At 47.6% G+C, this 230,686-nt stretch carries 204 protein-coding genes, 7 tRNA genes, 3 rRNA genes, 1 other RNA gene, 13 pseudogenes and 1 CRISPR repeat array (2 of these 229 cut by a window edge); of the genes and pseudogenes, 165 read left to right on the top strand and 63 right to left on the bottom strand.

The features are described from left to right. A protein-coding gene (gene ftsY, locus KCG54_RS11615; RefSeq protein ID WP_254324252.1) for a signal recognition particle-docking protein FtsY crosses the window boundary here: on the bottom strand, positions 1-515 show its 5' end (the start). It extends 1,018 nt beyond the left edge of the window; only the first 515 of its 1,533 coding nucleotides appear in the window; the start codon lies at positions 513-515; its stop codon lies off the left edge, out of view. Between the two features lie 145 nt (positions 516-660). On the opposite strand from ftsY, the gene msrAB reads away from it, so the two are divergent. Continuing rightward, the gene (msrAB, locus tag KCG54_RS11610) at positions 661-2,229 is read left to right on the top strand and encodes a bifunctional peptide-methionine (S)-S-oxide reductase MsrA/peptide-methionine (R)-S-oxide reductase MsrB (RefSeq protein WP_254324251.1); all 1,569 of its coding nucleotides are present in this window, start codon (positions 661-663) and stop codon (positions 2,227-2,229) included. Between the two features lie 129 nt (positions 2,230-2,358). Here msrAB and purB read toward each other — a convergent pair whose 3' ends face one another. After that, a complete protein-coding gene (gene purB / locus KCG54_RS11605) occupies positions 2,359-3,729 on the bottom strand; it encodes an adenylosuccinate lyase (RefSeq protein ID WP_063068603.1) in 1,371 nt (456 codons plus the stop codon). A gap of 210 nt (positions 3,730-3,939) precedes the next feature. Here purB and KCG54_RS11600 point away from each other — a divergent pair, with 210 nt between their 5' ends. Beyond that, complete coding sequence (locus tag KCG54_RS11600; protein ID WP_254324250.1) at positions 3,940-4,380, top strand: surface-adhesin E family protein; 441 nt, start codon at positions 3,940-3,942, stop codon at positions 4,378-4,380. Between the two features lie 384 nt (positions 4,381-4,764). On the opposite strand, the gene KCG54_RS11595 is transcribed toward KCG54_RS11600, so the two are convergent. After that, positions 4,765-5,334, bottom strand: a complete 570-nt coding sequence (locus tag KCG54_RS11595) for an L-threonylcarbamoyladenylate synthase (protein WP_254325027.1) — start codon at positions 5,332-5,334, stop codon at positions 4,765-4,767. A gap of 72 nt (positions 5,335-5,406) precedes the next feature. Further along, complete coding sequence (gene purD, locus KCG54_RS11590) at positions 5,407-6,678, bottom strand: phosphoribosylamine--glycine ligase (RefSeq protein WP_254324249.1); 1,272 nt, start codon at positions 6,676-6,678, stop codon at positions 5,407-5,409. Positions 6,679-6,818: 140 nt separating this feature from the next. On the opposite strand from purD, the gene KCG54_RS11585 reads away from it, so the two are divergent. Continuing rightward, positions 6,819-7,130: a DUF4298 domain-containing protein gene (locus tag KCG54_RS11585; RefSeq protein WP_254324248.1), complete on the top strand. Its 312-nt coding sequence runs from the start codon at positions 6,819-6,821 to the stop codon at positions 7,128-7,130. Between the two features lie 54 nt (positions 7,131-7,184). Here KCG54_RS11585 and KCG54_RS11580 read toward each other — a convergent pair whose 3' ends face one another. The 5 genes from KCG54_RS11580 to KCG54_RS11560 form a co-directional block, all read right to left on the bottom strand. Further along, on the bottom strand, positions 7,185-7,796 hold the full coding sequence (locus tag KCG54_RS11580; protein WP_254324247.1) for an IMPACT family protein: 612 nt from the start codon (positions 7,794-7,796) through the stop codon (positions 7,185-7,187). Positions 7,797-7,857: 61 nt separating this feature from the next. After that, positions 7,858-8,790, bottom strand: coding sequence for an electron transfer flavoprotein subunit alpha/FixB family protein (locus tag KCG54_RS11575; RefSeq protein ID WP_254324246.1), 933 nt, complete (start codon positions 8,788-8,790; stop codon positions 7,858-7,860). 10 nt (positions 8,791-8,800) lie between these two features. Next, positions 8,801-9,550, bottom strand: a complete 750-nt coding sequence (locus KCG54_RS11570) for an electron transfer flavoprotein subunit beta/FixA family protein (protein WP_254324245.1) — start codon at positions 9,548-9,550, stop codon at positions 8,801-8,803. 182 nt (positions 9,551-9,732) lie between these two features. Further along, on the bottom strand, positions 9,733-10,701 hold the full coding sequence (gene waaC / locus KCG54_RS11565; protein ID WP_254324244.1) for a lipopolysaccharide heptosyltransferase I: 969 nt from the start codon (positions 10,699-10,701) through the stop codon (positions 9,733-9,735). A gap of 46 nt (positions 10,702-10,747) precedes the next feature. Next, a complete protein-coding gene (locus tag KCG54_RS11560; RefSeq protein WP_254324243.1) occupies positions 10,748-11,383 on the bottom strand; it encodes a nicotinamidase in 636 nt (211 codons plus the stop codon). A gap of 170 nt (positions 11,384-11,553) precedes the next feature. On the opposite strand from KCG54_RS11560, the gene tsaA reads away from it, so the two are divergent. Continuing rightward, entirely contained in the window at positions 11,554-12,228 is a 675-nt protein-coding gene (gene tsaA / locus KCG54_RS11555) for a tRNA (N6-threonylcarbamoyladenosine(37)-N6)-methyltransferase TrmO (protein ID WP_254324242.1), read from the top strand. Positions 12,229-12,322: 94 nt separating this feature from the next. On the opposite strand, the gene gap is transcribed toward tsaA, so the two are convergent. Next, positions 12,323-13,327: a type I glyceraldehyde-3-phosphate dehydrogenase gene (gap, locus tag KCG54_RS11550; protein WP_003686735.1), complete on the bottom strand. Its 1,005-nt coding sequence runs from the start codon at positions 13,325-13,327 to the stop codon at positions 12,323-12,325. A 649-nt stretch (positions 13,328-13,976) separates the two neighbouring features. Here gap and lpxC point away from each other — a divergent pair. Then, positions 13,977-14,891: a UDP-3-O-acyl-N-acetylglucosamine deacetylase gene (gene lpxC, locus KCG54_RS11545; protein WP_254324241.1), complete on the top strand. Its 915-nt coding sequence runs from the start codon at positions 13,977-13,979 to the stop codon at positions 14,889-14,891. 237 nt (positions 14,892-15,128) lie between these two features. Here the strand turns inward: lpxC and ggt are convergent, their stop codons facing one another. Continuing rightward, on the bottom strand, positions 15,129-16,898 hold the full coding sequence (gene ggt / locus KCG54_RS11540) for a gamma-glutamyltransferase (protein WP_254324240.1): 1,770 nt from the start codon (positions 16,896-16,898) through the stop codon (positions 15,129-15,131). Positions 16,899-17,380: 482 nt separating this feature from the next. Here ggt and gnd point away from each other — a divergent pair, with 482 nt between their 5' ends. From gnd to KCG54_RS11525, 3 genes are all read left to right on the top strand, one after another. Beyond that, the gene (gene gnd / locus KCG54_RS11535) at positions 17,381-18,829 is read left to right on the top strand and encodes a decarboxylating NADP(+)-dependent phosphogluconate dehydrogenase (RefSeq protein ID WP_254324239.1); all 1,449 of its coding nucleotides are present in this window, start codon (positions 17,381-17,383) and stop codon (positions 18,827-18,829) included. Positions 18,830-18,972: 143 nt separating this feature from the next. After that, positions 18,973-19,820 (top strand): IS630 family transposase gene (locus KCG54_RS11530; protein WP_254324238.1). Its coding sequence is split into 2 segments (ribosomal slippage): positions 18,973-19,288 and positions 19,288-19,820, totalling 849 coding nucleotides; the frame shifts between segments, so codons are not numbered across the junction. A 1,012-nt stretch (positions 19,821-20,832) separates the two neighbouring features. Beyond that, positions 20,833-21,300 (top strand): CinA family protein, encoded by a 468-nt coding sequence (locus tag KCG54_RS11525; RefSeq protein WP_070822553.1) that lies wholly within the window; start codon positions 20,833-20,835, stop codon positions 21,298-21,300. A gap of 78 nt (positions 21,301-21,378) precedes the next feature. Here the strand turns inward: KCG54_RS11525 and efeB are convergent, their stop codons facing one another. From efeB to efeU, 3 genes are all read right to left on the bottom strand, one after another. Then, on the bottom strand, positions 21,379-22,644 hold the full coding sequence (gene efeB / locus KCG54_RS11520; RefSeq protein WP_254324237.1) for an iron uptake transporter deferrochelatase/peroxidase subunit: 1,266 nt from the start codon (positions 22,642-22,644) through the stop codon (positions 21,379-21,381). A 134-nt stretch (positions 22,645-22,778) separates the two neighbouring features. After that, a complete protein-coding gene (gene efeO, locus KCG54_RS11515) occupies positions 22,779-23,945 on the bottom strand; it encodes an iron uptake system protein EfeO (protein ID WP_049333129.1) in 1,167 nt (388 codons plus the stop codon). A 12-nt stretch (positions 23,946-23,957) separates the two neighbouring features. Continuing rightward, positions 23,958-24,782 carry an iron uptake transporter permease EfeU gene (gene efeU, locus KCG54_RS11510; RefSeq protein ID WP_049329350.1) on the bottom strand — a complete coding sequence of 275 codons (825 nt, stop codon included), beginning with the start codon at positions 24,780-24,782 and terminating at the stop codon, positions 23,958-23,960. 380 nt (positions 24,783-25,162) lie between these two features. Between efeU and KCG54_RS11505 the strand changes: the two are divergent. The 3 genes and pseudogenes from KCG54_RS11505 to KCG54_RS11495 all read left to right on the top strand — a co-directional run bounded on the left by KCG54_RS11505 (position 25,163) and on the right by KCG54_RS11495 (position 27,181). Continuing rightward, a pseudogene (locus tag KCG54_RS11505) lies at positions 25,163-26,338 on the top strand (cytochrome-c peroxidase). Between the two features lie 138 nt (positions 26,339-26,476). After that, positions 26,477-26,806, top strand: a complete 330-nt coding sequence (locus KCG54_RS11500) for an FKBP-type peptidyl-prolyl cis-trans isomerase (protein WP_094192864.1) — start codon at positions 26,477-26,479, stop codon at positions 26,804-26,806. 126 nt (positions 26,807-26,932) lie between these two features. Next, positions 26,933-27,181, top strand: a complete 249-nt coding sequence (locus KCG54_RS11495; protein ID WP_003686612.1) for a BolA family protein — start codon at positions 26,933-26,935, stop codon at positions 27,179-27,181. A gap of 145 nt (positions 27,182-27,326) precedes the next feature. Here KCG54_RS11495 and KCG54_RS11490 read toward each other — a convergent pair whose 3' ends face one another. Further along, complete coding sequence (locus tag KCG54_RS11490) at positions 27,327-28,121, bottom strand: class I SAM-dependent methyltransferase (RefSeq protein WP_254325026.1); 795 nt, start codon at positions 28,119-28,121, stop codon at positions 27,327-27,329. Between the two features lie 55 nt (positions 28,122-28,176). After that, positions 28,177-28,923 (bottom strand): pimeloyl-ACP methyl ester esterase BioH, encoded by a 747-nt coding sequence (gene bioH / locus KCG54_RS11485; protein ID WP_254324236.1) that lies wholly within the window; start codon positions 28,921-28,923, stop codon positions 28,177-28,179. Here bioH and KCG54_RS11480 point away from each other — a divergent pair. The 8 genes and pseudogenes from KCG54_RS11480 to KCG54_RS11445 all read left to right on the top strand — a co-directional run bounded on the left by KCG54_RS11480 (position 28,922) and on the right by KCG54_RS11445 (position 34,257). Continuing rightward, positions 28,922-29,638: a ComF family protein gene (locus tag KCG54_RS11480; protein ID WP_254324235.1), complete on the top strand. Its 717-nt coding sequence runs from the start codon at positions 28,922-28,924 to the stop codon at positions 29,636-29,638. The genes bioH and KCG54_RS11480 overlap by 2 nt on opposite strands. A 64-nt stretch (positions 29,639-29,702) precedes the next feature. After that, positions 29,703-30,167, top strand: a complete 465-nt coding sequence (trmL, locus tag KCG54_RS11475; RefSeq protein WP_070461542.1) for a tRNA (uridine(34)/cytosine(34)/5-carboxymethylaminomethyluridine(34)-2'-O)-methyltransferase TrmL — start codon at positions 29,703-29,705, stop codon at positions 30,165-30,167. A gap of 49 nt (positions 30,168-30,216) precedes the next feature. After that, positions 30,217-30,936 carry a septal ring lytic transglycosylase RlpA family protein gene (locus tag KCG54_RS11470; RefSeq protein WP_254324234.1) on the top strand — a complete coding sequence of 240 codons (720 nt, stop codon included), beginning with the start codon at positions 30,217-30,219 and terminating at the stop codon, positions 30,934-30,936. 98 nt (positions 30,937-31,034) lie between these two features. Then, positions 31,035-31,619 (top strand): Holliday junction branch migration protein RuvA, encoded by a 585-nt coding sequence (gene ruvA / locus KCG54_RS11465; protein ID WP_254324233.1) that lies wholly within the window; start codon positions 31,035-31,037, stop codon positions 31,617-31,619. A 15-nt stretch (positions 31,620-31,634) separates the two neighbouring features. Further along, positions 31,635-31,868: pseudogene (locus KCG54_RS11460) on the top strand (methionine-binding protein). A gap of 54 nt (positions 31,869-31,922) precedes the next feature. Next, positions 31,923-32,630, top strand: a complete 708-nt coding sequence (locus KCG54_RS11455; protein ID WP_254324232.1) for a hypothetical protein — start codon at positions 31,923-31,925, stop codon at positions 32,628-32,630. A gap of 53 nt (positions 32,631-32,683) precedes the next feature. Beyond that, positions 32,684-33,045: RNase P RNA component class A (gene rnpB / locus KCG54_RS11450), an RNA gene on the top strand. A gap of 204 nt (positions 33,046-33,249) precedes the next feature. Next, on the top strand, positions 33,250-34,257 hold the full coding sequence (locus KCG54_RS11445; RefSeq protein WP_254324231.1) for an IS5 family transposase: 1,008 nt from the start codon (positions 33,250-33,252) through the stop codon (positions 34,255-34,257). A 369-nt stretch (positions 34,258-34,626) separates the two neighbouring features. On the opposite strand, the gene nadC is transcribed toward KCG54_RS11445, so the two are convergent. Continuing rightward, the gene (gene nadC, locus KCG54_RS11440; RefSeq protein ID WP_254324230.1) at positions 34,627-35,508 is read right to left on the bottom strand and encodes a carboxylating nicotinate-nucleotide diphosphorylase; all 882 of its coding nucleotides are present in this window, start codon (positions 35,506-35,508) and stop codon (positions 34,627-34,629) included. Positions 35,509-35,582: 74 nt separating this feature from the next. Beyond that, positions 35,583-36,521: an NUDIX hydrolase gene (locus KCG54_RS11435; RefSeq protein WP_254324229.1), complete on the bottom strand. Its 939-nt coding sequence runs from the start codon at positions 36,519-36,521 to the stop codon at positions 35,583-35,585. 156 nt (positions 36,522-36,677) lie between these two features. Between KCG54_RS11435 and nadA the strand changes: the two genes are divergently transcribed. From nadA to KCG54_RS11405, 6 genes and pseudogenes are all read left to right on the top strand, one after another. Next, a complete protein-coding gene (gene nadA, locus KCG54_RS11430; RefSeq protein ID WP_254324228.1) occupies positions 36,678-37,790 on the top strand; it encodes a quinolinate synthase NadA in 1,113 nt (370 codons plus the stop codon). A gap of 206 nt (positions 37,791-37,996) precedes the next feature. Then, positions 37,997-39,505, top strand: a complete 1,509-nt coding sequence (gene nadB / locus KCG54_RS11425; RefSeq protein WP_254324227.1) for an L-aspartate oxidase — start codon at positions 37,997-37,999, stop codon at positions 39,503-39,505. Between the two features lie 58 nt (positions 39,506-39,563). Further along, positions 39,564-40,571: pseudogene (locus KCG54_RS11420) on the top strand (IS5 family transposase). Positions 40,572-40,854: 283 nt separating this feature from the next. Beyond that, positions 40,855-41,337, top strand: a complete 483-nt coding sequence (locus tag KCG54_RS11415; RefSeq protein ID WP_254324226.1) for a hypothetical protein — start codon at positions 40,855-40,857, stop codon at positions 41,335-41,337. Positions 41,338-41,359: 22 nt separating this feature from the next. Next, positions 41,360-54,181 (top strand): GA-like domain-containing protein, encoded by a 12,822-nt coding sequence (locus tag KCG54_RS11410; RefSeq protein WP_254324225.1) that lies wholly within the window; start codon positions 41,360-41,362, stop codon positions 54,179-54,181. A 179-nt stretch (positions 54,182-54,360) separates the two neighbouring features. After that, complete coding sequence (locus tag KCG54_RS11405) at positions 54,361-56,760, top strand: FG-GAP-like repeat-containing protein (RefSeq protein WP_432761008.1); 2,400 nt, start codon at positions 54,361-54,363, stop codon at positions 56,758-56,760. A gap of 211 nt (positions 56,761-56,971) precedes the next feature. Here KCG54_RS11405 and mltA read toward each other — a convergent pair whose 3' ends face one another. The 4 genes from mltA to KCG54_RS11385 form a co-directional block, all read right to left on the bottom strand. Further along, positions 56,972-58,294, bottom strand: a complete 1,323-nt coding sequence (gene mltA / locus KCG54_RS11400) for a murein transglycosylase A (protein WP_107792297.1) — start codon at positions 58,292-58,294, stop codon at positions 56,972-56,974. Positions 58,295-58,385: 91 nt separating this feature from the next. After that, positions 58,386-60,305: a tetracycline resistance ribosomal protection protein Tet(M) gene (gene tet(M) / locus KCG54_RS11395; protein ID WP_063856397.1), complete on the bottom strand. Its 1,920-nt coding sequence runs from the start codon at positions 60,303-60,305 to the stop codon at positions 58,386-58,388. Between the two features lie 15 nt (positions 60,306-60,320). Then, positions 60,321-60,407, bottom strand: coding sequence for a tetracycline resistance determinant leader peptide (locus KCG54_RS11390; protein WP_011058339.1), 87 nt, complete (start codon positions 60,405-60,407; stop codon positions 60,321-60,323). 237 nt (positions 60,408-60,644) lie between these two features. Beyond that, positions 60,645-61,127, bottom strand: a complete 483-nt coding sequence (locus KCG54_RS11385; protein ID WP_254324223.1) for an RDD family protein — start codon at positions 61,125-61,127, stop codon at positions 60,645-60,647. Positions 61,128-61,456: 329 nt separating this feature from the next. Between KCG54_RS11385 and asd the strand changes: the two genes are divergently transcribed. Beyond that, the gene (asd, locus tag KCG54_RS11380; RefSeq protein WP_254324222.1) at positions 61,457-62,572 is read left to right on the top strand and encodes an aspartate-semialdehyde dehydrogenase; all 1,116 of its coding nucleotides are present in this window, start codon (positions 61,457-61,459) and stop codon (positions 62,570-62,572) included. 89 nt (positions 62,573-62,661) lie between these two features. Here asd and KCG54_RS11375 read toward each other — a convergent pair whose 3' ends face one another. After that, a complete protein-coding gene (locus KCG54_RS11375; RefSeq protein ID WP_254324221.1) occupies positions 62,662-63,462 on the bottom strand; it encodes a factor H-binding protein in 801 nt (266 codons plus the stop codon). 194 nt (positions 63,463-63,656) lie between these two features. Here KCG54_RS11375 and KCG54_RS11370 point away from each other — a divergent pair, with 194 nt between their 5' ends. Beyond that, the gene (locus tag KCG54_RS11370) at positions 63,657-64,139 is read left to right on the top strand and encodes a dihydrofolate reductase (protein ID WP_254324220.1); all 483 of its coding nucleotides are present in this window, start codon (positions 63,657-63,659) and stop codon (positions 64,137-64,139) included. A gap of 84 nt (positions 64,140-64,223) precedes the next feature. On the opposite strand, the gene KCG54_RS11365 is transcribed toward KCG54_RS11370, so the two are convergent. Continuing rightward, entirely contained in the window at positions 64,224-64,490 is a 267-nt protein-coding gene (locus KCG54_RS11365) for a DUF3079 domain-containing protein (protein WP_003686685.1), read from the bottom strand. Between the two features lie 167 nt (positions 64,491-64,657). Here KCG54_RS11365 and KCG54_RS11360 point away from each other — a divergent pair, with 167 nt between their 5' ends. Continuing rightward, positions 64,658-65,113 carry a GNAT family N-acetyltransferase gene (locus KCG54_RS11360; RefSeq protein WP_254324219.1) on the top strand — a complete coding sequence of 152 codons (456 nt, stop codon included), beginning with the start codon at positions 64,658-64,660 and terminating at the stop codon, positions 65,111-65,113. A 68-nt stretch (positions 65,114-65,181) separates the two neighbouring features. On the opposite strand, the gene dinG is transcribed toward KCG54_RS11360, so the two are convergent. Next, positions 65,182-67,332, bottom strand: a complete 2,151-nt coding sequence (gene dinG, locus KCG54_RS11355) for an ATP-dependent DNA helicase DinG (RefSeq protein WP_254324218.1) — start codon at positions 67,330-67,332, stop codon at positions 65,182-65,184. Between the two features lie 88 nt (positions 67,333-67,420). Here dinG and KCG54_RS11350 point away from each other — a divergent pair, with 88 nt between their 5' ends. Next, positions 67,421-67,657 carry a hypothetical protein gene (locus KCG54_RS11350; RefSeq protein WP_254324217.1) on the top strand — a complete coding sequence of 79 codons (237 nt, stop codon included), beginning with the start codon at positions 67,421-67,423 and terminating at the stop codon, positions 67,655-67,657. Between the two features lie 82 nt (positions 67,658-67,739). Here KCG54_RS11350 and KCG54_RS11345 read toward each other — a convergent pair. Then, positions 67,740-67,910 (bottom strand): annotated as a pseudogene (locus KCG54_RS11345) (IS5/IS1182 family transposase); the annotation flags it as partial. Between the two features lie 153 nt (positions 67,911-68,063). Between KCG54_RS11345 and dcm the strand changes: the two are divergent. Continuing rightward, a complete protein-coding gene (gene dcm / locus KCG54_RS11340) occupies positions 68,064-70,652 on the top strand; it encodes a DNA (cytosine-5-)-methyltransferase (RefSeq protein WP_254324216.1) in 2,589 nt (862 codons plus the stop codon). 11 nt (positions 70,653-70,663) lie between these two features. Then, positions 70,664-71,824 carry a restriction endonuclease gene (locus tag KCG54_RS11335; protein WP_254324215.1) on the top strand — a complete coding sequence of 387 codons (1,161 nt, stop codon included), beginning with the start codon at positions 70,664-70,666 and terminating at the stop codon, positions 71,822-71,824. A 63-nt stretch (positions 71,825-71,887) separates the two neighbouring features. Here KCG54_RS11335 and KCG54_RS11330 read toward each other — a convergent pair whose 3' ends face one another. Then, complete coding sequence (locus tag KCG54_RS11330; protein WP_002215695.1) at positions 71,888-72,259, bottom strand: hypothetical protein; 372 nt, start codon at positions 72,257-72,259, stop codon at positions 71,888-71,890. 537 nt (positions 72,260-72,796) lie between these two features. Between KCG54_RS11330 and KCG54_RS11325 the strand changes: the two genes are divergently transcribed. Continuing rightward, positions 72,797-73,747, top strand: coding sequence for a D-2-hydroxyacid dehydrogenase (locus KCG54_RS11325; protein ID WP_254324214.1), 951 nt, complete (start codon positions 72,797-72,799; stop codon positions 73,745-73,747). Positions 73,748-73,905: 158 nt separating this feature from the next. Here the strand turns inward: KCG54_RS11325 and KCG54_RS11320 are convergent, their stop codons facing one another. Both KCG54_RS11320 and KCG54_RS11315 read right to left on the bottom strand, forming a co-directional pair. Next, positions 73,906-74,751 carry a mechanosensitive ion channel family protein gene (locus KCG54_RS11320; protein ID WP_254324213.1) on the bottom strand — a complete coding sequence of 282 codons (846 nt, stop codon included), beginning with the start codon at positions 74,749-74,751 and terminating at the stop codon, positions 73,906-73,908. A 111-nt stretch (positions 74,752-74,862) separates the two neighbouring features. Then, positions 74,863-75,864: a thiamine ABC transporter substrate-binding protein gene (locus tag KCG54_RS11315; RefSeq protein WP_254324212.1), complete on the bottom strand. Its 1,002-nt coding sequence runs from the start codon at positions 75,862-75,864 to the stop codon at positions 74,863-74,865. A gap of 64 nt (positions 75,865-75,928) precedes the next feature. Between KCG54_RS11315 and KCG54_RS11310 the strand changes: the two genes are divergently transcribed. The 4 genes from KCG54_RS11310 to glmS all read left to right on the top strand — a co-directional run bounded on the left by KCG54_RS11310 (position 75,929) and on the right by glmS (position 80,393). Continuing rightward, positions 75,929-76,576 carry a pyrimidine 5'-nucleotidase gene (locus KCG54_RS11310; RefSeq protein ID WP_254324211.1) on the top strand — a complete coding sequence of 216 codons (648 nt, stop codon included), beginning with the start codon at positions 75,929-75,931 and terminating at the stop codon, positions 76,574-76,576. 61 nt (positions 76,577-76,637) lie between these two features. Further along, a complete protein-coding gene (locus KCG54_RS11305; RefSeq protein WP_003686634.1) occupies positions 76,638-76,922 on the top strand; it encodes a membrane lipoprotein lipid attachment site-containing protein in 285 nt (94 codons plus the stop codon). 97 nt (positions 76,923-77,019) lie between these two features. Further along, complete coding sequence (gene glmU, locus KCG54_RS11300; RefSeq protein ID WP_070606609.1) at positions 77,020-78,393, top strand: bifunctional UDP-N-acetylglucosamine diphosphorylase/glucosamine-1-phosphate N-acetyltransferase GlmU; 1,374 nt, start codon at positions 77,020-77,022, stop codon at positions 78,391-78,393. A gap of 161 nt (positions 78,394-78,554) precedes the next feature. After that, entirely contained in the window at positions 78,555-80,393 is a 1,839-nt protein-coding gene (gene glmS / locus KCG54_RS11295) for a glutamine--fructose-6-phosphate transaminase (isomerizing) (RefSeq protein WP_254324210.1), read from the top strand. Positions 80,394-80,643: 250 nt separating this feature from the next. Here glmS and KCG54_RS11290 read toward each other — a convergent pair whose 3' ends face one another. Together KCG54_RS11290 and KCG54_RS11285 are read right to left on the bottom strand one after the other, a co-directional pair. Then, on the bottom strand, positions 80,644-81,942 hold the full coding sequence (locus tag KCG54_RS11290) for a M16 family metallopeptidase (RefSeq protein WP_254324209.1): 1,299 nt from the start codon (positions 81,940-81,942) through the stop codon (positions 80,644-80,646). Positions 81,943-82,000: 58 nt separating this feature from the next. Beyond that, positions 82,001-83,350, bottom strand: coding sequence for a M16 family metallopeptidase (locus tag KCG54_RS11285; RefSeq protein WP_254324208.1), 1,350 nt, complete (start codon positions 83,348-83,350; stop codon positions 82,001-82,003). Positions 83,351-83,544: 194 nt separating this feature from the next. On the opposite strand from KCG54_RS11285, the gene KCG54_RS11280 reads away from it, so the two are divergent. Beyond that, positions 83,545-84,723 carry a phosphoglycerate kinase gene (locus KCG54_RS11280; protein ID WP_004519232.1) on the top strand — a complete coding sequence of 393 codons (1,179 nt, stop codon included), beginning with the start codon at positions 83,545-83,547 and terminating at the stop codon, positions 84,721-84,723. 163 nt (positions 84,724-84,886) lie between these two features. Here the strand turns inward: KCG54_RS11280 and yccS are convergent, their stop codons facing one another. The 3 genes from yccS to KCG54_RS11265 all read right to left on the bottom strand — a co-directional run bounded on the left by yccS (position 84,887) and on the right by KCG54_RS11265 (position 89,550). Then, positions 84,887-87,022, bottom strand: a complete 2,136-nt coding sequence (gene yccS, locus KCG54_RS11275) for a YccS family putative transporter (protein ID WP_254324207.1) — start codon at positions 87,020-87,022, stop codon at positions 84,887-84,889. 165 nt (positions 87,023-87,187) lie between these two features. Beyond that, entirely contained in the window at positions 87,188-88,417 is a 1,230-nt protein-coding gene (locus KCG54_RS11270) for a PilT/PilU family type 4a pilus ATPase (RefSeq protein ID WP_254324206.1), read from the bottom strand. 86 nt (positions 88,418-88,503) lie between these two features. Then, a complete protein-coding gene (locus KCG54_RS11265) occupies positions 88,504-89,550 on the bottom strand; it encodes a type IV pilus twitching motility protein PilT (protein ID WP_070606632.1) in 1,047 nt (348 codons plus the stop codon). Between the two features lie 117 nt (positions 89,551-89,667). Here KCG54_RS11265 and KCG54_RS11260 point away from each other — a divergent pair, with 117 nt between their 5' ends. The 11 genes from KCG54_RS11260 to KCG54_RS11210 all read left to right on the top strand — a co-directional run bounded on the left by KCG54_RS11260 (position 89,668) and on the right by KCG54_RS11210 (position 99,502). Further along, entirely contained in the window at positions 89,668-90,363 is a 696-nt protein-coding gene (locus tag KCG54_RS11260) for a YggS family pyridoxal phosphate-dependent enzyme (protein ID WP_254324205.1), read from the top strand. A gap of 76 nt (positions 90,364-90,439) precedes the next feature. Then, a complete protein-coding gene (gene proC / locus KCG54_RS11255) occupies positions 90,440-91,237 on the top strand; it encodes a pyrroline-5-carboxylate reductase (protein WP_254324204.1) in 798 nt (265 codons plus the stop codon). Between the two features lie 2 nt (positions 91,238-91,239). Then, positions 91,240-91,797 carry a YggT family protein gene (locus KCG54_RS11250; RefSeq protein WP_254324203.1) on the top strand — a complete coding sequence of 186 codons (558 nt, stop codon included), beginning with the start codon at positions 91,240-91,242 and terminating at the stop codon, positions 91,795-91,797. A 233-nt stretch (positions 91,798-92,030) separates the two neighbouring features. Continuing rightward, positions 92,031-92,447: an RNA polymerase-binding protein DksA gene (gene dksA, locus KCG54_RS11245; RefSeq protein WP_004519243.1), complete on the top strand. Its 417-nt coding sequence runs from the start codon at positions 92,031-92,033 to the stop codon at positions 92,445-92,447. A 455-nt stretch (positions 92,448-92,902) separates the two neighbouring features. Further along, positions 92,903-94,442: ribosomal RNA gene (locus KCG54_RS11240) — 16S ribosomal RNA — on the top strand. A gap of 105 nt (positions 94,443-94,547) precedes the next feature. Beyond that, a tRNA-Ile gene (locus KCG54_RS11235) sits at positions 94,548-94,624 on the top strand. 5 nt (positions 94,625-94,629) lie between these two features. After that, a tRNA-Ala gene (locus KCG54_RS11230) sits at positions 94,630-94,705 on the top strand. Between the two features lie 348 nt (positions 94,706-95,053). Continuing rightward, a 23S ribosomal RNA gene (locus KCG54_RS11225) occupies positions 95,054-97,942 on the top strand. A gap of 95 nt (positions 97,943-98,037) precedes the next feature. Next, positions 98,038-98,151, top strand: a 5S ribosomal RNA gene (rrf, locus tag KCG54_RS11220). The 16S, 23S and 5S rRNA genes sit together here with 2 tRNA genes alongside, the layout of an rRNA operon. 384 nt (positions 98,152-98,535) lie before the next feature. Further along, complete coding sequence (locus KCG54_RS11215; RefSeq protein WP_036472233.1) at positions 98,536-98,823, top strand: ComEA family DNA-binding protein; 288 nt, start codon at positions 98,536-98,538, stop codon at positions 98,821-98,823. A 184-nt stretch (positions 98,824-99,007) separates the two neighbouring features. Then, positions 99,008-99,502: a type IV pilin protein gene (locus KCG54_RS11210; RefSeq protein WP_254324105.1), complete on the top strand. Its 495-nt coding sequence runs from the start codon at positions 99,008-99,010 to the stop codon at positions 99,500-99,502. A gap of 407 nt (positions 99,503-99,909) precedes the next feature. Here the strand turns inward: KCG54_RS11210 and KCG54_RS11205 are convergent. Next, positions 99,910-100,905 (bottom strand): annotated as a pseudogene (locus KCG54_RS11205) (IS5 family transposase); the annotation flags it as partial. Between the two features lie 450 nt (positions 100,906-101,355). Then, complete coding sequence (locus tag KCG54_RS11200) at positions 101,356-102,363, bottom strand: IS5 family transposase (protein ID WP_254324202.1); 1,008 nt, start codon at positions 102,361-102,363, stop codon at positions 101,356-101,358. Positions 102,364-102,811: 448 nt separating this feature from the next. Between KCG54_RS11200 and pyrB the strand changes: the two genes are divergently transcribed. The 5 genes from pyrB (at position 102,812) to KCG54_RS11990 (ending at position 106,347) form a co-directional block, all read left to right on the top strand. Next, positions 102,812-103,732 carry an aspartate carbamoyltransferase gene (gene pyrB / locus KCG54_RS11195; protein ID WP_254324201.1) on the top strand — a complete coding sequence of 307 codons (921 nt, stop codon included), beginning with the start codon at positions 102,812-102,814 and terminating at the stop codon, positions 103,730-103,732. A gap of 10 nt (positions 103,733-103,742) precedes the next feature. Beyond that, positions 103,743-104,201 carry an aspartate carbamoyltransferase regulatory subunit gene (gene pyrI, locus KCG54_RS11190; RefSeq protein ID WP_003684689.1) on the top strand — a complete coding sequence of 153 codons (459 nt, stop codon included), beginning with the start codon at positions 103,743-103,745 and terminating at the stop codon, positions 104,199-104,201. A gap of 192 nt (positions 104,202-104,393) precedes the next feature. Further along, on the top strand, positions 104,394-105,059 hold the full coding sequence (locus tag KCG54_RS11185) for a hypothetical protein (RefSeq protein WP_254324200.1): 666 nt from the start codon (positions 104,394-104,396) through the stop codon (positions 105,057-105,059). 275 nt (positions 105,060-105,334) lie between these two features. Further along, the gene (locus KCG54_RS11180; RefSeq protein WP_049336349.1) at positions 105,335-106,198 is read left to right on the top strand and encodes a GNAT family N-acetyltransferase; all 864 of its coding nucleotides are present in this window, start codon (positions 105,335-105,337) and stop codon (positions 106,196-106,198) included. Between the two features lie 23 nt (positions 106,199-106,221). Beyond that, the gene (locus KCG54_RS11990) at positions 106,222-106,347 is read left to right on the top strand and encodes a hypothetical protein (RefSeq protein WP_003684698.1); all 126 of its coding nucleotides are present in this window, start codon (positions 106,222-106,224) and stop codon (positions 106,345-106,347) included. Positions 106,348-106,412: 65 nt separating this feature from the next. On the opposite strand, the gene KCG54_RS11175 is transcribed toward KCG54_RS11990, so the two are convergent. Continuing rightward, positions 106,413-106,916, bottom strand: a complete 504-nt coding sequence (locus tag KCG54_RS11175; protein ID WP_254324199.1) for a hypothetical protein — start codon at positions 106,914-106,916, stop codon at positions 106,413-106,415. Between the two features lie 213 nt (positions 106,917-107,129). Between KCG54_RS11175 and pyk the strand changes: the two genes are divergently transcribed. Beyond that, positions 107,130-108,602 (top strand): pyruvate kinase, encoded by a 1,473-nt coding sequence (gene pyk / locus KCG54_RS11170; RefSeq protein WP_254324198.1) that lies wholly within the window; start codon positions 107,130-107,132, stop codon positions 108,600-108,602. Between the two features lie 176 nt (positions 108,603-108,778). Further along, positions 108,779-110,194, top strand: a complete 1,416-nt coding sequence (locus KCG54_RS11165) for an OmpP1/FadL family transporter (protein WP_254324197.1) — start codon at positions 108,779-108,781, stop codon at positions 110,192-110,194. A gap of 303 nt (positions 110,195-110,497) precedes the next feature. Here the strand turns inward: KCG54_RS11165 and KCG54_RS11160 are convergent, their stop codons facing one another. Continuing rightward, positions 110,498-111,763: a LysM peptidoglycan-binding domain-containing protein gene (locus KCG54_RS11160; protein ID WP_254324196.1), complete on the bottom strand. Its 1,266-nt coding sequence runs from the start codon at positions 111,761-111,763 to the stop codon at positions 110,498-110,500. A 234-nt stretch (positions 111,764-111,997) separates the two neighbouring features. On the opposite strand from KCG54_RS11160, the gene def reads away from it, so the two are divergent. The 10 genes from def to topA all read left to right on the top strand — a co-directional run bounded on the left by def (position 111,998) and on the right by topA (position 123,659). Beyond that, on the top strand, positions 111,998-112,501 hold the full coding sequence (gene def / locus KCG54_RS11155; protein WP_003678675.1) for a peptide deformylase: 504 nt from the start codon (positions 111,998-112,000) through the stop codon (positions 112,499-112,501). 135 nt (positions 112,502-112,636) lie between these two features. Next, positions 112,637-113,563 carry a methionyl-tRNA formyltransferase gene (gene fmt / locus KCG54_RS11150; protein WP_254324195.1) on the top strand — a complete coding sequence of 309 codons (927 nt, stop codon included), beginning with the start codon at positions 112,637-112,639 and terminating at the stop codon, positions 113,561-113,563. A gap of 33 nt (positions 113,564-113,596) precedes the next feature. Continuing rightward, positions 113,597-114,115: an O-acetyl-ADP-ribose deacetylase gene (locus KCG54_RS11145; protein WP_254324194.1), complete on the top strand. Its 519-nt coding sequence runs from the start codon at positions 113,597-113,599 to the stop codon at positions 114,113-114,115. A 46-nt stretch (positions 114,116-114,161) separates the two neighbouring features. Next, entirely contained in the window at positions 114,162-115,421 is a 1,260-nt protein-coding gene (rsmB, locus tag KCG54_RS11140) for a 16S rRNA (cytosine(967)-C(5))-methyltransferase RsmB (RefSeq protein WP_254324193.1), read from the top strand. Beyond that, positions 115,387-115,980: a DUF4390 domain-containing protein gene (locus KCG54_RS11135; protein ID WP_004520180.1), complete on the top strand. Its 594-nt coding sequence runs from the start codon at positions 115,387-115,389 to the stop codon at positions 115,978-115,980. Before rsmB ends, KCG54_RS11135 begins: the two co-directional genes overlap by 35 nt. Positions 115,981-115,983: 3 nt before the next feature. Beyond that, on the top strand, positions 115,984-118,110 hold the full coding sequence (locus KCG54_RS11130) for a sensor histidine kinase (RefSeq protein WP_254324192.1): 2,127 nt from the start codon (positions 115,984-115,986) through the stop codon (positions 118,108-118,110). Further along, positions 118,097-119,371, top strand: coding sequence for a sigma-54-dependent transcriptional regulator (locus KCG54_RS11125; RefSeq protein WP_254324191.1), 1,275 nt, complete (start codon positions 118,097-118,099; stop codon positions 119,369-119,371). Before KCG54_RS11130 ends, KCG54_RS11125 begins: the two co-directional genes overlap by 14 nt. A 236-nt stretch (positions 119,372-119,607) precedes the next feature. Next, on the top strand, positions 119,608-120,798 hold the full coding sequence (gene dprA, locus KCG54_RS11120; protein ID WP_254324190.1) for a DNA-processing protein DprA: 1,191 nt from the start codon (positions 119,608-119,610) through the stop codon (positions 120,796-120,798). 24 nt (positions 120,799-120,822) lie between these two features. Further along, positions 120,823-121,278: a DUF494 family protein gene (locus tag KCG54_RS11115; protein ID WP_003749244.1), complete on the top strand. Its 456-nt coding sequence runs from the start codon at positions 120,823-120,825 to the stop codon at positions 121,276-121,278. A 74-nt stretch (positions 121,279-121,352) separates the two neighbouring features. Next, a complete protein-coding gene (topA, locus tag KCG54_RS11110; protein ID WP_254324189.1) occupies positions 121,353-123,659 on the top strand; it encodes a type I DNA topoisomerase in 2,307 nt (768 codons plus the stop codon). A gap of 72 nt (positions 123,660-123,731) precedes the next feature. Here topA and KCG54_RS11105 read toward each other — a convergent pair. Beyond that, a pseudogene (locus tag KCG54_RS11105) lies at positions 123,732-124,426 on the bottom strand (hypothetical protein). 691 nt (positions 124,427-125,117) lie between these two features. Between KCG54_RS11105 and rsmD the strand changes: the two are divergent. From rsmD to rplQ, 48 genes and pseudogenes are all read left to right on the top strand, one after another. After that, a complete protein-coding gene (gene rsmD / locus KCG54_RS11100) occupies positions 125,118-125,684 on the top strand; it encodes a 16S rRNA (guanine(966)-N(2))-methyltransferase RsmD (RefSeq protein WP_254324188.1) in 567 nt (188 codons plus the stop codon). A gap of 122 nt (positions 125,685-125,806) precedes the next feature. After that, positions 125,807-126,058 carry a YfhL family 4Fe-4S dicluster ferredoxin gene (locus KCG54_RS11095; RefSeq protein WP_003679513.1) on the top strand — a complete coding sequence of 84 codons (252 nt, stop codon included), beginning with the start codon at positions 125,807-125,809 and terminating at the stop codon, positions 126,056-126,058. A 98-nt stretch (positions 126,059-126,156) separates the two neighbouring features. Then, positions 126,157-126,240, top strand: a tRNA-Tyr gene (locus KCG54_RS11090). A gap of 31 nt (positions 126,241-126,271) precedes the next feature. Then, positions 126,272-126,345, top strand: a tRNA-Gly gene (locus tag KCG54_RS11085). 9 nt (positions 126,346-126,354) lie between these two features. Further along, positions 126,355-126,429, top strand: a tRNA-Thr gene (locus tag KCG54_RS11080). A 48-nt stretch (positions 126,430-126,477) separates the two neighbouring features. Next, on the top strand, positions 126,478-127,662 hold the full coding sequence (gene tuf / locus KCG54_RS11075) for an elongation factor Tu (protein WP_004520187.1): 1,185 nt from the start codon (positions 126,478-126,480) through the stop codon (positions 127,660-127,662). 6 nt (positions 127,663-127,668) lie between these two features. Continuing rightward, positions 127,669-127,744 (top strand) — tRNA-Trp (locus tag KCG54_RS11070). A gap of 131 nt (positions 127,745-127,875) precedes the next feature. Next, positions 127,876-128,151, top strand: coding sequence for a preprotein translocase subunit SecE (secE, locus tag KCG54_RS11065; RefSeq protein ID WP_003680696.1), 276 nt, complete (start codon positions 127,876-127,878; stop codon positions 128,149-128,151). Positions 128,152-128,153: 2 nt separating this feature from the next. Further along, on the top strand, positions 128,154-128,687 hold the full coding sequence (nusG, locus tag KCG54_RS11060; protein ID WP_003680697.1) for a transcription termination/antitermination protein NusG: 534 nt from the start codon (positions 128,154-128,156) through the stop codon (positions 128,685-128,687). A gap of 104 nt (positions 128,688-128,791) precedes the next feature. Next, complete coding sequence (gene rplK, locus KCG54_RS11055) at positions 128,792-129,226, top strand: 50S ribosomal protein L11 (protein ID WP_002220151.1); 435 nt, start codon at positions 128,792-128,794, stop codon at positions 129,224-129,226. After that, positions 129,226-129,921: a 50S ribosomal protein L1 gene (gene rplA, locus KCG54_RS11050; RefSeq protein WP_254324187.1), complete on the top strand. Its 696-nt coding sequence runs from the start codon at positions 129,226-129,228 to the stop codon at positions 129,919-129,921. Before rplK ends, rplA begins: the two co-directional genes overlap by 1 nt. 223 nt (positions 129,922-130,144) lie before the next feature. Continuing rightward, positions 130,145-130,645: a 50S ribosomal protein L10 gene (gene rplJ / locus KCG54_RS11045; protein ID WP_070711968.1), complete on the top strand. Its 501-nt coding sequence runs from the start codon at positions 130,145-130,147 to the stop codon at positions 130,643-130,645. A gap of 58 nt (positions 130,646-130,703) precedes the next feature. Next, positions 130,704-131,075 carry a 50S ribosomal protein L7/L12 gene (gene rplL / locus KCG54_RS11040; RefSeq protein ID WP_003677916.1) on the top strand — a complete coding sequence of 124 codons (372 nt, stop codon included), beginning with the start codon at positions 130,704-130,706 and terminating at the stop codon, positions 131,073-131,075. A gap of 189 nt (positions 131,076-131,264) precedes the next feature. Next, the gene (gene rpoB / locus KCG54_RS11035) at positions 131,265-135,443 is read left to right on the top strand and encodes a DNA-directed RNA polymerase subunit beta (RefSeq protein WP_254324186.1); all 4,179 of its coding nucleotides are present in this window, start codon (positions 131,265-131,267) and stop codon (positions 135,441-135,443) included. A gap of 156 nt (positions 135,444-135,599) precedes the next feature. Next, complete coding sequence (rpoC, locus tag KCG54_RS11030; RefSeq protein ID WP_254324185.1) at positions 135,600-139,775, top strand: DNA-directed RNA polymerase subunit beta'; 4,176 nt, start codon at positions 135,600-135,602, stop codon at positions 139,773-139,775. Between the two features lie 331 nt (positions 139,776-140,106). After that, positions 140,107-140,478, top strand: coding sequence for a 30S ribosomal protein S12 (gene rpsL / locus KCG54_RS11025; RefSeq protein ID WP_002218431.1), 372 nt, complete (start codon positions 140,107-140,109; stop codon positions 140,476-140,478). A gap of 117 nt (positions 140,479-140,595) precedes the next feature. Then, positions 140,596-141,066, top strand: a complete 471-nt coding sequence (rpsG, locus tag KCG54_RS11020; RefSeq protein ID WP_002240962.1) for a 30S ribosomal protein S7 — start codon at positions 140,596-140,598, stop codon at positions 141,064-141,066. Positions 141,067-141,084: 18 nt separating this feature from the next. Then, positions 141,085-143,190 (top strand): elongation factor G, encoded by a 2,106-nt coding sequence (gene fusA, locus KCG54_RS11015; protein ID WP_036491326.1) that lies wholly within the window; start codon positions 141,085-141,087, stop codon positions 143,188-143,190. A gap of 85 nt (positions 143,191-143,275) precedes the next feature. Next, entirely contained in the window at positions 143,276-144,460 is a 1,185-nt protein-coding gene (gene tuf / locus KCG54_RS11010) for an elongation factor Tu (RefSeq protein WP_004520187.1), read from the top strand. Positions 144,461-144,477: 17 nt separating this feature from the next. Beyond that, entirely contained in the window at positions 144,478-144,789 is a 312-nt protein-coding gene (gene rpsJ / locus KCG54_RS11005) for a 30S ribosomal protein S10 (protein ID WP_002642322.1), read from the top strand. A gap of 251 nt (positions 144,790-145,040) precedes the next feature. Continuing rightward, positions 145,041-145,685: a 50S ribosomal protein L3 gene (rplC, locus tag KCG54_RS11000; protein ID WP_004464584.1), complete on the top strand. Its 645-nt coding sequence runs from the start codon at positions 145,041-145,043 to the stop codon at positions 145,683-145,685. Beyond that, positions 145,685-146,305: a 50S ribosomal protein L4 gene (rplD, locus tag KCG54_RS10995; RefSeq protein ID WP_003684798.1), complete on the top strand. Its 621-nt coding sequence runs from the start codon at positions 145,685-145,687 to the stop codon at positions 146,303-146,305. The genes rplC and rplD overlap by 1 nt, the downstream gene beginning before the upstream one ends. Beyond that, positions 146,302-146,616, top strand: a complete 315-nt coding sequence (rplW, locus tag KCG54_RS10990; protein WP_003749274.1) for a 50S ribosomal protein L23 — start codon at positions 146,302-146,304, stop codon at positions 146,614-146,616. The genes rplD and rplW overlap by 4 nt, the downstream gene beginning before the upstream one ends. Positions 146,617-146,621: 5 nt before the next feature. Further along, positions 146,622-147,455 carry a 50S ribosomal protein L2 gene (rplB, locus tag KCG54_RS10985; protein WP_003684813.1) on the top strand — a complete coding sequence of 278 codons (834 nt, stop codon included), beginning with the start codon at positions 146,622-146,624 and terminating at the stop codon, positions 147,453-147,455. 5 nt (positions 147,456-147,460) lie between these two features. Further along, positions 147,461-147,739: a 30S ribosomal protein S19 gene (gene rpsS / locus KCG54_RS10980; protein WP_002215422.1), complete on the top strand. Its 279-nt coding sequence runs from the start codon at positions 147,461-147,463 to the stop codon at positions 147,737-147,739. Positions 147,740-147,747: 8 nt separating this feature from the next. Beyond that, positions 147,748-148,077: a 50S ribosomal protein L22 gene (rplV, locus tag KCG54_RS10975; RefSeq protein ID WP_003749277.1), complete on the top strand. Its 330-nt coding sequence runs from the start codon at positions 147,748-147,750 to the stop codon at positions 148,075-148,077. A gap of 9 nt (positions 148,078-148,086) precedes the next feature. Further along, positions 148,087-148,779: a 30S ribosomal protein S3 gene (gene rpsC, locus KCG54_RS10970; protein WP_063069244.1), complete on the top strand. Its 693-nt coding sequence runs from the start codon at positions 148,087-148,089 to the stop codon at positions 148,777-148,779. Continuing rightward, positions 148,763-149,179, top strand: coding sequence for a 50S ribosomal protein L16 (gene rplP / locus KCG54_RS10965; protein WP_003675880.1), 417 nt, complete (start codon positions 148,763-148,765; stop codon positions 149,177-149,179). Before rpsC ends, rplP begins: the two co-directional genes overlap by 17 nt. Then, on the top strand, positions 149,179-149,370 hold the full coding sequence (rpmC, locus tag KCG54_RS10960) for a 50S ribosomal protein L29 (protein WP_003684705.1): 192 nt from the start codon (positions 149,179-149,181) through the stop codon (positions 149,368-149,370). Before rplP ends, rpmC begins: the two co-directional genes overlap by 1 nt. After that, complete coding sequence (gene rpsQ / locus KCG54_RS10955; protein ID WP_003684766.1) at positions 149,370-149,633, top strand: 30S ribosomal protein S17; 264 nt, start codon at positions 149,370-149,372, stop codon at positions 149,631-149,633. The genes rpmC and rpsQ overlap by 1 nt, the downstream gene beginning before the upstream one ends. A 227-nt stretch (positions 149,634-149,860) precedes the next feature. Further along, complete coding sequence (gene rplN / locus KCG54_RS10950) at positions 149,861-150,229, top strand: 50S ribosomal protein L14 (RefSeq protein ID WP_002215434.1); 369 nt, start codon at positions 149,861-149,863, stop codon at positions 150,227-150,229. A gap of 11 nt (positions 150,230-150,240) precedes the next feature. Next, positions 150,241-150,563, top strand: a pseudogene (gene rplX, locus KCG54_RS10945) (50S ribosomal protein L24). A 9-nt stretch (positions 150,564-150,572) separates the two neighbouring features. After that, positions 150,573-151,112, top strand: a complete 540-nt coding sequence (rplE, locus tag KCG54_RS10940; RefSeq protein WP_003684750.1) for a 50S ribosomal protein L5 — start codon at positions 150,573-150,575, stop codon at positions 151,110-151,112. A 2-nt stretch (positions 151,113-151,114) separates the two neighbouring features. Then, the gene (gene rpsN / locus KCG54_RS10935; protein ID WP_003684736.1) at positions 151,115-151,420 is read left to right on the top strand and encodes a 30S ribosomal protein S14; all 306 of its coding nucleotides are present in this window, start codon (positions 151,115-151,117) and stop codon (positions 151,418-151,420) included. Between the two features lie 14 nt (positions 151,421-151,434). Next, the gene (gene rpsH / locus KCG54_RS10930) at positions 151,435-151,827 is read left to right on the top strand and encodes a 30S ribosomal protein S8 (protein WP_003684738.1); all 393 of its coding nucleotides are present in this window, start codon (positions 151,435-151,437) and stop codon (positions 151,825-151,827) included. A 13-nt stretch (positions 151,828-151,840) separates the two neighbouring features. After that, entirely contained in the window at positions 151,841-152,374 is a 534-nt protein-coding gene (gene rplF, locus KCG54_RS10925) for a 50S ribosomal protein L6 (protein ID WP_004464590.1), read from the top strand. A gap of 13 nt (positions 152,375-152,387) precedes the next feature. Continuing rightward, positions 152,388-152,741 (top strand): 50S ribosomal protein L18, encoded by a 354-nt coding sequence (gene rplR, locus KCG54_RS10920; protein ID WP_003749287.1) that lies wholly within the window; start codon positions 152,388-152,390, stop codon positions 152,739-152,741. A 17-nt stretch (positions 152,742-152,758) separates the two neighbouring features. After that, entirely contained in the window at positions 152,759-153,277 is a 519-nt protein-coding gene (rpsE, locus tag KCG54_RS10915) for a 30S ribosomal protein S5 (protein ID WP_003684704.1), read from the top strand. After that, positions 153,270-153,455, top strand: coding sequence for a 50S ribosomal protein L30 (gene rpmD / locus KCG54_RS10910; protein ID WP_003684808.1), 186 nt, complete (start codon positions 153,270-153,272; stop codon positions 153,453-153,455). Before rpsE ends, rpmD begins: the two co-directional genes overlap by 8 nt. A gap of 1 nt (position 153,456) precedes the next feature. Continuing rightward, complete coding sequence (gene rplO, locus KCG54_RS10905; protein WP_254324184.1) at positions 153,457-153,891, top strand: 50S ribosomal protein L15; 435 nt, start codon at positions 153,457-153,459, stop codon at positions 153,889-153,891. Between the two features lie 13 nt (positions 153,892-153,904). Next, complete coding sequence (gene secY / locus KCG54_RS10900; protein WP_254324183.1) at positions 153,905-155,209, top strand: preprotein translocase subunit SecY; 1,305 nt, start codon at positions 153,905-153,907, stop codon at positions 155,207-155,209. A gap of 4 nt (positions 155,210-155,213) precedes the next feature. After that, positions 155,214-155,432, top strand: a complete 219-nt coding sequence (infA, locus tag KCG54_RS10895) for a translation initiation factor IF-1 (protein WP_003684714.1) — start codon at positions 155,214-155,216, stop codon at positions 155,430-155,432. A gap of 18 nt (positions 155,433-155,450) precedes the next feature. Beyond that, a complete protein-coding gene (gene rpmJ, locus KCG54_RS10890) occupies positions 155,451-155,564 on the top strand; it encodes a 50S ribosomal protein L36 (protein ID WP_003697674.1) in 114 nt (37 codons plus the stop codon). Between the two features lie 67 nt (positions 155,565-155,631). Further along, a complete protein-coding gene (gene rpsM, locus KCG54_RS10885; protein WP_003749295.1) occupies positions 155,632-155,994 on the top strand; it encodes a 30S ribosomal protein S13 in 363 nt (120 codons plus the stop codon). Positions 155,995-156,013: 19 nt separating this feature from the next. Further along, positions 156,014-156,409, top strand: coding sequence for a 30S ribosomal protein S11 (gene rpsK, locus KCG54_RS10880; protein WP_002216249.1), 396 nt, complete (start codon positions 156,014-156,016; stop codon positions 156,407-156,409). A 19-nt stretch (positions 156,410-156,428) separates the two neighbouring features. Then, positions 156,429-157,049, top strand: a complete 621-nt coding sequence (gene rpsD, locus KCG54_RS10875; protein ID WP_003749296.1) for a 30S ribosomal protein S4 — start codon at positions 156,429-156,431, stop codon at positions 157,047-157,049. 25 nt (positions 157,050-157,074) lie between these two features. Continuing rightward, positions 157,075-158,061 carry a DNA-directed RNA polymerase subunit alpha gene (locus KCG54_RS10870; RefSeq protein WP_003684706.1) on the top strand — a complete coding sequence of 329 codons (987 nt, stop codon included), beginning with the start codon at positions 157,075-157,077 and terminating at the stop codon, positions 158,059-158,061. A 24-nt stretch (positions 158,062-158,085) separates the two neighbouring features. Beyond that, positions 158,086-158,460: a 50S ribosomal protein L17 gene (gene rplQ, locus KCG54_RS10865; RefSeq protein WP_039862272.1), complete on the top strand. Its 375-nt coding sequence runs from the start codon at positions 158,086-158,088 to the stop codon at positions 158,458-158,460. Positions 158,461-158,559: 99 nt separating this feature from the next. Next, a CRISPR array of direct repeats spans positions 158,560-158,992; the repeat unit is 36 nt; unit sequence GTTGTAGCTCCCTTTCTCATTTCGCAGTGCTACAAT. A 63-nt stretch (positions 158,993-159,055) separates the two neighbouring features. On the opposite strand, the gene cas2 is transcribed toward rplQ, so the two are convergent. The 6 genes from cas2 to aldA all read right to left on the bottom strand — a co-directional run bounded on the left by cas2 (position 159,056) and on the right by aldA (position 168,691). After that, the gene (cas2, locus tag KCG54_RS10860; protein WP_254324182.1) at positions 159,056-159,382 is read right to left on the bottom strand and encodes a CRISPR-associated endonuclease Cas2; all 327 of its coding nucleotides are present in this window, start codon (positions 159,380-159,382) and stop codon (positions 159,056-159,058) included. Beyond that, a complete protein-coding gene (gene cas1, locus KCG54_RS10855) occupies positions 159,375-160,289 on the bottom strand; it encodes a type II CRISPR-associated endonuclease Cas1 (protein ID WP_254324181.1) in 915 nt (304 codons plus the stop codon). Before cas1 ends, cas2 begins: the two co-directional genes overlap by 8 nt. A gap of 66 nt (positions 160,290-160,355) precedes the next feature. After that, entirely contained in the window at positions 160,356-163,601 is a 3,246-nt protein-coding gene (gene cas9 / locus KCG54_RS10850) for a type II CRISPR RNA-guided endonuclease Cas9 (RefSeq protein ID WP_254324180.1), read from the bottom strand. Positions 163,602-163,870: 269 nt separating this feature from the next. Continuing rightward, positions 163,871-165,295, bottom strand: coding sequence for an alanine/glycine:cation symporter family protein (locus KCG54_RS10845; RefSeq protein WP_254324179.1), 1,425 nt, complete (start codon positions 165,293-165,295; stop codon positions 163,871-163,873). Positions 165,296-165,557: 262 nt separating this feature from the next. Next, positions 165,558-167,069 carry a lysine--tRNA ligase gene (gene lysS, locus KCG54_RS10840; RefSeq protein WP_254324178.1) on the bottom strand — a complete coding sequence of 504 codons (1,512 nt, stop codon included), beginning with the start codon at positions 167,067-167,069 and terminating at the stop codon, positions 165,558-165,560. Positions 167,070-167,248: 179 nt separating this feature from the next. Further along, entirely contained in the window at positions 167,249-168,691 is a 1,443-nt protein-coding gene (aldA, locus tag KCG54_RS10835; protein WP_254325025.1) for an aldehyde dehydrogenase, read from the bottom strand. 546 nt (positions 168,692-169,237) lie between these two features. Between aldA and KCG54_RS10830 the strand changes: the two genes are divergently transcribed. The 29 genes and pseudogenes from KCG54_RS10830 to KCG54_RS10690 all read left to right on the top strand — a co-directional run bounded on the left by KCG54_RS10830 (position 169,238) and on the right by KCG54_RS10690 (position 194,028). Further along, the gene (locus KCG54_RS10830) at positions 169,238-169,879 is read left to right on the top strand and encodes a lytic transglycosylase domain-containing protein (protein WP_254324177.1); all 642 of its coding nucleotides are present in this window, start codon (positions 169,238-169,240) and stop codon (positions 169,877-169,879) included. A gap of 61 nt (positions 169,880-169,940) precedes the next feature. Next, positions 169,941-170,261 carry a hypothetical protein gene (locus tag KCG54_RS10825; protein ID WP_254324176.1) on the top strand — a complete coding sequence of 107 codons (321 nt, stop codon included), beginning with the start codon at positions 169,941-169,943 and terminating at the stop codon, positions 170,259-170,261. Positions 170,262-170,277: 16 nt separating this feature from the next. Continuing rightward, on the top strand, positions 170,278-170,709 hold the full coding sequence (locus KCG54_RS10820; RefSeq protein ID WP_254324175.1) for a VirB3 family type IV secretion system protein: 432 nt from the start codon (positions 170,278-170,280) through the stop codon (positions 170,707-170,709). Beyond that, positions 170,609-173,023: a conjugal transfer protein gene (locus KCG54_RS10815; protein WP_254324174.1), complete on the top strand. Its 2,415-nt coding sequence runs from the start codon at positions 170,609-170,611 to the stop codon at positions 173,021-173,023. Before KCG54_RS10820 ends, KCG54_RS10815 begins: the two co-directional genes overlap by 101 nt. A gap of 26 nt (positions 173,024-173,049) precedes the next feature. Then, positions 173,050-173,778 (top strand): type IV secretion system protein, encoded by a 729-nt coding sequence (locus KCG54_RS10810; RefSeq protein ID WP_254321718.1) that lies wholly within the window; start codon positions 173,050-173,052, stop codon positions 173,776-173,778. Positions 173,779-173,840: 62 nt separating this feature from the next. Then, the gene (locus KCG54_RS10805; RefSeq protein WP_254324173.1) at positions 173,841-174,500 is read left to right on the top strand and encodes a type IV secretion system protein; all 660 of its coding nucleotides are present in this window, start codon (positions 173,841-173,843) and stop codon (positions 174,498-174,500) included. Positions 174,501-174,778: 278 nt separating this feature from the next. Continuing rightward, the gene (locus tag KCG54_RS10800; RefSeq protein WP_128582986.1) at positions 174,779-174,970 is read left to right on the top strand and encodes a hypothetical protein; all 192 of its coding nucleotides are present in this window, start codon (positions 174,779-174,781) and stop codon (positions 174,968-174,970) included. Between the two features lie 18 nt (positions 174,971-174,988). After that, positions 174,989-175,483 carry a hypothetical protein gene (locus KCG54_RS10795; protein ID WP_254321720.1) on the top strand — a complete coding sequence of 165 codons (495 nt, stop codon included), beginning with the start codon at positions 174,989-174,991 and terminating at the stop codon, positions 175,481-175,483. A gap of 192 nt (positions 175,484-175,675) precedes the next feature. Beyond that, positions 175,676-176,380 (top strand): virB8 family protein, encoded by a 705-nt coding sequence (locus KCG54_RS10790; RefSeq protein WP_254324172.1) that lies wholly within the window; start codon positions 175,676-175,678, stop codon positions 176,378-176,380. Between the two features lie 27 nt (positions 176,381-176,407). After that, positions 176,408-177,244 (top strand): TrbG/VirB9 family P-type conjugative transfer protein, encoded by an 837-nt coding sequence (locus tag KCG54_RS10785; protein WP_254324171.1) that lies wholly within the window; start codon positions 176,408-176,410, stop codon positions 177,242-177,244. Then, a complete protein-coding gene (locus KCG54_RS10780) occupies positions 177,241-177,927 on the top strand; it encodes a hypothetical protein (RefSeq protein WP_254324170.1) in 687 nt (228 codons plus the stop codon). Before KCG54_RS10785 ends, KCG54_RS10780 begins: the two co-directional genes overlap by 4 nt. After that, on the top strand, positions 177,924-178,559 hold the full coding sequence (gene virB10, locus KCG54_RS10775) for a type IV secretion system protein VirB10 (protein ID WP_432761032.1): 636 nt from the start codon (positions 177,924-177,926) through the stop codon (positions 178,557-178,559). The genes KCG54_RS10780 and virB10 overlap by 4 nt, the downstream gene beginning before the upstream one ends. 54 nt (positions 178,560-178,613) lie before the next feature. Beyond that, on the top strand, positions 178,614-179,741 hold the full coding sequence (locus tag KCG54_RS10770; RefSeq protein ID WP_254324168.1) for an ATPase, T2SS/T4P/T4SS family: 1,128 nt from the start codon (positions 178,614-178,616) through the stop codon (positions 179,739-179,741). Further along, the gene (locus tag KCG54_RS10765) at positions 179,742-180,026 is read left to right on the top strand and encodes a hypothetical protein (RefSeq protein WP_254324167.1); all 285 of its coding nucleotides are present in this window, start codon (positions 179,742-179,744) and stop codon (positions 180,024-180,026) included. It abuts the gene before it with no gap. A gap of 47 nt (positions 180,027-180,073) precedes the next feature. Further along, entirely contained in the window at positions 180,074-180,535 is a 462-nt protein-coding gene (locus tag KCG54_RS10760; RefSeq protein ID WP_254324166.1) for a hypothetical protein, read from the top strand. Next, the gene (locus tag KCG54_RS10755) at positions 180,535-180,912 is read left to right on the top strand and encodes a single-stranded DNA-binding protein (protein WP_254324165.1); all 378 of its coding nucleotides are present in this window, start codon (positions 180,535-180,537) and stop codon (positions 180,910-180,912) included. Before KCG54_RS10760 ends, KCG54_RS10755 begins: the two co-directional genes overlap by 1 nt. 54 nt (positions 180,913-180,966) lie before the next feature. Beyond that, the gene (locus tag KCG54_RS10750; RefSeq protein WP_254324164.1) at positions 180,967-182,979 is read left to right on the top strand and encodes a type IV secretory system conjugative DNA transfer family protein; all 2,013 of its coding nucleotides are present in this window, start codon (positions 180,967-180,969) and stop codon (positions 182,977-182,979) included. 63 nt (positions 182,980-183,042) lie between these two features. Further along, positions 183,043-185,610: an LPD7 domain-containing protein gene (locus KCG54_RS10745; protein ID WP_254324163.1), complete on the top strand. Its 2,568-nt coding sequence runs from the start codon at positions 183,043-183,045 to the stop codon at positions 185,608-185,610. Between the two features lie 69 nt (positions 185,611-185,679). Further along, complete coding sequence (locus tag KCG54_RS10740; RefSeq protein ID WP_254324162.1) at positions 185,680-186,552, top strand: hypothetical protein; 873 nt, start codon at positions 185,680-185,682, stop codon at positions 186,550-186,552. Positions 186,553-186,613: 61 nt separating this feature from the next. Next, the gene (locus KCG54_RS10735; RefSeq protein ID WP_254324161.1) at positions 186,614-187,129 is read left to right on the top strand and encodes a MobC family plasmid mobilization relaxosome protein; all 516 of its coding nucleotides are present in this window, start codon (positions 186,614-186,616) and stop codon (positions 187,127-187,129) included. A 10-nt stretch (positions 187,130-187,139) separates the two neighbouring features. Further along, a pseudogene (locus tag KCG54_RS10730) lies at positions 187,140-188,203 on the top strand (relaxase/mobilization nuclease domain-containing protein). A gap of 253 nt (positions 188,204-188,456) precedes the next feature. After that, complete coding sequence (locus KCG54_RS10725; RefSeq protein ID WP_254324160.1) at positions 188,457-189,251, top strand: hypothetical protein; 795 nt, start codon at positions 188,457-188,459, stop codon at positions 189,249-189,251. 572 nt (positions 189,252-189,823) lie between these two features. Next, positions 189,824-190,441 (top strand): hypothetical protein, encoded by a 618-nt coding sequence (locus KCG54_RS10720; protein ID WP_254324159.1) that lies wholly within the window; start codon positions 189,824-189,826, stop codon positions 190,439-190,441. Next, positions 190,438-190,800, top strand: a complete 363-nt coding sequence (locus KCG54_RS10715; protein WP_254321730.1) for a hypothetical protein — start codon at positions 190,438-190,440, stop codon at positions 190,798-190,800. The genes KCG54_RS10720 and KCG54_RS10715 overlap by 4 nt, the downstream gene beginning before the upstream one ends. 14 nt (positions 190,801-190,814) lie before the next feature. Continuing rightward, positions 190,815-191,246, top strand: a complete 432-nt coding sequence (locus tag KCG54_RS10710; RefSeq protein WP_254321731.1) for a protein-export chaperone SecB — start codon at positions 190,815-190,817, stop codon at positions 191,244-191,246. 156 nt (positions 191,247-191,402) lie between these two features. Further along, positions 191,403-192,152: pseudogene (locus KCG54_RS10705) on the top strand (IS5 family transposase); the annotation flags it as partial. Between the two features lie 324 nt (positions 192,153-192,476). Beyond that, positions 192,477-193,151 (top strand): Fic family protein, encoded by a 675-nt coding sequence (locus KCG54_RS10700; RefSeq protein ID WP_070824099.1) that lies wholly within the window; start codon positions 192,477-192,479, stop codon positions 193,149-193,151. Positions 193,152-193,159: 8 nt separating this feature from the next. Further along, the gene (locus KCG54_RS10695; protein WP_254324158.1) at positions 193,160-193,786 is read left to right on the top strand and encodes a recombinase family protein; all 627 of its coding nucleotides are present in this window, start codon (positions 193,160-193,162) and stop codon (positions 193,784-193,786) included. 2 nt (positions 193,787-193,788) lie between these two features. After that, complete coding sequence (locus KCG54_RS10690; RefSeq protein ID WP_254324157.1) at positions 193,789-194,028, top strand: hypothetical protein; 240 nt, start codon at positions 193,789-193,791, stop codon at positions 194,026-194,028. Positions 194,029-194,279: 251 nt separating this feature from the next. Here the strand turns inward: KCG54_RS10690 and KCG54_RS10685 are convergent. Beyond that, positions 194,280-195,254, bottom strand: a pseudogene (locus KCG54_RS10685) (IS5 family transposase). A 327-nt stretch (positions 195,255-195,581) separates the two neighbouring features. Between KCG54_RS10685 and KCG54_RS10680 the strand changes: the two are divergent. The 6 genes and pseudogenes from KCG54_RS10680 to KCG54_RS10665 form a co-directional block, all read left to right on the top strand. Then, positions 195,582-201,924, top strand: a pseudogene (locus KCG54_RS10680) (hemagglutinin repeat-containing protein); the annotation flags it as partial. A 98-nt stretch (positions 201,925-202,022) separates the two neighbouring features. Continuing rightward, positions 202,023-203,705, top strand: a pseudogene (locus tag KCG54_RS12070) (hypothetical protein); the annotation flags it as partial. A 151-nt stretch (positions 203,706-203,856) separates the two neighbouring features. After that, positions 203,857-204,165 carry a hypothetical protein gene (locus KCG54_RS10675; RefSeq protein WP_070585507.1) on the top strand — a complete coding sequence of 103 codons (309 nt, stop codon included), beginning with the start codon at positions 203,857-203,859 and terminating at the stop codon, positions 204,163-204,165. 413 nt (positions 204,166-204,578) lie between these two features. Continuing rightward, positions 204,579-204,728, top strand: a complete 150-nt coding sequence (locus tag KCG54_RS12005) for a hypothetical protein (RefSeq protein WP_349267077.1) — start codon at positions 204,579-204,581, stop codon at positions 204,726-204,728. Next, positions 204,729-205,223 (top strand): contact-dependent growth inhibition system immunity protein, encoded by a 495-nt coding sequence (locus KCG54_RS10670; RefSeq protein ID WP_254324155.1) that lies wholly within the window; start codon positions 204,729-204,731, stop codon positions 205,221-205,223. A 155-nt stretch (positions 205,224-205,378) separates the two neighbouring features. Continuing rightward, positions 205,379-206,005 (top strand): hypothetical protein, encoded by a 627-nt coding sequence (locus KCG54_RS10665; RefSeq protein WP_254324154.1) that lies wholly within the window; start codon positions 205,379-205,381, stop codon positions 206,003-206,005. Positions 206,006-206,262: 257 nt separating this feature from the next. Here KCG54_RS10665 and KCG54_RS10660 read toward each other — a convergent pair whose 3' ends face one another. The 5 genes from KCG54_RS10660 to KCG54_RS10640 all read right to left on the bottom strand — a co-directional run bounded on the left by KCG54_RS10660 (position 206,263) and on the right by KCG54_RS10640 (position 210,836). Then, positions 206,263-208,062 carry a ShlB/FhaC/HecB family hemolysin secretion/activation protein gene (locus KCG54_RS10660; RefSeq protein WP_349306446.1) on the bottom strand — a complete coding sequence of 600 codons (1,800 nt, stop codon included), beginning with the start codon at positions 208,060-208,062 and terminating at the stop codon, positions 206,263-206,265. 268 nt (positions 208,063-208,330) lie between these two features. Then, entirely contained in the window at positions 208,331-208,702 is a 372-nt protein-coding gene (locus KCG54_RS10655) for a hypothetical protein (protein ID WP_254324152.1), read from the bottom strand. Positions 208,703-209,027: 325 nt separating this feature from the next. Then, positions 209,028-209,582, bottom strand: a complete 555-nt coding sequence (locus tag KCG54_RS10650; protein ID WP_254325024.1) for a hypothetical protein — start codon at positions 209,580-209,582, stop codon at positions 209,028-209,030. Positions 209,583-209,595: 13 nt separating this feature from the next. Further along, positions 209,596-210,384, bottom strand: a complete 789-nt coding sequence (locus tag KCG54_RS10645; protein WP_254324151.1) for an N-6 DNA methylase — start codon at positions 210,382-210,384, stop codon at positions 209,596-209,598. A gap of 53 nt (positions 210,385-210,437) precedes the next feature. Then, positions 210,438-210,836 carry a phosphoglycerate kinase gene (locus tag KCG54_RS10640; protein ID WP_254324150.1) on the bottom strand — a complete coding sequence of 133 codons (399 nt, stop codon included), beginning with the start codon at positions 210,834-210,836 and terminating at the stop codon, positions 210,438-210,440. Positions 210,837-211,483: 647 nt separating this feature from the next. Between KCG54_RS10640 and KCG54_RS10635 the strand changes: the two genes are divergently transcribed. After that, entirely contained in the window at positions 211,484-211,867 is a 384-nt protein-coding gene (locus KCG54_RS10635) for a hypothetical protein (RefSeq protein WP_254324149.1), read from the top strand. Positions 211,868-211,913: 46 nt separating this feature from the next. Here the strand turns inward: KCG54_RS10635 and KCG54_RS10630 are convergent, their stop codons facing one another. The 4 genes from KCG54_RS10630 to KCG54_RS10615 form a co-directional block, all read right to left on the bottom strand. Next, positions 211,914-212,177, bottom strand: coding sequence for a Txe/YoeB family addiction module toxin (locus KCG54_RS10630; RefSeq protein ID WP_079453728.1), 264 nt, complete (start codon positions 212,175-212,177; stop codon positions 211,914-211,916). Beyond that, positions 212,174-212,422, bottom strand: coding sequence for a type II toxin-antitoxin system Phd/YefM family antitoxin (locus KCG54_RS10625; RefSeq protein WP_223169026.1), 249 nt, complete (start codon positions 212,420-212,422; stop codon positions 212,174-212,176). The genes KCG54_RS10630 and KCG54_RS10625 overlap by 4 nt, the downstream gene beginning before the upstream one ends. Positions 212,423-212,932: 510 nt before the next feature. Continuing rightward, the gene (locus KCG54_RS10620) at positions 212,933-213,694 is read right to left on the bottom strand and encodes a hypothetical protein (protein ID WP_254324148.1); all 762 of its coding nucleotides are present in this window, start codon (positions 213,692-213,694) and stop codon (positions 212,933-212,935) included. Between the two features lie 2 nt (positions 213,695-213,696). Continuing rightward, entirely contained in the window at positions 213,697-213,912 is a 216-nt protein-coding gene (locus KCG54_RS10615) for a helix-turn-helix transcriptional regulator (RefSeq protein WP_049351607.1), read from the bottom strand. Positions 213,913-214,024: 112 nt separating this feature from the next. Between KCG54_RS10615 and KCG54_RS10610 the strand changes: the two genes are divergently transcribed. The 11 genes and pseudogenes from KCG54_RS10610 to KCG54_RS10560 all read left to right on the top strand — a co-directional run bounded on the left by KCG54_RS10610 (position 214,025) and on the right by KCG54_RS10560 (position 220,382). After that, positions 214,025-214,657, top strand: coding sequence for a LexA family transcriptional regulator (locus KCG54_RS10610; protein WP_254324147.1), 633 nt, complete (start codon positions 214,025-214,027; stop codon positions 214,655-214,657). 45 nt (positions 214,658-214,702) lie between these two features. Beyond that, a complete protein-coding gene (locus KCG54_RS10605) occupies positions 214,703-215,296 on the top strand; it encodes a hypothetical protein (protein WP_254324146.1) in 594 nt (197 codons plus the stop codon). A gap of 594 nt (positions 215,297-215,890) precedes the next feature. Beyond that, entirely contained in the window at positions 215,891-216,187 is a 297-nt protein-coding gene (locus KCG54_RS10600; RefSeq protein WP_254324145.1) for a hypothetical protein, read from the top strand. A 5-nt stretch (positions 216,188-216,192) separates the two neighbouring features. Continuing rightward, positions 216,193-216,579 (top strand): hypothetical protein, encoded by a 387-nt coding sequence (locus KCG54_RS10595; RefSeq protein ID WP_254324144.1) that lies wholly within the window; start codon positions 216,193-216,195, stop codon positions 216,577-216,579. 80 nt (positions 216,580-216,659) lie between these two features. Further along, positions 216,660-216,827 (top strand): hypothetical protein, encoded by a 168-nt coding sequence (locus KCG54_RS10590; RefSeq protein ID WP_168162757.1) that lies wholly within the window; start codon positions 216,660-216,662, stop codon positions 216,825-216,827. A gap of 111 nt (positions 216,828-216,938) precedes the next feature. Beyond that, positions 216,939-217,490, top strand: a complete 552-nt coding sequence (locus tag KCG54_RS10585; RefSeq protein ID WP_254324143.1) for a TrbM/KikA/MpfK family conjugal transfer protein — start codon at positions 216,939-216,941, stop codon at positions 217,488-217,490. Between the two features lie 150 nt (positions 217,491-217,640). Next, entirely contained in the window at positions 217,641-218,399 is a 759-nt protein-coding gene (locus tag KCG54_RS10580; protein ID WP_254324142.1) for a conjugal transfer protein TraL, read from the top strand. 1 nt (position 218,400) lies between these two features. Then, positions 218,401-218,835: a hypothetical protein gene (locus tag KCG54_RS10575; RefSeq protein WP_049322052.1), complete on the top strand. Its 435-nt coding sequence runs from the start codon at positions 218,401-218,403 to the stop codon at positions 218,833-218,835. 8 nt (positions 218,836-218,843) lie between these two features. Continuing rightward, a complete protein-coding gene (locus tag KCG54_RS10570) occupies positions 218,844-219,098 on the top strand; it encodes a lipopolysaccharide heptosyltransferase (RefSeq protein ID WP_070848795.1) in 255 nt (84 codons plus the stop codon). A 3-nt stretch (positions 219,099-219,101) separates the two neighbouring features. After that, positions 219,102-219,431 (top strand): helix-turn-helix domain-containing protein, encoded by a 330-nt coding sequence (locus KCG54_RS10565; RefSeq protein ID WP_083301548.1) that lies wholly within the window; start codon positions 219,102-219,104, stop codon positions 219,429-219,431. Next, positions 219,341-220,382 (top strand): annotated as a pseudogene (locus KCG54_RS10560) (tyrosine-type recombinase/integrase). The gene KCG54_RS10565 and the pseudogene KCG54_RS10560 overlap by 91 nt, the downstream one beginning before the upstream one ends. Here the strand turns inward: KCG54_RS10560 and KCG54_RS10555 are convergent. Continuing rightward, positions 220,370-220,445 (bottom strand) — tRNA-Lys (locus KCG54_RS10555). The pseudogene KCG54_RS10560 and the gene KCG54_RS10555 overlap by 13 nt on opposite strands. Before the next feature lie 182 nt (positions 220,446-220,627). Here KCG54_RS10555 and KCG54_RS10550 point away from each other — a divergent pair. Further along, complete coding sequence (locus KCG54_RS10550; RefSeq protein ID WP_254324141.1) at positions 220,628-221,026, top strand: Ag473 family lipoprotein; 399 nt, start codon at positions 220,628-220,630, stop codon at positions 221,024-221,026. A 63-nt stretch (positions 221,027-221,089) separates the two neighbouring features. Here KCG54_RS10550 and KCG54_RS10545 read toward each other — a convergent pair whose 3' ends face one another. Together KCG54_RS10545 and KCG54_RS10540 are read right to left on the bottom strand one after the other, a co-directional pair. After that, positions 221,090-222,064, bottom strand: coding sequence for a TerC family protein (locus KCG54_RS10545; protein WP_070645670.1), 975 nt, complete (start codon positions 222,062-222,064; stop codon positions 221,090-221,092). Between the two features lie 33 nt (positions 222,065-222,097). Continuing rightward, positions 222,098-222,547, bottom strand: coding sequence for a CopD family copper resistance protein (locus KCG54_RS10540; RefSeq protein ID WP_049330770.1), 450 nt, complete (start codon positions 222,545-222,547; stop codon positions 222,098-222,100). 254 nt (positions 222,548-222,801) lie between these two features. Here KCG54_RS10540 and KCG54_RS10535 point away from each other — a divergent pair, with 254 nt between their 5' ends. Continuing rightward, a complete protein-coding gene (locus KCG54_RS10535) occupies positions 222,802-223,014 on the top strand; it encodes a glycine zipper 2TM domain-containing protein (protein WP_003684747.1) in 213 nt (70 codons plus the stop codon). A gap of 63 nt (positions 223,015-223,077) precedes the next feature. Here the strand turns inward: KCG54_RS10535 and KCG54_RS10530 are convergent, their stop codons facing one another. The 5 genes from KCG54_RS10530 to KCG54_RS10510 form a co-directional block, all read right to left on the bottom strand. Beyond that, positions 223,078-223,998 (bottom strand): hydrogen peroxide-inducible genes activator, encoded by a 921-nt coding sequence (locus tag KCG54_RS10530; RefSeq protein ID WP_049330768.1) that lies wholly within the window; start codon positions 223,996-223,998, stop codon positions 223,078-223,080. 3 nt (positions 223,999-224,001) lie between these two features. After that, complete coding sequence (gene minE / locus KCG54_RS10525) at positions 224,002-224,265, bottom strand: cell division topological specificity factor MinE (RefSeq protein WP_003680625.1); 264 nt, start codon at positions 224,263-224,265, stop codon at positions 224,002-224,004. A 3-nt stretch (positions 224,266-224,268) separates the two neighbouring features. Continuing rightward, complete coding sequence (minD, locus tag KCG54_RS10520) at positions 224,269-225,084, bottom strand: septum site-determining protein MinD (protein ID WP_049348491.1); 816 nt, start codon at positions 225,082-225,084, stop codon at positions 224,269-224,271. Positions 225,085-225,110: 26 nt separating this feature from the next. Continuing rightward, positions 225,111-225,830, bottom strand: coding sequence for a septum site-determining protein MinC (minC, locus tag KCG54_RS10515; RefSeq protein ID WP_004520214.1), 720 nt, complete (start codon positions 225,828-225,830; stop codon positions 225,111-225,113). A 147-nt stretch (positions 225,831-225,977) separates the two neighbouring features. After that, positions 225,978-227,213, bottom strand: coding sequence for an FAD-binding domain-containing protein (locus KCG54_RS10510; RefSeq protein ID WP_254324140.1), 1,236 nt, complete (start codon positions 227,211-227,213; stop codon positions 225,978-225,980). A 125-nt stretch (positions 227,214-227,338) separates the two neighbouring features. On the opposite strand from KCG54_RS10510, the gene KCG54_RS10505 reads away from it, so the two are divergent. From KCG54_RS10505 to KCG54_RS10495, 3 genes are all read left to right on the top strand, one after another. Continuing rightward, a complete protein-coding gene (locus tag KCG54_RS10505; RefSeq protein WP_254324139.1) occupies positions 227,339-228,196 on the top strand; it encodes an ATP-grasp domain-containing protein in 858 nt (285 codons plus the stop codon). A 439-nt stretch (positions 228,197-228,635) separates the two neighbouring features. Beyond that, positions 228,636-229,958: an alanine/glycine:cation symporter family protein gene (locus tag KCG54_RS10500; RefSeq protein WP_432761007.1), complete on the top strand. Its 1,323-nt coding sequence runs from the start codon at positions 228,636-228,638 to the stop codon at positions 229,956-229,958. An 82-nt stretch (positions 229,959-230,040) separates the two neighbouring features. Further along, on the top strand, positions 230,041-230,686 hold the 5' portion of the coding sequence (locus tag KCG54_RS10495; RefSeq protein ID WP_254324138.1) for a D-amino acid dehydrogenase. Its footprint extends 611 nt past the window's final position; the window shows 646 of its 1,257 coding nt (coding positions 1-646); it begins with the start codon at positions 230,041-230,043; the stop codon falls past the right edge of the window.

The following is a 230,686-nucleotide window of genomic DNA, read 5'->3' as shown; positions in this document are numbered from 1 at the left end:
TCGGCTTGTTCTGCTGCCTCCTCAGCAGCCTCGGCCACTTCAGACGGCATTTCGGCAACAGTTTCCTTTACCTGCTCAACAGCCTCACTGACGGTTTCAACGGCCGATTCTTTTGCCGCTTCAGCCTGTTCCGCAACTTCTTCAGCAGCCTCAGCCGCTTCAGACGGCATCTCGGCAACGCTTTCTCGAACCTGTTCAACAGCCTCGCTGACGGTTTCAACGGCCGCTTCTTTTGCCGCTTCAACGTGTTCTTCTACTTTTTCGACTGTTTCAGACGGCGTTTCGGTCAAAGCTTCTCGAACCTGCTCGACGGTTTCACTGACAGTTTCTACAGCCGACTCGACAACTGATTCAACATGTCCTTTGACGCTTTCTGCTAAAGATTCGGCATCTTCTTTAATATTTTCAACTACTTGAGCAACTTCAGATTCTACTTTTGCTGCGGTTTCCTGAACTTGAGCCTCCTCAGGAGCCGGAGTTTCCTGTTTTTTCTTGCGACGGAAGAAGCTGAACATTAAATTTTCCTTTTAATTTTAGAAACTTGAAATAGGGAGTATTGTAGCGTATTTTACGTGGCAAGGTCGTCTGAAAATCAAGGTTGTAAGGTTTTGGCATTTCCAACGTCTAACGAGACAAACCATCCATACAGGAAACATAGAGATGAATCCCCGCACATTATTTTCCCTTTGCGCCAAGTTCGGCTGCCTGCTTGCGCTTAGCGCCTGTTCATCCAAAATGATGGATACCGAAGCCGCAACCGTACCGCAGGCATTATCCTCGTTAAAAACCCCTGACAACCGCCCTGCCAGTGTTTTTCTGAAAAAAGACAAACCCACCCTGATTAAATTTTGGGCAAGTTGGTGTCCTTTGTGTTTGTCCGAATTGGGACAAACCGAAAAATGGGCGCAAGATGCAAAATTCGGTTCTGCCAACCTGATTACCGTTGCCTCGCCCGGTTTTCTACACGAGAAAAAAGACGGCGATTTTCAAAAATGGTATGCCGGTTTGAACTATCCTAAGCTGCCCGTCGTTACCGACAACGGCGGCACCATCGCCCAAAGCCTGAATATCAGTGTTTACCCTTCTTGGGCGTTAATCGGTAAAGACGGCGACATACAGCGCATCGTCAAAGGCAGCATCAACGAAGCGCAGGCATTGGCGTTAATCCGCGATCCCGATGCCGATTTAGGCCGTCTGAAAAACACATTTTACAAACCCGACACACAGAAAAAGGATTCAGCAATCATGAATACGCGCACCATCTACCTCGCCGGTGGCTGCTTTTGGGGCTTGGAAGCCTATTTCCAACGCATAGACGGCGTGATTGACGCCGTATCCGGCTACGCCAACGGCAAAACGGAAAACCCAAGCTACGAAGACGTGTCCTACCGCGATACGGGCCATGCCGAGACCGTCAAAGTCACCTACGATGCCGACAAACTCAGCCTAGACGACATCCTGCAATACTATTTCCGCGTCGTTGACCCGACCAGCCTCAACAAACAAGGCAACGACACCGGCACGCAATACCGCAGTGGCGTGTACTACACCGACCCCGCCGAAAAAGCCGTCATCGCCGCCGCACTCAAACGCGAGCAGCAAAAATACAAACTTCCCCTCGTCGTCGAAAACGAGCCGCTGAAAAACTTCTACGACGCCGAGGAATACCATCAGGACTATCTGATTAAAAACCCCAACGGCTACTGCCACATCGATATCCGCAAAGCCGACGAACCGCTGCCGGGCAAAACCAAAGCCGCTCCGCAAGGCAAAGGCTTCGACGCGGCAACGTATAAAAAACCCAGCGCTGCCGAACTCAAACGCCTCCTGACCGAAGAGCAATACCAAGTTACCCAAAAAAGCGCGACCGAATACGCCTTCAGCCACGAATACGACCATCTGTTCAAACCCGGCATTTATGTGGACGTCGTCAGCGGCGAACCCCTGTTCAGTTCCGCCGACAAATTTGATTCCGGCTGCGGCTGGCCGAGCTTTACCCATCCAATTAATGCCTCCGCCGTTACCGAACACGACGATTTCAGCTATAACATGCGCCGCACCGAAGTGCGCAGCCACGCCGCCGACTCACACTTAGGACACGTTTTCCCCGACGGCCCGAAAGACAAAGGCGGCCTGCGCTATTGCATCAATGGCGCAAGTTTGAAATTCATTCCTTTGGAAGAAATGGACGCAGCCGGCTACGGTGCATTGAAAGACAAAGTGAAATAACGGTTTGAATCGAAAAAGGCCGTCTGAAAAAGATTTCAGACGGCCTTTTTAATTTGTCGGATGTAGAGGGTGGTTTCTTATCTATCAAAAAATCTCGATAACTAAGAAGGTGCGCCCTACAAAATCCTTTTAAATTCGTTTTGCCAACTCTTCGGCTTTACCCACATACAACGCAGGGGTCAACTCAAGCAATTTGGCTTTGGCTTCTGCCGGAATTTCCAACGACTCGATAAAGAGTTTCAACACTTCAGGCGTAATGCCGTCTTTACCGCGTGTCAGGTCTTTCAGCTTCTCGTAAGGATTGGCTACGCCGTAACGACGCATTACGGTTTGAATCGGCTCGGCCAACAGCTCCCAAGTAGCGTCCAAATCGGCAGCAAGGGCGGCAGGATTCGGCTCAAGCTTGTTCAGACCGCGCAGATGGGCGGCAAAGCCCAATACGGTATAGCCCACGCCTACGCCCATATTGCGCAATACGGTGCTGTCGGTCAGGTCGCGCTGCCAACGGGAAATCGGCAGTTTTTCGGACAAAAAGCCCAATACGGCATTGGCCATACCGAGGTTGCCTTCGGAGTTTTCAAAGTCAATCGGATTGACTTTGTGCGGCATGGTGGAAGAACCGACTTCGCCTGCTTTGACTTTTTGTTTGAAGTAACCCAAAGAAATGTAGCCCCAAACATCGCGGTTGAAGTCGATCAGAATCGTGTTGACACGGCTGATGGCTTGGAAGAATTCCGCCATATAGTCGTGCGGCTCGATTTGAATGGTGTAGGGGTTGAAGGTCAGGCCGAGGCTGATTTCAACGAAGTTGCGGCAATGGGTTTCCCAATCCACATCGGGATAAGCGACCATATGGGCATTGTAGTTGCCGACTGCACCATTGATTTTGCCGAGGAACTCTTGCGCTTGCAGGTTTTTAAACTGACGTTGCAGGCGGTACACGACATTGGCGATTTCTTTACCCAGTGTGCTTGGTGTAGCAGGCTGGCCATGCGTGCGGCTCATCATAGGGACGGCAGCCAACTCATGCGCCATGCCGGTCAACTTCTCGATGATTTCGGCCAGTTTCGGCAGCAAAACAGCCTCACGTGCTTCTTGCAGCATTAAAGCGTGGGACAGGTTGTTGATGTCTTCGCTGGTGCAGGCAAAGTGGATGAACTCGCTGGCGGCAGCCACTTCAGGCACGCCGGAGAAGCGTTCTTTAAGCCAATATTCGATGGCTTTGACGTCGTGATTGGTGGTCGCCTCAATGGCTTTGACGGCGGCGGCATCTTCAAGTGAGAAGGTTTCGATCACTTTGTCGATTTCGGCAAGCGTAAAATCGCTGAAAGCAGGAACTTCTACAATCTTAGGCTCGGCGGCAAGGGCTTTGAGCCAGTTTAATTCAACTTTGACACGCGCACGCATCAGGCCGTATTCGGAGAAAATCGGACGCAATGCTTCAACGGATTTGGCGTAGCGGCCATCTAATGGGGAAAGTGCAGCGATAGGGTTAATCATGTCGGATCTTCCTATGGGATGAAAACCAAATTGTTTGCAATTATACATGATTTTACACTCCAAGGCCGTCTGAAAGACAGGTTTCAGACGGCCTTTTCAGCTTATTTTTCATAAAATTCTTTTCAGAGGTTCAACTTTGCAAAATCGATTTACGATATATGCCATCTTCACGGATAATATCGACTGACTTTTTGTAAATAATGAGGTTTTATGAATATCAAACGTTTTTCCCTGGCTGCAACCGTATTTGCGGCTTTGATGTTGAGTGCCTGTGAAACAACCACCACTTCAAGCGGCGGCGGCAACTGGACCAACATCGGCACCATCTCTGAAGGCAATATCAAAGTAGCCATTGATAAAAGCAGCATTAAAAGAAATGGTGCACTGGTTACTTTCCGCGATAAAAAAACCGTTTCCAAACTGAAAGAGGAACGTTTCGTCAATACGCCGGCCTATAAAACAGCCATCGGCAGCTGGGAAATTCATTGCTCAAACAAAACCTATCGTCTGGCAGCGCTGCAACTGATGGACGAACACGGCCGGGTAATTTCCAACCAAAGCTATACGCCGACCAGCATCCGCCCAATGAGCGTCATGAGCGGCACGATTACTGAAAAACAATACGAAACTGTGTGCGGACATAAGCTTTAATCCACACTTATTCACAAAGTTATCCACAGTTTAAATATTTAAAAGGCCGTCTGAATGCTTTGAATATCAAGTTTCAGACGGCCTTTTATGTTTTGATGGAAATTTATCATCAAATTTATCCACAAAATTTGTTTATTCAAAAATAATTTATTACAGTGATTCATTTACGCTCAAAATTTGCTTCATTCTTTGCAAGAGCATTTCACAAAATACTGCTTTCTACTCTATTTACTGACTTACTATCTGCTTAATCGATCTATATTTACAGACTGCTATGTATCAAACTGGATCTGCACTAAATGCTTTTCACACAGGTATTCCAATCTTTTGGAAAAAATTTGCTTCTCCAAATAAATACCTTTCCTTTGATGATACAACCCTTCTTTAACGCAGCCTTGCCCCTGTTTCTCCGTCAATAATCTGGCTAGGCGTTTTCTGCTTACCTATCAATCCGCCTACAACCCAAACTTTCCTGCCAAACTGTCTTCTAACTTCCCTTTCCGTTTTGCATGCCCGTTTTCCTGCACGATTGCATGAAGTAGAGACTAAAGGTATTTCCAAAACCTGACACAAACGCCTTGCACCTGCGTGCGCAGGAACCCTGACAGCCAATTTACTGCGTCTTTTTCCCCGCAATGAGGGCAATACTTTTTTGCCGGCCGGCAATAAAAAAGTTTTCGGAGCAGGCCATGCTTCATGCAGCATGGTTTGGATATTTTCAGACGGCCTTTGCAACAAAGGTTGCAACTGTTCCAAGCTATGGCCAATGACAATCATGCCTTTGTGTTGCGGTCGTTTTTTCAGATGAATCAATTGGTTGAGTGCTTTTGGCAAAGTAGGGACACAGCCCAAGCCATAGCAAGACTCGGTAGGATAGGCGACCAAACCGCCTTTTTTAAGATGCGCCTGCAGCTTGCGTTGGGCTGCAGCCGATAAAATTCTGGAGAACATCATCATAATACCAAGGCCGTCTGAAACTGCGATTGTCGGACAATCTGTGTTCAGACGGCCTATTTTTATTCATTATTAACGGTTGATGGCTTTATCGGCAATGTCTTTACGGTATTGCATACCGTCAAAACGGATGGTTTCCAATGCCTCATAAGCCTTGCTTTTAGCTTGTGCAACATCATCGCCCAAACCGACTACACACAACACACGGCCGCCGTTGGTTACCACTTCGCCTTTTTCATTCGTTGCAGTACCGGCATGGAAAACTTTACCGATTTGATTGGCTTTATCCAAGCCGAAGATCACATCGCCTTTTTTCGGAGAGTCAGGATAGTTTTGTGCAGCCAACACCACGCCTACTGCAGTCTGCGGATTCCATTCGGCAGTAACACTATCCAGTTTGCCATCGATTGCCGCTTCAACCAAATCCACCAAATCGCTATCCAAACGGCTCATAATCGGCTGGGTTTCAGGGTCGCCGAAACGGCAGTTGAATTCGATAGTATAAGGCGCACCGGTTTTATCAATCATCAAGCCCGCGTATAAAAAGCCGGTAAACTCATGACCTTCTGCTTTCATACTGGCCACGGTCGGCAAAATAATTTCATTCATCGCGCGCTCATACACATCAGGCGTCACCACCGGAGCAGGGCTGTATGCGCCCATACCGCCGGTATTAGGGCCTTTGTCGTCATCCAGCAGACGTTTATGGTCTTGACTGGTTGCCATCGGCAAAACATGATTGCCGTCCACCATAACGATAAAGCTTGCTTCCTCGCCTTGCAGGAAATCTTCAATCACGACACGTGCGCCTGCATTGCCCATTTTATTGCCCAACAACATATCGTCAATAGCGGCATGGGCTTCATCCAAAGTCATGGCGACAATCACGCCTTTACCGGCAGCCAAACCATCCGCCTTAATAACAATTGGCGCACCTTTTTGGTTGACGTAATCATGTGCCGCATCGGCATTTTCAAAAGTTTGGTATTGCGCGGTTGGAATCTTATATTTTGCCATAAATGCTTTAGCAAAATCCTTTGAGCTCTCCAGCTGGGCCGCGTATTGAGTCGGGCCAAAAATCTTCAATCCGGCAGCACGGAAGTCATTGACCACACCTGCAGCCAAAGGCGCTTCAGGGCCGACTACGGTAAAGGCAATATTTTCATTACGGCAAAAATCAATCAAATCTTGATGCGCCGTTAATGCGATATTCTGCAGTTTAGGCTCAATTGCCGTTCCGGCATTACCAGGTGCAACAAAGACAGTTTCTACTTTAGACGACTGCGCCAATTTCCAAGCCAGTGCGTGTTCACGTCCACCATTACCAATAACGAGCAATTTCATACCATCTCCTTGAAGAATAGATGTTGTAAATAAAATTCAATTGATGGAATATTGTTCCATCTTGCATAGCTGTTTCAAATTAAGAATAATATCGCACCAAGACAACCATACTCTAATTTCAAACAACGAAAGGACAAATCATGCAAAAACGTATTGACGAAATTCAAAGCAAATATCGCGAATGGTGCGAATTACTGCCGCAACTGGAAGCAGATATCGCCCGCTGGAAACATGCTGCAAGCCTAATGCAAGATATGGATGACTTCTATACCAACGAATACCAAGCATGCTATCAAGCCATTGAAGAAGGTACAGATGTTGATTTGCGTACACAGGGCGAATACAGCATTATGAGCGAAGATGCCCTATGGAACGCACTGGGAGAATTTCATCAACTGGCTTGGGAATACCTGCGCTCAAGCGTAAATGCTTTAGACAGATACCAAGGCTAAAACATCAAAGGCCGTCTGAAACTTTTGATTTCTCAAATATGTTCAGACGACCTTTTATTCAAACGGCTTCTCAATATCTACTTCAATTTGACGCGTATTTTTCCAAGCAGCAATACAAGCTTCATAATCGACCAACGCTATTTTCACTGTCAACTTACAATCCAGCTGCAAATTCTGTTCCACAATATCGGCCTGATATTGCTTGGCAATCCGTATCGCCTCATTCAAAACTGGATATTCACATTTCAACCAAACTGTCTTTTCGACATTCTTTTCAACAACTTCAGCTATCGCCAACGCCTGAGCCGTTGATTCCTTATAAGCATGAATCAGACCAGGAACACCCAATAGCGTACCGCCAAAATAACGCACAACCACAACCAACACATCCGTTACGCCGACAGAATCAATCTGCCCCAGAATAGGGCGGCCTGCGCTTCCGGACGGTTCTCCATCATCGTTTGCGCGAAACTGCATTCCATCCACACCCAATCGATAGGCGTAACACCAATGTCGTGCCTTGTGATGCTCTTCCTTTAATGGGTCGAGATATTTCTTCACATCGGCCAAAGTGCGGATCGGATAGGCGTATGCGATGAAGCGGCTGCCTTTATCTTTAAATTCAGCCTGTGTCGGTGTGGTAATGGTTTTATAGGTCGTAATCATGCCAAAATATTTTCAGACGGCCTTTGTTGTAAAAGGCCGTCTGAACGTTTCACGTGAAACATCAGTTTTTCAGTGCTTCAGTCAGTTGAGGCACAACTTCAAACAAATCACCAACCAAGCCATAATCTGCTACATTGAAAATAGGCGCGTCAGCATCTTTGTTGATGGCAACAATTACTTTACTGTCTTGCATACCGGCAACGTGTTGGATAGCACCGGAAATACCGATAGCAAAGTACAGTTGCGGCGCAACCACTTTACCGGTTTGACCGACTTGAGCATCGTTTGGCGCATACTCGGCATCCACTGCCGCACGGGAAGCTCCAATCGCCGCACCCAAAGCATCCGCCAAAGGAGTCAATACTTCATTAAATTTTTCAGCGCTGCCCAATGCACGGCCACCGGAAACAATCACTTTTGCCTGAGTCAATTCAGGGCGGTCAGACTGAGAAAGTTGACGGTTTACGAAACGGCTCAGGTTTTGAGCAGGCGTTACCTCAACATTAACTACTTCTGCATTACCGCCTTGTCCTGCAGCATCAAATGCTGTTGCACGGAAAGTCAGCACCAATTTTTCAGAATTGGATTGAACGGTTTCAAATGCATTACCGGCATAAATCGGACGGACAAATGTCGAGTTATCCACAACTTCGGTTAAATCTGAAACTTGTGGCACATCCAATAGGGCAGCAACCCGGGGCAACAGATTTTTACCAAACGCAGTTGCAGTCGCAGCCACATAGCGGTAATCCGCAGCCAGTTTAACAACCAAAGGCGCTAATTCTTCTGCCAAACCTTCAGCGTAATAGGGCGCATCGGCTACTAAAACTTTCGCTACGCCTGCAACCTGTTTCGCCTCTTCAACCACCGCAGCAGCATTACTGCCTGCAACCAATAAATCTACATTACCCAATTTGGCGGCAGCCGTTACCGCATGCAAAGTGGCAGGATTCAAATGTTGGTTATTATGTTCCGCAATAATCAATACGCTCATTTCATACTCCTTAGATCACTTTGGCTTCGTTTTTCAGCTTTTCAACCAACTCGGCAACATCAGCCACTTTCACACCGGCTTGACGTGCTTTAGGTTCGGCAAATTTCACGGTATTCAAACGCGGAGAAATATCCACAGCCAAATCGGCAGGACTTAATTTTTCCAAAGGCTTTTTCTTTGCCGCCATGATATTAGGAAGTTTGACAAAACGTGGTTCGTTCAAACGCAAATCTGTACTGATGACCGCAGGCAGCTTCAATGCAACAGTCTCTTCGCCGCCGTCAATTTCACGGGTTACCAATGCTTCTTCGCCTTCAATTTGCACTTTTGATGCAAAAGTACCTTGAGCCGCATTCAACAACGCAGCCAGCATTTGGGCAACTTGGTTGGCGTCATCGTCAATTGCCTGTTTACCCAGCAATAAAATTTGCGGATTTTCTTTATCCGCAACAGCTTTCAGCAATTTCGCAACAGCCAAAGGCTCCAACTTTGCATCAGTCTCAACATGAACCGCACGGTCGGCACCCATCGCCAAAGCAGTACGCAACGTCTCTTCGCATTTTTTCTCGCCAAGAGAAACAGCAACAATCTCGCTTACTTTTCCGGCTTCTTTCAAACGGACAGCTTCTTCTACCGCGATTTCATCAAACGGGTTCATCGACATTTTGACATTACCGATATCCACATCGGAACCATCGGCTTTCACACGAACTTTGACGTTATAGTCCACTACGCGCTTTACTGCGACCAGTGCTTTCATTCAATTCTCCTAAAAAGAATGTCCATCAAATCTAGCATACTGCTTTTGATACATTCTTTATATAAAATCCAATTCGGTTTTCACCAACATGATAAAACCAAATTTGTATAAATCTTGGTAAATAGAGCGGAATTATATCATTTCTAAAGCATTTACTCAGAAAATAAATCCACCCCCAGCAATTATTTACCGTATGCTGCAACACAATCCATCAAGGTTTGATAAACCTCGTCAATATTGGGAATTTGAGCAATACCGCCTAAATTTTTTGCATAAGCCGAAACTTGAACGCCGGTCTTGGCCGGATCTGTATCTGTATAAATTCCTACGACAGGCTTTTCCAGTGCATTGGCAAGATGCAGCAACCCGGTATCTACGCCAATAATACCCTCTGCGTTTTTCAATAAAAATGCAGCCTGTAATAAATTCATTTTATCGCAAACTGAAGCAAACGGTAAATCGCTTGCAATCTGTTCGGCACGCATTTTTTCGGTTTCATTTCCCCACGGTAGATATATATTGCATTGTTGTTCTTCATTCAACTTTTTCAATAATACACACCAGTGTTCTACCGGCCATAATTTACTGTCGCGACTGGTTGCATGCAAAGCAACGTAATAAGGGGATTGCAAATTTTTCAGACGGCCTGATTCAGGAACCGACAAACCAAATACCTGCGTCTCAGGCATTGTATAACCAAATACTTGGGCAAATAATTCACGGTTTCGCCAAACCGCATTTTTACCTTTCGGCACGGCAAATGTTTTACCGTATGCAAGGGCAGCCAAACTTTCACGCGCGCTGTGTTTATCCAAACCGTAAATAGGGGATTTCGCCATTTTGGCAAAGCATGCGCTTTTAATCAGTCCTTGGCTATCTAAAACAAAATCAAAAGATTCAGCCTGTAAATCCGTTTTCAGACGGCCTATTTCACGCCATGTTTCAGCCTGAAAAAGGTGTTTGCGCCATTGCCGCCATTTCATTACATGAACCTTTTTGACAAAAGGATGCAAACGGGCAATATCTGCAAACCCTGCCTCACACAGCCAATGGAGCTCTACCTCAGGACATTGTCGCGCTAAATCTTCAACTGCGGGCAACGTATGAATTAAATCGCCCATACTGGACAAGCGGACAAGTAAAATCTTCATATTTTGGAAAATGTTTCACGTGAAACAACAGAATTTAAAATATAATTTACTGATTATTAATGTATTTTTTTATTTCTTCGGCGTTTTCTAAAATAATAGCCCCGGCAGAATGCATTTCCTGCCATGCTGATTCAACCGTTTCAGGAGCAATGCCGCGGCAAGCCGCCTGATTGACGATGACTTTCCAAGCCCCGCCTTTAAGCAACTGTAAAACTGTTGTCTTCACACAATAATCCGTTGCCAAACCGCCGACAATGACCATATCTGCATTTTGACAGCGCAACCATTCGATCAAACCTGTACTGAGCTTTTCTTCAATATCGTGAAAACATGCTCCGTAGGGGTGTAACTCAGGATCGACGCCTTTCCAAACGCAATAATCGTATTCTTTGGCTGAAGGCAGACCATCTAACAACTCATAGCCATATGTTCCAACCATCGCATGAGACACCCAAGTCAAATCTGCATCGGGCAAACCCGTCGGTTTCAACATATCAACAGGATTATCCACAAGCCATTTTGCCGCGGCATGATGCGCATCTTTAGTCATCACGCGCAAATCCGCCAATGCAGCTTGGGCATTGAGTTCATCCGCAATCAGATGACCTTCGCCAACAGGCAATTCTTTCGGGCACAAAGGCGTAAACGTTTTTTGTGCATCTACATCGATAGAAACAATCATGGATTAATTTAACCTATTGATTTTATTTTATATTATTCAAATTGGGCATTTATTGCCCATGTACGGACATTTGGAATAAATGCTTTGTATTATAACAAATTACTACCGCAAAATGTGGGAAAACATCTGTGATATGATGACAGTTTGCACAGAATATTTATCCACAAATTATGTCCTATTCGATTACGCCTATTGCAACCGTTCATTCCCCCTACAAACAAAAATTCGGCATTGCCCGCCAACCCGGTTTGGTTCCTGCAGCAGAAATTTACATTGAACTCGCTCCTGAATTTACCGCAGACAGCGTTCGGGGCTTGGAAGATTTCGACTATGTGTGGATAAGTTTTATTTTCCACGGCGTATTGGATGAAGGTTGGGCACAAATGGTGCGTCCGCCACGGCTTGGAGGCAAACAAAAAATGGGCGTATTTGCCACGCGCAGCCCGCACCGCCCCAATCATCTCGGTTTATCCCTGCTGAAACTCGAACGTATCGAAACAGGCAAACCTGTCCGCATCTATTGCAGCGGCGCAGACCTATTGGACGGTACTCCGGTAGTGGATATCAAACCCTACATCCCGTTTGTCGAATCCAAACCTGACGCATCATCAGGTTTTGTCAGCGGCAAACCTGAAGAATTGAGCGTAGTCTGGGCAGAAAATACGCTTGCGGAACATTTATCCACAGAAGAAAAACAGCTCATTGAGCAAAGCATCGCCCAAGATCCTCGCCCTGCCTATCAAGATATTCCCGAACGGATTTATGTGATGAATATTGCGGATTATGAAGTGCAGTTTAGGATAGAAAACAAATGTGCCACAGTAATTAAACTATCCACAATCTGATTGCAAATTGAATCTATCTACACACAAAAGGCCGTCTGAAATGTTCAGACGGCCTTTTAATTATCCACAGATGATTGATTCAACCTGTTATCCTTTAGATTTTGCTGGCAAAGAATTCCAAGGTACGAACCAATTGGCAAGTGTAAGACATTTCATTGTCGTACCAAGCAACGGTTTTCACCAATTGTTTGTCACCAACAGTCATCACGCGGGTTTGAGTCGCATCGAAGAGTGAGCCGTATTCAATACCAATAACGTCGGAAGAAACGATTTGATCTTCAGTGTAGCCTAAAGCATCGTTGGCGGCAGCTTTCATGGCTGCATTGATTTCTTCTTTGGTAACAGGGCGTTCGAGAATAGAAACCAGTTCGGTCAAAGAGCCGGTAGCTACAGGAACGCGTTGGGCAGAACCATCAAGTTTACCGTTCAACTCAGGGATAACCAAGCCGATGGCTTTAGCGGCACCGGTGCTGTTCGGTACGATATTCAAGGCAGCGGCACGGGCGCGGCGGAAGTCTCCTTTACGGTGTGGCGCGTCAAGGGTGTTTTGGTCGCCGGTATAAGCGTGGATGGTGGTCATCAGACCTTCAACAATACCGAATTCTTTTTGCAATACCGCAGCCATAGGGGCCAGACAGTTAGTCGTACAAGAAGCGGCTGAAATAACAGTTTCGCTGCCGTCCAAAATATCTTGGTTTACGCCGTATACAACAGTTTTCACATCATTGCCGCCAGGGGCAGAAATCACAACTTTACGCGCACCGGCACGGATATGAGCCTCAGCTTTGGTTTTACTGGTAAAGAAACCGGTACATTCGAGGACAACATCCACACCCAGCTCGCCCCAAGGCAATTCTTCAGGATTAGGATTGGCAAATACTTTGATTTCTTTGCCGTTAACAACAATCGCATCATCTTTCAATTCGGCAGAACCTTCAAAACGGCCTTGAGTACTGTCGTATTTAAAGAGGTGCAGCAGCATATCGGCAGGAGTCAAGTCGTTAACAGCAACGACTTCGATACCTTGGGCTTTTTCAATTTGACGCAATGCCAGACGACCGATACGGCCAAAACCATTAATCGCTACTTTAATACTCATTTTGCTACTCCTATTAGATGGAATGGGAAAAATTTTTCAGTAAGGCCATTGTATCCTGAAATAAAATTACTTTCTAGGATTACAGATGATTACTTTTAAGTTGTTTGATTTAAATAAAGAAAACATGAAATTCTTGTTTGTAGGAAAATATCAGACAAATCGGATTAGTCCTGGTTTTTAATATTTTATTTCATAAAAACCATTTTCCAATTTTAAAATTTTCATAAGTTTATGGAAATCATGAACTTAGTTCTATTTCTCATATTTTGCCACTTTTGTGTTGATAACCCAATGTTTTCTTCAAGTCATAATATTTTAATTTTTAAAATGATGATTTTGATGAAGAACCAAACCATCTGTGGATAACAGAATAACTTTCTTTAAAACCAATTTGATAATTCCTTTTTATCTTTGAGGCCAACCTCAACTGAATGCCGGAATAAAAAAGGATAGAATCTTAGTTTTTCTATTTATCTGTGGATAAAACCCAAATTATCCATTTCAATTTCACATACTATTGTGGATAATTTAAATATTGAATTTCACCCCCGCAAAACATCCATATTGGCAAATACTATTAAAAATGATGGCTTGTTTTTTCCTTTTTAACGTATCATTTGCCCATCAGACTTTTTAAAAGGAAGCAATTATGCTGCAACGGACTTTAGCCAAATCAGTAAGCGTTACCGGCGTCGGCCTGCATTCGGGCGAAAGGGTCGCTCTGACTTTGCATCCTGCCGAAGAAAACAGCGGTATTTCGTTCCGCCGTACCGATTTAAGTGGGGAAATGGGTAAAATAATCAAATTGAATCCTTATTTGATCAACGATACCCGCCTCTCTTCAACCATCGTTACCGATAAAGGCGTGCGCATCGGCACGATTGAACACATTATGTCAGCTCTGTCTGCCTATGGCATCGACAATGCCTTGATTGAATTGAACGCGCCTGAAATTCCGATTATGGACGGCTCCAGCCTGCCGTTTATTTACCTTTTACAAGATGCAGGCGTGGTGGATCAAAAAGCCCAAAAACGTTTTTTAAAAATCCTCAAACCCGTTGAAATCAAAGAAACCGGAAAATGGGTACGCTTTACGCCTTATGACGGCTTTAAAGTTACTTTAACCATCGAATTTGACCATCCCGTATTCAACCGCAGCGCACCTACTTTCGAGATTGATTTTGCAGGAAAATCCTATATCGATGAGATTGCCCGCGCCCGTACCTTCGGCTTTATGCACGAAGTGGAAATGATGCGCGCCCACAATCTCGGACTGGGCGGCAATTTGAACAATGCCATCGTGATTGACGATATGGATGTTTTGAATCCGGAAGGTTTGCGCTATCCCGATGAATTTGTCCGCCACAAAATCCTTGATGCGATTGGCGATTTGTACATTGTCGGCCATCCGATTATCGGCGCGTTTGAAGGTTACAAATCAGGCCATGCCATCAATAATGCGCTGTTGCGTGCTGTTTTGGCAAATGAAAGCACTTACGAATGGGTTGAGTTTGCCGATGATGAAGACTTGCCCAGCGCTTTTCACGAGTTGCCGGCAGCCTGATAGAAAATAGATAAAACAGTCCAATGAAAAGGCCATCTGAACCTTTCAGACGGCCTAAATTATGTTATTTTCCACAAGTAATTATCCACATATTTATATCTTTTATCTTATTGAAAAATAAAAATATTAAAATTTAACGTTATTCTTATACACATCTTATACATATATTTTCCAAAACTAAAAAGGCCGTCTGAAACGAAGCTGTTCAGACGGCCTTTGCATGTCAAACCGACAATATCAATCGCCCATGACCTTGCCTTCACGACGCGGGTCGGCGCCGCCGAGCAAACCGTCTTTGCCGATCACAATGCCTTGTACGCCGGAATTCAAATCGCGGATTTGGACTTTGTAGCCCAATTTTTCCAACGCAGCCGCTTTATCCGCAGCCGCTGTTTTATCCTCAATCTCATACTGGCTGCCGCGATTGAGCATATTCGGCAGTGAAATTGCCGTCTGAATGTCCATACCCCAGTCGATATGCGCCACCAACGTTTTAGCAACGAAACCGATAATGCGGCTGCCACCCAGCGAACCGACCGCCATATAAGGTTTTCCGTCTTTCATCACAATGGTCGGCGCCATCGAAGAACGCGGACGTTTTCCACCGGCAACGCTGTTTGCCACCGTTTTACCATCCTCTCCAACAGGGTTGAAGGCAAAATCGGTTAATTCGTTGTTGAGCAGATAGCCGTTTGCCATCAGCCCCGAACCGAACGCGTTTTCAATCGAAGTCGTCATCGACACGACGTTGCCGTCTTTATCCACAACCACCAAATGGCTGGTGGACGGCAGCTCGACCGCCATACCCTGCGCGTATGCTTTGCCAAACTTGCCTGCCTGAATAGTTTCCAATGCCTTGTCAGCCTTGCGGATTTCTTCGGCACGCGGTTTCAAATAAGCCTGAGAAATCATGGCACGGGTCGGAACGTTTACAAACGCAGGATCGCCGACATAATAATCACGGTCGGCAAACGCAATCCGCGACGCATCGCCTATCCAGCGCCAACTGTGGATATTTTCCGCGCCCAACGCCTTCATATCCTGATTTTGCAATACGCCCAAAATCTGCCCCAAAGCGATTGCGCCCGAACTTGGCGCGCCCATGCCGCAAACTTCATATTCACGATACGGTGCACAAACCGGTTGACGCTCGATAACTTGATAGTTTTTCAAATCCGCCATGCTGATTTTGCCGGGATTATCCACAGCACCGGTAACGGCACGAACAATATTCTGCGCCTGCATTCCCTGATAAAACGGCGCACTGCCTTTTTCCGCCAACAGGCGCACAGAACGCGCAAATTCAGGATTTTTCAAAACCGTTCCCGCAGCCAAAGGTTTGCCGTCGGGTAAGAAATAGGCAGCAGTTTGCGGATAACGTTGCAAGGGTTCCAAATTTTGTTCGATGGATTTCGCCATACGCGGAGAAACAGCAAAACCCTGTTCCGCCAAAGTAATCGGTTTTTCAAACAAACTTGCCCACGGCAATTTTCCGTAACGCTTGTGGACATCTTCGAGCAGCTTCGGAATCCCCGGCACACCGACCGAACGGCCGCCGACCACAGCTTTCATAAAGCCCATCGGTTTGCCGTTTTCGTCCAAGAAAAGCCCCGGCGTTGCCGCTTTCGGCGCCGTTTCTCGGGCATCAAACGTTGTCAGCTTTTTCGCCTTATTGTCCCAATACACCAAAAACGCGCCGCCGCCCAATCCGGAAGACTGCGGCTCAACCAGTCCCAAAGTTGTCTGCATGGCAACCATCGCATCTATCGCACTGCCGCCGCGCTTCAAAATTTCATAACCGGCTTCAGTTGCCAGCGGATTGGCAGACGCCGCCATATAATGTTTGGCGCGGATTAATTTCTGCTCCGTCAGCCCCGTCCCTTGCTCCGGCGCATGGTTATCCATAGATATGGAGGGCAGGGCAACTTGAGGCTTTTGAATCGGCTGTTGCGCACAAGCGGCCAAAATTAAAACAGATAACAGGTTAATACTAAAGGAAAACTTCATATGCATACCCTTATTGACATATTTTCAGATGGCCTTTTCCCAGCTTAAATAAAAGGAAATATGAAAATAGCTTGAAATAAAAAACAATTTGACTATTTCTTTAGTCAATCAGTTCCGACTGAAGAAGTATAAAACAAGCTAAGATTGTGCACAGGCAAAAAGTTACCCACAGAATGAAGCAGTAGGAAAAATTTATCCACATCTGCAAACAAGGCCGACCTTACTTTATCCTCATCAAAAAATATCAGCTAAGTATTTGAAAATTTTTTGTAATCAAAGTTATCAACAAGCTGGGGCAGTACTCAATATCATCTTCTATTTATTATTTAAAATCTAATTTATAGTTTGTTTTCTCAAAGGCAAAGGCCGTCTGAAACGTAAAGGCATCTTTTCAAAAAATTAAAAAGTTAAGGATTGTTAAAAAGTTGTAAATCAGCTAGAGTTACGCTTGATAAATTTAATCAATAACGGAGTTTCACCAAATGAAAGGCGACATTGGCGTAATCGGCCTTGCCGTAATGGGGCAAAACCTGATTCTCAACATGAACGACAACGGCTTTAAAGTTGTTGCATACAACCGGACGACTAGCAAAGTAGATGATTTTTTAAACGGCGCAGCCAAAAATACTAATATTATCGGCGCATATTCACTGCAAGATCTGGTTGATAAATTAGAAAAACCACGCAAAATCATGATGATGGTTCGCGCTGGTTCTGTTGTTGACGATTTTATCGAGCAACTCGTTCCACTTTTGGATGAAGGTGACATCATTATTGACGGCGGCAACGCCAACTATCCCGATTCCACCCGCCGCACCCACGAGCTGGCGGCAAAAGGCATCCGTTTTATCGGCGCGGGCGTGTCCGGCGGCGAAGAAGGCGCGCGTCACGGCCCGTCTATCATGCCTGGCGGCGATGAAGTCGCATGGCCTGCTGTTAAGCCTATTTTCCAAGCCATCTCCGCCAAAACGCCTCAAGGCGAGCCTTGCTGCGACTGGGTCGGTCGCGATGGTGCGGGCCACTTCGTCAAAATGGTGCACAACGGCATTGAATACGGCGACATGCAGTTGATTTGCGAAGCGTACCAATTCATGAAAGATGGTTTGGGTCTGTCTTATGACGAAATGCACCAAATCTTCAACGAGTGGAACAAAACCGAACTGGATTCTTATCTGGTCGAAATTACCGCTGCGATTTTGGGTTACAGAGATGAAAACGGCGAACCTTTGGTCGAAAAAATCCTTGATACCGCAGGTCAAAAAGGTACAGGCAAGTGGACCGGCATCAATGCCCTCGATTTGGGTATTCCGTTAACCTTGATTTCCGAAGCCGTATTTGCACGTTGCGTGTCCGCGTTTAAAGACCAACGCGCCCAAGCAAACAGCCTGTTTGGTAAAACCATTACCCCGATTGAAGGCGACAAAGCCGCATGGGTGGATGCTTTGCGCCAAGCCCTGTTGGCATCCAAAATCATTTCTTATGCACAAGGCTTTATGCTGATCCGCGAAGCCAGCGAAAACAACGATTGGGCATTGAATTACGGCAATACCGCCCTCTTGTGGCGCGAAGGTTGTATCATCCGCAGCGCGTTCTTGGGCAACATCCGCGACGCATACGAAGCCAATCCTGATTTGATCTTCTTGGGTTCCGATCCTTATTTCAAAGGCGTGTTGGAAACCTGTCTGCCTGCATGGCGTAAAGTGGTGGCCAAAGCGATCGAGTGCGGTATTCCGATGCCTTGCATGGCTTCTGCAATTACCTTCCTTGACGGCTACACTTCCGAGCGCCTGCCTGCCAACCTGCTGCAAGCGCAACGCGACTACTTCGGCGCGCACACTTACGAGCGTACCGACAAACCGCGCGGCGAGTTCTTCCATACCAACTGGACAGGCAAGGGCGGCGATACCGCTTCAACCACATACGATATTTAATTTGCCTGGGCAAACAAAAGGCCGTCTGAGTATTTCAGACGGCCTTTTTATAGGGTTATCCACAATAAAGAACGAAACGATTTAACCTATTTATAGTCAATTAAAAACAAAATAGTACAATACTCAACTTTGAAGGTCTAACCATGGCATATTCTACGGACTTAAGAAACAAAGCTTTAAACTATTACGAACAATGCAAAAACATCAGCCAAACCGCAGCAACGTTTAACTTGTCAAGAAACACGCTTTACCTGTGGATTCGCCTTAAAAAACAAACAGGCAGCCTAAAACATCAAGTTACCGGTCTAAATGCCGTCAAATTGGATAGGCAAAAACTGGCTCAATATGTTGAGCAACACCAGGATGCCTATCTGCATGAAATCGCTAAATATTTTGATTGTACGCCAGCCGCCGTTTGCTATGCACTCAAACAGATGGGGATGACGCGAAAAAAAAGACCACCACTTACAAAGAACAAGACCCGGCCAAAGTAACGCATTATTTGACACAGCTGGCCGAATTTTCCGACTACCAACGTGTTTATTTGGATGAAACAGGATTTGACCGCTACCTGTTCCGTCCCTATGCCCGCAGCCTAAAAGGGCAAATAGTGAAAGCGCAGATAAGTGGAAAAAGATACCGACGCTTATCTCTGGTGTCCGCACAAGTCGGCAACCGGCTGATTGCTCCGATGGTTTATCAAAATACGATGACCGGAGTCTTTTTTGAAGCGTGGTTTCAGCAATGCCTACAGCCCACATTGACTCAAAAATCGGTGATTATTTTAGATAATGCACGATTTCACCGTATGGGTGTCTTACGGGAAATGGCGGAAAAATTGGGACATAAGGTATTGCCTCTTGCACCTTATTCACCTGAGCTCAACCCGATTGAGAAGGTGTGGGCGAATATTAAGCGGTATCTGAGAACCGTTTTGTCTGATTACGCTCGATTTGACGATGCACTATTATCCTATTTTGATTTTAATTAACTATAATAGATAACTTTATGAAATAAATAAAGATTAATAAAGGTCTCTAATCAGGTATTCAAGGGGATTAAGGGGGATTTGGGTAGAATCAGTGGATATTTGAAACAAAAACAGCCGAAAATCTTTGTTTGGATCTCGGCTGTCGGGGGAAAAGGAATTTTGCAAAGGTCTCAGACTATAAGACCTCTAAATGGCGTACCACCTTTCAAGCTTTACCATATTATAAAATTTTACAAAGTGGTACTGTTCTTTTTGTCAGTGTTCCGAATCCCTAAACGAAAAATTATCATGACACATTATCATTAGGGTACGGGTCTTATCATTAGTCTGTGGTCGGGCGAAGAGGGTAAATTTCTAGCCGATGTTGTTCTACACACAGGCAACTGCTGCAGCGCATTGCTGTGATATTCCATGTCGTTATCCGAGTAGGTACACTTAGTATACGGACAGCAGTCCAATAATATCGCAGCCTGTCTTGGCTGAAGTACGGTTAGTTAAATAGCCACATACAGTTTTCGAGAATTATCATCAATAACGATAAATAGATAATCCTTTGGATCGGTTATTTTTGATTTTGCAATAAAGGCAGCCATTTGGTGTTTCACCATTTCTTTAGGATAGTATTTGTTATGGAGTTTGGCCTGTTTTTTAAGTTTTTCCTCGATAGTTTTCTCAACTTTAGCTAACCGCTTTATATCGTATTTTTCTTGTTTGAATTGATTGTTGGTGCTGTTTTGTGGTGTAAATAGTAAGGGTACGGTAGATGGTTACGCTGCTTTGGTATTATCGGGACAGATAAGTAACAGTGATTTTATTCTGTATATAGGCTCGTCAAACGGCTTGACGTTGGTGAGGTGAGGTGAGGTGTGGGTATTTTTGTGGATGTTCATGGTATTATTGTTTTTCGAATACTGAAAAAAAAATGCTAGAATTTCTTACATCTTAAGCCTCTCTGAAACATAAGCAGGTTAAACTTTCACCTAAATCTCACCCTTTTACATAAGGAGCCGCCATGTCCCATCTGCAAACCATCGCCGAACACCTGACCAGCCGCCGTCAAACCGTTACCTGCGCCGAGTCCTGCACCGGCGGCCTGCTTGCAGGTGCGCTGACCTCACTCTCCGGCAGCTCGCAATGGTTTCATCAAAGCTTCGTCACATACAGCAACCAAGCCAAACAAGACCGCCTCGGCGTCATGCCTGACACCTTGCTGAAACACGGTGCGGTCAGCCGCGAGACCGTCTATGAAATGGCACGCGGCGCAAAAGCCGTGGCACAAGCGGATTACGCCTTGAGTATTTCCGGCATCGCCGGCCCTAGCGGCGGCAGCGCGGCCAAACCGGTCGGCACAGTCTGGTTCGGCCTGGCCACGCCCGAAGGTTCGTTTGAGCAAACCGCGCTTTTCACAGGCGACCGTGAAGCAGTAAGGGCGCAAGCCGTCGAATATGCATTGGCTTTCTTGGCGGAACATTTGGTTTGATAGAAAAAACTCAGGCCGTCTGAAATCTGGAAATCAGGTTTCAGACGGCCTTTTTATCTATTCAAACCATCAGCGGATTTATATGCCTAAAAGCTCTTTGCCGAGGAAGCTGCCTTTTTCGACACCCGGCAGAACGAAGAAATAGCCACCGCCAAACGGGCTGATGTATTCCTCCAGCGGCTCGCCGTTGAGCAGGTTTTGCACGAAGATGAAGCCGTCGGCAAGGTTGGCCTGATAGCAGATGAACACCAAGCCGACATCGAGTTGGCCGTTGGCGGCTAGGCCGCGCGAGTAGTTGAAGGCGCGGCGGTAGAGCAGGTGTTTTTTCATGAACTCAGGATCGCGCGGATTGGCAATGCGCATATGGCTGTCTTTGGGCGTGATTTTGCCGTCTGGGTCTTTGGCAAAATCGGCGGTGTCGCCCTCTTTTTTACCGTCCATGGGCGCGCCGCTGTATTTGCGCCGACCGAAAATATCGGTTTGTTCCTGCATTGGGGTGCGGTCCCAAAACTCGACAAAGTGGCGGATGAGGCGGACGGCCTGATAGCTGCCGTTTTTCGTCCATGCCGGTTCGTCCAAGCTGTTGGCGGCAACGCCCGTCCACAGGACTTGATCGGCGACTTTGGGATCTTCGACTTTTGGATTGCCGGAGCCGTCGCGGAAACCTAAAAGGTTGCGCGCGGCAATGGCGCCGGGTTCGGCTTTAGGGAGCCAACCGTCTATGCTCCAACGGATCACGGCGAACTGGGCGGTATTTTTGATGATGTCGCGCAGGGCGGCTTGGCAGGTTTCGGGGGAAAACGCGCAAATTTGCAGGCTGAGGTCGCCGTCGCACCAAGATTTTTGGAGTTTGTCGTTGGGGAAGTCGCGCATTTCCTGCAGGTGTTTCGGCTTTTTGTCTTTGAGGCCGAAGCGGTCGTCAAAAAGGCTGCTGCCGACGCCGACGGTAACTGTCAGCCCGTCGGGACGGAATTGTTTGCCGAGAATGCCGCTGCCTGCAGGCGGGAGTTTGTCGTCGCCGTCTTGGTATTCGCCGCCTTGGGTGAGGAATTCGATGCGGGCGGTCAGGGCGCGGAACAGGTTTTCAAGTTGTTTGGCGTCTTTGGCGGTAACATCAAAGGCACACATGATGCCGAAGAGCTGGTGTGGCGTAACGATGCCTGCCTGATGCTCGCCGTAACACGGATAGGCCAGCTCGGAATGTTGGTTGTTTTGGGTCTCGGCGGCGGATTCGCCTTGTTTTTTACCGGCAAAATAACCGGCAACGCCGATGGCGCCGGCGGCAAGGGCAGTTTTGAAAAGGGTTCGTTTTTCGGGTTGTGCCGGTTGTTTGTTTTGGCTCATGGTCTGCTCCTTGGCAGGGAACGGAAAGATTGCAATCGTGTGAAGTAAGGTCGGTTTTCAAGCATATTTGTGTGAGCGACAATAAGATTTAGACGGCCTTTCAATATCCAAAGGCCGTCTGAAAACGCGTTATCTTATTTCAAACCCAAAATGCCGCGCAGTTTGGCCAAATCTTCTGCCAAGGCATTAATCGGCGCCTGCAGGGCTTTACGGTCTTCTTCGCTCAGTTTGTCGTACAGCTCGAAGCCGTCTTGTTTTTTGTATTTCGCCAAAATGTCTTCAACCTGTTTGAAGTTGGCATCGGTTTTTTCCAACAACGCTTTGTCTTTGGCTTCAATCAGCGGACGGAACAAATCAACGATTTTTTTGGAGCCTTCCACATTGGCTTGGAAGTCGCTCAGGTCGGTATGACTGTAACGGTCTTCTTCGCCGCTGATTTTACTGCCCGCTACTTCTTCAATCAGTTCGGACGCGCCGCCGACCACCTTACCCGGAGGGAACGCTAATGCGTCGATTTCTTTTTGCAGGGCTTCGACATCGGTCATCAGTTTCGCTGCAATTTCCTTCACGCCGGAAACGTCTTTTTCTACCCAAAGGGCGTGTTCGATACGGTGGAAGCCGGTAAACCCGGCATCTTTCGCACCGTCTTTGAAGTCGTCTTCACGCGCATCGATGACGGGGTCGAGTTCGCTGAAAAGCTCGGCAATCGGTTCGATACGTTCGTAATGGACGCGGGTGGCGGCAAACAGGGATTTGGCCTTTTCAATGTCTCCGGCTTTGACGGCTTCGGTAAAGGTTTTGGTTTTCGCCACCAGCTCTTTAACCTCGCCTTGAACGTAAGCTTTATAGTCGGCGAGCGGTTGGGACAGTTTTTCCAAATCCGCTTCGTTGGCAGTGTCTTTGAAGCCGCTGTCGGTAACAATCAGCTTACCGCGCGGATTGGTCAACAGGCCGCAAGTCATTTCATATTCGCCCGGCAGCAGGGTAACGGTCATTTTGTCGGATAAACCCGGGGCAATGTTTTCACGTTCGTCCACCACCATCACGCCTTTCAGGATTTCCCATTCCAGCTTGCGGCCGCTGTCGTTTTTAATGTTGAACACGACTTGGCCGCTGGGGACGGTCAATTCCATCGGTTCGCAGGCAGTATCGTTCACACCGATATTGACCGAACCATCGGCATTGGCGGCAGCGGATGCGCCTGAAGCGGCAGGCGCGGCTTTTTCGGCTTCAGGCGGCTGACACGCGGTCAAACCCAGAGCCAGCATTACAGACAAAGCAGTCAGATTAAATTTTTTCATTTTACTTCCTTCTTATTTAGTTAACGTTTTTGCCGGCGCGCTGCCGCGCAAAAACCAAATCATGACGGGAACCAGATACAGCAGCCAAATCAGGACTTCGCCTTCGGTCGGATGGTCGGTATAGCCGAAGAAACCGCCGAGCAGCACGCCTAAAGGGCTGTCTTCATGCAAATATTTCGAGGTGTCGAAAGCGATGTCCTGCATCGCATTCCATACGCCTGCCTCATGCAGCGCGCGAAACGAACCGGCCAGCAGACCGGCCGCCACCACAATCAAAAACGCGCCCGTCCAACGGAAAAACTTCGCCAAGTTCAGGCGCATACCGCCCTGATAAATCAGCGTACCGATGACAACCGCCGCCAACAGCCCCAACACCGCGCCTATCGGCATAGACCATGTCGGGCTTTGCTGGAACACGGCAAGCAGGAAAAACACGCTTTCCAAACCTTCGCGCGCCACGGCCAAAAACGCCATGCCGACCAAGGCCCAGCCCTGGCCGCTGCCGTGGTTCAAGGCCGACTGAACAGAATCCTGAAGATGCTGTTTCATCGAACGTGCGGCCTTTTTCATCCACAAAATCATGTACGTCAACATCGCCACAGCCACCAGGCCGATAACGCCGACCACCAATTCCTGTTCTTTTTGCGGAATCTCGCCCGTAACGGAATGAATGCCGTAACCGATACCCAAACACATGGCCGCAGCCAAAAACACGCCCAGCCAAACCTTCGGCATCAGCTCGCTGTGTCCCGACTGTTTCAAAAAACTGGCAACAATGCCGACGATCAGGGCAGCTTCGATGCCCTCGCGTAGCATAATCAATAAAGCAATCAGCATAAAAAACTCTAAAGTGAAACGTTTATCTGTTAACGCATTTATAACGCTTTACGCTTAATAACGCAAATTATTTTCATTTTTAATAACCCTATATTTATTAAGATTTTTTAAAAGAAAATAACGAACGTAATCAATAAAAACTAAAAGGCCGTCTGAATTTTATTTTTTCAGACGGCCTTAAAAACAGTAACTAATTGTAAATAAATAATAAAAAAGTTCCATAGTATAAAATTCTCTATCAGTTATATTTTCAAAATTTATCAAATTTAAAAGGTTGATTTACAACAAAAATTAAAACCGCCTTATCTTTTATAGTTGGCATATTGCTGGTGCAATCAGCAATCCATGACATAACAAACGCATAACAAAGGAACCCTCCTATGCCACGTTTAAAACTCCACCAAATCGCTTTGGCTTTGGCCGTTTCTGCCGCGCTGACCGCCTGCGGCGAGAAAACGGCTCAAACAACCGAAACCCCTCAAGCGGCTTCTGCCGCGAGCGCTGCCGATGCTGCCGCAAGCACCGCCGCCGTTTCTGCACCTCAAAATTCCGCCGATATTTCTGCCGAAGACAAAGCCCTGTTGGAACGCGCGCAAGCTACGTTCAAACCTTTGCCTGACTTAGCCTAAATGCAAAAAGTCCGTCCGTTTACCGAAGAACAGGTCAAACTCGGCCAACAACTTTGGTACGAAAACCGCCTGTCCAAAGGCAACACCGTCAGCTGTAACTCTTGCCACAACTTGGCAACTGCCGGCGTAGACAACATGCCGACCAGCGCGGGCCACAAAAGCCAATTCGGCGGCCGTAATTCCCCGACTGCTCTGAATGCCGCCTTGTTGGGCAGCCAATTCTGGGATGGCCGTGCAGCCGATGTGGAAGAACAAGCCGGCGGCCCATTGCTCAACCCTGTTGAAATGGCCAACGCGACCGAGGCCGATGCTGTTGCCAAAATCGCCGGTATTCCTGAATACCAAGAGAAATTCAAAGCCGCATTCCCTGAAGACGGCGCGGTTTCCTTCAAAAACATCACCACCGCATTGGGCGCGTTTGAACGTACCCTGCTGACCCCGACCCGTTGGGACGACTACCTGAAAGGCAACGTATCTGCCCTGAGCGAACAAGAACGCAAAGGCGTACGCGCATTTATGGACAACGGCTGTATCGCTTGTCACAGTGGCGTCAACTTGGGCGGTGCCATGTTCCAAAAATTCGGTTTGGTGGATGGTCCTTACTGGAAACACATCGACGATCCTAAACACGACAAAGGCCGTGCGGACGTAACCAAAAAAGCCGAAGACGAATTCTTCTTCCGTGTTCCAGGCTTGAGAAACGTTGAGCGCACCTACCCATACTTCCACAACGGCAGCGTTTGGGAATTGGATAAAGCCGTCAACATCATGGCGAAAGCTCAATTGGGTAAAACTCTGGCTCCGGAAGAAACTGAAAACATCGTTGCCTTCTTGAAAGCCCTCTCCGGCAATGTTCCAGAGTCTGCCCGAACCATGCCTGAGCTGCCCGTCTCCCACGATGTCAAATCCCAACCTGACAACAAATAAGGGTTAGCATAAAACAAGGCCGTCTGAAAATCCGTTTCAGACGGCCTTTTTGTTGCCGGCCATATGGGCGCATTTGTTTCACGATTCCACACAATATGGTAATCTTGAGCCGATTTTCACCATACATCCGAAAGGAACATCATGAGCCTGATTATTGAAGACTTGCAAGAAGGCCACGGCAAAGAAGCCGTCAAAGGCAAAGAAATCACCGTACATTACACCGGTTGGTTGGAAGACGGTACCAAATTCGACTCCAGCCTCGACCGCCGTCAACCGCTGACCATCACTCTGGGCGTCGGCCAAGTGATTAAAGGTTGGGACGAAGGCTTCGGCGGCATGAAAGAAGGCGGCAAACGCAAGCTGACCATTCCTTCCGAAATGGGCTACGGCGCACACGGTGCCGGCGGCGTGATTCCTCCGCACGCAACCTTGATTTTTGAAGTCGAGTTGCTGAAAGTGTACGAATAAGCATTTGACGCTTCAAAAGACCGAGGCCGTCTGAAACCCGAAGTTTGGTTTTTCAGACGGCCTGTTTTTATCAAGATTCGGTATAATGCCCTCTTTTACAAGCAAACCATTTCCCAAGGAACCCCCATGCTTTTACCCGAACAAGTCAAAACCCTGATTGAAGGTGTTACCCCTTGCGAACACGTCGAAGTTGAAGGCGACGGCCATCACTTCTTCGCCGTAATCGTTTCCTCCTCATTTGAAGGCAAAGCCCGCCTCGCCCGCCACCGCCTGATTAAAGACGGCCTCAAGCCGCAACTCGAAAGCAACGAATTGCACGCGCTGTCGATTTCCGTTGCCGCCACTCCGGCCGAATGGGCGGCCAAACAGGCTTAATTTGGAATCAAACAAAAGGCCGTCTGAAAACTTTTCAGACGGCCTTTTTCATACATATTAATCAGCGCAGGCAATCGATACAAACGCCAAACCGCATTCCACAATACGCAATCGCGGTGTAAATCCTACCGGCACGACCCCCAAACTAGCCCTGCCGTTTCGGGAAAAACTGCACCACGTTCTCTCCTTGCGGCAACACCAATTTCTTCACGGCATGACCGTACACGGTTTCAAGCGTGATGTTCAGACGGCCTTCGTTGGCAAAAATCTTATCCACACATTCCTTGGCCGCTTGCGGATTGCTGAACTTCAACGCATTCCACAATCCCAAGGTTTCCATGTCCTGCCAAAACGTCCCGGCTTTTTTATAGCTCAACTCAAGCTTGGCCGTGTCGGTTACCGGATCGTAAAAGCCGTTGTCGGCGAGCATATCGCCCAAGTCGTGCATATCAATCAGCGTGGGCGCTTCGCATTCGATGCCTTCATGGTTCAGACGGCTTGTCAGCCCGGTCAGGCTGTCGCGGCCAAAGTGCGTGAAAAACAATAATCCGTCGGTTTTCAAAGCAGCGGCCCAGTTTTTCAATACCGGCAAAATATCGTCGGCGCGGCTGAGGCTGAGGTTGGCCCACAACATATCGGCGGATGCTTCGGGCAACGGCGCGGTCAGGGCTTGGCAATGCTGCGGAATGGTTTTGCCGGTCAGTTTCTGCCAAAAACCGCCTTTGCGCGCGACTGCGGCGGTTTTCAAAAAATCGGCATTCGGATCGTATTCTTCAAACACGGCGTGGGGATAACGCGCGGCCAGCAGGCTGCGGCTGATGTCGGCATCGGCACCAATCAGCATGATGCGTTTAGGTACATTGCGGACCAGCTGCAGGCGCTCGTCGGTGTCCTGGGCGAGATGGCGGTGAATCTGCCAGCGTTTGTCTTGTTCGGTCATAGTGGGTCGTGTCAGCGGGCTTTGCCCGACAATGTTTTTATGGTTGAAGGCTGTTTCAGACGGCCTTTTCGACAAAATTGCGGTAGATTTCGGCAAATTCGTCGGCATGGCTTAAAAAGGGCGCGTGTGCGGCTTTGTCGATAAGAACCAGCTCGCTATTGCTCAAATGGCGGTGTAAATATTCGCCCATGCACGGCGGCGTGATAGCGTCTTTCTGTCCAAACACCAGCAGTGACGGCGTTTGAATCAGCGGCAACAGCGGACGCGCGTCGGCATGGTTGACCGCTTCAAGCGCGGCCTGTAAGGCGGAAGGCGTGCCGCAGCGCGCCAAATCGGGCAACACCCGGTTTAAGATTTCGCCGGAATGCGGCGTGTGCAGCAGTTGCAGTTGTAGAAACTGTTTAATATGTTTGGCATAATCCTGCTGGAATGCGCCGACCATCTTGCCCAAGGCAGGTTGCGCCAAGCCTTCGGGATAATCCGTGTCGGCAGTCAATCGGGCAAAACTTGCCGTCAGGCAGAGCGATTGGATTTTGTCGGGATAAAGCGCGGTCAGATACAGGGCAACCAGTCCGCCCAGCGACCAGCCGAGAATGTGTGCCGGCGTGTCGATTTGTCCGGCGAAGGCTTCGGCAACGGTGGCAATATCAAACGGTTCGGCAAAAGGCGCATCGCCGTGTCCGGGCAAATCAAGCGCGCGGACGTCCCAATCGGCAGGCAGGCGCGGTATCAAATCGTCGAATACATGGCGGTTCGCCGCCCAACCGTGTATCAGATAAACTTTTTTGGCGGAGTGTGGCATGAATGTTCTTTCTTGGTGGCGCAGTTTGAAACAGCTCAATGCGCGACGTTGCGTATTATGCCACGATTCCGTTTCAGACGGCCTTTGCCGAGGCTGCGCAAATGATTTGACGGAATATTTTATCGACGCGGCACAAAGCTGCCCTTTGTGTTTCCGCCATGTCGCGGGCGGGGCAGTGTGCGGCAGTTGTCAGAAAAAGCCGCCCGCATTTGATAGAATGTGGGCCTCACTGTATTACGAACCGCCCGTCAGCAGCATGATACGCGAGCTGAAACACTTGGCCGATTTGGGCATGAGCCAGCCGTTGGCGGATTTAATGTGCCAAAACGCACCGGACTGGCTGGCGACGGAACACTTCGATTTTGTCCTGCCCATGCCTTTGAGCAAAGAGCGGCGGCTCAAGCGCGGATTCAACCAAAGCGAGGCGTTGACGGATATTTTGGCAAAACGCTACGGCTGGACGCTGCTGCCGCGCCACGCGGTTTTCAGACGGCATGGCGAGCCGCAAAGTACGCTGAAAAGCGACGAACGTCGGCGAAATATCAAGAATGCATTTAAAATCAAAGCCGAATTGCCGAAGGCGTGTAATATTCTGTTAATTGATGATGTCTTCACCACCGGCTCGACTTTAAACGAATTGGCGAAAACGCTGAAAAAATCAGGCGCAGGTAAGATTTTTTGCTGGAGCTTGGCGCGGCCGCCAATGAAAAAATAGCTTAAAGTTTTTGACACCCATGGAACATTTCGGCATTATGCCATTCTATAAGTGATTGATTTATATGTTTACCATAGTTTTGTACCAACCTGAAATCCCGCCCAATACGGGCAATATCATCCGCCTGTGCGCCAATACCGGTGCCGATTTGCACTTGGTCAAGCCGCTTGGGTTTCCACTGGATTCGTCCAAAATGAAACGCGCGGGTTTGGATTATCACGAGTTTGCCAAACTGACGGTACATGAGAATTTCGATGATTGCCTCAAGGCCCTTGAAGGCCGCCGCATTTTCGCGCTGACCACCAAAGGCTCTACCCGCCCCGACGAAGTTTCCTTCCGCGAAGGCGACGTGTTGCTGTTTGGTCCCGAAACACGCGGCCTGCCTGCCGAAGTTCTCGACAGCCTGCCTGCCGGACAAAAAATCCGCCTGCCGATGATGCCCGACAGCAGGAGCATGAATCTTTCCAATACCGTCGCCGTGATTTTATTTGAAGCATGGCGACAAAACGGTTTTGCCGGCGGCGTATAACAGGCTGTCTGAAAACCGCTGCGTTATCAACTCAAGAACGGAACCCGTTTTGACTTTTACTAAAAAAACCCTCCTTTCCTTAGCCGCCGCCACCATCGGCGTCCTCTCCATCAATGCCGCCGTCGCCGACAGCGTGGTCCGAGTCGAAAAACTGCATCCTTCTGCCAACCGCAGTTACAAAGTTGCCGGCAAACGCTACACGCCGCTGACCAAAGTTTCCTCTTTCAGCCAAACCGGCAAAGCCTCATGGTACGGCAACCAGTTCCACGGCCGTAAAACTTCCAGCGGCGAACGTTACAATATGAACGCCCTCTCCGCCGCCCACAAAACCCTCCCTATTCCCAGCTACGCACGCGTGACCAATATGCAAAACGGCAAAAGCGTCATCGTCCGTGTCAACGACCGCGGCCCTTTCCACGGCAACCGCGTTATCGATGTTTCCAAAGCCGCCGCCCAACAATTGGGTTTCATCAACCAAGGCACGGCCAACGTCAAAGTTGAGCAGATCATCCCCGGCCAAACCGCCGCTCAAACCATTGTTTCCCCAAACAACAAAGAATTTTTTGTTGATTTGAAATCCTTCGGTACCCAACGCGAAGCACAGGCTTATCTGAACCAAGCCGCACAAAGCCTGCCGTCAGACAGCAAAGTCATGCTGGAAAAACGCAACTACGAATACGTTGTCAAAATGGGTCCGTTCAGCAGCCAAGAACGTGCCGCCGAAGCAGGCGAACGCGCCCGTCATCTGAACCTAGCATCCGCCATCTGATTTCGTCCGCGTTACCGCTGAAGTTTGATACAATACAAGGCCGTCTGAAACCCGATTGCAAGGTTTCAGACGGCCTTTTTTAATCACAGGGGAACACCATGATCAGCAGGCTCACAGGCAAATTGATTGAGAAAAATCCGCCGCAGGTCGTTATCGACGTCAACGGCGTCGGTTATGAAGCCGACGTTTCCATGCAGACTTTCTACAACCTACCCTCCGTTGGCGAAACCGTCCATCTCTACACCCAGCTTGTCGTCCGCGAAGACGCGCATTTGCTGTTTGGTTTCGCCTCAGCCGAGGAACGCGCCACCTTCCGCCAACTGGTCAAAGTCAGCGGCATCGGTGCTAAAACCGCATTGGGCATTTTGTCGGCCATGAATGCCGACGAGCTGGCGCAAGCCGTCGCCGAAGAAGACGTCAAACGCCTCTCCTCCGCCCCCGGTATCGGCAAGAAAACCGCCGAGCGCATGGTATTGGAACTGCGCGGCAAACTCGTGTCCCATACCGTTTCAGACGGCCTGTTTGCCCCTGATGCCGTTACCGATGAAAGCCAAGACATCATCAACACCCTGCTTGCCCTCGGTTATAACGAACGCGAAGCCAAAGCCGCCACCAAAAGCATTCCCAAAGGCACGGAAGTCGGCGAAGGCGTGCGCCTGGCCTTGAAAAACCTGCTCAAATAAGAGGCCGTCTGAAACATGAAGGCATTGGCACTGAGCATCACCCTCTTTCTCAGCGCGTGTGTCTATACCGAGACTCCGTATGGGCGCACCGCTGTCTTGGACCTGCCCGTCCACTAGCAAACCACCGTCAACAAAACCGTGACCATCAACGCCCCGCCCGGGACGACCGTCATTTACCAAGACAACCAACCCGTTCACAACCATCCGGCTTATCCCGTCTATCCGCGCCGGGTTTATCATTATCGATAAACAACGCTGACCGTTTGAAACCATATATTCAGACGGCCTGTTGAGAGACCAACCATGAAATACATCCTTCCCCTGCTTTTACTCCTGAGCGCCTGCACACGGGACACCAAGACCACGGATGCCGCATCCGCCCCCAAAACACACGGCTTTGCACACCGCCTGACCGAAGGCGAAAAACTACTGACCCAAGCCCTCATCAAACAAGACCTCGCCGCCTACTTCAAACACGAAACCGGCGGCGCATTTGCCGAACAAGCCCCCTTATTCTCGGCCCAACAACTTGCCGAACAGAAAAACATCCCCAAAAACGATGCCATCGGCGTTTACGGCAAAATCATCAAAGCCCAAGGCCGCACCGCCTGGCTGCAAACCGACAAGCAAACCCTCAAACTCGATTTGGCCGAACCGCTGCAAGAAGCTCAAGGCGAAGTTACCCTTGTCTGCCAACACGAAAACACCGCATTCCAAGACTGCCAAACAGAAGAAAACTTCGCCCGACGCTTTACCGAACAAATTTTCTCGGCGGTCGAGTCCGGACGCGTATCCGCCCAAACAGACGCACCGGCCGAAGAAATCATGGCCGGCCGCCTCATCCCGTTTTTAAGTGCCGCCAGCGACTTTACCGGCAACTTCAAAGCCTGCGCCACCACCATGACCGAATACTGCACCAGCCGCCTGGCACGCGAAATGCCCGAATCCGCAGTCCGCAAAAAAGCACAGGAATTGGGTTTGACCGAAATAGCATTTAAAAAGAAAAAATAAATATTTAGGCCGTCTGAACCCTATGGCGGCTGTGTTATAATCCGCACCTCATACAGGTCGGACAGACAGTCGCCGCGTATCGTGTAAGGCATACGGGGAGGAAAGTCCGGGCTCCATAGAGCAGAATGCCGGCTAACGGCCGGGCGCGGTAACGCGACGGAAAGTGGAACAGAAAGCAATACCGCCGATGATTGCCTTCGGGCAAAACAGGTAAGGGTGAAAAGGTGCGGTAAGAGCGCACCGTGCATTTGGTAACAAAGCGCAGCAGGCTAAACCCCATTCGGAGCAAGACCAAACAGAACGCGATGACGCTGCTCGCCGAGCGTTCGGGTAGGTTGCTTGAGCACACCAGCAATGATGTGCCTAGAGGAATGACTGTCCGCGACAGAACCCGGCTTACCGTCCGAGCTGTATGTCCCCATACCGCGGCAGGTTTTAAAAACCTGCCGCATTTTTATAGAAATAAAAAGGCTGAGACCTTTGTAAAATCCTCTAAATTACTATCAAGCACACTTAGGGGCATTAGCACCCTTTTTTCAGTAAATTTACATAAGCCGAGACCTTTGCAAAATTCCCCAAAATCCCCTAAATTCCCACTAAGACATTTAGGGGATTTTCCATGAGCACCTTCTTCCAGCAAACCGCCCAAGCCATGATTGCCAAACACATCGACCGTTTCCCACTATTGAAGTTGGATCAGGTGATTGATTGGCAACCGATCGAACAATACCTGAATCGTCAAAAAACCCGTTACCTTCGAGACCACCGCGGCCGTCCCGCCTATCCCCTGTTGTCCATGTTCAAAGCCGTCCTGCTCGGCCAATGGCACAGCCTCTCCGATCCCGAACTCGAACACAGCCTCATCACCCGCATCGATTTCAACCTGTTTTGCCGTTTTGACGAACTGAGCATCCCCGATTACAGCACCTTATGCCGCTACCGCAACTGGCTGGCGCAAGACGACACCCTGTCCGAATTGCTGGAACTGATTAACCGCCAACTGACCGAAAAAAACCTAAAAATAGAGAAAGCATCCGCCGCCGTCATTGACGCCACCATTATTCAGACCGCCGGCAGCAAACAGCGTCAGGCCATAGAAGTCGATGAAGAAGGACAAGTCAGCGGACAAACCACACCGAGTAAAGACAGCGATGCCCGCTGGACAAAGAAAAACGGTTTATACAGACTCGGTTACAAACAACATACCCGCACCGATGAGGAAGGCTATATCGAGAAACTGCATATTACCCCCGCCAACGCCCATGAGTGCAAACAGTTGTCGCCTTTATTGGAAGGTCTGCCCGAAGGTACGACCGTCTATGCCGACAAAGGCTATGACAGTGAAGAAAACCGGCAACATCTGGAAGAGCATCGGCTGCTGGACGGCATTATGCGCAAAGCACACCGTAACCATCCGCTGACGGAAGCGCAAACCAAACGCAACCGGTATTTGTCGAAGACCCGTTATGTGGTCGAACAAAGCTTTGGTACGCTGCACCGTAAATTCCGCTATGCCCGGGCAGCCTATTTCGGGCTGGTTAAAGTAAGTGCACAAAGCCATCTGAAGGCGATGTGTTTGAACCTTTTGAAAGCCGCCAACAGGCTAAGTGCGCCTGTTGCCGCCTAAAAGGCGGCCGGATGCCTGATTAATCAGGTATCCAAGGAGGATTAAGAGGGTATTTGAGTAGAATCAGTGGATATTTGAAACAAAAACAGCCGAAAACCTGTGTTTGGATTTCGGCTGTCGGAAAGAAAGGAATTTTGCAAAGGTCTCAAGCCATACTTGTCAAGCACATCGACCATTTACCCTTATTGAAGTTGGAGTAGATATTTGGTTAGCAGTTGATCGAGCACTCCCTGAATCATCAAAGAACTCGTTACATTAGAGACCTCTACAGCCGTCCTACCTATCTCTTCTTATCCTTTTCAAAGCCACCCTGCTAATAGCACAGCTTGAGACCTGTACCTTTATAGGCAATCGTTGTATTTTTGGAATTCACGCCACGAAATCCAAACCTATGTCCAACGAGCGGCTGCTGTGGGTCAGATAGCCGAGGGCGATGCCGTCCACGCCGGTTTGTGCCACGCGCTTCAGGCGGTCGAAGCCGATGCCGCCCGATGCTTCGCAATAGACGGTGTGGGGATGGGCGGTTTGCGTGTGGCAGCGGTTTGTCGCTTCTTTCAAGGTTTCGTCATTCATGTTGTCCAGCAAAATCCGTTCCGCGCCCGCCGCGATGGCTTCGTCCAGTTGTGCCAGCGTGTCCACTTCGATTTCCACGCAGGTCAACGGTCCGACCGCCTGCTTTGCCTGCCGTACGGCTTGGGCGATGCTGTCACAATAGGCAAGATGGTTGTCTTTGATGAGGATGGCGTCGTCCAAGCCCATGCGGTGGTTCACGCCGCCACCTGCTCTAACGGCGTATTTTTGCAGGACGCGAAGCAGTGGGATGGTTTTGCGGCTGCACACGATGTCTGTACCGTATTCGGCGACTTCGGCAACGGCACGCGCGGTGGCGGTGGCGATGCCGCTTAAGTGCGTGAGGTAGTTGAGCGCGGTGCGTTCGGCGGCGAGCAGCGCACGGGCGTTGCCTTCGACGGCGGCAAGCGTCTGACCTGCGCGGACGGCTTGTCCGTCTTGGATTTTGATTTGGAAACGGACGGACTGATTCATCGTCTGAAAGGCAAGACGCGCCAAATCCATGCCTGCTATTACGCCGTCTTCACGACTGATCAGGAAAAGTTTGGCAGTTTTATCGGGCGCTATAACGGCTGCGGACGTAATATCACCTCGCCTGCCCAGATCTTCGCTCAAGGCTTGTTCTACCATGGGGCGCAACAGGGTATCGGGGAGAGGAAGAAGATTGTTTTCAGACGACATGAAGGTTCCTTTGTTGAAAAATATTGATATTGCCCGATGGGGCAAAATTTAATTTGAAGCCGTCTGAAAATCAGTTAGCGGCTACCCAGCGGCAGTCCGATATCAGAAATCAGCTGATCGGGCAGAACGTCATCTCGGAAGCGGTAAAGCTGTGCAGGACGGCCTTTACTGCCTGATACGCCGGTATCCGACGGCTCGATGAGGTTTTGCTGCTGAATCTGGCGGCGGAAATTTTGCTTATGCAACAATCTGCCGCTGATGGCTTCGACGCTGTTTTGCAGTTGTAGCAGTGTGAATTCGGGCGGCATCAGTTCAAAAATCACGGGGCGGTATTTGATTTTGGCTCGTAGGCGTGATAAGGCTGTCGCCAGTACGCGGCGGTGGTCGTGGCGCATAGGCTGCCCCGTGAGTGCGAAGTTGAAGTTTTCCTGAGGCTCGGCTGCTTCCGCTATCAGGCCGCTTTCGTATAGCATTTCATAGCGTTGCAAAACGTATTCTTCCGACCAATTTTCAGGTTCTACCCCCCAGCACAAATGAATGCGCTTGAGCCACTTTTGGCGCACTTCCTCCGTATCCGCCGAGTTTGCCCAAATGCGCAGGCAGCTGACGATGGCGTCGCGCTGTCCGCCGTCGGTGCGCAAATCTTCCCACGGAAAATAGCCGTAGAAGTCCTGCCATTTTGCGTCGGGGTGCAGGATGCTGTCGGCTGCCTCGCGCACCAGCCCCAGATAACTGACGTACAAGACAGGCAGGCCTTGCTTGTTTTGACGGCGCGTATCGACAAAGGTGTAAAGCTGTTCCACATAGCCCATAGGCTGTGATGTCTGTTTGGCAACCCACATCCTGACTCCTGCTTGCAAGGAGTGGCGAAACGGTGCAAGCAGGCCATTGGGTAATAGCTCTCCTTTGGCAACTGTCAAAACCCTCAAGCTGCCGTTTGTAATGGCGATCAGTACAGGAACCAGCTCGACGATACTTTGCGTATTGGCTGCTGTTTCAGGATAGGCATCCATGCGTGGCTTTCATTCAAGAGAAAACCTTATTGTAAACCAAAGCGGTTTTCGGACGACCTTGCATATTATACTCAAGTTGAGCATAATATAAAAATATTTCAAAATATAAACGGCAAATCTTTATGCCGTCTGAAAAACCAGCCATAAGGAAGTCTCATGCAAACCGCCGCCCGCCGCTCGTTCGATTACGATATGCCCCTCATCCAAACGCCGACTTCTGCCTGCCAAATCCGTCAGGCGTGGGCGAAGGTTGCCGACACGCCCGACCGCGAGACGGCAGGTCGTCTGAAAGACGAAATCAAGGCTTTGCTGAAGGAGAAAAACGCGGTCTTGGTGGCGCATTATTATGTTGATCCGCTGATTCAGGATTTGGCTTTGGAAACAGGCGGATGCGTGGGAGATTCGCTGGAAATGGCACGTTTCGGCGCGGAACACGAAGCCGATACATTGGTGGTGGCGGGTGTGCGATTTATGGGCGAGAGCGCGAAAATCCTCTGCCCTGAAAAAACAGTGCTGATGCCTGATTTGGAAGCAGAATGTTCTTTGGATTTGGGTTGCCCGGAAGAGGCGTTTTCGGCGTTTTGCGACCAACATCCCGACCGCACAGTGGTGGTGTACGCCAACACTTCCGCCGCCGTGAAAGCGCGTGCTGACTGGGTGGTAACGTCTTCGGTGGCGTTGGAAATCGTGTCGTATTTGAAATCGCGCGGCGAGAAGCTGATTTGGGGGCCCGACCGCCACCTCGGCGACTACATCCGCCGCGAAACGGGCGCGGATATGCTGTTGTGGCAGGGTTCGTGCATCGTCCATAACGAATTCAAAGGGCAGGAACTGGCGGCGTTGAAGGTGGAGCATCCCGACGCGGTGGTGCTGGTTCATCCTGAATCGCCGCAAAGCGTCATCGAACTGGGCGACGTGGTCGGCTCGACCAGCAAACTGCTCAAGGCCGCCGTATCGCGTCCTGAAAAAAAATTCATCGTGGCGACCGATTTGGGCATCCTGCACGAAATGCAAAAGCAGGCACCCGACAAAGAATTTATCGCCGCACCGACTGCGGGCAACGGCGGAAGCTGCAAAAGCTGCGCGTTCTGCCCGTGGATGGCGATGAATTCGCTGGGCGGCATCAAATACGCCCTGACAAGCGGACACAACGAAATTCTGTTGGACAGAAAGCTGGGCGAAGCCGCCAAACTGCCTTTGCAGCGTATGCTCGACTTCGCGGCAGGACTGAAGAAAAAAGATGTGTTCAACGGCATGGGCCCCGCCTGATTTGCCGTCCGCATTTATAGTGGATTAACAAAAATCAGGACAAGGCGACGAAGTCGCAGACAGTACAAATAGTACGGAATCGATTCACTTGGTGCTTGAGCACCTTAGAGAATCGTTCTCTTTGAGCTAAGGCGAGGCAACGCCGTACTGGTTTAAATTTAATCCACTATACCGTTTCAGACGACCTTTCAAACAAGGACAACACCATGCAAACCGATTGCGACGTATTGATTGCCGGAAACGGGCTGGCGGCACTGACGCTCGCCCTGTCGCTGCCTGAATCGTTCCGCATCGTCATTTTGTGCAAAAACCGGCTGGACGACACCGCCAGCCGTCATGCGCAAGGCGGGATTGCGGCGGCGTGGTCGAGAGAGGACGACATCGAAAAACACGTTGCCGATACTTTGGAAGTGGGCGCGGGTTTGTGCGACGAAGTCGCCGTCCACGCCATCCTGTCGCAAGGCAAACCGGCAATCGAATGGCTGCTGGCACAAGGCGTGGCGTTCGACCGGAGTCATAACGACCTGCACCTGACGCGCGAAGGCGGGCATACCTGCCGCCGAATCGCCCACGTCGCCGACTACACGGGCGAAGCCGTCATGCAGAGCCTGATTGCCCAAATACGCCGCCGCCCGAACATCCGCGTTTGCGAACAGCAGATGGCATTGGACATCCAAACCGAATCAGGCGCAGCGTGCGGACTGACCGTCCTCGACCGCCGAACGCAAGCAACCTACAGCATCCGCGCCAGCCATACCATACTCGCAGGCGGCGGCTTGGGACAGATTTACGCCGCCACTACCACGCCGCCCGAATGCACGGGCGACGCCATCGCTATGGCGATACGCGCAGGCTGCGCAGTCGAAAACCTCGAATTTATCCAATTCCACCCCACAGGCTTGGCAAGGCCGTCTGAAAACGGCCGCACCTTCCTGATTTCCGAAGCCGTGCGCGGCGAAGGCGGCATCCTGACCAACCAATCGGGCGAACGGTTTATGCCGCATTACGACCGCCGCGCCGAACTCGCACCGCGCGACATCGTTGCCCGCTCCATCGCCGCCGAAATCGCCAAGCAAACGCAAGACTTCGTCTCACTCGATATCAGCCATCAACCCGCAACGTTCGTCCGCCGGCATTTCCCGTCTATCCATCGGCACTGCCTGTCCCAATGCGGTTTGGACATCACGCGCCAAGCCATCCCCGTCCGCCCCGTGCAACACTACACCTGCGGCGGCATCCAAACTGACCCCAGCGGCAGAACCTCCCTGCCGCAGCTCTACGCCTTGGGCGAGACCGCCTGCACAGGATTGCACGGAGCCAACCGCCTCGCCAGCAACTCCCTGCTCGAATGCGTCGTTACCGCCAGACTTGCCGCCCAAACCATCGCGGATGGTCAAGCGTTCCAAACCAAACCATTCCAAAGGCCGTCTGAAAGCCCCTCTGCCGAAACAGACATCTTTTCAGACGGCCTCCAAAACACATTCAGCCGCCCCGTCCTGCAAACGTTCAACCAACGTCATCTGGGTATCCTACGCAACGATACCGGCCTGCGCCGCGCCATCGCCCAACTGCAGCTTTGGAAGCAAAACCAAGCCGAGCCATACACCGCGTCTGAATACGAAAACCGCAACCTGCTCGAATGCAGCCTCGCCGTCGCCCAAGCCGCATACAGGCGGAGACAGAACATCGGAGCACATTTTAATAGTGAATTGTAAGGTTTGAGACCTTTGCAAAATCCCCTAAATTCCCACCAAGACATTTAGGGGATTTTTCATGAGTACCTTCTTTCAGCAAACTGCCCAAGCCATGATTGCCAAACACATCGACCGCTTCCCACTATTGAAGTTGGATCAAGTGATTGATTGGCAACCAATCGAACAATACCTGAATCGTCAAAAAACCCGTTACCTTCGAGACCACCGCGGCCGTCCCGCCTATCCCCTGTTGTCCATATTCAAAGCCGTCCTGCTCGGCCAATGGCACAGCCTCTCCGATCCCGAACTCGAACACAGCCTCATCACCCGCATCGATTTCAACCTGTTTTGCCGTTTTGACGAACTGAGCATCCCCGATTACAGCACCTTATGCCGCTACCGCAACTGGCTGGCGCAAGACGACACCCTGTCCGAATTGCTGGAACTGATTAACCGCCAACTGACCGAAAAAAACCTAAAAATAGAGAAAGCATCCGCCGCCGTCATTGACGCCACCATTATTCAGACCGCCGGCAGCAAACAGCGTCAGGCCATAGAAGTCGATGAAGAAGGACAAGTCAGCGGACAAACCACACCGAGTAAAGACAGCGATGCCCGCTGGACAAAGAAAAACGGTTTATACAGACTCGGTTACAAACAACATACCCGCACCGATGAGGAAGGCTATATCGGGAAACTGCACATTACCCCCGCCAATGCCCATGAATGCAAACACCTATTGCCTTTGTTGGAAGGGTTACCCAAAGGTACGACCGTCTATGCCGATAAAGGCTATGACAGTAAGGGAAACCGGCAACATCTGAAAGAGCATCGGCTGCTGGACGGTATTATGCGCAAAGCCCACCGCAAACATCCGTTGTCGGAAGCGCAAACCAAACGCCACCGATATTTATCGAAGACCCGTTATGTGGTCGAATAAAGTTTCGGTACGCTGCACCGTAAATTCCGCTATGCGCGGGCAGCCTATTTCGGGCTGATTAAAGTGAGTGCACAAAGCCACCTGAAGGCGATGTGTTTGAACCTTTTGAAAGCCGCCAACAGGCTAAGTGCGCCTGTTGGCGCCTAAAAGGCGGCCAGATGCCTGATTAATCAGGTATCCAAGGGAGATTAAGGGGATATTTGGGTAAAATCAGGAGGTATTGGGGGGGCGGAAACAGCCGAAAATCTGTGTTTGGGTTTCGGCTGTCTGGGGGAAAGGAATTTTGCAAAGGTCTAGGATTTGCAGATAGGGGAAGATTATTCAAATACATTTAAATAATATACTTGCATAAAGGTAGGGTCGTCTGTATAGTTTTGATGGTTATAGTAAAACACTTTTAATTCATATTGTAATATTGCGAGGAATGTAAATGATGCAACTTTTAAAACTGACGGTTGCAGCAGCCTTAGCTGTATCCGTGCTGTCTGCCTGTACATTAAGTAACAACAGATGGTCAAACTTTGACAACCACTCATCTCAAATTAAACCGCAAGTAAATCAAGCCGGTTTGGTCTTCTATCGTGCCGATGCGGGTGCAAACCCAATCGCAGTCAATATTAAAGTTAATGGCGAATACCTATCGTCTCTCCAAGTAGGCGGTTTTGCAAAAACAGAAATTTGCGCCAAACCTACAACTTTCGAAGCGCATTACGTAGCAGCCAAGCCTGCAACAAGACTCAACGGAAGCCTAACAGAACAATCAGTGCACTATTATCAAATTGATGCAACAAACGTTTCAGTGCCTCAAATCAAAGAGGTTGATGCAGCAACAGCACAAGAAGCATTAAAGAAACTTAAGCATCAAGCCCACACAATTTCACGCATTAACGAAACAGCCTGTGCGGCCAACTAAACAAATTTAAAAGGGAAAATCCATGTCAAAGAATATCAGCGTAAAAATCAATAGTGGCAACGAAACCGTTGAGACCGTCAAACTGAACACAACGAATAAAAAAGTCATTATCAAAGCGCAACCGAATGTGAACTACGAATTGGTTGACGACAATACCCAGTACGCTCCTGAAACTATCGATACCAAACGTATTGGTAACGACCTTCACATTGCGTTTGAAAGCACCGACATTAATCAAGAATCCGATTTGGTACTGGAAGGCTATTACGAAAACAACAATACCGAATTGCTTTTGGGTAAGGCAGAAAACGGACAATACTATGCCTATGTACCGCAAAGCGGCGTTGAAAGTGATGCGGTTACCTTGTTGGCAGAACAAGTATTTGCCCCTCAGGCATTGGGTGGTAACAGTGTAGCAACACCATTTTGGGCATTTAATCCTAATTGGCTGTGGGCTGCAGCCGGAGTGGCCGCAGTAGGTGGCATTATTGCTGCTGCAAGTGGTAGCAGTGGTAGCTCATCTGCACCAGTTGGTAACTCAGCATTGAATGATGCATTGGCTAAAGTGAAAGCAGCGGAAGCGGCAGAAACAGCCGCGGAAGACGCGTTGGCGAAAGCAAACAAAGATGGTGTTATCAGCCAACAAGAAGCGGATGAACTCAAAGCCTTAAATGCTAAAGCGGCAGAAACCAAAGCTGCGGCAGATGAAGCGGTGAAAGCTCTACCAGCAGATGCAAAAGATGCGGAAGGTAATACACCGGCTAAATTGCAAGCACGCGTTGATGTACTTGACGGTATCACCGTACCGGCAGTGACCGATGCGAACAACAACGGCATTAAAGACAGCGATGAAGCAGCGATTGCAGGCGCACTTGAAAAAGTGAAAGCAGCGGAAGCGGCAGAAACAGCCGCGGAAGACGCGTTGGCGAAAGCAAACAAAGATGGTGTTATCAGCCAACAAGAAGCGGATGAACTCAAAGCCTTAAATGCTAAAGCGGCAGAAACCAAAGCTGCGGCAGATGAAGCGGTGAAAGCTCTACCAGCAGATGCAAAAGATGCGGAAGGTAATACACCGGCTAAATTGCAAGCACGCGTTGATGTACTTGACGGTATCACCGTACCGGCAGTGACCGATGCGAACAACAACGGCATTAAAGACAGCGATGAAGCAGCGATTGCAGGCGCACTTGAAAAAGTGAAAGCAGCGGAAGCGGCAGAAACAGCCGCGGAAGACGCGTTGGCGAAAGCAAACAAAGATGGTGTTATCAGCCAACAAGAAGCGGATGAACTCAAAGCCTTAAATGCTAAAGCGGCAGAAACCAAAGCTGCGGCAGATGAAGCGGTGAAAGCTCTACCAGCAGATGCAAAAGATGCGGAAGGTAATACACCGGCTAAATTGCAAGCACGCGTTGATGTACTTGACGGTATCACCGTACCGGCAGTGACCGATGCGAACAACAACGGCATTAAAGACAGCGATGAAGCAGCGATTGCAGGCGCACTTGAAAAAGTGAAAGCAGCGGAAGCGGCAGAAACAGCCGCGGAAGACGCGTTGGCGAAAGCAAACAAAGATGGTGTTATCAGCCAACAAGAAGCGGATGAACTCAAAGCCTTAAATGCTAAAGCGGCAGAAACCAAAGCTGCGGCAGATGAAGCGGTGAAAGCTCTACCAGCAGATGCAAAAGATGCGGAAGGTAATACACCGGCTAAATTGCAAGCACGCGTTGATGTACTTGACGGTATCACCGTACCGGCAGTGACCGATGCGAACAACAACGGCATTAAAGACAGCGATGAAGCAGCGATTGCAGGCGCACTTGAAAAAGTGAAAGCAGCGGAAGCGGCAGAAACAGCCGCGGAAGACGCGTTGGCGAAAGCAAACAAAGATGGTGTTATCAGCCAACAAGAAGCGGATGAACTCAAAGCCTTAAATGCTAAAGCGGCAGAAACCAAAGCTGCGGCAGATGAAGCGGTGAAAGCTCTACCAGCAGATGCAAAAGATGCGGAAGGTAATACACCGGCTAAATTGCAAGCACGCGTTGATGTACTTGACGGTATCACCGTACCGGCAGTGACCGATGCGAACAACAACGGCATTAAAGACAGCGATGAAGCAGCGATTGCAGGCGCACTTGAAAAAGTGAAAGCAGCGGAAGCGGCAGAAACAGCCGCGGAAGACGCGTTGGCGAAAGCAAACAAAGATGGTGTTATCAGCCAACAAGAAGCGGATGAACTCAAAGCCTTAAATGCTAAAGCGGCAGAAACCAAAGCTGCGGCAGATGAAGCGGTGAAAGCTCTACCAGCAGATGCAAAAGATGCGGAAGGTAATACACCGGCTAAATTGCAAGCACGCGTTGATGTACTTGACGGTATCACCGTACCGGCAGTGACCGATGCGAACAACAACGGCATTAAAGACAGCGATGAAGCAGCGATTGCAGGCGCACTTGAAAAAGTGAAAGCAGCGGAAGCGGCAGAAACAGCCGCGGAAGACGCGTTGGCGAAAGCAAACAAAGATGGTGTTATCAGCCAACAAGAAGCGGATGAACTCAAAGCCTTAAATGCTAAAGCGGCAGAAACCAAAGCTGCGGCAGATGAAGCGGTGAAAGCTCTACCAGCAGATGCAAAAGATGCGGAAGGTAATACACCGGCTAAATTGCAAGCACGCGTTGATGTACTTGACGGTATCACCGTACCGGCAGTGACCGATGCGAACAACAACGGCATTAAAGACAGCGATGAAGCAGCGATTGCAGGCGCACTTGAAAAAGTGAAAGCAGCGGAAGCGGCAGAAACAGCCGCGGAAGACGCGTTGGCGAAAGCAAACAAAGATGGTGTTATCAGCCAACAAGAAGCGGATGAACTCAAAGCCTTAAATGCTAAAGCGGCAGAAACCAAAGCTGCGGCAGATGAAGCGGTGAAAGCTCTACCAGCAGATGCAAAAGATGCGGAAGGTAATACACCGGCTAAATTGCAAGCACGCGTTGATGTACTTGACGGTATCACCGTACCGGCAGTGACCGATGCGAACAACAACGGCATTAAAGACAGCGATGAAGCAGCGATTGCAGGCGCACTTGAAAAAGTGAAAGCAGCGGAAGCGGCAGAAACAGCCGCGGAAGACGCGTTGGCGAAAGCAAACAAAGATGGTGTTATCAGCCAACAAGAAGCGGATGAACTCAAAGCCTTAAATGCTAAAGCGGCAGAAACCAAAGCTGCGGCAGATGAAGCGGTGAAAGCTCTACCAGCAGATGCAAAAGATGCGGAAGGTAATACACCGGCTAAATTGCAAGCACGCGTTGATGTACTTGACGGTATCACCGTACCGGCAGTGACCGATGCGAACAACAACGGCATTAAAGACAGCGATGAAGCAGCGATTGCAGGCGCACTTGAAAAAGTGAAAGCAGCGGAAGCGGCAGAAACAGCCGCGGAAGACGCGTTGGCGAAAGCAAACAAAGATGGTGTTATCAGCCAACAAGAAGCGGATGAACTCAAAGCCTTAAATGCTAAAGCGGCAGAAACCAAAGCTGCGGCAGATGAAGCGGTGAAAGCTCTACCAGCAGATGCAAAAGATGCGGAAGGTAATACACCGGCTAAATTGCAAGCACGCGTTGATGTACTTGACGGTATCACCGTACCGGCAGTGACCGATGCGAACAACAACGGCATTAAAGACAGCGATGAAGCAGCGATTGCAGGCGCACTTGAAAAAGTGAAAGCAGCGGAAGCGGCAGAAACAGCCGCGGAAGACGCGTTGGCGAAAGCAAACAAAGATGGTGTTATCAGCCAACAAGAAGCGGATGAACTCAAAGCCTTAAATGCTAAAGCGGCAGAAACCAAAGCTGCGGCAGATGAAGCGGTGAAAGCTCTACCAGCAGATGCAAAAGATGCGGAAGGTAATACACCGGCTAAATTGCAAGCACGCGTTGATGTACTTGACGGTATCACCGTACCGGCAGTGACCGATGCGAACAACAACGGCATTAAAGACAGCGATGAAGCAGCGATTGCAGGCGCACTTGAAAAAGTGAAAGCAGCGGAAGCGGCAGAAACAGCCGCGGAAGACGCGTTGGCGAAAGCAAACAAAGATGGTGTTATCAGCCAACAAGAAGCGGATGAACTCAAAGCCTTAAATGCTAAAGCGGCAGAAACCAAAGCTGCGGCAGATGAAGCGGTGAAAGCTCTACCAGCAGATGCAAAAGATGCGGAAGGTAATACACCGGCTAAATTGCAAGCACGCGTTGATGTACTTGACGGTATCACCGTACCGGCAGTGACCGATGCGAACAACAACGGCATTAAAGACAGCGATGAAGCAGCGATTGCAGGCGCACTTGAAAAAGTGAAAGCAGCGGAAGCGGCAGAAACAGCCGCGGAAGACGCGTTGGCGAAAGCAAACAAAGATGGTGTTATCAGCCAACAAGAAGCGGATGAACTCAAAGCCTTAAATGCTAAAGCGGCAGAAACCAAAGCTGCGGCAGATGAAGCGGTGAAAGCTCTACCAGCAGATGCAAAAGATGCGGAAGGTAATACACCGGCTAAATTGCAAGCACGCGTTGATGTACTTGACGGTATCACCGTACCGGCAGTGACCGATGCGAACAACAACGGCATTAAAGACAGCGATGAAGCAGCGATTGCAGGCGCACTTGAAAAAGTGAAAGCAGCGGAAGCGGCAGAAACAGCCGCGGAAGACGCGTTGGCGAAAGCAAACAAAGATGGTGTTATCAGCCAACAAGAAGCGGATGAACTCAAAGCCTTAAATGCTAAAGCGGCAGAAACCAAAGCTGCGGCAGATGAAGCGGTGAAAGCTCTACCAGCAGATGCAAAAGATGCGGAAGGTAATACACCGGCTAAATTGCAAGCACGCGTTGATGTACTTGACGGTATCACCGTACCGGCAGTGACCGATGCGAACAACAACGGCATTAAAGACAGCGATGAAGCAGCGATTGCAGGCGCACTTGAAAAAGTGAAAGCAGCGGAAGCGGCAGAAACAGCCGCGGAAGACGCGTTGGCGAAAGCAAACAAAGATGGTGTTATCAGCCAACAAGAAGCGGATGAACTCAAAGCCTTAAATGCTAAAGCGGCAGAAACCAAAGCTGCGGCAGATGAAGCGGTGAAAGCTCTACCAGCAGATGCAAAAGATGCGGAAGGTAATACACCGGCTAAATTGCAAGCACGCGTTGATGTACTTGACGGTATCACCGTACCGGCAGTGACCGATGCGAACAACAACGGCATTAAAGACAGCGATGAAGCAGCGATTGCAGGCGCACTTGAAAAAGTGAAAGCAGCGGAAGCGGCAGAAACAGCCGCGGAAGACGCGTTGGCGAAAGCAAACAAAGATGGTGTTATCAGCCAACAAGAAGCGGATGAACTCAAAGCCTTAAATGCTAAAGCGGCAGAAACCAAAGCTGCGGCAGATGAAGCGGTGAAAGCTCTACCAGCAGATGCAAAAGATGCGGAAGGTAATACACCGGCTAAATTGCAAGCACGCGTTGATGTACTTGACGGTATCACCGTACCGGCAGTGACCGATGCGAACAACAACGGCATTAAAGACAGCGATGAAGCAGCGATTGCAGGCGCACTTGAAAAAGTGAAAGCAGCGGAAGCGGCAGAAACAGCCGCGGAAGACGCGTTGGCGAAAGCAAACAAAGATGGTGTTATCAGCCAACAAGAAGCGGATGAACTCAAAGCCTTAAATGCTAAAGCGGCAGAAACCAAAGCTGCGGCAGATGAAGCGGTGAAAGCTCTACCAGCAGATGCAAAAGATGCGGAAGGTAATACACCGGCTAAATTGCAAGCACGCGTTGATGTACTTGACGGTATCACCGTACCGGCAGTGACCGATGCGAACAACAACGGCATTAAAGACAGCGATGAAGCAGCGATTGCAGGCGCACTTGAAAAAGTGAAAGCAGCGGAAGCGGCAGAAACAGCCGCGGAAGACGCGTTGGCGAAAGCAAACAAAGATGGTGTTATCAGCCAACAAGAAGCGGATGAACTCAAAGCCTTAAATGCTAAAGCGGCAGAAACCAAAGCTGCGGCAGATGAAGCGGTGAAAGCTCTACCAGCAGATGCAAAAGATGCGGAAGGTAATACACCGGCTAAATTGCAAGCACGCGTTGATGTACTTGACGGTATCACCGTACCGGCAGTGACCGATGCGAACAACAACGGCATTAAAGACAGCGATGAAGCAGCGATTGCAGGCGCACTTGAAAAAGTGAAAGCAGCGGAAGCGGCAGAAACAGCCGCGGAAGACGCGTTGGCGAAAGCAAACAAAGATGGTGTTATCAGCCAACAAGAAGCGGATGAACTCAAAGCCTTAAATGCTAAAGCGGCAGAAACCAAAGCTGCGGCAGATGAAGCGGTGAAAGCTCTACCAGCAGATGCAAAAGATGCGGAAGGTAATACACCGGCTAAATTGCAAGCACGCGTTGATGTACTTGACGGTATCACCGTACCGGCAGTGACCGATGCGAACAACAACGGCATTAAAGACAGCGATGAAGCAGCGATTGCAGGCGCACTTGAAAAAGTGAAAGCAGCGGAAGCGGCAGAAACAGCCGCGGAAGACGCGTTGGCGAAAGCAAACAAAGATGGTGTTATCAGCCAACAAGAAGCGGATGAACTCAAAGCCTTAAATGCTAAAGCGGCAGAAACCAAAGCTGCGGCAGATGAAGCGGTGAAAGCTCTACCAGCAGATGCAAAAGATGCGGAAGGTAATACACCGGCTAAATTGCAAGCACGCGTTGATGTACTTGACGGTATCACCGTACCGGCAGTGACCGATGCGAACAACAACGGCATTAAAGACAGCGATGAAGCAGCGATTGCAGGCGCACTTGAAAAAGTGAAAGCAGCGGAAGCGGCAGAAACAGCCGCGGAAGACGCGTTGGCGAAAGCAAACAAAGATGGTGTTATCAGCCAACAAGAAGCGGATGAACTCAAAGCCTTAAATGCTAAAGCGGCAGAAACCAAAGCTGCGGCAGATGAAGCGGTGAAAGCTCTACCAGCAGATGCAAAAGATGCGGAAGGTAATACACCGGCTAAATTGCAAGCACGCGTTGATGTACTTGACGGTATCACCGTACCGGCAGTGACCGATGCGAACAACAACGGCATTAAAGACAGCGATGAAGCAGCGATTGCAGGCGCACTTGAAAAAGTGAAAGCAGCGGAAGCGGCAGAAACAGCCGCGGAAGACGCGTTGGCGAAAGCAAACAAAGATGGTGTTATCAGCCAACAAGAAGCGGATGAACTCAAAGCCTTAAATGCTAAAGCGGCAGAAACCAAAGCTGCGGCAGATGAAGCGGTGAAAGCTCTACCAGCAGATGCAAAAGATGCGGAAGGTAATACACCGGCTAAATTGCAAGCACGCGTTGATGTACTTGACGGTATCACCGTACCGGCAGTGACCGATGCGAACAACAACGGCATTAAAGACAGCGATGAAGCAGCGATTGCAGGCGCACTTGAAAAAGTGAAAGCAGCGGAAGCGGCAGAAACAGCCGCGGAAGACGCGTTGGCGAAAGCAAACAAAGATGGTGTTATCAGCCAACAAGAAGCGGATGAACTCAAAGCCTTAAATGCTAAAGCGGCAGAAACCAAAGCTGCGGCAGATGAAGCGGTGAAAGCTCTACCAGCAGATGCAAAAGATGCGGAAGGTAATACACCGGCTAAATTGCAAGCACGCGTTGATGTACTTGACGGTATCACCGTACCGGCAGTGACCGATGCGAACAACAACGGCATTAAAGACAGCGATGAAGCAGCGATTGCAGGCGCACTTGAAAAAGTGAAAGCAGCGGAAGCGGCAGAAACAGCCGCGGAAGACGCGTTGGCGAAAGCAAACAAAGATGGTGTTATCAGCCAACAAGAAGCGGATGAACTCAAAGCCTTAAATGCTAAAGCGGCAGAAACCAAAGCTGCGGCAGATGAAGCGGTGAAAGCTCTACCAGCAGATGCAAAAGATGCGGAAGGTAATACACCGGCTAAATTGCAAGCACGCGTTGATGTACTTGACGGTATCACCGTACCGGCAGTGACCGATGCGAACAACAACGGCATTAAAGACAGCGATGAAGCAGCGATTGCAGGCGCACTTGAAAAAGTGAAAGCAGCGGAAGCGGCAGAAACAGCCGCGGAAGACGCGTTGGCGAAAGCAAACAAAGATGGTGTTATCAGCCAACAAGAAGCGGATGAACTCAAAGCCTTAAATGCTAAAGCGGCAGAAACCAAAGCTGCGGCAGATGAAGCGGTGAAAGCTCTACCAGCAGATGCAAAAGATGCGGAAGGTAATACACCGGCTAAATTGCAAGCACGCGTTGATGTACTTGACGGTATCACCGTACCGGCAGTGACCGATGCGAACAACAACGGCATTAAAGACAGCGATGAAGCAGCGATTGCAGGCGCACTTGAAAAAGTGAAAGCAGCGGAAGCGGCAGAAACAGCCGCGGAAGACGCGTTGGCGAAAGCAAACAAAGATGGTGTTATCAGCCAACAAGAAGCGGATGAACTCAAAGCCTTAAATGCTAAAGCGGCAGAAACCAAAGCTGCGGCAGATGAAGCGGTGAAAGCTCTACCAGCAGATGCAAAAGATGCGGAAGGTAATACACCGGCTAAATTGCAAGCACGCGTTGATGTACTTGACGGTATCACCGTACCGGCAGTGACCGATGCGAACAACAACGGCATTAAAGACAGCGATGAAGCAGCGATTGCAGGCGCACTTGAAAAAGTGAAAGCAGCGGAAGCGGCAGAAACAGCCGCGGAAGACGCGTTGGCGAAAGCAAACAAAGATGGTGTTATCAGCCAACAAGAAGCGGATGAACTCAAAGCCTTAAATGCTAAAGCGGCAGAAACCAAAGCTGCGGCAGATGAAGCGGTGAAAGCTCTACCAGCAGATGCAAAAGATGCGGAAGGTAATACACCGGCTAAATTGCAAGCACGCGTTGATGTACTTGACGGTATCACCGTACCGGCAGTGACCGATGCGAACAACAACGGCATTAAAGACAGCGATGAAGCAGCGATTGCAGGCGCACTTGAAAAAGTGAAAGCAGCGGAAGCGGCAGAAACAGCCGCGGAAGACGCGTTGGCGAAAGCAAACAAAGATGGTGTTATCAGCCAACAAGAAGCGGATGAACTCAAAGCCTTAAATGCTAAAGCGGCAGAAACCAAAGCTGCGGCAGATGAAGCGGTGAAAGCTCTACCAGCAGATGCAAAAGATGCGGAAGGTAATACACCGGCTAAATTGCAAGCACGCGTTGATGTACTTGACGGTATCACCGTACCGGCAGTGACCGATGCGAACAACAACGGCATTAAAGACAGCGATGAAGCAGCGATTGCAGGCGCACTTGAAAAAGTGAAAGCAGCGGAAGCGGCAGAAACAGCCGCGGAAGACGCGTTGGCGAAAGCAAACAAAGATGGTGTTATCAGCCAACAAGAAGCGGATGAACTCAAAGCCTTAAATGCTAAAGCGGCAGAAACCAAAGCTGCGGCAGATGAAGCGGTGAAAGCTCTACCAGCAGATGCAAAAGATGCGGAAGGTAATACACCGGCTAAATTGCAAGCACGCGTTGATGTACTTGACGGTATCACCGTACCGGCAGTGACCGATGCGAACAACAACGGCATTAAAGACAGCGATGAAGCAGCGATTGCAGGCGCACTTGAAAAAGTGAAAGCAGCGGAAGCGGCAGAAACAGCCGCGGAAGACGCGTTGGCGAAAGCAAACAAAGATGGTGTTATCAGCCAACAAGAAGCGGATGAACTCAAAGCCTTAAATGCTAAAGCGGCAGAAACCAAAGCTGCGGCAGATGAAGCGGTGAAAGCTCTACCAGCAGATGCAAAAGATGCGGAAGGTAATACACCGGCTAAATTGCAAGCACGCGTTGATGTACTTGACGGTATCACCGTACCGGCAGTGACCGATGCGAACAACAACGGCATTAAAGACAGCGATGAAGCAGCGATTGCAGGCGCACTTGAAAAAGTGAAAGCAGCGGAAGCGGCAGAAACAGCCGCGGAAGACGCGTTGGCGAAAGCAAACAAAGATGGTGTTATCAGCCAACAAGAAGCGGATGAACTCAAAGCCTTAAATGCTAAAGCGGCAGAAACCAAAGCTGCGGCAGATGAAGCGGTGAAAGCTCTACCAGCAGATGCAAAAGATGCGGAAGGTAATACACCGGCTAAATTGCAAGCACGCGTTGATGTACTTGACGGTATCACCGTACCGGCAGTGACCGATGCGAACAACAACGGCATTAAAGACAGCGATGAAGCAGCGATTGCAGGCGCACTTGAAAAAGTGAAAGCAGCGGAAGCGGCAGAAACAGCCGCGGAAGACGCGTTGGCGAAAGCAAACAAAGATGGTGTTATCAGCCAACAAGAAGCGGATGAACTCAAAGCCTTAAATGCTAAAGCGGCAGAAACCAAAGCTGCGGCAGATGAAGCGGTGAAAGCTCTACCAGCAGATGCAAAAGATGCGGAAGGTAATACACCGGCTAAATTGCAAGCACGCGTTGATGTACTTGACGGTATCACCGTACCGGCAGTGACCGATGCGAACAACAACGGCATTAAAGACAGCGATGAAGCAGCGATTGCAGGCGCACTTGAAAAAGTGAAAGCAGCGGAAGCGGCAGAAACAGCCGCGGAAGACGCGTTGGCGAAAGCAAACAAAGATGGTGTTATCAGCCAACAAGAAGCGGATGAACTCAAAGCCTTAAATGCTAAAGCGGCAGAAACCAAAGCTGCGGCAGATGAAGCGGTGAAAGCTCTACCAGCAGATGCAAAAGATGCGGAAGGTAATACACCGGCTAAATTGCAAGCACGCGTTGATGTACTTGACGGTATCACCGTACCGGCAGTGACCGATGCGAACAACAACGGCATTAAAGACAGCGATGAAGCAGCGATTGCAGGCGCACTTGAAAAAGTGAAAGCAGCGGAAGCGGCAGAAACAGCCGCGGAAGACGCGTTGGCGAAAGCAAACAAAGATGGTGTTATCAGCCAACAAGAAGCGGATGAACTCAAAGCCTTAAATGCTAAAGCGGCAGAAACCAAAGCTGCGGCAGATGAAGCGGTGAAAGCTCTACCAGCAGATGCAAAAGATGCGGAAGGTAATACACCGGCTAAATTGCAAGCACGCGTTGATGTACTTGACGGTATCACCGTACCGGCAGTGACCGATGCGAACAACAACGGCATTAAAGACAGCGATGAAGCAGCGATTGCAGGCGCACTTGAAAAAGTGAAAGCAGCGGAAGCGGCAGAAACAGCCGCGGAAGACGCGTTGGCGAAAGCAAACAAAGATGGTGTTATCAGCCAACAAGAAGCGGATGAACTCAAAGCCTTAAATGCTAAAGCGGCAGAAACCAAAGCTGCGGCAGATGAAGCGGTGAAAGCTCTACCAGCAGATGCAAAAGATGCGGAAGGTAATACACCGGCTAAATTGCAAGCACGCGTTGATGTACTTGACGGTATCACCGTACCGGCAGTGACCGATGCGAACAACAACGGCATTAAAGACAGCGATGAAGCAGCGATTGCAGGCGCACTTGAAAAAGTGAAAGCAGCGGAAGCGGCAGAAACAGCCGCGGAAGACGCGTTGGCGAAAGCAAACAAAGATGGTGTTATCAGCCAACAAGAAGCGGATGAACTCAAAGCCTTAAATGCTAAAGCGGCAGAAACCAAAGCTGCGGCAGATGAAGCGGTGAAAGCTCTACCAGCAGATGCAAAAGATGCGGAAGGTAATACACCGGCTAAATTGCAAGCACGCGTTGATGTACTTGACGGTATCACCGTACCGGCAGTGACCGATGCGAACAACAACGGCATTAAAGACAGCGATGAAGCAGCGATTGCAGGCGCACTTGAAAAAGTGAAAGCAGCGGAAGCGGCAGAAACAGCCGCGGAAGACGCGTTGGCGAAAGCAAACAAAGATGGTGTTATCAGCCAACAAGAAGCGGATGAACTCAAAGCCTTAAATGCTAAAGCGGCAGAAACCAAAGCTGCGGCAGATGAAGCGGTGAAAGCTCTACCAGCAGATGCAAAAGATGCGGAAGGTAATACACCGGCTAAATTGCAAGCACGCGTTGATGTACTTGACGGTATCACCGTACCGGCAGTGACCGATGCGAACAACAACGGCATTAAAGACAGCGATGAAGCAGCGATTGCAGGCGCACTTGAAAAAGTGAAAGCAGCGGAAGCGGCAGAAACAGCCGCGGAAGACGCGTTGGCGAAAGCAAACAAAGATGGTGTTATCAGCCAACAAGAAGCGGATGAACTCAAAGCCTTAAATGCTAAAGCGGCAGAAACCAAAGCTGCGGCAGATGAAGCGGTGAAAGCTCTACCAGCAGATGCAAAAGATGCGGAAGGTAATACACCGGCTAAATTGCAAGCACGCGTTGATGTACTTGACGGTATCACCGTACCGGCAGTGACCGATGCGAACAACAACGGCATTAAAGACAGCGATGAAGCAGCGATTGCAGGCGCACTTGAAAAAGTGAAAGCAGCGGAAGCGGCAGAAACAGCCGCGGAAGACGCGTTGGCGAAAGCAAACAAAGATGGTGTTATCAGCCAACAAGAAGCGGATGAACTCAAAGCCTTAAATGCTAAAGCGGCAGAAACCAAAGCTGCGGCAGATGAAGCGGTGAAAGCTCTACCAGCAGATGCAAAAGATGCGGAAGGTAATACACCGGCTAAATTGCAAGCACGCGTTGATGTACTTGACGGTATCACCGTACCGGCAGTGACCGATGCGAACAACAACGGCATTAAAGACAGCGATGAAGCAGCGATTGCAGCGCACTGAAAAAGTGAAAGCAGCGAAGCGCAGAAACAGCCGGAAGACCGTGCGAAACAAACAAAGATGTTATCAGCAACAAAAGCGATGAACTCAAAGCCTAAATGCTAAGCGACAGCGGCAGTGACGAGCGAACAACAAGGCATTAAAGACAGCGATGAAGCAGCGATGCAGGCGCACTTGAAAAAGTGAAAGCAGCGGAAGCGGCAGAAACAGCCGCGGAAGACGCGTTGGCGAAAGCAAACAAAGATGGTGTTATCAGCCAACAAGAAGCGGATGAACTCAAAGCCTTAAATGCTAAAGCGGCAGAAACCAAAGCTGCGGCAGATGAAGCGGTGAAAGCTCTACCAGCAGATGCAAAAGATGCGGAAGGTAATACACCGGCTAAATTGCAAGCACGCGTTGATGTACTTGACGGTATCACCGTACCGGCAGTGACTGAAGCTAAAGTAACTATCGTTAACTATGCTGATGATTACGGCAGCCAAACAGGTACAGGTGGAACCAATACAAAAACTGATGACAATACGCCAACTATTAAAGGTACAACAACGCTTCCATCTAGCACAGTCCATCTCTATGAGATCAACTTAGATGGTGCGTTTGTGAAATTAGGATCAACAACCGCGGATTCTTCAGGTAACTGGAGTTATACGCCGGATTGGTTAACTAACCGTGAACACAAGATTTATGCATCTAGCACTGAAATTACATCGAAAGAAGATGCACAATCTTCTATTGTGATCGATGTGGAAGGGGTAACAACACCTCCAACTAGCGTAGCGGCAAAAGGTGAATATTGGAGTGCAACAACTGTTGGTGATATCAATGGTGATGGTTATGACGATATCGGTATGGGATCTTGGATTGGTAATAAAGCTGATGCGATCCTAGGTGGTAAAAACTTGACGTTGGCTGGCAACAATTATATCGGTAGTGCTGTATGGCACCAAGCTGGTGTGGGTGATGTCAACGGTGACGGCTACAATGATGTATTGTTTGGTAACGGCGAAACTGGTGGTCCAGCTCATCTCTATACTGGTGGTCCAAATGGTTTGACTTCTAAAACCAATATTGGTAACGGTATTGCAGCCGCTGCAGGTGATGTGAACGGCGATGGTATCGTAGATATGATCGTGATGGGGGCAACTTCATCTAATGTTTACTACGGTAGCACCAATGGTAGCTATACTAATAAGAGTGGAAGCTTGTCATTTGGTTATAATAGTGGAGGGAATGTCGCTTGGGGAGCACAACAATACGCTGCTGGCGTGGGTGACTTCAATGGTGATGGCTACAATGATGTTGTGACTACTAATGGTATTTACTTCGGTAGTGCGACTGGACTAAACAATTCAAATAAAATCAGTTTTAACCATGGTGTAACTTCTGCAAATGCAGCTGGTGATGTGAATGGTGATGGTTATGCTGATGTAGTTGTTGTTGACGGAAAATACGGTAATTCTTACGTATTATTCGGTGGTAAAAACGCAAGTACAGTTTCATTCTCAACTAGTAAAGGCAATGGATCTGTTTCTGGGGCAAATGGTGGCTTTGCTATCAGCACAACTAAAGGTTCACTCCAAACTGCAGACTATAGTAATGCAGTAGGTGTGGGCGATGTGAATGGCGATGGTTTAGCTGATGTGTTAATTACCACTTATGGTAATACTGGTAACGGCGTATCTGCACGTGGTCAGTATCCTAAGTACAAAACTGATTCGTATATCGTTTACGGTAAAGCTGGTTCTGATACAGTGGATCCATCAACTTTAGGCAAAAAAGGTATTATTGTGCCTAACAATCAAGCGGATGGTTCATCTTCTGTAGGTATGGTTGATGTAAACGGTGATGGTTTGGCTGATATTTACGTAAACTCTTATAACACTTCTGGTAAATTGTTCTACGGTGGTTCAAGCTTAGGTGCTGAACCAACAGTTCAAGGTTCTGGAGAGGTAAGAGGTAACGCACACAGTAACTTTATTGCCGGAAGTCAAGATAATGACACCATCTATGGTGAAGGTGGCGCGGATATCATCTACGCTGGTTCAGGTGATGACCGCATTGTATTAAATGCTAATAACTTGCATTATTTAAGCGAAGGATTCCAAACCGCTAATGCTGATGGTTCACCAATCAATGAAGGTAAAGGTCGCCTTGCTCGCATTGATGGCGGTAATGGCCATAATACGCTAGCCTTTGACAGTGATGTAACCGAAGTTGATTTAACTAAAATCGACAATGTAGGTACGGGCTTTATGAAGACTGCTGTAGGTATGTCTCGTATTGCTAATATCGACCACATTGATTTAACAAACGGTGTCGCAACTAAATTAGTGTTGGAAGCTAAAGATGTATTAGATATGAACCCTGGGTTGAGATCTTATGATAAATCTTCAGCGACACATCAATTAATGATTAGCGGTGAGGGTGGTGATACTGTTACAATCAAAGATGTTGGTAACTGGAATAAAACTTCAACCACAACCATTGTAAACGGAGAAACTTATGACATTTACACATCAACAAGCACAAACGGTGCTCAACTCTTGGTTGAGACGGATGTTCATGTTGAATTTGTTGGTTAATTTATAAACTAAGCATAAAAGCCCTCCTAGTGATAGGAGGGCTTTTTTTATTTTAGCTTTGATTGAGAATGAATTGAAATTGGGTAAGGAAAAAGGCAAAGGTCTTAACCTGTGTTTAGGTTTCAGTTGTTGGGGGGGAGGAATTTTGCAAAGGTCTCAGGCCGTCTGAAACCTGAATCTTGGTTTCAGACGGCCTTTTTTAAACCGCTGTTTATGGACGGTATTCCGGTTTCATGCCGTTGGGCAGGAGCTGCCATACATAGCCGGTGGTTTTCATTTTACCGGCCACTTCGCCTGCTTCGTCGCCATAGCCCCAGAAATAATCCACACGGACTGCGCCTTTAATCGCGCTGCCGGTATCTTGCGCCATAATTAAGCGGTTGAGGGCTTTTTTGGTGATCGGATGGGCAGTGGCGACAAATAATGGTGCGCCAAGCGTGATGTAGTGGCGGTCAATGGCACCGGCGTATTCGCCCATCAACGGCGTACCCAATGCGCCCACTGGGCCGGAATCGCCGCTGCCGGTCAGCTCGCGGAAGAAGACGTAGCTTGGATTTTGTCCCAAAACTTCGGCAAGGCGGCCGGGGTTTTGCTTCATATAGGCCTTGATGCCCTGCATGCTGGTCTGACCCAGCGGCAGATAGCCTTTGTCCGCCATATAGCGGCCGATGGAAACATACGGATGTTCGTTTTTATCGGCAAATCCGACGCGGATGTATTTGCCGGACGGTGTTTTCAGACGGCCTGAACCTTGAATGTGCATAAAGAAAAGTTCGACCGGATCATCTGCATAACCCAAAATCGGCGCTTTGCCGTTAAGCGCGCCGCCGTTGATTTGGCTGCGGGTGTAGTAAGGAACAAAACGGCTGCCTTCAAAACGGCCTTTCAGCGCGGTGCTGCGTGCTGTAATCGGGAATCTGGACAAGTCGGCCGTGTATGCGCCGCTGTTGTCGATGACGCCGCTGTTTGGGCCGGTTTGGCGGATGCGGACGGTGGCTTTGCTGCCCCTCAAGTTTGCAGCCAGCGGAACGGAAACGAAATCGTTCGGAATGCCGTAAATAGGGAAACGGGATTGGCTTGTGGATTTGTCGTCGCCGTACAGGACCGGTTCGTAATAGCCGGTAATGGTGCCGGCAGGATTGCCGCCGTTATCGACGCGCCATGCGGTGAAATAGCGCTCGAAAAAGTGCTTGGCTTGGAAATGGTGCACCGGCGTTTGCATGGCTTGGATACAAACGTCCTGCCAGCCTTGGCGGTTTTTAAGTTTTTCACAGCCTAAGCGGAAAGACTGCAGGCTTTTGGTAAAGTGTTGGAGGTCCCAGTGCGGCAATTCGTTGTAGGAAACTACGGTGTAGTTTGCTCCTCCACCGCTCACTGTCGTACCGACGGGATCGGGCGTACCTGTGGGGCGGTCAGGGCCTTTGATAACGCTGGTGTCGGTTTCGGGGAGGTTTTTAATGCTTTTGCTCGGACAGGCGGCAAGAATGGCCGCGGCAATGCTGACGAGCGTGATGCGGTACAAATGTTTTTTCATGGAATCAATAGCGTGTCGAAAGGCCGTCTGAAAGCGATTTTTCAGACGGCCTATGTTGGAAAGTGCTGATTTTACATAAACATAAAATACACTAAGTTATTTTATTGAACATATATCGTACTTTATCTATCCGACTATTTGGACGACGGGGCTGGCAAACAGGTTCACCGGTAGTAACATGGTACCCTTTTAACTCTGTTAAACAAACACTACGTCCATTTGTAAAGAAAGTTAAATCACTACGATATTCTTGAATACACCGAGCAGGGATTTCTCCACTAAGAATGACCTCATTATTTTTCAATTGAGTGTCTACGATGTTCGCACAATATTTAGGAGCATCGTTGTATGCTCGTGAAAGATATTCCTGTGGCGCATAAATTTTAAAACTAAGATATGGCTCTAACAATTCTGTTCCAGCTTTTTTTAAGACTTGTTCCAATACAATAGGAGCAAGCATCCGAAAATCTGCTGGGGTACTAACAGGGCTATAGTATAAGCCATACTTAAAACAGATTTTACAATCCGTCACATTCCAACCATATAATCCTTGTTCGCAACCATAGCGTATCCCTTCCATAACTGCATTTTGAAATGATTGATTTAAGTATCCAAGAGAAACCGAGCTCTCATACTGCATTCCACTTCCCAACGGAAGCGGTGATACAGATAAACCAATGGAAGCCCAGAAAGGATTTGGCGGCACTTCGATGTGAATGGTATATTCTGCATTTTTTAACGGTCTCTCCATATAAATGACTGTAGGCTCTTTTAGTTCTATCTCCACATGATACTTTTCTTGCAACAGTGCACTAATCACTTCCATTTGTACTTTCCCTAAGAAAGAAAGTATGATTTCATGTGTCGCAGAATCCACATAATATCGCAGAAGCGGGTCACTGTCGGAGATTTCTAAAAGTGCATCAAGTAACATTTCCCTTTGTTGAGGTTTGCTCGGTTCAACAGTCGTTTGCAGCAGAGGGAGGGGATTTTCAATTCTCTCTCTCTGTGGCAATAGCTTTGTATCTCCAAGAACACTATTTAACTTCAAAAACTCATTCTGCAAAATAACAATTTCCCCGGAATAAGCCTTATCGATTTTACATAATTCACCATTTATTGAAGTATACATTTCTGTAATTTTTATTTTTTCCTTTTCCGATATTCTAACCGAATCTCGCAAATGCAGTACGCCACTATAAAGACGTATATATGCAAGACGCTGTCTTTTTTCCGAATACTCAATTTTGAAAACTTTTCCGCAAAGTTCAGACTGACCTCGATGTGTTGATGAATAAAATTTATTCGTAATCACTTCTATAAGGTTATCAATCCCTATATTGTTTTTTGCACTTCCGTGATAAACAGGGAACAGGGAACAATTATGAAATCTTATGCTTTCCTCTTGTTCGAGTTCTAATGCTTCCAATAATTTCCCAGACGTATATTTCTCCAAAAGGTAATCATTTCCTTCTATTACCATATCCCATTGTTCAGATTCGGTAAAGTTCATTACACGCATATTAGGATGCAGTTCTACCTTCTGTTTGATTACAATTTCGGCAGAAAGTTTCTCTTTAATATCCTGATAAACCGTTGATAAATCAATTCCATTTTGGTCAATCTTATTGATAAAAAAGATTGTGGGAATCCCCATTTTCCTAAGTGCATGAAATAATATACGAGTTTGTGCTTGTACGCCATCTTTTGCAGAAATCAGTAGAATTGCCCCATCTAAAACTGATAATGAACGATATACTTCTGCTAAGAAATCCATATGTCCTGGCGTGTCTATGATGTTCACCTTCGTATTTTCCCACTGAAAAGAGGTTATTCCTGTCTGAATTGTAATTCCTCTCTGACGTTCTAAAAGCGTATTATCCGTCCTCGTTGTACCTTTGTCCACGCTTCCTAATTCTGTAATCGCTCCACTGTTATATAATAAGCTTTCTGTTAAGGTAGTTTTTCCTGCATCAACATGAGCTAAAACTCCAATATTAATAATTTTCATGTGATTTTCCTCCATTCAAAAACCCAAAAGGGCATAAAAATCCCAGTGATAAATACTTTTATCACTGGGATTTTTATGCATAACCATAGGTATACAAAGCATACAGATATTCTCTGGATACTTTAGAATCACATGATAAAGGTATTCTTAAACTGGGTACAAAAAACTAAGCCCTCCTAAAAAAGGACATCTAATTATTTGTTCCCGCTATCAAATTGACAGTTTATTTAAGAATACCTTGCCGCATATTTATTAACTCCTTTTAAATAGTCACTTAAATAATAGCACGTAAGAGCATATTTGTAAAGGAATCTCCAATTTTTTATCAAAAAAAGCGATTTATCGGCGCGGCGGCAATTTGACGACAACCGTATCGGCCAGCATATCGTAGAGCGTGCGGCGGTCGCGTTTGACGGAAAAGAGCATGATGAAGTTGATGAAGGCTATAAGCAGAGAAATCAGGTTTCCACCCGTGTCACTTATTGCCAACGATACAATAGTTACCACAACACCAACAGCAAGCGCCCAAACAACTTCGCGGATTAAAACTGTTCCTTCAAAACCTGGATTATTCCCGTCACTTTTTAACACGCGGATGCCCATAATTTTTTTACCTAAAGACTGACCGTCCCGGCTCATGTAATACAGTTGGAAGATACCGAAAACCAAATAAACAGCCAAAGAAATAAAAAATGTTATGGCAAAATATTCAGGGGTATTAGAAAGAGAAGACTCCGAAACTAATTCTTTGCTTTCATCTAAAGTGAAAACTACCATCACAATGAATGGCAACCATATCAAAAAAGTAAACAGATTATTCAACAAATATGCCGCAACCCTCGCCCCGGCGAAGCAATATGGACATCTACTATTTCTGTTTGGGGCAAATCCGACAAATTGATTTTGCTCATTTAATCTTCCTCTGTACCATTAATGAAATGCAATTTCATTGCCATCTTAACCTATTTTCCTATCATTCTAAAAATTTTCGATAAAAACCTTTACATTTTCCGCAGACGGCGTTAAAACGTTTGTTTTCCCCTTTTTTATAGTGGGTTAACAAAAATCTGAACAAAGCGGCAGGCGATGCCGTTCCGATTTTTGTTAATGCACTATAAACTTATCCGGATTTTCTTTGTAAGGAGTAACACATGAAAGTAGGTTTTGTCGGCTGGCGCGGTATGGTCGGCTCTGTTTTGATGCAGCGTATGAAAGAAGAAAACGACTTCGCCCATATTCCCGAAGCGTTTTTCTTTACCACTTCCAACGTCGGCGGTGCTGCCCCTGATTTCGGTCAGGCGGCCAAAACATTGTTGGATGCCAACGATGTTGCCAAATTGGCAAAAATGGACATCATCGTTACCTGTCAGGGCGGCGATTACACCAAATCCGTGTTCCAACCCCTGCGCGACAGCGGCTGGAACGGATACTGGGTTGACGCGGCTTCTTCCCTGCGCATGAAAGACGACGCGATTATCGTCCTCGACCCGGTCAACCGCAACGTCATCGACAACGGCCTCAAAAACGGCGTGAAAAACTACATCGGCGGCAACTGCACCGTTTCCCTGATGCTGATGGCTTTGGGCGGCCTGTTCCAAAACGATTTGGTCGAATGGGCAACCAGCATGACCTACCAAGCCGCTTCCGGCGCGGGTGCGAAAAACATGCGCGAACTCATCAGCGGCATGGGCGCGATTCACGCCCAAGTGGCAGACGAGCTTGCCGACCCTTCCAGCGCGATCCTCGACATCGACCGCAAAGTGTCCGATTTCCTGCGCAGCGAAGACTATCCGAAAGCCAACTTCGGCGTACCGCTCGCCGGCAGCCTGATTCCTTGGATTGACGTGGATTTGGGTAATGGCCAGTCCAAAGAAGAATGGAAGGGCGGCGTGGAAACCAACAAAATCCTCGGCCGCAGCGACAATCCGACCGTAATCGACGGCTTGTGCGTACGCATCGGTTCTATGCGCTGCCACAGCCAAGCCCTCACCCTGAAGCTGAAAAAAGACCTGCCTGTTTCTGAAATCGAAGCCATCTTGGCAGGTGCAAACGATTGGGTGAAAGTCATCCCTAACGAAAAAGAAGCCAGCATCCACGAGCTGACTCCTGCCAAAGTTACCGGTACGCTGTCTGTTCCTGTCGGCCGTATCCGCAAACTGAAGATGGGTGGCAAATACATCAGCGCGTTCACCGTTGGCGACCAACTCTTGTGGGGTGCGGCCGAGCCGTTGCGCCGCGTATTGCGCATTATCTTGGGCAGCCTGTAATTTAGGTTGTCATGAAAAAAGCAACGGTTTGAGCCGTTGCTTTTTTTGTTACGAAAAGGCCGTCTGAACCTTTCAGACGGCCTTGTTTCCTATTCTTTTTTACCAGCCAAACCAATTTCTTTGGTGGAGTCGCCAACTTTGATTTGCGCCTTACCGGCAATTTCTTCAGCCTGCGGGCCGAAGAGTTTCAAATCGTAACGGCCGTTTTCGACACCGTTCAAACTGGTTTTACCGCTGATAGCGGCTTTGCCATTGTTATTGGCAATACCTGCGGCAAACAGGTCGACATTATTGTGGGAAGCCATGCTGATGATTTTGCCGTAACCTTGTTTTTTATCGAAATCGACGGTGTATTTCAGACGGCCGCTACGGTTGTCGCCGTTAAACGCAATGCCCGAATACTGATAGCTGCCTTGTTTGGGCAAATTGCGATATACAGTTTCATCGCCTTGGACTTCGCCGACGGTGAATGTGTATGTATCGAGATTGTGCAGCTTGCCTGCGTCATCGGCTTTTTGTTTGGCGTAACGCGCGGCAACAGTGGAATAATTTTGTTTATACACTTGGAAGTCACCCGTTTCCAAAGTGATGACTTGGTCGTTTACCTTGATTTTTTGAGCGTAGTCGTAAGAGGACACTTTATCGGTTTTCAAAAAGCCGGTATCGAGTTTGCCGCCTTTTTGCAGGGTTTGCGTTTTACCGTTGGCCGTCAGCTCCAACGTACCGTTTTCAGGGACGGATTCGTTCAATTCAACGGACAACACGCCTTTCGGATGCGGATTGAGCGGCTCGGTCACGGCATTTGACAAGCCGCTTGTTGCGCCGCCGCAGGCAGCCAACATCAAAGACAGGGAAGCAGTCAAAGCAGAAATACGGAGGGTTCTCATCATTTTTTCCTTTCCTTTTTTATTTGATATGATATTTATCATATACCTAAAAAAATGAACAATAAATGATTTTTGTCAAAATTAAGCATTTTGAATATTGATTTTATAAATATTGAAACATTTTTAGAATATCGGGCATTCAGTCCATCCAGCCTCCCTTCCGCTATAATCATTTTATTTTGCAAACGGATTTCATCATGCCGAAAATCACCCTTATCGCCGCCTACGCCGCCCGCCGCTGTATCGGCATCAACAACACCATGCCTTGGCATTTGCCCGAGGATTTTGCCTTTTTCAAATCCTACACTACCGGCAAACCCGTCATTATGGGCCGCAAAACATGGGAGTCGCTGCCGCGCAAGCCGCTGCCCGGCCGTCAAAATATCGTCATTACCCGCCAAGATTATCAGGCCGAAGGTGCGCAAACGGCGGCCTCTTTGGAAGATGCGCTGGCTTTGTGTCAGGGTGCGGAAGAAGTCATCATCATGGGCGGCGCGCAAATTTATGCACAAGCCCTGCCGATTGCCACCGATTTGCGTTTGACCGAAGTCGGTTTGGATGTGGACGGTGATGCGTTTTTTCCTGAGTTTTCCACAGAAATATGGCAAGAAGCCTCTCGGGAAAACCATGTTTCCGCCAAAGGCATCGAATACGCGTTTGTGCATTATGTAAAATCATAATCCGACAACGCAAAGGCCGTCTGAAACCCTGTTTTTCAGGTTTCAGACGGCCTTTTTTTATCTCGTTTGTTTACGGCATGCCGTTTAAGCAGTTTTGTTTTTCAAAGGCAGCTTGATATGCGGTTTAGCCGGCTTGGGCGCTTCCTTCAGTCCAAGTTCGATTTGCTGCTCTTCGCTCAACAAATTGCTCCAGTCGCCTTTTTTATACCAGTCGCGCCCGTCCAACTCGATGGGGTGTTGGATGCGCTCGCAACCGTTGCCGCATTGCAAATCGTCCTCTTTGCAGTATTTGTCGCACCCCCAGCAGATACGCTCGGGATTTTTCGGGAAAATGGGAAATTTCTTGGCCATGGTGTTCTTCTTTTGTTTGTGTGCGGTATGGGCAGAATTATAAGTGATTTGAATGGGGCTGGCGGCGGGTTTATCGTGTTTTACGCTGATTTTTTAAGATGTGTTAACCTTTCAGACGGCCTATACTATAAAAACTATCCCTATGCGGTACAACAAGAGGACCCGATATGAACATATGCCGTCTGAAGCCTGAATTTGTCGAGCCTTTAGCCCTCGCGCTGTTTGAGGAATGGTACGATTTTGCGCCGTGGTCGTCTATGGATAAAATCCGTGCGTACTATGCGCAGTGCCTCGATGGGGATAATTTGCCGCTGGCGTTTGCGGCTGTGGATAACGAAGGGCGGCTGATGGGTTCGGCGGCATTAAAGCGGTTTGATATGGCGTGTTTTCCCGAGTACGAATATTGGCTGGGCGATGTGTTCGTTTTGCCGCAGTTTCGCGGTTTGGGCGTAGGCAGGCAGCTGGTTTCGTTTTGTCTGGATAAAGCACGCGAACTGGGTTTGCCGCATCTGTTTCTTTATACGCCGGATGTGCAGGCTGTGTATGAAAAGTTCGGCTGGAAAGAAATCACGCAGACTTGGCACAACGGGGAAACCGTATCCGTTATGAAATTGGATTTATAGCTTGAAATGAATAAAAGGCCGTCTGAACATTTGGTTTCAGACGACCTTTGCCTTTGAACAATCCACAACTACCCTATCCGCTTAAACGGCGGCAGACAGGCCAATAATTGCTGGCCGTAGCGTTGCGTTTTGACGCGGTTGTCGAGGATGGTCACGCGGCCGTAATCCTGTTCGGTACGGATAAGGCGGCCGACGGCTTGGATTAATTTGATGCTGGCCTCGGGCACCGTGATTTCGATAAAGGGATTGCCGCCGCGTTGTTCAATCCAACGGTTTTGGGTTTTCTCGATGGGGTTGTCCGGCATGGCAAACGGCAGCTTGGCAATAATGACTTGCACGCAGGCCGTGCCGGGCAGGTCGAGGCCTTCGGCAAAACTGTCGAGGCCGAAAATAATGCTGGCTTTGCCTTCGGCAATGGCTTGATGGTGCCTTTGCAACAGGACAGCCTTGGGCAACTCGCCTTGTACAAGCAGAAGCGGCAAGTATTCGTCAGGCAGGCGCAAGGCGACATCCTGCATTTGCTTGCGCGAGGAAAACAACACCAGCGTGCCGATGGCTTCAACCGGCGAAACCAGCTTCGGCAACCATTCGACAATGGCGGCCGTGTGCGCATCAGGGTCTTTGGGGCTGGCTTGAACCGGCGGAATATACAGCTCGCCTTGCGTATCGAAATTAAACGGGCTTTCCAAAGCAAGTGTGGTGGTTTCGGGCAGCCATAATAGGCCGGTTTGGCGCAAAATCAGGTTGAAGCTGCCGAGCGATTGCAGGGTGGCCGAAGTCAACACCGCGCCTGCCGCGCGCCGCCACAGGCTGTTGGCAAGGTGGGATGCGCTGCTGATGGGGCTGGCATTGAAAATGTAGTCGTTTTTGTCATCGGCACGGCGGGTTATCCATTTCGCCAACGGCTCTTCGCCTTCAATGGGAACGGTGGAGAGCAAATCCCAAACTGCACTGATTTGTTCGATACGGGCGATAAAAAGGCCGAACTCGCTGGTCAGGCGGTCAATGAGCGCGCCGTCCTGCTCTTTTTCGCGGCGTGCAGCAGAAAGCGCATCGTTCAGGCCGACAACGTGTTTGAGCAGGCTGCGCGCAGCAATGGCCGTATTGGAAACTGTGGTTTCAAGGCCTTCGGGGATTTTGCCGTCTTCCCACAACCAAGTCGGTTCGTTGTGTTTCCGCCTGTCGTTTTCAGACGACCCCAGACTTAAAGACGGCTCTTCCGCCAAGTGAAACTGCCATTCATGCAGACTGTCGAGCAAGGATGTGGCAGCTTCGTCGGCAAGGTTGGCAAGTTCGGCTTTATCGGTAAGCGCGGCAATTTTGCCGGTCAGCTGCGGCAGTTTTTCCAGCGTCCAAACGGCAATATTCCATGAATGTTCGGCGGCAAAACGGCTGAGGGCTTTTTTGGGCAGGTGGTGCGCTTCGTCTATGCAATAGAAACTGTTTTCGGGCGCAGGCAAAATCACGCCGCCGCCCATGCTGATGTCGGCAAGCAGAAGGTCATGGTTGGCAACGACGACATCGACGGTTTCCAAGACATCGCGTGCCAGGTAGAACGGGCATTCCGGACGGTTGGGACAGGCGGATTTCAGACAGCCGTGGCGGTCGTTGGTGACTTTGAGCCAAATCGCGTCATCGATTTTTTCCGGCCAAGCGTCGCGGTCGCCATTAAAGCGACGGGCGGAAAATTCATCAGCAATATCACGCAGCAGATTTAATTCTTCCGGCTTGGGTTTACTGTCCCACAACACTTCCGGTGCTTCAAAACCAAGCAGGTTTTGCTGAGCGTTGTTTTGCGTCAGTTGATAGAGTTTGTAGGGACAAAGATAACGGCCACGCCCTTTGGCAAGCGCAAAGGTCAGCTCCAAACCGCTTTTTTCGACCAGAAACGGTAAATCGCGGTCAACCAACTGCTCCTGCAAAGCCACCGTCGCGCTACTGACAATCAGCCGTTTGCCGCGCGTTTGCGCCATGATGCCGCCGGCCAAAAGATAGGCCAACGATTTACCCACGCCGGTCGGCCCTTCGATTACGGCAATGCTCTCGCCCTCGCGTTTGGGCGCTTCTTCGCCTTCTTCACGCGTCAACGTCCGCGAAAAAGCGTTGGCAATCGCCGCAATCATTTCCCGCTGCGAAGCGCGCGGACGGAAACCGGGCAGGTTTTTGCCGATATTTTGGTAATGGTCGCGGATGGCGTTTTTTTCTAAATCGGTGAGCATGGTGTTTTGTACGGCGGTAGAAGTGGGCTTATTTTAACATTGCACGGAAGCGGTACAATATCGTTGTCGGAATAGGGGAAGGTAAACCGTGTGGACGTGGTTGTTTTTTTGGTTGCAGCGTTTGAAATACCCGTTGTTGCTTTGGATTGCGGATATGCTGCTGTACCGGTTGTTGGGCGGTGCGGAAATCGAATGCAGCCGTTGCCCTGTGCCGCCAATGACGGATTGGCAGCATTTTTTGCTGGCGATGGGAACGGTGTCGGCTTGGGTGGCGGTGATTTGGGCATATCTGATTATTGAAAGTGAAAAAAGCGGAAGATATTGAGTCATTCGGACACAATGCCGTCTGAAACGGAAGTTCAGACGGCATTTGTTTTAGGTTGCCGTACCGCTTAGGGAATACCGGCGACAGGATAGGCGGGACGGCTGCGATGGCCTCTAAGGTAACGGGTTCTTTGACGATTCAGGTACTGTTCGATCAGCTGCCAATCAATCACTTGATCCAGCTTCAATAGTGGGAAGCGGTCGATGTGTTTGGCAATCATGGCTTGGGCGGTTTGTTGGAAGAAGGTGGTCATGAGAAATCCCCTAAATGTCTTGGTGGGGATTTAGGGGATTTTGCAAAGGTCTCAGGTTGGCGTTCAGACGGTGTTTCTATTAAAAACGTACCTCAAGTTTGAAACGCATTGCAAAAAACACCGCTGTATATCCGTTCAAACAGCACTTTTTTGATGAAAAATCAATATAGTAAATCATTGCATGGCGTGTTTCACCTTGCCTTCTATGATAAAATACACGCATTTTTTGCAGAGCAGTTGTTTCAACTCATCATAAATATGAACAAAAAACCCACCTACATCAGTTTATTTAGCAGTGCAGGCGTTGGTTGCTATGGTTTTAAAACCAATGGTTTTGAATGCGTAGCAACCAACGAACTTTTAGAAAAACGCCTAAAAATCCAAAAATATAATCAAAAATGCCGCTTTGATTCAGGTTATATTGCTGGCGATATTACCCTGCCTGAAACCCAAGCCAAACTGTTTGCCGAAATTCGACGCTGGAATACTGAAATTGATGTTGTGATTGCCACACCACCTTGCCAAGGAATGTCGGTTGCCAACCATAAAAAAAATAATGAAATGGCAAGAAATTCTTTGGTCGTGGAATCAATCAAAATCGTTCGGGAAGTTCAGCCCAAATTTTTTATTTTTGAAAACGTCAAAGCCTTTTTAAATACACCCTGCACCGATACCGATCATCAAGAAAAGCCGATTGAGGAAGCCATTTGGTCAAATTTGGGCGGACATTACAACATTCTATCCAACGTACTAAATTTTAAAGATTATGGTGCAAATTCCAGTCGTACCAGAACGCTGGTGATTGGCGTGCGAAAAGATATTCATCACATTACGCCGTACGATATTTTCCCCAAGCAAACACCGCCAAAAACCTTGCGTACATTGCTGGCTGACCTGCCGCCTTTAATGCAAATGGGCGAAATTAGCGATGATGATATTTACCATAGCTATCGCGAATTTGATCGCCGTATGTTGCCGTGGATTGCACAGCTTAAAGAAGGCGAGTCAGCTTTCCAAAATACTGATCCTGCACGCATTCCCCATCAAATTAAAAATGGTGAAATTATCTACAATCAAAACAAAAATGGAGACAAATACGCCCGTTGGTTTTTAGATCGTGAGGGTCCGTGCATCCATACCCGTAATGACATTTTAGCCAGCCAAAACACCATCCACCCCACTGAAAACCGTGTATTTTCCGTGCGTGAACTCATGCGTATGATGTCAATTCCGCCATCATTTAAATGGACGGCACAAGATGAAAAACAGCTTAATGCACTGTCATTTGATGAGAAAAAAACCTTTTTGAAAAAAGAAGAGCTGAATATCCGCCATTGTATCGGTGAATCTGTGCCAACCGCTGTTTTGGCCAATGTCGCACAAAACATTCAGGCAGCCTTGCAACAGTCCGAACTGTCAATGACGGAAATTCAAAATTTAATCAAACGAGAAAATTTATCCCTTGCCGATAATCTCTACCGATTTATTGAGCAACATTTTGACGCATATCCATTCAGTCGGCTTTTGCAAATTGCTGAATACGCTAATGCTGCCCGTAGCGAAACGGCTGCTTATTTTACCCGTATTGATATTGCTTTCGGACTGGTTAATGCTCTTCCTGATTTCAAAAAGAAAAAAAACTTACGGATTTTAGAACCCTCTGTCGGCATTGGTAATTTCATTCCACTACTGGCAAAAAAATATGCAGACAAAGAAAAAGTTATTTTTGATTTGGTGGATATTGACTCAAACAGTTTAAATCTCCTGTCATTGCTGCTGAAAAAATTAAATTTAGGCAGTAAATTTGAGTTCAATATTATTCATCAGGATTTTTTAACCGCAACGCTGCCTGAAAACTATGATCTAGTCATCGGCAATCCACCATACGGCAAAGTTAAGGCAAGTGATAAAAATTTGGCACTATACCGTAAAAATGCTACCAATAAAGATACGCAAAATATTTTTTCATTTTTTATTGATAAGGCTCTGACGCTCAGTAAAACCGTGGCTTTGGTTGTTCCCAAAAGTGTGATTAACGCCCCCGAGTTTCAAATAACCCGACAACAACTTATCACAGCCAATATCAACCGCATTATTGATTACGGCGAGAAAGCATTTAAAGGCGTAAAAATAGAGACGATTGCCTTTATTGCCGATCAAACCGACAAAGACAATCAACATATTACGATAGAAAGCCATATCCAAGAAACGTTGATACAAAACTGTAAAAACTATTTTTTTTCTGATAATTTCCCTTATTGGTTGATTTATCGTAATAGTGAATTTGATCAAATTGCACAAAAATTGGAATTTAATGTATTTCAATCATTCCGAGATCGCCAAATTACCAAATCGCATACACAGAATAGTGGCAATGTTCGGGTTTTAAAATCCCGTAATATCGGTAACAACGAGATTATTGATATTGAGGGCTATGATAGTTATGTGGATTCAGTTGCCCCTTTTTCTGTCGGCAAATTTATTAACCGTAAAAATGTCGTGATGATTCCCAATCTGACTTACAAACCTCGGGCAGCATTTTTGCCTGAAAACAGTATTGCTGATGGCTCTGTTGCCCTACTGACAATGAAAAAACACGAAAAAATCCTAACCCAACGAGATCTCGCATACTATGCAACTCCCGAATTTGAGCAGTTTTACCGTGTTGCCCGTAATTATGGTTCTCGTTCAATGAATATAGACAATCATTCCGTGTTTTTTTTCGGATTGCTAAAAGATTAGAGGAGTAAAAAATGAATATGGAAAATTATTTTTCTAACTTAAATTTAGATATCAGAACACATAAACTCGGCACATTTACCGATCAAAAAGTAACCCCGGATGTATTATGTGCCGTAGCAGAATGTATCAGCGAATATGTTGAAAAGATTGGAGAAATATTTAGCATTAACGATATTCGTTATTCAGATTATGCCGAATATATCGCCACCGCCGTATTTAAAAAACCATCCATTGAAAATGCCGGTAGCGAATACAATAAATTTTTTTCACAACCGATTAAAATGCTGAGCTATTGTGGCGTATTAAACGAAGAAAAGTTTTCTAGATACTATCGGTACGGCGTACAGAATAATAAAATCCTGCAATATATTGCCAATCGTGAAAGAAATGCCCTAAATTTCATCCAAGCATTTAGTGAAAAATTATTAAAAGACAGTGGTATTTATCCAAAATTTGCCGATTTTTTTGCCCAGCCTAATAAAAATACGTTTGAAAGTATGAAAACGGCGTTTACCGATCTTGTTATCCAAAACACACCCAAAAATACCGAAGTAGAAGTTCGCCGTATTTTTACCAAAATCATTAATCCATTGGCTTATAAACATAATACTTTTGGCACAAGAAAAGGGAGTATTTCCAATACCCCCATTACATTAGACGAGCTTTATTACAATCGCCTAAACTGGCGAGATAAAGGCAAAGAAAAATCGCTCACTCGCAAAGAAGCTCAAGCTCTATTTGCCGATAGTGCAAATGCCGCAAATTTGAATTATTTAGTTAATAAAGCCAAAAAATTTGTCAAAACGCTACACAAAACCAGCGAAGTTCAACGTTTTGATCCCACAGAAGCCAATCAGGCACATCATATTTTTATGGCAAGCGAATTTCCTGATTTAGCATCGCTGCCTGAAAATCTGATTTGCCTGACACCAAACCAGCATTTCAATTTGGCTCACCCAAGCAATAAAACCGCCGTTATTGACAAACATTACCAGCGTATTTGCCTGATGGCGAAGTTGGACAGTATTGAGCAAGATAACCGTGCTAATACAGGCAATTACGATTACCATGAATTTATTCATGTACTCAATACAGGATTTAATACAGATCAGTTTGATGTTTCTATGAGTTACGAAACATTGAAGCATCGTATTTTAATGTTTGATTTTTAAATAAATATTTTAAAAATAAAAAACACGAATCTCATGAAGCGGATTCGTGTTTTAAATTAGAATTTACATATTCGCACCAGCATCAAATTCTGCATGAAATTGAGACGGAATATTTGCTTTTATTGTTGAAAGATTTTGTTTTCCACCAGAAACAAAACCTAACTGAGATAGCATTTCAAAAAGCTCATTACAATTTAGCCTATATGCAATATTACCTACGCCTGCCGTAAATTTAAATCCTAGTGGCACAAAAATATTTTGTGCTTTACTTGAGAAGAACTGTATACGTCCCTCATCACCCCAAGCACCTTGCACACTATTTTTTTCAAAAACCAAATTTACATCATTAGGATGATTTGCCAAATAGCCGATAAACTTGTAAAGGTCCTTTTCATCACAATTGATTTGATGATTTCGACCTAATGTAATATTCATTAATTATCTCCTTAATAAATTAATTTTAATGATATATTCCCCAAGATTTTCATCTTATCAGTATCTATTGCTGAATTATAAGAATTGAAACTCCTATGTCAACGTCCGACCAAAAAATTCTCCGAGCTTGTCGCTGATTTGGTTGACATATTCAGGTTGAGACCTTTGCAAAGTACCTCTCTTCACCTTTTCGCTGACAGTCGAAACCCAAACACAGGTTTTCGGCTGTTTTCGCCACAAATCACTCCTAATTCTACCTAAATACCCCCTTAATCCTCCCCGGATACCTGATAATCAGGCATCCAAGGGGATCAGGGTAGAATCAGTGGATATTTGAAACAAAAACAGCCGAAAACCTGTGTTTGGGGTTTCGGCTGTTGGAAGGAAAGGAATTTTGCAAAGGTCTCATGCTGTTTTCCTGATACATTGATGTTTTAATCGCTACATAATAATTATTATCAACTAACGCGTATATTTTAAATCCTTTATCCTAGTTTAGATTTTATAAATAGATATTTTATTTCTGATAGGAATTTTATGAACTCGCTCCATATTGTCGTCCTCGACCGCGATACCCTCGTCAACCGCCCGTTTGATTTTGATTTTCCACATACATTGAGCAGCTACGGCACAACCGAAGCGCACGAAACGCTGGAGCGCATCCGCGGCGCGGACATTGTGATTACCAACAAAGTCGTGATTTCCGCCCAAGCATTTGCCGAAAATCCACAACTCAAGCTGGTTGCCGTTACGGCGACAGGCGTTAACAATGTTGACGTTGAGGCTGCCAAACAAAACGGCACGGCAGTATGCAATATCCGCGCTTACGGCAATGAATCCGTAGCGGAACACGCGTTTATGATGATGATTACCCTGATGCGCAACCTGCCTGCCTATCAGCGCGACGTTGCGGCAGGCTTGTGGGAAAACTCGCCGTTTTTCTGCCACCTCGGCGCTCCTATGCGCGATTTAAACGGTAAAACACTGGCGATTTTCGGGCGCGGCAATATCGGTAAAACGCTGGCAACTTATGCTCAGGCTTTCAAAATGAATGTCGTGTTCGCCGAACATAAAAATGCCCAAAGCGTCCGCGACGGCTATGTTTCCTTTGACGAAGCCATCCGCTCTGCCGATGTCGTATCGCTTAATTGTCCGCTCACACCGCAAACGGCAAACATGATAGGGGAAACCGAATTGCAGCAAATGAAACCCGGCACCATCCTCATCAACTGCGGACGCGGCGGCTTGGTTGATGAAGCCGCTTTGGTTGCGGCGTTGAAATACGGCCAAATCGGCGGGGCAGGTTTTGACGTGTTGACACAAGAGCCGCCGCGCGACGGCAATCCTCTGCTGAAAGCCCGACTGCCCAACCTCATTGTCACGCCACACATTGCATGGGCAAGCCAAGAAGCCGCCAACCGTCTATTTGACATCCTTTTGGACAACATCAACCGCTTCGTGGCCGGCAATCCGCAAAATCTGGTTTAATCTATGGAAAACCTGTTGATAAGGCTGTGAACAATTTTAAAGGCCGTCTGAAATATTCAGACGGCCTTTATTAATCCTTATTTATTTCATAAAGTTATCTATTAAATAGGTTAAATCGTTTCATTCTTTATTGTGGATAACCCTATAAAAAGCTGAAATCAGGCTTTCGGCTGAATGAGGTGGACATCACATTGTGGGAACGGGATGTTGATGTTGGCGGCACGCAGGTTTTCAACCACTTGTTCGTTCAGGGCGAATCGGAATGGGCCGAGATTTTCTTCTTGCGTCCACGCCCAAAGGGTAATTTCGATGGCACTGTCGCCAAGGTTGGTGATGTAGGCGACGGCTGGTTTGTCTTCGGTTTGGACGCACAGGGGATTTTCGGTCGCGGCACGCAATACGGCGTCTTTGGCAACTTTCAAATCACAGGCGTAATCGACGCCGACCACGACTTGGGCGCGGCAGAGGGACAGGGAGGAGCGGTTGACGATGCTGTTGCTCATGACCACGCTGTTGGGCAGGATGATTTCTTCGTTGTCGGGTGTGCTCAATGAGGTCTGCACCATTTTGATTTCGCGGACGAAGCCTTCAAGGCCGTTGACTTTGATGTAATCGCCGACTTGAAACGGACGGAAGAGGATAATCAGCGCACCGGCGGCAAAGTTGGACAGTTGGTCTTTCAATGACAAAGCCACGGCCAGGCCTGCGCCGCCGATCAGGGCGGTTACGGAAGTGGTCGGGATGCCGAGTTTGCCCAGTGCGGCGATGATGACGAGGATCAGCAGGCCGATGTTGGCGACGTTGCCGAGGAAGCTGACCAGTGTTTTATCGACTTTGGCGCGAGTCAGCGCGGCTTTCATCAGTGTCACCACGCGCGTGGCGACCCAGCGGCCGATAAAGAAGATGGCCAAGGCGGCCAGCAGGTTGGTACCGAAAGACATGCCGGTTTGGGCGAGTTGTTCCCAGCCGGAAAACGAAGAGAGGACTTGAAGATCGAAATTCATAATTGTGTGTGCGTGTGAAGTTGTTTAAAAGGTTATTGTAAAACAAGGCCGTCTGGAAAACTAATGATTTGTTTTTTCAGACGGCCTTGATGTGTTTTTAAGTTTTTCGGTTTAACGTAAAACGGTTTTGCTCCAACGGCTCACCCATTGTTTTTGCTTGGTGTTGATGTCGGCGCGATTGGGGGAATCGCTGTGTTGCGGGGTTTGGGCAAACTCGAATACTTTGGGCAGCGGCGTGTTTTTGACTGCCGGATAGACCCACATTTCGGCAGGCAGGGCTTTTTGCACTTCGCCGCTTTGCAGCCAGCTCACCAGTTTGGCCGCCAGTTCGGGTTGTTTTGCACCTTTCAAAACGGCCGCGCCTTCAACTTGGCGGAATGTGCCGCCTTTGAGGAAGAGGTTGCCGGTGGGCGGGATGCTGTATTTGCCTTTGGAGTAGTGGACTTCAGCCGCCGGGCTGGTGGCATAGCTGACCACGAGGGGATAGGCGCCGCCGTTTTGGGTGAAGTCGGTGTAGTAGGCTTCGCTCCAGCCTTTGGCAACTTTCACGCCGTTTTGGCGCATTTGCGCCCACCATTTGAACGCGCCTTCTTCACCCATACCGCCGATGTTGGCCAAGAGGAAGGAGAGGCCGGGCGAGGATGTGGCGGGAGACGGGGTTACCAAAAGGTTTTTATATTCCGGTTTGGTCAAATCTTGCAGGGTTTGCGGCAGGGGCAGTTTTTTCTGTTCAAACCATTTTTTGTCGTAGTTGATGGCGACATAGGCGTAATCGACAGCCAGCGCATCGGGCAGGGAAGCGGTTACGGGTGCGGATTTGGGTTGGTTGGCGGCGAGGATGCCGGCGGCTTTGGCTTTGCCGATGTTGGCGTTGTCTAAACCGTAAACCGCATCGGCAATCGGGTTGGCCTTGCTCAAAATCAGCTTGTTGAGCATTTCGTTGCCGCTGCCTGCCTTGATGACGGACACTTTGGCATCGTTGGCTTTTTCAAATTGCGCGATGACGGATTGGGGCAGGCTGAAGGATTTGTGCACGGCCAAACGCACTTCGGTTTGGGCGTACAGGTTTGCCGAAGCCAGCAACAGGGCCACGGCGGATAATTTCAGTTTCATTCTCTTTCCTTTGTGCGGGTAAAATACGAAATATCATAACAAAATCTGCATATCAAGGCACGATATGAATCATTCTCCCGTTTGGCTGTTTGACCTCGACAACACTTTGCACAATGCCGAAGCCGGTATTTTCTACATCATCAACCGCGCCATGACCGAATACATGGCAGGCCGTCTGAAACTTTCCGAAGAAGCCGCCTCCCATCTGCGCCAAGATTATTGGCACCGATACGGTGCGACGCTTGCCGGTTTGCAAATCCACCATCCCGAAGTCGATATCGATGAATTTTTGCTTGAAAGTCATCCACTTAAGCAAATTTTGGTAAAGGTGGAGGGTATGGATGGAACTGATAATGTTTTAGGCCGTCTGAAAGGGCGAAAAGCCGTATTTTCCAACGGGCCTTCGTTTTATGTCCGCGCATTGGTTGAAGCGTTGGGCTTGGAAGCGCATTTTGACGGCTTGTTCGGCACGGACGACTTCGGCCTGCTCTACAAACCTAATCCGCAGGCCTATCTCAACGTCTGCCGCCTGTTGGGCGTCAAACCCGAACAGTGCATTATGGTGGACGACAGCGCCGACAATCTGCACCAAGCCAAAGCCTTGGGCATGAAGACCGTTTGGTACGGCGAAAAGGCCCATCCGCTGCCATTTGCCGACGGCATAGCGAAAGATATGCAGGGTTTGCTTGAATTTTGCACAAAACTGCCGTGAAGTTTTGAAAAAACAAGTACAATACACGGTATTGCCGACATTTAAAAACAAGGACAACATCATGCGTAAACTCGCTTTAATTTTGACCGCCGCCGCCGTTTTGGCCGGTTGCTCTTGGGAAACCTACACCAACGAATCCGGCCGTACCGCCGTACGCCAAAAATATGCTACCGGCACGCCTATCGTTTATCAGGACGGTACTTATTCTAAAAACATGAATTACAACCAGTTCCGCCCAGAGCGCCGCGCCGTCCAATCCAATCAGGCGGATCATGCCGAACACGGCGAACGCGGCCAGCACTGGCAAAAACCGCAATTTGCCAACCAACAGCCAGCAACCGAATAACAATATCCCAAGGCCGTCTGAAACGGAGTGAAAAACAATCAACACTTGTTGCCACACTTTTCAGACGGCCTCAAACAACGACAACGGAAACCGTATCATGGCTCAGACAGCTTTAAATATTGTCATCCTTGCTGCCGGCAAAGGCACACGCATGTACTCCAAAATGCCCAAAGTGCTGCACCGCATCGGCGGCCTTCCCATGGTTGAGCGCGTTATCGACACCGCCGCCTCCCTGAATCCCCAAAACATCTGCGTCGTCATCGGCCACGGCAAAGAGCAAGTCTTGGACACCGTCAAACGCGATGTCGTTTGGGTTGAACAAACCGAACAGCTCGGTACCGGCCACGCCGTCAAAACCGCCCTGCCGCACCTGTCTGCCGAAGGCCGCACGCTGGTGTTGTACGGCGACGTCCCCCTGATTGACGCAGCCACCCTCGAAACCCTGCTCGAAGCCGCAGGCAACGAAGTCGGCCTGCTGACCGACGTGCCCAACGACCCGACAGGTTTGGGCCGCATCATCCGCGACAGCAACGGCAGCGTAACCGCCATTGTCGAAGAAAAAGACGCCGATGCCGCCCAAAAAGCCGTGAAAGAAATCAATACCGGCATTTTGGTTCTTCCTAACGCCAAACTCGAAGCTTGGTTGAACAGCCTTTCCAGCAACAATGCCCAAGGCGAATACTACCTGACCGACCTCATTGCCAAAGCCGTTGCCGACGGTATCAAAGTTCATCCCGTTCAAGTCCGCGCCTCCCATCTGGCCGCCGGCGTGAACAACAAACTCCAACTGGCTGAACTCGAGCGTATTTTCCAAACCGAACAGGCGCAAGAATTGCTCAAAGCAGGCGTAACCCTGCGTGATCCGGCACGTTTTGATTTACGAGGCCGTCTGAAACACGGACAAGATGTCGTGATTGACGTCAACGTCGTGATTGAAGGCGAAGTCGAACTCGGCGACAACGTCGAAATCGGTGCCAACTGCGTGATCAAAAACGCCAAAATCGGTGCCAACACCAAAATTGCCCCATTCTCTCATTTTGAAGGTTGCGAAGTCGGCGAAAACAACCAAATCGGCCCATACGCCCGTTTGCGTCCGCAAGCCAAACTGGCCGACAACGTACACATCGGCAACTTCGTCGAAGTCAAAAACGCCACCATCGGCAACGGCACCAAAGCCAACCATCTCACCTACATCGGTGATGCCGAGATCGGCAACAAAACCAACTTCGGCGCCGGCACGATTATTGCCAACTACGACGGCGTGAACAAACACAAAACCGTCATCGGCGACGAAGTGCGCATCGGTTCAAACTGCGTACTGGTTGCTCCCGTTACCCTCGGCAACAAAGTGACGACAGGCGCGGGCAGCGCGATTACCCGCAACTGCGAAGACGGCAAACTCGTTCTCGCCCGTTCGCGCCAAACCGTCATCGAAGGCTGGGTGCGTCCGGAAAAAGGCGATAAGAAGTAAGGCTGGTCTTTTATTTGTTTTCAGACGGCCTTGAGAAACAACAGGCCGTCTGAAACCCAGATTTGCCGTTTCAATGAATATAAAACGGCGTTTTCCGACTGCCGCTTTCGGGAGCCGGAGCAGCAGTCATTTTCTCAAACTTTTGATACTAAGGAACTTATATGTGCGGTATCGTAGGTGCTATTCGCGCCAATCACAATGTAGTCGATTTTCTGACCGACGGTCTCAAACGCCTTGAATACCGAGGCTACGATTCGTCGGGTATCGCCGTCAACATGGACGGCAAAATCAAACGCGTCCGCCGTGTCGGCCGTGTGCAGCTGATGGAGGACGCCGCGCGCGAAAAAGGCGTGTTCGGCCATATCGGCATCGGCCATACCCGTTGGGCAACCCACGGCGGTGTAACCGAGCCTAACGCCCACCCCCATATTTCCGGCGGCATGATCGCGGTTGTCCACAACGGCATCATCGAAAACTTTGAAGCCGAACGCGAACGCCTGCAAGCTTTGGGTTACACCTTCGAATCGCAAACCGATACCGAAGTCATCGCCCACAGCGTCAACCACGAATACACACAAAACGGCGGCAAACTGTTTGAAGCCGTCCAAGCTGCGACTGCCCGTTTCCACGGCGCATACGCTATTGCCGTTATCGCACAAGACAACCCTGAACAAATGGTTGTTGCGCGCATGGGCTGCCCGTTGTTGGTGGCCTTGGGCGACCAAGAAACCTTTATCGCTTCCGACGTATCCGCCGTGATCGCCTTTACCCGCCGCATCGCTTACTTGGAAGACGGCGACATCGCCCTGCTGAACGCAAACGGCATCGAAAAACTGCTCGACAAAACCGGTGCGCAAACCGAACGTGCGATTAAAGTGTCCGAATTGTCTTTGGCTTCTTTGGAGTTGGGCCCATACAGCCACTTCATGCAAAAAGAAATCCACGAGCAACCCCGTGCCATCGCCGATACTGCCGAAGTTTTCTTGGACGGCGGTTTCGAACCTGAAAACTTCGGCGCGAATGCACGCGAAGTGTTCGACGATATCCACAGCATCAAAATCCTTGCCTGCGGTACGTCCTACTATGCCGCGCTGACCGCCAAATACTGGCTCGAATCCATCGCCAAAGTGCCGACCGACGTAGAAATCGCCAGCGAATACCGCTACCGCGACGTGATTGCCGATCCGAAACAATTGGTCATCACCATTTCCCAATCCGGCGAAACCTTGGACACCATGGAAGCCCTGAAATACGCGCAATCTTTGGGACACAAACACAGCCTGTCTATCTGTAACGTGATGGAATCCGCCCTGCCGCGCGAAAGTGAGTTGGTACTGTACACCCGCGCCGGTGCAGAAATCGGCGTTGCCTCTACCAAAGCGTTCACGACCCAACTGGTTGTCCTGTTCGGCTTGGCCGTTACCTTGGGCAAACAGCGCGGTCTGGTTTCCGACGAACAATCGCGTGAATACGTCGAAGAATTGCGTCAACTTCCGGGCAGCATTCAGCACGTTCTCAATCTTGAGCCGCAAATCGCCGCTTGGGCGCAAAAATTTGCCAAGAAAACCAGCGCACTCTTCTTGGGCCGCGGCATCCACTTCCCAATCGCCCTTGAAGGCGCATTGAAGCTGAAAGAGATTACCTATATCCACGCCGAAGCGTATCCTGCGGGTGAGTTGAAACACGGCCCGTTGGCATTGGTGGACGAGAACATGCCCGTTGTCGTGATTGCCCCGAACGACAGCCTGTTGGACAAAGTCAAAGCCAATATGCAGGAAGTCGGCGCACGCGGCGGTGAACTCTTTGTCTTCGCCGACCTCGACAGCAACTTCAACGCCACCGAAGGCGTGCACGTTATCCGCGCCCCACGCCACGTCGGCGTACTCTCGCCGATTGTGCACACCATCCCCGTGCAGCTCCTGTCTTACCACGCCGCCCTTGCCCGTGGCACAGACGTGGACAAACCGCGTAACTTGGCTAAATCGGTAACGGTTGAGTAAGCAATAAACCGGTTACAAAAGGCCGTCTGAAACCTGCTTCAAGGTTTCAGACGGCCTTTATATTTGTCGACTTCAGTAATAGAGAGGCTATTTATGATGTCTTTGCTTTCATTATAAATGTACAACAACAGCTGATTGTGACCGATATTTTATTGATTAGAGTGGCCTCTGATGACAAGATCAGCAAACCGATAGAATGACAACAGGCCGTCTGAAAAATCTTTCAGACGGCCTGTTGTTTTAAAGCGTTTTATTCTGCGCCGACAACGACGGTGTTGAGGTCTTTGAATTTAACGTGGCGTTGCCATGCGTTGCGGACTTGTTCGACGGTCAGGCTGTTGATGGCTTTGGGGTAGGCTTCCAAGTAGTCGTTGGGCAGGTCGTAGAGGCCGATCAGACTCAGGTAGTTGAGCAGTTTATCGTTGGAATCATAGCGCAGGGGGAAGCTACCGACGATGTTGGCCTTGGCCTGTTTCAGCTCGGCTTCGGTCGGGCCTTCGGCGATAAACTGCTCGATGACGGCTTGGGTGTCAGCCAGTGAGGCTTTGGTGTTTTTCTTTTGGGTGGAGTAGGAAACGGCAAACGTGCCTTCTTCTGTCGCTGGGGCGAGGCTGCTGTATACGCCGTAGGTGTAGCCGTGTTGGTCGCGCAAAACTTTCATGAGGCGGCTGTCAAAACCGCCGCCGCCGAGGATGTAGTTGCCGGCAACGAGGGCGTAGTAGTCGGGGTCGTGGCGTTTGATGAGGGAGGTGCCGAGCAGGACTTGTGCCTGTGTGCCGGCAAAGGGGATGTCGCGGCGTTGGGCGGTTTGTTTGGGAACGGGCGGGATGGCGTGGGTTGCGGTGGCTTTGGCTGGCAGGTCTTTGAGGACGCGTTCGACCAGTTGCTCTGCCTGGTTGCGGTTGAGGTCGCCGACGATGGCGACGATGGCGTTGTCTTTGCCGTAGTGGGTGCGGTGGAAGGCGCGGATGTCGTCGAGGTTGACGCGTTTGAGGCTGTCGACGGTTACGTTTGCGCCGCTGCCGTAGGGGTGGTTCGGGTAGATGAGCTTGGTCAGTTCGCGCGTGGCGGTGTAGTCGGGGGTGGTTTCTTGTTGTTGCAAGCCGGTAATGGATTGGATTTGACGGCGGCGGAAAACGGCTTCGTCAAAACGCGGATGGGTCAGCGAGTGATTGAGCAAGTTGGCGGCTTTGTCGAGGATGTCGACTTTGCTGAGGCTGCGGAAGCCTGCGGATGCGCTCTCGGCATTGCTGTCGCTGCTGATGTGCGCACCGATGTTGTCAGCTTCTGCATTGAAGGCTTCTTCGTCCAGCTCTTGGGTGCCGTCGGTCAGGAGGGCGGCGGTAAATTCGGCAACTTGGCTTTTGCCGTCCGGATTGGCGACGCTGCCTGCGCCCTTGAAGCTGACTTCAAGGTCGATGATGGGGTTTTCGTGGCGTTCGACAAGGAGGATTTGGGTGCCGTCGCGGTTGCGCCAACGCTGGATGTCGGTGGCGGCTTGGATGCTTAAGGGCAGGAGTAGGGCAAGGGCGAGCAGGGTGGGTTTCATGTTGTGGCTTTCTGTTAAGGCCGTCTGAAAGGGTATGGGCTTTCAGACGGCCTGATGTTTATCGGCGTTTGGCAGCTTTTTTGCTTGGCGCGGTGGCTGTTTTTTGCGGCTCGATGATGACGGTACTCATGCGCTCGTCGGTCAACATCCGGGCGGCGGCCTGTACTTCTTGCGCGCTGACTGCCTGTAAGCGGCGGTGGATTTCTTGTTCGTCGGTATATTGGAAACCGCGCGCTTCGAGGCGACCCATCATGGAGGCTTGGGAAGACATGGAGTCTTTGGCGTAGATTTCGCTGACCGCTGCCTGGGTTTTGACGCGCTGCAATTCTTCTTCGGAAACGCCGTTGTCGGCAATGTCTTTGATTTCTTGGCGCAGCTGGGCAATCAGAGTATCGGTTTTCACGCCTTCGGCAGGCATGGCCATTACGCTGAACAGCGGCATCTCTCGGCTGATGATGTCGTAATGCGTTCCTGCGTTCAATGCGGTTTGCTTGCCGCGCACGAGGTTTTTGTCAAAACGGCTGGACGCGTTGCCTGCCAAAATATCGGAGAGGATGTCGAGGGCGAAAGGCATCGTGTCATCCAATTTTTGGAGTTTCGGCACACGGAAGTTGATGGCAATCAGCGGTTGGCGTGTGACCGGAGAAGTGGCTTTGACCGTAACAGGCTTGCGCAAATAGGGTTCGGTATGGAGTTTGTTGCGCGGCGGCTGGGCTTTGGCCGGAATATCGCCAAAGAGTTTGGCGGCCGTCTGAAGCGTTTGTTTGGCATCGACATCGCCGACAATGACCAATACGGCATTGTTGGGCGCGTAATACTGTTTGTACCACGCGCGCAAGTCGTCGGCTTTTAGGGTGTGCAAATCTTTCATGTAGCCGATGACGGAGGCGCGCATGGACGGTTGGGTAAAGGCGGCAAGATAGGCTTGCTCCCACATTTTGCCATCGGCCGTGTCTTCCGTGCGTTGGCGGCGTTCTTCACGGATGACGTTCATCTCGTTGAGGAATTCTTTGTCACTGAAGTTGAGGTTGTGCATGCGGTCGGCTTCGAGCTTCAGAATCTCGGGCAGGTTGGCGGCGGCGACGTTTTCGTAATACACCGTTTCATTGCGGTTGGTATAGGCATTGTTTTGCCCACCCAGCTCGGACACGCGGCGATTGAACTCGCCGGAGGGAACGTCTTTCGTGCCTTTAAACATCATGTGTTCTAAAGCGTGGCTCAGGCCGCTTTTGCCCGGTTTTTCATCCACGCTGCCGATTTTGTACCAAATCTGCGAAACGGCCACAGGCGCGCGGTGGTCTTCTTTGACGATGATTTTCAGACCGTTGGGCAGGGTTTCAGAAAGCGTCTGCGCCCATGAGGCGGCAGGCAGCGAGAAGGCAAGCATTAAAGCAATTCGGCGTAACATGGTTCAATCCGTAAAATGAAAATCAATCGCCAAAGTATAGCGGAAAATCTGCAAAGATTGGCTGAATGTTTCAGACGGTCTGGGCCTTATCTGCTGATTCACATCAAGCGCGGCCGTTGCCAATCTTTACCGTCGCGCCTCATTCGCGGATAATCCCAAACATTCCCGTTTCCAACCATCACAAAGGAATCATCATGGCATTTTTGAAACTGACCGAACAAAATGTTCAAGGCAAAACCGTTCTGATCCGCGCCGATATGAACGTACCGTTCAAAGACGGCAACATCAGCGACGACACCCGTATCCGTGCTTCGCTCGCATCCATCAAATACTGCTTGGACAACGGCGCGTCTGTGATCGTGATGACCCACCTCGGCCGTCCGACCGAAGGCGAATTCCATCCTGAAGACGATGTGGCGCCTGTTGCCGCGCATTTGGGCAAACTGTTGGGCAAAGACGTGAAAGTATTGAATGACTGGCGTGAAAACAAACCGACTTTGAACGCCGGTGATGTCGTGATGTTGCAAAACGTGCGCATCAACAAAGGCGAGAAGAAAAACGACTTGGAGCTGGGCAAAGCCTACGCTTCTTTGTGTGATGTGTTCGTTAACGACGCATTCGGTACCGCCCACCGCGCCCAAGCTTCGACTGAAGCCGTTGCCCAAGCCGCGCCCGTTGCCTGCGCCGGCGTGTTGATGGCGGGCGAACTCGACGCTTTGGGCAAAGCCCTGAAACAACCGGCTCATCCGATGGTTGCCATCGTTGCCGGCAGCAAAGTGTCTACCAAACTGACCATCCTCGAATCTTTGGCCGACAAAGTCGACCAACTCATCGTCGGCGGCGGCATCGCCAATACTTTCCTGTTGGCAGAAGGCAAAGCCATCGGCAAATCTTTGGCTGAACACGATTTGGTGGAAGAATCCAAAAAAATCATGGCGAAAATGGCGGCTAAAGGCGGCTCTGTACCGCTGCCGACCGATGTGGTTGTCGCTAAAGCCTTCGCCGCCGATGCGGAAGCTGTGGTGAAAGACATTGCCGACGTTGCCGAAGACGATATGATTTTGGACATCGGCCCTAAATCTGCCGCTGCTTTGGCCGATTTGCTCAAAGCTGCCGGTACGGTCGTATGGAACGGCCCGGTCGGCGTGTTTGAATTTGACCAATTTGCCGGCGGTACCAAAGTATTGGCCGAAGCGATTGCCCAAAGCGATGCGTTCTCGATTGCCGGCGGCGGCGACACTTTGGCGGCGATTGCCAAATTCGGCGTAACCGATCAAATCAGCTACATTTCTACCGGCGGCGGCGCGTTCCTTGAGTTCTTGGAAGGCAAAGAGTTGCCTGCCGTTGCTGCTTTGGAAAAACGCGGCGCATAATCGGTTTTAATATCGATGGCTGAATAAAGGCCGTCTGAAATCTGGAAATCAGGTTTCAGACGGCCTTTTGTTTTGGTTTTTATTCGAGAAAGTGTTTAGCTGGATTCAACGCCGATGGTTGGCAGACTTGTTGCTAAACAGGCTGGAAAGCATCCGGCTCTTTTCAGACGGCCTCTGCGTCGGCTTGTCGGTGCAATGCCTGATAGCACGGGGTAAGCTGACGGATAATCAGGTCGAGCTGGTGTTTGAGGATGTGGTCTTGCTGCGCTTGTGTGTTTTGTTCAAGCTCGGCAAATTCCTGACGGATTTGGGTCATGGCCGTTTCAAAAGCCTCGGGGTCGGTTTGGGGCATTTGGGTCAGCAACTCGGCGATGTGGTGGGTCAGCTTGGCATAGGGCGCAAAGCCGTCGTTGCCGTCGATTCGGACTTGGTCGCGGTATGCGCCGAGCGCAGAAATGTGGCCGGTCAGCGCATAGCTGGTTTTGAGCAGGGTAAAACCGTCTTGCAGGCGGTCTTGGTATTTTTTCGGGTTGCTGCTCATGTCGGACAGGGTGCTGCTGAGGGCGGCGGTGCTTTCATGGGCTTGGCGGCGGGTGAGGCGGTAGTCGAAATCGTCGTGGCTGCCGTTTTGCAGCTGGTCGAGGATGGCGTCGAGATAGCGGCCGTTGGCAGTGATGGTTTGGGCGGCTGTATGGCTGAGAGTGAGGTAACGCCAATCCGGCCAGAGGTAAGTGGCGGCGGCCCATGCGATAACGGAACCGACGATGGTGTCGATGATGCGGATGGGCATGGCGTGGTACACGTCCAAACCGGCAAGCGAGAGGCTGGTCAGGGCTTGGATGGTGATGAAGAAGGTGGAGAAGCTGTATTTGTAGCTTCGGGTCATGAAGAACAGGGTGGTGCTGGCGATGACAATCCAGAGCTTGGTTTCAACGGACGGGGTGAAGTAGGGGACGAGCGAACCGACAATCACGCCGAGAATCGTGCCGGCAATGCGTTGGTACACGCGGCTTTTGGTGGCGGTGTAGTTGGGCTGGCAGACAAAAAGGGCGGTCAGCAGAATCCAGTAGCCGAGGTTGAGATGGAGGATTTCGACAATGATGCAGGCCGCGGCCACGACGATGGAGAGGCGGGTGGCGTGACGGAATACACCGGACTCGAAATTGAGCTGGCTGAGGACGGTTTCGCCGATATTGCGGAAATTGGTGTTTTCAAGGGCGGCGATGCGGGTGTCGGCATTGTCGTTTTCGGCAAGGGACGCATCGTTTTGCAGTTGCCGCAGTTGGTAATCGACGCTGCTGAGGTTGTCGAGCAGGCGGCGGATATTGTGGAGATTGGCATTGTCGGCATGGGTCTCGGCAAAATGGCCGAGGGATTGGCGGCAGCCTTCCATGGCGCGGCCGAGGCGTTTGCTGTATGCGTAGGGTTTGTTGTTGCGCAGGGAGGCGGCAACGTTGCGGCATGCCTGGCCTTGCATTTCGAGCAGGCGGCGTATGCGGAAGATGAGGTCGGTATTTTTGAGCTGCTCGGCCATTTCGCTGTAATCGACGTGGGCGGAGCTGATGCGTTCGTGCATGTCTTGCGCGCAGAGGTAGTAGCGCAGCATTTTGGCGGTACGCGGATGGCGGTGTTGGCCGCGCAATCGGTAGAAAAGTGCGCCGCGGCATTGGTTGAAGGCAGTAATCACGCCGGTGTTGCTCATGGCCAAGTCGATTTGGCGGTTGCCCAACCATGCGGCTTCGTCGGGATCGAAAAAGTCGGCTTTGGCATCGAAGTAGTTGCTGAGTGCATCATAGGCGTTGGCGACGGTTTCTTGGACAGGGCGGTGGGGCAGGATGATTTGGAAGATCAGGGTGTTGACGCTGTATAGGACAGTGCCCAGCAGAATCATGACAGGGTTGGTCAGCCAGTAGGTCTCGGGGGTGTAGGTCAGTGTGGTGTAGGTGGCGACGGCGAGCGCACCGAAAGCGAAGGTGCGGTATTTGAGGCCGATGGTGCCGAGGATGGTAAAGCCGAAAGTCATCAGGGTCATGGCCAAGATGAAGGGAACACCTGTGCCGATGGTGCTTTGGGCAAGCAGCGAGGAGAGCGTGAACAGGGCGACGGTGATGACGATGTTTTTCAGACGGCCTGTGAGGCGGTTGTCCAAGTCGACCAAACCGCCGGCAATAATGCCGAGTACGAAGGGCATGACGAGTTTGGGCGTGTTGAAGTGCCAAACGAGGGTGGCGGCGATGAACACGCTGGCGAAGACGGGCAGGGAGGCAATGATCAGAGGTTTGAGCGGCGGAGTTTTCATGCTGGTGTCGTTTATTATTCGTTATGGGGTGAATGATTGGATTTTAACAGGATTTTCAGTCGGTTTCAGAATGTTTGAAATAGGATAAGGCCGTCTGAACGGATACGGGGAAATATTTGATTTCGTTTCCACATTTGTTCAGACGGCCTTTTTTGGCTTGCGCCATCAGGTCATCAGGTTGAGGTCGCTGATGCGGTCGTAGAGGCGTTCGGTATTATTGCCCTCGTCGTGCATTTGAATGCGCAGGCGCAAATCGTTGGCGGATACCGCTTGGCGCAGGGCTTCGCTGAGTTCGATTTGGCCTTGTGCGTAGAGGGTGAAGAGATTTTGGTCGAATGTCTGCATACCGTTGCTGCCGGAGCGTGCCATCAGGTCGCGGATTTCCAGCAATTCGCCTTTGAAAATCAAGTCCTGCATGGCCGGAGTGTTGAGCAGGAGGTCGGTAACGGCCGTGCGTTGGCGGTTTTTCTTGATTGTGAGGCGCTGGCCGATGATGCCGACGAGGTTTAACGCCAAATCCATCAAAACCTGTTGGCGGCGGTCTTCCGGATAGAAGTTGATGATGCGCTCGATGGTTTGGGAAGCCGTGCTGGCATGGATGGTGAAAACGCACAGATGGCCGGTTTGAGCCAGTTGGAGGGCGTATTCCATGCTTTCTTCGCTGCGGACTTCACCGATACAGACGACGTCGGGTGCTTGACGCATGGCGCTTTGAACGGCGATTTTCCAGTTGTCGGTATCGATGCCGATTTCGCGCTGGGTGAAGATGCTGCGGCAAGGCTTGTAGATAAACTCGATGGGGTCTTCGATGGTAACGATATGGCCGGGCAGCTTTTGGTTGCGGTAGTTGAGCATGGAGGCCATGGTGGTGGACTTACCCGAACCGGTCGGGCCGGCGAGGATCAGCAGGCCGCGCGGTGCAAGGGCAAGCTCTTGGAGTTTTTCGGGCAAACCGAGGGTCTTCATCTCGGGAATGTCTTGGCTGATGCGGCGCAATACCATGCCGACGCGGCCTTGCTCGTGGTAGGCGTTGACGCGGTAGCGCGTGTTGCTGCGCGATTGGACGGAATAGTTGATTTCCCAGTCGCGATTGAAGGCTTCGAGCTGGTCGGGGTTCATGGTGGATTCGGCGATGGCGGCGGTGTCCGCGCCGGTCAGCGCTTTGTGGGGCATGGGCGTGAGGGTGCCGCCGACTTTGATGGCAGGGGGAAAGCCTGCGCTGATGAAGATGTCGGAGGCGTTGCGTTTTTCGGCCTCTTCACACATGCGGTCGAGCAGGGGATGAAGATGCGTGCCGATTTCGGCCGGGGTGGGGATGTGCGGTGCTTGGTTTTTTTGTGAGTAGGCTTGCACCATTTCGCTTAACAGGTCGTGTAGAGGGGCGAGGTCGCTCATGATGATTCTCTTTAAAACGGGTATTCGGTCAGGCTCAAAGACCGTCTGAAAACGGGATGATGGGGTTCAGACGGCCTGAGTATGGTTTAGAAAATAGAGAGATTTTCGATGTTTTGCGCCTTGCTGCGTGCCAGCTCGGGGCTGATGGTGCCTTGGCGGACAAGGGTTTGCAGGGCTTGATCGAGGGTTTGCATACCGTGGGCCTGACCGGTTTGGAGGGCGGCGTTGATTTGGGCGATTTTGTTCTCGCGGATGAGGTTGCGTACGGCCGGTGTGGAAATCAGGATTTCGTGTGCGGCGACGCGGCCGTTGCCGTCGCGGGTTTTCAGCAGGGTTTGGGAAATGATGGCGCGCAAGGATTCGGACAACATGGAGCGCACGATTTCTTTTTCTCCAGCTGGGAATACGTCGACAATACGGTCGATGGTTTTAGCGGCGCCGGTTGTGTGCAGCGTGCCGAAAACCAAGTGGCCGGTTTCGGCGGCGGTCAGGGCGAGGGAGATGGTTTCAGGGTCGCGCATCTCACCGATCAAAATCACGTCTGGGTCTTCGCGCAGAGCGGAACGCAGGGCGTTGGTAAAGCTGTGGGTGTGCTGATGCAGCTCGCGTTGGTTGATGAGCGCCTTTTTGCTTTGGTGGACGAACTCAATCGGGTCTTCGATGGTCAGAATGTGGGCTGGTTGGGTTTCGTTGATGTAGTTGACCATCGCCGCCAGCGTGGTGGATTTACCCGAACCGGTCGGGCCGGTTACCAAGACCAAACCGCGCGGATTTTCGGCAATTTTTTGGAAAATGCGCGGCGCACGCAATTCTTCCAGCGTTAGGACGGTGCTCGGAATGGTACGGAATACGGCGGCTGGGCCGCGTTCGGTCATAAAGGCGTTGACGCGGAAACGGGCAACATTAGGCAGCTCAAATGAGAAATCGACTTCAAAATCCTGTTGATAGAGCTTACGCTGGTGGTCGTTCATGACCGAGGTAATCATAGTGCCGACTTCTTCCGAGCTCATCTCGGGCAGGTTGATGCGGCGGATGTCGCCGTGTACGCGTATCATAGGGGAAATGCCCGAACTCAAATGGAGGTCGGAGGCTTTGTTTTTCACGCCGAACGCGAGTAAGTCGGTAATCTGCATAATGTGGCCTTGTTTTGGTTTAGAATAATAAAATCGCTTTATTTTAAATAGATAAATCCGTTCGACCAAGTAAAATTTTTAAAATGCCGAGTGATGAACGGGTAAAAGGAGAAAACCATGTCGGTATTGCAACAAAACTATCAGGACGTATGCCGGGCGGTTGAACAGGCGGCTGAGGCTGCAGGACGGCCTGCGGATGCGGTGAAGCTGGTAGCGGTCAGCAAGACCTTTCCAGCAGACGATATCCGCGAAGTGTATGCGGCCGGTCAGCGCGATTTCGGCGAGAACTATATTCAGGAATGGTTTGAAAAAACAGAAACGCTGGCCGATTTGCCGGATATTGTTTGGCACGTTATCGGCGATGTGCAGTCTAATAAAACCAAATTTGTGGCCGAACGCGCACATTGGGTGCATACGATAGGCCGTCTGAAAACGGCGCGGCGCTTGAGCGAACAAAGGCCGTCTGAAATGCCGCCGTTGCAGGTGTGCATTGAAGTGAACATTGCCGCGGAAGAGGCGAAACACGGTGTGGCGCCCGATGAAGCGGTTGCGCTGGCCCTTGAAGTGGCCAAGTTGCCAAATATTAAAGTGCGCGGATTGATGTGTGTGGCCAAGGCCGACAGCAGCAATGATGAGTTACGCAGCCAGTTTCACACTATGCAGCGGCTGTTGGCTGAGTTGAATGCGGCAGGCGTTGAAGCAGATGTTTTGTCTATGGGTATGTCCGGAGATATGCCAATCGCGGTAGAATGCGGCGCAACCCATGTCCGTATCGGCAGCGCGATTTTCGGCAAGCGGCATTATCCTCAATAAAAGTAATAGGCCGTCTGAACAGGGTAGACAGCAGTTTCAGACGGCCTGATCGATATCACAAAGGAGTGACATATATATGAATATCTATTTTCTCGGCGGCGGCAATATGGCGACTGCCATTGCAGGCGGTTTGGTCAAACAAGACGGCTATCGTGTCCACATTGTCGAACGCGGCGCCGAAAGACGGGAGCAATTGGTGCAAGAATTGGGCGTAGCCACTTCTGAAAACCTGCCCGAATTGAGTGCGGACGATGTCCTCATTCTCGCCGTCAAACCGCAAGACATGCAGGCAGCCTGTCAAAACATCCGTTTAAATGGCGCGCTGGTGTTGTCCGTAGCGGCAGGTTTGTCCATCGATACCCTCAGCCATTATCTGGGCGGCACACGCCGTATCGTGCGCATCATGCCCAATACGCCGGCCAAAATCGGTTTGGGCGTATCCGGTATGTTTGCTGATGCAGGCGTTTCAGAAGTCGACCGCACAGCCGCCGACGGTATCATGCGCTCTGTCGGCACAACCGTTTGGTTAAACGAGGAAGAGCAACTCCACAATATTACCGGCATCAGCGGCAGCGGCCCTGCCTATGTTTTCTATCTGTTGGGCGCGCTCCAAAATGCGGCTTTGGCACAAGGTTTCAACGAACAAGACGCACGCGAACTGAGCCTCGCTACATTTAAAGGCGCAGTGGCTTTGGCCGAACAAACCGGTGAAGCATTCGCACAATTACAGCAAAACGTGACTTCCAAAGGCGGCACGACACACGAAGCCATCGAAACCTTCAAAGCACGTCACGTTGCCGAAGCCATCGAACAGGGCGTAGAAGCCTGCGTCAAACGTTCGCAAGAAATGGCGCAACAATATAAGGCCGTCTGAACATGCGCGGCGACTTGCTCTTATTATTGGCAGACGCTATTGCCATCCTGTATATCACGCGCTTTTTGCTCCGATACGCAGGATTGGCAGCAGAACATCCCCTGCTCAAATTCAGCATACAGGCAACAGGCTGGCTGACCAAACCTTGGCAAAAAGCATTTCCATCCGGCGCGAAAACCGATTGGTACTGCCTGCCTTCAGGTTTTCTAGTGTACTACCTTGCCTGTACCGCCATTATTTTCATCTCGCCGGCGCTGTCCATCAGCAATAAGCTGATTTTGGCAAACTTCTGGTTTGCCGCACTCCATATGCTGAAAGCCGCGGCCTATACATTACTTATCGGTCTGATTATTAGAATGGTGTCCAGCATACAAGGTCGCTATTCGCCGTTGACTTATGCCATCGAACGAATCCTGCAGCCATTGCTTAAACCGTTTTCCTTCTTACGCGCAGGACGATACGATTTTTCAGGCAGTTTGTTGGCACTCTTATTATGGTTGTGGCTGGCCCGATGGTTTCCCCAACTGATCCAGCAAACCAACCTATGGTTGCTTCAATAGGCCGTCTGAAAGCGCAGCAGGTATTAACGACCAAAAATACAACGTCCTAAAAAGCGCTTTAATACATTTAGGTGTAAGGTAGTGCAAAAAAGTGCAAATCGAAATATAAAGAACAAATGAATAGGTAAAACATGATATGATTCGCCCAATTTCCAAAACGGAAATTCAAGAAAACCCAATAAAAGCAAACCCGTAGCATCCAAATCATTAACAACAAACCGAAAGCAGACACCATGGCAAAGCTGACAGAACAAGATATTTTAAACTGGGATGGTCCTGAAGAGGACTACATGAACAGCGACCAATTGGCCTTCTTCCGCGAACTACTGGTTAAAATGCAAGAAGAGCTGATTGAAAATGCAAACACCACTACCGGCCATCTTCAAGAGCACGAATCCGCCCCCGATCCTGCCGACCGAGCTACTCAAGAAGAAGAGTATGCTTTAGAACTGCGCACCCGCGATCGCGAGCGTAAACTTCTCAATAAAGTGCAAGCGACTCTCCGCAGTATTGACGAAGGTGATTACGGTTTCTGTGCCGATACCGGCGAACCTATCGGCCTCAAACGCCTGTTGGCACGTCCGACCGCGACATTGTCCGTAGAAGCGCAAGAGCGACGCGAACGAATGAAAAAACAGTTTGCCGACTAAAATATAGATATAGAAACCTCAAAAGGCCGTCTGAAAGAGCATTTCAGACGGCCTTTTTTTGTGTTTTTTTGTATGTATGGATTGTGTAGAAAGGTTGTTGGAGTTTTTTTATAAAATAAAAACCCTGTTAAAACAGGGCGGTGGTTAAATTTCTGAAAATAATTTTGCGAAAGGTGTTGACTGGTTTTATTGTGAGGCGTATAGTTCGGTTCTTCGCTGCTGACGCGGTGAAGAAAACGAAGCAGACAGTATAACACAGTTAGTTAAAATTTTCGATAATTTTAGTTGACATTTGCTAAATGTACTGTATAATTCGATTCGCTCTTTAAAAAACAGATTACCGATAAGTGTGAGTGCATTAGGCCTCACACTGTTTGAAAGACAGACAAGATGATGTTTTAGACATTGTCCTGTCGGTTTCTTTGAAGCAGACCAGAAGTTATAAGTTAGAGATTGAACATAAGAGTTTGATCCTGGCTCAGATTGAACGCTGGCGGCATGCTTTACACATGCAAGTCGGACGGCAGCACAGAGAAGCTTGCTTCTTGGGTGGCGAGTGGCGAACGGGTGAGTAATATATCGGAACGTACCGAGTAATGGGGGATAACTAATCGAAAGATTAGCTAATACCGCATATTCTCTGAGGAGGAAAGCAGGGGACCTTCGGGCCTTGCGTTATTCGAGCGGCCGATATCTGATTAGCTAGTTGGTGGGGTAAAGGCCTACCAAGGCGACGATCAGTAGCGGGTCTGAGAGGATGATCCGCCACACTGGGACTGAGACACGGCCCAGACTCCTACGGGAGGCAGCAGTGGGGAATTTTGGACAATGGGCGCAAGCCTGATCCAGCCATGCCGCGTGTCTGAAGAAGGCCTTCGGGTTGTAAAGGACTTTTGTCAGGGAAGAAAAGGCTGTTGCTAATACCGACAGCTGATGACGGTACCTGAAGAATAAGCACCGGCTAACTACGTGCCAGCAGCCGCGGTAATACGTAGGGTGCGAGCGTTAATCGGAATTACTGGGCGTAAAGCGAGCGCAGACGGTTACTTAAGCAGGATGTGAAATCCCCGGGCTCAACCTGGGAACTGCGTTCTGAACTGGGTGACTAGAGTGTGTCAGAGGGAGGTAGAATTCCACGTGTAGCAGTGAAATGCGTAGAGATGTGGAGGAATACCGATGGCGAAGGCAGCCTCCTGGGATAACACTGACGTTCATGCTCGAAAGCGTGGGTAGCAAACAGGATTAGATACCCTGGTAGTCCACGCCCTAAACGATGTCAATTAGCTGTTGGGCAACTTGATTGCTTAGTAGCGTAGCTAACGCGTGAAATTGACCGCCTGGGGAGTACGGTCGCAAGATTAAAACTCAAAGGAATTGACGGGGACCCGCACAAGCGGTGGATGATGTGGATTAATTCGATGCAACGCGAAGAACCTTACCTGGTCTTGACATGTACGGAATCCTCCAGAGACGGAGGAGTGCCTTCGGGAACCGTAACACAGGTGCTGCATGGCTGTCGTCAGCTCGTGTCGTGAGATGTTGGGTTAAGTCCCGCAACGAGCGCAACCCTTGTCATTAGTTGCCATCATTTAGTTGGGCACTCTAATGAGACTGCCGGTGACAAGCCGGAGGAAGGTGGGGATGACGTCAAGTCCTCATGGCCCTTATGACCAGGGCTTCACACGTCATACAATGGTCGGTACAGAGGGTAGCCAAACCGCGAGGTGGAGCCAATCTCACAAAACCGATCGTAGTCCGGATTGCACTCTGCAACTCGAGTGCATGAAGTCGGAATCGCTAGTAATCGCAGGTCAGCATACTGCGGTGAATACGTTCCCGGGTCTTGTACACACCGCCCGTCACACCATGGGAGTGGGGGATACCAGAAGTAGGTAGGGTAACCGCAAGGAGCCCGCTTACCACGGTATGCTTCATGACTGGGGTGAAGTCGTAACAAGGTAGCCGTAGGGAACCTGCGGCTGGATCACCTCCTTTCTAGAGAAAGAAGAGGTCTGATGCATTCACACTTATCGGTAAACTGTAAAAGATGCGGAAGAGAAAAGCTTGAGTGAAGACAAGATTCGCTTAAGAAGAGAATCCGGGTTTGTAGCTCAGCTGGTTAGAGCACACGCTTGATAAGCGTGGGGTCGGAGGTTCAAGTCCTCCCAGACCCACCAAGAACGGGGGCATAGCTCAGTTGGTAGAGCACCTGCTTTGCAAGCAGGGGGTCATCGGTTCGATCCCGTTTGCCTCCACCAAGAACTTTACAAATCAAAGGAAGCCTGCTATACTTAGCAGCTTATTTTGATTTGCGAAGTGAAATATCGACGCATCGATCTTTAACAAATTGGAAAGCCGAAATCAACAAACAAAGACAATGAGTTTGTTTTGATTTTTTGTTCTTTGCAAAGGATAAAAAATCTCTCGCAAGAGAAAAGAAAACAAACACAGTATTTGGGTGATGATTGTATCGACTTAATCCTGAAACACAAAAGGCAGGATTAAGACACAACAAAGCAGTAAGCTTTATCAAAGTAGGAATTTCAAGTTTGCTTCCCTAGTCAACGGGTAGGCAGACGAAGTCAAAGAGGTTCTTGAAATGATAGAGTCAAGTGAATAAGTGCATCAGGTGGATGCCTTGGCGATGATAGGCGACGAAGGACGTGTAAGCCTGCGAAAAGCGTGGGGGAGCTGGCAATAAAGCTATGATCCCGCGATGTCCGAATGGGGAAACCCACCTCTTAGGAGGTATCCTTATCTGAATACATAGGATAAGCGAAGCGAACCCGGAGAACTGAACCATCTAAGTACCCGGAGGAAAAGAAATCAACCGAGATTCCGCAAGTAGTGGCGAGCGAACGCGGAGGAGCCTGTACGTGATAACTGTCGAGATAGAAGAACAAGCTGGGAAGCTTGACCATAGTGGGTGATAGTCCCGTATTCGAAATCTCAATAGTGGTACTAAGCGTACGAAAAGTAGGGCGGGACACGTGAAATCCTGTCTGAATATGGGGGGACCATCCTCCAAGGCTAAATACTCATCATCGACCGATAGTGAACCAGTACCGTGAGGGAAAGGCGAAAAGAACCCCGGGAGGGGAGTGAAATAGAACCTGAAACCTGATGCATACAAACAGTGGGAGCACCCTTGTGGTGTGACTGCGTACCTTTTGTATAATGGGTCAACGACTTACATTCAGTAGCGAGCTTAACCGAATAGGGGAGGCGTAGGGAAACCGAGTCTTAATAGGGCGAACAGTTGCTGGGTGTAGACCCGAAACCGAGTGATCTATCCATGGCCAGGTTGAAGGTGCCGTAACAGGTACTGGAGGACCGAACCCACGCATGTTGCAAAATGCGGGGATGAGCTGTGGATAGGGGTGAAAGGCTAAACAAACTCGGAGATAGCTGGTTCTCCCCGAAAACTATTTAGGTAGTGCCTCGAGCAAGACACTGATGGGGGTAAAGCACTGTTATGGCTAGGGGGTTATTGCAACTTACCAACCCATGGCAAACTAAGAATACCATCAAGTGGTTCCTCGGGAGACAGACAGCGGGTGCTAACGTCCGTTGTCAAGAGGGAAACAACCCAGACCGCCAGCTAAGGTCCCAAATGATAGATTAAGTGGTAAACGAAGTGGGAAGGCCCAGACAGCCAGGATGTTGGCTTAGAAGCAGCCATCATTTAAAGAAAGCGTAATAGCTCACTGGTCGAGTCGTCCTGCGCGGAAGATGTAACGGGGCTCAAATCTATAACCGAAGCTGCGGATGCCAGTTTACTGGCATGGTAGGGGAGCGTTCTGTAGGCCAATGAAGGTGCATTGTAAAGTGTGCTGGAGGTATCAGAAGTGCGAATGTTGACATGAGTAGCGATAAAGCGGGTGAAAAGCCCGCTCGCCGAAAGCCCAAGGTTTCCTACGCAACGTTCATCGGCGTAGGGTGAGTCGGCCCCTAAGGCGAGGCAGAAATGCGTAGTCGATGGGAAACAGGTTAATATTCCTGTACTTGATTCAAATGCGATGTGGGGACGGAGAAGGTTAGGTTAGCAAGCTGTTGGAATAGCTTGTTTAAGCCGGTAGGTGGAAGACTTAGGCAAATCCGGGTCTTCTTAACACCGAGAAGTGATGACGAGTGTCTACGGACATGAAGTAACCGATACCACGCTTCCAGGAAAAGCCACTAAGCTTCAGTTTGAATTGAACCGTACCGCAAACCGACACAGGTGGGCAGGATGAGAATTCTAAGGCGCTTGAGAGAACTCAGGAGAAGGAACTCGGCAAATTGATACCGTAACTTCGGGAGAAGGTATGCCCTCTAAGGTTAAGGACTTGCTCCGTAAGCCCTGGAGGGTCGCAGAGAATAGGTGGCTGCGACTGTTTATTAAAAACACAGCACTCTGCTAACACGAAAGTGGACGTATAGGGTGTGACGCCTGCCCGGTGCTGGAAGGTTAATTGAAGATGTGCAAGCATCGGATCGAAGCCCCAGTAAACGGCGGCCGTAACTATAACGGTCCTAAGGTAGCGAAATTCCTTGTCGGGTAAGTTCCGACCCGCACGAATGGCGTAACGATGGCCACACTGTCTCCTCCTGAGACTCAGCGAAGTTGAAGTGGTTGTGAAGATGCAATCTACCCGCTGCTAGACGGAAAGACCCCGTGAACCTTTACTGTAGCTTTGCATTGGACTTTGAAGTCACTTGTGTAGGATAGGTGGGAGGCTTTGAAGCAGAGACGCCAGTCTCTGTGGAGCCGTCCTTGAAATACCACCCTGGTGTCTTTGAGGTTCTAACTCAGACCCGTAATCCGGGTCGGGGACCGTGCATGGTAGGCAGTTTGACTGGGGCGGTCTCCTCCCAAAGAGTAACGGAGGAGTTCGAAGGTTACCTAGGTCCGGTCGGAAATCGGACTGATAGTGCAATGGCAAAAGGTAGCTTAACTGCGAGACCGACAAGTCGAGCAGGTGCGAAAGCAGGACATAGTGATCCGGTGGTTCTGTATGGAAGGGCCATCGCTCAACGGATAAAAGGTACTCCGGGGATAACAGGCTGATTCCGCCCAAGAGTTCATATCGACGGCGGAGTTTGGCACCTCGATGTCGGCTCATCACATCCTGGGGCTGTAGTCGGTCCCAAGGGTATGGCTGTTCGCCATTTAAAGTGGTACGTGAGCTGGGTTTAAAACGTCGTGAGACAGTTTGGTCCCTATCTGCAGTGGGCGTTGGAAGTTTGACGGGGGCTGCTCCTAGTACGAGAGGACCGGAGTGGACGAACCTCTGGTGTACCGGTTGTAACGCCAGTTGCATAGCCGGGTAGCTAAGTTCGGAAGAGATAAGCGCTGAAAGCATCTAAGCGCGAAACTCGCCTGAAGATGAGACTTCCCTTGTGGTTTAACCACACTAAAGAGTCGTTTGAGACCAGGACGTTGATAGGTGGGGTGTGGAAGCGCGGTAACGCGTGAAGCTAACCCATACTAATTGCTCGTGAGGCTTGACTCTATCATTTGAAGAACTTCAAAGATAAAAGCTTACTGACTGATTCAGTCATCACCATTTATACCGATTAAGGCTTTACCGATTTGTAACAGTTTAAGTTTGGCGGCCATAGCGAGTTGGTCCCACGCCTTCCCATCCCGAACAGGACCGTGAAACGACTCAGCGCCGATGATAGTGTGGTTCTTCCATGTGAAAGTAGGTCACCGCCAAACAACCATTCCGAAGCCCCCGACTGATGTCGGGGGCTTTTTACATGCCTGTTGTTTCTGTCGGTTTGGTGGCAGAATTGGGGTAACAGGTGTTGGGATCAAACATTGGGGTAGTAATGTGCCGGTGTTTATGGAGTATTCGTGCATCTTGGTATTGGGATCGGAAATATTTACCCTGTTGTTATTCTTGCACAAAAGTACCGAAAGTTACGGTTAACTGTTTAGAATATTTGAAATCAAACGATATTTGAGTTAATATGTCGTAAGCATTTATGTGGTATGGGCTGTTGCCCTATCTGCGTATGTGACAGTGTTTACAGAGTGGAATAAAACCATTCGGTAGACTTCCTGACTGATTCAATCAAACACGTTATGGGAAAAAATCTGATGAAGAAATTTTTATTTGGTGCATTTGCCGCTGTTTGTGCAGCATTCTCTTTGGCCGCCGTGAACATCAATACCGCATCTTCTGCCGAACTGGAGGCCTTGCCGGGTATCGGCCCGGCTAAGGCGAAATCGATTGTAGAATACCGCCAGAAGAACGGTGCGTTCAAATCGGTGGAGGAGCTGAAAAACGTGAAGGGCATTGGTGATGCGGTGCTGAACAAGTTGAAGGCGGAGGCGACGGTTTCTTCTGCCGCGCCTAAGGCTGCCCAGCCTGCCGTGAAAAAATAACCTGACGGACGATCGTACCGTAATGCCGCCCTGCGGCCGAACCGTTTGCCGGTTGGGCCACGGGGCGGCTTTGTTTGGGGGGGAATAAAACTTGAACCAGTGGAGACTTTACATGGGGTGAAGGGATAAACGGATAGGGCGCCTCTTGTTGGATAGGGATATAGAAGATAAAGGGAAGAAAGATATGTACTTAAAAGCATTTGACAGAAAACGGGATAGGGCAACTGTGCAGAGGGGCTACTCCTTGATACAGCTGCTGGTGGTGATGCTGCTGGTTTCGATCTTGGCGACGGCGGCCTTTACGGTCTATCGGGAATCGGTCCGCTCGGCCAACCTGCGTGCGGCTCATGCCGCACTGCTGGAAAATGCGCGCTTTATGGAGCAGTTCTATACGAAAAAGGGCAGCTTTAAGCTGACGTCGACGAAGTGGCCGGAATTGCCGGTGAAGGAGGCGGGCGGTTTCTGTATCAGGATGAGCGGCCAGGCTAAGGGTATCCTGGAGGGTAAGTTTACCTTGAAGGCGGTGGCGCTGGACAGGGAGGCGGAGCCGAGGGTGCTGCGCTTGAATGAGTCGCTGACGGCGGTGGTGTGCGGGAAGATGAAGGGGAAGGGCAGTTGTACGGACGGTGAGGAGATATTTAGGGGCAATGATGCGGAGTGTAAGCCTTTTATGGGGTGACAATAGAGTGGAAAGGAGATAAGAAAGTAAAAAGGACGTGCACAGGCACGTCTTTGGGTAGGCTGATCTCAACCTTGAGTACAGCATTATTGTCTTAACTCGTTTTATTATTTTGGCGAACTGAATATTTCAAATCCAGTACCTTATGCTGACACTGCAACCAGCCGGCGGAAGGTAATGCCCTGGTCAGAACTATTAGGAATTAACTGTAAACTGAGCGGAAAAGTTTAAAAGTAGAGAAAGCGGTAGTTTAAGTTATTGATGCAACATTATTCAGACGGCCCGAGCAGTCATGGGTAAAGACAATAAAAGATAAAGGCTGCAGACAAATTACACCAAGCAAAGATAGCACTGTCTGTAGGGTAAAAGCTGGTTGATACGGCAAACATATATCTGTATCTATTTTGAGGCGCACTTAGCCTGTTGGCGGCTTTCAAAAGGTTCAGACACATCGCCTTCAGATGGCTTTGTGCATTCACTTTAATCAAACCAAAATAGGCTGCCCGCGCATAGCGGAATTTACGGTGCAGCGTACCAAAGCTTTGTTCGACCACATAACGGGTCTTCGATAAATATCGGTTACGTTTGGTTTGCGTTTCCGACAGCGGATGGTTACGGTGGGCTTTGCGCATAATGCCGTCCTGCAGCCGATGCTCTTCCAGATGTTGCCGGTTTTCCTCACTGTCATAGCCTTTATCGGCATAGACGGTCGTACCTTTGGGCAGACCTTCCAACAAAGGCGACAGGTGTTTGCACTCATGGGCATTGGCGGGGGTGATGTGCAGTTTCTCGATATAGCCTTCCTCATCGGTACGGGTGTGTTGTTTGTAACCGAGTCTGTATAAACCGTTTTTCTTTGTCCAGCGGGCATCGCTGTCTTTACTCGGTGTGGTTTGTCCGCTGACTTGTCCTTCTTCATCGACTTCTATGGCCTGACGCTGTTTGCTGCCGGCGGTCTGAATAATGGTGGCGTCAATGACGGCGGCGGATGCTTTCTCTATTTTTAGGTTTTTTTCGGTCAGTTGGCGGTTAATCAGTTCCAGCAATTCGGACAGGGTGTCGTCTTGCGCCAGCCAGTTGCGGTAGCGGCATAAGGTGCTGTAATCGGGGATGCTCAGTTCGTCAAAACGGCAAAACAGGTTGAAATCGATGCGGGTGATGAGGCTGTGTTCGAGTTCGGGATCGGAGAGGCTGTGCCATTGGCCGAGCAGGACGGCTTTGAATATGGACAACAGGGGATAGGCGGGACGGCCGCGGTGGTCTCGAAGGTAACGGGTTTTTTGACGATTCAGGTATTGTTCGATCGGTTGCCAATCAATCACCTGATCCAACTTCAATAGTGGGAAACGGTCGATGTGTTTGGCAATCATGGCTTGGGCGGTTTGCTGGAAGAAGGTGCTCATGGAAAATTCCCTAAATGTCTTGGTGGAAATTTAGGGGATTTGCAAAGGTCTCAGGCTATATTGAGGAATTGCACATCACTCCGTCAATGTCCACGAGATAAGGTATGGCAGAAGGCTCGATCAAAGGCTACGGCAGAAAAATAGATAGCACCTAGAAAAACATCAGCTATAGACCTGCATTATTGAAAAGCCCTTTGCAACAACTCATTGACGAAAACGCAAATCAAACACAGCCGAATATTTGTTGAAAAACCCGTTATGCAGTTGAACAAAGCTTTGTTACGTTTCACTGTAAATCAGGCTGAGACCTTTGCAAAATTCCTTTCTTTCCGACAGCCGAAATCCAAACACAGGTTTTCGGCTGTTTTTGTTTCAAATATCCACTGATTCTACTCAAATACCCTCTTAATCCTCCTTGGATACCTGATTAATCAGGCATCCGGCCGCCTTTTAGGCGGCAACAGGCGCACTTAGCCTGTTGGCGGCTTTCAAAAGGTTCAAACACATCGCCTTCAGATGGCTTTGTGCACTTACTTTAACCAGCCCGAAATAGGCTGCCCGGGCATAGCGGAATTTACGGTGCAGCGTACCGAAGCTTTGTTCGACCACATAACGGGTCTTCGACAAATACCGGTTGCGTTTGGTTTGCGCTTCCGTCAGCGGATGGTTACGGTGTGCTTTGCGCATAATGCCGTCCAGCAGCCGATGCTCTTCCAGATGTTGCCGGTTTTCTTCACTGTCATAGCCTTTGTCGGCATAGACGGTCGTACCTTCGGGCAGACCTTCCAATAAAGGCGACAACTGTTTGCACTCATGGGCGTTGGCGGGGGTAATATGCAGTTTCTCGATATAGCCTTCCGCATCGGTACGGGTATGTTGTTTGTAACCGAGTCTGTAGAGGCCGTTTTTCTTTATCCAACGGGCATCGCTGTCTTTACTTGGTGCGGTTTGGCCGCTGACTTGCCCTTCCTCATCGACTTCTATGGCCTGGCGCTGTTTGCTGCTGGCGGTCTGGATAATGGTGGCGTCAATGACGGCGGCGGATGCTTTCTCTACTTTTAGGCCTTTTCCAGTCAGTTGGCAGTTAATCAGTTCCAGCAGTTCGGACAGGGTGTCGTCTTGCGCCAGCCAGTTGCGGTAGCGGCATAAGGTGCTGTAATCGGGGATGCTCAACTCGTCGAAGCGGCAAAACAGGTTGAAGTCGATACGGGTGATGAGGCGGTGTTCGAGTTCGGGATCGGAGAGACTGTGCCATTGTCCGAGCAGGACGGCTTTGAACATGGACAACAGGGGGTAGGCGGGACGGCCGCGGTGGTCTCGAAGGTAACGGGTTCTTTGACGATTCAGGTATTGTTCGATCGGCTGCCAATCAATCACCTGATCCAACTTCAATAGTGGGAAGCGGTCGATGTGTTTGGCAATCATGGCTTGTGCGGTTTGTTGGAAGAAGGTACTCATGGAAAATCCCCTAAATGTCTTAGTGGGAATTTAGGGGATTTTGGGGAATTTTGCAAAGGTCTCAGGCTGTGAACCTAATTTGCTTTAGGCAACATGGGTGTGCAACGCTATTCGAAAGCGATATGTTTGAATTGTTGAAGTGGTTAACAGCTTACTTGCGCTTGTTTGCTCCTACAAGATGCGAGTATTGGAAAGATAAAAGGAAACTGTCAAATCCCTGTGTTTGAGTTTTGGCTGTTGGGGATGAGGGATTTTTTGCAAAGGTATCAGGCCATCTGAAAACTTGAAAGAAGCAGCTGTCTGTTAAATATGCGATAATGCGGAAGATTTCATGGGTGTGGTAGAAACATGGTTGTGATTGTCCGACGGGGATGATGTCGGGCAACGATGGAATCGGTTTGCTTGAAACGCCCGCCTGTTGCGGGCTTTTTTATGGGAAGGAATGGTCATGCCTAATCCGCTTTATCGGCAACATATTATTTCAATTTCAGATTTGATGACGGAGCAGCTCGAATTGCTGCTTCAGACGGCCTTGAAGTTGAAAAAGCAGCCTCGTGAAGATTTGCTTGAAGGCAAATTGATTGGTTCGTGCTTTTTTGAGCCGTCCACCCGTACGCGTTTGTCTTTTGAAACGGCGGTACAGCGTTTGGGTGGGAAAGTTATCGGTTTTTCCGATGGTGCGAATACCAGCGCGAAAAAGGGTGAAACGCTTGCGGATACTGCGAGGATTATTTCCAGCTATACGGATGCGATTATTCAGCGACACCCGAAAGACGGTGCGGCCCGTGTGGCGGCTGAATTTTCGAGGGTACCTGTGATTAATGCCGGCGATGGTACCAACCAACATCCGAGCCAGACGCTTTTGGATTTGGTAACGATTTATGAAACACAAGGTAGTTTGAGCAATTTGAAAATTGCGATGGCCGGTGATTTGAAATATGGCCGTACGGTACATTCATTATGTCAGGCATTGAAGCGTTGGGGTTGTGAGTTTGCATTTGTATCCCCTCCCAGCTTGGCGATGCCGGACTATATCACTGAAGAGCTGGAGGAGGCCGGTTGCCCTTACCAAGTTTTGTCCAGTTTGGAAGAAGCGGTCGAATGGGCGGATATTTTGTACATGACCCGTGTTCAGCGCGAACGTTTTGATGAGCAGGAATTTGCCAAAATCCAGGGTAAATTCAATCTTGATGCGTCAATGTTGGCAAATGCCAAACCCAATTTGCGCGTCTTGCATCCTTTACCGAGGGTAGATGAAATTCATCCGGATGTGGATAAAACACCTCATGCCTATTATTTTGAACAGGCAACCAACGGCGTGTATGCACGGATGGCGATTTTGTCTTTGGTATTGAACGAAGAAGTTTAAGGAGCGAAAGATGGAAAACTCAAAACTCAGCGTTGAAGCAATTGAACAAGGTACGGTAATTGACCATATTCCTGCCGGTAAAGGCTTGGCCATTTTAAGGCAGTTTAAGTTACTGCATTATGGTAGTGCGGTTACGGTCGGCTTTAATTTGCCCAGCAAAACGCAGGGAAGCAAAGACATTATCAAAGTCAGCGGCGTATGGTTGGATGCCAATGCGGCTAACCGTTTGGCTTTATTTGCCCCTGAAGCAGTAGTAAACAAAATCGATCAGTTTAAAGTGATCGACAAACAGCATTTGTCATTGCCAGACGAAATTTCGGAAGTATTCCGCTGCCCGAATACCAATTGTGCCAGTCATGGCGAGCCGGTCATCAGCCGCTTTTATGTCCGTTCACATAATGGTCAGACGCGTTTGAAATGTCATTATTGCGAAAAAACCTTCTCGCGTGATTCGGTTGCCGAAGCCTGATAAAAATCTCAGGCCGTCTGAAAACACGGCTATACGGTTTGAGTTGTCTGCTTGATACATTAGTTTCATAAAAAGCAAGATATTAAGCAAATTGCGTTAAAATTACGTTAAAATAATGCCTTCTGAGTTGATGACATCATTTGCTCAAAAGGCATTATTTTTTATAACACGACACGAAATGTAGGAAAACTTATGCACTCATCCATACAAAGCCGGTTTGCCCCAATCTTATACGTTTTGATTTTCTTTGCCGGATTTTTGGCAGCACAAGTTTGGTTTAATCAGCAAGCCTATTTGACCAACCTCCCCCTTTTGGTCACTGCCATTTCTACTGTTGCATTTGTTTGGTTGATTTGGGCTGTCGTCTCTGCGCGATCCAAAGCAAAAAGCAAGATGTTGCACCGTGAGCAGCTGATTCAAAAAGAGAGCATTCATCCTGTTTTGCATGCGACGTTGCAGCGTTCTGACGGGCAAACGGATTTATTGGTTTTGGTTGTCCGCAATAGCGGTAAGGGCTTGGCGAAGAATGTGCGGTTCGAGGCAGCGGCTTTGCCGGATCACTTGCCGAGCAAGCTGGTTGCCGATGCAGTGATGCGCTTGGAGATGTTTTCTGGCGGCGTGGATATGCTGGCATCGGGAGAATTATATGGCGGCGTGTTTGCAAGCATGTTGGCGCTGGCTGCCGAATTGCCGGACCAAACATTCGGCGGAGTATTGAAACTGAAAGCCACTTATGAAAATGCCTTTGGCGATCAATGCACTTCAGAAAGCGTTTTGGATTTGAGCATATTGAATTTCAATTTGTCAGAAATTAAATCCAATGGCGAGCAAAAGCCCCGCAAGAAATTGTTGTATTGATATTCAAAATATGCAGGCCGTCTGAAACCGAAATACTTGTTTTCAGACGGCCTGTTGTTATTTTTCAAATGATTTTTGAAGAAAAAGAGGCGTATCGGGTATAATAATCAAAGAATTCGAAACGGATTGTCAGGATCGGCAAGCCGTCTCATCATTGTCGTATTTCAAAACCTTACTGATATTTTTTCAATAATCTGTTGCTATGTATCGGAACTTTTTCTGATGTTGGCACTGGCGAAATATTCCTTCAGCCATTTACTCTTAGGAAGCTGCTTATGTTAGTGTGTAATCCTTATGAAGTTGTGATCCATGGTACGACCAGCAAAGGCAAGATTTTCCGACCAAGCGACTGGGCGGAGCGCCTGTGCGGTATTTTGTCTTCCTTTACTAAAGACAACCGCCTTTCCTATTCGAATTGGGTGCGCCCGATTTTGGTGGACAATGTCCGTTGTGTGGCAGTCGATAAAAAACTGGAAGAAGACAATCCGCAAATGTTCCGTTTCTTGATGGACTTTGCGGCGGATAATGATTTGCGCGTGATTGACTGCAAAGCCTTGCTCAAAGAGCAAGAGAGCAAACAGCAGGGCGAAGTGCCGGTCGAACGCGTTTTGTTGGCGCAGGCGATTGAAGAAAAACATGCCGCCGAGCGTGCCGAAGCGGCCAATGCGCAACCTGAGCCCCAAGCTGCTGCGCCTGTGGTCGGCGTATTGCGTGAAATTCCACCGGAAGAAACTGCAACCGCTTTTGCAGCATTGAGCATTTTGCGTTCTTCTTTGACCGATATTCACCGTTTCGTCGAACAAATCAACGAGCATCAGCGCAAAACCGGCTACCGCCTGCTGGGCATTTTTGAAGAAGGTAAACAAAATGCCGTAGCCGTATGCGGTTTTCATACTGCACATAACTTGGCCAGTGGTTACCATATCCATATTGATGATCTCGTAACCATGCCGCAATGCCGCCAAAAAGGTTATGCTTCACGCTTGTTGGAAGAAGTACGCAAAATCGGTGCGGAAACCGGCGCGACCAAAATCCATCTGAATGTCCATGTTAACCATGACCGTGCAGGTGCGCATCGTCTCTACTTCAAAAACGGATTTGAAATTTGCGCTTACCATTTCCGTTGCGATCCGAAATAATTTTTGTGGAAAGAGAGAAATCAATGTTGAAGATTTTGACCGCGGCTGTTTTGACACTGAGCTTGGCGGCCTGCGCATCAGGCAGCGGAGGCAGCTCGCAAATGTATGGTGAGATTAAGGCCGGTGTAGAAACCAGCCATCAACGTTGAGATATATAATGACAAGGCCGTCTGAAATAGGTTTTCCTGTTTCAGACGGCCTTTTTGCAACTTGATTAGAGTGTCGTGGAGGTGTCGTCAGGGGCAACAGTCCGATGCAGGCGATACCAATTGTACAGGCGCAGGATGCACAAGAAAGCGATGATGGGCATGCAGGCTGCGGTAACCAGATAACGCGGGTTGCTGAAGTTTAAAACGTTGTGCCCGGAAAGCAGCGACAAAGCGGCATGCAACCATTCCCACAAAGACGAAATGCTGAATGCCAAAACAGCCAACAGGCCGAGGGTTCGGAAAATACCGATGGGCAGGATTTGTTGGCGTAATACGGCGCGGTTGAGTTGGAACAAAACAATCAAACCGAAGCCGATGATACAGACCATGCCGCCGTTGGCGACGATTTGCAGGCTGTTGAAGGCAATGTCGGGCGTAACGGAAATTGTACCGGACTGGTTGGCGGCGGTTTGTTGCAAATTTAAGCCTTGCATGACATTAAGTACGAAACCGTAGATCAGGTCGGCCAAAACGATGCCGATGGGTAGCGGAGTCAAAAAACGTTTCATGGATCAGTTGAGTATTCTATTAGTATGAGGGAGGCCGTCTGAAAATCAAAAATGACGACGTGAGAGTGTATTGTATCCGATAGGAAAGTAGGTTAATGCAAAAATAAATTTAGTTTAAGTCAGAAAATGATGTAATTTTACGCCAACATTATTGCATTAAGAGTACAATCTTCTTCATTATCAAACGTGAAATCAACAGGAAAGGACGTTTACATGAGCGAATTGCAACGTGATTTAACCCGTATCAGCCACAATACCAAAATTGTTGCCACACTGGGTCCGGGCAGCAACAATGTACAATTGTTGGAAGACATGATCCGTGTCGGCGGTCTTAATGTTGTCCGTTTCAATTTCAGCCACGGTACGCCGGAGTTTCATGAAGAAAATGCCCGTATCGTACGCGAAGCCGCGAAACGTGCGGGTCAGGAAATCGCCATTCTTGCCGACTTGCAAGGCCCGAAAATCCGTGTCGGCAAAATTGCCGGCGGCAGCATCGAGCTGAATAAAGATGAAACCTTAATTTTGGATGCCGCGCTTGAAGGTGAAGGTACACGCGAAGTGGTTGGCCTGGACTACCGCGATTTGCCGAATGATGTTGTTGCCGGCGATGTTTTGTGGCTGGACGACGGCCTGTTGACTTTGACCGTTGAAGCGGTTGAAGGAAGTAAGATTATTACAAGGGTAGAAAACAGCCATGTGCTGAAAAGTAACAAAGGTATCAATAAACGCGGCGGCGGCCTGTCTGCCGGTGCGTTGACTGAAAAAGACTTTCGTGACCTGAAAACGGCGATTGCCATCGGTTGCGACTACCTCGCCATCAGCTTTGTGAAATCTGCCGAAGATTTGCACATCGCACGCGCCAAAGTCGAAGAAGAAATGAAAGGCAGTACAGCCGTACGCCCCGGTTTGGTTTCCAAAATCGAGCGCGTAGAAGCCATTGAAAATCTGGACGAAATCATCCTCGCCAGCGACGGTATTATGGTTGCCCGCGGCGACTTGGCAGTGGAAGTCGGTCATGCCGCCGTACCTGCCCTGCAAAAACGCATGATCCGCCGCGCCCGTGAGTTGCGCCGCTTCAGCATTACCGCAACCCAAATGATGGAATCCATGATTACCAACCCTGTCCCGACCCGCGCGGAAGTCAGCGACGTGGCCAACGCGGTATTGGACGGTACCGATGCGGTGATGTGTTCCGCCGAAACCGCCGTCGGCGCGTATCCGTTTGAAACCGTCAGCCAAATGGCGATTATTTGTGCGGCTGCGGAAAAAGAACAAGATTCGCTCAACGGCGTTGCCGAACAGGTCGAGTATCCCGAAGCCGTCAGCACCAACTTGGCGATTGCCGGCGGTGCGGTCAGCGTGGCGCGAGCAGTTCACGCCAAAGCCATCGTTGCCCTGACTGAAAGCGGTTCGACCGCCTTCGAAGTCAGCCGCCACAACATCACCCTGCCGATTTTTGCCCTGACGCCGAGTGTTTCAGCGCAACGCCGCATGGCGATGTACCGCGGCGTGCGTCCGTTGATTTTGGCAACCAGTACCGATCACGATACCGCGCTGAACGAAGTGGAAGCCATGCTGGTAGAACACAAAATCCTCCAAAGCGGCGACCAATACATCATCACCAGCGGTTCTCAAATGCGCGAATCCGGTTCGACCAATACGCTGGAAGTGTTGCAGGTCAAATAATTGCAGTGATCCGATGATTGGAAAAGCAGGCTGTTTTAGCCTGCTTTTTTTGTGTAAAAAAAGAAAAGATTAGGCAAAAATAATGATGTAGTATAGAATTGAGTGCCTATACTAAATCAATAAAGGACGTTTCAGACGGCCTTTTTCTTTGTCCGCTACTTTCACGGTAAACCAAAATGATTCATTTCAATCTGAAAAAAACAGCATTTATTTTAAGCGCAGCACTGTTATCTACCGCCGTCCAAGCCTCCGGCTACCACTTCGGCACACAATCCGTTAATGCACAAGGCACGGCCAACGCCGCCGCCGCCGAAGCCGCCGATGCCTCAACCATTTTCTACAACCCGGCCGGTTTGAGCAAAATCGACAGCAGCCAAATTTCCGTCAACGCCAATATCGTTTTCCCAAGCATTCATTATGAGGCAGAATCTGCGAAACACTTCCGCACGGGTGCCGATGTCAGCGGCTCGACCAGCGGCAAAATTACTGAAACTACCGTTGCTCCGCACGTTTATGGCGCGTACAAAGCCAGCGACGATGTAACTTTGGGTTTGGGCGTGTACGTTCCTTTCGGTTCTGCAACAGAATACGAAAAAGATTCCGTATTGCGCCACAACATCAACAAACTGGGTTTGACCACCATCGCCATCGAGCCGGTAGTCGCGTGGAAACTGAATGAGCAGCACGCCGTCGGTGCCGGTTTGATTGCTCAATATTCCAAAGCCGAATTGCGTAAATACTCCGACTGGGACGCTTCCGGCGCCATCAGCCAATTGGCCAGCGGTTTGGCTTCCCGTCAAGCAGGCCGTCCCGTTGCTGTCGATGCGACCGGCAAGGCTGACGGTCATGCTGATGTAAAAGGTCACGATTGGGGCTTCGGCTATCAACTAGCGTGGATGTGGGACATCAACGACCGCGCACGCGTGGGTGTGAACTACCGTTCCAAAGTATCGCATACGCTGAAAGGCACTGCCGATTGGGAAGCGGACGGCGCATATGCAAAACGCGCTTGGGATTTGGGTGCAATGGCTGCACGCGGTTATGTGCCGAACGAAAAAGCCAGCGTAAAAATCGTTACGCCTGAGTCTTTGTCTGTTCACGGTATGTACCGCGTCACCGACAAAACCAACCTGTTCGGCGATGTGACTTGGACACGCCACAGCCGCTTCAACAAAGCCGAGCTGGTGTTTGAAAACACCAAAAAAGTTGTCAACGGCCAATCCGACCGTACCGTCATTACGCCTAACTGGCGCAATACTTATAAAGTTGCATTCGGCGGCTCTTACCAAGTTACCGAACCATTGCAACTGCGTGCCGGTATCGCTTTCGATAAATCGCCGGTTAAAAGCGCTGAAGACCGCATGAACAGCCTGCCTGACGGCAACCGTATTTGGTTCTCCGTCGGTGCCAAATATCAACTGGGTAAAAACCATGTTATCGATGCGGCGTACAGCCATATCCACATCAATGACACGGTTTACCGCACCGGCAAAGCCAGCGGCAACGACGTGGACAGCCGTGGTACATCCTCTGCCCGGTTTAAAAACAAAGCGGACATCTTGGGCTTGCAATACACTTACAAATTCAAATAATCGGATTTGAGTTATGGATAAAAAGGCCGTCTGAAGATTTCAGACGGCCTTTTTGATTGGCAGGAACGGATGGAACAATCCACAGGCAATAAATCGCGCGTTAGGCTTTCCATATTTCTGATTGGAATGGCAGAGCAGAAATAGAAAAGGGAGTAGCCGATAAATAGCTAAAGACATGAGATGTTGTTTGCGCTTTAAATAACGTGTTACCAATTTTATTTAATGGGCAGTAATCAAAAGGCCGTCTGAAAAACAGGTTTTCAGACGGCCTTTATTTGCCGGATGGCTGCTAAAAGAGCTCAATCAGCTGCGGACTTCCAGTTCGATTTCTCTTTCTTGTTCGTCATCAGCCTGCTTGTCCATGGTTTTTTCATCAGCCATATTGTCCAAATCACGGCCGGGTTCGGAGGCGGTATCGCCGATGGAAACGCTGTTCAGGCTTTCCAAAATAATGGCTGAGGCCAGATGGTCGGATGTGCGGTACACCATTGCCAAACCGATTTCTTCTGCCGGAATGGAAACCAATTCAACCGTATCTTTATCTTTCGGCTTGCGAATCAGATTGTTGGACAGATTGACACGGACTTGGCGGCCGCGTTTGTAGAGGCTGACCACCGTGCCTTTGTCCAAACCGTCGAGTTCGCCTTTATCCAACGTAATGGTTTGGAACTGGCCGGCTTCGCCCACGCCGTCGAAGATGGAAACGACTTTGGCCTGAATCGGATGGGCAGGGGCGTGAGGCATCACATTGAAGCTGTCGAGGCCTTCTGGCAGTTTCAGCAGATAGTCGTCTTTGCGGATTTCGGAAACCGCTTCTTCGATAACCAAAGGTTGCGCGGACTGGGTGCGCAGCTTCATGGCTTTGTTGACTTGGGTGTAATACTCGTTGCTTTTGAGTTTTTCGTCAGAAGCGCGGGTACGGTTTTCCAAGGCGGAGTCGGTATAAGGCAGGGTGTTGGCGATGCCGCTGAACACGACTTCTTGGCCGAGGAATTTGCCGGTTTCCGGATCGGTAATGTTTTTATTGACGCGGTAGGTCAGGTAGCGGCCGGGCTCGGTCAGGCCGTATGCGTACACGCGGTTGCCTTGGGTGTAGAGGACGCGGTTGTCGGGGCCGGCAATCAGGCGTGGCGCATTGGCGGTTTCTTCCGGAGCGATAATCTGCGGATGTTTCATGAACATACGGTAGAGGTTGACGTTGACGGTCGGAATGCCGTAGCCGGAAGTTTCGCGTACGCGCGGATGCAGTTTGATTACGGGAATGCCGTCTGAACGGGTTTGGGCATGTTCAAAACCCAGTCGCGGCTGGCCGTTGACGTAGCGTAAAACCAACACCTGACCCGGATAGATCAGATGCGGATTGCGGATGGCGTTGCGGTTGGCGCCCCAAAGGCGGTTCCATTGCCATGGGCTGTACAGATATTTACCGGAAATAACCCACAAGGTATCGCCGTTTTTAACGACGTAGCGTTGCGGCGCATTGGGGCGGATTTTTAAAGAAGCTGCCTGAGTGTGGGCAGAAATAGCCATGCCTGCCATGCAAAGCAGGGTTATAATACGTTGTTGCATAACCGTTCCCCTTGAAATCGATTCGGTTTGTCTTCAGATGATAAACAGAGAAGGCTGGAGTTTGCGAAACTGCCGCCCATTCATCAATACGATAACGAACGGCCTCCGTCGCGCTATCTTAACATTTTTCGGCGTTATTTTAGCATTGAATGTTGCTGTCATGACAGGAGATTGTGGCGGCGGAAACCAAATCTGTATGAAAATCACACATCAGTTTTATAAAACGAGAATATTATGGCTTTACTGAACATCCTCCAATACCCTGACGAGCGTTTGCACACGGTCGCCAAACCTGTTGAAAAAATCGACGAGCGCATCCAGACATTGGTTGCCGATATGTTTGAAACCATGTACGAGGCACGCGGTATCGGCTTGGCGGCCACTCAGGTCGACGTACACGAGCGCATCGTCGTGATGGATTTAACCGAAGACCGCAGCGAGCCGCGCGTGTTCATCAATCCCGTCATTGTCGAAAAAGACGGCGAGACGACTTATGAAGAAGGCTGCCTGTCCGTGCCGGGCATTTACGATACCGTCACCCGTGCCGAGCGCGTCAAAGTCGAAGCCTTGAACGAAAAAGGCGAGAAATTCACGCTGGAAGCAGACGGCCTGCTGGCAATCTGCGTACAGCACGAATTGGACCACCTGATGGGCATCGTGTTTGTCGAACACTTGTCGCAGCTGAAACAAGGCCGCATCAAAACCAAACTGAAAAAACGTCAGAAACACACCATCTGACCTGCGCATCGCTTAAAGGCCGTCTGAAAAGACAAAACAGAAGGCAGACTTCGGTTTTCAATCTTTCAGACGGCCTTTTCAGCTGAAACAGTTTGCCCAACGCGCCCATTAAAACCATTTCCACAAGGACACAACATGAAAGTCATCTTTGCCGGTACGCCCGATTTTGCCGCTGCTGCCTTGAAAGCCCTCGCCGCCGCAGGTTTTGAAATTCCGCTGGTGTTGACCCAGCCCGACCGCCCCAAAGGCCGCGGCATGCAGTTGACCGCATCGCCAGTCAAACAGGCTGCCTTGGAATTGGGTTTGACCGTGGCGCAGCCGGAAAAGTTGCGCAATAACGCCGAAGCCCTGCAAATGCTCAAAGATACGGGCGCGGATGTGATGGTGGTGGCCGCGTATGGCTTGATTTTGCCGCAGGATGTGTTGGATACGCCCAAACACGGCTGCTTCAATATCCACGCTTCGTTGTTGCCCCGTTGGCGCGGCGCGGCACCGATTCAACGAGCGATTGAAGCCGGCGATGCCGAAACCGGCGTGTGCATCATGCAGATGGACATCGGCTTGGATACCGGCGATGTGGTCAGCGAACACCGCTACGCCATCCAACCGACCGATACCGCCAACGAAGTGCATGACGCGCTGATGGGTTTGGGTGCCGAAGCGATTGTTGCCGACTTGCAGCGTCTGAAGGCGGAAGGCCGTCTGAACGCGGTCAAACAGCCTGAAGAAGGCGTTACCTACGCCCAGAAATTGAGCAAAGAAGAGGCGCGTATTGATTGGAACGAGTCCGCGGACATTATCGAACGCAAAATCCGTGCTTTTAACCCCGTCCCTGCCGCGTGGGTCGAGTATCAAGGCAAACCGATGAAAATTTGGCGTGCCGAAGTGGTGGCCAAACAGGGTAAGGTAGGCGAAGTATTGTCTTGTACTTCAGACGGCCTGCTGGTGGCGTGCGGTGAAAATGCGCTGAACATTACCGAATTGCAGCCTTCCGGCAGCAAACGCATGAGCATACAGGCATTTGCGGCAGGCCGGACGATTGAAGTCGGAACGGTTTTGTAACAGGCTGGAAACCAACGTAGAGGAAAGAAAACAATGGCTGTTTTTGAAGTGGTTGAGGGCGATATTACCCGATTGGCAGTCGATGCGATTGTCAATGCCGCCAATTCATCGCTGTTGGGCGGTGGCGGCGTGGACGGTGCAATACACCGCGCTGCTGGCAAAGAGCTGCTGGATGAGTGCCGCACTTTGGGCGGTTGCCGCACAGGCGAAGCCAAAATAACCCAAGGCTATCGTTTGCCTGCGCGTTTTGTCATTCATACGGTCGGGCCGGTATGGTTTGGCGGAAAACAAAATGAAGAGGCCAAATTGGCACAATCCTATGCCAATTCCTTGCTGCTTGCCCAGAAACACAATCTCCACAGCATCGCTTTTCCGTGCATCAGCACCGGTGTGTACCGCTTCCCGGCCGAAGCTGCCGCGCGTATAGCTTTGGAGAGTTTGAAGCAAACCCTGCCGCAATGTCCAGCAGTGGAAAAAATCATCTTTTGCTGTTTTTCCAAAGCAGATGCCGAATATTATCGGGCATTGCTGGCTGCCGAACAGGCCGTCTGAAATCCTCCGAACACTTGAAATCAAATATGAATCAGAAAGCAAAAATATGAGTATGTCCCTCGCCCAAAAATTGGCCGCCGACAGCGTTGCCGCGGTTGCCGAAGGGCGCAATCTTCAGGATGTTTTGGCGGAAATCCGCGCGGCGCATCCGCAGCTGACGGCGCAGGAAAACGGCGCGTTGCAGGATATTGCCTACGGTTGCCAACGTTATTTGGGCAGTTTGAAGCACATGCTTGGTCAAATGCTGAAGAAGCCGATTGACAATCCGCAGCTAGAAAGCCTGCTTTTGGCGGCGATGTACCAACTGCATTACACGCGCAATGCGCCTCATGCCGTGGTCAATGAAGCGGTGGAAAGCATTGCCAAAATCGGCCGCGGCCAGTTCCGATCGTTTGCCAATGCGATTTTGCGCCGCTTTTTGCGCGAACGCGACAAACTCGCGGCTTCCTGCAAAAAAGACGATGTGGCGAAACACAATTTGCCGGTGTGGTGGGTGGCTTACTTGAGAAACCATTATCCGAAACATTGGCACAACATCATCACCGCGCTGCAATCGCATCCGCCGATGACTTTGCGCGTCAACCGCCGACACGGCAATGCCGAAAGCTATTTGGAAAAACTGGCTGCGGAAGGTATTGCGGCCAGGGCTTTGGACGAATACGCCGTGATGTTGGAAGAAGCCGTGCCGGTAAGCCGCCTGCCCGGTTTTTCAGACGGCCTGGTGTCTGTACAGGATTTTGGTGCGCAACGTGCTGCCTATTTGTTGAACCCGAAAGACGGCGAACGCATCCTCGATGCCTGTGCGGCGCCGGGCGGTAAGACGGGCCATATCTTGGAACTGGCAGATTGTCATGTTACCGCCTTGGATATAGACGAAGGCCGTCTGAACAGGGTAAAGAGCAATCTTGACCGTTTAGGCTTTCAGACGGCCTCTTTGACTTGTGCCGATGCGCAGGACTTGACAGCGTGGTATGATGGCAAGGCCTTTGACGCTGTCTTGGCCGATGTGCCGTGTACCGCTTCGGGCGTGGCGCGGCGCAATCCCGACGTCAAATGGCTGCGCCGGCCGACCGATGCCGTCAAAACCGCACGCCAACAGGAAGCATTATTAGACGCGCTGTGGCAGACCCTGACGAAAAACGGCAGGATGTTGCTGGCTACCTGCTCGGTCTTTGTCGAAGAAAACGACGGTCAGTTGCAAAAATTCCTTAACCGCCATGCCGATGCCGAGTTGATCGAATCGCATGTGCTTTTACCGAACAAACATCAAGATGGCTTTTATTACGCGCTTATTAAAAAGCAGTAAAACGCTGATTGTACCGCTCTTGCTCGCCGTGTCGCTGAACGCGGCGGGCGAGGGCATCAGTGCGACCCGTGCCGAGGCAAAGCTGACCCATGCCGGACAGCTTTCCGTCAGCAGCCGTTTCCGCACCGACCTGCCCGACCAGCTTAAAGAAGCACTCAAACAGGGTGTCCCCCTGCATTTCAATTTGAGTTGGCAGCTGTCAGCGCCGTCCATGTCGTCTTATAAATTCAAATTCGACCAGCTGCTCAACAACGACAGCACGATTCAATACAAATTGTCCTTCCATCCACTGACCAACCGCTATCGCGTTACCGTCGGTACGTTTTCTACCGAGTACGATACGCTTGAGACTGCCTTGCGCGCAGTGGGCGCGGTCGCGAATTGGAAGGTTTTGTCCAAGGGCGCGCTGAGTGATGTGGCCGCTAAAGACACGAAGGCTGAAATCCGCCTGCTGCTGACAACCGCCAAGCTGCCCAAACCGTTCCAAATCAATGCCCTGACTTCTAAAAACTGGCATTTGGATTCCGGTTGGAAATCCTTGTCGGTCGTGCAGGAGTAAATCATGCGCCGCTTTCTCCTGATTGCCGCCGTATTCGCCGTAGTTTTGTTGTACGGTCTGACTGTTGCAACGGGCAGCAGCAACGTGTTGTCCGGTTATTTCTGGTGGATTGTTGCTTTGTGCGGCTTGCTGTTGCTGGTGTTGGCCGCGGTGTTGGTGCGCTATGTCGTGCTTTTGATGCGCGACAACAGCAAAAGCGTGTTCGGTTCGCAGATTGCGCGTCGGCTGTCGGGGATGTTTACTTTGGTTGCTGTATTGCCGGGCGTGTTTTTGTTCGGTATTTCTGCCCAGTTTATTAACGGTACGATTAATTCTTGGTTTGGCAACGATACCCATGAGGCATTGGAGCGCAGCTTAAACTTGAGCAAATCCGCGCTGAACTTGGCGGTGGACAACGCTGTCAGCAACGCCACGCCGGTGCAGATCGACTTAATCAGCGCCGCTTCGCTGGACGGCAACTTAGGGCAAGCGCTGGCAAAATCCGCGCTTACTGCCGACTTTGCCCAGCTGGCGCTTTATAACGCGACCACCCATAAAGCCGAGAAAAGCATCAATCCCCTGAAACTAAATCAACCCGAGCTTAACAAAGAAGGATGGGAGCAGCTGGAGCAGACCGGCTCGGTGCGCAGCTTGGAAAACATCGGCGGCGTGCTGTATGCTCAAGGTTGGATGCTGATCGGTACGCATAAAAATCAGGATTATGCGTTGTTTTTCCGGCAGCCGATTCCGAAAGATGTTGCCCAAGATGCGACGCTGATTGAAGCGGCCCGCGCCAAATACGCCGAGCTGAGTTATACCAAAAAAGGCCTGCAAACCTTTTTCCTGTCCACGCTGTTGGTCGCGACATTGTTGGCCATTTTTTTGGCGTTGGTTATGGCTTTGTATTTTGCCCGTCGTTTTGTCGCACCGGTATTGTCGCTGGCAGAGGGCGCGCGGGCGGTGGCTCAGGGTGACTTCAGCCAGACCCGGCCGGTATTCCGCAATGACGAGTTCGGCCGTTTGACCCAATTGTTCAACCACATGACCGAGCAATTGGCGATTGCCAAAGAGGCGGACGAGCGCAACCGTTTGCGCGAAGAAGCCGCACGCCATTATTTGGAATGCGTGTTGGAAAGTTTGACCACTGGCGTGATTACTTTGGATGCCGATGGCCGTCTGAAAACCTTTAACAAAGCCGCCGAACAGATTTTGGGCGTTTCGCTGGTGTCTTTGTGGGGCAGCAACTGGCATCAATGGCACGGCAAATCGCCGCAGCAAACCCTGTTGGCCGATGTGTTTGCCGCCATTAATGAAACCGCCGACAGCGACAAACCCGTCCAAGTCGAATATGCCGCGCCTGACGATGCCCGAATCTTATTGGGCAAGGCCACCATCCTGCCGGAGGATAACGATAACGGCGTGGTGATGGTGATTGATGACATTACCGTCTTGATACGCGCGCAAAAAGAGGCCGCATGGGGCGAAGTGGCGAAACGCTTGGCGCATGAAATCCGCAATCCGCTTACGCCTATCCAGCTTTCCGCCGAGAGATTGGCATGGAAATTGCATGATAAACTTGATGAACAAGACGCCCAAATCCTCAGCCGTTCAACCGATACCATCGTCAAACAGGTTGCCGCGCTGAAAGAAATGGTCGAAGCATTCCGCAATTATGCGCGTGCGCCGTCGCTGAATTTAGAAAAACAAGATTTAAACGGTTTGGTGTCGGAAGTATTGGTATTATATGAGGCCGGCGCGTGCAAATTTAATGCGCGGCTCAGCGCCGACGCCTTGCCGATTGTTGCCGATACGACGGCGATGCGCCAAGTGTTGCATAACCTATTTAAGAATGCCGCAGAAGCGGCAGAGTCGGACGAAGCGCCGCAAGTAAACGTTGAAACAGGGCGCGAAGGCGGACAGGTTTTCCTGACCGTCTGCAACAACGGTAAAAGTTTCAGCAAAGAAATGCTGCACAATGCTTTTGAGCCGTACGTTACCGACAAACCGACAGGAACGGGGCTGGGTTTGCCCGTTGTGAAAAAAATTATCGAGGAGCATGGCGGCCGTATCAGCCTGAGCAATCAGAACAGCGGCGGCGCGTGCGTCAAAATAGCTTTACCGGAAATGGCAGAAACTTATGCGAAGCAGTGATATTTTGATTGTAGATGATGAAGTAGGCATCCGCGACCTGCTCTCCGAAATCCTTCAAGACGAAGGCTATACCGTCACTTTGGCCGAAAATGCCGAAGAAGCGCGCCAATTGCGTTATCAAACGCGTCCGGCCATGGTATTGCTGGACATTTGGATGCCCGATTGCGACGGCATCACTTTGTTGAAAGAGTGGGCGAAAAACGGCCAACTCAATATGCCTGTGGTAATGATGAGCGGCCATGCCAGCATTGACACTGCGGTTGAAGCCACCAAAATCGGCGCACTCGACTTTCTGGAAAAACCGATTGCCCTGCAAAAACTCTTGTCTGCAGTAGAACGCGCCTTGAAACATGGCGAAGTTCAGACGGCCTCCGGCATGACTTTGGACAAACTGGGCAACAGCCCGGTTATTCAAGAAATGAACGGCAGCATTGAAGCGGCTGCCAAACACAACCGCCCGCTGTTGTTGGCCGGTGAGGCAGGCTCGCCGTTTGAAATTGTCGCCCGCTATCTACACAAAAGCGGTACGCCTTGGGTGGCAACCGACCGTGTCGAACACATTGTCGATACGCCGATGGAGCTGTTGCAAAAGGCATCAGGCGGCATTTTGTATGTCGGCGATATTGCACGTTACAGCAAAAATATCCAAAACGGTATTGCTTTCTTGCTGGAAAAAGCCGACCGCTACAATGTCCGTGTGATCGCTTCATGCGGTTTTAAACGCGGCGAGAGCGCCGATGACGTCGTTGCCGGCCGACTGGCGGAGCTGTTGAAAGAGCGCATCAATGTTCCTTCTTTGCGCAACCAGCCGGACGACATCGTCTTTTTGATTAACCGCATCATGACCGATTTGGCCGAAAGTCAAAAAATCCAGCCGGTAAAATTCAGCGACAGCGCGTTGGTGGTTTTGCGCCAATACGATTGGCCGGGCAATTACGACCAGCTTGCCGAAACGGTGAAAAACATCATGTTGGAATCGGACGGCAAAGAAGTGGACGAGCAGGCCGTTGCCGTGGCTTTGGGTCAGAAGGAAAACGCGACGGCAACAGAAATCATCGGCGGCTTCAATTTCAATATGCCTTTGCGCGAATTGAGGGAAGAAGTTGAGCGCCGCTACTTTGAGTACCACATCGCCCAAGAAGGCCAAAATATGAGCTGCGTGGCGCAAAAGGTCGGTTTGGAGCGTACACACCTTTACCGCAAACTCAAACAACTCGGTATCAGCGTATCGCGCCGCAGCGCCGACAAATCCGACGAATAAGCGCAATATCGGTTCAAACACAAAAGAGGCCGTCTGAAAGCCATCAGGTTTTTCAGACGGCATCGTCATTTGACGGTTTGCTTAGACAAGCAATACTTTATAAAAATAATGGTATGGCTCGGCATTGTTGTTTTGCCTTTTAAGCCGACAGAAGTTTTATATCAATAAAATTTTCAGACGGCTTTGATTTACTTCGGGCCGTCTGAAAAAAAACATTACGAAAAGGGAACAGATTGATGACGGAAAATGAGCGTTTTGCTTGGTTGCAACTGGCATTTACGCCCTATATCGGCGCAGAAAGTTTTTTGGTGCTGTTGCAGCAATTCGGTAGCGCACAAGCAGCCTTGAATGCGCCGGCAGACAAAATTGCCGCGTTGGTGCGCCATAAACAGGCAGCCGAGTCGTGGCGCAATGCGGATAAACGAGCTTTGGCGCAGCGGTCTGCCGAAGCCGCTTTACAATGGGAAATGCAGGACGGTTGCCGTCTGTTGCTGCTGCAAGATGATGATTTCCCCGAAATGCTGACACAAGGCATTACTGCGCCGCCGGTTTTGTTTTTACGCGGCAATGCAGAGTTGTTGCACACACCTTCTGCCGCGATTGTCGGCAGCCGCCATGCCACGCCGCAGGCAATGCGGATTGCCAAAGATTTCGGCAGGGCGTTGAGTGAAAAAGGCATTCCTGTCGTATCGGGTATGGCTTCGGGTATTGATACAGCCGCCCATCAGGGCGCATTGCAGGCAGATGGCGGTACCATGGCCGTCTGGGGAACCGGTATAGACCGCATTTATCCGCCATCCAATAAAAACCTTGCTTATGAAATTGCCGAAAGAGGATTGATTGTCAGCGAGTTCCCTTTGGACACGCGTCCGTTTGCAGGCAATTTTCCGCGCCGCAACCGTCTGATTGCCGCATTGTCGCAGCTGACATTGGTGGTCGAGGCGGCATTGGAATCCGGCTCATTGATTACTGCCAAGCTGGCGGCGGAGATGGGGCGCGAAGTGATGGCGGTGCCCGGTTCGATAGACAATCCGCACAGCAAAGGCTGTCACAAGCTGATTAAAGACGGGGCAAAACTGGTGGAATGTCTGGACGATATTCTCCATGAGTGTCCGCAGCTATTGCAAAATACGCCTGTTCCATCATATTCTATAAATAAGACGGTAAAACTGAAAAACGATCGAACCAAACATCTGCAACAAAAAACAATAGCGGATGAACCGCAAAGGCCATCTGAAAACCTATCTGCCGCCCCATCAACAAGCGCTTTATTGGAAGCAATGGGTTACGACCCGATACACCCCGATATTTTGGCGCAACAAACCAATACGGCAGCGGCAGACGTGTACGCACAGCTTTTGGAATACGAACTTGACGGTATTGTTGCCGCCTTACCGGGCGGCCGTTATCAGCGTGTCAAAGCATAAATTATCTATATTTAAGGAACCAGCATGACCGAAGTCATTGCCTATTTAATCGAACACTTCCAAGATTTCGACAATTGTCCGCCTCCGGAGGATTTGGGTCGCCTCTTGGAAGATGCGGGTTTTGATGCTACGGAAATCGGCAATACATTGATGATGATGGAAGTCTTGTTCAATACGTCCGAATTCTATGCCGAGCCGTTTAACAGCGACTCCCTGCGCGTATTCTGCCGTGAAGAAGCTGAAAACCTGCCGCAGGAAGTCATGGGCTTGATGCAGTATTTGGTTGCCGAGCACGCAATTACTTATGAGCAACGCGAAATCGTCATTCACGCCCTGATGCACATTCCATCGGACGAAATCACCCTCGATACCGCCAAAGTGTTGGTATTGCTGGTGTTGTGGATGCACAAAAGCGAGTTGCCCGTCCTGATTGGCGACGACTTGATGAGTGCGTTGACCGGACAAAACGTGATGCACTAAACCTTTTTTTCAGACGGCCTCAATAATAAAGACCGTCTGAAACATAAACCCAATACATCCAAAAGAGAACAACAATGGCGAAAAACCTATTAATCGTCGAATCCCCGTCCAAAGCCAAAACCCTGAAAAAATATCTGGGCGGTGATTTTGAAATCTTGGCGTCTTACGGCCACGTCCGCGACTTGGTACCCAAAAGCGGAGCAGTCGATCCCGACAATGGCTTTGCCATGAAATACCAATTGATCAGCCGCAACAGCAAACACGTCGATGCCATCGTTACCGGTGCCAAAGAAGCTGAAAACATCTACCTCGCAACCGACCCGGATAGGGAAGGCGAAGCCATTTCTTGGCATCTTTTGGAAATCCTAAAATCCAAACGCGGCCTAAAAAACATCAAACCGCAGCGTGTCGTGTTCCACGAAATCACCAAAAACGCCGTGCTCGATGCCGTCGCCAACCCGCGCGAAATCGAAATGGACTTGGTCGATGCGCAACAAGCCCGTCGCGCTTTGGACTATCTGGTCGGTTTTAACCTTTCGCCATTGTTGTGGAAAAAAATCCGCCGCGGTTTGAGCGCGGGCCGTGTACAAAGTCCGGCTTTGCGCCTGATTTGCGAACGTGAAAACGAAATCCGCGCGTTTGAAGCGCAGGAATATTGGACGGTGCATCTCGACAGCCACAAAGGCCGCAGCAAGTTTACCGCCAAACTCGCCCAATACAACGGCGCGAAACTCGAACAATTCGACCTGCCGAACGAAGTCGCGCAAGCCGACGTATTGAAAGAACTCGAAGGCAAAGAGGCCGTCGTTACCGCCATTGAAAAGAAAAAGCGCAGCCGTAATCCAGCCGCGCCGTTCACCACATCTACCATGCAGCAGGATGCCGTGCGCAAACTCGGCTTCACCACCGACCGCACCATGCGTACCGCCCAACAGCTTTATGAAGGTATAGACGTAGGGCAGGGTGCCATCGGTTTGATTACCTATATGCGTACCGACAGCGTGAATTTGGCGGATGAAGCGTTAACCGAAATCCGCCATTACATCGAAAACAAAATCGGCAAAGAATATCTGCCAAGTTCGGCCAAGCAGTACAAAACCAAATCCAAAAACGCCCAAGAAGCCCACGAAGCGATCCGTCCGACTTCCGTGTACCGCACGCCCGAAAGCGTCAAACCTTTCCTGAGCGCAGACCAGTTCAAACTGTACCAAATGATTTGGCAACGTACCGTCGCCTGTCAGATGACGCCCGCCAAATTCGACCAAACCACCGTCGATATTACCGTCGGCAAAGGCGTATTCCGCGTAACCGGACAAGTGCAGACTTTCGCAGGCTTCTTGAGCGTTTATGAAGAAAGCAGCGACGACGAAGAGAGCGAAGACAGCAAAAAACTGCCCGAAATGAGCGAAGGCGATAAATTGCCTGTGGACAAACTCTACGGCGAACAACACTTCACCACTCCGCCGCCACGCTACAACGAAGCCACGCTGGTTAAAGCCCTCGAAGAATACGGCATTGGCCGTCCCTCCACCTACGCCAGCATCATCTCCACGCTCAAAGACCGCGAATACGTTACCCTTGAGCAAAAACGCTTCATGCCCACCGACACAGGCGACATCGTCAATAAATTCTTGACCGAACACTTCGCCCAATATGTCGATTACCACTTTACCGCCAAACTTGAAGACCAGCTTGACGAAATTGCCAACGGCAAACGCCAATGGATTCCCGTGATGGATAAATTTTGGAAGCCGTTTATCAAGCAAGTGGAAGAAAAAGAGGGCATCGAACGCGCCAAATTCACCACGCAGGAACTCGACGAAACCTGCCCGAAATGCGGCGAACACAAACTGCAAATCAAGTTTGGCAAAATGGGCCGTTTCGTCGCCTGCGCTGGTTATCCAGAGTGCAGCTACACGCGCAACGTTAACGAAACCGCCGAAGAGGCCGCCGAGCGCATCGCCAAAGCTGAAGCAGAACAAGCCGAACTCGACGGGCGCGAATGCCCCAAATGTGGCGGACGGTTGTTGTACAAATACAGCCGCACCGGCAGCAAATTCATCGGCTGCGCCAACTACCCCAAATGCAAACACGTCGAGCCGCTGGAAAAACCGAAAGACACCGGCGTCCAATGCCCGCAATGCAAAAAAGGCAACCTCGTCGAACGCAAATCCCGCTACGGCAAACTGTTTTACAGTTGCAGCACCTATCCCGACTGCAACTACGCCACTTGGAATCCGCCCGTAGCCGAAGAATGCCCGAACTGCCATTGGCCGGTTTTGACCATTAAGACCACCAAACGCTGGGGCGTGGAAAAAGTCTGCCCGCAAAAAGAATGCGGCTGGAAAGAACAGATTGAACCGCCTGCACCGAAAGAGTGAGATTAGGTCGGTTTAAAAGAGAAAAGGTCGTCTGAAAAATTTTCAGACGACCTTTGCTTTTCTGTGATTGGTTTATTTGAATCCGCGTGTCGTTTTAAAGTCCGATAAAATACGGTTCATTTCTGGTTCAAATAAGGCTATGTAATCGTAAGATAGACCGCGGCTGGCACTGGGGTGAGGCAGGCAGACGACTTCGCAATTTTCAAACGATTGGAATCTGATTTTGAAACGTGTACCGCTAAAATCTTTTTGTACTACTCGGAGCGGTTGAGTTTGTTTTCCGACAAGCTGCTCGAAGCGCGGCAATACATTTGCGCGATTAAGATAATTTGTCAGATTGCTTCCCATGAAGAGAATCAATTTAGGGCGTAGTTTCTCAACGTGGTAGAGAAAATTATCGACGTGTTCAGGCTGGAGAAATTTGTTTGGATTGTCGATTTTGTTGCCCTGAGTAGCTGCCCAGTTGGTTTGTACCAGGGATTTTTCAAATGCACCGCCCAATTCATTTTCGTCTAAGGGGTGTCCCCACATTTTAAACCAAATTTTATCGTATTGTCATAACGCCACTTTTTTGCCTGTTCACCGAAATAGAGGGATTTATTGGCAAATGTATGGTCGATTTTGTTTTCAGGGAGTTTGTATTCACCTGCTACATAAGCAGCCTCATCGGTTTTACTCCAACCCCATTCATACCCACAAATCATTAAGCCATGTTTGTCGTTGTAACCTTGAAATATACTGTTACTGAGATTCAGATCGGACATGATAGTAGCCTTACATTAATGTTTCAAAAATGACTACTCATTATAAATAAGCAAATGTAATTTATCTAGTTTTGTGTTTAAGTTGAAAACATACTTCACACGGTGAAACGCAGTTCAATATTTCATGTCGTCAAATTCTAAACCCAAAGGTCGTCTGAAAAATTTTTCAGACGACCTTTGGGTTTTGTAAAAGACAAGTTTTAACGCCGCGCGAAAACCAACGTGGCAAGAAAGAATAAACTGACTATCAAAGCAACGGTTTTGCCGATTAAGGGCAGGCAGAAGACGAACCAAAGCAGACCGCGCCCCAAGTTCGGTATCAATCCTAAGTGGCGGTAATATTCATCAAAAAAAATGGGCGTGGGCGGTGAAGGCAATCACGCCGCTGATATAAACACCCAAAATAATTTTCCAAAGCGGCATTGTCAGCCATACATATTTTCATTAAGTATTATGGCAAATAGACTGAAAAATCGGTGGGAAAGTTCTAATAGCAAACGTAAGCGACCTTTTTATTTGAGAAAATATTTTATAATTTATAAAATTTTGTAAGTTTATTATCATGAAAAATAAATTTTTGCGATGGTCGATTTGTTTTCATGCTGCCTTAAATGAAAAAACGCTGCTGTATAATGGCTGCTTTGTCATTCTTTAAAGGTCGTCTGAAACTGTAAGACGATTCGTTTTCCCAATCATGAACAAACACAGCAAACATTCAAATCAAGTCCGCATCATCGGCGGACAATGCAGGGGACGGAAACTGGTTTTTGCAGATGCAGATGGTCTGCGCCCGACGCCTGACAGCGTGCGTGAAAAACTGTTTAACTGGCTGGGTCAGGATTTAACCGGTAAAACAGTATTAGATTTATTCAGCGGTAGCGGTGCTTTGGGAATGGAGGCCGCTTCTCGTAATGCAACAAAAGTGGTAATGGTCGATAACCACCGCCAAACTGTTCAAACACTTCAGAAAAATATCCGTGAATTAGGTTTGAAACAGGCGAAAATCGAGTGTTCAGACGGCATGGCTTATCTGGCAATGCCGTCTGAAAAATTTGATGTTGTGTTCCTTGATCCGCCGTTTGCATGGAAAGATTGGCAAAATCTGTTTATCCGATTGCAAAGCCACTTGAAAAATGGGGCAATGGTCTATATTGAAGCAGGGAAGCTGCCTGAAAAACCGGATTGGCTGGAAATTTATAGGGAAGGAAAGGCGGGAATGAGTAGGTTTGAATTGTTGCTCTATTCGCAAGTTGCTGAATAGTATAGAATTTGAGAATCATTCCCAAGGTGTAAAACATTCCTTCAAACGGATTGTTCCGACGTCATTTGTGCTATAATCCGCGCCCAATCGGTTTTGATAATTTAAGAAAAAAGGAAATAGAAATGTCGCTCTTTATCACAGATGAGTGCATTAACTGCGATGTGTGCGAGCCAGAATGCCCTAATGATGCCATTTCGCAAGGTGAAGAAATTTACGAAATCAATCCAAATTTGTGTACGCAATGTGTGGGCCATTACGATGAGCCGCAGTGCCAACAGGTATGTCCTGTCGACTGTATCTTGATCGATGAAGAACATCCTGAAACGCACGAAGAACTGATGGCCAAGTACGAAAAAATCATTCAGTTTAAGTAAATAGTGTTTAAAAGCAAAAGCTTGGATATTTTTAAAGAAATAAATGAAAAAAAATCTTGACGGAAATCTGAGTTGCCAATAAACTAGCGTTCTCTTTTGGAGGGATTCCCGAGCGGTCAAAGGGGGCAGACTGTAAATCTGTTGCGTGAGCTTCGAAGGTTCGAATCCTTCTCCCTCCACCAAAAATTCTTACTTGGAGCAAATAGTGAGTATGCGGGTGTAGCTCAATGGTAGAGCAGAAGCCTTCCAAGCTTACGGTGAGGGTTCGATTCCCTTCACCCGCTCCAAACAATTTCGCCCATGTAGCTCAGGGGTAGAGCACTCCCTTGGTAAGGGAGAGGTCGGCAGTTCAAATCTGCCCATGGGCACCATCTCATTATTACCCTTTCTTTCAAAAGCTTAGATTATAGGATATTGCCATGGCTAAGGAAAAATTTGAACGTAGCAAACCGCACGTAAACGTTGGCACCATCGGTCACGTTGACCATGGTAAAACCACTCTGACTGCTGCTTTGACTACTATTTTGGCTAAAAAATTCGGTGGCGCTGCAAAAGCTTACGACCAAATCGACAACGCTCCTGAAGAAAAAGCTCGTGGTATTACCATTAATACCTCACACGTAGAATACGAAACTGAAACCCGTCACTACGCACACGTAGACTGCCCGGGCCACGCCGACTACGTTAAAAACATGATTACCGGTGCTGCCCAAATGGACGGTGCAATCTTGGTATGTTCCGCAGCTGACGGTCCTATGCCTCAAACTCGCGAACACATCCTGTTGGCTCGCCAAGTAGGTGTACCTTACATCATCGTATTCATGAACAAATGCGACATGGTTGACGATGCCGAGCTGTTGGAACTGGTTGAAATGGAAATCCGTGACTTGTTGTCAAGCTACGACTTCCCAGGCGACGACTGCCCAATCGTACAAGGTTCTGCACTGAAAGCTTTGGAAGGTGATGCTGGTTACGAAGAAAAAATCTTCGAATTGGCTGCTGCTCTGGACAGCTACATCCCAACACCTGAGCGTGCTGTGGACAAACCTTTCTTGTTGCCTATCGAAGACGTATTCTCTATCTCTGGTCGTGGTACAGTAGTAACTGGTCGTGTAGAGCGCGGTATCATCCACGTTGGTGACGAGATCGAAATCGTAGGTCTGAAAGAAACTCAAAAAACCACTTGTACCGGTGTTGAAATGTTCCGCAAACTGCTGGACGAAGGTCAAGCAGGTGACAACGTAGGTGTATTGCTGCGTGGTACTAAACGTGAAGACGTAGAGCGTGGTCAAGTATTGGCTAAACCAGGTACTATCACTCCTCACACCAAGTTCAAAGCAGAAGTATACGTACTGAGCAAAGAAGAGGGTGGTCGTCACACTCCATTCTTCGCTAACTACCGTCCACAATTCTACTTCCGTACTACTGACGTAACTGGTGCAGTTACTTTGGAAGAAGGCGTAGAAATGGTAATGCCAGGTGAGAACGTAACCATTACTGTAGAACTGATTGCGCCTATCGCTATGGAAGAAGGTCTGCGCTTTGCGATTCGCGAAGGTGGTCGTACCGTAGGTGCGGGTGTGGTTTCTTCTGTAATCGCTTAAGTTTAGAGGCCAATAGCTCAATTGGTAGAGTATCGGTCTCCAAAACCGAGGGTTGGGGGTTCGAGACCCTCTTGGCCTGCCAAATAAAAAATTAACCGGCCTTGTGCCGGTTAATTTTTTTGTACTTAAGTTTTAAGATTATTTGGAATTAATTAATGGATCAATGCCACTATCTAAAATGAAGGCGGGTGGGGTATTGATAAGTGAGTAAAGATGACAGAACATCCGTCTGGACGCAAAGAAGACCATCAGAAAAAGGAAGTTGTGGTAAGTAATAAGCCGGCTCCTGAAAAGAAAGAAGGTCTGTTTGCATATTTTAAGAGCTCTTGGACTGAGTTTAAGAAGGTAGTTTGGCCGAGTCGTGATGAAGCGGTCAAAATGACTGTATTTGTGATTATCTTCGTTGCAGTTTTAGCAGCCTTCATTTATGCGGCAGATACAATTATTTCATGGTTGTTTTTTGATGTTTTATTAAATAGGAAAGGGTAAAGATGTCAAAGCGTTGGTATGTGGTACAGGCCTATTCCGGTTTCGAGAAAAATGTTCAAAAAACATTGAAAGAGCGTATTGCTCGTGAAAACATGGAAGAATATTTCGGTCAGATTCTCGTTCCTGTAGAGGAAGTGGTAGATATCAAGAATGGTCGAAAAACCATCAGTGAGCGTAAATTCTATCCAGGCTATGTGTTGGTTGAAATGGAAATGACTGATGATTCATGGCACTTGGTTAAGAGTACCCCTCGAGTAAATGGTTTTGTAGGAGGTAGCGGAAATCGCCCAATCCCAATTTCTCAAAAAGATGCAGATGCTATTTTGCAACAAGCCAAAACAGGTGTTGAGAAGCCAAAACCAAAAGTTGAATTTGAAGTGGGTCAGCAGGTTCGTGTGAATGAAGGTCCATTTGCTGATTTCAATGGGATTGTTGATGAGGTTAACTACGAGCGTAATAGACTGCGTGTTTCAGTTCAGATTTTTGGTCGTGAAACACCGGTTGAATTAGAGTTCGGTCAGGTTGAAAAGATTTAAGTGGTTTAATTCGCTTGAAAAATTTTTTTTAAGCGGATATAATCGCAAATTCTGTTTGGGAAGCGGAATGGTTCCGCGTTATACCCGTTTTTAGGAGTCCTTAAGTGGCAAAGAAAATTATCGGCTACATCAAACTGCAAATTCCTGCAGGTAAAGCCAATCCATCTCCCCCAGTTGGTCCTGCTTTGGGTCAACGTGGTTTGAATATCATGGAATTCTGTAAAGCATTTAATGCTGCAACCCAAGGTATGGAACCTGGTTTGCCAATTCCAGTTGTTATTACTGCATTTGCAGATAAATCATTTACTTTTGTGATGAAAACTCCTCCAGCTTCTATCTTGTTGAAAAAAGCTGCTGGTCTGCAAAAAGGTAGTTCTAATCCTCTGACTAATAAAGTGGGTAAATTGACCCGCGCTCAGTTGGAAGAAATTGCTAAAACTAAAGAGCCTGATTTGACTGCTGCTGACCTGGATGCGGCTGTTCGCACTATCGCCGGCTCTGCTCGCTCAATGGGCTTGGACGTGGAGGGTGTTGTATAATGGCTAAAGTATCTAAACGCTTGAAAGCTCTGCGCTCTTCTGTTGAAGCTAACAAACTGTACGCAATCGACGAAGCAATTGCTTTGGTTAAAAAAGCTGCTACTGCTAAATTTGACGAGTCTGTTGACGTATCTTTCAACCTGGGTGTTGATCCTCGTAAATCTGACCAAGTTATTCGTGGTTCAGTCGTTCTGCCTAAAGGTACCGGTAAAACAACTCGCGTAGCTGTGTTTACTCAAGGTGCAAATGCAGATGCTGCTAAAGAAGCTGGTGCAGATATTGTCGGTTTTGAAGATCTGGCCGCTGAAATCAAAGCTGGTAACCTGAACTTTGACGTTGTTATTGCTTCTCCTGATGCAATGCGTATCGTTGGTCAATTGGGTACCATCTTGGGTCCTCGTGGCCTGATGCCAAACCCTAAAGTAGGTACTGTTACTCCTAACGTTGCTGAAGCAGTTAAAAATGCAAAAGCAGGTCAAGTACAATACCGTACAGATAAAGCCGGTATCGTTCACGCAACGATCGGTCGTGCTTCTTTCGCTGAAGCTGACTTGAAAGAAAACTTCAATGCGTTGCTGGATGCTATCGTTAAAGCCAAACCTGCTGCTGCTAAAGGCCAGTACCTGAAAAAAGTTGCTATATCCAGCACTATGGGTTTGGGTGTTCGCGTTGATACTGCAAGCGTGAGCAACTAAGAAATTTTCAGGTGATCCGGTTGTCTGGATTGCCTGAATTTGGGCTACTTAAAATTAAGTAGATGTCCAAGACCGTAGGGATCGTAAGATTTAATCGTAACTGCCCTACGCAGACGGTAGTCCTGAAACACATTGCAAGATTGCTTGTAAGATGTCTTTTTAGGTTACCGCGCTGGTGGGATATCATTTCGATATCCTGTTTATAAACAGTGGGAGGTAGACCTTGAGTCTCAATATTGAAACCAAGAAAGTGGCCGTAGAGGAAATTAGCGCAGCAATTGCTAACGCTCAAACTCTCGTAGTCGCTGAATATCGCGGTATCAGTGTTTCCAGCATGACTGAGCTTCGTGCAAATGCACGTAAAGAAGGCGTTTACTTGCGCGTTCTGAAAAATACTCTGGCTCGTCGCGCAGTAGAGGGTACTTCATTCGCAGATTTGGCCGATCAAATGGTTGGTCCATTGGTTTATGCTGCTTCTGAAGATGCTGTTGCTGCTGCTAAAGTGCTGCACCAATTCGCGAAAAAAGATGACAAAATTATCATTAAAGCCGGTTCTTACAATGGCGAAGTAATGGATGCTGCTCAGGTTGCTGAGTTGGCTTCTATTCCAAGCCGCGAAGAGCTGTTGTCCAAACTGTTGTTCGTTATGCAAGCTCCTGTATCAGGCTTTGCACGTGGTTTGGCTGCTTTGGCAGAGAAAAAAGCTGGCGAAGAAGCCGCTTAATCGATTTTGTTTCATTTAATCAATTATTTTTTAATACAATATTTGGAGTATAAATAGCATGGCTATTACTAAAGAAGACATTTTGGAAGCCGTTGGTTCTTTGACCGTAATGGAATTGAACGACCTGGTTAAAGCTTTTGAAGAAAAATTTGGCGTTTCTGCTGCTGCAGTTGCAGTTGCAGGCCCTGCAGGTGCTGGTGCAGCTGCTGCTGAAGAAAAAACTGAATTCGACGTAGTATTGGCTTCTGCCGGTGATCAAAAAGTTGGCGTGATTAAAGTTGTCCGCGCTATCACTGGTCTGGGTCTGAAAGAAGCTAAAGACATCGTTGACGGTGCACCTAAAACTCTGAAAGAAGGTGTTTCTAAAGCTGAAGCTGAAGACATCCAAAAACAACTGGAAGAAGCCGGCGCTAAAGTCGAAATCAAATAATTTGATGCTTCCTATGAAGGCTGGCAGTTTTCTGCCAGCCTTATTTTGCTTCTTAAAATAAGCATCAGACATTGTTTACATTTATTTGCATAGTCTTGATAAGATCATTGCAAATAAATGTAAATATCAGGTTGATGCATGCCGTTGTTTCAGACGGCCTATTATTTAAAATTGCTTTTCGGAGTGTATATGAGCTATTCGTTTACCGAGAAAAAACGTATCCGTAAGAGTTTTGCAAAGCGAGAGAATGTCTTAGATGTTCCTTTCCTGCTGGCAACCCAAATTGATTCTTATGCGAAATTTTTGCAGCTGGAAAATGCTTTTGACCAACGCACTGATGATGGTCTGCAAGCGGCATTTAATTCTATTTTCCCGATTGTGAGCCATAACGGTTATGCGCGATTGGAGTTTGTACATTACACATTGGGCGAGCCTTTGTTCGATATTCCTGAATGTCAATTGCGCGGCATTACTTATGCGGCGCCATTGCGTGCCCGTATCCGTTTGGTGATTTTAGATAAAGAAGCATCTAAGCCGACTGTAAAAGAAGTTCGTGAAAACGAAGTATATATGGGCGAAATCCCATTGATGACGCCAAGTGGCTCTTTTGTCATCAATGGTACTGAGCGTGTGATTGTTTCCCAGCTGCACCGTTCTCCTGGCGTGTTCTTTGAGCATGACCGTGGTAAAACACATTCTTCCGGTAAGTTGTTGTTCTCTGCTCGTATTATTCCTTACCGTGGTTCATGGTTGGATTTCGAATTTGATCCAAAAGATTTGCTGTATTTCCGTATCGACCGTCGCCGTAAAATGCCGGTTACGATTTTGTTGAAAGCTTTGGGCTACAACAATGAACAAATCTTGGATATTTTCTACGACAAAGAAACTTTCTATTTGTCTTCAAACGGTGTCCAAACTGATCTGGTTGCAGGCCGTCTGAAAGGTGAAACTGCCAAAGTTGACATCTTGGATAAAGAAGGCAATGTACTGGTTGCCAAAGGTAAACGCATTACTGCGAAAAATATCCGTGATATTACCAATGCAGGCTTGACTCGTTTGAATGTAGAGCCAGAAAGCTTGATAGGCAAAGCATTGGCTGCTGACCTGATTGATCCGGAAACCGGTGAAGTATTGGCTTCTGCTAACGATGAAATTACAGAAGAACTGTTGGCCAAACTTGATATCCATGGTGTAAAAGAAATTACGACCCTTTATATCAATGAATTGGATCAAGGTGGTTACATCTCCAGCACTCTGCGTACAGACGAAACTGCTGATCAGCAAGCTGCACGCGTAGCGATTTACCGCATGATGCGTCCTGGCGAACCACCTACCGAAGAAGCTGTTGAGCAACTCTTCAACCGCTTGTTCTTCAGTGAAGACAGCTATGATTTGTCTCGCGTAGGCCGTATGAAATTTAATACGCGCACATACGAGCAAAAATTGTCTGAAGCACAACAAAACTCTTGGTATGGCCGTTTGTTGAATGAGACTTTGGCCGGCGCATCCGAAAAAGGTGGTTACGTTCTGAGCGTTGAAGACATCGTTGCTTCCATTGCTACATTGGTTGAACTGCGTAACGGTCATGGCGAAGTAGACGATATTGACCATTTGGGTAATCGTCGTGTTCGTTCTGTGGGTGAGTTGACTGAAAACCAATTCCGCAGCGGTTTGGCTCGTGTAGAACGTGCAGTTAAAGAGCGTTTGAACCAAGCAGAATCTGAGAACTTGATGCCGCATGACTTGATCAATGCGAAACCTGTTTCTGCCGCGATTAAAGAATTCTTCGGCTCTAGCCAATTGAGCCAATTTATGGATCAGACCAACCCATTGTCTGAAGTTACCCATAAACGCCGTGTATCTGCATTGGGCCCGGGCGGTTTGACTCGCGAACGTGCCGGCTTTGAGGTGCGAGACGTACACCCGACCCACTATGGCCGTGTATGTCCTATTGAAACACCTGAGGGTCCAAACATTGGTTTGATCAACTCATTGTCCGTTTATGCGCGTACTAATGATTATGGTTTCTTGGAAACCCCTTACCGCCGTGTTGTCGATGGTAAAGTAACTGAAGAAATCGACTACTTGTCTGCTATCGAAGAAGGTCGTTATGTGATTGCACAGGCGAATGCCGATTTGGACAAAGAAGGTAATTTGATTGGCGACTTGGTTACTTGTCGTGAAAAAGGCGAAACCATTATGGCAACGCCTGACCGCGTTCAATATATGGACGTGGCAACCGGTCAAGTAGTATCTGTTGCAGCATCTCTGATTCCATTCTTGGAACATGATGACGCGAACCGTGCATTGATGGGTGCCAACATGCAACGTCAGGCCGTACCGTGCCTGCGCCCTGAAAAACCAATGGTTGGTACCGGTATCGAGCGCTCTGTTGCCGTTGACTCTGCAACTGCAATCGTTGCCCGCCGCGGTGGTGTGGTTGAGTATGTAGATGCCAACCGCGTTGTGGTTCGTGTTCATGATGATGAAGCGACTGCTGGTGAAGTGGGTGTCGATATTTACAACTTGGTTAAATTCACCCGTTCCAACCAATCTACCAACATCAACCAACGTCCGGCCGTAAAAGCAGGCGATGTGTTGCAACGTGGTGACTTGGTGGCTGACGGTGCATCTACCGACTTGGGCGAGTTGGCTTTGGGTCAAAACATGACCATCGCCTTCATGCCATGGAACGGTTACAACTACGAAGACTCGATTCTGATTTCAGAAAAAGTGGCTGCAGACGACCGCTATACTTCGATTCACATTGAAGAGCTGAACGTTGTCGCACGTGACACTAAACTGGGTGCGGAAGACATTACCCGCGATATTCCGAACTTGTCTGAGCGTATGCAAAACCGTTTGGATGAATCCGGTATCGTATACATCGGTGCAGAAGTAGAAGCTGGTGACGTCTTGGTAGGTAAAGTAACACCTAAAGGCGAAACCCAACTGACTCCAGAAGAAAAACTGCTGCGTGCCATCTTCGGTGAAAAAGCGTCTGACGTAAAAGATACTTCATTGCGTATGCCTACCGGCATGAGCGGTACCGTTATCGACGTTCAAGTCTTCACTCGTGAAGGTATCCAACGCGACAAACGTGCTCAATCCATTATTGATTCTGAATTGAAACGTTACCGTCAAGATTTGGGCGATCAATTGCGTATTTTCGATAATGACGCATTCGACCGTATCGAACGTATGATTGTGGGTCAAAAAGCCAATGGTGGTCCGATGAAGCTGGCTAAAGGCAGCGAAATCACTACCGAATATTTGGCAAGTCTGTCCAGCAAACATGATTGGTTTGACATCCGTCTGGCTGACGAAGATTTGGCCAAACAGTTGGAACTGATTAAATTGAGCCTACAACAAAAACGCGAAGAAGCGGATGAGTTGTATGAGATCAAGAAGAAAAAACTGACCCAAGGCGACGAGCTGCAACCGGGCGTACAAAAAATGGTGAAAGTATTTATCGCCATCAAACGTCGTCTGCAAGCCGGTGACAAAATGGCGGGTCGCCACGGTAACAAAGGCGTGGTATCACGCATTCTGCCAGTGGAAGACATGCCTTACATGGCTGACGGCCGTCCGGTAGACATCGTACTGAACCCGTTGGGCGTACCTTCCCGTATGAACATCGGTCAGATTTTGGAAGTTCACTTGGGTTGGGCGGCAAAAGGTATCGGCGAACGCATCGACCGTATGCTGAAAGAGCAACGCAAAGCCAGCGAGCTGCGTGAATTTTTGAACAAACTCTACAACGGTAGCGGTAAGAAAGAAGATTTAGACAGCCTGACAGATGAAGAAATCATCGAATTGGCTTCTAACCTGCGCAAAGGTGCATCTTTCGCCTCTCCTGTATTCGACGGCGCGAAAGAGTCTGAAATCCGCGAAATGTTGAACTTGGCTTACCCAAGCGAAGATCCTGAGGTTGAGAAACTGGGCTTCAACGACAGTAAAACTCAAATCACGCTGTATGACGGCCGTTCAGGCGAAGCATTTGACCGTAAGGTTACAGTCGGTGTGATGCACTATCTGAAACTGCACCACTTGGTTGACGAAAAAATGCACGCCCGTTCTACCGGTCCATACAGTCTGGTTACCCAGCAGCCTCTGGGCGGTAAAGCTCAGTTCGGGGGCCAACGTTTCGGTGAGATGGAGGTTTGGGCATTGGAAGCATACGGCGCGGCATATACGCTGCAAGAGATGCTGACTGTGAAGTCTGATGACGTGAACGGCCGTACCAAAATGTACGAAAACATCGTCAAAGGCGAACACAAAATCGATGCCGGTATGCCTGAATCCTTCAACGTATTGGTTAAAGAGATTCGCTCACTGGGCTTGGATATCGATTTGGAACGCTACTAAACAGAAGTTTTCAGACGGCCTTTTAAGGTCGTCTGAAAAAGCGGTTTCAGAATAAGAATGAAGCAATCGGCATTTAGGCCGTCTGAAATCAAAAGTACCGTTTCCCAATATCGAAAATCCGCCATGCGGTAAAAATACTTCCTTCAAGGAGCAAAAATGAATTTGTTGAACTTATTTAATCCGTTGCAAACTGCCGGCATGGAAGAAGAGTTTGATGCCATCAAAATCGGTATTGCCTCTCCCGAAACCATCCGCTCATGGTCTTATGGCGAAGTTAAAAAACCTGAAACCATCAACTACCGTACGTTCAAACCTGAGCGCGACGGTTTGTTCTGCGCCAAAATCTTTGGCCCGGTCAAAGACTATGAATGTTTGTGCGGTAAATACAAACGCTTGAAATTTAAAGGCGTAACCTGTGAAAAATGTGGCGTAGAAGTTACCCTTTCCAAAGTACGCCGCGAACGCATGGGCCACATTGAATTGGCAGCACCAGTTGCCCACATTTGGTTCTTGAAATCCCTGCCTTCCCGCTTGGGTATGGTATTGGACATGACTTTGCGCGATATCGAACGCGTATTGTACTTTGAAGCATTTGTGGTAACCGATCCCGGTATGACTACGTTGCAACGTCGTCAATTGCTGACTGAAGACGATTACTACAACAAACTGGACGAATACGGCGATGACTTCGATGCCAAAATGGGTGCAGAAGGTATCCGTGAATTGCTGCGCACCTTGGATATTACCGGCGAAATCGAAATCCTGCGTCAAGAGCTGGAATCTACCGGTTCTGACACCAAAATTAAAAAAATTGCCAAACGTTTGAAAGTATTGGAAGCCTTTCACCGTTCCGGTATGAAACTGGAATGGATGATTATGGATGTGCTGCCGGTATTGCCGCCTGATTTGCGTCCGTTGGTTCCATTGGATGGTGGTCGTTTTGCCACTTCCGATTTGAACGATTTGTACCGCCGCGTTATCAACCGTAACAACCGTCTGAAACGTCTGTTGGAACTGCATGCGCCTGACATCATCGTTCGTAACGAAAAACGTATGTTGCAAGAAGCGGTTGATTCCCTGTTGGATAACGGCCGTCGAGGTAAAGCCATGACCGGTGCCAACAAACGCCCGCTGAAATCATTGGCTGACATGATTAAAGGTAAAGGCGGCCGCTTCCGTCAAAACCTGCTGGGTAAACGTGTGGACTACTCTGGTCGTTCCGTGATTACCGTAGGCCCATACCTGCGTCTGCACCAATGTGGTCTGCCGAAAAAAATGGCGTTGGAACTGTTCAAACCATTTATTTTCCACAAATTGGAAAAACAAGGTTTGGCTTCTACCGTTAAAGCTGCGAAAAAATTGGTAGAGCAAGAGGTGCCTGAAGTATGGGATATCTTGGAAGAAGTCATCCGCGAACATCCGATTATGTTGAACCGTGCGCCAACCCTGCACCGTTTGGGTATTCAAGCGTTTGAACCTATCCTGATTGAAGGTAAAGCGATTCAGTTGCACCCATTGGTGTGTGCCGCATTTAACGCCGACTTTGACGGTGACCAAATGGCTGTACACGTTCCATTGAGCTTGGAAGCACAAATGGAAGCACGCACGCTGATGCTGGCTTCAAACAACGTATTGTCTCCAGCCAACGGCGAACCAATCATCGTACCTTCTCAAGATATCGTATTGGGTTTGTACTACATGACCCGCGACCGTATCAATGCCAAAGGCGAAGGCAGCCTGTTTGCCGATGTGAAAGAAGTACATCGTGCATACCATACCAAACAGGTTGAACTGGGTACGAAAATTACCGTACGTCTGCGCGAATGGGTGAAAAACGAAGCAGGTGAGTTTGAGCCTGTTGTTAACCGTTATGAAACAACCGTCGGCCGTGCATTGTTGAGCGAAATCTTGCCTAAAGGCCTGCCGTTCGAGTACATCAACAAAGCGCTGAAGAAAAAAGAAATTTCTAAACTGATTAACGCATCATTCCGTCTGTGCGGCTTGCGTGATACAGTTATTTTCGCCGACCACTTGATGTATACCGGTTTCGGTTTTGCGGCTAAAGGCGGTATTTCCATTGCGGTTGACGATATGGAAATTCCGAAAGAAAAAGCAGCCTTGCTGGCCGAGGCTAATGCCGAAGTTAAAGAAATCGAAGACCAATACCGTCAAGGTTTGGTAACCAACGGCGAACGTTACAACAAAGTGGTCGATATTTGGGGTCGTGCCGGCGATAAGATCGCTAAAGCGATGATGGACAACCTGTCCAAACAAAAAGTCATCGACCGTGACGGCAACGAAGTTGATCAAGAGTCCTTCAACTCTATTTACATGATGGCCGACTCTGGTGCCCGTGGTTCTGCGGCTCAGATTAAACAGTTGTCCGGTATGCGTGGTTTGATGGCAAAACCTGACGGCTCCATTATTGAAACGCCTATTACCTCTAACTTCCGTGAAGGTCTGACCGTATTGCAATACTTTATTGCGACCCACGGTGCGCGTAAGGGTTTGGCGGATACCGCGTTGAAAACTGCAAACTCCGGTTACTTGACCCGTCGTTTAGTAGACGTAACACAAGACTTGGTGGTTGTTGAAGACGATTGCGGTACTTCAGACGGCTTTGTCATGAAAGCAGTAGTACAAGGCGGTGACGTAATTGAAGCGTTGCGCGATCGTATTTTAGGCCGCGTTACTGCTTCTGATGTTGTCGATCCTTCAACAGGAGAAACATTGGTTGAGGCAGGTACACTGCTGACTGAGAAATTAGTTGATATCATTGACCAATCTGGTGTTGACGAGGTTAAAGTCCGTACGCCAATTACTTGTAAAACCCGTCATGGTTTGTGTGCACACTGTTATGGCCGCGACTTGGCGCGCGGTAAACTGGTTAACGCTGGTGAAGCTGTAGGTGTAATTGCTGCACAATCTATTGGTGAGCCAGGTACTCAGCTGACCATGCGTACGTTCCACATCGGTGGTGCGGCATCTCGTGCGGCTGCTGCCAGCCAAGTGGAAGCCAAATCCAATGGTACAGCTCGTTTCAGCAGCCAAATGCGTTACGTTGCCAACAACAAAGGCGAATTGGTTGTCATTGGCCGCTCTTGTGAAGTAGTGATTCACGACGATATCGGTCGCGAACGTGAACGTCACAAAGTACCTTATGGTGCAATCCTGCTGGTACAAGATGGCGAAGCCATTAAAGCCGGTCAAACTTTGGCAACTTGGGATCCGCATACCCGTCCGATGATTACCGAACACGCAGGTATGGTGAAATTCGAGAACGTGGAAGAGGGTGTTACCGTTGCGAAACAAACTGACGATGTAACCGGTTTGTCTACTCTGGTAGTGATTGACGGCAAACGTCGTTCTTCTAGTGCTTCTAAACTGTTGCGTCCGACTGTCAAACTGTTGGATGAAAATGGTCTGGAAATTTGCATTCCTGGTACGACTACCCCAGTTTCTATGGCATTCCCGGTCGGTGCGGTGATTACCATCCGTGAAGGTCAGGAAGTCGGTAAGGGCGATGTGTTGGCGCGTATTCCACAAGCGTCTTCTAAAACCCGCGATATTACCGGTGGTCTGCCACGCGTAGCCGAATTGTTTGAAGCACGCGTGCCGAAAGATGCAGGTATGTTGGCTGAAATTACCGGTACCGTTTCCTTCGGTAAAGAAACCAAAGGTAAACAGCGTCTGATTATTACCGACGTAGACGGTGTAGCATACGAAACCCTGATTTCTAAAGAGAAACAGATTTTGGTACACGATGGTCAAGTGGTAAACCGTGGTGAAACCATCGTAGACGGTGCCGTAGATCCACACGACATTCTGCGCCTGCAAGGTATCGAAGCATTGGCTCGCTACATTGTTCAAGAGGTGCAAGAGGTTTACCGCCTGCAAGGTGTGAAGATTTCCGATAAACACATCGAAGTCATCATCCGTCAAATGCTGCGTCGAGTGAACATTGTTGATTCCGGTGATACAGAGTTCATTACCGGTGAGCAAGTTGAGCGTGGCGATGTGATGCTTGCCAATGAAAAAGCCATGGCTGAAGACAAAGAGCCTGCACGTTATGAAAACGTGTTGCTGGGTATTACCAAAGCTTCCTTGTCTACAGACAGCTTCATTTCTGCGGCATCGTTCCAAGAAACAACACGCGTCTTGACAGAGGCCGCTATTATGGGCAAACAAGACGAGCTGCGCGGTTTGAAAGAGAACGTGATTGTCGGTCGTTTGATTCCTGCCGGTACAGGTTTGACCTATCACCGCAGCCGTCATCAACAATGGCAGCAAGCTGATCAAGAAACTTCTGAAACCGAAGCTTCAGACGAATAATCCCTCGGGATTATTGTGAAAATAAAACCGCAAGCCAGTCTTGCGGTTTTATTTTTTAGAGGACATAAAAGAGGGTGGAGTTTAAGGCCGTCTGAATAAATAAGGAAAGCAATGAAGAAAAAATAAGTAGAGAACCAAATTGCGGACTTGTTTAAAATGCCAAAGGCCGTCTGAATGTTTCAGACGGCCTTTGTTTCTAAAATTTAGACATAAATTGGAAAACACCAAACTTTATCAGTCATTTGCTTGACTAAACCCTTGCAATAAAAATATAATTCCAATCTTGTCGACATGGTGTCGGCAAGTATTTAACTCAACAGGACGAGAAAATATGCCAACTATTAACCAATTGGTACGCAAAGGCCGTCAAAAGCCTGTGTACGTAAACAAAGTGCCTGCACTGGAAGCTTGCCCGCAAAAACGTGGCGTGTGCACCCGTGTATACACAACTACCCCTAAAAAACCTAACTCTGCATTGCGTAAAGTATGTAAAGTTCGCCTGACCAACGGTTTTGAAGTAATTTCATACATCGGCGGTGAAGGCCACAACCTGCAGGAGCACAGCGTCGTATTGATTCGCGGCGGTCGTGTAAAAGACTTGCCAGGTGTACGTTACCACACTGTACGCGGTTCTTTGGATACTGCAGGTGTTAAAGACCGTAAACAAGCCCGTTCTAAATACGGTGCTAAGCGTCCTAAATAATTATCGGGACTCAAATAGGCACGTCGGCCGCCTAAGCTGAACAACGGCCGAGTAAGTGAATACTTAATTAGGTATTCATGGGAATAGACCCAACTGAATAGACTAAAGGAAATTAAAATGCCAAGACGTAGAGAAGTCCCTAAGCGCGACGTACTGCCAGATCCTAAATTCGGCAGCGTTGAGCTGACTAAATTCATGAACGTATTGATGATTGACGGTAAAAAATCTGTTGCAGAACGTATCGTTTACGGTGCTCTGGAGCAAATTGAGAAAAAAACCGGCAAAGTAGCAATCGAAGTATTTAACGAAGCCATTGCAAACGCCAAACCTATCGTGGAAGTGAAAAGCCGCCGTGTAGGTGGTGCAAACTACCAAGTTCCTGTTGAAGTTCGTCCTTCACGTCGTCTGGCCTTGGCAATGCGCTGGGTTCGCGATGCGGCCCGTAAACGTGGTGAGAAATCTATGGACCTGCGTTTGGCAGGTGAATTGATTGATGCGGCTGAAGGTCGTGGTGGTGCGTTGAAAAAACGTGAAGAAGTACACCGCATGGCTGAAGCAAACAAAGCATTCTCTCACTTCCGTTTCTAATATCGAAAGGCTAACAAAATGGCTCGTAAGACCCCTATCAGCCTGTATCGCAATATCGGTATTTCTGCCCATATTGACGCGGGTAAAACAACCACAACAGAACGTATTTTGTTCTATACAGGTTTGACTCATAAATTGGGCGAAGTGCATGACGGCGCGGCTACTACCGACTACATGGAACAAGAGCAAGAGCGTGGTATTACCATTACTTCTGCTGCTGTGACTTCTTATTGGTCTGGTATGGCGAAACAGTTCCCTGAGCACCGTTTCAACATCATCGACACCCCGGGACACGTTGACTTTACTGTAGAGGTAGAGCGTTCTATGCGTGTATTGGACGGCGCGGTAATGGTTTACTGTGCAGTAGGCGGTGTTCAACCTCAATCTGAAACCGTATGGCGTCAAGCTAACAAATACCAAGTACCTCGCTTGGCATTTGTAAACAAAATGGACCGTCAAGGTGCCAACTTCTTCCGCGTTGTTGAGCAAATGAAAACCCGTTTGCGCGCAAACCCAGTACCTATCGTGATTCCGGTTGGTGCGGAAGATAGCTTCAGCGGTGTTGTTGACCTGTTGAAAATGAAATCCATTATTTGGAATGAAGCCGATAAAGGTACAACCTTTACCTATGGCGATATTCCTGCTGAATTGGTTGAGACTGCCGAAGAATGGCGTCAAAACATGATTGAAGCCGCAGCAGAAGCCAGCGAAGAATTGATGGACAAATACTTGGGCGGTGATGAGCTGACTGAAGAAGAAATCGTAGGCGCATTGCGTCAACGTACTTTGGCCGGTGAAATTCAACCAATGTTGTGCGGTTCAGCATTCAAAAACAAAGGTGTTCAACGTATGTTGGACGCAGTTGTAGAATTGCTGCCTGCTCCTACCGACATTCCTCCAGTTCAAGGTGTTAACCCTAACACTGAAGAAGCCGACAGCCGTCAAGCCAGCGATGAAGAGAAATTCTCTGCATTGGCGTTCAAAATGTTGAACGATAAATACGTTGGTCAGTTGACTTTTATCCGCGTTTACTCTGGTGTGGTGAAATCCGGTGATACCGTATTGAACTCTGTAAAAGGTACTCGCGAACGTATCGGTCGCTTGGTGCAAATGACTGCTGCAGACCGTACTGAAATTGAAGAAGTACGCGCTGGCGACATCGCAGCCGCTATCGGTCTAAAAGACGTTACTACTGGTGAGACCTTGTGTGCAGAAAGCGCACCTATCATCTTGGAACGCATGGAATTCCCTGAGCCGGTAATCCATATTGCCGTTGAGCCGAAAACCAAAGCCGACCAAGAGAAAATGGGTATCGCCCTGAACCGTCTGGCGAAAGAAGACCCTTCTTTCCGCGTTCGTACAGACGAAGAATCCGGTCAAACCATTATTTCCGGTATGGGTGAGCTGCACTTGGAAATTATTGTTGACCGTATGAAACGCGAATTCGGCGTGGAAGCAAACATCGGTGCGCCTCAAGTGGCTTACCGTGAAACCATCCGCAAAGAAGTTGAAGCTGAATACAAACATGCCAAACAATCTGGTGGTAAAGGTCAATACGGTCACGTTGTGATCAAAATGGAACCTATGGAACCAGGTGGTGCGGGTTACGAATTTATCGATGAAATTAAAGGTGGTGTGATTCCTCGCGAATTTATTCCGTCTGTCGATAAAGGTATTCGCGATACTTTGCCTAACGGTATCGTTGCCGGTTACCCAGTTGTTGACGTTCGTGTACGTTTGATTTTCGGTTCTTCGCATGATGTTGACTCTTCACAACTGGCCTTCGAATTGGCAGCTTCTCAAGCCTTTAAAGAAGGTATGCGTAAAGCCAATCCAGCTCTGTTGGAACCAATCATGGCAGTTGAGGTGGAAACACCTGAAGAATACATGGGTGACGTAATGGGCGACTTGAACCGTCGTCGTGGCGTTGTATTGGGTATGGATGATGACGGTATCGGTGGTAAGAAAGTTCGTGCCGAAGTACCTCTGGCAGAAATGTTCGGTTACTCAACCGACTTGCGTTCTGCAACCCAAGGTCGCGCTACTTACTCCATGGAGTTCAAAAAATACGCTGAAGCTCCTGCTCACGTAGCTGCTGCTGTAACTGAAGCCCGCAAAGGCTAATCAGAAAAGGCCGTCTGAAACTGAAAATAAATTTTCAGACGGCCATTGTTCTTTAATCGATCTTTATATGTAAAGGAATTAGCTCATGGCTAAGGAAAAATTTGAACGTAGCAAACCGCACGTAAACGTTGGCACCATCGGTCACGTTGACCATGGTAAAACCACTCTGACTGCTGCTTTGACTACTATTTTGGCTAAAAAATTCGGTGGCGCTGCAAAAGCTTACGACCAAATCGACAACGCTCCTGAAGAAAAAGCTCGTGGTATTACCATTAATACCTCACACGTAGAATACGAAACTGAAACCCGTCACTACGCACACGTAGACTGCCCGGGCCACGCCGACTACGTTAAAAACATGATTACCGGTGCTGCCCAAATGGACGGTGCAATCTTGGTATGTTCCGCAGCTGACGGTCCTATGCCTCAAACTCGCGAACACATCCTGTTGGCTCGCCAAGTAGGTGTACCTTACATCATCGTATTCATGAACAAATGCGACATGGTTGACGATGCCGAGCTGTTGGAACTGGTTGAAATGGAAATCCGTGACTTGTTGTCAAGCTACGACTTCCCAGGCGACGACTGCCCAATCGTACAAGGTTCTGCACTGAAAGCTTTGGAAGGTGATGCTGGTTACGAAGAAAAAATCTTCGAATTGGCTGCTGCTCTGGACAGCTACATCCCAACACCTGAGCGTGCTGTGGACAAACCTTTCTTGTTGCCTATCGAAGACGTATTCTCTATCTCTGGTCGTGGTACAGTAGTAACTGGTCGTGTAGAGCGCGGTATCATCCACGTTGGTGACGAGATCGAAATCGTAGGTCTGAAAGAAACTCAAAAAACCACTTGTACCGGTGTTGAAATGTTCCGCAAACTGCTGGACGAAGGTCAAGCAGGTGACAACGTAGGTGTATTGCTGCGTGGTACTAAACGTGAAGACGTAGAGCGTGGTCAAGTATTGGCTAAACCAGGTACTATCACTCCTCACACCAAGTTCAAAGCAGAAGTATACGTACTGAGCAAAGAAGAGGGTGGTCGTCACACTCCATTCTTCGCTAACTACCGTCCACAATTCTACTTCCGTACTACTGACGTAACTGGTGCAGTTACTTTGGAAGAAGGCGTAGAAATGGTAATGCCAGGTGAGAACGTAACCATTACTGTAGAACTGATTGCGCCTATCGCTATGGAAGAAGGTCTACGCTTTGCGATTCGCGAAGGTGGTCGTACCGTAGGTGCGGGTGTGGTTTCTTCTGTAATCGCTTAATTGAGGGATATTGATAAATGGCAAACCAAAAAATCCGTATCCGCCTGAAAGCTTATGATTACAGTCTGATTGACCGTTCTGCGCAAGAAATCGTTGAAACTGCCAAACGTACTGGCGCTGTTGTTAAAGGTCCGATTCCTTTGCCAACTAAAATCGAACGTTTCAACATCTTGCGTTCTCCTCACGTGAACAAAACTTCTCGTGAACAATTGGAAATCCGTACCCACTTGCGTCTGATGGACATCGTGGACTGGACTGACAAAACTACTGATGCACTGATGAAACTGGATCTTCCAGCGGGTGTAGATGTAGAAATTAAAGTTCAATAAGAACTGAAAAACCGAACAGCTTAGCTGTTCGGTTTTTTATAGAATTCTTAGGCCGTCTGAAAATTTTCAGATATTTGGCAACACTTCATCCGAAAGAAATGACGGTTTTAAGAAGTTAAATTGAAATTTTTGTTGATATTTCTTTGATTTGTCAATTATAATGGCGGACTTGGTACATCCGTATCAAGTTTAACTTTGTCTGAAAGGCAGGCCAATCGTAGCCCGCCCCTTTACTTAAAAGGAAAATAATCATGACTTTAGGTCTGGTTGGACGCAAAGTTGGTATGACTCGCGTGTTCGACGAACAGGGTGTTTCTGTTCCGGTAACTGTTTTGGATATGTCTGCCAACCGCGTTACACAAGTGAAATCCAAAGATACTGACGGCTACACTGCTGTACAAGTTACCTTTGGTCAGAAAAAAGCCAATCGTGTCAACAAAACTGAAGCCGGTCACTTTGCTAAAGCAGGTGTTGAAGCTGGTCGCGGTTTGGTTGAGTTTGCTTTGACTGAAGAAAAACTGGCTGAATTGAAAGCCGGTGATGAAATTACCGTTTCTATGTTTGAAGTTGGTCAATTGGTAGATGTAACCGGTACCTCTAAAGGTAAAGGTTTCTCTGGTACGATCAAACGTCATAACTTCGGTGCTCAACGTACTTCCCACGGTAACTCCCGTTCTCACCGTGTTCCTGGTTCTATCGGTATGGCACAAGACCCTGGTCGCGTGTTCCCTGGTAAACGTATGGCAGGTCAATACGGTAACACTAAAGCAACTGTTCAAAAATTGGAAGTTGTACGTGTTGATGCTGAACGCCAACTCTTGTTGGTTAAAGGTGCTGTTCCGGGTTCGGTTAACAGCGACGTCGTGGTTCGTCCTAGCGTGAAAGTAGGTGCGTAATGGAATTGAAAGTAATTGACGCTAAAGGACAAGTATCTGGCAGCTTGGCTGTTTCTGATGCTTTGTTTGCTCGCGAATACAATGAAGCTCTGGTTCACCAACTGGTTACTGCTTACTTGGCAAATGCCCGTTCTGGTAATCGTGCTCAAAAGACTCGTGCCGAAGTAAACCACTCTACTAAAAAACCATGGCGCCAAAAAGGTACAGGTCGTGCTCGTTCCGGTATGACTTCTTCTCCGCTGTGGCGTAAAGGTGGTCGTGCATTCCCAAACAAACCTGACGAAAACTTCACTCAAAAAGTGAACCGTAAAATGTACCGTGCCGGTATGGCGACTATTTTGTCCCAATTGGCTCGTGATGAACGTTTGTTTGCAATCGAAGCATTGACTGCTGAAACTCCTAAAACCAAAGTTTTTGCCGAACAAGTGAAAAACTTGGGTTTGGAGCAAGTTCTGTTTGTAACTAAACAGCTCGACGAGAATGTTTACTTGGCTTCACGCAACTTGCCTAACGTATTGGTTTTGGAAGCTCAACAAGTTGATCCTTACAGCTTGCTGCGTTACAAAAAAGTCGTTATCACTAAAGATGCAGTTGCACAATTAGAGGAGCAATGGGTATGAATCAACAACGTTTGACTCAAGTAATCTTGGCACCTATCGTTTCTGAAAAAAGCAACGTATTGGCTGAAAAACGTAACCAAATGACGTTTAAAGTTTTGGCAAATGCAACCAAACCTGAAATTAAAGCAGCAGTTGAGTTGCTGTTCGGTGTTCAAGTTGCAGACGTTACTACTGTTACCATTAAAGGTAAAATTAAACGTTTTGGTCGCACTTTAGGTCGTCGCAGCGATGTTAAAAAGGCTTACGTAAGCCTGGCTGCCGGTCAAGAGTTAGATTTGGAAGCCGCTGCTGCAGCTGCAGATAAGGAATAAACAAAATGGCAATCGTTAAAATGAAGCCGACCTCTGCAGGCCGTCGCGGCATGGTTCGCGTGGTAACAGAAGGTTTGCACAAAGGTGCACCTTATGCACCTCTGTTGGAAAAGAAAAATTCTACTGCCGGTCGTAACAACAATGGTCATATCACTACCCGCCATAAAGGTGGCGGCCATAAACACCATTACCGTGTTGTAGATTTTAAACGTAACAAAGACGGTATCCCTGCAAAAGTAGAGCGTATCGAATATGACCCTAACCGTACTGCATTTATCGCACTGTTGTGCTATGCAGATGGTGAACGTCGCTACATTATTGCTCCTCGTGGTATTCAGGCCGGTGCAGTATTGGTTTCCGGTGCTGAAGCTGCTATCAAAGTAGGTAACACTCTGCCGATTCGCAATATTCCAGTTGGTACAACTATTCACTGTATCGAAATGAAACCAGGTAAAGGTGCACAAATTGCCCGTTCAGCTGGTGCTTCTGCGGTATTGCTTGCAAAAGAAGGTGCTTACGCTCAAGTTCGTTTGCGTTCTGGTGAGGTGCGCAAAATTAGCGTAAATTGCCGTGCAACTATCGGTGAGGTTGGTAACGAAGAACAAAGCCTGAAAAAAATTGGCAAAGCTGGTGCTAACCGCTGGCGTGGTATTCGTCCGACCGTTCGTGGTGTTGTCATGAACCCTGTCGATCACCCACATGGTGGTGGTGAAGGCCGTACTGGTGAAGCTCGCGAACCGGTTAGCCCATGGGGTACTCCTGCTAAGGGCTACCGCACTCGTAATAACAAACGCACGGATAACATGATTGTTCGTCGTCGTTACTCAAATAAAGGTTAATTAGTATGGCTCGTTCATTAAAAAAAGGCCCATATGTAGACCTGCATTTGCTGAAAAAAGTAGATGCTGCTCGTGCAAGCAACGACAAACGCCCAATTAAAACTTGGTCACGTCGTTCTACCATTTTGCCTGATTTCATTGGTCTGACTATCGCTGTACACAACGGCCGCACTCACGTGCCTGTGTTTATCAGTGACAACATGGTTGGTCATAAATTAGGTGAGTTCTCATTGACCCGTACCTTTAAAGGCCACTTGGCCGATAAAAAGGCTAAAAAGAAATAAGGTGAATCATGAGAGTAAGTGCACAACATAAAAATGCCCGTATTTCAGCTCAAAAAGCTCGTTTGGTAGCTGATTTGATTCGTGGTAAAGACGTTGCCCAGGCTTTGAATATCTTGGCATTCAGCCCTAAAAAAGGTGCTGAGCTGATTAAAAAAGTATTGGAATCAGCAATCGCTAATGCCGAGCACAACAATGGTGCTGACATTGACGAACTGAAAGTGGTAACTATCTTTGTTGACAAAGGCCCAAGCTTGAAACGTTTCCAAGCTCGTGCCAAAGGTCGCGGTAACCGCATCGAGAAACAAACTTGTCATATTAACGTGACAGTGGGCAACTAAGGAAAAGCTATGGGACAAAAGATTAATCCTACAGGCTTTCGCCTGGCGGTAACTAAAGACTGGGCTTCAAAATGGTTTGCTAAAAGCACCGACTTTTCTACTGTTTTGAAACAAGATATTGATGTTCGTAACTACTTGCGTAAAAAACTGGCTAATGCTTCAGTTGGTCGCGTAGTGATCGAGCGTCCTGCTAAATCTGCACGTATTACCATTCACTCTGCTCGTCCAGGTGTGGTTATTGGTAAAAAAGGTGAGGATATTGAAATCTTGAAGCGTGACTTGCAAACTCTGATGGGTGTGCCTGTTCATGTAAATATTGAAGAGATTCGTCGTCCTGAATTGGATGCACAAATCATTGCTGATGGTATTGCCCAGCAGCTTGAAAAACGCGTCCAATTCCGTCGTGCTATGAAACGTGCAATGCAAAATGCAATGCGTTCTGGTGCCAAAGGCATCAAGATCATGACTTCAGGTCGTCTGAATGGTGCTGATATCGCTCGTAGCGAATGGTACCGTGAAGGTCGTGTGCCTTTGCATACTTTGCGTGCGAACGTAGATTATGCAACTAGCGAAGCGCACACTACTTATGGTGTACTGGGTCTGAAAGTTTGGGTTTATACAGAAGGTAATATTAAATCTTCTAAACCTGAACATGAGAAGAAACAAAGAAAGGCAGGTGGACGTAATGCTGCAGCCAACTAGACTGAAATATCGCAAGCAACAAAAAGGCCGTAACACCGGTATTGCTACTCGCGGTAACAAAGTAAGTTTCGGTGAGTTCGGTTTGAAAGCCGTAGGCCGTGGTCGTTTGACTGCCCGCCAAATCGAAGCTGCTCGTCGTACTATGACTCGTCATATTAAACGTGGCGGTCGCATTTGGATTCGTGTATTCCCTGATAAACCAATTACTGAGAAACCTATCCAAGTTCGTATGGGTGGCGGTAAAGGTAATGTGGAATATTACATTGCTGAAATTAAACCAGGCAAAGTATTGTACGAAATGGACGGTGTTCCTGAGGCTTTGGCTCGTGAAGCATTTGAATTGGCCGCTGCCAAATTGCCTATTCCTACAACCTTTGTAGTAAGACAGGTGGGTCAATAATGAAAGCAAATGAATTGAAAGACAAATCTATTGAGCAATTAAACTCTGATTTGTTGGACTTGTTGAAAGCTCAGTTTGGCTTACGCATGCAAAATGCAACCGGTCAGTTGGGTAAATCTAGCGAGTTGAAACGTGTACGTCGCGATATTGCTCGTATTAAAACCATTTTAACTGAAAAAGGTGCTAAGTAATGAGCGAAGCTAAAAATGTTCGTACTTTGCAAGGCAAAGTGGTAAGCGACAAAATGGACAAAACTGTTACAGTATTGGTTGAGCGTAAAGTTAAACACCCTCTGTACGGTAAAATTATTCGTTTATCAACTAAAATCCATGCTCATGATGAAAACAATCAATATGGCATTGGTGATGTAGTGGTAATCGAGGAATCTCGTCCTTTGTCAAAAACCAAGTCTTGGGTTGTAAAAGAATTGGTTGAGAAAGCGCGTACTGTTTGATTTAAAACACAGTAATGTGGCTTAATAAGAAACGAAGTCTTGCAGCAAAGTTAATTTGCGTGTAAACTTCGTTTCTTATCTTCCAGCTTCTTATGGAAGTTTCTCTCCCTTCGGGATCCAAGACTGGTTTACTAGAACCGTGATGGTTTCATTTAATAAGCAGCTTAAAGTAAGGTGCGAGTTATATGAAAGTGGTAAATTAAGTTGGTTAATTTAAAGGTACTAATATGATTCAAATGCAGACCATCTTAGATGTGGCTGATAACTCTGGTGCGCGTCGCGTAATGTGCATCAAAGTATTGGGCGGATCTAAGCGTCGCTACGCTTCTGTTGGCGACATTATTAAAGTTGCAGTTAAAGATGCAGCCCCACGTGGTCGTGTCAAAAAAGGTGATGTATACAATGCGGTAGTTGTTCGTACTGCTAAGGGTGTGCGTCGTCCTGATGGTGCGTTAATTAAATTCGATAACAATGCTGCTGTGTTGTTGAATAATAAACTTGAACCTCTGGGTACTCGTATTTTTGGTCCGGTAACCCGTGAATTGCGTACTGAGCGATTTATGAAAATCGTTTCATTGGCGCCTGAAGTATTATAAGGAATAGCGCGATGAATAAAATCATTAAAGGCGATCAGGTTGTAGTGATTACCGGTAAAGATAAAGGCAAGCAAGGTCAAGTAGTTCGAGTGTTGGGTGATAAAGTTGTTGTTGAGGATGTTAATGTTGTGAAACGTCATCAAAACCTAATCCAATGCGTGGTATTGAGGGTGGCATTATTGCTAAAGAAATGCCTTTGGATATTTCTAATATTGCAATCCTGAATCCGGAAACTAATAAAGCAGACCGTGTTGGTATTAAGCTGATTGAAAATGAAGGCAAAGTTAAACGCGTTCGTTTCTTCAAATCAAATGGCTCTATCATTGGAGCATAAGGAGATAACATGGCTCGTTTGAGAGAGTTTTATAAAGATACAGTTGTTCCTGAATTGGTTAAACAATTTGGTTACAAATCAGTAATGGAAGTTCCACGTATTGAAAAAATCACCTTGAATATGGGTGTGGGTGAAGCTGTTGCTGATAAAAAAGTTATGGAACACGCTGTTTCTGATTTAGAGAAAATTGCTGGTCAAAAACCAGTTGTGACTGTTGCTCGTAAATCTATCGCTGGTTTTAAAATCCGTGATAACTATCCAGTTGGTTGCAAAGTAACATTGCGTCGTGATCAAATGTTTGAATTTTTAGATCGTTTGATTACTATTGCATTGCCTCGCGTACGTGACTTCCGTGGTGTAAGCGGTAAATCATTTGATGGTCGTGGCAATTACAATATGGGCGTTCGCGAGCAAATTATTTTCCCGGAAATTGAATACGATAAAATCGATGCTTTGCGTGGTTTGAATATTACTATTACAACTACTGCAAAAACTGATGAAGAAGCGAAAGCTTTGTTGTCACTGTTCAAGTTTCCGTTTAAAGGATAATCATGGCTAAGAAAGCACTTATTAATCGTGAACTGAAACGTCAAGCATTGGCGAAAAAGTTTGCAGCTAAACGTGAGGCAATTTTCGCTGTTATTAATGATGCTAATGCGACTGAAGAAGAACGTTTTGAAGCACGTTTGAAATTTCAATCCATTCCTCGTAATGCAGCACCTGTACGTCAACGTCGTCGTTGTGCTTTAACAGGTCGTCCTCGTGGCACTTTCCGTAAATTTGGTTTGGGCCGTATTAAAATCCGTGAAATCGCTATGCGTGGCGAGATCCCTGGTGTTGTTAAAGCTAGCTGGTAATAGGAGTATAAATAATGAGTATGCATGATCCTATTTCCGATATGTTGACTCGTATTCGCAATGCGCAACGTGCTAATAAAGCAGCAGTTGCCATGCCTTCCTCTAAACTGAAATGTGCAATTGCAAAAGTTCTGAAAGAAGAAGGTTATATCGAGGATTTTGCGGTTTCTGCTGATGCAAAACCGGTATTGGAAATTCAATTGAAATACTATGCAGGTCGTCCTGTGATTGAGCAAATTAAACGTGTTTCACGTCCAGGTTTGCGTATTTACAAAGCATCAAGTGAGATTCCTAGCGTAATGAATGGCCTGGGTGTCGCTATTGTTAGTACTTCTAAAGGTGTAATGACTGATCGCAAAGCCCGTTCTGAGGGTGTGGGTGGTGAGTTGTTGTGCATCGTAGCCTAGTGGAGAAAAGTAAATGTCACGCGTCGCAAAAAACCCAGTGACTGTTCCTGCTGGTGTAGAAGTAAAATTCGGAACAGATGCATTGGTTATCAAAGGTAAAAATGGCGAATTGTCTTTTCCTTTGCATTCCGATGTTGCTATTGAACTGAACGATGGTAAATTGACTTTTGCTGCAAAAAATGACAGTAAACAGGCTAATGCTATGTCTGGTACTGCTCGTGCATTGGTTAATAACATGGTTAAGGGTGTTTCTGAAGGTTTTGAGAAAAAACTTCAATTGATTGGTGTGGGTTATCGTGCCCAAGCTCAAGGCAAAGTTTTGAACTTGTCTTTGGGTTTCTCTCATCCAATCGTATACGAAATGCCTGAAGGTGTTTCTGTTCAAACTCCTAGCCAAACAGAAATCGTTTTGACTGGTGCAGATAAACAAGTGGTTGGCCAAGTCGCTGCTGAAATTCGTGCATTCCGTTCTCCTGAGCCTTATAAAGGTAAAGGTGTTCGTTATGTAGGTGAAGTAGTAGTGATGAAAGAAGCCAAGAAAAAATAATTGAGGTTCACTAATGGATAAACATACAACCCGACTCCGTCGTGCACGCAAAACCCGTGCGCGTATTGCGGACTTGAAAATGGTAAGATTATGTGTGTTCCGCAGCAATAATCATATTTATGCTCAAGTAATTAGTGCTGAAGGTGATAAAGTATTGGCTCAAGCCTCTACATTGGAAGCTGAAGTACGTAGTAGCCTGAAATCAGGTAGCAACGTTGAAGCAGCGGCTGTAGTTGGTAAGCGTATTGCTGAAAAAGCTAAAGCAGTGGGTGTTGAAAAAGTTGCTTTTGACCGTTCAGGTTTCCAATATCACGGTCGTGTGAAAGCTTTAGCTGAAGCTGCACGTGAAAATGGTTTAAGCTTCTAATATTTGGAGACTTTCAGATGGCAAAACATGAAATTGAAGAACGCGGTGACGGCCTGATTGAAAAGATGGTCGCAGTTAATCGCGTGACTAAAGTAGTTAAAGGTGGCCGTATCATGGCTTTCTCTGCACTGACTGTTGTTGGTGATGGTGATGGTCGCATCGGTATGGGCAAAGGTAAATCAAAAGAAGTACCAGTTGCTGTTCAAAAAGCAATGGATCAAGCTCGACGCTCTATGATTAAAGTACCTTTGAAAAATGGTACTATTCATCATGAGGTTATTGGCCGTCATGGTGCTACTAAGGTATTTATGCAACCTGCTAAAGAAGGTAGCGGTGTAAAAGCTGGTGGTCCAATGCGTTTAGTATTTGATGCTATGGGTATCCATAACATTTCAGCTAAAGTACATGGTTCTACTAATCCTTATAATATTGTACGCGCTACATTAGACGGTTTGTCTAAACTGTATACCCCTGCTGATATTGCTGCTAAACGTGGCTTGACAGTAGAAGATATTTTGGGAGCTAACCATGACTGAGCAAAAAAAGATTAAAGTTACATTGGTTAAGAGCCTGATCGGTACAATTGAATCTCATCGTGCATGTGCTCGCGGTTTAGGTTTGCGCCGTCGTGAACATACTGTAGAGGTTTTGGATACCCCTGAAAACCGTGGCATGATCAATAAAATCAGCTACTTGTTGAAAGTGGAGTCTTAATATGTTTTTGAATACTATTCAACCTGCTGAGGGTGCTACTCACGCTAGTCGTCGTGTAGGCCGTGGTATTGGTAGCGGCTTGGGTAAGACAGGTGGTCGTGGTCATAAAGGTCAAAAAAGCCGTTCTGGTGGCTTCCACAAGGTAGGTTTTGAAGGCGGTCAAATGCCTTTGCAACGTCGTCTGCCGAAACGTGGTTTCAAATCTTTGACTGCAGCCGCTAATGCTGAAGTTCGTTTGAGTGAATTGAATCTGATTGCTGTGAACGAGATTGATGTCTTGGTTCTTAAACAAGCTGGTCTGATTCCTGCAACTGCTTCTAATGTAAAAGTTATTACTTCTGGTGAAATCTCAAAAGCAGTTACCTTGAAAGGTGTAAAAGCTACTAAAGGTGCTAAAGCTGCTATTGAAGCTGCCGGTGGTAAAGTAGAAGAATAAGGCTTGCACTACAGTGGCTAATCAACAATCTTTATCAGGATTATCCAAATTTGGTGATCTGAAAAAACGTCTGGTGTTCCTTTTAGGTGCTTTAGTCGTTTTCCGTATTGGTGCTCATATACCGGTACCGGGCGTAGATGCTGTTGCATTAGCTAAGTTATACGAAGGCGCTGCAAACGGCATATTCGGAATGTTAAATATGTTCTCGGGTGGTTCGTTGGAGCGCTTTAGTATATTTGCAATTGGTATCATGCCTTATATTTCATCGTCGATTATTGTTCAGCTTGCTTCTGAAATTGTTCCTTCTTTAAAAGCTTTAAAGAAGGAAGGTGAGGCTGGTAGGAAAATAATTACGAAATATACTAGGTATGGGACGGTATTATTGGCTGTATTGCAAAGCTTTGGTGTTGCAACATTTGTTTATCAACAAGGTGTTGTTGTAACGAGTTCGCTTGAGTTTCATATTTCTACAGTAGTCTGTTTGGTTACAGGTACTATGTTTCTGATGTGGTTAGGGGAGCAAATTACCGAGCGTGGTATTGGTAATGGTATTTCTTTGATCATTACCGCAGGCATTGTATCGGGTATCCCATCCGGTTTAGTTCAGTTATTAACTTTGTCTGAACGTTCTATGTTGATGGCAGTATTAATTGTGATTGGTATTTTGCTGTTGATCTATGCTGTAGTTTATTTTGAGAGTGCTCAGCGTAAAGTTCCTGTACATTATGCGAAGAGACAGTTTGGCTCGGGAATGATGTCAGGACAAAGCATTCATATGCCATTTAAGCTAAATATGGCGGGTGTTATTCCCCCCATTTTTGCTTCCAGTATCATTTTGTTTCCATCTACACTTTTAGGTTGGTTTGGTTCCAATAATACAAATTCAGTTTTATATCAGATTGCCGCTCAACTACAGCATGGTAAGACTTTATTTATCGTATTATTTGCGTCAACAATCATTTTTTTCTGCTATTTCTATACTGCTTTAGTATTCAGTCCTAAAGAGATGGCAGAAAATTTGAAGAAGAGTGGTGCATTTGTGCCAGGTATACGACCAGGTGAGCAAACATCTAGGTATTTGGAAAAAGTGGTACTAAGGCTGACATTGTTTGGTGCTTTGTACATTACTACAATCTGTCTGATACCTGAAATTTTAACAACTGCATGGAATGTTACTATCAATTTCGGTGGTACATCTTTGCTTATTTTGGTCGTTGTTACAATGGATTTTAGGACGCAAATTAATTCATACATAATGAGTAGTCAGTATGAAGACTTGATGAGTCGTCCAGATATGAAATCTTTGTCACGTAAGTAGGCTTATGGCTAAAGAAGATACCATACAGATGCAGGGTGAAATCCTTGAGACTTTGCCCAATGCAACATTTAAAGTAAAACTGGAAAATGATCATGTAGTACTTGGTCATATATCTGGCAAAATGCGGATGCATTATATCCGTATTTCTCCAGGTGATAAGGTAACAGTTGAATTAACTCCTTATGATTTAACCCGTGCTCGGATTGTTTTCCGAGCAAGATAAACGATAAAAGGAAATAAAATGCGTGTACAACCTTCTGTAAAGAAAATTTGTCGCAATTGCAAGATTATTCGTCGTAATCGTGTAGTTCGCGTAATTTGTACTGACCCACGTCACAAACAACGTCAAGGTTAAGAAGCTAGTTTTCTTAACTATTGATTTTGTGGTATAGTGACATACTTTGCCCTAAAAAGGAAAAAATATGGCTCGTATTGCAGGGGTAAATATCCCTAATAATGCCCATATCGTAATTGGCCTTCAGGCTATTTATGGTATTGGTGCGACTCGTGCTAAATTGATTTGTGAGGCAGCAAATATTGCTCCTACTACTAAAGCAAAAGATTTGGACGAGGCTCAATTAGACGCTTTGCGTGAGCAAGTTGCTAAATATGAAGTTGAAGGCGATTTGCGTCGTGAAGTAACGATGAGCATTAAACGATTGATGGATATGGGTTGCTATCGCGGCTTCCGTCATCGTCGTGGCTTGCCTTGTCGTGGTCAACGCACTCGCACAAATGCTCGTACCCGTAAAGGTCCGCGCAAAGCGATTGCCGGTAAGAAATAAATTTTAAGGAATTTGATTAATGGCTAAAGCAAACACAGCTTCGCGTGTACGTAAAAAAGTACGTAAAACCGTAAGCGAAGGTATTGTGCACGTTCATGCATCTTTTAACAATACCATCATTACAATCACTGACCGTCAAGGCAATGCATTGTCTTGGGCTACCTCTGGCGGCGCTGGTTTTAAAGGTTCTCGTAAAAGTACACCATTTGCAGCACAAGTTGCAGCAGAAGCAGCTGGTAAAGTTGCCCAAGAGTATGGCGTTAAAAATTTAGAAGTCCGCATTAAAGGCCCTGGCCCTGGTCGCGAATCTTCTGTACGTGCTTTAAACGCTCTTGGTTTCAAGATTACCAGCATTACTGACGTTACCCCGTTGCCTCATAACGGTTGCCGTCCGCCTAAAAAACGTCGTATTTAATATTGGAGTGATTTAAAACATGGCACGTTATATTGGCCCTAAATGTAAATTAGCACGTCGCGAAGGTACGGATCTGTTTTTGAAGAGTGCACGTCGCTCTTTGGATTCAAAATGTAAAATGGATTCTGCACCTGGTCAGCACGGTGCGAAAAAACCACGTTTGTCAGACTACGGTTTGCAATTGCGTGAAAAACAAAAAATCCGTCGTATTTATGGCGTGTTAGAACGCCAATTCCGTCGTTACTTTGCGGAAGCTGATCGTCGTAAAGGTTCTACCGGTGAATTGCTGTTGCAATTGCTGGAGTCCCGTTTGGACAATGTCGTTTATCGTATGGGTTTTGGCTCTACCCGCGCTGAAGCACGTCAATTGGTTTCTCATAAAGCTATCGTTGTAAACGGTCAGGTTGTTAATATCCCTTCTTTCCAAGTTAAAGCAGGCGATGTTGTAGCTGTTCGTGAAAAAGCTAAGAAACAAGTACGTATCCAAGAGGCATTGAGCTTGGCTACTCAAATTGGCTTACCAAGCTGGGTATCTGTTGATGCCGACAAATTGGAAGGTGTATTCAAAAATATGCCGGATCGCTCAGAATTGTCTGGCGATATTAATGAACAGCTGGTGGTAGAGTTCTACTCTAAATAATGCTAGCTCAATGAGGGACAGTTAAATGCAAAATAGCACAACCGAATTTTTGAAACCTCGTCAAATCGATGTAGATACCTTGTCTTCTACTCGAGCTAAGGTGTCTATGCAGCCATTTGAGCGTGGTTTTGGTCATACTTTAGGTAATGCTTTGCGTCGTATCTTACTGTCATCCATGAATGGCTTTGCCCCAACTGAAGTAGTTATTTCCGGCGTATTGCACGAATACTCTACTATTGATGGTGTTCAGGAGGATGTTGTTGACGTTCTCTTGAACATTAAAGGTATCGTATTCAAGCTTCACGGTCGTAACCAAGTTCAGTTGACTTTGAAAAAAACAGGTGCCGGTGCAGTTGTAGCCGGTGATATTGATTTGCCACACGATGTGGAAATTATCAATCCTGAGCATGTTATTTGCCACTTGGCTGACAATGGCCAAATTGACATGGAAATTAAAGTAGAGCAAGGTCGTGGTTATCAATCTGTTTCAGGCCGTCGCGTATTGCGTGATGAGAACAAACAGATTGGTGCGATTCAGTTGGATGCGAGCTTTTCGCCCATCAGTCGTGTTAGCTTTGAAGTTGAACCTGCACGCGTAGAGCAACGCACGGATTTGGATAAATTGGTTTTAGATATTGAAACCAATGGTTCTATTGATCCGGAAGAGGCTGTACGTAGTGCCGCACGTATCTTAATTGACCAAATGTCTATTTTTGCAGATCTGCAAGGTACTCCGGTTGAAGAGGTTGAAGAAAAAGCGCCTCCTATCGATCCTATCTTGCTGCGTCCTGTAGATGATTTGGAATTAACCGTACGTTCAGCTAATTGTCTGAAAGCTGAAGATATTTACTATATTGGCGATTTGATTCAACGTACTGAAACCGAGCTTCTCAAGACCCCTAATTTGGGTCGTAAATCTTTGAATGAGATCAAAGAAGTGTTGGCCTCTAAAGGTCTGACATTAGGTTCTAAATTAGAAGCTTGGCCGCCTGTAGGCTTAGAAAAGCCGTAAGTTTGAAGATTAAAGGATAATGACATGCGTCATCGTAATGGCAACCGCAAATTAAACCGTACTAGCAGCCACCGTGCTGCGATGCTGCGCAATATGGCGAATTCCTTGTTGACTCACGAAACCATCGTGACAACTTTGCCTAAAGCAAAAGAATTGCGCCGCGTAGTTGAGCCCTTGATTACCTTGGGTAAAAAACCTTCTTTGGCAAACCGTCGTTTGGCTTTTGACCGCACTCGCGATCGTGATGTTGTAGTTAAATTGTTTGACGAATTGGGTCCACGCTTTGCTGCTCGTAACGGCGGCTATATTCGTGTACTGAAATACGGTTTCCGTAAAGGCGACAATGCTCCTTTGGCATTGGTTGAATTGGTTGATAAAGCAGCTGATTCTGCTGAATAAGCAAATTAATATGAAAGCACTACCTGTTTAGGTGGTGCTTTTTTATTTGGATAGACCCTTTATCATTGCAGAGTTACAATCCGCCTCGTGTCAATAACTGTTGTAGCTCCCTTTCTCATTTCGCAGTGCTACAATTTGCGGTTTGAATCTGTCTAACGCCGTTCTCGTTGTAGCTCCCTTTCTCATTTCGCAGTGCTACAATAAATCAATCTATTAAATACGCTTCATACCAGTTGTAGCTCCCTTTCTCATTTCGCAGTGCTACAATCCGCAACCGCATCCATCACTTCAACTTCATGTTGTAGCTCCCTTTCTCATTTCGCAGTGCTACAATGTAAAAAGCAGAATATGAAAGTGTGGGTGAGTTGTAGCTCCCTTTCTCATTTCGCAGTGCTACAATAACAGCCACTTTATATAAACCCCGTTTTATGTTGTAGCTCCCTTTCTCATTTCGCAGTGCTACAATATATCGATTTCCGCTTCAAACGGCAAAGGGGTTGTAGCTCCCTTTCTCATTTCGCAGTGCTACAATACCCCAACGGGAAACCCTTATCATGTAAGGGTTTCCCGTTTTATTTTGTCTAAAAAAATGAGCTTAAAATAATAATAGTTGGTCGGAATTTACTCTTTTTTCTTGGGTTTTCAGCTCTCCCAACAGCAGTTTCATGGTGGCATATTGCTTTTCTGTTACTTCCAAACAGCGGATTGAGCCTTCTTGCGGTAGGTTTTCACATAGTCTATTGTGGTGTTTTTGCAACGAATCTCGACCTTTGACAATACGGCTGTATACGGAAAGTTGGAGCATTTGGTATCCATCTTTTAATAGAAACTGGCGGAATTGATTGGCGGTTTTGCGCTTTACCGCTGTGGTGACCGGTAGGTCGAAGAAGACGATAATCCTCATAAATTTGGCCTCACTCATATTGGTATTCTTTCAATGGCAAGATTTCAGGCAGTTTTAGCTGTTTGGCGTTTTTGTCGGTTACGCTGGCTTGAAATGAAGAAATCATTTTGTCGATGGCAGCCAAGGTGCTGAAATGTTGCCGTTCGATGCAGATTTGACAGTGAAGGGTCTGGATAAGGTTTTGTTTGAGATTGGAGGTCAGATCAGTTTTCAGACGGCCTTGTTCATGCAAATGTATAACGACCAGATCGGCCAATGGACGTAAGGGTTCGATAAAGTCATCGGCGAGGTTGAATGGATTTAGTTCGCTTCTATGAAACAAGCCTAATGCAGGCAACCAGCCATATAAGGTCAGGGCGCGTGCAACTGCTGCACGGAGCACGGCGTAGGTGTAATTCAATGCGGCATTGACGGCATTATTGTCATTACGGGTAAACTTTTCCCCAAAGAGGGCTTGGAAGTAGAGGGCGGCAGCTTGGGCTTCACGGTTTCCTGTATCGCCTGAACGGACTTCGACTGCCAAAGTGCGCAGCCGTTTGGCTGCAAGATCATTGCCTGTTTCGTCCGCGACAAATGCTTGATTCAGGATTTTTTGGCGGACGATATGTTGCCAGAATTGCTTTTTTAAGGGTTCGCTTATATTCAGCTGCAGCTTGAGGATTTTAAGTTGGCGGTGATATTGGGCATAAGGCAGCCATTGTCCGCAGGGCAGGAACTGCTCGTCACATGTCAGCAGGGTTGAGCCATGTTCGGCTAAGGCTGACAGAAGCGGGGCGGTAATCAGGGTTTCGCGGTTTTCGATGATGATAACGGCGATGTCTTCTAATGGTACGGTGTGGGACTCACCGTTTTGTTGAATCAGCAGTTGCCGGCGTTGCAAAGATAGTTTGCCGCCGTTTTGAATAAGCAGGCTGCGCCAAGTCATGTTTTTCCCCTTATTTTTATATAAAAAATCCCTGCTTCAAGCCGTCTGAAACAGGGATAGATTAATTTAACGGACAGGTGGGCGTTTTTTCAGACGGCATGGTCTGATTTCTTTGCCCAGTTCGTCGATTTGGTATTTTTGGAATAAAAGAGCGGTTTTAATTCCGATTCGATATATACCGTCTTTACCTTTAGTTTTATCTAAATCATGTGAACGCAAAGAAATGTTGCCAGTAGAACGATCTAATCCAGAAAAATAGCCGAAGAAAGTTTCTTTTTTAAGTTCAGCTTTAATCAGATCATTCGCATAAAGTACAAACTTAAACTCAAAACTATCATCCATTACCGTCCAATCTTCTTCATCTTTTCCTTGTACAACAGCCCTATCCGGCAAAATCCCTTTTGCGACCTGCCAACTGTAAATCGGGATCAGATAATACTTGCCGCCTTTCTCAAACACATCTACGCGCACCATGGTTGCGTTGTCGGCAATGCCGTTATGGTTGCGCACCCATACGCCGGTTTTCTGTACTTGCTCTACGCGTACGGCTTTTACCTGTTGGGTGCGGTTGCCTGCTTTATCGTATTTGTAAAACGGCTCGGCAAAGGCTTTGGCAGGATCGTCTTTATGTGCTTCCAAACGTGCTTTCAGTCCTTCGTATAGCTTAGGTTCGCGCTCCCGATTGACCATTTTTTCCAAGTCTTTCAGTTTTAACTGTGTCAGCGGTACGCGCAACACGCTGATGCCTTCGTCCAGTCGCTTGGCGGATTTGACGGTCTCCATATGGCCTTGCCCGCTCATCTTCCGATTGGGCGCGCGTGAAACAAACAGTGGCGTAACGTATTCGTGCACGGCTTCGGGACGAGATGATAATTTTTCTGTGAGTAGGGTACGCAGTTTTTCGGGGGTATCCGCTTCTTCAAATTCGGGTTTTCCGTCAGGTTTGCCGAAGACGCGAATCATGACTTCTTGTGCGAAAAATTCCCAAGGTTGCGGGAAGTGTGCTTTTTGATGCAGCACTTCTCCTGTTTCTTTATCTATGGTTTTCCCGTCAAACGCGTTCATCTCTTTATGGTGTACAAAATGGGTAATTTTCTGCTGCATGGCAACGGTTGAGCAGGCAACGACGACGGCGTCCAAGGCGTGATGGCGGTCGTTTTCCGCACGCACTTTGCGTAATCCCCAAAAGCCGCGCAACAGATTGGTAATTTGTCCGTTGGATGCAAAGACACGTCTTTTCCCTTTACCTGTCAGCCGCATACGGTCGGCAATAAATTGGCACAGGAAACGGTTGACGTAGCGTGTATCGTTCAGATTGCGTTCTTTAAAGCCATCTTCGTCGAATTTTTGCAGCAGAATCCGTTGTTTTTTACTGCGTGGGAAACGGCTGGTCTCGACACGCGCTTTAAATTCCTGCCATTCGCGGCTGTTGTCTTTGCCGTTGAAGTATTCGTAAGGGGTTTGGTTGCCTTTGTTTTGGTTTTCGCTGCCCAATACCAGCACTTTATTGTTGAAACTGTCGTCCCATGTGCGCGAGAACGGCAGGGCATGGTCGATTTCGACATAGCCTTTTTCGTTCAGACGGCCTAAGTTGATTTCTTTGCCCGAATACAGGCATTTGCCGTGTTGTTGCTCGTACAGGCGCAGTTTCAGAATATCTTTGGATTTGGGTTCGCCGACAAAATTGGGGAAATACTCTCGGAATTTGGCGGCTGCTTTTTCCCGGTCTTTACGGTTTTCTTCTTGGCGTTTTTCGATTTCTTTGCGGTCTTTAAACGATTTGCCTACTTCCCTTGCCGTTTCAATATGGATACGCGCAGGGGAGCCGTAACGACGTACAACGGCGTTAATGACCTTACGTGCTTGAGATAAGGCGCGCAAGACGACGGGGTTGCGGATTTCGTCGGCGGGAATCGGCGGCAGATAAATCTCTTCTTCCGTATTTTTCTTGCCGTAATGGTCTCCGTAGATTTCGGCGCAGGCTTCATCGTAACGTTTGCCTTGTTCCATTAGAGGCACAATTCTGCGCAATGCTTTCAAGGAAATTTGGACGAACTTATCGAAGCTGATGTGTTTCAACAGCGCTTCTAAGATTTCGGGCTGAACACGGTCTTTCAGACGGCCTGTAATGTCTTCATCGGTTTTGAATAGGGAGAATGCCGTGCCGATTTCGTCTTGTAATTCGGGAGAAAGGTTTAACGGGGATTTTTTGTCTTTCAATCCTTCTTTTTCCAGTGCACGGCTGATGGCATGGTAGGCCTTCATTTCCATCAATGTTGAGGCTTCGGCATTGTCTTTACCATAGCGCAAGCCTTTGAAAAAGGCGGTATCTTCTAAACCCAGCAGCTTACGGGCTTGTGCGTAAGTCAGTTTGGATTTTCTGTATGGCTCGTCCATAAGCGTGGCGCGTTCGGTATCGGTCAATGGCCGCTCGCTGCCTTGCTCTAAAATACGCAGGTTGTTCAGCTTGGTCAGCCAGATGAAACGTTCGGCTGTGTAGGTGTTTTTAGCGGCTTTCGGCTCTGCCGGCTCAAAGGTGCAATGTCCCAACATTTTTTGAACGGCATCACCGGACAGGGCAGGGCGTTGCGTCATCAGCAGGGTTTCAATACCTTCTTTAAGGCCGTCTGAAACATGCGGATTACCGAATTCTTTTTGTTTTTCAAACAGTAAATTCAGCTCTGCCTGCAAATCTTTGCGGCTGAACGTATGCGAATAATCGCCGCGCTGGTTGCGGATATGGCCGCTTTCTTTTTCAAATTTATTTAAAGCCAATTCGGCCGGTGTGCGGAAATCGCCTGTCTGTAAGGTATGGGCATTGTCGGCTACGCCTTTAAGCAAAGCGCCAAGCTCCTTATCGGCAGTTTCGCCCTCGTTTTTTCTTTGCGACAAATAGCCGCGGTGTTTGATTAAATGCAACAAGACTGCCGACCACTCTAAAGGCGTCAGTTTGCGGTCTAATGCGGCTGCGCGAAGTTGCCATGGTGTATTCGGTAAGGATTTGATCAAGCCGTTTTCATCAAAATCGGCAGCCTGTAATACGCCTTCGCGTTTCAATAGGCGACGGGCTCGAAGTAGGCGGTGGGCGCGACGGCGGGTCAGGCGGCGGACGCTGCGTGCTAAGCGTCTTACCGCTGCGAGAGAGTCGCCTGTTTTTGGTACTTCGGCCCGCTCAAATACGCGCACGCCCAAATCAATCAGGCGTATGGGGTTTTCTTCTTCGTCAATTTCTACCATCGCCCAGCCGACGGATGCGATGCCGATATCGAGGCCGAGGACGTAGTTGATTGGATTGGGTTTGAATGCAGCCATCAGTTTCTCCGTAATGTGATGTTTGGTAAGTATAAATATATCCCAGGTAAGTATTACCATGCAAATGAAATACTTGACTAGGTACCGATTTGGAATTAGAATCTGTCCATATTGTTGCACTGCGAAATGAGAAACGTTGCTACAATAAGGCCGTCTGAAAAGATGTGCCGCAACGCTCTGCCCCTTAAGGCTTCCGCTTTAAGGGGCATCGTTTTGTCTAAATGGCAGGGATTAAAAAGGCCGTCTGAAATTTCAGACGGCCTTTGGTGTTACCAGATATCGGATTTGATTTTGCGTTTCAAGCCCGGGTGTTCGGAGAGTTTGAACTCTGGGGCTTTGCCCATTTTCAGCTTGGCTGTGTAGTCTTTCAACAGCAGGAAGGCAAGTGGGGACAGGAGCAGGATGGCAACGAGGTTAATCCATGCCATGATGCCCATGGCCATGTCTGCCATATCCCATACCAAGGGTACGTTGGCAACTGCACCGAAGTAGACCCATGCCAAAACCAGCATACGGAAAACGGCGGTAACCAGCCAATGGCTCTTGATGAATTGGACGTTGGACTCGGCATAGGCATAGTTACCGATAACGGTTGAAAAGGCAAACATAAACAGGATGACGGCAAGGAAGCCCGCGCCCCATTCGCCTACCTGGCTGACGATTGCCGCTTGGGTCAGCGCCGCACCGCTCAGGTCGCCGTAAGGCTGTTGATAGGTCAAGACGATAAAGGCGGTGCATGAGCAGACGATGATGGTATCGACGAAAACGCCCAGCATTTGAATCATGCCTTGGGAGACGGGGTGTTTCACTTCGGCTGCGGCTGCGGCATTTGGCGCAGAACCCATACCCGCCTCATTGGAATACAGGCCGCGTTTGATACCCTGCATCATAGTGGTCGAAATTAGACCGCCGAGGAAACCGCCTGCAGCCGAATCGAAGTTGAACGCGTTGGAGAAAATCTGACCGAACACGTCAGGAATCAGGGAAATATTGGTAACAATGATGAAGAGTGCTATGACGAGATATAAAACCGCCATCAGCGGAACGATGATTTCCGCGGCTTTAGATACGCGGCGGATACCGCCGAAGATAATCGGGGCAGTCAGAATGACCAGGGCGACGCCGACATAGTGTTGATCCCAGCCCCATGCTGCTTTGGTGGTATCGGCGATGGTATTGGTCTGTACAGCTTCAAATACAAAGCCGAAACAGAAAATCAGGCTCAGGGCGAACAAAACGCCGAGCCATTTTTGTCCCAGGCCTTGAGTGATGTAGTAGGCAGGGCCGCCGCGGAAGTGGTGGTTGTCGTAGTCCCGGACTTTAAAGAGTTGAGCCAGTGAAGATTCGACAAACGCCGAACTCATGCCGATTAAGGCGGTTACCCACATCCAGAACACCGCGCCCGGCCCGCCGAGTTTGATGGCAATCGCCACGCCGGCGATGTTGCCCACGCCTACGCGGCTGGCCAAGCCGGTAACGAATGCTTGGAACGGTGTAATTCCGTGCGGATCATCACCTTGTTTGCGGCCACCCAACATTTCTTTGATACTGCGGCCGAAGAGGCGGAATTGTACAAAACCGGTGGTAACGGTGAAAAAGAGGCCTGCGCCTAAAAGCATATATACCAACCCCGACCACATTGGGTCGTTGATGGCGTTTACCCAGCCGTGAAGCTGTTCGAAAAATTGATCCATACAAACCTTTCAGAGTTTCTGCATTTTCAGACGGCCTGTGTGTGGAGGCTGTCTGTAACTGGATGTATTCTAGCAGACTGTCAACAAACTGAAAAACGTTTACATATTCTTTTTTATATTATCTTTTTGATTATCATGTGATTTTATTATTATGGTGTAAAGGATTTATCGATTTTAATTTTTTCGTTTTACATATTTGAACAAAAAGGCCGTCTGAAAACAGAGTCTTGTTTTCAGACGGCCTTGATTTTATTTCAATACGTTATTCAGGACGCATTTGAGGGAACAGGATCACGTCGCGGATGGTTTGCGAATCGGTCAGCAACATTACCAAGCGGTCGATACCGATGCCACAGCCGCCTGTCGGCGGCAGGCCGAATTCCATAGCGCGGATGTAGTCGGCATCGTAGTGCATGGCTTCGTCATCGCCGGCATCTTTTTGCGCCACTTGCGCTTTGAAGCGTTCGGCTTGGTCTTCCGGATCGTTCAACTCAGAGTAGCCGTTTGCCAATTCGCGACCGACCACGAAAAGCTCGAAGCGTTCGGTCAAACCCGGTTTGCCGTCGGATGCGCGTGCCAATGGCGATACTTCGACAGGGTAGTCGATGATGAAAGTCGGGTTCCACAGTTTGCCCTCGGCGCAACCTTCAAACAGGGTGAGTTGCAGGCTGCCGATACCTGGAGAAGGAGGCAGGCTTTCGCCATGTTTGACGATTTCTTTTTTCAGCCATTCTTCATCGTTCAACTGCTCATCGGTGTAGTGCGGATTGTATTTTTTGATGGCACCGAGAATGGTCAGGCGTTCAAACGGGCTTTCCAAATCGACTTCTTTGCCGTTGTAGCTGATTTTTGCCGTACCGTTTACAGCGCGTGAGGCATTGCGGATGATGTCTTCCGCCATTTGCATCATGCGTTCGTAGTCGGAGAAGGCTTCGTAGAATTCGATCATAGTGAATTCAGGGTTGTGGCGTACGGACATACCTTCGTTACGGAAGCTGCGGTTGATTTCAAACACGCGTTCCAAACCGCCGACAACCAAGCGTTTCAGATACAGCTCAGGCGCAATGCGCAGGTAGAGCGGAATGTCCAAGGCATTGTGGTGGGTAACGAACGGCTTCGCTGTCGCACCGCCCGGAATTGGGTGCATCATTGGGGTTTCAACTTCCAAATAATGCTCGTTCACCATGAAATTACGCACGGATTGGATGATTTGGCTGCGTTTGATAAACGTATTGCGCGATTCTTCGTTGGCAATCAAATCGACGTAGCGTTGACGGTATTTGGTTTCCTGATCGCTCAAGCCTTTATGTTTGTCGGGCAGAGGACGCAGGGATTTGGACAGCAGGCAGATGTTGGACACGCGCACGGTCAATTCGCCGTGGTTGGTTTTGAACAAAGTACCTTCCGCGCCAACGATGTCGCCCAGGTCCCAGTGGTTGAAGTCGTCCAAAACTTCTTGGCTCACGCCTTTGTTGTTCAAATAAAGCTGGATTTGACCGGTAACGTCTTGAATGGTGGCGAAGCTGGCTTTGCCCATTTGACGTTTGAGCATCATGCGGCCAGCCACTTTGACGGGAATGCCTTGCGGGTCGAGTTCTTCTTTGCTGATTTCACCGTATTGGGTATGCAGGTCGGCGGCAAAGCTGTCGCGTTTGAAATCGTTAGGGTAGGCGTTGCGTTCTTTGCGGATGTTGTGCAGTTTCTCGCGGCGCAGGGCGATGATTTGGTTTTCGTCCAACTGCGGCTCGATTTGAGGATTGTTTTGTTCGCTCATGGTGTTTTCCGGAAAAATGAGTCAGGCTGCCGGAGTTTTCAGACGGCCTGAATAAAGTGAAAAATTGGCTCTATTTTACGCGATGTCGGTGTTTTTTTCTATAAAGGTAGAAAGGCCGTCTGAAACTTGAAAAATCAGCTTCAGACGGCCTTTTGCTTTATGAAGGGCAGTATTGGCGGTTAGATATCGGTTTCCAAATAAACGACCTGGGTTTGCAGGTATTCTTCCAGACCGTGTTTACCGTCGGCGCCGCCGATACCTGATTTTTTCCAACCGGCATGGAAGCCCTGCATGGCTTCGAAGTTTTCGCGGTTGATGTAGGTTTCGCCGAAACGCAGGCGGCGGGTTACATAAAACGCTTCATTCAGATTGGTGGTATAGACGGAGCTGGTCAGGCCGAATTCGCTGTCGTTTGCCAAGGCGATGACTTGGTCGAGCGTGTCGAAAGTGGCAACCGGCAGGACTGGGCCGAAGGTTTCTTCCTTCATGATGTCCATGCTGTTGTCGGTATCGATCAGCAGGGTAGGTTCGAAGAAGTAGCCTTTGCCGTCGGCACGTTTGCCGCCGCAAACCAAAGTTGCGCCTTGTCGAACTGCGCGTTCGACTTTCTCGGCAACGGATTTTACGGCGCGTTCTTCAATCAACGGCCCCATTTCCAGTGCGCCGGCTTCGGCTTCGGCCGGGTTGCCGTAGCGTACGCCTTTCATGGCGGCGGTCATTTTTTCGATAAATGCGTCTTTCAGGCTGCTGTGGACATATACGCGTTCGGCGCAGTTACAGATTTGGCCGGTATTGCCCACGCGTGAAGCCAAGATGGATTTGACGGCCAGATCCAAGTCGGCATCTTTCAGAACGATGGCAGGGGCTTTTCCGCCGAGTTCCAATGAGACTTTGGTAATGTTGGTGGCGGCGGCTTCCATTACTTGGCGGCCTGCTTCTACAGAACCGGTCAGGCTGACCATATCGACTTGCGGATGTGATGCCAAGGCATTGCCGATTTCTGCACCCGGGCCGTTGACGACGTTGAATACGCCGGCCGGTAAGCCTGAAGTGTGAACGATTTCAGCAAAAATGTGGCAGTTGATCGGGGTTACGCTGCTCGGTTTGACGACGATGGTATTACCTGTTACCAAAGCCGGACCCATTTTGCGGGCGATCAGGAAGAAGGGGAAATTCCACGGCAAAATGCCGGCGATTACGCCCAAAGGACGTTTGAACAATAAAATGTTTTCGCGCGGGCGGTCGCTCTGGATGATTTCGCCTTCATAACGGCGCGCCCATTCGGCTTGATAATCGAGATAATCGGCAGTAAACATGACTTCTATGCGTGCCAAGTCTTTGGTTTTGCCGCCTTCGGCAACAATAGTATCCGTCAGCTCGTCGGCACGTTCGCGGATGCCTTGGGCAATTTTGCGCAGGTATGCGCCGCGTTCAACGGCAGGCAAACGCTCCCATGTAGTTTGTGCATCTCTGGCTGCGGCAACGGCACGATCAACATCGGCTTTTCCACCTTTAGGCTCACGCGCGATGACTTCTTCGGTTGCCGGATTCAATACATCACGCCATGCGCCGTTAAAGTCGGTTTCAAAGCGGCCGTTAATATACATAGACAGTTGTTTCATCAAACCTTCTCCTGTTGTTGTAGTTGAATGTAGTTTTAGTCTATGCCTAAATTGTCTGGCATACAAGAGGATTTAGCGTGGGTTGATGGTAGGTATTTGGAAGTTTTTAGAAAAAGATGTTGGGTGAGGAGTTGGGTTTGATTGATTCAAGAGGTTTGTGATGCTTTCAGTTACATCTATAACAGCATTGTGACAAAGCTCGAATATTACTTGATGTTGATAATAAGGGAGGTATCGAGTGAAGAAAGGCTTGATGGAGAATATAAAAAAAACCTGCTTTTTTCAAAGCAGGTTTTCATATTTGGTGGGTCGTGAGCGATTCGAACGCTCGACCAACGGATTAAAAGTCCAAATAATAAAATATAAATAATTGTTTCTAAACAGAGTTGAAGCCAGCACCTTCAGTCTGATACAGTTTAATTTTGCCTTATCTCGGCACAAACCGGACACATACCACAGAACGAAAATCCAAGCATTTTTACTCAATTTGCTTTGATTTTCGTTTTTTCTTTTCAGAATAAATAAAGGAAGGGATGTGAAAAAAACATGAAGAGAATATTTATACTGACAACATCACTCTTTGCTTTTTACCAAACATCAGCGATTGCCGACGCTCCATACCCTCAATACGCTGCATTAGTTGAAAAGCATGCAGCATTACAGCGTTTGGACAAAAACATTGTATGGGCGGTTATGGGGCGTGAGAGCTCAGGAAACCGTTATGCTCTGTCCAATAAGAATGCACGGGGTTTGTTACAGGTAATACCTCCCACTGCTGCAAGAATGGGGGTGAATCCTAAAAACCTCTACGACCCGGAACAAAACATCATCGCAGGTACACGTTACCTGCGTTTTTTATGTAACCACTTTCCTGACAAATCCAGCCCACATGGTTGCAATATTGATCTGGTACTGGCTGGGTATAACGCCGGTGAGGGAGCTGTCAGGAAATATGGTGGCATTCCGCCTTATCGGGAAACGCAGCACTACGTCCGTAACGTGAAAGAACGTTACGCACGATTGAGCGGTAATCGTATAGTTTTGGCATCACACCCTGTTCAGCCTTTTAAGCCGAAGCCTATACCTGCTGTTGCCCGATCTGAGAGCTCGTCTGAAAACATAGTCAAAGTTGCAGCCCAAGCACCCGTCAAACGATACGCGGAATGGGATGTATTTAAAGAGTTTTAACTGCCTTCGGGCAATTCTTATTACCGCTAAATGCGGTTTTTTTTTGTCTTTTAAAAAGGAAATGATGATGAATTACATCAAAAAAGCTGTAACCAATACACAAACTGTTGCAACAGTTGCTTTACTGGCAATGGCACAAACTGTATTGGCAGACGGATTCAGCGAAGTATCTTCAATGGCAGTAACTATCCGAACAGGTATCTACACCATTGTAGGGATCGTGGCTACGCTTTGCTTATTGTGGCAAATGGCACAAGGTTTTGGCGGTCGTAAAACATGGGGGGATATTTTGGAAACCTGTTTATGGATTGTCGGTGCCGGTGGTGCGATTGTTATTGCAACGTGGCTGTTCACAAAAGGCGGAAGTTTAAGCTTGTCTTAAGGAGGGATTCTGTCGAATGAAAGAAGATATTCATACTGAGCAGCCAACATTCAACGGTATGAATCGTCGTGCAATGGTGGCAGGGATTCCACTTCCGGCATTAGCCGCGTGTGGTTTAGCTGCTGTCACATTAACAATGGCAACATTGCCCTTCCTTGAAGGAAGGGCTTTGTATTTTCTGCTGCTACCTTTGCCGGTTTTGGCTTTCTTGTACACCATTAGTAAACACGATGATCAAGCCTTAAGAGTTTATTTCTACGAAACGAAATACTTCCTCCGACGCCGCAATGCCAAGATGTTTAACGGCACCAATACCATTCTCGCCACCAAATTTGGGAGACAACAAAGTGATTATCAGCGATTTTTTGAGCAACGCTCTAAAAGCGCAACCGGCACAGTCGGATTTTCTACCGAAAATCTGCCAACACGTTACAAACAACATCGTTAATTACAAAACGGGACATCTAGCCTTCGTCATCCGTATGGAAGGTCTTCCGTTTGACGGCGTGGACGACAAACACTTGTTCACGCAGTTTGTATCGTTGCGAAACGTACTTGCCGGTATGGGCAAAACATTGGGTAACCGTTTGGCGGTGTGGGGAACTCTTCAACGCCAAAAAATTGTATTTGACCGCGAATACGCATTTCAAACGGCCTTTTGCCAGCAATTTGCCGATAAATATCTGAAACGTTTTCAAGAAGTGGATTATTTTGAAAACGTGTTCCATTTGACGGTTTTGATTAAGACCGACTTTTTGGAAGCAGGTATTAAAGAAGCAGCGGAGCAAATTCAGATTCTGATGCGCTCACTTGAACCCTACGATCCGTATCTTTTGACTGCCTATAAGAATGAAAACGGTGTTGCTTTTTCGGAGGTGTACTCATTTTTTGGCAGTTTGATCAATGGAACACGGGAAGAGATTCCTTTGTCTTTTGTTGATGCTTATCAGACTATTCCAGGAGCTAATCTGCATTTTGGTTCTGATTTGTGCGAAATTCGTTCCCAAAACGGGACTCGTAAGTTTGCACAAATGTTCGATCTGAAAGACTTTGGGATTAGTAAACCTAAAATCTTGACATCAATCTTGCGCCTACCTTGTGAGTTTACATTCACTCAAAGCCTTGTGTTCATCAATCCGTATGATATGCAAGGCGAAATTAAGAAACAGTTGAACAATCTGACATCGGTCAACGACAAAGCAACGGAGCAGCAGAAAGAGTTGGAACACGGTCAGGGTTTACTCGTTTCGGGCGAATTGATGTTCGGCGACTATCATGCAGCGTTGGTTGTGTATGGCAATACTGCTGAAGAAGCGGCCGCAAATGGCGCTCGTGCTTATTCTACGTTTCTGAATGCGGGCGGTTATCGTTTTACTAAAGCAGGTCTTTCTGCTCCAGCGACATTTTTCAGTCAGGTGCCGGGCAGTAAGGAAAGGCCTCGCTCTTTCCCGAAAACGACAACAAACTTTGCGACAACCTTCGGCATACACAACTACTCGCACGGTAAAAAACAGGGCAATCCGATTGGTGACGGCTCAGCAATTATGCCGCTGCAAACCACATCCAAGACGATTTACGATTTCAACTTCCATTTCTCAAATCTGAAGGAGGACAACCTTGGTGAGAAAATCGCCGGACACACACTGATATTGGGTGCAACCGGTACGGGTAAAACTACTTTGCAAACATCTATCATGGCGTTCACAGAACGCTTCAATCCTTATATGTTTGTGATGGACTTGGACAGAGGTATGGAAATCTTTATCCGCGCCATCGGTGGTTCTTATTTTGCCTTAGAAGCAGGTGTGCCTACCGGGTTAAATCCTTTTCAACTGCCTGATACACCTTCAAACCGTGAGTTCCTGTACAGCTTGGTCGGTATGTGTGGAGCGGACGAGAACGGCAAATTGACGGCTACGGAAGAAAAAGAGATTCAGGCTGCTGTCGATACCTTGTTTAGTATGGATTATGAAAACCGCCGGTTTAGTCATTTACTGCAAAGCATCCCTGTTGTTCCTGATCCTAACTCACTTCGTATGCGCCTTTCTAAATGGTGTGAAAGTGAAGGTGGACGGTTCGCATGGTGCCTGGACAACCCAACAAACATGTTTGATGCTGAAAAGTTCTTCCGTGTTGGATTTGACCTGACCGATATTCTGAAGGACGACTATCCGCCGACCGCTCCGGTTTTAGCGTATATGTTCCACCTGAGAAATATCATGATGGACAAAGTTGCCAAAGAAGATGGTATTCTCGCTTCCATCATTGAAGAATTTTGGTATGCAGCACGTTTTGAGGCATTGCAGGACATCATGCTCAAGATTCTGAAAACCGACCGTAAACGCGGTGGCTGGTTGATTTTGGTGTCGCAATCACCGGAAGATGCGATTTCTTGTCCTATTTTCCCGGCGATTGTGCAACAAACGCCAACTAAAATCTTTCTGCCGAATCCTGATGCCGAATTTGAAAACAGCTATGAACGTTGTGGCCTGACGCTAAAAGAGTTTGAGGAACTTTCCAAACTCTCGTTGGAAAGTCGCACATTCTTGGTTAAGCAGTCGAAACAGTCGGCATTTGCCATGCTGGATTTGTACGGTTTTCATGATGAAATGGCTTTCCTGTCAGGTTCATCTGATAACGTTGAGTTGTTGCATCAAATTATGGAAGATGTTGGTAGTGAAAATCCGGATGTTTGGTATCGCCCATTTATTGAAACCCTGCGAGAACGCCGTGCAGAGAAGAAAAATGTGCGAGCCGCATAATATTCTTTTAATTTAACGAAGGCTGTTTGAATTTCAAACAGCCTTTTTTTTCGCCGCTTGATGCGGCTTTCAACAAGGAACTTATGATGAAAATGAATCTGAAGAAATTATCCGCAATGGCTCTTCTTGTTACGAGTTTCGCAGCTATGCCTTTGGCAGTTACAGCTAGCGGTATTCCGGTAGTTGATGGTGCAGCAGCTGCTCAACGCGCCCAAAACTTCTTTCAGCAGATGATGGAGATGGCCAAGCAACTCGCACAAATGAAACAGCAGTACGAACAACAGGTTAAACAGTTTAAAGCGATGACAGGTTCGCGCAATATGGGCAATCTTTTGAAGGATACGCTCAAAGACCAAATTCCGTCCGAGTGGAGCGAGATTTATAAAGGCGCAAAAAATATCGACTATAAGTCTGTAATTAATAGTAAGGCTTATAACCCTGAAACGGCGCAACGAATGGCTGTGCATAACATGAAGGAGATGGAAAAAGTTTTTAACTCGATGGAGACACAACTTAAATCTCTGTCGCGCTTGATGGACGAAGTCAACAATACACAAGACATCAAAGCCGCTACTGACCTGCAAAACCGTATTTCTGTAGAACAGGCAAAAATCGCCAACAATCAAACTAAGCTGGATATGCTCGATCGGTTGTATAAACGACAACAAGAAATCGAACAGCGCCAGTATGCTTCCCGTGAAGAATGTATGGCACGTCATATCCGTGATCACAACTATGCGGTCTGCAATCAGTAGTAGCTTTATCGTGCTGCATTCGGGAGTAAGCGAATGCAGCACTAAATAAAATAGGGCAAATTATGGAAACAACTTCTTATTTTTCCGAACTCGCCAACTTTCTACTAAACGGTATGGGAACTAATCTGTTCCAAAAGTCAAACAACATGATCAGCGGTATTGCTCCGGTTTTTCAAATCGGCTTTGGGATTTATATCCTGTTGGTCGCGTTTGACTATTACAAACGGGGGTTTGATGAAAATGTCGTGGATTTGGGTAAGCGCATGATCGGCTGGTTGCTGATTATCGCTTTTGCGTTCAATTCCAGTCAGTATCAGAAACTCGCCAATATCATGTGGATGTTGCCCGAAAATCTGAGTGGATTGTTGGGGACTTCAACCTATACTGCAAGCGCGTTGGATACCCAAAGCAATAATATCTTAAAGATGATGGAGAATATTTTTGCGTATGCCGCTTCTTTGGATATGCTACAAGTATCAGATAAGCTGATGCTTTATATTGGTGGTACGGTTGCTGTTATATTGGCTTATTTGTTCTTTCTCATTACATTTGCTTATTACCTAATTGCCAAACTATCATTGGCGATGGTAATTGTCATTGGACCTATGTTTATAGGTTCAATGTTGTTTCCTGCAACACGGCAGTGGGGCATGAATTGGATAGGACAAATCCTTAATTACTCAGTTACAGTAGTGTTTTACGTTATTCTAGGTGCATTGTAGAATGATTTTTTCAAGAACCAATTAGAAAGAGCAGTAGTTGGAGAGATCGGATCAGTTGCTCAGGTAGTCGGCTTGATTCCGCTCTTTTTCCTATCAACAACAATTTTTATTTTGGTTGCCTGGAGTATTCCATCGATTTCTTCCGCTTTAACGGGTGGGGCATCTGTAAACGGTTTCAGTCGAACCGTTATGTCTGTGGCAAGATGGGCAAAAGGTGTGAAACTTCCCGGTGGCGGGAAAGTCAAACCGAAATAATCCAATTTTAGGAGAATATGATCATGACTTTCGTAACTAAAATGCTTTGGTGGATGTTGTTGCTTTCTGTGGGCACATTGATGTTTATCGGTATGTTCGGCAACTTGATGGAAAGTTCTTTGGCTAGATTAGCCGGGCTATGTATCGGTTTATCGATTTTTGGATTATTTTTTAAACTGCTTGACCGACCAGTACCGGTTCGTTTTGATGATTAATACTCTAAGGGTTTAAATATGGATTATCGCAAGATTACTAAATTTGCTGCTATAACAGCCCTGAGTTTGGGCTTGAGTGCCTGTGCTGAACTGACTGACGGCCTCAGCGCCATCAACGGTACTTTGGCGGGCATTAATTCAGGTATGGCCGGTTCGGGAGCAGGGCAAGCTAAAGACACTTTGTCTTTAGGCAGTAAATCGACAGCTCAATACGAATTAAAAAACTTGAAAATGCTTGTTGTCCAAAGAGTTGGCAGTTATAAGGGGGCGATTCCACAGGCAGATATAACCTTTACTGGTGAGGCTCTAAACAAAACCAATCGTCTGATTGTGGTTAATGTGTCCGTTCCTATTTATGACAAACAGGGATACTATGTGTCGGCAGTATCAACCGACATCCACATACCTCCTAAAGAGAAAGTCAAAATTGACAACTTTCGTACAACTCTTTCTCTAACCGATGATAATCGTTTCAATATTCAAAAAACGCAATATCACGCAACAACCTATTAATCTACTTAAGCAGAACACCCCAATCGGGGTGTTTTTTTTGGGCTTATCGATTCATAAATCAAGGAAATTCCCGTGAAAACTATCCTTCTTCTCTCCCTTTCTATCGCACTTTGTGCATGTTCCGGAAAAAAGCCCCCTCAACCTCACGGTACGCCTTTTCCGATTAATTCAACTATTCAAGCAAGAGGATAAATGATGCCTGACAATTCACAAAAAGCCAGCAATAACAAAATGGCTATTGAGTTTATTAATGCTGCAAAAGGTTTTGAAAGCGCAGAAATTGTGCGTGTGCATAAATCAGCAAGAATTGCATGGCGCATCAGTGGTGCGTGTCTCTTGATTACAGGCTTGGCAGTTGGAGCAGTAGCAGGTCTGACACCTTTAAAAGAGACACGGCCTTATGTAATCAAGGTCGATAACAACACCGGGCAAACGGAAATCGTAACGATGATGAAAAATCAGGAACAATCCTACGGCGAAGTTATGGATAAACACTGGTTGACACGTTACGTCCAACTTCGTGAAAGCTATGACTGGGTAACAATTCAGGATAACTACGATGCAGTTATGTTGATGAGTTCCCCTGAGATTCAGGCAGCATTTTCAAAAATCTATAACGACAATCCGCAAGCTCCGCATAAGGTATTAAAAAACCAATACAAGGTAGTCGCCAAAGTGAAAGCCGTGACTTTTATTGGTAGTACAGCGCAAGTCCGTTTTGAAAAACGTATGGTACCGATTTCGGGAGATTTAAATCAGGAAATTCCTGTTCAAAACATGATCGCAACTATCGGCTACGAATATGCGAACCAGCCTATGAGTGAGGAAGCCCGCCGTATCAATCCATTGGGCTTTATTGTCAAAAGTTATCGCGTCGATCCGGAAACTGCGCCATAACAGAAAGGGTTAACGATGAATGTAAAAATGAAACTGACAGCATTACTGCTGATGGGGCTTTTACCTGCTGTATCCGGAGCGGTATCTGTTCCCAAAGGGTCGGCTAAAGACGGCCGCATCCAAACCGTTGTGTACAATCCCGATGATGTTATTCATGTTCATGCTCGTATTGGAGAAGCTGTTTTAATCCAACTTGAAGATGGTGAATTGCTGACTGGCGACCCTACAAGTGGCTTGGGCATGGGAGATGCAAAAGCCTGGAACTTGGCGGCAAAAGGTAACAATATCTACATGAAGCCGGTTGCTTCCTCTCCTGCCACGAACATGTTGATAACCACCAATAAAAAACGAACATATGCCTTCGATTTGTCGCTGACCGGCAAGAAAAACGGCAAATATGTCCAGAAGCCTACTTATGTATTGAGGTTCATCTATCCTGACACTTTGGCATATAAAGCGCGTGCCGAAGCTCAGAAACAGGCCAAGGCTTTGGAAAAACTTAAAGGAACAAGGTATCGATCCAGTGTTCAGCACAATTACAACTATTGGGGTAAGGGCAATAAAGCACTAGCACCGACAGCGGCCTACGATAATGGCCGGTTTACTTATTTCAGCTTTGATAACGGTCGAGAACTGCCACTGATTTACAAAGTTATGGCTGACGGTACAGAAATGTTGCTTAACAGCCATGTGGAGGGCGATACCGTGGTAATCCATGAAACTGCAAAACATTTTGTTTTGCGCCTCGGAAAATCTGTGCTTGGTTTGGAAAATCGTAGCTTCGATGAACAAGGCACGTTTAATCGAACCGGCACTGGCAATCATGATTTTGTCCGTATTAGTAGAGAGAAGGAAGGCAGATGAAATTCTTCGACAAATTCAAACGAAAAACTAAGCCTAATACCGTAGAAAACGGTGATTTTACAAAGCCTGAAGCCCTATCCCAATCTGTTCAGAACGATAAAATCGAACCCGGCATACCACTGAATCTAAATACTGCTACACCTAATAATATGCGTAAGGTCGCTTTAGCAGGAGTAGGCATTCTTGCGGTAGGTGTCATCGTATCGGGACTGATCGGGATGACGGGCGGGGAAGAAACGGAAGATTCTCAACCAAAGATTGCGTCTGCTCCTGAAGTAACTGGGAGTAAAAACTTTGACCAGGATAAAGCGGAAATTGCTCTGATGGATCAGCAAGCCGCTTCAGATCCCGTTCCGGATGAGGGTGCTTCCGAGCCCCAACCGGAAGTGGCTTCACAAGTCCAAACGGGTGCAGTTCAACCCACTGTTCAACCGGTGGAGCAAGTACCCTACGATAGCACTGTTCAAGCCACACCATCTGAAACTATGCCTTCTCAAACCCCTAAAGACCGCAAAATGAGTGGTAATGTTTTAGTTAAGTTCGATAGTAGTATCTCTGACTTGGGCAGCACTTCATCTGAAAGTAGCGCACAACTGAATACAGGTAGCCCTCCAAGTTTCTTTGGGGGTGAGGATGGAGGTGGTGCTACACAGGGAGGTGGGGCAGTTTTGGTTCGCGACTGAATGCGACTGTAACGGCTTCAGCCCAAGCACAACAACGTGGAGATTTGACATATCTGCTGGCCAAAGGAACGAATATCCCTTGCGGATTGGATACCAAGATCGTAACAACCCAGCCTGGATTTACCCGGTGTATCGTATCGAAAGATGTATATTCCGCTAATGGACAAACCCTTCTGATCGAACGTGGCAGTAAAATCATCGGTGAACAAACTTCCGCCTTGTTGCAAGGACAAGCACGAGTCTTCGTGTTATGGAATGAGCTGGAAACGCCGACTGGCGTAAAAGTGCCACTAGCGAGTCCAGGTGCAGGGGCTTTGGGTGAAAGTGGTCATGCTGCTTATGTTAAATACCATTTTTGGAAACGTTTCGGCGGTTCTATTATGATTAGCTTGATTGGTGATATTGGTGATGCTGTTGGTAATCGCCAAAATCGAACTTCGGGCAATAATAATCACATCTCGTATGAAAATACGAGCGAGGCCGCGCAACAGATGGCAACCGAAGCCTTGAAAAACAGTATCAATATTCCGCCAACCGGTACGATTAATCAGGGCTCACTGATTAACATCATGGTTGCCCGGGATGTTGATTTCAGCAAAGTGTATGAGTTGGTTAATCCTTACGGATACTGATTCAGACGGCCTGCCCCTCCGGGGGCAGGTTTTTTTATGAAAGCCTAATTCCAAATGACACAAAACCCGACACCTTTTCACGGGCAGGCATCTATCCATTCAGATGCGGTTGTCCGCAACTTGATGGCTAAAACAGGTTTGGACGACTATCTCAACCGGGAAGGCGTAACCGAAGTACTGATTAACCGCGAACGCGAAGTCTTTTTGGAAACCTCGGCCGGTTTTGAACGAATTGAAGACGACCGGCTGACACTGCCGATTTTGACTCAGCTTGCTACCGCGTTATGTACCTATAACAGCAAACACATCAGTATGGAGCAACCTATCCACTCCGTTACTCTTCCTGACGGCGAACGCGGCCACATCATGATACCGCCTTCTTGCGAAGACAAAACCATCGTCTATGCCTTCCGCAAACCGTCGCAGACACGCTTTTCGTTGGACGACTATATCAATACGGAACGCGTTAATCGCTTCCACGACGTATCTGCCTATGGGGTTTCAGACGACCTCAATCTTGGCGAAATTGAGATGGACAGCAAATATTATCGGGATATTTCTGACAAGATGAAGCTGCCGAACGATGTGCAGCTCCAGCCCTGGCAATATGAGATGTTGGAACACAAGGCAAACCGCAATATGAATGCCTTTTTCGCTTTAGCCATCAAACACAAACTCAACATATGTATGGTAGGCGGCACCGGCTCCGGTAAGACGACGTTTACCAAAGCCCTATCCGACCTTGTTCCGCCGGAAACCCGCATCATCACACTGGAAGACACACACGAACTGGACTTGCCCAAACATCCCAACCACGCCCATCTATTCTACAAGGGGCACATCACGGCAAAAATATTGATTGCCGCCTGTATGCGTTTAAAACCCGACCGCGTATTCTTGACCGAGCTGCGCGGCGACGAGGCTTGGGATTACATCTCACTCCTGAACACCGGACACCCGGGCGGCCTAATGTCAGTCCATGCCAACGATGCACGGAGCGTCCACTATCGCATCGCGCAACTGGCGAAAGAGTCGGCAACCGGCAGAACGATGGATTACAACTATATCCTCAATTCCGTCAAATCCAGTATCGATGTCGTCGCCTATTTCGAGAAAACCCACATGACCGAACTCTATTTTGATCCGGTCGAGAAATACTATGCTATGCAAGGACGTAGCTGATTGACAGAAGGATTCATGATGACAGCAATATCAATATATGTTTTCACTATCGTTTTTCTTTTTTTCTATGTTGATTTAAAGGAATGTATAAAATCCTACCTCAACCTCAAATACCAAATGGCAAGAATCGAATATATGAACCGCGTACTCGGCTGTATGCAAGCGGCGGAAAATTTGGACGAACCCATATCTAAAGAACTGTCGGAATGGGCGGAAAAAGAGTTGAAAGGTTTTTTGGAAGAAGAAAAAGCCAAGGAAGAAGCACAAACATCAAAGGTCGTCTGAAACCGGTTTTCAGGCGACCTTTTCATTTTTATGAAAGGACATTGGAAATGTTTATTTATATAGATGAAGAAGGATTCGATGAAGAACATATCAAAGCCCCTATCCTGCGCCCTTTTTTGATGTATTTGATGTTTTCGGCTACCTTCATGTCATCGGTTCTTTACTTCACTTTCAAAAATGAAGATTTTTCCCTGCTTCATTTGGATGTAGTGATGCAATTCGTGCTGTATGTTGTCTTATGGTTGATCATGCTGATTTACTTTTTATTTACCCTGCCGACGGTTTCGTTTGGCAGAAAGGGCTTTATGGTCAAAGACGGCGGCACAAATCTGTACCGGAAAGAAGACCTTGCTTTTGTTGTGTATTCGGAGCAGGAAGGTCTTTGGATTAAGACGTTGGGCGGACGGGAATATCGGGACAAAACGATAATTTTTGAACCGCATATTCATCAGATGCTGATACGTTTTTTCCCCACATTTTTTAATTTTGAAAATGAAAGGTTTTCGTAATGCCATACCTCAACAAAATCGAAGTCATGGGTAATTTGGGCAAAGACCCCGAATTGCGCTATCTGCCCAACGGCAAACCGACGACGACCGTGTCCATCGCCTATTCCGAAAAATGGCGCGACAGGGAAACGGACGAGCAGCGCGAGCGTATCGAATGGTTTACCGCCGTGCTGTACGACAAACAGGCGGAAACGGTTTGCAAGTACATGAAAAAAGGGGACTGTATTTTCGTTATTGGCAAAATGCAGTCCCGTATTTATAAAGACCGGCAGCAAATCGAACGGACGGCACATGAAATCATCGTCGGTGAGATGCAGATTATCCATACCCGCCAGCCGTCGGCCGCCGTCCCAACTGGATTGCCCGACTATTTGTAAAGTCGTCTGAAAAACTTGCCCGCCATGAGCGGGCTATTTTTTGGAGGTTTGAATATGAAAAAGAAACTGCTTACCCTGATTGCCGTTCTTGCCGTAACCGTCCCTGCTGCATTGGCGGGTGGTTTGTATTTGGGCAGCGTCGTATTTTCAGGTTGGATGAATCTGAAGGCAGAACCGTCGCTCAGAATGTTGTACCGTTATTGGAAATATTATGACCGCCTCCCTCCCGATTATCTGACAGCGTTTCAGATGTCTGCCGGTCTTGCCCTATTGATACCGACGGTGGTTTTTTTGATCGTGTGTGCCGGTATGTTGATGAAACCTAAACGCGAGCTGCACGGTTCGGCGCGTTTTGCCAATCGTATGGAAATCACAAAGCATGGTCTTTTGAAAAAGAAATTTACGGGAGATGAGGAACCGGATTTACTGATTGGGAAATATGGTAACGATTATTTGCGTTGGTCAGGTAACGAATTTTTATATTTAGCTGCGCGGACCCGTTCCGGTAAAGGTGTCGGCATGGTCATTCCGAACTGCCTGCATTACCGTGACAGCATGGTCGTATTTGATCCGAAACTGGAAAACTTCCTGATTACCGGCGGCTACCGTGCAGCACATGGGCAGGAAGTATTTTTGTTTAACCCGGGCGGACGTATGCCGGAACACGAACGCAATCCGAACGCGCCTTTGGTTTCACACCGTTGGAATCCTTGTACCTATATCCGCAGAAATCCCGCCTATACCTACAAAGATGTGAAAAACATTGCTTCCATCATGTACCCAAAGCCGTCTAAAGATAACGGCAGTGCGACCTTTTTCCAGGAATCAGCACAAAACCTGTTTGCCGGTCTATTGCTCTACATGGTTGAGACGGAATCGGAGCGTGACCTATCTTTACCTGAAAACAAAACCACGTTGGCCAACCTGTTCCGTTTGACGACACCATCGGATGGTAGGACGTTGGCAGAGTGGATTAAAGATGAAATGACATTGCGCGAACAACAGCCACATACTCAGTTGAGCCAAAACTGCCGTAGTTTGTTGATGGGCTTTGCCAATGGTAACGCCAAAACAGGCGCGGACATTTTGGCGACACTGATTGCGCCTTTGGGCATTTTCATTGACCCGGTAGTCGAAGCGGCAACAAGTGGCGACGATTTTTACTTGGATGAAGTACGCAAAAAACGGATGACGGTTTATATCGGTGTTGTTCCGACTGAAACAGCCGTATTTTCCCGGCTGACGAACCTGTTTTTCAGCCAACTGATTACAGTAAACGTCGAGCAGGGTTTGCCGTCCAACAATTCCGATGTGCTGAAATACCAATGTTGCCTATTGATGGACGAATTTACCGCCTTGGGTGTAATTCCAGCCATTCAGCACGGTGTCTCGTATATCGCCGGTTACGGTCTGCGTCTTCTGCTGATTATACAAACTCCATCTCAGGTAACTGATCTATATGGACGTGATGCAACACGCACATTTTTCACCAATTTTGGGTGCCAAATTGTTTATCCACCGCGTGAACAGAATGATGCCGAGGAATACAGCAAACTTATCGGTTACGAGACTTACAAAGCCAAATCCACATCACGCTCAATAGGGAAAGGAGGAAGTCGAAGCACAAGTACCAGTGATCAACGCCGAGCAGTGATGAATCCGGACGAGTTAAAGATGATGCCGAAAAGCGACTGTATCATCAGCTTGGGTAACAGCCGTCCGATCTATGCCAAGAAAATCGTATACTACACCGACCCCGTATTCGCCAAACGGGCAAATTGGGCATTGCCGGAGATCCCGGTTTTAGATATTCATACTGATGTTAGATCACCCATCACTGTATCTAAAGCAGCATTCGTTTCCCCCGATGAGATGGATAGTTTCCATTGGAAGGATGCTTCAAACTCAGAAGAAATCGCCGGTGCGATCCTATCCTCGATTATTCCCACGGATAGCCCGCCGGAATATATCAATGAACTGATGCCTGTACTTTTGGAAAATTGGGGTGAAGACTCACTGCCATTTATCAAGCAGTTCATAGGTGATAACGTCCAAGCCGGAGCATAAGAGAAGCGGTCTGTGAAATGCAGACCGCCTTATTTTTTATTTTTTCTATAAGGAAGTGGAAATATGAGCGACATTGACGACATCCGCAGTGCCTTGAGTTATATCGACTCACATGATCGCGATACTTGGTGGCAGGTTGGCGCGGCCGTTAAAGACGAGCTGGGCGAAAACGGTTACGACCTTTGGGACGAATGGTCACAACGCGCTGACAACTATGACAACCGTGCCGCCAAATCAACGTGGAAAAGCCTTAAACCGGGCAGCTTCAGTATCGGAACGGTGTGGAAGCTGGCGCGGCAGAACGGCTGGCAGCCTGCCAAGCCCTACACGCCGCCAAGCGTGGAAGAACAGGCGCGGCGCAAAGCGGAATCGGAGGCAAGGCGGCAGGCGGCGGAACAGGAGCGGCAGCAGACGCAACAGAGGGTGAAAGGTACGGCACAAAAGATTTGGAATAGTAGCCGCCCCGCTTCGTTGAGCCATCCCTATCTCGCCGCCAAAGGTATTACCAACCCAGATGCCATCGCCGGTCTGCGTCAAAACGTATATAAGGACAACGACAATCTGATTATCCCCGTCCTGTATGAAAATGAAATCGTCAATCTGCAATCCATCAACCAAGACGGAGGCAAACGCTTCTTGGCAGGCGGTCAGGTTCAGGGGGCTTATGCCTTTATCGGCAAGGCCGATGATGTGGAAAAAGTCGGTGTCGTCATGGCGGAAGGTTATGCTACGGCGGCAAGCATCTACGAAGCCACGGGCAAGCCCGTTATCATTGCTTTTGATGCAGGCAACATGGTTGCCGTTGCCGAACGTTTGGCACAAAAACTGCCTCAAAACGTCCCTGTTGTGATTGCGGTCGATAACGATGCTTCGCAAACCGGTATCAAAAAAGCACGGCAGGCAGCCGCCTTGTTAGGCGACCGCGCCACGGCAATCCAACCAGAGTTTTCTATGACGCTGATACAACAGTATCAGAAAGGCAAAGGGGTCGATGGAAAAGGCCGTCCCCCTTTGCCGAGCGACTTCAACGACCTGCATCAACTGGCGGGACTTGAGGCCGTTCGCCAGTCCTTCGCAGAAGGTGTCAATCTCGTCTTAAACCCTGACAACAGTCAAGATCAGGCAATCATTGACGAATTGGCAGAATGGCACGAAAGGATAGTGAAAGCCAACGATAGCCGACCCGAACCTGAAAACTTGGAGAACCCCATGAATCCTGAAAACAAAGACAACATTCAGACGACCTCTTCTAATACAACCAACAGTATTGAATACGAGGGTCGAACCCAAACAGTAAATAAACCGGTTTACCGTGAGTCTGACTTTAAACACTACGAATTGCATGATGCAACAACCGACATCATGTATCTACGCAAAACACCCGAAGAAATTCAACAAGACTTGGATAAAGAAGGTACGCTTAAATTCTATGAAGGTATAACACATGATGGACAACGCGTAACGTTTTATAAAACGGAGCAAGGATGGGAAGCACCCCTAAAAGATGAGTTTATTCAGGAAAAGAACAAAAAAGGACAGACTTCTACCCGCTCCGAATCGGAATCTACCGCCCCAAAGTTCGATAGGCCGTCTGAAACTGAACCAAACGCCCGCAAGGTCGTTTTAGACCTACAATATCGTATCCCTGACAACATCAAAACGCGTTACCACAGCGTAGGCGGCAAATTCTATTCCGTTTCAGACCACAAAACAGTGTTGTTTGAAGATAAAGGCAAGGAGTTAAAAACAGCCCTTTCTGATCCGCAAACAGTCAAGGATATGTTGGAAGTTGTCAAAGCCAAAGGTTGGGACAGCATCAAGTTGTCGGGCAGTAAAGACTTCCGTCAGGCAATGTTTATTGAAGCCGCCGCCCAGGGTATCCGTACTAGTGGCTATAACCCAACCGCCGCTGATTTGCAGCGAGTGGAAGCGTTGCGGGAACGTTACGCGCAAAATGGCATTATACCGGAGATGGTGCGTGAGCAGGAAAGACGACAACCGGAAGTAGAGAAGGAACAGCCAAGAAAAGAGCCTCACAAACGAACAGAACAGGGTAACTCTCAAAGCGAAACGGGGAAGCCTACACAGGAGAAGGAACAGCTTAAACCCGAGGTTGAACGTGAAGAGCGCATTCATACCCAGCCCGATGCTGCCATGCTGTCTGCCGCTGATCGACTGAAAGCGCAAAGCACACTGCCTTCCGACAGAACAATCAATGCTTCTCCTCGAGCTGATACCGATATTGACGTACCGGTTCATTCCATTGGTCGGGAAGAAGTTCCCGCCGAAGTCGTGCATCAGACTGATGATATGAAGGCGGCTGCGTTGAATACAGGCTTTGTTGCGGCGAAAGATCATTATATGCAGAAAGCACAAAAGTTGAGTAAGCCCAATCAAAAGAAACTGGCAATGTATGAACGCGGTGTGATGGATTCAATACGCGGGCTGGAAGGTGATGTACGCACAAAAGCCTTGAGAAACTACTACGAGCATACCGCCCAAAATATGCACGGAACGAAGCTGAAATTGCCCGATCCGATTCAGATTCCGTCGCCGGAGCAGGTACGACAGAACGATCGGCAGCATCAGCACGGCCGCTCCCAAGAGCCTGAAGTGGAACTTGGCCGCTGATTTTTCTGACGCTTTACCTTACAGCCTGAAACACTGCGGTTTCAGGCTGTTTTCTTTCTTGGAGGCAATATGGTAGAGAATGAAAACAAGCAACCTGCGGGCAGCAGGAGAATGAAAATCCTGCAACAGTCGCTGGCAAAGAAACAGGCGGCGTTCGACCAACGGCTGCAAAACCATTTCGACGACGTTCGCAGTGCGAACGGACAACCGCTCAACGATAAGCGCAACGGACAGGCAACATTGAACCGCTGGGAACGCCAGAACGACGGTTTGCGGACGGCGGACAAGGAAATTGAGAAGACCCAGCGCGCCATCGAACGTGAACAGGCGGCCATCGACCGCGTGAACAATGCCGACATCCCTGCGTTTTTAAAACCGATGATCGAGTCCGGCGAAATTACCCAATGGCGCAAATTCCCGAACCGCTTTTTCGTCAGCGGCGTAGAGAAAGCACGCATCATATGGGATAAAGACAAGCAGCAGTTCGGCTATGCCTACCTGCAAGGCGTAAAAGGCGAACAGTTCGCCAAATTCCGCGATACCTATAACCACATCCTCGCCCTGCACCGCCAGAAACAGGAGCGCAAGACCACGCCCGAAACCGAAAAGCCTGCGCCGGAGAATCGCGAATCTGAAAAACCGACACAGCAGGCAGAAGAAAGGCCGTCTGAAAAGGAGGCGCGGCAACCGGCGCAAACCTTGGAAGAACGTTTGCTGGTAGCAAAAGAACAGTATGGGCAGCGGTTGTCTGATATGAATGCCGACGAGCAGAAAAAGTACCGAATTTTGGAGGCAGGCATGGAAAACCTGATTAAAGGCCTGCCCGAACAAACACAGATGCAGGCACGCCTGAATTTCTATCAGACCCAATATGGCCGCCTGACGACACAAAAAGACCTGGAACAGTCTCCTGAGCAACAGGAACTGTTTTACGGACGATAACGATAAGAAAGGTCGTCTGAAACATGGTTTCAGACGACCTTGTTTTTTAAGGAAAAGAACCATGCCTGAAATCAGTGTCTATGGTTTAACCCATGAAGAAATTAGAGAGCTTACGCAACTGGCAAAACAACGGTATGGGAAAGCCAGTGTGTCGTGGATGGCAAAACGGCTTTTGAAGGCGCAGCTTGAAAAGGAAGAACCCGAATTGATCGGACTTCCACCCCCAAGAAGCAGCAAACGCGTTACCGTCCGCCTGCCCGAAAAAGACCGTGCCTACCTCGAAGCCGCCGCTGAAAAGCACAAAAGCAGCGTGAACGACATCATACGCGATATAGTCCAGTCGCACGTCCGTAAGCATCCCCTGCTGACGGCGGCCGAAGTCGAAGTGCTTTTCCAGTCAAACTACCAGCTTTTAAGTATAGGCCGCAACCTCAACCAAATTGCCCGACAGCTCAATATGGGCGAAGGTGTTTCTCTTACATCCGAACAGATAAATGCCCTATCACAATTCATCAGGCAACATACCCAAAGGGTAAGTGACGTATTACGAACCAACCGCAAACGCCTGTCCGAATAGGAGTAAAGCTATGTCCCTGTACCGTAAAATAGACGATTGGTTTTTGGGTTTCAAAACCCGCTCCGTCCGTGCAAAAGATTCCAGCATCCCCATCTCAAAATCCAATCACCGGGCAAAATCCAGAGTACCCCTCAAATCCGGTAGCGGATTGGCCAACCTGACGGCGGCGGCTAAAAAACACCCCGAAGTCATGGTTAAAATCCCTAAAAGGCTAAGTCGAAACTCCAATGGTATGCAGGGCATACGCAACCATTTGGACTACATTTCACGCAACGGTAAAATTACTGTCGAAAATCACTCCGGTGAAAAATTAAACGGAAAAAAGCCGTCAAATCGCAACTAGAAGATTGGCAGAAACTCAATATCCCCGAAAGAGGCAAACACCGGGAAGCCCTCAATATCGTCCTATCCATGCCTGCCGGAACACCGCCGCAGGCCGTCTTGAATGCCGCCCGCAATTTCGCCGCCGAACAGTTTGCCGACCATCAATACGTCTTTGCCCTGCACCACGAATCCGAAAAAGAAGGAGAACCAGAGCATCCCCATGTACATTTGTGTGTATTGATGAGAGATACCTACGGGCAACGGCTTAATCCGCGTAAAAATGATCTTTTTGAATGGCGCGTCCGTTTTGCTGAAAAACTCCGGGAGGAAGGTGTAGAGTGTGCGGCTACTAAACGGCAACACCGGGGAAAAATCCTCAAAGCTGAAAATGGCATAGTGCGAGCCATGAAAGAACGTGGTGCAACACCCCGCATCGAAAAGCAACGGCTGGAAGAATTAAACCAAGCAATCAAAAACCTGGAACGTCCGACACATCCCTACATTCAGAAGGTCATGCAGACACGCGGTTACATATTGGCTGAATATGGTCTTATAGCCAAAGAACTGTATAAGATGGGACACAAAAACGAAGCTAGGCTTATCAGTAGATTGGCTAAGGATATGATTGGGCAACCTCTAAGCACTAAAGCACAACGGGAATACGATCAAAAGGTCAGCCCTCAAGTACAGCAAGAACCGCATATCTCCAAACAAACAGGTATAGAACAAGACAACGAACCTACTCGTTAAACAAGCAATGCAAAAGCCCGGCAGCCGTACAGATGTCTGTACGGCCGCCGGGCTTTTTGTACCTAAAAAATCAGAAACAAAAAATTTGATTGCACATTAATAAGACTACAATTGACCGAATAAATATGTTCCAAATTCTCATAGTCAGAGTGGTGTAAATAACTACCTTTAAAATTTTAATGTTTCATTTAACAATTAGTATCTATACTATATATCTTCTCACAACGTACTTGAAATTCTTAAGGAGGATGCTATGGCTAAAGTAACTTATGAAGAATTTTATTTTGTTCCCGATGATGAAAATTTAAACATAGATGTAATAGATGGTTATTTTCAAGAGAATGGAAATATAGGTAAGTATGATAAAAACATGAGATGTCCCGAGTGTAAAATACCTCATTTAAAATATACCCCTAGAGGAGAAACACACCGCTCCTATCTAAGCGCAATAGGTATCAATCTTCATAAAGCAGGTTGTGCACATAGGTATGATGTATCTTCAACAAGAAATACCAAAGCTTATTTTGAAAGCTTGAATGATGACCAAGTTGCGGATAAATTAGCTGCTATGCAGAGAGCTTTAAATCGGACGAATACCACTAATGGGAACTCTGGTGCCTCCAATTTACAACGTCCCGTTGACAATCCTTTTATTCTAGTCACGGATAATAAAGGTGATCAAATCCGGCGATCACTTCCTCGCAGAAATTTAAATAACCCATTAAATAAAGAAGATGCTGACTTGTTATGTGCATTTTATGCGCGATATGCTCATTTGAAAGTTGAAATAGAAACCAGAACTCGTAATAATGAAGCCTATAACCTTCATTATCTTCATATATATACTACTAATGGTAAACAGTATCGTATTTATAGGGGCACCTATGAGGACAAAGTTTTTCCAGAGAAAAGCTATGATGTGTTATTAATAGGAAAATTTAGTGAAAAAACACTTCCATTTCGATTGCAGCGAATAAATCTGATTGAACGTAATACAAAATATGGGAATCGACCTAATCATTACGCTATTATCATAGTCGAAACTTAAGATTTAAGAGCTGCGTCACATTAACCAAAATACCGGTAATTTCAGCACTAAACAAGCCTTGCCGCCGTACAGATGTCTGTCGGCCGCAAGGCTTTTTATATTTAAAGCATACGAACGATAGCATTAAATCTTGCTCTGAATGCCAAACAGGAGACCATCAGAGCCTTCAGACAGCAAGTCAAATATCTACCTTATAGTAAGACTTCGTTTATTCTTCGTTCCTTGGGTTTACAAATTTCTGTCATCTTTGATAGCAATTTTATTTTTCTAAAATCTATTTGTTATTAGATATCAGTTAGATGAGGAATAGTTCCGTGGTAAAAGTAGCGTGAACGTGTTAGGGATGTAGTAAGTAATACAACATAATTCTAATATGATTATCAGAATACAACAAATTTCTTGGTAAGCTGGTACAATAGGATTGTACTCAGAATTTTATAAATCATCATAATAGTTAATTTTAATTCAAATTTCTATTTTCATAAAATGTAGCAATCAATTATATCGTTTCATATGATTCGCAACAAACACAAAATATGTTATTAAATTATTCCTATAAGTAAAATTCAGTTATGAAAAAAACATTGTATGGAGCTCATGGAACTTGTGAAACTTATGCTAATCGTATTTATGCGAAAGGGTTTAAAACAAATGAAGGACGTCATGGGATAGGTGTTTATCTGTGGCAAGTTGATAAGAATGATGAGTATAGTTGGAAAAGTATCAATGACCTAACAAAATGTTATTTAAAGGACACAGATTATCGGCGAAAGGTATCTGATCCAACGCATGTATTATTGCGATGCCAAATAGATGTTTTAGACGATAACTTCTACGATTTTGAATGCCATGACCATACTGCACTTTTTGCAACATATAGAAAACATTTTGAACAGAATTATTCTTTAGAGAATGTACAAAAAGAGCTTGATAGATCTGATTCTTCTAATCAACGTGGTTCGAATAAGAGTAAGAAAGAAAAAGAATTAGCTACCAAGGTTTATAATGGCTTTTTCGCAATGCTTGAAGAATATTTAGATAAACCGTTAGACATTTATGTTTATTTCGTTAAGGCTCAAAAACCTAAGTCTTACGAATCAATGACTTCAATAATGGTAGGGTACACAGTAGGATGTTATGTTGTCAAAAAACCTTCCATTATTACTATCATAAAAAAGGATGTTTTATGAAAATTACCCAGGAAATAATTAATAAATTTGATACCTTTATGGCAAGTTTATCCGTAGATGAATTTCAATCAATTGTTGATAATTCTCGTTTTGATCTATCTTTTATCGTAGAAGAGAAGAACGTTACTTGCTTAGATGATATTTGGGGTGAGGAAGAATATTTCTCTAGTGAGAGTATTTATGAAAAAATAAATTTTATAAAAGATTTTGAAAAACAAAGTCGATTACGACGTTTTTTTCCTTTTAAATTTGATTGGGATGCCGAAGAGAGTTTATTGTTTTTAGATCATTTTTCTGGGAACAACATTCAATATAACACGAATGCTTTTAATGATTGTCACTATGAATTAGTTGCATAAGGGTTTATATTATTATGAATATTAAATTCTTAGATTATAAAGTTGTTGAAACAAAATTTAATCCTTCTGAAAAAATACTTAACTTTTTGGAAAATATGCCTAATATGAATATGTCTCAGTGTGAGGATATTATTAGGTTTCATCCTTTTTATTTGGAAGAGGGGCGTGATTTTTTTGTTCTCTTTGATTTAAATTTGAAGAGTAGAGATAATGAGGATGATGAAACAGAAGGTGGTATTTTTTCATGTAAATTTGTAGCTCGTTTTGAATGTGATGATACTATTACTGATGAGTTTAAACATTCAAATTTCCCAAAGGTGAATGCACCGGCAATTGCATATCCATTCTTGAGAGCATTTGTAAATAATTATTTTGTAAATGCTGGATATAATCCTGTTTTGCTTCCTACATATAATTTTACTAAATTTAGTAAGTCAAATAATTAATAAAATAAATCCGCTTAAATTTAAGGCAGATTTATTGTGATTTTTATTTTTTCTAACGATAATAGCTTAGAGAACTTTGCAAAAATCCCCTAAATTCCTATCAAGACATTTAGGGGATTTTCCATGAGCACCCTCTTCTAGCAAACCGCACAAGCCATGATTGCCAAACACATCGACCGCTTCCCACTATTGAAGTTGGATCAGGTGATTGATTGGCAGCCGATCGAACAATACCTGAATCGTCAAAGAACCCGTTACCTTCGAGACCACCGTGGCCGTCCCGCCTATCCCCTGTTGTCCATGTTCAAAGCCGTCCTGCTCGGACAATGGCACAGCCTCTCCGATCCCGAACTCGAACACAGCCTCATCACCCGCATCGATTTCAACCTGTTTTGCCGCTTTGACGAGTTGAGCATCCCCGATTACAGCACCTTATGCCGCTACCGCAACTGGCTGGCGTAAGACGACACCCTGTCCGAATTGCTGGAACTGATTAACCGCCAACTGACTGAAAAAGGCCTCAAAGTAGAGAAAGCATCCGCCGCCATCATTGACGCCACCATTATTCAGACCGCCGGCAGCAAACAGCGTCAGGCCATAGAAGTCGATGAAGAAGGGCAAGTCAGCGGTCAAACCACACCGAGTAAAGATAAAGATGCCCGTTGGACAAAGAAAAACGGCCTCTACAAACTCGGTTACAAACAACATACCCGTACCGATGCGAAAGGCTATATCGAGAAATTGCACATCACTCCCGCCAATACCCATGAGTGCAATCACCTGTCGCCTTTGCTGGAAGGTATAGCCGAAGGCACGACCGTCTATGCCGACAAAGGCTATGACAGTAAGGAAAACCAGCAACATCTGGAAGAGCGTCGGCTGCAAGATGGTTTTATGCGGAAAGCCATCTGAAGGCTATTGAAAGCCGCTAACAGGCTAAGTGTGTCTGTTTTCGCCTAAAAAGCAGGATGCCTGATTATGGGGTATCCGAGGAGGATTAAGGGGGGATTTGGGTGGAATCAGGACAGAAAAAGAAATAAATAGTTTATTTGATCAAACCATCCTTTAGGATGGTTTTTTTGTTGCTTTATGGGCAAATAGAGTGGATAATTCAGAAATGGGCAATTTAAGTCCAAAACATTTTAAATTGCCCATTTCTTTGTGATACTCTCTAGACGGTTAATTAGAGCATACCCAAATTAACCACCTTTGTCCGTATAAGGAGCAACAGTGTTTCCAGATAAATATAATCTCAGCCTGAAAGAAAATATCTTTTTGGCCAAAAAAGTATTGGTTGCCCAAATCCACAATCTAAGCCGGTTTGAAAACTGTCAGACAACTTTGTTGCAGACAGAACAGATTATCAATGGGCAAAATGTTGCCTCGGCATCATTGGGTGATATTCAGACCATCTTAAATCTGAAACGTGCTTACCAATATGTAATGCGCCATATTTCAGACGGCCTTCCCGTTGATATACCACTACTAAAAAAAATCAATAGTATTGTTGCCCAGGAAGACTCATTGGCTCCCGGAGATTTCCGTACTGGTACAGTCGGCGTTACCCTGGTTGATGGGTCTCGACACACACCGCCCGCAATGTCGGAAGTTGACGTACAGAATCTGTTGGGACAAATTGAAAACAGAAGTAATTCAACCACTGAAACTGCTATCCGCTCCATGTTGGCCTTTATGCGGCAACAAATCTTTTGGGACGGTAACAAACGAACGGCCACGCTGTTTGCCAATGCAATGTTGATCGAAAAAGGCTGTGGTATTTTGGAAATTTCTGAACTGCAAATGCCCGAGTTCAACACAAAACTTTCAGATTTCTACAGTTCCGGAGATGATACTGACGTTGCTACTTATTTATACCAAAATTGTATTTTTGGTATTGACTATTGAGGCTGAACATGAAAGCAGCAAGAATCTACCAACGTGTCAGCACTGAAGAACAAAATCTTGAGCGGCAAAACGCCTTAATTGAGAAAGCTAAGGCAGAAGGTTACTACATTGCAGGGGTTTATAAGGAAAAGGCTTCGGGCGTTCGTGCCGACAGACCTGTATTGAACAAATTGATTGCCGATTTGCAAGAAGGCGACGTGATCATCGCCGAGCATATTGACCGTATCACTCGTCTGCCACTGGCTGAAGCAGAAAAGCTGGTAAACCGTATCCGTGAAAAAGGGGCATTTCTCGCCATTCCCGGCATTATCGACCTGAGTCAAATACAGACTGACTCCGATATTGCCAAAATCGTCTTAGACAGCATACAAACCATGCTGCTTAAAATTGCCCTACAAATGGCTAGAGATGACTACGAACAACGTAAGAAACGCCAAGCAGCCGGAATTGCTGAAGCAAAAAAACAAGGGCGATTCAAAGGTCGTCAGGCAGATACTCAAAAACATAAATTGATTATCAGTCTGCGCTCACATCATACTCTTCAAGAAACAGCCAAGTTGGCCGGATGTAGCGTATCCTTGGTGAAACTGGTAATGCGACAACATAAACAATCCCTAATTTCAGAAAAGGAATAAAAATGGCTACTTTAATGCAGAAAGACGCTTTGATTGAACGTGTGGCTTCAGTTTTGGCCATGATTGCTCGAAAAACACCACGAAGCGAAGGCCGTACACCTGAACAAAGTCGTTTGGTCGCCTTACGCCGGGAACTGTATGCTTCAGAACCTGAAGATATTGATTTTGACAAAGTAGTGAGTGCAATCAGATTTACCAAAAGTATTCTGTCTAGTCAGATAAGGAAGGTAGTTATCTATTAGCTGAACAGTACAGCTTTAATATTGTAAATAGGGGAGTAGTCTCGGAAGTAACAGGTTCATTGACGATTCATGTACTGCAAGCTCGGTTGCTAATTTATTACCTGAGACCTTTGCAAAATTCCTTTTCCCCCAGACAGCCGAAATCCAAACACAGGTTTTCGGCTGTTTTTGTTTCAAATATCCACTGATTCTACTCAAATATCCCCGTAATTCACCTTGGATACCTGATCAATCAGGCATCTGGCCACCTTTTAGGCAGCAACAGGCGCACTTAGCCTGTTGGCGGCTTTCAACAGGTTCAAACACATCGCCTTCAGATGGCTTTGTGCACTTACTTTGAGCAGACCAAAATAGGCTGACCGCGCATAGCGGAATTTACGGTGCAGCGTACCGAAGCTTTGTTCGACCACATAACGGGTTTTCGACAAATATCGGTTGCGTTTGGTTTGCGCTTCCGTCAGCGGATGTTTGCGGTGGGCTTTGCGCATAATGCCGTCCTGCAGCCGATGCTCTTCCAGATGTTGCCGGTTTTCCTCACTGTCATAGCCTTTATCGGCATAGATGGTCGTACCTTTGGGCAGTCCTTCCAACAAAGGCAATAGGTATTTGCACTCATGGGCATTGGCGGGGGTAATGTGCAGTTTCTCGATATAGCCTTCTCCATCGGTACGGGTATGTTGTTTATAACCGAGTTTGTAGAGACCGTTTTTCTTTATCCAACGGGCATCGCTGTCTTTACTCGGTGTGGTTTGGCCGCTGACTTGTCCTTCGTCATCGACTTCTATGGCCTGACGCTGTTTGCTGCCGGCGGTCTGAATAATGGTGGCGTCAATGATGGCGGCGGATGCTTTCTCTACTTTGAGGCCTTTTTCAGTCAGTTGGCGGTTAATCAGTTCCAGCAATTCGGACAGGGTGTCGTCTTACGCCAGCCAGTTGCGGTAGCGGCATAAGGTGCTGTAATCGGGGATGCTCAACTCGTCAAAGCGGCAAAACAGGTTGAAATCGATGCGGGTGATGAGGCTGTGTTCGAGTTCGGGATCGGAGAGGCTGTGCCATTGTCCGAGCAGGACGGCTTTGAACATGGACAACAGGGGATAGGCGGGACGGCCACGGTGGTCTCGAAGGTAACGGGTTCTTTGACGATTCAGGTATTGTTCGATCGGCTGCCAATCAATCACCTGATCCAACTTCAATAGTGGGAAGCGGTCGATGTGTTTGGCAATCATGGCTTGTGCGGTTTGCTAGAAGAGGGTGCTCATGGAAAATCCCCTAAATGTCTTGATGGGAATTTAGGGGATTTTGGGGAATTTTGCAAAGGTCTCAAAGTATAAAAAGGCATAGTGAGAGCAAGGAAAGAACGCGGAGCAAAGCCTCGTATTTCAAGCATAGTTACAATAATGACGACAACCACTACCAAATTGTTAGATAACTTGCCGAATGTTGTGACATTCATAGCTAATCCTTTCCAATCCCAAATAAATTTTCTATACATACAAAGTTAATTCAAGTTAGAATGGATATTTGTAAGGAATATTATCGAGAAAGCATTTACTATGAATCGTACCCTGTACAAAGTCGTCTTTAATAAACATCGAAACTGCATGATGGCCGTTGCTGAAAATGCCAAACGCGAGGGCAAAAACACAGCCGACACCCAAGCTGCAGGTATTTCGCCAAATGATATTGCGGGCTTTACAGGTTTTATCCATTCTATCTCTGTTATCTCATTCTCCCTTTCATTACTCCTCGGCTCTGCCCTTATTCTGACTTCTCCCTCTGTCAATGCCCAAGACATCGTTGCTGACAAATCCGCACCTACACAGCAACAGCCTACCATCATGCAAACCAGTAACGGCATCCCGCAGGCCAATATCCAAACCCCTACTGCCGCAGGAGTTTCAGTTAATCAATACACCCATTTCAATGTTGACAAACGTGGTGCTATTTTGAACAACAGCCGTCGGAACGTGCAAACACAGCTGGGTGGCTGGATACAGGGAAACCCCTGGCTTGCAGGTGGTGAGGCCCGTGTCATCGTGAATCAAGTCAATTCAGCTGATCCCTCTTTGTTGGGCGGATATATTGAAGTAGGTGGTAGACGTGCTGAAGTGGTGATTGCAAACCCTGCAGGAATTCAAGTGAACGGAGGGGGATTTATCAATGCTTCCCGTGCCACTTTGACTACAGGCCAACCACAATATCAAGCAGGAGACCTTAGTGGCTTTAAGATAAGGCAAGGCAATGTTGTAATCGTCGGACACGGTTTGGATGCCCGCGATACCGATTACACGCAGATATTGAGCCGCGCGGTTAAGATTGATGGGCCTGTGTGGGGTAAAGATGTGCGTGTGTTGGCAGGGCAAAATGATGTCTCAGCTGATGGCTCTATCCAGTCTTCACACTCACCTGCTGCGAATACAAATTCTGCCAACTCACTGTATGCCATCGATACAGGGGCATTGGGTGGTATGTATGCCGGTAAGATCACCTTGATCAGCACTAATCGTGATGCATCCGTGCGCAATCAGGGGCAATTGTTTACCTCAGCTGGCAATGTGGCAGTGAATGCTGAAGGTAAACTGGTCAACACGGGTACGATTGCGGCGATGGGAGAAAACCATGCGGTTTCACTTCATGCCCGCAATGTCCGTAATAGCGGTACGATTGCCTCACAGGATGATGCCAATATTCACAGCCAGACGCTGGACAATTCAGGTACGGTCTTATCCTCAGGTGAATTGACTGTCCGTAATTTAGGTCGTCTGAAAAACCAAAACAACGGTACGATCCAGGCTGCCCGCTTAGATATGTCAACAGGTAGTTTGGATAACACGGGTAATATTATTCAAACAGGTTCACAAGCATTGGATTTGGTATCTGCTGGCAAATTCGATAACAGTGGCAAGATTGGTGTGAGCGACGTTCCACAGACCGGTTTGAATCCCAATCCATCAGCCATACCACAGATTCCGAGTACTGCAACAGGTTCAGGTAGCAGCACTGTCTCGGCATCTAAGCCTAGTTCAAACAATCCCGTTTCACCTACAGCATCTGCAAAAGCCTACGCCAGAGGACGCATTCAAACAACGGGGGCACTTGATAATGCAGGATCAATCAATGCAGGTGGACAAATCGACATTGCCGCCAAAAACAGTTTGGAAAATTCGGGCAGTCTGAATGCGGCTAAACTACAAGTATCAGGCGATTCATTTAACAATACGGCAAAAGGCAAACTCCAGGCACACGATCTGGCTGTTAGTGCTCAAACTGCTAAAAACAGCGGTCACTTATTAACTCAAACCGGCAAGATTGACAACCGTGAACTGCATAATGCGGGAGAAATTACCGCTAACAATCTGACACTCATTCATTCGGGCCGCTTGAGCAATGATAAAAAAGGCAATATTCGAGCTGCACATCTACAGCTTGATACCGCCGATTTACATAACGCAGGTAACATTCTTGCCGATAGTGGAACCGTCACTGCCAATAACAATCTTCGCAATACAGGAAAAGTTTCTGTTGCACAACTGAATACCAAAGGTCAGACTCTAGATAATACGCACGGACGTATAGAGGCTGAAACGGTTAGCATCCAAAGTCAGCAACTGACTAACCAAAGTGGCCATATTACTGCTACCGAACAACTGACTATCAATAGTCGAAATGTAGGCAACCAAAACGGCAAACTCCTATCTGCGAACCAAGCACAATTAGCTGTTTCAGACGGCCTATACAACCAACATGGTGAAATTGCCACCAACCGGCAGTTGTCTATTTACGATAAAAATCAAAACACTTTGGTGCTAAACAATGAGGATGGCACGATTCAATCTACTGGTAATGTATCACTACAAGCCAAATCACTCGCCAATAATGGCACATTAACAGCCGGTAACAAGCTGGATATCACCTTGAGGGATGATTTCGTCATAGACCGCGATCTCACTGCAGGCAACCAATTAAATCTAAGCACAAAAGGCCGTCTGAAAAATACCCATACCCTACAAGCAGGTCATACGCTCAAACTCAATGCCGGCAATATAGATAACCAAGTTACAGGCAAAATTATTGCCGGAGAACAAACGAACATCACATCTGAACAGTATGTAGAAAACAGGGGTTTGATCAACAGCAACGGTTTGACCCACATCGATGCAGGTCAAACCTTGAACAACACCGGGACAGGCAAAATCTATGGTAACCATATTGCTCTGGACGCGCAAAAACTGCTTAACCGAGAAGAAACGACAGAAGGCAGCACCAAAGCGGGTGCAATAGCTGCAAGGAAACGTTTGGATATCGGAGCGAAAGAGATTCATAACCAAGAAGGGGCCCTACTATCCAGCGAAGGTATTTTTGCCATCGGTAATCGACTGGATGAACAACATCATGCGGCAGGCATGGCTGATACCTTTGTTAATGGCAGTGCCAGTTTGGAAGTACAAGGTGATGCATTGATGTCCGTTAGGAATATGCAGAATATCAATAATCACTTTAAAACAGAAACATACTTAGCCAAAGCAGAAAAGCAAGTCCGCGATTACACCGTACTGGGGCAAAATACCTACTATCAGGCAGGAAAAGACGGTTTATTCGATAACTCGCAAGGACAAAAAGACCAAACTACTGCTACGTTCCATTTAAAAAATGGTTCTCGTATTGAGGCCAACCAATGGCATGTCCGAGACTATCACATCGAGACTTATAAAGAACGCATCATCGAAAATCGACCGGCACACATTACTGTGGGTGGTAATTTGACTGTTTCAGGCCAAGACTGGCTGAACAAAGACAGTCAAATTATAGTAGGCGGGCGTATTATCACTGATGATTTAAACCAGAAAGAAATCACCAATCAAAGTACAACAGGCAAGGGGCGCATAGATGCTGTCGGCACACAGTGGGATTCCGTTACAAAAAAAGGATGGTACAGTGGCAAAAAAAGACAACGCCGTACCGAAAGAAACCACACTCCTTACCATGATACCCAACTATTTACCCATGACTTTGACACGCCTGTATCCGTCACCCAACAGAATGCCGCCTCCCCTTCCTTTCAACCCGCAGCATCTGCAGCCAAACTGATTGACGGAGCATCCACAGCAGCCGTCAATGGGCAGCGCATCCATACCGGTAATGTGGTCTCATTAAATAACGCTACTGTTACTCTGCCGAACAGCAGCCTCTACACCACCCATCCTGACAATAAAGGCTGGTTGGTTGAAACAGATCCTCAATTTGCAGACTACCGCCGCTGGTTGGGCAGCGACTACATGTTGAAACAACTGCAATTGGACCCCAATTATCTACACAAACGGCTAGGTGACGGCTACTACGAACAAAAACTTGTTAATGAACAAATCCACCAGTTAACAGGCAACCGCCGACTTGATGGCTACAGCAGTGATGAAGAACAATTCAAAGCTCTGATGGACAACGGCCTTACTGTTGCCAAAACATTCGGCCTTACCCCGGGTATCGCCTTGAGTGCAGAGCAAGTTGCCCGCTTAACTTCAGATATCGTTTGGATGGAAAATCAAACCGTCACTCTGTCTGACGGTTCGACTCAAACCGTACTCGCCCCCAAAGTCTATGCCCTGGCACGCAAAGGTGATCTCAATACCTCCGGCGGCCTGATTAGTGCCGAACAAGTCTTACTTAAACTGCAAAACGGAAACCTGACTAATAGCGGTACCATTGCGGGGCGGCAGGCCGTACTCATCCAAGCACGGAATATTAACAGCAACGGTAATATTCAGGCCGACCAAATCGGCTTAAAAGCTGAAAAAAGTATCAATGTCGACGGCGGGCAGGTACAAGCAGGCGGACTGCTGACTGCCCAAGCGCAAAATATCAACCTTAACGGTACAACCCAAACTTCCGGTAATGAACGTAACGGCAATACCGCTATCGATCGTATGGCCGGTATTAACGTGGCCGGAAGTTATACTGAGCAAGTAGATAACAGAGCTTCAGACGGCATCCTATCCCTGCATGCTGGCAACGATATCAACCTCAATGCAGCCACCATCTCTAACCAAGTTAAAGGCGGCACCACCCAAATTACCGCTGGTAATAATCTCAATCTCGGCACCATCCGTACCGAACATCGCGAAACCTATGGTGCATTAGATGACAAAAATCATCGTCATGTCCGCCAAAGTGCCGAAGTCGGCAGCAGTATCCGCACGCAAAACGGCGCACTGCTCCAAGCAGGCAACGACTTAAAAATCCGCCAGGGCGAACTTGAGACCGACGTGGGTAAAACCGTCCTTGCCGCAGGACGTGATGTCACTATCAGCGAAGGACGCCAAATAACCGAATTGGACGCCGCTGTAAGCGGGAAAAGCAAAGGCATCCTTTCCAGTACCAAAACACACGACCGCTACCGCTTTAGTCATGATGAAGCAGTCGGCAGCAACATCGGCGGCGGCAAAATTATCGTTGCAGCCGGGCAGGATATCAATGTACGCGGCAGCAACCTTATTTCTGATAATGGCACTGTCTTAAAAGCAGGACACGACATCGATATTTCTACTGCCCATAATCGCTACACCGGCAATGAATACCACGAGAGCAAAAAATCAGGAGTCATGGGCACAGGCGGATTGGGCTTTACTATCGGTAACCGAAAAACTACCGATGACACTGATCGTACCAATATTGTCCATACAGGCAGCATTATAGGCAGCCTGAATGGAGACACCGTTACAGTTGCCGGAAACCGCTACCGACAAACCGGCAGTACTGTCTCCAGCCCCGAGGGACGCAATACCGTCACTGCCAAAAGCATAGATGTAGAGTCCGCAAACAACCGGTATGCCACTGACTACGTCCATACCCGGGAACAAAAAGGCCTCACTGTCGCCCTCAATGTGCCGGTTGTCCAAGCTGCACAAAACTTCGTACAAGCAGCCCAAAATGTGGGCAAAAGTAAAAATAAACGCGTTAATGCCATGGCTGCAGCCAATGCTGCATGGCAGGGTTATCAAGCAGCCCAACAAATGCAACAATTTACTCCAAGCAGCAGTGCGGGACAAGGTCAAAACAACAATCAAAGCTCCGGTATCAGTGTGTCCATCACCTACGGCGAACAGAAAAGTCGTAACGAGCAAAAAAGCCGTTACACCGAAGCGGCAGCAAGTCAAATTATCGGCAAAGGGCAAACCACACTTGTGGCCACAGGAGGCGGGGAGCAGTCCAATATCAATATTACAGGTTCCGATGTCATCGGCCATGCAGGTACCACCCTCATTGCCGACAACCATATCAAACTCCAATCTGCCAAACAGGAGGGCAGCGAGCAAAGCAAAAACAAAAGCAGCGGCTGGAATGCGGGCGTAGCCGTCCAAATAGGCGACGGCATCAGTCTTGGAATTACCGCCGGAGGAAATCTCGGCAAAGGTAAAGGACAAGGGGAAAGTACTACCCACCGCCACACCCATATTGGCAGCACGGCCGGCAAAACGATTATCCGAAGCGGCGGGGATACCACTCTCAAAGGTGCGCAGCTCATCGGCAAAGGCGTACAGGCAGATACGCGCAACCTGCATATAGAAAGTGTTCAAGACACTGAAACCTATCAGAGCAAACAGCAAAACGGCAACGTCCAAGTTACCGTCGGTTACGGATTCAGTGCAAGCGGCAGTTACAGCCAAAGCAAAGTCAAAGCAGACCATGCCTCCGTAACCGAGCAAAGTGGTATTTATGCCGGAGAAGACGGCTATCAAATCAAAGTCAGAGACAACACAGACCTCAAGGGCGGTATCATCACCTCCGGCAAGAGTGCCGAAGACAAAGGAAAAAACCTTTTTCAGACGGCCACCCTTACTGCCAGCGACATTCAAAACCATAGCCACTACGAAGGCAAAAGTTTCGGTATCGGTGCAAGTGTTGCAATCAGCGGTGAATCAATGGGGCAAAACCGTCCTGCCGATTCCGGCCCGGGAATCCGCTTGACTGATGCTTCTAAAGGTCAAAACAACAATAACGCCATCGGCTACGGCAGCGATGGAGACAGCAAAAACAGCACCACCCGCAGCGGCATCAACACCCGCAACATACACATCACCGACAAAGCGGGACAACTTGCCCGAACCGGCAGGACCGCCAAAGAAACCGAAGCGCGTATCCACACCGGCATCGACACCGAAACTGCGGATCAACACACAGGCCGTCTGAAAAACAGCTTCGACAAAGACGCGGTTGCCAAAGAGATCAACCTGCAAAGGGAAGTAACGCAGGAGTTCGGTAAAAACGCCGCCCAAACCACAGCAGCCGTTTCCGACAAACTCGGCAATACCCAAAGTTACGAACGGTATCAGGCAGCCAAAACCCTGCTGGAGGCCGAACTGCAAAACACGGACAGCGAAACCGAAAAAGCCGCTATCCGCGCATCCCTCGGTCAAGTAAACGCCTACCTTGCCGAAAACCAAAACCGCTACGACACCTGGAAAGAAGGCGGCATAGGCAGGAGTATCCTGCACGGGGCGGCAGGCGGACTGACGACGGGCAACCTCGGCGGCATACTGGCCGGCGGCGGCACTTCCCTTGCCGCACCGTATTTGGACGAAGCAGCGGAAAACCTCGGTCCGGCGGGCAAAGCGGCGGTCAACGCACTGGGCGGGGCGGCAATCGGCTATGCGGCGGGCGGGAGTGTCGGTACGGCGGCAGTAGGGGCGAATGTCGATTGGAACAATAGGCAGCTGCATCCGAAAGAAATGGCGTTGGCCGACAAATATGCCGAAGCCCTCAAGCGTGAAGTCGAAAAACGCGAAGGCAGAAAAATCAGCAGTCAAGAAGCGGCAATGAGAATCCGCAGGCAGATACTGCGCTGGGTGGATAAAGGTTCCCAAGACGGCTATACCGACCAAACGGTTATTTCCACAATCGGCATGAAAGGCGAAGACAAAGCCTTGGGTTATACTTGGGACTACCGCAACTACGGCGCAAGAAATCCGCAAGCCTACAACGATCCGAAGCTGTTTGAGGAATACCGCCGACAGGACAAACCCGAATACCGCAACCTGACCTGGTTGCACAGCGGGACGAAAGACACCAAAATCAGGCAGGAAGAGCGGAAAAACGAAGAGCTTGCGCTGAACGTTACCGACTGGCTGACGAGCTTTGTCAACCCCAATCCGAGGGTAAAAGCCCCGATTCTTGCGGGCGTTGGCAACCTGAAAAACATCAAGCCGACCGTTACCGGCAGAGATCCCTTATTGGCGGGTGCGGGGAATATCCGTATTCCTGTAAACGGCAATGTTGCGAAGGGGGATAGGATTCCGGATACGGCATTGGCAACGACGGAACATAAGTACAAAGGAGGGGCGCATTCGGAAACCAAAAAACCGACCAATGACGGTTTGGATTCGCATCATTGTCCTGCGAAGGATTGCTATAAAGGAGCCCCCATTAGTAGTGAACAAGGTCCTGCTATTAAGATGGATCCGAAGGATCATCGGCTTACTGAAAGTTATGGACGCTCTCCTTATGCTATCCAATATAGGGCTAAGCAAAAAGAGTTACTGGAACAAGGTAAATTGAAAGAGGCTATTGAAATGGATGTGAGGGATATCAGATCTAAGTTCGGATCCAAATATGATAAGGCAATCGAGGAGATGCTTGAGTATTCGGGAAAACTAGACCCAAATTCTTTTAAAACTAAAAAATAGGCAAAAAATTATGAAAATTTTTTATTTTAGTTCAAAAAAAATAGAAAATTGTGTAAACATTATCTCATCAAATCTGAATCGAAAACAAGTTCGTGCAATATTTAGTTCTGATGTACAAGAAATTTATAAGTCATCATACTCTCGAGTTCCTATGGATGTTTTTCCCGAGTTGAATATCCATTGTTTTTATGATGATAAAAATCAGCTTCAAGCGATAGAGATATTTGAACCAAATAAGTTTTTTTTAGAAGATATTTCTTTTAATTGGCTTGGAAAAATTAATGATGAAATAATAAGCTACCTTTATAAGAGTGGAATTAATGATTTTGAAATTGATGATTTGGGTATTAGGCTTCTTAATATTCCTGTTTCAACTATAATCAATTCAATAGGTAAAGTAGAATGTTGTTATTTAGATTTTTCAAACAGAGACACAAAATTTTATGTAAAACAAGTGTAGGTTGAGGTCAAGACCCAATCTACGCTTACTCCGGTATCAGCGTCTCCATCATCTACGACGAACAAAAAATCCGCCATCTGACCAAGTAAACGCCTACCTTGCCGAAAACCAAAGCCGCTACGACACCTGGAAAGAAGACGGCATAGCAAGCCGTAGCCCATATAAAACTTAAACTCAATAAGTAGTATGTGTGCGGAACGCACATATGCAGTTCTCAAGGTTTGAGCCAAGAGGCCGTCTGAAACAATAAATACGTTTCAGACGGCCTTTCTTCCAACAAGCCATCACAGCAATCAGACAAAAGCAACCCGCCGCCACACCCATATCGGCAGCCCGGCCGGCAAAACCACCATCCGAAGCGGTGTAGATACAACTCTAAAACGGCAAATTTTGAACGTCATAGCCTTTTGGGTATGACATTAAGGGCCGACATGATCAAACAGCGCGAAATCCATCTGGCCATACCCGCACAAACTAATAAAGAGCAAAGATTGCAGTTACAACGTGTGATAGAGTATGGCAAAAGTCAAAACATTACAGTCAAAATTACGGAGATCGAATAAATGACTTTCAATCAAGAACAAGATTATTGGGCTGGCTATAAGGCAAATGAAAGAGCCTTGATTATTCAAACATGGTCAGGATTTGGGCGATATGCTCCAGACCACCTATATCCCTCCCATATCCTGCCATTGGATACCGACAATGGAACTTTAGGCACGACGGTCTTGCAAGCGTTGACAAACAGCAGGACTTTCGTTTATGACAGTCCAGAAGACCAAGATTTTTTTGATACCGAAAAATTTCGGCAACGCTATGAGGATTGGGTTGCCAACCTATGCGGGAACTTGGGCTATAAAACCAGACGCGCCCTATTTAAAAACATGATGAGCGTGGATATTTGGCTGCACAACGGCTGCCTGAAAATCAGCCCGAGCCGCCATGTCAAGCTGGAAGCGTGGGATGCCATTGATGCAGACGATGTAATTTTATCATTGGATAACAGTCCTGAAGAAATAGGAGCAGGTTTAAAGTTGGCATTGAGCCGCTGCCGATAATATTTGGCAAAAGGTCGTCTGAAAGCTGGAAAAATGTTTCAGACGATCTTTTTTATCACACTCAAAGCCCGCGTGCGTACCGCGCACACCTTCGCTGCAGATTTAATGTGGGCTACGACTTGCTGAAGATAAAGTTATTAAGGAATTTGTCAAATATGGAAAAAATTGAGAAATTTAAATCTGAATTATTAAATGCCATCTTTCAATATACTCAATGCATATCTATTTTTGTCTATAAGAAAAAGATATATTATTTGATTGATTATAAGGAAAATTTTGAATTAAATGCAAAAATATCTTTTGATATTTATCTAAGAGAAGGAATTATAACTAAAGAACAATATAATTATGATTATAAAAATTACCGTAATGGTATCTGGCAGTTAACTAAGGACAATTTTGAAAGCTATCTTCAATCAGATTCAGTCATTGAATTAAAAAAAGATGAATTGAAGGAACTGATGTTTCAGGGGTTTACTTCTGCTGAAGCAGTAAGGTTATATTCCGTTGTTGAGAACAAGCTGTCGTACAATGATCCTATCTCAGACTCTGGTCAGCAAAGTGATTTCTTAAAAATCAATCAGATTTCTTCGAGGCTGCCTTTGTTCTATATCAATTTTGATACGGAAGTGTATCTGCATATGGATTGGGACAGATGTCATGAAGATTATGTATATGATGGCTGGTTTTCAAAGGCAATGGATTTTGGGTATTTAATACCGGACGAATTCTGTTACTGGAAAATTGAAGGACGGGATTATTGGAAATTTAGCCAATTATAAAGATAAGCAAGCCAAGCCATAGCTTGTATGAATTCAAAAGGCCGTCTGAAAACAGCAAAACCGTTTCAGACGACCTTTATTTACCTGTATAACAACACACATCCTGAGACCTTTGCAAAATTCCTTTTCCCCCAACAGCTGAACCCCAACACAGGTTTTTGGCTGTCAGTAAATAGGTGAAGAGAGGTATTTTGCAGGGTCTCAGCTATTATCAAATTTTATTATCTCTTCCTTATAGCTCATTTGACGATACTATTTTAAAACGTATAGCTTATCTGAAAACCGCTTGCCCATTTCTTTGATTGGAAAAATTCGGGTTTTTTCAATGCGCGGCCGGTAAATATATCGTAATGTAGGTTTCCGCCAAGCTTCATTTGTCCGCGTATCCCCATTGCTGTACCAGCTAAAGTTTGCCCCAACAACCATTGAGCGGATTGTCCTGAAACATGTCCCACATCAGCCCCAAAATAAAGTTGATGGCCTGGTTTAAATTGCCAACTCAAATCGTTGCGCCAATACCATCCCCGCTCGGCAGACAAACTCATTTCACCGTCGAAGCCACGCACGGTGTAGCGGCCGCCGATGGCCAGTTTGTCTTGCGATGTTAACGGGGTTTTGTTCCATTGTGCGTGAACAGATGTATCGTAGGCAAATAGCTGGTTACCGATTTGAAAAGGAATGTTTACATCAGCCGAAGCCGTCCAAATTTTCATACGTGACGAGCCTTCGTTAAAGGCTTCTTCGGGTGCGCGCAGAGCATCTTTCATGCCGGTACCGCGTTTATATTTCAACTTAAAATCTGCCGTACTGCGGCCGATATATTCTTTGTGGGAAAGTTCTGCCAACCAACCTGCAGTTTTACGCCTTTGTACAGTCAGTTCGGCATCATCAATATAGCTTTTTGTTTCCCTTGTCCACAGTTTTACACCGAGATAAGTTTTGCGTTTGGCATCACGATACAAAAGACGGTTGAAGCCGAAATCAGTATTATAACTTTTCCCATTATAATCATACACTTCTGATAATCCGGCAACTGCCTGATGGTAACGGTAGCCGTTATGATTGAATGCCCATGTCCATTTACCAAAAGGAACTGAATAATGTACTGCGTAATTGTTCGATCCGCTTTCTTTGCGATGGCCGTCAAAATTTTCCTCATTGGGCGTATCGCCAATTGAACGTCCATAATTTACATAAAACATATCACTCAGTCCAAAAGGATTGTCAGCAGAGAAAGTGATATTTCCTTGATATTTCCCCGTTGTTTTACTGCCTGAATTATCCACGCCTACACTTACACGGTAGGGCAACAAACGTTGCTGCCATTGCACCACAACATCACTTTGATTTGGTTCGTCCTCTACGGGAATGATTTGGATATCGACTTCTGCTGTTGGGAGCCGTTTGAGATTTTCCAGTCCTTGTTCTAAATCACGCAGATTCAACAGATTGTTTGAGCGGGAGGGAAATTTGTTTTGGAATGCTGCAATGCGTTCAGCATGGGTTTGGGCATCATTAGATCTATCGATTCGTATGAAGCGCAGATAGCCCGGCATCAGTGTTAATTGAAGCTTGCCACTATTCAAATTTTGTGGCGCAGCCAAAATACGTGTCGTGGTATACCCCCTGCCGATCAAAGCATTTTGCGCCAAAGACATGATTTGATTGATATCGCCCGCATGCAAACACTTGCCGGGAACAAAATGTGTTTGGCGCAAAGCCTGGTTGAGCGCAAATCGAAATTGAGCGGCTCCTTTACCTACCAATTCCACTTCAGAAATAGGAAAGCATGGGCTTGCTTCATCCGAATTTGCACTACCTGCCTGTGTTGCCATCTTCTCCCTACCTGTATCAGCATCATCTAAACGCACATCTTGTTCAGGCAACATCTGTTCACGCAGCTGCTTCTCCCGTTGACGCTGGAGAATATCCTGTTGTTGTGAAATGGCTTCGGGAGTGGGAGCGGCTGATGTTGGGACAGGAAAGGCAGCTATCAATGATAGGAATAATAGTGATAATGGAGGAAATATGGCTTGGGAGGAAAAGAAGGGGTTCATAGAATTAATTAAGTTAAATAATGTAAGTGGACAATTATAGTAATGACCAAAAAAAGACCTTATATTAGCTCTAGCAGATGAAAACTCGGTTGTATGTTTATTCATCTTACATTAGGCGGTTGCATATGGCAATTTCAAATAAAGTGTTACGACACATTTCATTTATCCGGTAAATTTCCTGCCATGCCTTATGCAATAAAATGTTTCGCACAATTGGGATGGCTTTCAATAGTCGGTATCGGTAAAAATAAATTTTTCGTCGGTTACATCAAATCCTCAAAAGCTCGTCTTCATCATTAATCACGATATGTTTCAGAATCAGTCCTTTTGAACCCACTGGAAGCAGGTAACGTGGATCAGAGTTATCAAAGTGCCGTCCTGATCCATTAAAGTCATAAAGAATGTTTGGCTTCATCCCCGAAATATCATGGGTATCTCGTGGTTCAGAGATCTCTCCTTTCCATTCAAAGCACAATGTCGCCGATCGATTTCCAAGCTCGTGTACTGGGACTTCGCCAAACGCGCCCAAAAAATTCATCCCACCATCGTACTCCGTAATTTTAAATGGGGTATCAAACCTGCGGTTTGCTATTAACATATCAAACAACCTATCAATGTGTTCACGCCGTAGTAAAAGCATTAGTTTTCCTTATGTGTTATTTTTCATCCCTGCCCACGTTAAACACCGATCAAAATCGACAAAGGCAGATATTTTGTCTAAATAGCTCCAGTTTTAAGAGCTGTCAGCTACTAGATTGAATAGTACTAATTTTTCATAAATAAAAAAGCCCGCCGTGGGGGTAAGAGAAAAATAGGCATGGCAATTTTGCAGGCTGCCGAAGGTGCCGGAAAAGTTGCCTAAGTCTGTTTTTCTCTTGGGGGCTGCGGCGGGCGTTTTTTTCCGTTAATTTCCCTTCAGCATATAAAGGTCGTCTGAAATCGCCGTTTCAGACGACCTTTATATCTTAGTCATTGTAAATAACCTGCTCTACCGTCCACCATGTATGCGGATAAATAGCCTTGAAATCTTCAATTTCCCATTGAATTCCTTCATCATCAATACCTGTGTCATAGATATATTTTTTGTCAGAACCTATAAAATGTGTTGCTCTTATACAACCTTTTCTAATGCTCACTTCAATTTCAGAAACATTATCCAACATCAAAAACTTAATTAGGGCTTCGGTATCCAGTCGCGTTTCAGCGGGAATTTTACCTTTGAGGCATTCAGAAAACATTTTGTCATACGTTTCTCGTGGTAATAAGGAAAATGTTTCTGTCATTGTTCCAACACTGTAATCATGACAGGTATCCTTTAACAAATCATAGGTTAAATCTGAACTGCCTTTTAAAGCAGTTGCAAAAAGTTCAACGCAATCGTCAGCCGTCAAGCCGTAATTTAGTGCATCCATATGTCGCCACATCCGCATAAAAATTTCTCGGATTTCCTTCGGGCTTAATGTCGAAACCTCATTTAAAATACTGTCAACCTTATCCACTTTTTTCACATCTTGAATCATCACGCTTCTTTCTTTAAAACAAAACCAACTGTTCTTCCAATGTCAATAAGGGGGCGGTTATCTTCGTTTCGTCTTGGCTGTGTTGTTTTGCGTCGAAAGCGGCTTTTTTGTCGGCTTCAATTTCGGCTTTCATATAGTCTTCAAAACCGCCACGCAACCAATGCACCGTCCGCCATGCCGTATGAAATTCGTTTTTTATACTGTCTCCATGTATGATTTTTGCGGGGATACCGTAAAAATGACATTGCACAAAACACATCCACACACACAAAACATCTATATCCACCGCAACCGCTGCCATATGTAAAGTCGGAACTTTTCCGCTATCGGTGATATGTTCTGCATAGGCAAGCAGATTCGCACCGCTGCCGCAACATGGTTCAAGCAAGGAAACAAATCTTTGTTTCTCCAGTTTCTCCTCCGTGTCGATTCCTACCAGTTTCGCCATCACTCTTGATACTGACATCGGCGTAAAATACTGCCCGTTACGCTCGTTTGACGCTCCCAAGTCCATATAAAGCTCACCCAAAAAATCTTCGTAGCTTCCGACGTTCACCGCTCTAATGCAGCCCGAAGCCAAAACGCCCAACAGCTCAGGAAAGATTTTAAAAACCTCTTCTTTATATTCTCGGCGGATAGTGTGGTATCGTTCCTCGCGTATTTCCCAATCATCATCCCGCATATAACTATTAAAAATCGCAAGGGCTGCCAGCTCTACGAAATCACGAAAAACATCAGACGGCTTATACGCCGCACCGAATGAATAAATAAGTTTTTTCAGCTCTTTAACAGTGTTTTCCATCTTCTTGCTCCCTATGGTTTCAGACGGCCTTTACCGCCTGAAACCGTGTACCATTACCACCAACTGTCATAAAATACTGCTTGTCCCGTAGCTATTGCTAGACGGGCATTAGCAATAAAGTTTTTAGTTTCTGTAATGTCTTCGGGATATATCTCATCGTCTCCAAAGAAAAAGCCCGGCGTGTATTCCAATTTTTCTTCATTTAAATCAGATTCCAGACGGTCTAAATCTTCAAGTTCTAGCCGAACAGTGCAGCAATTAAAGACTTCAGCTTTTCCGCCTTTTTGACGATATAAGTTTTCCATCCAGCCATGAAGATGGTTAAATTTCCGCCAGTAGGCAAAATGATTCAGTGCTGCTTCTTCGCGTTCATCTTCGCTCACATTCACATCGATTTGACGGTCGCCGACAAACTCGGCATTCATGGTATAGCCATACATATCTAATCCCATCTGATAGTCCTTTCATAAATATTCATTCATAAATAAACAACCATCGGGGGCATCTGCCGCCGTGTTGTGATGTCGTTAAAAATTTCAAAGCGCAAAAAGTCCAGACTGGCTTTGTGCGGCTTTCATCTTTGTCCGGTGCGCCTTCTGTGGCGTGGTGGAAAAGGTGGAAGACGTGCAGAGACACTTGTCTTGGTCTGGACTTTTTGCGCTTTGAAATTTAGACATCAACCAACAACACGGCGGCAGATGCCCCCGATGGTTGTTTCAAACCTTCAGCCGCTTTGCGGCGTTTCCGCCTTGTTGGGCGGAATCAGGGTGGTAAAACCACCCTGTTTTTGGCACTCGTTGCCTATCCTGCGTTGTAGTTAAAATTTATTGGTACTTAGCCAATATCCTTTTTTGAGAGAAGAAGTACGCGCGGATAGGAGGTATTTGTTGTTTAATTGTTGTATATGTGTTGTTGTTTAGTTGTATATACGTTGTAAATAGGTTGTATAGTGGTTGTTTTAATGTTGTATATGTTGTTTTATTATTGTAATAATGTTGTAATAATGTTGTAATAATGTTGTAAATATGTTTGTATATTTGTTGTATAGATGTTGTTTAAATATTGTATAAATGTTGTTTTGATGTTGTAAGAGGTGTGTATGAGTGATTTAGAAGATTTCATCAAATCGTATGAAAATGAATTGAGTCCAGGGAAACGATCCGTACTGGAGCCTTATAAAGATGAAATTTTAAAAATGAAGCAGCTTGGGTTTACTGAAAAACTGATATTGCAGTTTTTGGCTGAAAAGAAAAATGTAAGTGTAAGCCAACAGGCATTAAATCGATTCATCCGTTCCCGGCTTCAAAAAATGAATTTAGGAGCTGAAAAAATGGTAGATAAATCTCAAAATGATAATAAATTAATTAATTCAAAAAGCCCTGTTTCTGAACCTGAAAAGCAAAAAGAAACTTTGGCTCAATCCACTTCCGGAAAGAACAAATTTGATTGGCAAAATCAGATTAACCCGGAAGACTACAAATGAAAAAGCCGTCTGAATTTTCAGACGGCCTCAAAGTCAACAAGTTGTTTTAGCGTTCGTAATGGTATCGGCAAGCATATACAGTTACCGTATCTTCATCTACCGAATAAACCAAACGGTGTTCCCGATCAATCCTTCGCGACCATAAGCCCGATTTATGGTGACGAAGTGGTTCAGGTTTACCGATTCCCTTCGGATGGTTGGCTTTAATATCTTCCAAAAGCAACTTAATCCGTTCAACCTTCCTAGCATCATGTTTTTTCCAATATGCCAAATCTTCGGCGGCATCAGCGGTAAAACGGTGCTTCCTCACAGATCAACCTCTACAAATTCTCCCTGTTCTGCTTGAGCCAGCGAGTGTTCCAAACGTGCAGCATTAGTAGGATTTCCGAACAGGTAAAGTGTCTCCATAATAGAGCTGTACTCTTCCTCAGACATCAAGACACAGTTCCCTCCGTTCCGACGCGTAATATGTGTTACTACTTGGTCTTCACAAACTTTAGTCATAACCTGCGCCAAATCTTCACGGGCTGCGGTGTAGCTGATTACATAGTCCATTTTATATATCTCCATTGGGCAATATAATTTATTGTACAGTAACCCTGTACAGATTTCTAACGATTTATCCACAAAACCTGTACATATCTCTCCCTCAAAAAGAGTCTATATCCTCTCAAACGTCAATATCCATCTACATCCATCATAAATTGCACAAAAAACAGTCAGGCGTGAGCCTGTAATATTTTTTGATAGTGGTCTGTGAAGGTGATCTTTGTATAAAGGCCGTCCTATACGGACAAAGTTCTATGTCCTCTAAAGCCAAAGTTCTTTGCTCATTATGTACAAACATAATATTTTCAGATACTTATATTCAACATTAAAACTTATTCTTTAAATTTGATTCGGATAAAAATAGGTAAACGAAGCAGAAAAACAGCCCATCACATCTCAAATTGTTGAGAGAAACAGACAAAACAGCCTTTTAGGCGGCATATCTACCGGCAAAAAGCGCAAAAAAAGCTGCCGGAGCAGCTTTGGGGCATGGCTGTGCCAACAGCCTGATGATGGTTACTGTTTTTTCTTATAGTAATTTTGGAGATTTTGACGATGAGGGTTGTCAGGATTCCGCTGTCCGTCCGTATCTGGAGGATGAACGGATTGTTTGATTTGTGCCTCATATTCCGCGAGTACCTTAAGGGCTTTTGCTTCAGGTGTCGGCTGTGAGGGGATTGGCGATCGGTCGGATGCGTAGAAGCCTGCCCAGCCGTTTAGAATGGCTTTTCGCATAGCAGCTTCCAAGTCGTAATTTTTATTTTTGAGGTCTTTGAGTTGGTTGAGCAGGATCTTTTTCTGCTTAATTGTGACTGATTTGCCTTTTTCGGCGCGCATTTTGAGGAAGTCATTCCAAAGATCGAGATTAATCCACTTTTCAAGACGGAAATTTTCGATGTCGAGATGGTAACGGCTGTTGAATTGCGGCACTGGTTTACCTTTGACAAGATAGCATAACTCTAACAGACGCTCTTTATTGAGCTGCCAGTGCATCCTGCCGTGTACACCTGCACGTCGGCATTGGATAACGCCTTTGCTGGAGAGGAATTTTCTTGCCTTTTCATAGCCACGCCGTGTCAGTCCGAACTCATCGAACAGTTGGGAAGCGGTTTTATAAATCCAACCCTGACGTTTTGGTTCTTTATCGGCCACGTCACTCCACCAAAACAGCCCTGACAATAATGTCGCTGCCTGAATATTGGAGCCGCACAAAAGCCCGAACTCGCGGTAAACCACGAAGTCCGTTGTTATGTGGTGGCGGATTTCGGCTGTGAGCATTGTTATTTGGTTTCAAACCGTTCCGGATAAAAAAGATGAACCTCCGTGAGTCCATCTTCTCTGAATAACTCAACCAGTTTTGCTGCCAAATCCCTATTCGGGATTTGTTTCGCTCTTTCAATTCTGGAAATATTCCCACTATCGCTGCCAACTAATTCGGCAACTTGTTCCAACGTCAGTTTTCGCCCTAGGCGAGCTAATTTTAAAGGTGAAGTCATAATCTGATTCCTACTAAAAACTTTTTTATTATGCGTTAAACGCAGAAAAATAACAAGGCTATTCTGCTTTCACAGCTTTGATGTATTTCACGCAGAATTAGAGAATGCAAGAATGGATATTGGACAAAACATTCGCGCTAGGCGAAAAGAATTAAAAATGACTCTTGAGCAATTAGCTCTTGAAATTGGTTCGGATACTGGTAACCTCTCAAGAATAGAAAGAGGTCAACAATCCTTGACTACTGAAAAGATAAGTGTAATTGCGAAAGCCTTAAACTGCTCCCCCGTTGACTTGATGTCATCTCATATAGCAAAGGATATATCGCTTCCATCAGGCTATCATAGGATTCCTTTGTTAAATAAGCAGCAAATTTTAGATTGGGATAGAATCCAAAGTCATGTTGAATTTTTAGAAATCGAAGAATGGTTGATAACAGAAGCAATAATTTCAGCACAATCTTTTTCATTTGAAATAAATGATTTAAGCATGAGTCCGGATTTTCAGATAGGTGATAAGATTATCTTAGACCCAACTTTACAAGCTGAAGCTGGAGACTTTGTTTTGGCAACAAGTAATGGTCAGGATATTTTTTTCAGAAAGTACCGTGCGCGTGGCATCGTTGATGGAAAAAAAGTTTTTGAGCTATATCCATTAAATGAAGATTTTGAAATTTTCCATTCTTCCCACTCTGACTTGAAAACGTTGGGGGTCATGGTTGAGCATCGAAAATATAGAAGAAAATAATTGCACTCTTCTTCAACCTGAATCATGATTTGCAAGGAGATTTCTGTGAAATCTAAAGTTATTTTTGAAAACAGATTTTTTGAATTACTTTGTTATTCAGGAATAGTGGTGGATACAAGTTGTAGAAGTAGCACAAGTGTTTCGGGTGGTGGGTTTGATTATGTTTCTATCCAGAGCCAAACACACGAAACACTTGAGTTTTTTCTAGTTGATGATGAAGGAGGGGAGGCTAGCTTCAAATTCTATGACTGGGATTTTTCTGCGCGTGTCGGACACCATGTAAAAGTGTATGGGTTATTTGATAAGCGGAAAAATCGTGGCGAATATGTCATGTTGCATAACAGCAATTTGGGGGAAAGCACTCCAAAATATTCAAATATTAAATCAGTTATCAGAAACAAATTCATGTTTTTGTCGGCATTATTCATCCTAATTGTTATTTTTGGTCTGCCAATATTCATGAAGTATATTGTCATACCAGTCATAGGGTTACTACCTTTTGTAGGACCTTTCCTGCAAAAAGCCTTAACACCGTTTATCGTTATTCTCCTAATTTCAGTATGTATCATCTTTAAAATAATTTCTTACAATACCTTTAAGCTAATCAAGAAAGCTTTATTGGCAGACATCAACGGATAATCTTCAATTGCCCAATAAAAAGGCCGTCTGAATTTTCAGACGGCCTTTTTATTTTTATCAAAATTCAAATTTGCACTTGACGCAGAAAATAATCTGCTTATAATGCAAATATATTCTGCAATTAACGCAGAAAGCTCTTTAAATATTTGAAACGAAGCAACCGGCCTTCGGAGATGTTTTGGCCTGAAAAGACTGAAACATCATGCGTAAAAAAGGTGATCGAGCCTTTGGGTAAATCGGACAAACGGTTGCAGGCAGCATCTGACCTGCCCAAAAAAAATGCCGCGCATCCGGGTTGCCCAGTGGGGTCCGGTAACAGGCGGCAAGTTGGACGTATTTCTTAATCGGGACGTATTCCCGATGCAGCAGCGATAATCTGCGGACAAGCTGCAAAACACATTTTGATTTTTATATTCCCCACCGTGAGCGGGTATTTATCGGAAAAGTCCGATAGGGCAAATGCCCAAATGTTCAGACGGCGCTACCCGTCTTTAAACATGTATCCAAATCCAAGCCCGCTTGTGCAAGAAGCGAGTTTCCGTTTGGGTTCATCTGAAATAATCAGACAAATTATTATAGTTCAAAGGTGTCATTATGACAAATATGATAAAGGCTAAGATTAAAGAACTGCAAAACAAGGCAGCAGAAATCAGTGAACATTTTGAAAACCAATCGTCAGTTTATGTGCGTTCAGGACAGGATATTTTTGAGGCGAACCGTGAGAATCACGATGACGCATTCCTCGCATCGCGCGTTGCAAATGAATACTGGTGGAAATTCGAGTGGTTTCTAAATGACAGTGATCTTTGGAAAGATAGCGATTTTGACGATATTGAAGAGATTGCGGAGGAATTTGAGGGTAGGTTTGCGGGATTTTTTCGGGAGAGTTGAGAACGATGGCGGTTTTGCTTAATTTGTTTTTTAATGAATATGGTCTTCGTAGTGGTATGGCTTGGGCGCTTTCTACGATTATACTTTTCATTATTTGTGCTATTTTCATGGGTTTTTATATGATAAATCATGACGTAGAAGATGACTTCCATCCTACGTTTATATTAGGCGGCTTGTTTGTCGTGTATTTATTTCTATTTATTGGTATTGGTTTAATAAATCAATACGAGTATATACCTATCAGTGGTTCAGATATCCAAAAGGCTAATTTACGAAGATGTATAGTTGATAAAACCGTAAATCTTGAAAATATCGAGGAAATTATGACTGACTGCCAACGCCGTGATCAGGAATTGAAATTTAAGACAGAAATCGAATCCTTAGGAAAATAGTGCAGAGCAATTAAATTCTGAGGTCGTCTGAAAATGGTTTCAGACGACCTTCACTTCATCTAAAAGCGAAAGGAAGTAACATGAAAAAAATCCGTAAACCCGTCAAACAGATCGTCATCGGTACATATCAAAGCATGAGAGCCGCAGCCCAGCAGGTTGACCTGCTGATGAAGGGCAATTCTGATTTGTGCGTAAACATTGTGCAAGAAGGAAGAAAGTTCCAAGTTCGCACAGTTGTTTGGCAATGAAAAAGCCGCTTTCATACAAAAGCGGCATTTAAGTTGAGATGGATGATCTCGTAGGGGTACGCAGATTATCCTTTTTTTCGTCTTTTATTTCAATATGGAAAAGGTGTGTGTATGAAAAAATCTTTGAGTTTGTTAATTGCGGCGTTACTGGGAGCAGCGCCGGCGACTTATGCTGACGATGTGCTTACAGGCGATACGCGCTTGGCGTGTGAGGCAATTTTATGTCTGTCATCAGGTGATCGTCCAAGCGAATGTGCGTCTTCTATTAGACGATATTTTTCGATTCGCCACAAAAAATTGGGCAATACGATCAAGGCGCGTCGTAACTTTTTAAAAATGTGTCCGAGTAGTTCGGAAAGTGCCGAAATGTCGGGCTTGGTTGATGCAATTGCAAATGGAGCTGGCCGGTGTGATGCTCAAGAGTTGAACCGCATGATGCGTTATTCAAGGTTTGAGCAGGTATGCGAACAAAAAAACAAATATCGTTTTGGCCGACAATATACGTCTGATGAAAATTGCCAGATAGTTAAAAAGTTTTACGTCAGACCTGATAAACCGGAATACTGCAAGGCTTATTACGACCACGGATGGACGACTGCGGGCGATAAAGTACGATATGTCGGCGAAGAGAAGAATGGTGGTCGCTGGGTAGATATTCGTTAAATCTTCACTCCTGCTCTACATAGGCATAAATGTTTAGCAGCTTCGGCAGCCCTGCTATATAGGGCTGCTTTTTTTACAAACACAAACTTGTTCAGGGACGAGCAGGTTTCTTTTTGTAAAAAATCATTTGAACAAACGAAAGGTTATGCCATGAAAGAAGTCCATTTTATTGCACAAGGTAAAGGCGGCGTTGGTAAATCAACGATTGCAAGTTTTTTAGGTGACTACCTCAAAGCAAAAGCCAGTGGAGAGCAACTGCATTGCTTTGATACTGATCCCGTAAATCCTTCTTTTAGCCGTTTCTCGGCGTTAAATCCTGAAGTAATCGATATTTTAAATGACAGTAATAATATTGATTCCCGCTATTTTGATGGATTGATTGAGAAGCTGGTAAACGAGGAAGGTATTGCTGTCATTGACAACGGGGCTGCTACTTTTGTGCCATTGATGTCTTATATGGCAGAAAACGAAGTACCATCCTTCTTGGCCGAAAACGGTATCCGCATGATTATTCATGTACCACTTGTAGGTGGACAGACTCTTGATGACTGTATTACAGGTTTGGTGCAAACGTTAAATGCTTTACAGGCTGAAGTGGTTATTTGGCTTAACGACTTTCAAGGTGTGGTAACTAAAGATAAACCGTTTGAAGAATTTGGTGTTTATAAGCAATACAAGGATCGTATTATCGGCGTGGTACATATTTCACATCGCAACCCTGATACGTTTGGTGCAGATATAAAGGAAATGACAACCAAAAACCTGACTTTAACTGAAGCACAAACTTCAGGTGAATTTGGCTTGATGCCTCGCCAACGTCTGCGTACGGTACAGCGTGAGTTGTATGAACAACTGGATCAAATAGAGTTTTTGGCTACTCAACGCCAACCGGAAAAATCAGAGGCATGATATGGGAAAAGCAGAAGTAGATGCCATTATTGCCGACGTGTTCCGGGTTTCAGGTATCAAACTTACAGCAGACGACCCGGTTATTGCTATTCTGTTGGTACAGGAAAGCCGGTTGAAAGCCTTGTTTGAAGAACAACGTAACCGTACTCGTGAGGATTTTGACGGAATTACTTCAGAAATCGAAGAACCGTTGAAAACGGCAGTTCAAATTGCTGAAGATTTGAAGACTTATCGTGAACAGATTATGGCAGATCTTCTAGCAGGGTATGGTAAAGAGCTAGCTGAAAGTGAAGGCAAGTTGTACGCCTCAATCCAAGCCAAAATTGACAAACAAATGAAGGGATACCTTGACGAAGTAACAACGAAGATAAACCGGTCATGGTTAGTTGCGGCACTGATTTTCTTCTGTTCCATACTTGTTCTGAAATTTGTTTAGGGAACTTTATGCTGATAGAGAAGAGTGTAGAAGTTGTTACCGTAAAAGTAAGCGCCCTGTTTAATCCAAAGGATGATCAGTTTCCTCACTTCCGTCTCGTTCCACTCGAAGCAGACAGGCAGGGTTATCTCTGCCTGCTGTTTTATATCGACCGAAACAACTTTTTAGTGTTGGAATCCCGTATCAAGCGATATGCGGCAGTTAGACGGCTGTCGCTACTACAGGAAAACGCGCCCTACACGGTTTATGAAATATCGAGGTAATCCATGAAGACATATGACGTGAAAGAAGCGGCTCAATACTGCAAATGCCATCCCGAAACCATACGGGAACATATCCGCTCCGGCCGTTTGGCAGCCTCCATGCCCGGACGGAAATACTGTATCACGCAGCCCGCACTTGACGCATTTATAAACGAACTGGAAAATGCGCGGATGCTGGCTTCACTCGAAAGTAGGAGTGAACAAAAATGCCGATCTATAAACGCGAAAATGGCGTCTATTACATTGACATCACAACGCAAAGCGGTCAAAGAATTAGACAATCTTCTCGCACCAAAGACAAAAATGAAGCCCAAAGGCTGCATGACAAACTGAAACATGAATTGTGGCAGCAGGAACATTTCAACGAAAAACCGAAACGACTGTGGGATGAAGCGGCAGTCCGGTGGATTGAAGAGATGGGGGACAAGAAAAGCATCAGGGATGACATAAGCCGTTTGCGCTGTCTAGTTCATTTCAGAGGTATCTTCTTGCACCATATGAGCCGTGATTTCATCATGCAGACTATTAACCGCATGACTTGTTCGGACAGTACCAAAAATCGCTATCTTGCCTTAATCCGATCGATTTTGAATAAGGCGGAAAAAGAATGGGGCTGGCTGGACAATGTGCCGAAGTTGAAACTGTATCGTGAAGCCAAACGCCGTATCCGTTGGCTGAAGCATGAAGAAGCCCAAAGGCTGATTGATGCCCTGCCGGAGTATTTAGCTGATATGGCAGTGTTCAGTTTGGCGACAGGCTTGCGGCAACGCAATGTACTGGGGCTGAAATGGTCGCATATCAATCTAAGTCGCAAGACGGCATGGATTGAGGCAGACGAAGCCAAAGCAGGACGCGCTATCGGCGTTGCCCTGAATCAGACGGCACTCGGTATATTGGAAAAACGGATGGGCAAACATCCATCTTTTGTTTTTACTCTACCAAACGGTAAACCCGTGAAAAGCATCAGTTCGCGTATTTGGAAAAACGCATTGTCTCAGGCAGGCATTGTTGATTTCAGATGGCACGATCTGAGGCATACATGGGCAAGTTGGTTGGTACAAGCCGGAGTTCCGCTCGCCGCTTTGCAGGAAATGGGTGGTTGGGAAAATGTCGGGATGGTTCAGAAGTATGCCCATCTAGCCCCGAACATTTGCACGGACACGCGGCTATATTGGACAGTGTCGGTCTTGGTTTCGACACAAAACAGGCACACCCCAATATAGGCGGTGGCTAAGAAAAAAGCCTAAACAATTGTTTAGGCTTAGGAAAAGTGGTGGGTCGTGAGCGATTCGAACGCTCGACCAACGGATTAAAAGTCCGCTGCTCTACCGACTGAGCTAACGACCCGATAAGCTGTGCATTATAGGGAGATTGTTTCTTTTCGTCAACTGTTTTTTTGAAATTTTTTTCAAAAAACGTAAACCAGCTGTTATTTGGCGTTAATTCTCCCTTTTTTGAGCATTTATTATGTTATGATTTTTTGGTCTGTCAGTTTTGGCAGATATTTTTTAGACCAAAGGATATACAACATGAAAAAATTATTGATTGCTGCAATGATGGTAGCCGGCTTGGCGGCGTGTACACAAGAAGCGAAAAAAGAAACCCAAGAGGCGGCTTCTGCTGTTGCTTCCGATGTAAACGCTGCTGCTGAAAATGCAACTTCTGCTGTTGATGCTGCTGCTTCTGAAGCCAAAGGTGCGGCTGAGCAAGCTGTTTCTGATGTTAAAGACGCAGCCGCAGATGCTAAAGCAACTGCGGATAAAGCAGTTTCTGACGCTAAAGATGCTGCCGGTAAAGCGGTTGAAGAAGCTAAAGATGCAGTTTCTGATGCTAAAGATGCTGCCAAAGACGCAGCTAAAGACGCTATGGGTAAAGCAGCCGATGCGACTCAAGAAGCTGCCGATAAATTGAAAGACGCTGCTAAATAAGCTGGTGTTTGATATTTGAAAAGGCCGTCTGAAATGTTCAGACGGCCTTTTTATATCGGCAGATTATTTTTTCTCTTGCTGACGCGTGTACACCAAAGAAGTTAGGATGGACGCACCCAGTGCGCCGAAGACGACGGACAGGGAAATGGAAATCGGGATATGCACCCAGTGCATAATCAACATCTTGATACCGATAAAGCTCAACACGAAAGCCAAGCCGTATTTGAGGAAAATAAAGCGTTCGGCAAAGTCTGCCAGTAAAAAGTACATGGCACGCAGGCCCAAGATGGCAAAAATGTTGGAAGTGAGGACGATGAAAGGGTCGGTGGTTACGGCAAAAATAGCGGGGATGCTGTCCACGGCGAAGATGACGTCGCTCAATTCGATCATAATCAATACCAGCAAAAGCGGCGTAGCGATGCGTTTGCCGTTCTCGATGGTAAAGAATTTTTCACCGTCAAACTGTTGGCTGGTCGGGATGACTTTTTTGAGTAGGGTCAGGATTTTGTTTTGGGAAAGGTCTTCTTCAGCTTCGGCTTCCGGCTTCATCATGTGAATGCCGGTGTATAAGAGGAAGGCGCCGAAGAGGTACAAAATCCATTCAAATTGTTGTACCAAGGCTGCGCCGATGAAGATCATGATGGCGCGCAGGACAATGGCGCCGAATACACCATAGAGCAAGACGCGGTGTTGGAATTTGGGTTCGACTTTGAAGTAGCCGAAAATCATCAGGAAAACGAAGATGTTATCAACGGCAAGGGATTTTTCGAGTACATAGCCGGTGAAGAATTCGAGGACTTTTTCTTTGGCGACAACGGCCCCGTAAGTCGGGTTGCCCGCCAGTTCAAAATAGAGCCAGCCTGCAAACGTGCAGGATACGGCCACCCAAATGCCGCTCCAGGCGAGGGCTTCTTTGATGCTGACTTTGTGGGCGCCGTTTTTTTTCAGCGATACCATATCGATGGCGATCATGATTAAGACGGCAATAAAGAAGATGCCGTAAAACATCGGCGAGCCGACGGACGGGTATTGGGTCATAAACAATCCTTGTGTGTGGGGTATGGGTAAGGTTTACCAAGACAGGTAGAACATCGCCTTGGCAAAAAAGACGATAAACAGCATATGGCTGAATACGACGGCGTGTATGTATTTCGACCAGCCGACGGTGAGGGTGTGCCGTGCCATTTTGACGACGGCGATGGCAAAATGTACCAAAACGCTTATTGCCAACAGGATTTTGATGCTCAGCATGATGCCGAAAGAGCTGTCGAATGGGTGGTGAAGTATCGGCAGGTAGCGGTTGTACACCATCACGATGCCGCTGATGAACAAGGTAATGACGACAGGCGGCATTACGCGGACGGCACGATAGGACATGGCACGTTCGACTTCGCGGCGCGATTCGCGTGAAACGCGGCCGGTGTGCAAAACGGAGAGAACCAGCATTTCGAAAAATACGCCGCCGACAAAGGCAATCGCGCAATAAACGTGGATGATGTGTGCCAGTGCGTAGATACTCATGACGGGTGTTTCCGGTAATTCAGACAAGTCGTCATTGTATCACTACCGAATGCGGTTGATGTATGCGCAATTTTATGCCAAATATATTAAATTTTATAAATATTCTATTGGAATTGCCGTTTATTTTTGAAGTTAACCGTTCATCAAGAGCGTTATCTTAGTTTAATCTGTCTTTACTTATCAGAAAATATATTAATGAAAGGTTGTGCCATACTGCTCCATATAAAGCTTAACCTCTGATGGAGAATCAAACCATGAAGAAAACTTTTGCAAAAACTGTGACCTTGATCATGCTGGCCGCTTCTTTGGGTGCATGTGCCAATATGACTCAAACCCAACGCAACACTGCTGCTGGTGCGGTATTGGGTGGTGTGGCAGGTAACTTGATTGGTGGCGATACCGGCTCTACCTTGGGTGGTGCGGCTTTGGGTGGTGTTATCGGCAGTCAGGTTCATACCCGCTACTAATCCTTTATTCGGTTAAAAATAAAAAGGCCGTCTGAATGTTCAGACGGCCTTTTGTTTTGCGGTTTATTCGTTGACGAAGGTTACGCCGGTCAGTTGCGATTGCAAAATGGCAGTACGCAAAGCAGTCAGTGCTTTCGGACGGACAAAGTTGCGACGATAGGCCAAAACGACACGGCGGTGCGGTGCAGTGCCTTCAAACGGGATAATGCTGAAAAGCATATGGTCGTTTTCGGTCAATGCGGTAGCCGGCATGACGCTGATGGCCAAACCGCTGGCAACCATGTGGCGGATGGTGTTGATGGAGCTGCCTTGCAGGGTATTGGTCAAACCTTGGATTTTCTGTTTGGAAGCCAATTCGGAACAGCTCGCCAACACTTGGTCGCGCATACAGTTGCCTTCGGACAGCAGCAACACTTGTTCTTCGCCCAAAAGCTGAGGCGTAACAGCATCGAGTTCTTCAAAGTGATGGCCTTTGGGAACAATGACGAAGAAAGGTTCGTCATACAGAGGCTCGGTCACGATGCCCGGCTCTTGGAACGGTTCGGCAACGACGATTGCATCGACATCGCCGCGTTTGAGCGACTCGGTCAGGATGTGGGTATAGTTCTCTTCCAGCATCAGCGGCATTTTCGGTGCGGTTTCACGCAGCGCGGTAATGAGCTTGGGCAGAAGGTAGGGGGCAACGGTGAAAATCAGGCCGAGTTTGAATGCGCCTTCCAATTCGTTTTGCTCTTCATTGGCAAGGTGCTTGATGAGTTCTGCTTCTTCCAGAACCCGGCGGGCTTGGGCAACAATACGCTCGCCCGCTTCGGTCGTGATGATGTCGTTGCTGCTACGGTCGAACAGGGATACCGACAGCTCTTCCTCCAGCTTTTTGATGGCGATGGAGAGGGTGGGCTGGCTGACAAAGCAGCGTCGTGCGGCACGTCCGAAGTGACGTTCTTGTGCGACGGCTACGATGTAACGCAATTCGGTCAAGGTCATGTGTTAAGCCTTTTTTTGTTCCGGCAGGGTGATGTTCAGCTCAAGAACGTCCAAGCCGTCTTGTTTCTCTTGGGAGATGCGGATGTCGTCCAATGATACGTTGACGTATTTGGACAGGACTTCCAACAACTCTTTACGCAGGGTTGGCAGATAGTCCGGAGCTTGGCCTTCTTGTGCGCGTTCTTGCGCGATGATGATTTGCAGGCGGTCGCGCGCGACTGTGGCGGTTTTCGGCTTTCTGCCGAACAGCATATCGAGCAGTGACATGTATTAACCTCCGAACAGTCGTTTTAAGAAGCTTTTCTTCTCAGCTTCGAGGAAACGCATTTCGCGGTTTTCACCCAAGAGGCGGGCGATAACGTCCTTGTAGGCTTCTGCTGCTGCGGCATTGTCTTGGTGGATGACAGGTTCGCCGGCGTTGGAAGCTTGCAGGACGTTTTGTGATTCAGGAATCACACCGATCAACGGAATACGCAAGATATCGCAGATGTCTTGTACAGACAGCATTTCGCCTTTAGCCACGCGCTCAGGGGAGTAGCGGGTAATCAGCAGGTGCTCTTTAACAGTGCTGCCTTGTTCTGCTTTGCGGGATTTGCTTTGCAAAATGCCCAAGATACGGTCGGAGTCGCGGACGCTGGATACTTCCGGATTGGTGGTAATAATGGCTTCGTCGGCAAAGTAGAGTGCCATCAGTGCACCTTGTTCGATACCGGCAGGGGAATCGCAGATAATGAATTCGAAGCCCATTTTTTTGCTGGCCAGCTCTTTCATCACGTTGTCCACGCCTTCGCGGGTCAGTGCGTCTTTGTCGCGGGTTTGCGAGGCGGGCAGGATGTAGAGGTTTTCGCAGTTTTTGTCTTTAATCAGGGCTTGGTTGAGTGTGGCTTCGCCTTGGATGACGTTGATGAGGTCGTATACGACGCGGCGTTCGCAACCCATAATCAGGTCAAGGTTGCGCAAACCGACGTCGAAGTCGATCACGGCAGTTTTGTGGCCGCGCAGGGCCAGGCCGGTTGCGATGCTGGCGCTGGTAGTGGTCTTGCCTACGCCGCCTTTACCTGAAGTTACTACGATGATTTTGGACACGATATTTCCTTTTTAAGTACTGATGTTTATTCGGCGTCGATTGCGCTGATAACCAGTCGGTTGTCTTGCAATGATACTTGTACGGGTTTTTTGTGCAGATGCTCGGGCAGGTCTTGCTCGAAGTTGCGGTAGATACCGGCAACGGAGACTAATTCGGCCTGCATGGAATGAATAAAGATGCGCGCGTTGGTGTTGCCTTTTGCACCGGCCAACGCTCTGCCGCGCATGGGGGCGTAAATATGGATGTTGCCGTCGGCGATAAGTTCCGCACCTTGGCTGACGATGCCGGTAACGATGAGGTCGCCGTTTTCAGCGTAAACCTGCTGGCCGGTACGTACGGGCGTGCTGACCAATACGGTCGGATTGTTGATAACGGTGGCTTGTACGTCTTGCGGCTGCGGTGCTTGGCGTGGAGTAGGCGCTGCCTGTGTGTCGGCTGCCTGGGTGGAGTTGCCTTGTTTGAAGACCAAGTGGTAACGCGCCGCCGCTGCCGCCCAGGTATCGCTGGTGTGGTGCAGCCCTAAGATTTGCATGCCGTAACGGGCAAACAGGGAAATCATGCCGCCCAAATCGATGGATTCAGGGTGGTCGAAATCTTGTACGTCTAAAATGAAGGGAACGAATTCGTCTTGGGATTGGCCTGCCAGTTGGCGCAGGAATTCTTCCAATTCGGTTAGATCTGCGGTGTGCAGATGGATGGATAAGACGTCCAAACGTGACGTTTTTATGTCGAATGCGGGTTTCATTGTAATGAAATAATAAAATTTTTTAATGACGTAAGTTTACCGTGTAAATCTTGGCTATTCAATCTGTTTGGCCGTCTGAAACCAAAATATTTTGTTTGAACGTTTTTCAGCTGTATTTAGTGTGGTTTTTTGGTGTGAACGTAGGTTTCAGACGGCCTTGGGAAAGGGATAGCCGTGTGTGTCGATGTCGTCGGCGGCGGCCCACGGCGTGTGGATGAGGGTGGACGGCAGGTGCGCCAATTCGGGGAGGTAACTGCGGATGTAGCTGCCGTCGGGGTCGATTTGGTGCGAACGATGGGCATAGCGGACGGTGGCCGTGTCTTGGGCGGCAAGTTGCCAGTTGGCTTGGTTGAGCGCAGGGTCGGTGCCGGTTTGGACGGAGGCTGTCCACGCGATGCCTTGGTTGGGGTCTAGGTTGAGCGCATGGCAGAAATAGTGGGCGCACAGCTGCTGGAGAACGGGGTGTAAGTGGCCGGTGGCTTCGAGGCCGCGGATGGAGGCGTCGATGATGGGTACGCCGGTTTGGCCGTGTCGCCAGTATTCGCGTACCGGAGCGGCATCGGTTGTTTCGGGCAGGCGGCGGTGGTAGGCGAGCTGGTAGCAGTAGTCGCGGAAAATGAGTTTGTCCAGCCACTCGAAATGTCGATTTGCCAATCCTTCGGCAGCCAGCAGGCGTGGGGAAATGCAGCCTGCGGACAGATAGGCATTGAGGAGGCTGGTGTTTTTTCGTGCCGGAAAGTTTTGGGTAATCGGATAGTGAACCAAATTCTGTTTGAACGCGTGCCATTGCGTTAAGGCCGCGGTTTCGCCACCCTGTTGATAGGCAGGCAATACCGCGCCGGTATGGGCTGGAAACAGTGGAACGTTTTGTCCGGTTTGAACAGGCAATTCGGTTTCAGACGGCCTTTGTCCTGAATAAGCCTGCAACCATGCTTGTTTATAGGCGGCAAAATCGGTGTAGGGCAGGCCGTTGGCATCCATGAGGGGGGATTTGGCCAAAATGCCGCGGTCGGTGGCGTGTTGCAGGGCAATGCCTGCCCGGTCGAAATTGTGCCAGAGGTGGTTGTCTTGGCGGATTTCGGCTTCGGTGTAGGCTTCGTCTGTGATGACGGTATGGGCATTGAGCGCAGCAGCCAAGGGGAGGAGGTCTTCGTCGGAAGCGACGACATATAAAGGAATATGGTGCGCCGCCAGACGGGTATGCAGCTCTTGCGCGGCTTGATAATGGAACAGGCTTTGACGCGGATTGTGGTTTTCAGACGGCCTTTGGCTGACCCAGACGCAGGCGATGGGCAAACCGCTTGCAACGGCGGCATTAAGCGCGGCATTGTCGTGCAGGCGGAGGTTGCGGCGGAACCAGACAAGGACGTGAGCAGATTTCATGAGCATGTTCCGACGGAAAAGGGGAAAACCATTTTATCAGAATCGGCCTCATGTATCAGGCCGTCTGAAAATCTTTTGGTTTGATTTCGCTATATAATTTTGGTTTTAGCAATGAGGCGGCAACCATGACCGAGCAAACCGTTTTGGCACTCATTACCTGCCAAACCTATCCCGAATCATCGAACAACCTGAAAACATTGGCGGCATGCTTGGAAAGCATGGGCGTGAAAACCGTATTTGATGCGTGGCAAAACCATCCGTCCGCGCCGTTTTTACTGCCTTTGTGCGCATGGGATTATGCCGCCGAACCCGAAGCCTTCCGCCAATGGCTGGAGCATGCCGGGCAGGCAGGGCAGCGTTTTATCAATCTGCCCGAGCTGATGGCTTGGAATATGGAAAAGACTTATTTGTGCGATTTGGCGGCGCGCGGAGCGCAAGTGATTCCCAGCGTGTTCGTTCCGCCGCAAAAAACTGAATTGGCGGACATTCTGAACCAACAGGGCTGGACGGAAGCGGTCATCAAGCCGGCATTCGGGCAGAGCGGCAAAGGCGTGGTTAAAGTTTGTGCGGACGCATTGGACGTGGATATGGCGGATTATCCGCAAGGTATGATTGTTCAACCTTATATCCGTGAAATCGAAACGGCGGGTGAAACCTCGCTGGTGTTTTTCAACGGCGTATTCAGCCATGCCGTGCGCCGTCAGCCGCCGCAAGGTGAATGGCGCGCCAACTCGGCCTATGGTGTGTCGGTATTCGGTATTGAGCCGCCCGAGTTTGCCGTCCGTGCCGCGCAAGACGTACTGGCTGCCTTGCCGCAAATGCCGGTTTACGCCCGAGTGGACGGTACATTGGTCGGCGACACCTTCCTGCTCAATGAATTGGAACTCATCGAGCCAGCCCTGTATTTGCACACCAGCGAAGGCGCGACGGAACGCTTTGCCCGACTGTTGGCGCAGTTGCTTGGGCAACATTCATCAACCTGATTTTATCAATATAATTAACAAGCCTCAGGCCGTCTGAAAACCATCTTTCAGACGGCCTGAGGCTTTTTTAAAACAAGATTTGCGTGTTTGTATTTTTCAATAATGTGCCATTTGTCGATTGTGTCATTTTAATTGTTGCAGTCTTAATTGATGGTTAATTAACTTTCATTTGGCATTTTGTCTCGGCCGCAGCCTTTATTTTTAGCGGATTGTAAACAATTTGGCCGGTCTAAATAGATATCTTTTTAGGGTAAAACCTCAAAAATCTTTTTAAAAAGAAAGATATTGTCTTATTGAATATTCTGTGCTGAAATTACATGACACTACAAAAAGTAGTGCATAAAAAAATAAAACAGACAAAGGAGAAAGCCATGCAATTGTTTTTAGACAATCTCAAAGCCTTTTTGAAACCATCAGCGGCTGGGTCTGGGGACCTATTATGTTGATGCTGCTGGTCGGTACGGGCATTTTGCTGACCGTTTTGCTGAAAGGCTTGCAGTTCACTATGTTGGGTTATGCGCTGAAACAGGCGTTTGTGCCGTCAAAGAAGCATGAAGACGGCGAAGAGCACGAAGGCGATATTTCCCATTTTGCGGCGTTGATGACCGCGTTGTCCGCTACCATCGGTACGGGTAACATCGCCGGTGTGGCAACTGCGGTGGTAACCGGCGGCCCGGGCGCGGTATTTTGGATGTGGATGACCGCCATTTTCGGCATGGCCACCAAATACGGTGAAGGTGTGTTGGCGGTGAAATACCGCGTCACCAATTCCAAAGGCGAAATGTCCGGCGGCCCGATGTATTACATCGAAAAAGGCTTGGGCAAAAACTGGAAATGGATGGCCATCGCGTTTGCGCTGTTCGGCACATTCGCTTCATTCGGTATCGGCAGCTCGGTGCAGTCCAACTCGGTTGCGCAGGCAGTGCAAACCAGCTTCGGTATCGAACCTGCCTACACCGGCGTGATATTGACTGTATTAACGGCCATTGTGCTTTTGGGCGGCATTAAGGGCATCGCCAAAGCCGCGTCCTTTATCGTGCCTGCCATGGCAGTATTTTATGTAGTGGGCGGTATTTCCATTATTATCGTGAATTCTGATGCACTGATGCCTGCCGTCAAACTGATTTTCTCCGATGCGTTTAGCGCGCAAGCTGTGGCAGGCGGCGCCATCGGTACGGTCATCCGCTACGGCGTGGCGCGCGGCGTGTTCTCCAATGAGGCGGGTATGGGTTCTGCGCCGATTGCCGCCGCCGCCGCGAAAACCGACCACCCCGTTCGTCAGGCTTTGGTTTCCATGACCGGTACGTTTTTGGACACCATCGTTGTCTGCTCGATTACCGGTATCGTGTTGGTCATGGGTCTGCTCGGCGCAGGCGGCGAGTTTGTGAAACCTGAATTGAGCGGCGCGGCGCTGACAACCGTTACTTTCCAAAAAATGCTGCCCGGCATCGGCGGCTGGATTGTCACCATCGGCCTGATTTTCTTTGCCTACTCAACCATTCTCGGCTGGTGTTATTACGGCGAGAAATGCGCGGTTTATGTATTCGGCGAGAAGTTTGCCGGTTTGTACCGCGTCGGTTATGTTTCTTCAGTTATGCTGGGAACCGTGTTGAGCCTTGATTTGGTATGGCTGGCTTCGGACACATTCAACGGCTTGATGGCATTGCCCAACCTGATTGCGCTTTTATTGATGGCGAAAGTCATCGTCAATGAAACGCGCGATTTCAAACAAAAAATCAAAAACGGCGAATTGCCGCATTAATATCCAAGGCCGTCTGAATCTGAACATTCAGACGGCCCGATGTTATTAAGTTTGTTTTGAAAAAAGTCAGAGGAGGAGAAAAATGAAAGTGCTTGTTTTAGGTGCCGGAGTTGCCGGCGTATCTTCCGCGTGGTATCTGGCAGAAGCAGGACATGAAGTAACGGTCATCGACCGCGCCGAGGGCGTGGCGATGGAAACCAGTTTTGCCAATGCAGGCCAGCTTTCTTACGGCTATACCACGCCTTGGGCTGCACCCGGTATCCCGACCAAAGCACTGAAATGGCTGTTTAAAAGCCATCCGCCTTTGCTGTTTCGCCCTGACGGCAGCCTGTATCAAATCGAATGGCTGTGGCAAATGCTGCAAAACTGCACGGCAGCGCGCTATCAAACCAACAAAGAGCGCATGGTCAGGATTTCCGAATACAGCCGAGAAATGTTCCACCGTTTTGAAGCGCAAACCGGCATGAATTTTGAAGGGCGCAAAAAAGGGACATTGCAGATTTTCCGCCAAGCCAAAGAAGTCGAAGCGGCAGAGCAAGACATTGCCGTTTTAGAACGCTACGGCGTACCGTACCGCCGTCTGAAACCCGAAGAATGCGCAGAGTTTGAGCCTGCGCTGGCACGCGTTACCGCCAAAATTGCCGGTGGCCTGCACCTGCCTGCAGACGCGACCGGCGACTGCCATCTGTTTACCGAAAATCTATACAAATTGTGTCAGGAAAAAGGTG

The sequence above is a fragment of the Neisseria subflava genome, from assembly GCF_024205705.1.
GTDB lineage: Bacteria > Pseudomonadota > Gammaproteobacteria > Burkholderiales > Neisseriaceae > Neisseria > Neisseria subflava_D.
Note: the sequence above shows the minus strand (reverse complement) of the source record. Positions and strands in the feature narration are given on the sequence as shown.

What these genes read in the sequence shown, in the direction of transcription:
- KCG54_RS10500 (WP_432761007.1), top strand. Translation starts at nt 228,636, where the DNA reads ATGTTGATGCTGCTGGTCGGTACGGGCATTTTGCTGACCGTTTTGCTG.
- KCG54_RS10670 (WP_254324155.1), top strand. Translation starts at nt 204,729, where the DNA reads ATGACTTTCAATCAAGAACAAGATTATTGGGCTGGCTATAAGGCAAAT.
- rplB (WP_003684813.1), top strand. Translation starts at nt 146,622, where the DNA reads ATGGCAATCGTTAAAATGAAGCCGACCTCTGCAGGCCGTCGCGGCATG.
- KCG54_RS10510 (WP_254324140.1), bottom strand. Translation starts at nt 227,213, where the DNA reads ATGAAATCTGCTCACGTCCTTGTCTGGTTCCGCCGCAACCTCCGCCTG.
- KCG54_RS10530 (WP_049330768.1), bottom strand. Translation starts at nt 223,998, where the DNA reads ATGACCTTGACCGAATTGCGTTACATCGTAGCCGTCGCACAAGAACGT.
- KCG54_RS11445 (WP_254324231.1), top strand. Translation starts at nt 33,250, where the DNA reads ATGAGCACCTTCTTCCAGCAAACCGCCCAAGCCATGATTGCCAAACAC.
- infA (WP_003684714.1), top strand. Translation starts at nt 155,214, where the DNA reads ATGGCTAAAGAAGATACCATACAGATGCAGGGTGAAATCCTTGAGACT.
- KCG54_RS10740 (WP_254324162.1), top strand. Translation starts at nt 185,680, where the DNA reads ATGGTAGAGAATGAAAACAAGCAACCTGCGGGCAGCAGGAGAATGAAA.
- efeB (WP_254324237.1), bottom strand. Translation starts at nt 22,644, where the DNA reads ATGAGCCAAAACAAACAACCGGCACAACCCGAAAAACGAACCCTTTTC.
- KCG54_RS10600 (WP_254324145.1), top strand. Translation starts at nt 215,891, where the DNA reads ATGACAAATATGATAAAGGCTAAGATTAAAGAACTGCAAAACAAGGCA.
- KCG54_RS10695 (WP_254324158.1), top strand. Translation starts at nt 193,160, where the DNA reads ATGAAAGCAGCAAGAATCTACCAACGTGTCAGCACTGAAGAACAAAAT.
- KCG54_RS10800 (WP_128582986.1), top strand. Translation starts at nt 174,779, where the DNA reads ATGACTTTCGTAACTAAAATGCTTTGGTGGATGTTGTTGCTTTCTGTG.
- gnd (WP_254324239.1), top strand. Translation starts at nt 17,381, where the DNA reads ATGAAAGGCGACATTGGCGTAATCGGCCTTGCCGTAATGGGGCAAAAC.
- KCG54_RS11375 (WP_254324221.1), bottom strand. Translation starts at nt 63,462, where the DNA reads ATGATGAGAACCCTCCGTATTTCTGCTTTGACTGCTTCCCTGTCTTTG.
- KCG54_RS10610 (WP_254324147.1), top strand. Translation starts at nt 214,025, where the DNA reads ATGGATATTGGACAAAACATTCGCGCTAGGCGAAAAGAATTAAAAATG.
- KCG54_RS10830 (WP_254324177.1), top strand. Translation starts at nt 169,238, where the DNA reads ATGAAGAGAATATTTATACTGACAACATCACTCTTTGCTTTTTACCAA.
- rplW (WP_003749274.1), top strand. Translation starts at nt 146,302, where the DNA reads ATGAATCAACAACGTTTGACTCAAGTAATCTTGGCACCTATCGTTTCT.
- topA (WP_254324189.1), top strand. Translation starts at nt 121,353, where the DNA reads ATGGCGAAAAACCTATTAATCGTCGAATCCCCGTCCAAAGCCAAAACC.
- KCG54_RS11410 (WP_254324225.1), top strand. Translation starts at nt 41,360, where the DNA reads ATGTCAAAGAATATCAGCGTAAAAATCAATAGTGGCAACGAAACCGTT.
- KCG54_RS10590 (WP_168162757.1), top strand. Translation starts at nt 216,660, where the DNA reads ATGAAAAAAATCCGTAAACCCGTCAAACAGATCGTCATCGGTACATAT.
- KCG54_RS10785 (WP_254324171.1), top strand. Translation starts at nt 176,408, where the DNA reads ATGAAACTGACAGCATTACTGCTGATGGGGCTTTTACCTGCTGTATCC.
- KCG54_RS11210 (WP_254324105.1), top strand. Translation starts at nt 99,008, where the DNA reads ATGTACTTAAAAGCATTTGACAGAAAACGGGATAGGGCAACTGTGCAG.
- rpmC (WP_003684705.1), top strand. Translation starts at nt 149,179, where the DNA reads ATGAAAGCAAATGAATTGAAAGACAAATCTATTGAGCAATTAAACTCT.
- KCG54_RS10650 (WP_254325024.1), bottom strand. Translation starts at nt 209,582, where the DNA reads ATGATTCAAGATGTGAAAAAAGTGGATAAGGTTGACAGTATTTTAAAT.
- KCG54_RS10770 (WP_254324168.1), top strand. Translation starts at nt 178,614, where the DNA reads ATGACACAAAACCCGACACCTTTTCACGGGCAGGCATCTATCCATTCA.
- mltA (WP_107792297.1), bottom strand. Translation starts at nt 58,294, where the DNA reads ATGAAAAAACATTTGTACCGCATCACGCTCGTCAGCATTGCCGCGGCC.
- KCG54_RS10655 (WP_254324152.1), bottom strand. Translation starts at nt 208,702, where the DNA reads ATGCTTTTACTACGGCGTGAACACATTGATAGGTTGTTTGATATGTTA.
- KCG54_RS11585 (WP_254324248.1), top strand. Translation starts at nt 6,819, where the DNA reads ATGCAAAAACGTATTGACGAAATTCAAAGCAAATATCGCGAATGGTGC.
- KCG54_RS10710 (WP_254321731.1), top strand. Translation starts at nt 190,815, where the DNA reads ATGAATATTAAATTCTTAGATTATAAAGTTGTTGAAACAAAATTTAAT.
- KCG54_RS10780 (WP_254324170.1), top strand. Translation starts at nt 177,241, where the DNA reads ATGAAATTCTTCGACAAATTCAAACGAAAAACTAAGCCTAATACCGTA.
- KCG54_RS11265 (WP_070606632.1), bottom strand. Translation starts at nt 89,550, where the DNA reads ATGCAGATTACCGACTTACTCGCGTTCGGCGTGAAAAACAAAGCCTCC.
- KCG54_RS11130 (WP_254324192.1), top strand. Translation starts at nt 115,984, where the DNA reads ATGCGCCGCTTTCTCCTGATTGCCGCCGTATTCGCCGTAGTTTTGTTG.
- purB (WP_063068603.1), bottom strand. Translation starts at nt 3,729, where the DNA reads ATGATTAACCCTATCGCTGCACTTTCCCCATTAGATGGCCGCTACGCC.
- KCG54_RS10570 (WP_070848795.1), top strand. Translation starts at nt 218,844, where the DNA reads ATGCTGATAGAGAAGAGTGTAGAAGTTGTTACCGTAAAAGTAAGCGCC.
- minC (WP_004520214.1), bottom strand. Translation starts at nt 225,830, where the DNA reads ATGAAACCCGCATTCGACATAAAAACGTCACGTTTGGACGTCTTATCC.
- KCG54_RS10690 (WP_254324157.1), top strand. Translation starts at nt 193,789, where the DNA reads ATGGCTACTTTAATGCAGAAAGACGCTTTGATTGAACGTGTGGCTTCA.
- rpsJ (WP_002642322.1), top strand. Translation starts at nt 144,478, where the DNA reads ATGGCAAACCAAAAAATCCGTATCCGCCTGAAAGCTTATGATTACAGT.
- rplR (WP_003749287.1), top strand. Translation starts at nt 152,388, where the DNA reads ATGGATAAACATACAACCCGACTCCGTCGTGCACGCAAAACCCGTGCG.
- rpmJ (WP_003697674.1), top strand. Translation starts at nt 155,451, where the DNA reads ATGCGTGTACAACCTTCTGTAAAGAAAATTTGTCGCAATTGCAAGATT.
- KCG54_RS11575 (WP_254324246.1), bottom strand. Translation starts at nt 8,790, where the DNA reads ATGAGCGTATTGATTATTGCGGAACATAATAACCAACATTTGAATCCT.
- efeU (WP_049329350.1), bottom strand. Translation starts at nt 24,782, where the DNA reads ATGCTGATTGCTTTATTGATTATGCTACGCGAGGGCATCGAAGCTGCC.
- rpoC (WP_254324185.1), top strand. Translation starts at nt 135,600, where the DNA reads ATGAATTTGTTGAACTTATTTAATCCGTTGCAAACTGCCGGCATGGAA.
- KCG54_RS11325 (WP_254324214.1), top strand. Translation starts at nt 72,797, where the DNA reads ATGAACTCGCTCCATATTGTCGTCCTCGACCGCGATACCCTCGTCAAC.
- KCG54_RS10870 (WP_003684706.1), top strand. Translation starts at nt 157,075, where the DNA reads ATGCAAAATAGCACAACCGAATTTTTGAAACCTCGTCAAATCGATGTA.
- pyk (WP_254324198.1), top strand. Translation starts at nt 107,130, where the DNA reads ATGAGCGAATTGCAACGTGATTTAACCCGTATCAGCCACAATACCAAA.
- glmS (WP_254324210.1), top strand. Translation starts at nt 78,555, where the DNA reads ATGTGCGGTATCGTAGGTGCTATTCGCGCCAATCACAATGTAGTCGAT.
- KCG54_RS10755 (WP_254324165.1), top strand. Translation starts at nt 180,535, where the DNA reads ATGCCATACCTCAACAAAATCGAAGTCATGGGTAATTTGGGCAAAGAC.
- KCG54_RS10735 (WP_254324161.1), top strand. Translation starts at nt 186,614, where the DNA reads ATGCCTGAAATCAGTGTCTATGGTTTAACCCATGAAGAAATTAGAGAG.
- cas2 (WP_254324182.1), bottom strand. Translation starts at nt 159,382, where the DNA reads ATGAGTGAGGCCAAATTTATGAGGATTATCGTCTTCTTCGACCTACCG.
- rpsS (WP_002215422.1), top strand. Translation starts at nt 147,461, where the DNA reads ATGGCTCGTTCATTAAAAAAAGGCCCATATGTAGACCTGCATTTGCTG.
- tuf (WP_004520187.1), top strand. Translation starts at nt 143,276, where the DNA reads ATGGCTAAGGAAAAATTTGAACGTAGCAAACCGCACGTAAACGTTGGC.
- KCG54_RS11135 (WP_004520180.1), top strand. Translation starts at nt 115,387, where the DNA reads ATGGCTTTTATTACGCGCTTATTAAAAAGCAGTAAAACGCTGATTGTA.
- KCG54_RS10760 (WP_254324166.1), top strand. Translation starts at nt 180,074, where the DNA reads ATGTTTATTTATATAGATGAAGAAGGATTCGATGAAGAACATATCAAA.
- KCG54_RS11305 (WP_003686634.1), top strand. Translation starts at nt 76,638, where the DNA reads ATGCGTAAACTCGCTTTAATTTTGACCGCCGCCGCCGTTTTGGCCGGT.
- pyrI (WP_003684689.1), top strand. Translation starts at nt 103,743, where the DNA reads ATGGAAAACTCAAAACTCAGCGTTGAAGCAATTGAACAAGGTACGGTA.
- rplC (WP_004464584.1), top strand. Translation starts at nt 145,041, where the DNA reads ATGACTTTAGGTCTGGTTGGACGCAAAGTTGGTATGACTCGCGTGTTC.
- KCG54_RS11250 (WP_254324203.1), top strand. Translation starts at nt 91,240, where the DNA reads ATGCGCGGCGACTTGCTCTTATTATTGGCAGACGCTATTGCCATCCTG.
- aldA (WP_254325025.1), bottom strand. Translation starts at nt 168,691, where the DNA reads ATGAAACAACTGTCTATGTATATTAACGGCCGCTTTGAAACCGACTTT.
- dinG (WP_254324218.1), bottom strand. Translation starts at nt 67,332, where the DNA reads ATGCTCACCGATTTAGAAAAAAACGCCATCCGCGACCATTACCAAAAT.
- rplO (WP_254324184.1), top strand. Translation starts at nt 153,457, where the DNA reads ATGTTTTTGAATACTATTCAACCTGCTGAGGGTGCTACTCACGCTAGT.
- KCG54_RS10660 (WP_349306446.1), bottom strand. Translation starts at nt 208,062, where the DNA reads ATGAACCCCTTCTTTTCCTCCCAAGCCATATTTCCTCCATTATCACTA.
- KCG54_RS11365 (WP_003686685.1), bottom strand. Translation starts at nt 64,490, where the DNA reads ATGGCCAAGAAATTTCCCATTTTCCCGAAAAATCCCGAGCGTATCTGC.
- KCG54_RS11330 (WP_002215695.1), bottom strand. Translation starts at nt 72,259, where the DNA reads ATGAATATTACATTAGGTCGAAATCATCAAATCAATTGTGATGAAAAG.
- rplQ (WP_039862272.1), top strand. Translation starts at nt 158,086, where the DNA reads ATGCGTCATCGTAATGGCAACCGCAAATTAAACCGTACTAGCAGCCAC.
- rpsL (WP_002218431.1), top strand. Translation starts at nt 140,107, where the DNA reads ATGCCAACTATTAACCAATTGGTACGCAAAGGCCGTCAAAAGCCTGTG.
- trmL (WP_070461542.1), top strand. Translation starts at nt 29,703, where the DNA reads ATGTTTACCATAGTTTTGTACCAACCTGAAATCCCGCCCAATACGGGC.
- rpmD (WP_003684808.1), top strand. Translation starts at nt 153,270, where the DNA reads ATGACTGAGCAAAAAAAGATTAAAGTTACATTGGTTAAGAGCCTGATC.
- KCG54_RS11580 (WP_254324247.1), bottom strand. Translation starts at nt 7,796, where the DNA reads ATGATTACGACCTATAAAACCATTACCACACCGACACAGGCTGAATTT.
- KCG54_RS10675 (WP_070585507.1), top strand. Translation starts at nt 203,857, where the DNA reads ATGGATGTTTTTCCCGAGTTGAATATCCATTGTTTTTATGATGATAAA.
- KCG54_RS10535 (WP_003684747.1), top strand. Translation starts at nt 222,802, where the DNA reads ATGAAGAAAACTTTTGCAAAAACTGTGACCTTGATCATGCTGGCCGCT.
- rpsM (WP_003749295.1), top strand. Translation starts at nt 155,632, where the DNA reads ATGGCTCGTATTGCAGGGGTAAATATCCCTAATAATGCCCATATCGTA.
- KCG54_RS10820 (WP_254324175.1), top strand. Translation starts at nt 170,278, where the DNA reads ATGAAAGAAGATATTCATACTGAGCAGCCAACATTCAACGGTATGAAT.
- rpsC (WP_063069244.1), top strand. Translation starts at nt 148,087, where the DNA reads ATGGGACAAAAGATTAATCCTACAGGCTTTCGCCTGGCGGTAACTAAA.
- yccS (WP_254324207.1), bottom strand. Translation starts at nt 87,022, where the DNA reads ATGAAAACTCCGCCGCTCAAACCTCTGATCATTGCCTCCCTGCCCGTC.
- gap (WP_003686735.1), bottom strand. Translation starts at nt 13,327, where the DNA reads ATGAGTATTAAAGTAGCGATTAATGGTTTTGGCCGTATCGGTCGTCTG.
- rplV (WP_003749277.1), top strand. Translation starts at nt 147,748, where the DNA reads ATGAGAGTAAGTGCACAACATAAAAATGCCCGTATTTCAGCTCAAAAA.
- KCG54_RS10845 (WP_254324179.1), bottom strand. Translation starts at nt 165,295, where the DNA reads ATGGATCAATTTTTCGAACAGCTTCACGGCTGGGTAAACGCCATCAAC.
- asd (WP_254324222.1), top strand. Translation starts at nt 61,457, where the DNA reads ATGAAAGTAGGTTTTGTCGGCTGGCGCGGTATGGTCGGCTCTGTTTTG.
- rpsD (WP_003749296.1), top strand. Translation starts at nt 156,429, where the DNA reads ATGGCACGTTATATTGGCCCTAAATGTAAATTAGCACGTCGCGAAGGT.
- secE (WP_003680696.1), top strand. Translation starts at nt 127,876, where the DNA reads ATGACAGAACATCCGTCTGGACGCAAAGAAGACCATCAGAAAAAGGAA.
- KCG54_RS11370 (WP_254324220.1), top strand. Translation starts at nt 63,657, where the DNA reads ATGCCGAAAATCACCCTTATCGCCGCCTACGCCGCCCGCCGCTGTATC.
- KCG54_RS11595 (WP_254325027.1), bottom strand. Translation starts at nt 5,334, where the DNA reads ATGATGTTCTCCAGAATTTTATCGGCTGCAGCCCAACGCAAGCTGCAG.
- KCG54_RS10620 (WP_254324148.1), bottom strand. Translation starts at nt 213,694, where the DNA reads ATGCTCACAGCCGAAATCCGCCACCACATAACAACGGACTTCGTGGTT.
- KCG54_RS10615 (WP_049351607.1), bottom strand. Translation starts at nt 213,912, where the DNA reads ATGACTTCACCTTTAAAATTAGCTCGCCTAGGGCGAAAACTGACGTTG.
- rplF (WP_004464590.1), top strand. Translation starts at nt 151,841, where the DNA reads ATGTCACGCGTCGCAAAAAACCCAGTGACTGTTCCTGCTGGTGTAGAA.
- KCG54_RS10640 (WP_254324150.1), bottom strand. Translation starts at nt 210,836, where the DNA reads ATGGGATTAGATATGTATGGCTATACCATGAATGCCGAGTTTGTCGGC.
- KCG54_RS11270 (WP_254324206.1), bottom strand. Translation starts at nt 88,417, where the DNA reads ATGAGCGACCTCGCCCCTCTACACGACCTGTTAAGCGAAATGGTGCAA.
- KCG54_RS10825 (WP_254324176.1), top strand. Translation starts at nt 169,941, where the DNA reads ATGATGATGAATTACATCAAAAAAGCTGTAACCAATACACAAACTGTT.
- rpsQ (WP_003684766.1), top strand. Translation starts at nt 149,370, where the DNA reads ATGAGCGAAGCTAAAAATGTTCGTACTTTGCAAGGCAAAGTGGTAAGC.
- nadA (WP_254324228.1), top strand. Translation starts at nt 36,678, where the DNA reads ATGCAAACCGCCGCCCGCCGCTCGTTCGATTACGATATGCCCCTCATC.
- dksA (WP_004519243.1), top strand. Translation starts at nt 92,031, where the DNA reads ATGGCAAAGCTGACAGAACAAGATATTTTAAACTGGGATGGTCCTGAA.
- KCG54_RS11165 (WP_254324197.1), top strand. Translation starts at nt 108,779, where the DNA reads ATGATTCATTTCAATCTGAAAAAAACAGCATTTATTTTAAGCGCAGCA.
- rplN (WP_002215434.1), top strand. Translation starts at nt 149,861, where the DNA reads ATGATTCAAATGCAGACCATCTTAGATGTGGCTGATAACTCTGGTGCG.
- KCG54_RS11280 (WP_004519232.1), top strand. Translation starts at nt 83,545, where the DNA reads ATGGCATTTTTGAAACTGACCGAACAAAATGTTCAAGGCAAAACCGTT.
- nusG (WP_003680697.1), top strand. Translation starts at nt 128,154, where the DNA reads ATGTCAAAGCGTTGGTATGTGGTACAGGCCTATTCCGGTTTCGAGAAA.
- glmU (WP_070606609.1), top strand. Translation starts at nt 77,020, where the DNA reads ATGGCTCAGACAGCTTTAAATATTGTCATCCTTGCTGCCGGCAAAGGC.
- rpoB (WP_254324186.1), top strand. Translation starts at nt 131,265, where the DNA reads ATGAGCTATTCGTTTACCGAGAAAAAACGTATCCGTAAGAGTTTTGCA.
- KCG54_RS11560 (WP_254324243.1), bottom strand. Translation starts at nt 11,383, where the DNA reads ATGATTGTTTCTATCGATGTAGATGCACAAAAAACGTTTACGCCTTTG.
- KCG54_RS11095 (WP_003679513.1), top strand. Translation starts at nt 125,807, where the DNA reads ATGTCGCTCTTTATCACAGATGAGTGCATTAACTGCGATGTGTGCGAG.
- KCG54_RS11570 (WP_254324245.1), bottom strand. Translation starts at nt 9,550, where the DNA reads ATGAAAGCACTGGTCGCAGTAAAGCGCGTAGTGGACTATAACGTCAAA.
- cas9 (WP_254324180.1), bottom strand. Translation starts at nt 163,601, where the DNA reads ATGGCTGCATTCAAACCCAATCCAATCAACTACGTCCTCGGCCTCGAT.
- KCG54_RS10635 (WP_254324149.1), top strand. Translation starts at nt 211,484, where the DNA reads ATGAGTGATTTAGAAGATTTCATCAAATCGTATGAAAATGAATTGAGT.
- ruvA (WP_254324233.1), top strand. Translation starts at nt 31,035, where the DNA reads ATGATCAGCAGGCTCACAGGCAAATTGATTGAGAAAAATCCGCCGCAG.
- KCG54_RS10745 (WP_254324163.1), top strand. Translation starts at nt 183,043, where the DNA reads ATGAGCGACATTGACGACATCCGCAGTGCCTTGAGTTATATCGACTCA.
- KCG54_RS10580 (WP_254324142.1), top strand. Translation starts at nt 217,641, where the DNA reads ATGAAAGAAGTCCATTTTATTGCACAAGGTAAAGGCGGCGTTGGTAAA.
- KCG54_RS11285 (WP_254324208.1), bottom strand. Translation starts at nt 83,350, where the DNA reads ATGTTACGCCGAATTGCTTTAATGCTTGCCTTCTCGCTGCCTGCCGCC.
- KCG54_RS11175 (WP_254324199.1), bottom strand. Translation starts at nt 106,916, where the DNA reads ATGAAACGTTTTTTGACTCCGCTACCCATCGGCATCGTTTTGGCCGAC.
- KCG54_RS11415 (WP_254324226.1), top strand. Translation starts at nt 40,855, where the DNA reads ATGATGCAACTTTTAAAACTGACGGTTGCAGCAGCCTTAGCTGTATCC.
- rpsG (WP_002240962.1), top strand. Translation starts at nt 140,596, where the DNA reads ATGCCAAGACGTAGAGAAGTCCCTAAGCGCGACGTACTGCCAGATCCT.
- KCG54_RS11180 (WP_049336349.1), top strand. Translation starts at nt 105,335, where the DNA reads ATGTTAGTGTGTAATCCTTATGAAGTTGTGATCCATGGTACGACCAGC.
- efeO (WP_049333129.1), bottom strand. Translation starts at nt 23,945, where the DNA reads ATGAAAAAATTTAATCTGACTGCTTTGTCTGTAATGCTGGCTCTGGGT.
- KCG54_RS11600 (WP_254324250.1), top strand. Translation starts at nt 3,940, where the DNA reads ATGAATATCAAACGTTTTTCCCTGGCTGCAACCGTATTTGCGGCTTTG.
- KCG54_RS10565 (WP_083301548.1), top strand. Translation starts at nt 219,102, where the DNA reads ATGAAGACATATGACGTGAAAGAAGCGGCTCAATACTGCAAATGCCAT.
- KCG54_RS11525 (WP_070822553.1), top strand. Translation starts at nt 20,833, where the DNA reads ATGTCCCATCTGCAAACCATCGCCGAACACCTGACCAGCCGCCGTCAA.
- KCG54_RS11320 (WP_254324213.1), bottom strand. Translation starts at nt 74,751, where the DNA reads ATGAATTTCGATCTTCAAGTCCTCTCTTCGTTTTCCGGCTGGGAACAA.
- KCG54_RS10750 (WP_254324164.1), top strand. Translation starts at nt 180,967, where the DNA reads ATGAAAAAGAAACTGCTTACCCTGATTGCCGTTCTTGCCGTAACCGTC.
- nadC (WP_254324230.1), bottom strand. Translation starts at nt 35,508, where the DNA reads ATGTCGTCTGAAAACAATCTTCTTCCTCTCCCCGATACCCTGTTGCGC.
- KCG54_RS10715 (WP_254321730.1), top strand. Translation starts at nt 190,438, where the DNA reads ATGAAAATTACCCAGGAAATAATTAATAAATTTGATACCTTTATGGCA.
- KCG54_RS11455 (WP_254324232.1), top strand. Translation starts at nt 31,923, where the DNA reads ATGAAATACATCCTTCCCCTGCTTTTACTCCTGAGCGCCTGCACACGG.
- rsmD (WP_254324188.1), top strand. Translation starts at nt 125,118, where the DNA reads ATGAACAAACACAGCAAACATTCAAATCAAGTCCGCATCATCGGCGGA.
- KCG54_RS11360 (WP_254324219.1), top strand. Translation starts at nt 64,658, where the DNA reads ATGAACATATGCCGTCTGAAGCCTGAATTTGTCGAGCCTTTAGCCCTC.
- KCG54_RS10625 (WP_223169026.1), bottom strand. Translation starts at nt 212,422, where the DNA reads ATGGACTATGTAATCAGCTACACCGCAGCCCGTGAAGATTTGGCGCAG.
- KCG54_RS10540 (WP_049330770.1), bottom strand. Translation starts at nt 222,547, where the DNA reads ATGAGTATCTACGCACTGGCACACATCATCCACGTTTATTGCGCGATT.
- KCG54_RS11390 (WP_011058339.1), bottom strand. Translation starts at nt 60,407, where the DNA reads ATGCTTTGTATACCTATGGTTATGCATAAAAATCCCAGTGATAAAAGT.
- rpsE (WP_003684704.1), top strand. Translation starts at nt 152,759, where the DNA reads ATGGCAAAACATGAAATTGAAGAACGCGGTGACGGCCTGATTGAAAAG.
- KCG54_RS11215 (WP_036472233.1), top strand. Translation starts at nt 98,536, where the DNA reads ATGAAGAAATTTTTATTTGGTGCATTTGCCGCTGTTTGTGCAGCATTC.
- KCG54_RS10550 (WP_254324141.1), top strand. Translation starts at nt 220,628, where the DNA reads ATGAAAAAATTATTGATTGCTGCAATGATGGTAGCCGGCTTGGCGGCG.
- KCG54_RS11185 (WP_254324200.1), top strand. Translation starts at nt 104,394, where the DNA reads ATGCACTCATCCATACAAAGCCGGTTTGCCCCAATCTTATACGTTTTG.
- KCG54_RS11160 (WP_254324196.1), bottom strand. Translation starts at nt 111,763, where the DNA reads ATGCAACAACGTATTATAACCCTGCTTTGCATGGCAGGCATGGCTATT.
- waaC (WP_254324244.1), bottom strand. Translation starts at nt 10,701, where the DNA reads ATGAAGATTTTACTTGTCCGCTTGTCCAGTATGGGCGATTTAATTCAT.
- KCG54_RS11335 (WP_254324215.1), top strand. Translation starts at nt 70,664, where the DNA reads ATGAATATGGAAAATTATTTTTCTAACTTAAATTTAGATATCAGAACA.
- KCG54_RS10790 (WP_254324172.1), top strand. Translation starts at nt 175,676, where the DNA reads ATGATGCCTGACAATTCACAAAAAGCCAGCAATAACAAAATGGCTATT.
- proC (WP_254324204.1), top strand. Translation starts at nt 90,440, where the DNA reads ATGAATATCTATTTTCTCGGCGGCGGCAATATGGCGACTGCCATTGCA.
- KCG54_RS10795 (WP_254321720.1), top strand. Translation starts at nt 174,989, where the DNA reads ATGGATTATCGCAAGATTACTAAATTTGCTGCTATAACAGCCCTGAGT.
- tsaA (WP_254324242.1), top strand. Translation starts at nt 11,554, where the DNA reads ATGTCCTATTCGATTACGCCTATTGCAACCGTTCATTCCCCCTACAAA.
- KCG54_RS10665 (WP_254324154.1), top strand. Translation starts at nt 205,379, where the DNA reads ATGGAAAAAATTGAGAAATTTAAATCTGAATTATTAAATGCCATCTTT.
- rpsH (WP_003684738.1), top strand. Translation starts at nt 151,435, where the DNA reads ATGAGTATGCATGATCCTATTTCCGATATGTTGACTCGTATTCGCAAT.
- KCG54_RS10720 (WP_254324159.1), top strand. Translation starts at nt 189,824, where the DNA reads ATGAAAAAAACATTGTATGGAGCTCATGGAACTTGTGAAACTTATGCT.
- fmt (WP_254324195.1), top strand. Translation starts at nt 112,637, where the DNA reads ATGAAAGTCATCTTTGCCGGTACGCCCGATTTTGCCGCTGCTGCCTTG.
- purD (WP_254324249.1), bottom strand. Translation starts at nt 6,678, where the DNA reads ATGAAATTGCTCGTTATTGGTAATGGTGGACGTGAACACGCACTGGCT.
- nadB (WP_254324227.1), top strand. Translation starts at nt 37,997, where the DNA reads ATGCAAACCGATTGCGACGTATTGATTGCCGGAAACGGGCTGGCGGCA.
- KCG54_RS11435 (WP_254324229.1), bottom strand. Translation starts at nt 36,521, where the DNA reads ATGGATGCCTATCCTGAAACAGCAGCCAATACGCAAAGTATCGTCGAG.
- KCG54_RS11145 (WP_254324194.1), top strand. Translation starts at nt 113,597, where the DNA reads ATGGCTGTTTTTGAAGTGGTTGAGGGCGATATTACCCGATTGGCAGTC.
- msrAB (WP_254324251.1), top strand. Translation starts at nt 661, where the DNA reads ATGAATCCCCGCACATTATTTTCCCTTTGCGCCAAGTTCGGCTGCCTG.
- KCG54_RS11315 (WP_254324212.1), bottom strand. Translation starts at nt 75,864, where the DNA reads ATGAAACTGAAATTATCCGCCGTGGCCCTGTTGCTGGCTTCGGCAAAC.
- dcm (WP_254324216.1), top strand. Translation starts at nt 68,064, where the DNA reads ATGAAAAATCAATATAGTAAATCATTGCATGGCGTGTTTCACCTTGCC.
- KCG54_RS11990 (WP_003684698.1), top strand. Translation starts at nt 106,222, where the DNA reads ATGTTGAAGATTTTGACCGCGGCTGTTTTGACACTGAGCTTGGCGGCC.
- KCG54_RS10585 (WP_254324143.1), top strand. Translation starts at nt 216,939, where the DNA reads ATGAAAAAATCTTTGAGTTTGTTAATTGCGGCGTTACTGGGAGCAGCG.
- KCG54_RS11290 (WP_254324209.1), bottom strand. Translation starts at nt 81,942, where the DNA reads ATGAAACCCACCCTGCTCGCCCTTGCCCTACTCCTGCCCTTAAGCATC.
- KCG54_RS11200 (WP_254324202.1), bottom strand. Translation starts at nt 102,363, where the DNA reads ATGAGTACCTTCTTCCAACAAACCGCACAAGCCATGATTGCCAAACAC.
- tuf (WP_004520187.1), top strand. Translation starts at nt 126,478, where the DNA reads ATGGCTAAGGAAAAATTTGAACGTAGCAAACCGCACGTAAACGTTGGC.
- cas1 (WP_254324181.1), bottom strand. Translation starts at nt 160,289, where the DNA reads ATGACTTGGCGCAGCCTGCTTATTCAAAACGGCGGCAAACTATCTTTG.
- def (WP_003678675.1), top strand. Translation starts at nt 111,998, where the DNA reads ATGGCTTTACTGAACATCCTCCAATACCCTGACGAGCGTTTGCACACG.
- KCG54_RS11480 (WP_254324235.1), top strand. Translation starts at nt 28,922, where the DNA reads ATGAATGTTCTTTCTTGGTGGCGCAGTTTGAAACAGCTCAATGCGCGA.
- rplL (WP_003677916.1), top strand. Translation starts at nt 130,704, where the DNA reads ATGGCTATTACTAAAGAAGACATTTTGGAAGCCGTTGGTTCTTTGACC.
- dprA (WP_254324190.1), top strand. Translation starts at nt 119,608, where the DNA reads ATGACGGAAAATGAGCGTTTTGCTTGGTTGCAACTGGCATTTACGCCC.
- rplD (WP_003684798.1), top strand. Translation starts at nt 145,685, where the DNA reads ATGGAATTGAAAGTAATTGACGCTAAAGGACAAGTATCTGGCAGCTTG.
- rplP (WP_003675880.1), top strand. Translation starts at nt 148,763, where the DNA reads ATGCTGCAGCCAACTAGACTGAAATATCGCAAGCAACAAAAAGGCCGT.
- KCG54_RS11490 (WP_254325026.1), bottom strand. Translation starts at nt 28,121, where the DNA reads ATGACCGAACAAGACAAACGCTGGCAGATTCACCGCCATCTCGCCCAG.
- rpsK (WP_002216249.1), top strand. Translation starts at nt 156,014, where the DNA reads ATGGCTAAAGCAAACACAGCTTCGCGTGTACGTAAAAAAGTACGTAAA.
- KCG54_RS11260 (WP_254324205.1), top strand. Translation starts at nt 89,668, where the DNA reads ATGTCGGTATTGCAACAAAACTATCAGGACGTATGCCGGGCGGTTGAA.
- ggt (WP_254324240.1), bottom strand. Translation starts at nt 16,898, where the DNA reads ATGAAGTTTTCCTTTAGTATTAACCTGTTATCTGTTTTAATTTTGGCC.
- lysS (WP_254324178.1), bottom strand. Translation starts at nt 167,069, where the DNA reads ATGAGCGAACAAAACAATCCTCAAATCGAGCCGCAGTTGGACGAAAAC.
- rsmB (WP_254324193.1), top strand. Translation starts at nt 114,162, where the DNA reads ATGAGTATGTCCCTCGCCCAAAAATTGGCCGCCGACAGCGTTGCCGCG.
- KCG54_RS11125 (WP_254324191.1), top strand. Translation starts at nt 118,097, where the DNA reads ATGCGAAGCAGTGATATTTTGATTGTAGATGATGAAGTAGGCATCCGC.
- fusA (WP_036491326.1), top strand. Translation starts at nt 141,085, where the DNA reads ATGGCTCGTAAGACCCCTATCAGCCTGTATCGCAATATCGGTATTTCT.
- pyrB (WP_254324201.1), top strand. Translation starts at nt 102,812, where the DNA reads ATGCCTAATCCGCTTTATCGGCAACATATTATTTCAATTTCAGATTTG.
- bioH (WP_254324236.1), bottom strand. Translation starts at nt 28,923, where the DNA reads ATGCCACACTCCGCCAAAAAAGTTTATCTGATACACGGTTGGGCGGCG.
- KCG54_RS10575 (WP_049322052.1), top strand. Translation starts at nt 218,401, where the DNA reads ATGGGAAAAGCAGAAGTAGATGCCATTATTGCCGACGTGTTCCGGGTT.
- KCG54_RS10545 (WP_070645670.1), bottom strand. Translation starts at nt 222,064, where the DNA reads ATGACCCAATACCCGTCCGTCGGCTCGCCGATGTTTTACGGCATCTTC.
- rplE (WP_003684750.1), top strand. Translation starts at nt 150,573, where the DNA reads ATGGCTCGTTTGAGAGAGTTTTATAAAGATACAGTTGTTCCTGAATTG.
- KCG54_RS10805 (WP_254324173.1), top strand. Translation starts at nt 173,841, where the DNA reads ATGGAAACAACTTCTTATTTTTCCGAACTCGCCAACTTTCTACTAAAC.
- KCG54_RS10505 (WP_254324139.1), top strand. Translation starts at nt 227,339, where the DNA reads ATGACCGAGCAAACCGTTTTGGCACTCATTACCTGCCAAACCTATCCC.
- KCG54_RS11115 (WP_003749244.1), top strand. Translation starts at nt 120,823, where the DNA reads ATGACCGAAGTCATTGCCTATTTAATCGAACACTTCCAAGATTTCGAC.
- KCG54_RS12005 (WP_349267077.1), top strand. Translation starts at nt 204,579, where the DNA reads ATGACATTAAGGGCCGACATGATCAAACAGCGCGAAATCCATCTGGCC.
- KCG54_RS11310 (WP_254324211.1), top strand. Translation starts at nt 75,929, where the DNA reads ATGAATCATTCTCCCGTTTGGCTGTTTGACCTCGACAACACTTTGCAC.
- lpxC (WP_254324241.1), top strand. Translation starts at nt 13,977, where the DNA reads ATGCTGCAACGGACTTTAGCCAAATCAGTAAGCGTTACCGGCGTCGGC.
- KCG54_RS10595 (WP_254324144.1), top strand. Translation starts at nt 216,193, where the DNA reads ATGGCGGTTTTGCTTAATTTGTTTTTTAATGAATATGGTCTTCGTAGT.
- rplA (WP_254324187.1), top strand. Translation starts at nt 129,226, where the DNA reads ATGGCTAAAGTATCTAAACGCTTGAAAGCTCTGCGCTCTTCTGTTGAA.
- KCG54_RS11495 (WP_003686612.1), top strand. Translation starts at nt 26,933, where the DNA reads ATGCTTTTACCCGAACAAGTCAAAACCCTGATTGAAGGTGTTACCCCT.
- KCG54_RS10645 (WP_254324151.1), bottom strand. Translation starts at nt 210,384, where the DNA reads ATGGAAAACACTGTTAAAGAGCTGAAAAAACTTATTTATTCATTCGGT.
- rpsN (WP_003684736.1), top strand. Translation starts at nt 151,115, where the DNA reads ATGGCTAAGAAAGCACTTATTAATCGTGAACTGAAACGTCAAGCATTG.
- minE (WP_003680625.1), bottom strand. Translation starts at nt 224,265, where the DNA reads ATGTCACTGCTCGATATGCTGTTCGGCAGAAAGCCGAAAACCGCCACA.
- KCG54_RS10725 (WP_254324160.1), top strand. Translation starts at nt 188,457, where the DNA reads ATGGCTAAAGTAACTTATGAAGAATTTTATTTTGTTCCCGATGATGAA.